This is a genomic window from Agrobacterium pusense (assembly GCF_013285525.1).
Classification (GTDB): Bacteria; Pseudomonadota; Alphaproteobacteria; order Rhizobiales; family Rhizobiaceae; genus Agrobacterium; species Agrobacterium pusense.
The window spans coordinates 57,672-288,357 of record NZ_CP053857.1; the positions used below are offsets into that span (position 1 = coordinate 57,672).

The 230,686-nt window shown below is 60.1% G+C and carries 217 protein-coding genes (1 of these 217 running past the window's edge); 99 read left to right on the top strand and 118 right to left on the bottom strand.

What is annotated here, in order from left to right; translation table 11 throughout:
• From tssF to HQN82_RS13930, 8 genes are all read left to right on the top strand, one after another.
• Positions 1-1,251, top strand: partial view of a type VI secretion system baseplate subunit TssF gene (tssF, locus tag HQN82_RS13895; protein WP_173615067.1) — the 3' portion only. It extends 531 nt beyond the left edge of the window; the window shows 1,251 of its 1,782 coding nt (coding positions 532-1,782); its start codon lies beyond the left edge, outside the window; its stop codon occupies positions 1,249-1,251.
• Positions 1,252-1,260: 9 nt separating this feature from the next.
• Positions 1,261-2,265 (top strand): type VI secretion system baseplate subunit TssG, encoded by a 1,005-nt coding sequence (gene tssG, locus HQN82_RS13900; RefSeq protein ID WP_173615068.1) that lies wholly within the window; start codon positions 1,261-1,263, stop codon positions 2,263-2,265.
• A 4-nt stretch (positions 2,266-2,269) separates the two neighbouring features.
• On the top strand, positions 2,270-3,475 hold the full coding sequence (locus tag HQN82_RS13905) for a type VI secretion system-associated FHA domain protein (RefSeq protein WP_173615069.1): 1,206 nt from the start codon (positions 2,270-2,272) through the stop codon (positions 3,473-3,475).
• Positions 3,465-4,805 (top strand): type VI secretion system baseplate subunit TssK, encoded by a 1,341-nt coding sequence (tssK, locus tag HQN82_RS13910; protein WP_112637426.1) that lies wholly within the window; start codon positions 3,465-3,467, stop codon positions 4,803-4,805. The genes HQN82_RS13905 and tssK overlap by 11 nt, the downstream gene beginning before the upstream one ends.
• Entirely contained in the window at positions 4,802-6,313 is a 1,512-nt protein-coding gene (gene tssL / locus HQN82_RS13915; RefSeq protein ID WP_173615070.1) for a type VI secretion system protein TssL, long form, read from the top strand. Before tssK ends, tssL begins: the two co-directional genes overlap by 4 nt.
• On the top strand, positions 6,310-9,789 hold the full coding sequence (gene tssM / locus HQN82_RS13920) for a type VI secretion system membrane subunit TssM (protein ID WP_173615071.1): 3,480 nt from the start codon (positions 6,310-6,312) through the stop codon (positions 9,787-9,789). The genes tssL and tssM overlap by 4 nt, the downstream gene beginning before the upstream one ends.
• 82 nt (positions 9,790-9,871) lie before the next feature.
• Positions 9,872-11,284 carry a type VI secretion system-associated protein TagF gene (gene tagF / locus HQN82_RS13925; protein ID WP_173615072.1) on the top strand — a complete coding sequence of 471 codons (1,413 nt, stop codon included), beginning with the start codon at positions 9,872-9,874 and terminating at the stop codon, positions 11,282-11,284.
• A complete protein-coding gene (locus tag HQN82_RS13930) occupies positions 11,274-12,161 on the top strand; it encodes a protein kinase domain-containing protein (RefSeq protein ID WP_173615073.1) in 888 nt (295 codons plus the stop codon). The genes tagF and HQN82_RS13930 overlap by 11 nt, the downstream gene beginning before the upstream one ends.
• An 11-nt stretch (positions 12,162-12,172) precedes the next feature.
• On the opposite strand, the gene HQN82_RS13935 is transcribed toward HQN82_RS13930, so the two are convergent.
• Positions 12,173-13,309 (bottom strand): polysaccharide biosynthesis/export family protein, encoded by a 1,137-nt coding sequence (locus HQN82_RS13935; protein WP_173615074.1) that lies wholly within the window; start codon positions 13,307-13,309, stop codon positions 12,173-12,175.
• Between the two features lie 779 nt (positions 13,310-14,088).
• On the opposite strand from HQN82_RS13935, the gene HQN82_RS13940 reads away from it, so the two are divergent.
• Complete coding sequence (locus HQN82_RS13940; protein WP_034496492.1) at positions 14,089-14,319, top strand: hypothetical protein; 231 nt, start codon at positions 14,089-14,091, stop codon at positions 14,317-14,319.
• Between the two features lie 163 nt (positions 14,320-14,482).
• On the opposite strand, the gene HQN82_RS13945 is transcribed toward HQN82_RS13940, so the two are convergent.
• Positions 14,483-15,148, bottom strand: a complete 666-nt coding sequence (locus tag HQN82_RS13945) for a DJ-1/PfpI family protein (protein ID WP_173615075.1) — start codon at positions 15,146-15,148, stop codon at positions 14,483-14,485.
• A gap of 52 nt (positions 15,149-15,200) precedes the next feature.
• Here HQN82_RS13945 and HQN82_RS13950 point away from each other — a divergent pair, with 52 nt between their 5' ends.
• A complete protein-coding gene (locus HQN82_RS13950) occupies positions 15,201-16,187 on the top strand; it encodes a GlxA family transcriptional regulator (RefSeq protein WP_173615985.1) in 987 nt (328 codons plus the stop codon).
• 238 nt (positions 16,188-16,425) lie between these two features.
• Entirely contained in the window at positions 16,426-16,641 is a 216-nt protein-coding gene (locus tag HQN82_RS13955; RefSeq protein ID WP_173615076.1) for a hypothetical protein, read from the top strand.
• Between the two features lie 140 nt (positions 16,642-16,781).
• Here HQN82_RS13955 and HQN82_RS13960 read toward each other — a convergent pair whose 3' ends face one another.
• The 5 genes from HQN82_RS13960 to HQN82_RS13980 form a co-directional block, all read right to left on the bottom strand.
• Complete coding sequence (locus tag HQN82_RS13960) at positions 16,782-17,948, bottom strand: MFS transporter (RefSeq protein WP_173615077.1); 1,167 nt, start codon at positions 17,946-17,948, stop codon at positions 16,782-16,784.
• 259 nt (positions 17,949-18,207) lie between these two features.
• Positions 18,208-18,480: a hypothetical protein gene (locus HQN82_RS13965; protein ID WP_234904904.1), complete on the bottom strand. Its 273-nt coding sequence runs from the start codon at positions 18,478-18,480 to the stop codon at positions 18,208-18,210.
• Between the two features lie 35 nt (positions 18,481-18,515).
• On the bottom strand, positions 18,516-20,399 hold the full coding sequence (locus tag HQN82_RS13970; RefSeq protein WP_173615078.1) for an ABC transporter ATP-binding protein: 1,884 nt from the start codon (positions 20,397-20,399) through the stop codon (positions 18,516-18,518).
• 407 nt (positions 20,400-20,806) lie between these two features.
• Entirely contained in the window at positions 20,807-21,724 is a 918-nt protein-coding gene (locus HQN82_RS13975; protein ID WP_173615079.1) for an SRPBCC family protein, read from the bottom strand.
• Entirely contained in the window at positions 21,721-22,062 is a 342-nt protein-coding gene (locus HQN82_RS13980) for an ArsR/SmtB family transcription factor (RefSeq protein WP_006700642.1), read from the bottom strand. Before HQN82_RS13980 ends, HQN82_RS13975 begins: the two co-directional genes overlap by 4 nt.
• Before the next feature lie 186 nt (positions 22,063-22,248).
• Here HQN82_RS13980 and HQN82_RS13985 point away from each other — a divergent pair, with 186 nt between their 5' ends.
• The 7 genes from HQN82_RS13985 to HQN82_RS14015 all read left to right on the top strand — a co-directional run bounded on the left by HQN82_RS13985 (position 22,249) and on the right by HQN82_RS14015 (position 27,475).
• Positions 22,249-22,467: a hypothetical protein gene (locus HQN82_RS13985; RefSeq protein ID WP_004444840.1), complete on the top strand. Its 219-nt coding sequence runs from the start codon at positions 22,249-22,251 to the stop codon at positions 22,465-22,467.
• Positions 22,468-22,513: 46 nt separating this feature from the next.
• The gene (locus HQN82_RS13990) at positions 22,514-22,918 is read left to right on the top strand and encodes a hypothetical protein (RefSeq protein WP_004444843.1); all 405 of its coding nucleotides are present in this window, start codon (positions 22,514-22,516) and stop codon (positions 22,916-22,918) included.
• 224 nt (positions 22,919-23,142) lie between these two features.
• Positions 23,143-25,146, top strand: a complete 2,004-nt coding sequence (locus HQN82_RS13995) for a hypothetical protein (RefSeq protein WP_173615080.1) — start codon at positions 23,143-23,145, stop codon at positions 25,144-25,146.
• A 181-nt stretch (positions 25,147-25,327) separates the two neighbouring features.
• Positions 25,328-25,816: a cupin gene (locus HQN82_RS14000; protein ID WP_173615986.1), complete on the top strand. Its 489-nt coding sequence runs from the start codon at positions 25,328-25,330 to the stop codon at positions 25,814-25,816.
• Positions 25,817-25,996: 180 nt separating this feature from the next.
• Complete coding sequence (locus HQN82_RS14005; RefSeq protein WP_006700628.1) at positions 25,997-26,434, top strand: curlin; 438 nt, start codon at positions 25,997-25,999, stop codon at positions 26,432-26,434.
• Positions 26,435-26,494: 60 nt separating this feature from the next.
• The gene (csgH, locus tag HQN82_RS14010) at positions 26,495-26,893 is read left to right on the top strand and encodes a curli-like amyloid fiber formation chaperone CsgH (protein WP_173615081.1); all 399 of its coding nucleotides are present in this window, start codon (positions 26,495-26,497) and stop codon (positions 26,891-26,893) included.
• A 168-nt stretch (positions 26,894-27,061) separates the two neighbouring features.
• Positions 27,062-27,475 (top strand): curlin, encoded by a 414-nt coding sequence (locus tag HQN82_RS14015; protein WP_034496519.1) that lies wholly within the window; start codon positions 27,062-27,064, stop codon positions 27,473-27,475.
• A 47-nt stretch (positions 27,476-27,522) separates the two neighbouring features.
• Here the strand turns inward: HQN82_RS14015 and HQN82_RS14020 are convergent, their stop codons facing one another.
• Complete coding sequence (locus HQN82_RS14020) at positions 27,523-28,509, bottom strand: hypothetical protein (RefSeq protein WP_173615082.1); 987 nt, start codon at positions 28,507-28,509, stop codon at positions 27,523-27,525.
• Between the two features lie 247 nt (positions 28,510-28,756).
• Here HQN82_RS14020 and HQN82_RS14025 point away from each other — a divergent pair, with 247 nt between their 5' ends.
• Positions 28,757-29,089, top strand: a complete 333-nt coding sequence (locus HQN82_RS14025) for a tetratricopeptide repeat protein (protein ID WP_173615083.1) — start codon at positions 28,757-28,759, stop codon at positions 29,087-29,089.
• Positions 29,090-29,262: 173 nt separating this feature from the next.
• Here the strand turns inward: HQN82_RS14025 and catB are convergent, their stop codons facing one another.
• The 6 genes from catB to ampC all read right to left on the bottom strand — a co-directional run bounded on the left by catB (position 29,263) and on the right by ampC (position 38,550).
• Positions 29,263-29,898: a type B chloramphenicol O-acetyltransferase gene (gene catB / locus HQN82_RS14030; RefSeq protein ID WP_022562597.1), complete on the bottom strand. Its 636-nt coding sequence runs from the start codon at positions 29,896-29,898 to the stop codon at positions 29,263-29,265.
• A gap of 203 nt (positions 29,899-30,101) precedes the next feature.
• Positions 30,102-30,284, bottom strand: a complete 183-nt coding sequence (locus tag HQN82_RS14035) for a hypothetical protein (RefSeq protein ID WP_004444862.1) — start codon at positions 30,282-30,284, stop codon at positions 30,102-30,104.
• Positions 30,285-30,484: 200 nt separating this feature from the next.
• A complete protein-coding gene (locus tag HQN82_RS14040) occupies positions 30,485-32,428 on the bottom strand; it encodes a methyl-accepting chemotaxis protein (protein WP_173615084.1) in 1,944 nt (647 codons plus the stop codon).
• Positions 32,429-32,835: 407 nt separating this feature from the next.
• The gene (locus HQN82_RS14045) at positions 32,836-35,625 is read right to left on the bottom strand and encodes a bifunctional aconitate hydratase 2/2-methylisocitrate dehydratase (RefSeq protein ID WP_173615085.1); all 2,790 of its coding nucleotides are present in this window, start codon (positions 35,623-35,625) and stop codon (positions 32,836-32,838) included.
• A 201-nt stretch (positions 35,626-35,826) separates the two neighbouring features.
• Positions 35,827-37,149 (bottom strand): solute carrier family 23 protein, encoded by a 1,323-nt coding sequence (locus HQN82_RS14050; RefSeq protein ID WP_072492933.1) that lies wholly within the window; start codon positions 37,147-37,149, stop codon positions 35,827-35,829.
• 243 nt (positions 37,150-37,392) lie between these two features.
• Positions 37,393-38,550 carry a class C beta-lactamase gene (gene ampC, locus HQN82_RS14055; RefSeq protein ID WP_173615086.1) on the bottom strand — a complete coding sequence of 386 codons (1,158 nt, stop codon included), beginning with the start codon at positions 38,548-38,550 and terminating at the stop codon, positions 37,393-37,395.
• A 131-nt stretch (positions 38,551-38,681) separates the two neighbouring features.
• Here ampC and HQN82_RS14060 point away from each other — a divergent pair, with 131 nt between their 5' ends.
• Positions 38,682-39,560 (top strand): LysR family transcriptional regulator, encoded by an 879-nt coding sequence (locus tag HQN82_RS14060; protein WP_173615087.1) that lies wholly within the window; start codon positions 38,682-38,684, stop codon positions 39,558-39,560.
• Between the two features lie 5 nt (positions 39,561-39,565).
• Here the strand turns inward: HQN82_RS14060 and chrA are convergent, their stop codons facing one another.
• The 15 genes from chrA to HQN82_RS14135 form a co-directional block, all read right to left on the bottom strand.
• The gene (gene chrA, locus HQN82_RS14065) at positions 39,566-40,795 is read right to left on the bottom strand and encodes a chromate efflux transporter (protein WP_173615088.1); all 1,230 of its coding nucleotides are present in this window, start codon (positions 40,793-40,795) and stop codon (positions 39,566-39,568) included.
• A gap of 137 nt (positions 40,796-40,932) precedes the next feature.
• The gene (locus HQN82_RS14070; protein WP_048902868.1) at positions 40,933-41,691 is read right to left on the bottom strand and encodes an aspartate/glutamate racemase family protein; all 759 of its coding nucleotides are present in this window, start codon (positions 41,689-41,691) and stop codon (positions 40,933-40,935) included.
• Positions 41,692-41,702: 11 nt separating this feature from the next.
• A complete protein-coding gene (locus HQN82_RS14075) occupies positions 41,703-42,521 on the bottom strand; it encodes an ABC transporter permease (RefSeq protein WP_022562606.1) in 819 nt (272 codons plus the stop codon).
• A 2-nt stretch (positions 42,522-42,523) separates the two neighbouring features.
• Entirely contained in the window at positions 42,524-43,435 is a 912-nt protein-coding gene (locus HQN82_RS14080) for an ABC transporter permease (protein ID WP_173615089.1), read from the bottom strand.
• Between the two features lie 173 nt (positions 43,436-43,608).
• On the bottom strand, positions 43,609-44,898 hold the full coding sequence (locus tag HQN82_RS14085) for an ABC transporter substrate-binding protein (protein WP_004444880.1): 1,290 nt from the start codon (positions 44,896-44,898) through the stop codon (positions 43,609-43,611).
• 30 nt (positions 44,899-44,928) lie between these two features.
• Complete coding sequence (locus HQN82_RS14090) at positions 44,929-46,014, bottom strand: ABC transporter ATP-binding protein (RefSeq protein WP_173615090.1); 1,086 nt, start codon at positions 46,012-46,014, stop codon at positions 44,929-44,931.
• Positions 46,015-46,298: 284 nt separating this feature from the next.
• Positions 46,299-47,024 (bottom strand): amino acid ABC transporter ATP-binding protein, encoded by a 726-nt coding sequence (locus HQN82_RS14095; RefSeq protein WP_022562608.1) that lies wholly within the window; start codon positions 47,022-47,024, stop codon positions 46,299-46,301.
• Positions 47,002-47,661: an amino acid ABC transporter permease gene (locus HQN82_RS14100; RefSeq protein ID WP_173615091.1), complete on the bottom strand. Its 660-nt coding sequence runs from the start codon at positions 47,659-47,661 to the stop codon at positions 47,002-47,004. Before HQN82_RS14100 ends, HQN82_RS14095 begins: the two co-directional genes overlap by 23 nt.
• Positions 47,658-48,329, bottom strand: a complete 672-nt coding sequence (locus tag HQN82_RS14105) for an amino acid ABC transporter permease (protein ID WP_034496560.1) — start codon at positions 48,327-48,329, stop codon at positions 47,658-47,660. The genes HQN82_RS14100 and HQN82_RS14105 overlap by 4 nt, the downstream gene beginning before the upstream one ends.
• Before the next feature lie 69 nt (positions 48,330-48,398).
• Entirely contained in the window at positions 48,399-49,184 is a 786-nt protein-coding gene (locus HQN82_RS14110; protein ID WP_173615092.1) for a transporter substrate-binding domain-containing protein, read from the bottom strand.
• Positions 49,181-49,933 (bottom strand): GntR family transcriptional regulator, encoded by a 753-nt coding sequence (locus HQN82_RS14115; protein ID WP_173615093.1) that lies wholly within the window; start codon positions 49,931-49,933, stop codon positions 49,181-49,183. The genes HQN82_RS14110 and HQN82_RS14115 overlap by 4 nt, the downstream gene beginning before the upstream one ends.
• Positions 49,934-50,100: 167 nt before the next feature.
• Positions 50,101-51,084: a 3'-5' exonuclease gene (locus HQN82_RS14120; protein WP_173615094.1), complete on the bottom strand. Its 984-nt coding sequence runs from the start codon at positions 51,082-51,084 to the stop codon at positions 50,101-50,103.
• 193 nt (positions 51,085-51,277) lie between these two features.
• On the bottom strand, positions 51,278-51,691 hold the full coding sequence (locus HQN82_RS14125; RefSeq protein ID WP_034496568.1) for a hypothetical protein: 414 nt from the start codon (positions 51,689-51,691) through the stop codon (positions 51,278-51,280).
• Positions 51,692-51,833: 142 nt separating this feature from the next.
• Positions 51,834-52,745 carry a lytic transglycosylase domain-containing protein gene (locus HQN82_RS14130; RefSeq protein WP_112554192.1) on the bottom strand — a complete coding sequence of 304 codons (912 nt, stop codon included), beginning with the start codon at positions 52,743-52,745 and terminating at the stop codon, positions 51,834-51,836.
• Positions 52,746-52,911: 166 nt separating this feature from the next.
• On the bottom strand, positions 52,912-54,693 hold the full coding sequence (locus HQN82_RS14135) for a methyl-accepting chemotaxis protein (RefSeq protein ID WP_173615095.1): 1,782 nt from the start codon (positions 54,691-54,693) through the stop codon (positions 52,912-52,914).
• Positions 54,694-54,957: 264 nt separating this feature from the next.
• Between HQN82_RS14135 and HQN82_RS14140 the strand changes: the two genes are divergently transcribed.
• From HQN82_RS14140 to HQN82_RS14185, 10 genes are all read left to right on the top strand, one after another.
• The gene (locus HQN82_RS14140) at positions 54,958-55,548 is read left to right on the top strand and encodes a methyltransferase family protein (RefSeq protein ID WP_113344016.1); all 591 of its coding nucleotides are present in this window, start codon (positions 54,958-54,960) and stop codon (positions 55,546-55,548) included.
• Between the two features lie 129 nt (positions 55,549-55,677).
• The gene (locus HQN82_RS14145; protein ID WP_173615096.1) at positions 55,678-56,151 is read left to right on the top strand and encodes a VOC family protein; all 474 of its coding nucleotides are present in this window, start codon (positions 55,678-55,680) and stop codon (positions 56,149-56,151) included.
• A gap of 261 nt (positions 56,152-56,412) precedes the next feature.
• Positions 56,413-57,756 carry an extracellular solute-binding protein gene (locus tag HQN82_RS14150; protein WP_035210296.1) on the top strand — a complete coding sequence of 448 codons (1,344 nt, stop codon included), beginning with the start codon at positions 56,413-56,415 and terminating at the stop codon, positions 57,754-57,756.
• Positions 57,757-57,835: 79 nt separating this feature from the next.
• Positions 57,836-58,726: a carbohydrate ABC transporter permease gene (locus HQN82_RS14155; RefSeq protein WP_004444905.1), complete on the top strand. Its 891-nt coding sequence runs from the start codon at positions 57,836-57,838 to the stop codon at positions 58,724-58,726.
• A 7-nt stretch (positions 58,727-58,733) separates the two neighbouring features.
• Positions 58,734-59,618, top strand: coding sequence for an ABC transporter permease subunit (locus HQN82_RS14160; protein ID WP_004444907.1), 885 nt, complete (start codon positions 58,734-58,736; stop codon positions 59,616-59,618).
• A 33-nt stretch (positions 59,619-59,651) separates the two neighbouring features.
• Entirely contained in the window at positions 59,652-60,773 is a 1,122-nt protein-coding gene (locus HQN82_RS14165) for a sn-glycerol-3-phosphate import ATP-binding protein UgpC (RefSeq protein ID WP_112636328.1), read from the top strand.
• A gap of 300 nt (positions 60,774-61,073) precedes the next feature.
• Complete coding sequence (locus HQN82_RS14170; RefSeq protein ID WP_173615097.1) at positions 61,074-62,399, top strand: LLM class flavin-dependent oxidoreductase; 1,326 nt, start codon at positions 61,074-61,076, stop codon at positions 62,397-62,399.
• A 151-nt stretch (positions 62,400-62,550) separates the two neighbouring features.
• Entirely contained in the window at positions 62,551-63,546 is a 996-nt protein-coding gene (locus tag HQN82_RS14175; RefSeq protein WP_173615098.1) for an aliphatic sulfonate ABC transporter substrate-binding protein, read from the top strand.
• A complete protein-coding gene (locus HQN82_RS14180; RefSeq protein ID WP_004444914.1) occupies positions 63,543-64,412 on the top strand; it encodes an ABC transporter permease in 870 nt (289 codons plus the stop codon). The genes HQN82_RS14175 and HQN82_RS14180 overlap by 4 nt, the downstream gene beginning before the upstream one ends.
• Entirely contained in the window at positions 64,409-65,143 is a 735-nt protein-coding gene (locus HQN82_RS14185; RefSeq protein WP_022562623.1) for an ABC transporter ATP-binding protein, read from the top strand. Before HQN82_RS14180 ends, HQN82_RS14185 begins: the two co-directional genes overlap by 4 nt.
• A gap of 12 nt (positions 65,144-65,155) precedes the next feature.
• Here HQN82_RS14185 and HQN82_RS14190 read toward each other — a convergent pair whose 3' ends face one another.
• From HQN82_RS14190 to HQN82_RS14220, 7 genes are all read right to left on the bottom strand, one after another.
• Positions 65,156-65,983 (bottom strand): carbohydrate ABC transporter permease, encoded by an 828-nt coding sequence (locus HQN82_RS14190; protein ID WP_173615099.1) that lies wholly within the window; start codon positions 65,981-65,983, stop codon positions 65,156-65,158.
• Positions 65,980-66,864: a carbohydrate ABC transporter permease gene (locus HQN82_RS14195; protein WP_022562624.1), complete on the bottom strand. Its 885-nt coding sequence runs from the start codon at positions 66,862-66,864 to the stop codon at positions 65,980-65,982. The genes HQN82_RS14190 and HQN82_RS14195 overlap by 4 nt, the downstream gene beginning before the upstream one ends.
• Positions 66,865-66,930: 66 nt before the next feature.
• Positions 66,931-68,205: an extracellular solute-binding protein gene (locus HQN82_RS14200; RefSeq protein WP_173615100.1), complete on the bottom strand. Its 1,275-nt coding sequence runs from the start codon at positions 68,203-68,205 to the stop codon at positions 66,931-66,933.
• Between the two features lie 75 nt (positions 68,206-68,280).
• Positions 68,281-69,354, bottom strand: a complete 1,074-nt coding sequence (locus HQN82_RS14205; protein ID WP_173615101.1) for an ABC transporter ATP-binding protein — start codon at positions 69,352-69,354, stop codon at positions 68,281-68,283.
• Positions 69,355-69,361: 7 nt separating this feature from the next.
• The gene (gene arfA / locus HQN82_RS14210) at positions 69,362-70,873 is read right to left on the bottom strand and encodes an arabinosylfuranosidase ArfA (protein WP_006700548.1); all 1,512 of its coding nucleotides are present in this window, start codon (positions 70,871-70,873) and stop codon (positions 69,362-69,364) included.
• Positions 70,874-70,995: 122 nt separating this feature from the next.
• Positions 70,996-71,925, bottom strand: a complete 930-nt coding sequence (locus HQN82_RS14215; RefSeq protein ID WP_004444928.1) for an ArsR/SmtB family transcription factor — start codon at positions 71,923-71,925, stop codon at positions 70,996-70,998.
• Between the two features lie 181 nt (positions 71,926-72,106).
• The gene (locus HQN82_RS14220) at positions 72,107-73,399 is read right to left on the bottom strand and encodes an ABC transporter substrate-binding protein (RefSeq protein WP_022562627.1); all 1,293 of its coding nucleotides are present in this window, start codon (positions 73,397-73,399) and stop codon (positions 72,107-72,109) included.
• A 112-nt stretch (positions 73,400-73,511) separates the two neighbouring features.
• Here HQN82_RS14220 and HQN82_RS14225 point away from each other — a divergent pair, with 112 nt between their 5' ends.
• The 6 genes from HQN82_RS14225 to HQN82_RS14250 all read left to right on the top strand — a co-directional run bounded on the left by HQN82_RS14225 (position 73,512) and on the right by HQN82_RS14250 (position 79,056).
• Positions 73,512-74,576 carry a LacI family DNA-binding transcriptional regulator gene (locus tag HQN82_RS14225; RefSeq protein ID WP_173615102.1) on the top strand — a complete coding sequence of 355 codons (1,065 nt, stop codon included), beginning with the start codon at positions 73,512-73,514 and terminating at the stop codon, positions 74,574-74,576.
• Positions 74,569-76,446 carry a DUF2264 domain-containing protein gene (locus HQN82_RS14230; RefSeq protein ID WP_173615103.1) on the top strand — a complete coding sequence of 626 codons (1,878 nt, stop codon included), beginning with the start codon at positions 74,569-74,571 and terminating at the stop codon, positions 76,444-76,446. The genes HQN82_RS14225 and HQN82_RS14230 overlap by 8 nt, the downstream gene beginning before the upstream one ends.
• Positions 76,443-77,459: a hydroxyacid dehydrogenase gene (locus tag HQN82_RS14235; RefSeq protein ID WP_022562630.1), complete on the top strand. Its 1,017-nt coding sequence runs from the start codon at positions 76,443-76,445 to the stop codon at positions 77,457-77,459. Before HQN82_RS14230 ends, HQN82_RS14235 begins: the two co-directional genes overlap by 4 nt.
• On the top strand, positions 77,456-78,232 hold the full coding sequence (locus tag HQN82_RS14240; protein ID WP_022562631.1) for a sugar phosphate isomerase/epimerase family protein: 777 nt from the start codon (positions 77,456-77,458) through the stop codon (positions 78,230-78,232). The genes HQN82_RS14235 and HQN82_RS14240 overlap by 4 nt, the downstream gene beginning before the upstream one ends.
• A gap of 87 nt (positions 78,233-78,319) precedes the next feature.
• On the top strand, positions 78,320-78,580 hold the full coding sequence (locus HQN82_RS14245) for a DUF4160 domain-containing protein (protein WP_006700539.1): 261 nt from the start codon (positions 78,320-78,322) through the stop codon (positions 78,578-78,580).
• Complete coding sequence (locus HQN82_RS14250; RefSeq protein WP_006700540.1) at positions 78,577-79,056, top strand: hypothetical protein; 480 nt, start codon at positions 78,577-78,579, stop codon at positions 79,054-79,056. The genes HQN82_RS14245 and HQN82_RS14250 overlap by 4 nt, the downstream gene beginning before the upstream one ends.
• An 18-nt stretch (positions 79,057-79,074) precedes the next feature.
• On the opposite strand, the gene HQN82_RS14255 is transcribed toward HQN82_RS14250, so the two are convergent.
• From HQN82_RS14255 to HQN82_RS14270, 4 genes are all read right to left on the bottom strand, one after another.
• Positions 79,075-80,148 carry an ABC transporter ATP-binding protein gene (locus HQN82_RS14255; RefSeq protein ID WP_004444934.1) on the bottom strand — a complete coding sequence of 358 codons (1,074 nt, stop codon included), beginning with the start codon at positions 80,146-80,148 and terminating at the stop codon, positions 79,075-79,077.
• An 86-nt stretch (positions 80,149-80,234) separates the two neighbouring features.
• Positions 80,235-81,110 (bottom strand): carbohydrate ABC transporter permease, encoded by an 876-nt coding sequence (locus HQN82_RS14260; RefSeq protein ID WP_004444935.1) that lies wholly within the window; start codon positions 81,108-81,110, stop codon positions 80,235-80,237.
• On the bottom strand, positions 81,103-82,056 hold the full coding sequence (locus HQN82_RS14265) for a carbohydrate ABC transporter permease (RefSeq protein WP_004444936.1): 954 nt from the start codon (positions 82,054-82,056) through the stop codon (positions 81,103-81,105). Before HQN82_RS14265 ends, HQN82_RS14260 begins: the two co-directional genes overlap by 8 nt.
• 6 nt (positions 82,057-82,062) lie before the next feature.
• Positions 82,063-83,352 carry an ABC transporter substrate-binding protein gene (locus tag HQN82_RS14270; RefSeq protein ID WP_004444937.1) on the bottom strand — a complete coding sequence of 430 codons (1,290 nt, stop codon included), beginning with the start codon at positions 83,350-83,352 and terminating at the stop codon, positions 82,063-82,065.
• A gap of 117 nt (positions 83,353-83,469) precedes the next feature.
• Between HQN82_RS14270 and HQN82_RS14275 the strand changes: the two genes are divergently transcribed.
• The 13 genes from HQN82_RS14275 to HQN82_RS14335 all read left to right on the top strand — a co-directional run bounded on the left by HQN82_RS14275 (position 83,470) and on the right by HQN82_RS14335 (position 92,085).
• Positions 83,470-84,180, top strand: coding sequence for a TetR/AcrR family transcriptional regulator (locus HQN82_RS14275; protein WP_022562633.1), 711 nt, complete (start codon positions 83,470-83,472; stop codon positions 84,178-84,180).
• A 247-nt stretch (positions 84,181-84,427) separates the two neighbouring features.
• The gene (locus tag HQN82_RS14280; protein WP_173615104.1) at positions 84,428-85,579 is read left to right on the top strand and encodes a Gfo/Idh/MocA family protein; all 1,152 of its coding nucleotides are present in this window, start codon (positions 84,428-84,430) and stop codon (positions 85,577-85,579) included.
• A gap of 1 nt (position 85,580) precedes the next feature.
• Positions 85,581-86,744: a dihydrodipicolinate synthase family protein gene (locus HQN82_RS14285; protein WP_022562635.1), complete on the top strand. Its 1,164-nt coding sequence runs from the start codon at positions 85,581-85,583 to the stop codon at positions 86,742-86,744.
• 23 nt (positions 86,745-86,767) lie between these two features.
• On the top strand, positions 86,768-87,589 hold the full coding sequence (locus HQN82_RS14290; protein WP_004444942.1) for a sugar phosphate isomerase/epimerase family protein: 822 nt from the start codon (positions 86,768-86,770) through the stop codon (positions 87,587-87,589).
• Between the two features lie 19 nt (positions 87,590-87,608).
• Positions 87,609-88,844 (top strand): Gfo/Idh/MocA family protein, encoded by a 1,236-nt coding sequence (locus tag HQN82_RS14295; protein WP_006700545.1) that lies wholly within the window; start codon positions 87,609-87,611, stop codon positions 88,842-88,844.
• A 322-nt stretch (positions 88,845-89,166) separates the two neighbouring features.
• Complete coding sequence (locus HQN82_RS14300; RefSeq protein ID WP_022562637.1) at positions 89,167-89,337, top strand: hypothetical protein; 171 nt, start codon at positions 89,167-89,169, stop codon at positions 89,335-89,337.
• Between the two features lie 261 nt (positions 89,338-89,598).
• Positions 89,599-89,808 (top strand): cold-shock protein, encoded by a 210-nt coding sequence (locus HQN82_RS14305; protein ID WP_003508146.1) that lies wholly within the window; start codon positions 89,599-89,601, stop codon positions 89,806-89,808.
• 110 nt (positions 89,809-89,918) lie between these two features.
• On the top strand, positions 89,919-90,209 hold the full coding sequence (locus HQN82_RS14310) for a hypothetical protein (protein ID WP_022562638.1): 291 nt from the start codon (positions 89,919-89,921) through the stop codon (positions 90,207-90,209).
• Between the two features lie 28 nt (positions 90,210-90,237).
• Positions 90,238-90,474 (top strand): 30S ribosomal protein S21, encoded by a 237-nt coding sequence (gene rpsU / locus HQN82_RS14315; RefSeq protein WP_006700627.1) that lies wholly within the window; start codon positions 90,238-90,240, stop codon positions 90,472-90,474.
• 35 nt (positions 90,475-90,509) lie between these two features.
• Positions 90,510-90,725: a hypothetical protein gene (locus HQN82_RS14320; protein ID WP_004444958.1), complete on the top strand. Its 216-nt coding sequence runs from the start codon at positions 90,510-90,512 to the stop codon at positions 90,723-90,725.
• Positions 90,726-90,768: 43 nt separating this feature from the next.
• Positions 90,769-90,906 (top strand): hypothetical protein, encoded by a 138-nt coding sequence (locus tag HQN82_RS14325; protein WP_173615105.1) that lies wholly within the window; start codon positions 90,769-90,771, stop codon positions 90,904-90,906.
• A gap of 551 nt (positions 90,907-91,457) precedes the next feature.
• A complete protein-coding gene (locus HQN82_RS14330) occupies positions 91,458-91,745 on the top strand; it encodes a hypothetical protein (RefSeq protein ID WP_022562642.1) in 288 nt (95 codons plus the stop codon).
• A 97-nt stretch (positions 91,746-91,842) separates the two neighbouring features.
• The gene (locus HQN82_RS14335; RefSeq protein ID WP_006700407.1) at positions 91,843-92,085 is read left to right on the top strand and encodes a hypothetical protein; all 243 of its coding nucleotides are present in this window, start codon (positions 91,843-91,845) and stop codon (positions 92,083-92,085) included.
• 22 nt (positions 92,086-92,107) lie between these two features.
• Here HQN82_RS14335 and HQN82_RS14340 read toward each other — a convergent pair whose 3' ends face one another.
• A complete protein-coding gene (locus tag HQN82_RS14340; RefSeq protein WP_022562643.1) occupies positions 92,108-93,205 on the bottom strand; it encodes an acyltransferase family protein in 1,098 nt (365 codons plus the stop codon).
• Between the two features lie 301 nt (positions 93,206-93,506).
• Between HQN82_RS14340 and HQN82_RS14345 the strand changes: the two genes are divergently transcribed.
• Positions 93,507-93,743, top strand: coding sequence for an acyl carrier protein (locus HQN82_RS14345; RefSeq protein ID WP_004444965.1), 237 nt, complete (start codon positions 93,507-93,509; stop codon positions 93,741-93,743).
• Between the two features lie 104 nt (positions 93,744-93,847).
• Here the strand turns inward: HQN82_RS14345 and HQN82_RS14350 are convergent, their stop codons facing one another.
• The 6 genes from HQN82_RS14350 to HQN82_RS14375 form a co-directional block, all read right to left on the bottom strand.
• Positions 93,848-94,942 (bottom strand): glycoside hydrolase family 88/105 protein, encoded by a 1,095-nt coding sequence (locus HQN82_RS14350; protein WP_022562644.1) that lies wholly within the window; start codon positions 94,940-94,942, stop codon positions 93,848-93,850.
• Positions 94,943-94,950: 8 nt separating this feature from the next.
• Positions 94,951-96,504 (bottom strand): polygalacturonase PglA, encoded by a 1,554-nt coding sequence (pglA, locus tag HQN82_RS14355; RefSeq protein WP_022562645.1) that lies wholly within the window; start codon positions 96,502-96,504, stop codon positions 94,951-94,953.
• Between the two features lie 114 nt (positions 96,505-96,618).
• Positions 96,619-97,887 (bottom strand): ABC transporter substrate-binding protein, encoded by a 1,269-nt coding sequence (locus HQN82_RS14360; RefSeq protein ID WP_022562646.1) that lies wholly within the window; start codon positions 97,885-97,887, stop codon positions 96,619-96,621.
• Positions 97,888-97,930: 43 nt separating this feature from the next.
• A complete protein-coding gene (locus HQN82_RS14365; protein WP_022562647.1) occupies positions 97,931-99,031 on the bottom strand; it encodes an ABC transporter ATP-binding protein in 1,101 nt (366 codons plus the stop codon).
• A gap of 2 nt (positions 99,032-99,033) precedes the next feature.
• A complete protein-coding gene (locus tag HQN82_RS14370; protein ID WP_022562648.1) occupies positions 99,034-99,918 on the bottom strand; it encodes a carbohydrate ABC transporter permease in 885 nt (294 codons plus the stop codon).
• A 4-nt stretch (positions 99,919-99,922) separates the two neighbouring features.
• Positions 99,923-100,804, bottom strand: coding sequence for a carbohydrate ABC transporter permease (locus HQN82_RS14375; RefSeq protein WP_004444977.1), 882 nt, complete (start codon positions 100,802-100,804; stop codon positions 99,923-99,925).
• A 212-nt stretch (positions 100,805-101,016) separates the two neighbouring features.
• Between HQN82_RS14375 and HQN82_RS14380 the strand changes: the two genes are divergently transcribed.
• Positions 101,017-101,943: a helix-turn-helix domain-containing protein gene (locus tag HQN82_RS14380; RefSeq protein ID WP_004444978.1), complete on the top strand. Its 927-nt coding sequence runs from the start codon at positions 101,017-101,019 to the stop codon at positions 101,941-101,943.
• 29 nt (positions 101,944-101,972) lie between these two features.
• Here HQN82_RS14380 and HQN82_RS14385 read toward each other — a convergent pair whose 3' ends face one another.
• The 8 genes from HQN82_RS14385 to kduI all read right to left on the bottom strand — a co-directional run bounded on the left by HQN82_RS14385 (position 101,973) and on the right by kduI (position 109,589).
• Positions 101,973-103,253 carry a TRAP transporter large permease gene (locus HQN82_RS14385; RefSeq protein WP_004444979.1) on the bottom strand — a complete coding sequence of 427 codons (1,281 nt, stop codon included), beginning with the start codon at positions 103,251-103,253 and terminating at the stop codon, positions 101,973-101,975.
• The gene (locus HQN82_RS14390) at positions 103,254-103,775 is read right to left on the bottom strand and encodes a TRAP transporter small permease (RefSeq protein ID WP_022562649.1); all 522 of its coding nucleotides are present in this window, start codon (positions 103,773-103,775) and stop codon (positions 103,254-103,256) included.
• A gap of 70 nt (positions 103,776-103,845) precedes the next feature.
• Positions 103,846-104,823, bottom strand: coding sequence for a TRAP transporter substrate-binding protein (locus HQN82_RS14395; protein ID WP_022562650.1), 978 nt, complete (start codon positions 104,821-104,823; stop codon positions 103,846-103,848).
• Positions 104,824-104,965: 142 nt separating this feature from the next.
• Entirely contained in the window at positions 104,966-105,844 is an 879-nt protein-coding gene (locus HQN82_RS14400) for an amidohydrolase family protein (protein ID WP_173615106.1), read from the bottom strand.
• The gene (locus HQN82_RS14405) at positions 105,841-106,977 is read right to left on the bottom strand and encodes a D-galactarolactone cycloisomerase (protein WP_022562652.1); all 1,137 of its coding nucleotides are present in this window, start codon (positions 106,975-106,977) and stop codon (positions 105,841-105,843) included. The genes HQN82_RS14400 and HQN82_RS14405 overlap by 4 nt, the downstream gene beginning before the upstream one ends.
• 23 nt (positions 106,978-107,000) lie before the next feature.
• A complete protein-coding gene (gene kdgD, locus HQN82_RS14410; RefSeq protein WP_173615107.1) occupies positions 107,001-107,912 on the bottom strand; it encodes a 5-dehydro-4-deoxyglucarate dehydratase in 912 nt (303 codons plus the stop codon).
• 112 nt (positions 107,913-108,024) lie between these two features.
• Positions 108,025-108,768 (bottom strand): 2-dehydro-3-deoxy-D-gluconate 5-dehydrogenase KduD, encoded by a 744-nt coding sequence (gene kduD, locus HQN82_RS14415; RefSeq protein ID WP_022562653.1) that lies wholly within the window; start codon positions 108,766-108,768, stop codon positions 108,025-108,027.
• Entirely contained in the window at positions 108,765-109,589 is an 825-nt protein-coding gene (gene kduI, locus HQN82_RS14420) for a 5-dehydro-4-deoxy-D-glucuronate isomerase (protein WP_006700393.1), read from the bottom strand. Before kduI ends, kduD begins: the two co-directional genes overlap by 4 nt.
• Positions 109,590-109,726: 137 nt before the next feature.
• On the opposite strand from kduI, the gene HQN82_RS14425 reads away from it, so the two are divergent.
• The 3 genes from HQN82_RS14425 to HQN82_RS14435 all read left to right on the top strand — a co-directional run bounded on the left by HQN82_RS14425 (position 109,727) and on the right by HQN82_RS14435 (position 111,724).
• Entirely contained in the window at positions 109,727-110,524 is a 798-nt protein-coding gene (locus HQN82_RS14425) for an NAD-dependent epimerase/dehydratase family protein (protein WP_022562655.1), read from the top strand.
• A gap of 107 nt (positions 110,525-110,631) precedes the next feature.
• On the top strand, positions 110,632-111,369 hold the full coding sequence (locus HQN82_RS14430) for a FadR/GntR family transcriptional regulator (protein ID WP_022562656.1): 738 nt from the start codon (positions 110,632-110,634) through the stop codon (positions 111,367-111,369).
• Positions 111,370-111,406: 37 nt separating this feature from the next.
• Positions 111,407-111,724: a cupin domain-containing protein gene (locus HQN82_RS14435; RefSeq protein ID WP_173615108.1), complete on the top strand. Its 318-nt coding sequence runs from the start codon at positions 111,407-111,409 to the stop codon at positions 111,722-111,724.
• Between the two features lie 8 nt (positions 111,725-111,732).
• On the opposite strand, the gene HQN82_RS14440 is transcribed toward HQN82_RS14435, so the two are convergent.
• From HQN82_RS14440 to HQN82_RS14465, 6 genes are all read right to left on the bottom strand, one after another.
• Positions 111,733-112,965 (bottom strand): M24 family metallopeptidase, encoded by a 1,233-nt coding sequence (locus tag HQN82_RS14440; protein ID WP_022562657.1) that lies wholly within the window; start codon positions 112,963-112,965, stop codon positions 111,733-111,735.
• A gap of 315 nt (positions 112,966-113,280) precedes the next feature.
• A complete protein-coding gene (locus tag HQN82_RS14445) occupies positions 113,281-115,284 on the bottom strand; it encodes an aldo/keto reductase (RefSeq protein ID WP_022562658.1) in 2,004 nt (667 codons plus the stop codon).
• Positions 115,285-115,329: 45 nt separating this feature from the next.
• Positions 115,330-116,415 carry an ABC transporter ATP-binding protein gene (locus tag HQN82_RS14450; RefSeq protein ID WP_173615109.1) on the bottom strand — a complete coding sequence of 362 codons (1,086 nt, stop codon included), beginning with the start codon at positions 116,413-116,415 and terminating at the stop codon, positions 115,330-115,332.
• 11 nt (positions 116,416-116,426) lie between these two features.
• On the bottom strand, positions 116,427-117,263 hold the full coding sequence (locus tag HQN82_RS14455; RefSeq protein WP_022562660.1) for a carbohydrate ABC transporter permease: 837 nt from the start codon (positions 117,261-117,263) through the stop codon (positions 116,427-116,429).
• Positions 117,260-118,120 carry a carbohydrate ABC transporter permease gene (locus HQN82_RS14460; RefSeq protein ID WP_022562661.1) on the bottom strand — a complete coding sequence of 287 codons (861 nt, stop codon included), beginning with the start codon at positions 118,118-118,120 and terminating at the stop codon, positions 117,260-117,262. The genes HQN82_RS14455 and HQN82_RS14460 overlap by 4 nt, the downstream gene beginning before the upstream one ends.
• Positions 118,121-118,373: 253 nt before the next feature.
• Positions 118,374-119,645: an ABC transporter substrate-binding protein gene (locus tag HQN82_RS14465; protein ID WP_022562662.1), complete on the bottom strand. Its 1,272-nt coding sequence runs from the start codon at positions 119,643-119,645 to the stop codon at positions 118,374-118,376.
• A gap of 86 nt (positions 119,646-119,731) precedes the next feature.
• Here HQN82_RS14465 and HQN82_RS14470 point away from each other — a divergent pair, with 86 nt between their 5' ends.
• Entirely contained in the window at positions 119,732-120,628 is an 897-nt protein-coding gene (locus tag HQN82_RS14470) for a helix-turn-helix domain-containing protein (protein WP_169692187.1), read from the top strand.
• Positions 120,629-120,641: 13 nt separating this feature from the next.
• Here the strand turns inward: HQN82_RS14470 and HQN82_RS14475 are convergent, their stop codons facing one another.
• Positions 120,642-121,496, bottom strand: a complete 855-nt coding sequence (locus tag HQN82_RS14475; RefSeq protein WP_004445008.1) for an AraC family transcriptional regulator — start codon at positions 121,494-121,496, stop codon at positions 120,642-120,644.
• 124 nt (positions 121,497-121,620) lie between these two features.
• Between HQN82_RS14475 and HQN82_RS14480 the strand changes: the two genes are divergently transcribed.
• Positions 121,621-122,817 carry an MFS transporter gene (locus HQN82_RS14480; RefSeq protein WP_004445010.1) on the top strand — a complete coding sequence of 399 codons (1,197 nt, stop codon included), beginning with the start codon at positions 121,621-121,623 and terminating at the stop codon, positions 122,815-122,817.
• Between the two features lie 84 nt (positions 122,818-122,901).
• Complete coding sequence (locus HQN82_RS14485; RefSeq protein ID WP_022562665.1) at positions 122,902-123,798, top strand: LysR substrate-binding domain-containing protein; 897 nt, start codon at positions 122,902-122,904, stop codon at positions 123,796-123,798.
• Between the two features lie 24 nt (positions 123,799-123,822).
• Here HQN82_RS14485 and HQN82_RS14490 read toward each other — a convergent pair whose 3' ends face one another.
• The 10 genes from HQN82_RS14490 to HQN82_RS14535 form a co-directional block, all read right to left on the bottom strand.
• Positions 123,823-125,103, bottom strand: coding sequence for a TRAP transporter large permease (locus HQN82_RS14490; protein ID WP_004445017.1), 1,281 nt, complete (start codon positions 125,101-125,103; stop codon positions 123,823-123,825).
• Positions 125,104-125,106: 3 nt separating this feature from the next.
• On the bottom strand, positions 125,107-125,658 hold the full coding sequence (locus tag HQN82_RS14495; RefSeq protein WP_004445019.1) for a TRAP transporter small permease: 552 nt from the start codon (positions 125,656-125,658) through the stop codon (positions 125,107-125,109).
• Positions 125,659-125,787: 129 nt separating this feature from the next.
• Entirely contained in the window at positions 125,788-126,783 is a 996-nt protein-coding gene (locus tag HQN82_RS14500) for a DctP family TRAP transporter solute-binding subunit (protein WP_004445022.1), read from the bottom strand.
• 22 nt (positions 126,784-126,805) lie between these two features.
• Entirely contained in the window at positions 126,806-127,708 is a 903-nt protein-coding gene (locus HQN82_RS14505; RefSeq protein WP_077987645.1) for an NAD(P)-dependent oxidoreductase, read from the bottom strand.
• Between the two features lie 12 nt (positions 127,709-127,720).
• Complete coding sequence (locus tag HQN82_RS14510; RefSeq protein ID WP_077987656.1) at positions 127,721-128,023, bottom strand: putative quinol monooxygenase; 303 nt, start codon at positions 128,021-128,023, stop codon at positions 127,721-127,723.
• A gap of 17 nt (positions 128,024-128,040) precedes the next feature.
• Positions 128,041-129,399, bottom strand: a complete 1,359-nt coding sequence (locus tag HQN82_RS14515) for an NAD(P)H-dependent oxidoreductase (protein ID WP_173615110.1) — start codon at positions 129,397-129,399, stop codon at positions 128,041-128,043.
• 262 nt (positions 129,400-129,661) lie between these two features.
• The gene (locus HQN82_RS14520) at positions 129,662-130,675 is read right to left on the bottom strand and encodes a LacI family DNA-binding transcriptional regulator (protein WP_048902871.1); all 1,014 of its coding nucleotides are present in this window, start codon (positions 130,673-130,675) and stop codon (positions 129,662-129,664) included.
• 114 nt (positions 130,676-130,789) lie between these two features.
• Positions 130,790-131,800 (bottom strand): D-altritol 5-dehydrogenase, encoded by a 1,011-nt coding sequence (locus tag HQN82_RS14525; protein WP_048902953.1) that lies wholly within the window; start codon positions 131,798-131,800, stop codon positions 130,790-130,792.
• Positions 131,801-131,816: 16 nt separating this feature from the next.
• Entirely contained in the window at positions 131,817-132,587 is a 771-nt protein-coding gene (locus HQN82_RS14530) for a galactitol 2-dehydrogenase (protein ID WP_022562672.1), read from the bottom strand.
• Positions 132,588-132,765: 178 nt separating this feature from the next.
• Entirely contained in the window at positions 132,766-134,079 is a 1,314-nt protein-coding gene (locus HQN82_RS14535) for an ABC transporter substrate-binding protein (protein ID WP_162702151.1), read from the bottom strand.
• Between the two features lie 311 nt (positions 134,080-134,390).
• Here HQN82_RS14535 and HQN82_RS14540 point away from each other — a divergent pair, with 311 nt between their 5' ends.
• From HQN82_RS14540 to HQN82_RS14560, 5 genes are all read left to right on the top strand, one after another.
• Positions 134,391-135,398 carry a tagatose kinase gene (locus HQN82_RS14540; RefSeq protein ID WP_173615111.1) on the top strand — a complete coding sequence of 336 codons (1,008 nt, stop codon included), beginning with the start codon at positions 134,391-134,393 and terminating at the stop codon, positions 135,396-135,398.
• Positions 135,395-136,672 (top strand): D-tagatose-bisphosphate aldolase, class II, non-catalytic subunit, encoded by a 1,278-nt coding sequence (locus HQN82_RS14545; RefSeq protein WP_173615112.1) that lies wholly within the window; start codon positions 135,395-135,397, stop codon positions 136,670-136,672. The genes HQN82_RS14540 and HQN82_RS14545 overlap by 4 nt, the downstream gene beginning before the upstream one ends.
• Before the next feature lie 124 nt (positions 136,673-136,796).
• Complete coding sequence (locus HQN82_RS14550) at positions 136,797-137,669, top strand: carbohydrate ABC transporter permease (RefSeq protein WP_022562676.1); 873 nt, start codon at positions 136,797-136,799, stop codon at positions 137,667-137,669.
• Positions 137,670-137,681: 12 nt separating this feature from the next.
• A complete protein-coding gene (locus tag HQN82_RS14555; protein ID WP_004445255.1) occupies positions 137,682-138,506 on the top strand; it encodes a carbohydrate ABC transporter permease in 825 nt (274 codons plus the stop codon).
• Between the two features lie 12 nt (positions 138,507-138,518).
• Positions 138,519-139,517, top strand: coding sequence for an ABC transporter ATP-binding protein (locus HQN82_RS14560; protein WP_173615113.1), 999 nt, complete (start codon positions 138,519-138,521; stop codon positions 139,515-139,517).
• Between the two features lie 217 nt (positions 139,518-139,734).
• Here the strand turns inward: HQN82_RS14560 and HQN82_RS14565 are convergent, their stop codons facing one another.
• From HQN82_RS14565 to aztA, 10 genes are all read right to left on the bottom strand, one after another.
• The gene (locus HQN82_RS14565; protein ID WP_173615114.1) at positions 139,735-140,811 is read right to left on the bottom strand and encodes an ABC transporter ATP-binding protein; all 1,077 of its coding nucleotides are present in this window, start codon (positions 140,809-140,811) and stop codon (positions 139,735-139,737) included.
• A gap of 4 nt (positions 140,812-140,815) precedes the next feature.
• Positions 140,816-141,646: a carbohydrate ABC transporter permease gene (locus HQN82_RS14570; RefSeq protein WP_022562680.1), complete on the bottom strand. Its 831-nt coding sequence runs from the start codon at positions 141,644-141,646 to the stop codon at positions 140,816-140,818.
• Positions 141,647-141,649: 3 nt separating this feature from the next.
• Complete coding sequence (locus HQN82_RS14575; RefSeq protein ID WP_003525091.1) at positions 141,650-142,594, bottom strand: carbohydrate ABC transporter permease; 945 nt, start codon at positions 142,592-142,594, stop codon at positions 141,650-141,652.
• A 151-nt stretch (positions 142,595-142,745) separates the two neighbouring features.
• Entirely contained in the window at positions 142,746-144,005 is a 1,260-nt protein-coding gene (locus tag HQN82_RS14580) for an ABC transporter substrate-binding protein (RefSeq protein ID WP_077986963.1), read from the bottom strand.
• A gap of 38 nt (positions 144,006-144,043) precedes the next feature.
• Positions 144,044-145,216 carry a PLP-dependent transferase gene (locus tag HQN82_RS14585; RefSeq protein WP_022562682.1) on the bottom strand — a complete coding sequence of 391 codons (1,173 nt, stop codon included), beginning with the start codon at positions 145,214-145,216 and terminating at the stop codon, positions 144,044-144,046.
• Entirely contained in the window at positions 145,213-145,905 is a 693-nt protein-coding gene (locus HQN82_RS14590) for a FadR/GntR family transcriptional regulator (protein WP_048902873.1), read from the bottom strand. Before HQN82_RS14590 ends, HQN82_RS14585 begins: the two co-directional genes overlap by 4 nt.
• A gap of 230 nt (positions 145,906-146,135) precedes the next feature.
• Positions 146,136-146,609: a ribonuclease H family protein gene (locus HQN82_RS14595; protein ID WP_048902874.1), complete on the bottom strand. Its 474-nt coding sequence runs from the start codon at positions 146,607-146,609 to the stop codon at positions 146,136-146,138.
• Between the two features lie 125 nt (positions 146,610-146,734).
• Complete coding sequence (aztC, locus tag HQN82_RS14600; RefSeq protein WP_173615115.1) at positions 146,735-147,760, bottom strand: zinc ABC transporter substrate-binding protein AztC; 1,026 nt, start codon at positions 147,758-147,760, stop codon at positions 146,735-146,737.
• Between the two features lie 27 nt (positions 147,761-147,787).
• Positions 147,788-148,654 carry a zinc ABC transporter permease AztB gene (gene aztB, locus HQN82_RS14605; protein ID WP_077986961.1) on the bottom strand — a complete coding sequence of 289 codons (867 nt, stop codon included), beginning with the start codon at positions 148,652-148,654 and terminating at the stop codon, positions 147,788-147,790.
• Positions 148,647-149,459, bottom strand: coding sequence for a zinc ABC transporter ATP-binding protein AztA (aztA, locus tag HQN82_RS14610; RefSeq protein WP_022562687.1), 813 nt, complete (start codon positions 149,457-149,459; stop codon positions 148,647-148,649). The genes aztB and aztA overlap by 8 nt, the downstream gene beginning before the upstream one ends.
• Before the next feature lie 343 nt (positions 149,460-149,802).
• On the opposite strand from aztA, the gene zigA reads away from it, so the two are divergent.
• Positions 149,803-151,008 (top strand): zinc metallochaperone GTPase ZigA, encoded by a 1,206-nt coding sequence (gene zigA, locus HQN82_RS14615; RefSeq protein ID WP_077986959.1) that lies wholly within the window; start codon positions 149,803-149,805, stop codon positions 151,006-151,008.
• 155 nt (positions 151,009-151,163) lie between these two features.
• Here the strand turns inward: zigA and HQN82_RS14620 are convergent, their stop codons facing one another.
• The 3 genes from HQN82_RS14620 to HQN82_RS14630 all read right to left on the bottom strand — a co-directional run bounded on the left by HQN82_RS14620 (position 151,164) and on the right by HQN82_RS14630 (position 153,044).
• A complete protein-coding gene (locus tag HQN82_RS14620) occupies positions 151,164-151,601 on the bottom strand; it encodes a YqaA family protein (protein WP_077986974.1) in 438 nt (145 codons plus the stop codon).
• Positions 151,602-151,698: 97 nt separating this feature from the next.
• Positions 151,699-151,968: a hypothetical protein gene (locus HQN82_RS14625; RefSeq protein ID WP_006700378.1), complete on the bottom strand. Its 270-nt coding sequence runs from the start codon at positions 151,966-151,968 to the stop codon at positions 151,699-151,701.
• The gene (locus HQN82_RS14630) at positions 151,965-153,044 is read right to left on the bottom strand and encodes a CobW family GTP-binding protein (protein WP_173615116.1); all 1,080 of its coding nucleotides are present in this window, start codon (positions 153,042-153,044) and stop codon (positions 151,965-151,967) included. Before HQN82_RS14630 ends, HQN82_RS14625 begins: the two co-directional genes overlap by 4 nt.
• A 364-nt stretch (positions 153,045-153,408) precedes the next feature.
• On the opposite strand from HQN82_RS14630, the gene ugpB reads away from it, so the two are divergent.
• The 4 genes from ugpB to HQN82_RS14650 all read left to right on the top strand — a co-directional run bounded on the left by ugpB (position 153,409) and on the right by HQN82_RS14650 (position 157,590).
• Positions 153,409-154,719, top strand: a complete 1,311-nt coding sequence (ugpB, locus tag HQN82_RS14635; RefSeq protein ID WP_173615987.1) for a sn-glycerol-3-phosphate ABC transporter substrate-binding protein UgpB — start codon at positions 153,409-153,411, stop codon at positions 154,717-154,719.
• Between the two features lie 69 nt (positions 154,720-154,788).
• A complete protein-coding gene (gene ugpA / locus HQN82_RS14640; protein WP_004445049.1) occupies positions 154,789-155,670 on the top strand; it encodes a sn-glycerol-3-phosphate ABC transporter permease UgpA in 882 nt (293 codons plus the stop codon).
• Between the two features lie 10 nt (positions 155,671-155,680).
• Positions 155,681-156,529, top strand: coding sequence for a sn-glycerol-3-phosphate ABC transporter permease UgpE (gene ugpE, locus HQN82_RS14645; RefSeq protein ID WP_022562692.1), 849 nt, complete (start codon positions 155,681-155,683; stop codon positions 156,527-156,529).
• Positions 156,529-157,590, top strand: a complete 1,062-nt coding sequence (locus HQN82_RS14650; RefSeq protein ID WP_173615117.1) for a sn-glycerol-3-phosphate import ATP-binding protein UgpC — start codon at positions 156,529-156,531, stop codon at positions 157,588-157,590. The genes ugpE and HQN82_RS14650 overlap by 1 nt, the downstream gene beginning before the upstream one ends.
• A gap of 70 nt (positions 157,591-157,660) precedes the next feature.
• Here HQN82_RS14650 and HQN82_RS14655 read toward each other — a convergent pair whose 3' ends face one another.
• The 7 genes from HQN82_RS14655 to odc2 form a co-directional block, all read right to left on the bottom strand.
• The gene (locus tag HQN82_RS14655) at positions 157,661-158,104 is read right to left on the bottom strand and encodes a glyoxalase superfamily protein (RefSeq protein WP_022562694.1); all 444 of its coding nucleotides are present in this window, start codon (positions 158,102-158,104) and stop codon (positions 157,661-157,663) included.
• Between the two features lie 208 nt (positions 158,105-158,312).
• On the bottom strand, positions 158,313-159,011 hold the full coding sequence (locus HQN82_RS14660; protein ID WP_022562695.1) for an OmpW/AlkL family protein: 699 nt from the start codon (positions 159,009-159,011) through the stop codon (positions 158,313-158,315).
• A 277-nt stretch (positions 159,012-159,288) separates the two neighbouring features.
• Positions 159,289-160,584 (bottom strand): MFS transporter, encoded by a 1,296-nt coding sequence (locus tag HQN82_RS14665; protein ID WP_173615118.1) that lies wholly within the window; start codon positions 160,582-160,584, stop codon positions 159,289-159,291.
• 87 nt (positions 160,585-160,671) lie between these two features.
• Positions 160,672-161,073 (bottom strand): MarR family winged helix-turn-helix transcriptional regulator, encoded by a 402-nt coding sequence (locus tag HQN82_RS14670; RefSeq protein WP_173615119.1) that lies wholly within the window; start codon positions 161,071-161,073, stop codon positions 160,672-160,674.
• Between the two features lie 93 nt (positions 161,074-161,166).
• The gene (locus tag HQN82_RS14675) at positions 161,167-162,408 is read right to left on the bottom strand and encodes an MFS transporter (protein ID WP_173615120.1); all 1,242 of its coding nucleotides are present in this window, start codon (positions 162,406-162,408) and stop codon (positions 161,167-161,169) included.
• Between the two features lie 202 nt (positions 162,409-162,610).
• On the bottom strand, positions 162,611-163,180 hold the full coding sequence (locus HQN82_RS14680; protein ID WP_006700372.1) for a GNAT family N-acetyltransferase: 570 nt from the start codon (positions 163,178-163,180) through the stop codon (positions 162,611-162,613).
• A gap of 247 nt (positions 163,181-163,427) precedes the next feature.
• A complete protein-coding gene (odc2, locus tag HQN82_RS14685; protein ID WP_004445074.1) occupies positions 163,428-164,561 on the bottom strand; it encodes an ornithine/lysine decarboxylase in 1,134 nt (377 codons plus the stop codon).
• Positions 164,562-165,098: 537 nt separating this feature from the next.
• On the opposite strand from odc2, the gene HQN82_RS14690 reads away from it, so the two are divergent.
• Positions 165,099-165,992, top strand: a complete 894-nt coding sequence (locus tag HQN82_RS14690; protein WP_004445076.1) for a LysR family transcriptional regulator — start codon at positions 165,099-165,101, stop codon at positions 165,990-165,992.
• Positions 165,993-166,238: 246 nt separating this feature from the next.
• On the opposite strand, the gene HQN82_RS14695 is transcribed toward HQN82_RS14690, so the two are convergent.
• The 9 genes from HQN82_RS14695 to HQN82_RS14735 form a co-directional block, all read right to left on the bottom strand.
• Positions 166,239-167,192, bottom strand: a complete 954-nt coding sequence (locus HQN82_RS14695) for a substrate-binding domain-containing protein (protein WP_004445078.1) — start codon at positions 167,190-167,192, stop codon at positions 166,239-166,241.
• 72 nt (positions 167,193-167,264) lie between these two features.
• Positions 167,265-168,266 carry an ABC transporter permease gene (locus HQN82_RS14700; RefSeq protein ID WP_004445079.1) on the bottom strand — a complete coding sequence of 334 codons (1,002 nt, stop codon included), beginning with the start codon at positions 168,264-168,266 and terminating at the stop codon, positions 167,265-167,267.
• Positions 168,267-168,316: 50 nt separating this feature from the next.
• Complete coding sequence (locus tag HQN82_RS14705; RefSeq protein WP_022562698.1) at positions 168,317-169,840, bottom strand: sugar ABC transporter ATP-binding protein; 1,524 nt, start codon at positions 169,838-169,840, stop codon at positions 168,317-168,319.
• 201 nt (positions 169,841-170,041) lie between these two features.
• A complete protein-coding gene (locus tag HQN82_RS14710; RefSeq protein ID WP_006700369.1) occupies positions 170,042-170,662 on the bottom strand; it encodes a TetR family transcriptional regulator in 621 nt (206 codons plus the stop codon).
• A 100-nt stretch (positions 170,663-170,762) separates the two neighbouring features.
• Complete coding sequence (locus HQN82_RS14715) at positions 170,763-173,897, bottom strand: efflux RND transporter permease subunit (RefSeq protein WP_022562699.1); 3,135 nt, start codon at positions 173,895-173,897, stop codon at positions 170,763-170,765.
• 11 nt (positions 173,898-173,908) lie between these two features.
• Positions 173,909-175,099, bottom strand: a complete 1,191-nt coding sequence (locus tag HQN82_RS14720; protein ID WP_077986972.1) for an efflux RND transporter periplasmic adaptor subunit — start codon at positions 175,097-175,099, stop codon at positions 173,909-173,911.
• Positions 175,100-175,367: 268 nt separating this feature from the next.
• Complete coding sequence (locus HQN82_RS14725) at positions 175,368-176,873, bottom strand: sensor domain-containing diguanylate cyclase (protein WP_004445093.1); 1,506 nt, start codon at positions 176,871-176,873, stop codon at positions 175,368-175,370.
• 169 nt (positions 176,874-177,042) lie between these two features.
• Entirely contained in the window at positions 177,043-177,858 is an 816-nt protein-coding gene (locus HQN82_RS14730; RefSeq protein ID WP_173615121.1) for a bifunctional allantoicase/(S)-ureidoglycine aminohydrolase, read from the bottom strand.
• 98 nt (positions 177,859-177,956) lie between these two features.
• Complete coding sequence (locus tag HQN82_RS14735) at positions 177,957-179,003, bottom strand: class I SAM-dependent methyltransferase (RefSeq protein WP_006700367.1); 1,047 nt, start codon at positions 179,001-179,003, stop codon at positions 177,957-177,959.
• 314 nt (positions 179,004-179,317) lie between these two features.
• On the opposite strand from HQN82_RS14735, the gene HQN82_RS14740 reads away from it, so the two are divergent.
• On the top strand, positions 179,318-181,312 hold the full coding sequence (locus HQN82_RS14740) for a putative bifunctional diguanylate cyclase/phosphodiesterase (RefSeq protein WP_108081601.1): 1,995 nt from the start codon (positions 179,318-179,320) through the stop codon (positions 181,310-181,312).
• A gap of 26 nt (positions 181,313-181,338) precedes the next feature.
• Here HQN82_RS14740 and HQN82_RS14745 read toward each other — a convergent pair whose 3' ends face one another.
• The 11 genes from HQN82_RS14745 to HQN82_RS14795 all read right to left on the bottom strand — a co-directional run bounded on the left by HQN82_RS14745 (position 181,339) and on the right by HQN82_RS14795 (position 192,103).
• A complete protein-coding gene (locus HQN82_RS14745; protein ID WP_006700206.1) occupies positions 181,339-182,415 on the bottom strand; it encodes an Ldh family oxidoreductase in 1,077 nt (358 codons plus the stop codon).
• A gap of 116 nt (positions 182,416-182,531) precedes the next feature.
• The gene (locus tag HQN82_RS14750; RefSeq protein ID WP_004445099.1) at positions 182,532-183,578 is read right to left on the bottom strand and encodes a LacI family DNA-binding transcriptional regulator; all 1,047 of its coding nucleotides are present in this window, start codon (positions 183,576-183,578) and stop codon (positions 182,532-182,534) included.
• Between the two features lie 196 nt (positions 183,579-183,774).
• A complete protein-coding gene (locus tag HQN82_RS14755) occupies positions 183,775-184,560 on the bottom strand; it encodes a TIM barrel protein (RefSeq protein WP_022562704.1) in 786 nt (261 codons plus the stop codon).
• Between the two features lie 8 nt (positions 184,561-184,568).
• Complete coding sequence (locus HQN82_RS14760) at positions 184,569-185,579, bottom strand: Gfo/Idh/MocA family protein (RefSeq protein ID WP_064263423.1); 1,011 nt, start codon at positions 185,577-185,579, stop codon at positions 184,569-184,571.
• A gap of 10 nt (positions 185,580-185,589) precedes the next feature.
• Entirely contained in the window at positions 185,590-186,486 is an 897-nt protein-coding gene (locus tag HQN82_RS14765; protein WP_004445102.1) for a sugar phosphate isomerase/epimerase family protein, read from the bottom strand.
• A gap of 46 nt (positions 186,487-186,532) precedes the next feature.
• On the bottom strand, positions 186,533-187,441 hold the full coding sequence (locus tag HQN82_RS14770; protein WP_173615988.1) for a sugar ABC transporter substrate-binding protein: 909 nt from the start codon (positions 187,439-187,441) through the stop codon (positions 186,533-186,535).
• A gap of 152 nt (positions 187,442-187,593) precedes the next feature.
• Complete coding sequence (locus tag HQN82_RS14775) at positions 187,594-187,776, bottom strand: hypothetical protein (protein WP_048902879.1); 183 nt, start codon at positions 187,774-187,776, stop codon at positions 187,594-187,596.
• A gap of 279 nt (positions 187,777-188,055) precedes the next feature.
• Complete coding sequence (locus HQN82_RS14780) at positions 188,056-189,084, bottom strand: LacI family DNA-binding transcriptional regulator (RefSeq protein ID WP_004445104.1); 1,029 nt, start codon at positions 189,082-189,084, stop codon at positions 188,056-188,058.
• A 403-nt stretch (positions 189,085-189,487) separates the two neighbouring features.
• Positions 189,488-190,693 (bottom strand): 3-oxoadipyl-CoA thiolase, encoded by a 1,206-nt coding sequence (gene pcaF / locus HQN82_RS14785; protein ID WP_173615122.1) that lies wholly within the window; start codon positions 190,691-190,693, stop codon positions 189,488-189,490.
• A 10-nt stretch (positions 190,694-190,703) separates the two neighbouring features.
• Complete coding sequence (locus tag HQN82_RS14790) at positions 190,704-191,399, bottom strand: CoA transferase subunit B (protein WP_022562710.1); 696 nt, start codon at positions 191,397-191,399, stop codon at positions 190,704-190,706.
• Positions 191,396-192,103 carry a 3-oxoacid CoA-transferase subunit A gene (locus HQN82_RS14795; protein WP_022562711.1) on the bottom strand — a complete coding sequence of 236 codons (708 nt, stop codon included), beginning with the start codon at positions 192,101-192,103 and terminating at the stop codon, positions 191,396-191,398. The genes HQN82_RS14790 and HQN82_RS14795 overlap by 4 nt, the downstream gene beginning before the upstream one ends.
• A gap of 138 nt (positions 192,104-192,241) precedes the next feature.
• Between HQN82_RS14795 and HQN82_RS14800 the strand changes: the two genes are divergently transcribed.
• Positions 192,242-193,003: an IclR family transcriptional regulator gene (locus tag HQN82_RS14800; RefSeq protein WP_173615123.1), complete on the top strand. Its 762-nt coding sequence runs from the start codon at positions 192,242-192,244 to the stop codon at positions 193,001-193,003.
• Here HQN82_RS14800 and HQN82_RS14805 read toward each other — a convergent pair.
• Complete coding sequence (locus HQN82_RS14805; RefSeq protein ID WP_037092255.1) at positions 192,973-193,896, bottom strand: helix-turn-helix domain-containing protein; 924 nt, start codon at positions 193,894-193,896, stop codon at positions 192,973-192,975. The two genes, HQN82_RS14800 and HQN82_RS14805, sit on opposite strands and share 31 nt — an antisense overlap.
• Positions 193,897-194,013: 117 nt before the next feature.
• On the opposite strand from HQN82_RS14805, the gene pobA reads away from it, so the two are divergent.
• Entirely contained in the window at positions 194,014-195,186 is a 1,173-nt protein-coding gene (gene pobA / locus HQN82_RS14810) for a 4-hydroxybenzoate 3-monooxygenase (RefSeq protein ID WP_173615124.1), read from the top strand.
• A gap of 198 nt (positions 195,187-195,384) precedes the next feature.
• On the opposite strand, the gene pcaQ is transcribed toward pobA, so the two are convergent.
• Positions 195,385-196,326 carry a pca operon transcription factor PcaQ gene (gene pcaQ / locus HQN82_RS14815; RefSeq protein WP_072493010.1) on the bottom strand — a complete coding sequence of 314 codons (942 nt, stop codon included), beginning with the start codon at positions 196,324-196,326 and terminating at the stop codon, positions 195,385-195,387.
• Between the two features lie 93 nt (positions 196,327-196,419).
• Between pcaQ and pcaD the strand changes: the two genes are divergently transcribed.
• The 11 genes from pcaD to aroQ all read left to right on the top strand — a co-directional run bounded on the left by pcaD (position 196,420) and on the right by aroQ (position 205,014).
• Positions 196,420-197,217, top strand: a complete 798-nt coding sequence (pcaD, locus tag HQN82_RS14820; protein WP_173615125.1) for a 3-oxoadipate enol-lactonase — start codon at positions 196,420-196,422, stop codon at positions 197,215-197,217.
• Between the two features lie 3 nt (positions 197,218-197,220).
• Positions 197,221-197,655 carry a 4-carboxymuconolactone decarboxylase gene (gene pcaC / locus HQN82_RS14825; RefSeq protein ID WP_004445114.1) on the top strand — a complete coding sequence of 145 codons (435 nt, stop codon included), beginning with the start codon at positions 197,221-197,223 and terminating at the stop codon, positions 197,653-197,655.
• The gene (pcaH, locus tag HQN82_RS14830; RefSeq protein ID WP_045531631.1) at positions 197,652-198,392 is read left to right on the top strand and encodes a protocatechuate 3,4-dioxygenase subunit beta; all 741 of its coding nucleotides are present in this window, start codon (positions 197,652-197,654) and stop codon (positions 198,390-198,392) included. The genes pcaC and pcaH overlap by 4 nt, the downstream gene beginning before the upstream one ends.
• A gap of 2 nt (positions 198,393-198,394) precedes the next feature.
• Entirely contained in the window at positions 198,395-199,015 is a 621-nt protein-coding gene (gene pcaG, locus HQN82_RS14835; protein WP_004445117.1) for a protocatechuate 3,4-dioxygenase subunit alpha, read from the top strand.
• A 68-nt stretch (positions 199,016-199,083) separates the two neighbouring features.
• Positions 199,084-200,172, top strand: a complete 1,089-nt coding sequence (locus tag HQN82_RS14840) for a 3-carboxy-cis,cis-muconate cycloisomerase (RefSeq protein WP_173615126.1) — start codon at positions 199,084-199,086, stop codon at positions 200,170-200,172.
• A 341-nt stretch (positions 200,173-200,513) separates the two neighbouring features.
• On the top strand, positions 200,514-201,182 hold the full coding sequence (locus HQN82_RS14845; RefSeq protein ID WP_004445120.1) for an amino acid ABC transporter permease: 669 nt from the start codon (positions 200,514-200,516) through the stop codon (positions 201,180-201,182).
• A gap of 12 nt (positions 201,183-201,194) precedes the next feature.
• Positions 201,195-201,845, top strand: coding sequence for an amino acid ABC transporter permease (locus HQN82_RS14850; RefSeq protein ID WP_022562719.1), 651 nt, complete (start codon positions 201,195-201,197; stop codon positions 201,843-201,845).
• A 42-nt stretch (positions 201,846-201,887) separates the two neighbouring features.
• On the top strand, positions 201,888-202,727 hold the full coding sequence (locus HQN82_RS14855; RefSeq protein WP_004445123.1) for a transporter substrate-binding domain-containing protein: 840 nt from the start codon (positions 201,888-201,890) through the stop codon (positions 202,725-202,727).
• Between the two features lie 13 nt (positions 202,728-202,740).
• Positions 202,741-203,502, top strand: a complete 762-nt coding sequence (locus HQN82_RS14860) for an amino acid ABC transporter ATP-binding protein (protein WP_004445125.1) — start codon at positions 202,741-202,743, stop codon at positions 203,500-203,502.
• A gap of 202 nt (positions 203,503-203,704) precedes the next feature.
• A complete protein-coding gene (locus HQN82_RS14865; RefSeq protein WP_044459384.1) occupies positions 203,705-204,574 on the top strand; it encodes a shikimate dehydrogenase in 870 nt (289 codons plus the stop codon).
• Positions 204,571-205,014, top strand: coding sequence for a type II 3-dehydroquinate dehydratase (aroQ, locus tag HQN82_RS14870; RefSeq protein ID WP_022562721.1), 444 nt, complete (start codon positions 204,571-204,573; stop codon positions 205,012-205,014). The genes HQN82_RS14865 and aroQ overlap by 4 nt, the downstream gene beginning before the upstream one ends.
• Here the strand turns inward: aroQ and HQN82_RS14875 are convergent.
• Positions 204,986-205,681 (bottom strand): TetR/AcrR family transcriptional regulator, encoded by a 696-nt coding sequence (locus tag HQN82_RS14875; RefSeq protein ID WP_173615127.1) that lies wholly within the window; start codon positions 205,679-205,681, stop codon positions 204,986-204,988. The two genes, aroQ and HQN82_RS14875, sit on opposite strands and share 29 nt — an antisense overlap.
• A gap of 121 nt (positions 205,682-205,802) precedes the next feature.
• Between HQN82_RS14875 and HQN82_RS14880 the strand changes: the two genes are divergently transcribed.
• Entirely contained in the window at positions 205,803-207,704 is a 1,902-nt protein-coding gene (locus tag HQN82_RS14880; protein ID WP_173615989.1) for a bifunctional sugar phosphate isomerase/epimerase/4-hydroxyphenylpyruvate dioxygenase family protein, read from the top strand.
• 62 nt (positions 207,705-207,766) lie between these two features.
• Here HQN82_RS14880 and HQN82_RS14885 read toward each other — a convergent pair whose 3' ends face one another.
• On the bottom strand, positions 207,767-208,075 hold the full coding sequence (locus HQN82_RS14885) for a putative quinol monooxygenase (RefSeq protein WP_173615128.1): 309 nt from the start codon (positions 208,073-208,075) through the stop codon (positions 207,767-207,769).
• Positions 208,076-208,549: 474 nt separating this feature from the next.
• On the opposite strand from HQN82_RS14885, the gene HQN82_RS14890 reads away from it, so the two are divergent.
• The 5 genes from HQN82_RS14890 to HQN82_RS14910 all read left to right on the top strand — a co-directional run bounded on the left by HQN82_RS14890 (position 208,550) and on the right by HQN82_RS14910 (position 215,540).
• A complete protein-coding gene (locus tag HQN82_RS14890; protein ID WP_004445135.1) occupies positions 208,550-210,370 on the top strand; it encodes an ABC transporter ATP-binding protein in 1,821 nt (606 codons plus the stop codon).
• 41 nt (positions 210,371-210,411) lie between these two features.
• Positions 210,412-211,947, top strand: coding sequence for an ABC transporter substrate-binding protein (locus tag HQN82_RS14895; RefSeq protein WP_022562725.1), 1,536 nt, complete (start codon positions 210,412-210,414; stop codon positions 211,945-211,947).
• 77 nt (positions 211,948-212,024) lie between these two features.
• Positions 212,025-212,948, top strand: a complete 924-nt coding sequence (locus HQN82_RS14900) for an ABC transporter permease (RefSeq protein ID WP_006700225.1) — start codon at positions 212,025-212,027, stop codon at positions 212,946-212,948.
• A 6-nt stretch (positions 212,949-212,954) separates the two neighbouring features.
• Entirely contained in the window at positions 212,955-213,803 is an 849-nt protein-coding gene (locus HQN82_RS14905; protein WP_004445140.1) for an ABC transporter permease, read from the top strand.
• Between the two features lie 3 nt (positions 213,804-213,806).
• Positions 213,807-215,540, top strand: coding sequence for a M14 family metallopeptidase (locus tag HQN82_RS14910; RefSeq protein WP_173615129.1), 1,734 nt, complete (start codon positions 213,807-213,809; stop codon positions 215,538-215,540).
• Positions 215,541-215,566: 26 nt separating this feature from the next.
• On the opposite strand, the gene HQN82_RS14915 is transcribed toward HQN82_RS14910, so the two are convergent.
• Positions 215,567-215,941, bottom strand: a complete 375-nt coding sequence (locus tag HQN82_RS14915; protein WP_006700227.1) for a hypothetical protein — start codon at positions 215,939-215,941, stop codon at positions 215,567-215,569.
• A 340-nt stretch (positions 215,942-216,281) separates the two neighbouring features.
• Here HQN82_RS14915 and HQN82_RS14920 point away from each other — a divergent pair, with 340 nt between their 5' ends.
• The 11 genes from HQN82_RS14920 to HQN82_RS14970 all read left to right on the top strand — a co-directional run bounded on the left by HQN82_RS14920 (position 216,282) and on the right by HQN82_RS14970 (position 229,116).
• On the top strand, positions 216,282-217,454 hold the full coding sequence (locus HQN82_RS14920) for an ABC transporter substrate-binding protein (protein ID WP_004445145.1): 1,173 nt from the start codon (positions 216,282-216,284) through the stop codon (positions 217,452-217,454).
• A gap of 90 nt (positions 217,455-217,544) precedes the next feature.
• Entirely contained in the window at positions 217,545-218,408 is an 864-nt protein-coding gene (locus tag HQN82_RS14925; protein ID WP_004445147.1) for a branched-chain amino acid ABC transporter permease, read from the top strand.
• A gap of 1 nt (position 218,409) precedes the next feature.
• A complete protein-coding gene (locus tag HQN82_RS14930) occupies positions 218,410-219,417 on the top strand; it encodes a branched-chain amino acid ABC transporter permease (RefSeq protein WP_004445148.1) in 1,008 nt (335 codons plus the stop codon).
• Positions 219,414-220,178 (top strand): ABC transporter ATP-binding protein, encoded by a 765-nt coding sequence (locus HQN82_RS14935; RefSeq protein ID WP_004445150.1) that lies wholly within the window; start codon positions 219,414-219,416, stop codon positions 220,176-220,178. The genes HQN82_RS14930 and HQN82_RS14935 overlap by 4 nt, the downstream gene beginning before the upstream one ends.
• Positions 220,159-220,875, top strand: coding sequence for an ABC transporter ATP-binding protein (locus HQN82_RS14940; RefSeq protein ID WP_004445152.1), 717 nt, complete (start codon positions 220,159-220,161; stop codon positions 220,873-220,875). Before HQN82_RS14935 ends, HQN82_RS14940 begins: the two co-directional genes overlap by 20 nt.
• 273 nt (positions 220,876-221,148) lie before the next feature.
• Positions 221,149-221,964, top strand: a complete 816-nt coding sequence (locus HQN82_RS14945) for a MurR/RpiR family transcriptional regulator (RefSeq protein ID WP_004445154.1) — start codon at positions 221,149-221,151, stop codon at positions 221,962-221,964.
• 205 nt (positions 221,965-222,169) lie between these two features.
• Positions 222,170-224,086, top strand: coding sequence for a bifunctional 5-dehydro-2-deoxygluconokinase/5-dehydro-2-deoxyphosphogluconate aldolase (locus HQN82_RS14950; RefSeq protein ID WP_173615130.1), 1,917 nt, complete (start codon positions 222,170-222,172; stop codon positions 224,084-224,086).
• Positions 224,083-225,909, top strand: coding sequence for a 3D-(3,5/4)-trihydroxycyclohexane-1,2-dione acylhydrolase (decyclizing) (gene iolD / locus HQN82_RS14955; RefSeq protein ID WP_113731844.1), 1,827 nt, complete (start codon positions 224,083-224,085; stop codon positions 225,907-225,909). The genes HQN82_RS14950 and iolD overlap by 4 nt, the downstream gene beginning before the upstream one ends.
• Before the next feature lies 1 nt (position 225,910).
• Positions 225,911-226,819: a myo-inosose-2 dehydratase gene (gene iolE, locus HQN82_RS14960; RefSeq protein WP_022562729.1), complete on the top strand. Its 909-nt coding sequence runs from the start codon at positions 225,911-225,913 to the stop codon at positions 226,817-226,819.
• 205 nt (positions 226,820-227,024) lie between these two features.
• Positions 227,025-227,837, top strand: a complete 813-nt coding sequence (gene iolB / locus HQN82_RS14965) for a 5-deoxy-glucuronate isomerase (RefSeq protein ID WP_173615131.1) — start codon at positions 227,025-227,027, stop codon at positions 227,835-227,837.
• 151 nt (positions 227,838-227,988) lie between these two features.
• Positions 227,989-229,116 carry a Gfo/Idh/MocA family protein gene (locus HQN82_RS14970; RefSeq protein WP_173615132.1) on the top strand — a complete coding sequence of 376 codons (1,128 nt, stop codon included), beginning with the start codon at positions 227,989-227,991 and terminating at the stop codon, positions 229,114-229,116.
• 237 nt (positions 229,117-229,353) lie between these two features.
• On the opposite strand, the gene HQN82_RS14975 is transcribed toward HQN82_RS14970, so the two are convergent.
• The gene (locus HQN82_RS14975; RefSeq protein ID WP_173615133.1) at positions 229,354-230,316 is read right to left on the bottom strand and encodes a 2-hydroxyacid dehydrogenase; all 963 of its coding nucleotides are present in this window, start codon (positions 230,314-230,316) and stop codon (positions 229,354-229,356) included.
• Between the last annotated feature and the right edge of the window lie 370 nt (positions 230,317-230,686).

The following is a 230,686-nucleotide window of genomic DNA, read 5'->3' on the forward strand; positions in this document are numbered from 1 at the left end:
CCGGAAATGGGACTGACGAAACTCCAGATTTTCCTGTCCGCCGCATGGCAGCAGGCGACAGCGCTTTACGAGCTTTTGACCAACCATTGCATCGGTATGGCGCTTGCGCGTCACGCCGAGGACAAGGAAGCCGTTTTCCTGCCCGCCGGAAATCTTACGCCGTCCGGATACTCTCGCGATAAAGCCATGCTGCCATATCCCGCCAACAGTTTTGATGGATACCGGCTTCTCACCGAATTCTTCGCGCTGCCGCAGAAATTTCTATTTCTCGACATTGACGGGTTGCAAAAATGGAGCGGCGGGGACTGCGAACTTTACATCTATCTGGATGCGGCGGACACGCGGCTTGAGCGCATGGTGTCGGTCGGAGATTTTGTGTTGAACGCCTCACCTGTGATCAACCTGTTCAAACAAAGCTGCGAACCGCTCAGTCTTGATGGTACGCGGACGGAATACAGGTTGCTGCCGGATGCACGGCGGCAGCGGACGCGCGAGATCTATGCCGTTGAAAACGTTCAGCTGACCAGCCGTTCCGGACAGACCGAGAAGACGTCTCCGTTTTTCGGTCGCACACAGCGCAATAATGGCGCAAACGTTTACTGGCAGATACAGCGCCGGTTCGATGATGACGGCTCGTCCGATACGGACATCGCCTTCGTGGATCAGAAGCGCGGCCCGCTTGGGCCGCTCGACATGGTGGCAAGCATCGATACACTTTGCCTCAACCGTGAACTGCCAAGCCAGCTTCCCTTTGGCGGCGGGCACCCCTTCCTGCAGCTTTCCACCGGCAACGAGGCGGTGAAATCCATCCATGCACTGATGCCGCCGACGGAGGCGATCCGCGTCAACGAGCGTTCGGCGCGCGAGTGGCGGCTGATCTCACATCTTCTCCTCAACCATCTTTCGCTCACCGACAACGGCGGCGCGCCACTGAAGGACATCCTCTCGCTTTATTCCTTCAGGGACAGCCCGGAAACCCGACAGCTCGTGGACGCGATCAGCAATGTCGAGGCGCAGAATTCTCATGCCCGGATTGGCTCGGCCATGGTACCGGGAACGGATATCACAGTGGAGTTTGACCCGGCACTGATCGCGCGACCTGCCGCATTTGTTTTCGCCGGCGTTCTCAACCATTTCTTCGGGCTCTACACCTCGATCAACAGTTTCACGAGGCTGACGGCGACGATGCGCGGCCACTCCAAACCGATTGCCCGCTGGCCAGCCCGCGCGGCCGACCGGCCGCTGCTGTAGGAGACGGGCATGGAACAGCAGACGCCAACCATCAAAGACCGGCAGGCGGCGCTACTCAGCGACGATCCCGGCCGTTTTGACCCTGCAACCGCGTTTCGCGTCGCCCAGTTCGTTTCGGCGGATGACGGGATCGTGATCGGTGCTCATGGCGGAATACAGCCGACACCGCTTGCAGTCAGCGGTTTCAGCCGCAAGCGCGGTCATGCCGAACTGAAATCAGCCTTCGCGCCCATCGTCGGGCCGCTTGGTTCGCTGCCGCCGGCCTATGGCGAACTGCTGCAACGGGAAGAACGCAATCGTTCAGGCGCGCTGGCCAGCTTCTTCAACCTATTTGCGGCAAGGTTCAGCGAACTGTTCGTATCCGCGACGGAAAAATACCGTCTTGCAAGGGGTTTGCGCTGGTCGACCGAGCAGAGGGACAACGGTTTCCGCAAAACACTGCTCGCTCTCACCGGTTTCCGCACTGCCGGTCTGGTCGAGAAAGCAGGCGTAAGCGAAGACGCGCTCCTGCGTTTCAGCGGTCTTCTGGCCGGCCGCAACCGCAATGTTTCGGCCCTGACATCAATGCTTTGCGAATTCACGGGACTTCCGGTCAATATCGAACAGTTTCGCCGGCGGTGGGTGGCTTTGCCGCGGCATGAACAAAGCCAGCTGGGGCAGGCATCAGGACTGAGGCTCGGACAGAACACGACAGCGGGAAGCGCTGTAGAAGATATGAGCGGCGGCTTCCGGGTCGTGATCGGTCCTGTCGCCTATGCGGATTACCTAGCCCTCACGCCCGGTTCGAAACGGCTTGCGGAAATATTTTCTATGACACGCCTGTTCGTCGGAAGCGCATTGCACTTCGATGTGCAGGTGATCCTGAAAAAGGAGGACATTCCGTTTTGCCGCCTCGGCCAGTCCGATGCTCCCGCCCGTCTCGGCTGGAACAGCTGGGCTCGCGTGGCACCCGCCCGACAAGACAGTGCTGACGCTGTGGTGACCGAGCGGGAAGGCTCGGCGATTTCCGCGTGAGGGCATGGATATGAAGCTTGCACTCAAGGACACACGCAATATCGGAGCAGCAAGAGCCAGTCAGTGGACCTTCGAGCGCGGCCGCCGCGTCATTGGTCGATCGCGGGAGTGCGACTGGCAGATCGACGACAATGAACGGCGCGTTTCCAAGCTGCACTGCACGCTCAACCGCGATGGCGAGGGCTTCACGATAATGGACCAGAGCGCGAATGGCACGCTGGTCGATGGCCGCCTGCTGCTCGAAGGCGAAAGCGCACGTCTCCGCGACGGTTCGCAAATCAACATTGGCGGTCAGATTTTTCAGGTCTCCATCAGCGGCGATGCCGAACTGGATTTTTCCGATCCCGACGCATCCCTGCGAATGAGCGACGAGCCGCTGACCATTTCGGCGATCCTCGCGGATATCGCCCCGAACGGCCGTTCGGCCGGCGGCATGATGGGCAATACTGCCTCCGTCGAGGACTGGTCCGAAACATGGCGCGAGGGCGCGAAACGGAAGGCGAAATCCATTTCGCGAAATGTCGAGATCGGCTGGAGCGAACCGCCCGCGGCGCATGGAATAAGCGCCATTCTGCCCGATAACTGGGATGAGGAGCCGGTTGCAAGCAGCGAGCACGAACATACCGACGCTCTAAACACGCCCGTCATGATCTCTCGTCCGGTTTCGACCGCCCGCAGCGAAGATTTCGACAATGTTTTCCCTGAGACAGAAGAAGACTTACATGTGGAGAACGCTTCGGCTGCAGGCGTTTCTACCCCGCCAGAGATTGGCGATCTTCTGACCGCGTTGGAGCAGGAAAGCGCCGATTGTCTAGCCGTTCTCGACCTCGAGAGCGAGCGCGCTGGCCAACGTTCGTCAGCCTCCCTGAGCGAGCGGATGGAAAGGCTCATCCGCCAGCAGCGGCAACTTGCCTACGCGCTTGAAACTTTGATCCATGGTTGCACGCAAAGGCTCGAGCCGAGGCTTATCGAGGCGTCTGTCGATGCCGGCAACGATTTCCGGGCAAAGATCAGCCGCCGGGACTGGCAGGGGCTGATCGTCAAAACAGACTATTGGTCCGCCTACAAAAAGCAATTCGAAGAAAACGGCCGTCCATTGCCGGTCAGGCAGTTCCTGCAGCGCGCAGCGCGTGGTGAAGCCGCGCCGAGACAGGAGACTGACGCGGCCACAGCCGATGCCAAGGGGGTAAATGACCACGATGAGACATGAGAACCGTGTAGCCTGGACCGAGGGCATGTTTCTTCGCGTCCAGCATTTTCAGCAGTCCGACCGTTGGACCGAACGCCTGGTGCGCAACACCACGCGCAACATTTCGCCCTATCCCTGGGGCATCGTCGAGATAGCGGTCGATCGCAGCGCCTTGTCGATAGGGCAATTTGCGCTATCGAACCTGCGCGGGATCCTCCCCGACGGCACGCCCTTCGAGGCGCCTGAAGATTCCGACCTGCCGCCGCCTCTCGATCTCGATGAAAGCGTCAAGAACGCTATCATCTTTCTTGCCCTGCCGGCCCGGCAGCCGGGCAAGGCCGACACGTCCGCCAGCGGCCACAATGACACCAGTAATGTGCGTTTCACCGCATCCACTTATGAAGTCTCCGATACGAATATAGAGACGGATTTCGTGGCGCCCATTGATGTCGGCCGCCTGAGCCTGAAGTTCCTCAAGACCGGTGACGATCTTTCCGGTTATGACCTCATCGGGCTGGCGCGGGTAATTGAAGTCCGCTCCGACCGTGCAGTCATTCTCGACCCTGATTTCATCCCTCCAAGCCTCAGCTGCGCGGCTGCGCCCCGTCTCAACGAATTGCTGACGGAGCTTCTGGGGATCGTGCGCCACCGCGCCCAGGCGATCGCCGAACGCATCGGTGACCCGACGATCCGGGGGACGGCGGAAGTGGGCGATTATTTCCTGCTGCAGATCCTCAACCGGGCCGATCCGCTACTCGCGCATCGCTGTGCCAACGCCACCCGGTTTCACCCCATCCGCTTTTACGAAGACTGCATCCAGCTTGCCGGCGAGCTCGCCACCTTCACCACGGACAGGAAGCGGGCAACAGATTTCCCGCCCTACCGACACGACGATCTGAAAGCCACCTTCGGCGCTGTGTTTGATGATTTGCGTACCTCGCTGTCTGCGGTTCTGGAGCAGGCGGCCGTCGCAATCGAACTGGTGGAACGCCGTCATGGCGTCCGCGTCGGCACTATCCACGACCGCACACTTCTGCGCGACGCCGGCTTCGTGCTCGCCGTGCGGGCGGATGTGGCTGCCGAGGATATTCGCCGCCGCCTGCCGGCACAGATCAAGGTCGGTCCGGTGGAACGGATTTCCGAACTGGTCAATGTGGCGCTGCCGGGCATTCCCGTGCGGTCCCTGCCGGTTCTGCCGCGGCAACTGCCCTATCGATCCGGCACCGTTTATTTCGAGATCGACACGCAGTCGCCGCTCTGGAAACAGCTCGATACTTCAGGGGCCATTGCCCTGCATCTGGCGGGCGAATTCCCTGGGCTTGAAATGGAAATGTGGGCGTTACGCGAATGAGCACGGAAAACCCCTCTTCCTGGCAAGACTTGCCGACGGTGGTCGAGATCACCGAGGAAAGCCGTCGGCGCAACCAGAACGCCCGCAACATGGCGGCAATCCTCGAAGACATCGTCGAGACCGACGAGCCGGCAGGCCCTAGCAGGGCAAAAGCGACTGCCATGCCGGTCGAACAGCTGCTGACGGGTTTACACTTCGGCGGCGAGGAGGTTCCGACACTTGTGCAATCGGCAGCTCCGCTTCTCAACCTCGCACATCTGCTGCGCTTCAGCGATGCCGAGCCGGATCCCGACCAGCTTCGCCGCGCCTGCGTTGAAGCAATTACACGCTATGAACGCGACCTCGCCTCCTCCCGCATCAGCCCCGAGCGGGCAAGGGCTGCGCATTATGTCGTCTGCGCGACGGTCGATGATGTCGTTCTCAGCAAGCCCTGGGGTGTGCGGGCAGGCTGGGCGCGCTCCGGCCTCGTTTCCACGTTCCACAATGACGTTACTGGCGGCGACCGGGTTTTCGACATTCTCGACCATTTCCACCAGTCGCCCGGCGCCAACAAGGATCTGCTGCTGCTTATCTATCTGTGCCTGTCGCTGGCTTTCGAAGGACGAACCCGCGTTTCACCGAAAGGAGCGCTCGAGCTTTCACGCATCCGCGACAGTCTCTACAAAACGCTCATCGGCCAATATGGCGCCTTCGAACGCGAGCTTTCTCCGCATTGGAAAGGTGTCGATGCCCGACATACGCCATTGCGCGCGATGACTGCGCTCTGGACCCTGCTGTCGCTGATGGCGCTCGCCTTCGCGCTTGGTTATCTCTTCTTTACGCTGTCGCTCAACAGCGCATCCGATGTCACTTTCGAAAGACTTGCTCATCTGCCGCCGAATGAAACACCGAGCGTGTTGATCGCTAGCCCTGCTGCACCAACGCCGCCGCAAATTGAAGTGGAAACTCCCCGCGTCGTCGATCCACCCAAAATCGTGGAGCCGAGACAACCCTCCCGGCTTGAAAAGCTGATGGCCTTCCTGCAGCCCGAAGTCGACAGGAAGCTCGTGACCCTTGCGGATGTGAACGGTCGGCTGCGGGTTCGCATCAACAATTCGGGCCTGTTCACGACCGGCAGCGCCAATGTCAGCCCGCAGTTCCGCGATCTCATCCAGCGTATCGGCGGCGCGCTCGCGGCTGAAAAATTCCGTGCGGTCGTCATCGGCTATACCGACACCGTGCCGATCAAGACGGTGGAGTTTCCATCGAACTGGCACCTTTCCGAAGCGCGCGCCAAGGCCGTTGGAGACATTCTTTCACAATTCACCGGTCCTGAAGCGATCCTGACCGAAGGCCGGGCCGACAGCGACCCGATCGCCGACAACAAGACGGAAGAAGGCCGCCAGATAAACCGCAGAACAGAAATCATGGTCCTGACCAATCCCGATGAAAAACTGAGCGATGCCGGCATTCTCTCGCCGCCCATACAGAACAGTCCGGGACAGCAGCCGGGAGAGGCCCAGCCATGAATCCATTGAGCTATTTTTATACGATCCGCTCCTATGTCGAGAGCTATGCGGCCCTCGTCGGACGGCGTTTCCTGTCGCTTTTATGGGTGATCGCGCTCTGCGTCGTCATCTGGTTCTACGGTTATCTGATCGCGCTCGGCGATTTCAAACCGCTTGGCACGGTGCAGGCCCGGCTCCTCGCCATCGGCATCATCGTCGCCATATGGCTGGTCTACATCGTCGTCACGATCTACCGCGGACGCAAGCAGGACAAGGAACTCGTCGACAGTATCGAACGCGAGGCGCTGGCCAATCGGCAGGCGGAAATCGGCGAAATCCAGACACGCCTGAAGGAAGCGCTCGCCCTCTTGCGTCGCGTCACGAAAAAGCGCTTCGGTTATATTTACGACCTGCCCTGGTATGTGATCTTCGGCGCCCCCGGTTCCGGCAAGACGACGGCACTCACCAATTCCGGCCTGCAATTTCCGCTTGGCGATGCGCTTGGCGAAAATGCGGTGAAGGGCATTGGCGGCACGCGCAACTGCAACTGGTGGTTCGCCGATGAGGCGATCCTGATAGATACCGCCGGCCGCTATACCACGCAGGATGATCTCGACGGATCCTCGAAGGCCGGCTGGGAAGGTTTTCTCAGCCTCCTGAGGCGATATCGCCGTTCGCAGCCGATCAACGGCGCATTGGTTACCCTCTCCATCCCCGATCTTCTCAACCGTGATCCCGAGGAGCAGCGGCAGGAACTGCGCTCCATCCGTCAGCGGCTTTCGGAACTCGACGAATATCTGCGCGCTCGGGTCCCGGTCTATATCGTTCTGACGAAGGCCGACCTTCTGCACGGTTTCGTGGAGTTTTTCGACGGTTTCAACAAGACCGATCGCCAGCAGGTTTGGGGCACAACCTTTAAGCTGGATGAGAGCTACTCCGCCGAGAACCTGCCGCAGCGCCTGACGGAAGAATTCGAGCTGCTGCAGCAGCGGGTCGATGCCATGCTGATCGAACGCCTGCAGCAGGAACAGAATGCGGAGATACGCGGACGCATCTTCCGATTTCCGGCCGAGCTGGCGCGTCTGAAAGACCGCCTGCACGAAGCGCTTGGCGAGCTTTGCGCAAGTTCGGCTCTCATTGAAGCCCCGCTTCTGCGTGGCGTTTATTTTGCGTCGGGAACGCAGCCGGAAACGGAAAGATCTCCCGCAGCCCCCAGAACCCGCCGGAGCTACTTCCTCTCGCGGCTGTTCAAGGATGTTATCTTTCCCGAAGCCGCATTGGTGATGCGCGACAAACGCCTTTCCGGGCGGCAATTGCTGGTGCGCCGCATTGCCTATGGCGCATCCGCCGCGGCGGTCGCCATTGTCTTCACTGGCTGGATTTTCACCTATTTCGCCAATACACAGGCGCTCGCCGAAGCGGATCGCAAACTTGGCGCTTATGTGCAGCTCGTTCAGGGAATTCCCGTACGAGAGGTCGCAGATGCGGATTTCCTGCGCATCCTCCCCGCGCTCGACAATCTGCGCGATGCCAATTCTGGCTTTGCCCGCGAACGCATTTGGAATGTCAGCTTCGGTCTCGATCAGGAGGACAAGATTGCCGGGCGCCAGCGTGACGCCTATCAGCGCGCGCTCAACGCCTTGCTGCTGCCGCGGATGATCGTGCAGCTGCAAAAGCAGCTTAAGGACGAGAAGGATGTCACCCGCACGTTCAATTCGCTGAAACTCTATGGAATGCTGGGCGGGATGGGTGCACTGGACCGCGAGTTCCTGACCGTGCAGACGCATCAGATGTTCGCATCGCTTTATCCCGGTGATGGAAGGGCAGCGGTGCGAGAAGCGCTTGACCAGCACGCAAAGGCGCTGGCCGACGGCGTGCTTGCCCCGATCGAACTCGATGCGCGGCTCATCGCTACCGCCCGCGAAACGATCCGCGATCAAGCGATTGGCACACGCGCCTATGATATTCTCGCCGGTCTTCCGCAGGTGCGCGAATTGATGGAGTGGACACCCGCGACGGCTTTCGGTCCTCTTGGGGAGCGGGCTTTCGAGCGTCGCAGCAAAGCGCCTATGGCGGAGGGCATAGAAGGCCTCTTCACGGCGGATGGGTATCACCGTGTCGTCATTCCGCAAGTCGCTCATGCCGCCCGCATCGCGCTTTCCGAAGGCTGGGTGCGCGGTTCTGATGACGCCATCAAGGGCGCGACTGTGGAGCAGGTGGCGCAGGCCGCGCTACAAATCTATTTCGACCGTTTTGAGAAAAAATGGGCTGACACGCTAGCCGACCTTCGGGTCAAACCGTCCCAGACCCTCGGCGACGCAGTGGAAACCACCCGCGCGCTTGCCAATGAGCGCAATATATTGATGGAGGCTGCAAGATCGATTGCGGAGGCGACCGATCTCCGCCCCGGAGCAAACCCCGCCACGCTCGCCTCCGCTGCGGAAGGCGACGCAACCACAGCCGTTCTGGCGGCCTCCGTGAATGCGTCCGATCCATATGCGAGACTGCGTGACATGGCGGCGACAAAAGGCGTAGCCACAACTGGCGAGCAGGCCAATGGCGACAAGACCGGAGGTTCGCCATCGGAACAGTTGCTCGCGCATTTCAAGCTGCTGAACGAACAGCTTGCCCGCTCGGCAACAACCTCCGATGAAGTCGCCAAGGTGTTCGACGTGGACAGCCAGCTGACGAAGGCCAATCAGGACCTGCTGCAGCAGGCCCGCGAATTGCCGGTGCCGCTCGATGTCTGGGTGGCAGGCGTGGCGGCGGATGTCGGCTCGCTTGCGGTGAAGTCCGCTCGCAGCCGCATTGCCGAACTCTGGACATCAGATTCAGCCTCCCTGTGCTCTTCGATCGTCAGCGGTCGTTATCCCTTCGACCGGACCTCCACCCGCGACGTCGCCATTGCGGATTTCACGCGTCTCTTCGGGCCGGCGGGGGTTTTCCAGAGTTTCTTCAAACAGCGCATGGAACCGTTTGTCGACAAGACGACGAGCCCATGGAGCTGGAAAGGTACCTTCGGCGCGGCCGGTCTTCCCAGCAGCGCCGTCGCCCAGTTCGAAAATGCCGACAAGATTTCGCGCGCCTTCTTCCCGAATGGTAGCGAGACGCCGGCGGTTTCGATCAATGTCAAACCCGTCTCCCTCACCAATGCCTCGAGCGCGGTGATGCTGGAGATCGAGGGCGAGCGGGTGGTTTATTATCATGGTCCGATCCAGGCGAAATCGATCACCTGGCCCTCGCGCGAAAACACGGCAAGCCTGTCGCGCATCGCCTTCCAGCCCGGCGGCTGGCAGCAGGCCAAAACCGAAAATGGCGACTGGTCGCCCTTCCGGCTGTTTGACGGTGCCGATATCGAGAACCAGTCGGGTGACCTGCTGCGGGTACGGTTTGAGAATGGCGGACAGGCTGCCGAATTCGATGTTCAGTTCGGCTCGGTTCTCAATCCGTTCAAGCTGGATGCAATTGCCAGCTTCGCCTGCCCCGCGCAGTTCTAGTGACGGACCGGAATGGTGATGTTTCAAAGGAGGGGATTAGAATGAAGGCAGGCACGAGGACGACAGCGGGTCATCGCAACTGATGGCCGATCAGGCATCAAGGTCCACGCAAACAGCGACGGAAAGCGATCGCATCGGTTTCTTCGGCAAGGTCCCAAGCCATGGCGATTTCATCTCCGATGGGCTTGAGCGGGAATTAATAGGTACCTTTGACGGCTGGATGCGATCCGGCATGCACGCCTGCGTGGATATGTTTACGGGCCGATGGCCCGAAATATTCTCTTCGTCGCCACCCATACGCTTCATCATTGAGCGCGGCATATGGGGAAACTGCGCCTATGTCGGTGTACTGGTGCCGAGTGCGGACCGGGTGGGACGCAAATATCCGCTTGCCATCATCGCCCAGCTCAATGGCTTCCGCGAACATCCACGAAGCCTCTATCTCGACGACACCTGGTTCATGGCCGCAGAGGCGCTGGCCGAGACATCGATGACCGGCGATTTCGATATCTCCCGGTTTATCACTTCGATCAAAAAACTACGTCTGCCAAAGCCGCGGGAAGAGGAGGATGTGCCGGAAATGGTGCGCGGCCGTATACCGACGAGCCTCTGGTGGTATATCGACCCCGTCAGCCGTCGTGCCCGCGGCCTCAAATTTGACGGCAAACCTAAAGCCTCCGATTTCCTGCGTCTCTTTAGCGACATGCCGGGCAAAGGCGGCGAGGACGGTTCAACGCCAGCGCCAATTCCAGCAACGGTGATGGAGAAAACAAAACAGCAAATGCCGCCTGTGGCGCCAATGCCCGCACCGGCAGCGGAACAGCCGTCATCTGTGACCTACAGCTATGCCACACACCCGGGAACGCGGCTTTCCCTGAATGCGGACGCTTTATTCGTTTCCCAGACACCTGCCCTCTTCGCCATAGCGGACGGACAAGGTGATTCACACAGCGCCGCAGAGGCCGCCCGTCTCGCCACGAATATTCTTGCGGAAACGCCAGATGCCGAAACTCCGGAGACGATGGCGCAGCAGATCAGGGGAAAGCTCGGCACCATCAACAGCCTGCTCCTCTCCCGCCAGACGACCGGCGCCGATGTCAGGCCGATGGCCAGCGTCGTCATAGCCTCGATCATCTCGCGCAGGCTAAGCGTCCTGTGGTCTGGTGATGCGCGCGCCTATCTCCTGAAAAACGGCACCATGCACCAGCTTTCGCGCGATCACGTCGTGGTCGGCATGAAAAAGCAACTCTCGCAATGTGTCGGGCTTTCCCAGCAGTTTCGGCCGGACATCGTCTTCGAGGAGTGGGGTTTGCAGGACAGGGTCCTGCTGTGCAGTTACCCGCTGGTGCAGATCCTCCGGGAACGCGCCATTGCCGAGATCGTCTTCAACACCCCGGTCAAGGATTGTGCCAATGCCCTGATCCAGGAAGCGCTGATCGAAAACGCCCGCGAGAATATAAGCGCAATTGTGATTGGAAACCGGCGTGAACAATGAACTTGCCTATCCGGAGATAGTCGCACGCTTTTCCGACCTTTGGCGAAGCATCCGCCATGAGGGCACGCGCGAGAGAAGCGATCAGGAGCAGCAAGACCTGATCAACCAGATCCGAAATGCGCTGGATCGAAAATTGCCAGATATGTCCGGCGAAAAACCGGACTGGATTGCGGACAGCTTTGCCGTGAATTTCACCGCTTACCAGAGCGAGACGACACTTTTGCTGCAATTGCGTCACCGCGATCTCGGCTCGCTGCACGCGCTGAAAACCGTGCCGCCTCCCCGCAGGGACGACACTGTCTCGCTGCAACGCTTGCGGGACGAGGCCGAGATCGGGCTCGCGCTGCGCCATCCCTGCCTTGTGGAAACGTCCGCGCTTCTGCGGTTGCCGGATGGTCGGCCGGGCCTGTTGCAGCCGTGGGTTTCACACTCACTGGCATCGATCATATCTGCGCAACCAATTGCCGCGTCGCAGGCGATGGTGATCCTTCGCCGCGTGCTGCAAGCGCTGAGCGCAGTACATGCATCGGGATATGTGCACTGCGATGTCACCCCAGCTAATATTCTGCTGTCGGACGGCAAGTTCGAAACGGCAAGACTGGGCGACTTCGGCATCGCCCTGCAAATTGGCCGGAAACACGCGGAACACGGCCTTCGTTTTGCGGCCTCGACTGAATTTGCGCCGCCGGAACAGATCCAAGGCGCACCCGCAAAGCCGGAACAGGACATATATGCCGTGGGACGGCTCGCCCGGCGGCTAATCGAGACGGACAAGGCACAGTCACCGCAAGGCCTCGCAGATTTTGCGCAGGCCTGTTGCCGTGGCGATCCTGCCTTGCGTCCACAAACGGCAATGGAAGCGCTACAGCTTCTGTAGCGCCTCACTTGTCAGTTGCCGCCGCCGGGAAGCGGCGCCGCAGCCGTCGGCACACTCTTCTGGAACACGGTCAGCAGCTTGGCCGAATCCACCAGCGGCGCGTTGCTTGCATAAAGCACATCACCCTTCTGCATCTGGAAGAGCTGCATGAGGGCGATGCTGGAAGCGTCGCGCATGTTGACGTGATAGATCACGGGCCGCATGCTCGTCGCCGTCGCGACCGGGCCTTTCGCGCCCGGCACCCTTGCGGCGGGAACCTGAATAATCTCATTGCGGAAGACATAGACATTGCGCGCATCTGCGCGGTCATCCAGCAAGCCACCGGCACGGCCGACGGCCTGCGCCAGGGTCAGCTTTCCGGCTTCGAACTGGAATTCACCGGCACTCTTGAACGCACCGAGGGCGGTGTAGCTCGCCGCGTCGCCATCGATCATGACCTGATCATCCGGTGACAGGCGGATGTTCTGACGGTCTTCCCGCATGACGCGGTCAAGCGGCGCGCTGGCCCTTTGCGAGCCGCGAACGACTGTGACCGTGGCCGCGCCCGCAGCGACAGTAGGGCCACCGGCTTGATTGAGCGCATCGAGCACCCGCTCCTGTCGGGCGGTCAGCGCGATCTTTCCGGGATTTTTTACTGCACCGCTTAGCATGACAGCGCTCGTGGGCTTATCGACGACAGTAACGACGGCCTGTGGGTTCACGGCCGACCCCTTAAGGCCGGCAACGACCTGCGACTGCACCCCTTCGGGCGTGGAATCAACAACCCTCTGTCTGCCAACGAATGGAATATTCACCGAGCCGCTCTGATCAACCGTAAAACGACCGAGATTTAGCGTCTTGCTCTGGGTGGGGGAGAATAGTCCGTCTTCTCCCGTATCCAGCACGGTGATGTCGATCACGTCGCCGCGCCGCAATCTCTGCGCATTGTAACCGGTGTTGCGAAGCGCGGTTAGGCCGGGGCCGGAGGCGTTCTGCGTGCCTCCGGCAGAAACCGTGGTGGCCGATGCATTAGCGAGCTCGATGACGGGGATTTTCTCGTTGGTTCGCGGCAAAGTCGCAGACCGGATATTGCCTGCGCTCGGTCCGTCAGATGGCTTTGCACATGCGCTCAAAAGAGCCATCAGCAAAATCGCCCCCAACTTTTTCATCCCTCATCCCCTCAATGATTCAACCTGACGCAGAGATAACATCCCGACACGTCATCGCAACAACTTTAGCGGTTGCAATTTATGGAAAACCCGTGCTCGAAAGAAAGGGTGTGACCATTCCGCAACCTTTTTGGATCCGCCCGAAGCAAAGTCCCAAAATGCACAGATGAGAAATTAGCAGGACAAGGCCCCGACGGCGGCGATTGGTTCACCAAACCCGATGCAGGAGCAAGGACTTGAACAATCGCAGAGCGCCGAAATCAGTCCTCCCTCAAAAACGATCCCGGGCACTCGTTTCCTGTTGACACAATTGGAAAGCACTACCGCCAGAAAGAGGGTCTTCCTTAGCCAACTCTCTCCCCTATATATGATTGCCCGAAAACCTGTTGATCGGACGGAGACTACAGCCGTTGTTCCATTGAGGAACCTGCCTTTTTGCAGCCGCATGTGGTTTCATCCAATCTTGTGATCATTTTATCCACTGTACTGGCGACCGAAGAGCCACCCGTGATCGTGTACTTTCAAGGCAACGATCCAGCAGCAGGTCGGGCGCATGCTTGTCTTTGCGGCCGACACCAGGCGACACACCGCGCTGCCATTAAGCTTCGAGTCGTGGAGGATATACGGCCGCAGGGTTTCCTTTTGCCGGCATACCCGAGTTCCGCAACGCCGGGGCCGTCGACGTCACGCCGGCAATTGCCTCACGGTCTGTTTCAGGGCATCATGAACCGGCAGTACCCGCTGCATATTCTTCATTTGCCAACCCGAAGGAGGACCAAATGGAAGGTGCACCCGTACGTTTTAGAGCCATTGAGGACTGTGAGGCCTCGGGCATTCCCATCCCTGCCGGAGCATATTTCGGCAAGGAAAAAATCCAGACAACAGGCGACCATACCGCCAGTCGAGCATTCCTCTACAGCCTCGAACTGACAGAAAAAGGCAAAAACCTCGACGTCACGCCGCTGGTCGAAGTCGGTAAAATTACCGTCGTCCGGCAAAGCGCGCTCTAGCAACGCGACCAAAACATTCAGTTCGATTAGAAACCCTCCCAGGCGGAGGGTTTCCTTTTGTGTCAGGCGGGAGAATGCAAGCAAGGCGCAGGGAGCTGCAGGAGTAAAGGCGCGAGACGCAGCAAAACTTTTTCCTGTTATTCCGCGCGTTTTTCAAAGACAGCTACTTCCCCACCAGCAACACCTCCCTTTCTTCTCGCGACCTTGCCATACGCTGACAGGCCGCCGCGACGATTTCCTTACGCGCCTGGCCGGGCAAACCGGCATTGAAGGGTGGTGCCGGTGCATATTCGAGCGACAGCTGGATTATCTCTGCCTCGTCCTGTCCCATCAGCTCGGCGATTACAGCAAGCCCGAAATCGATGCCCGACGTGACACCGCCTGCGGTGATCAGGCTGCCATCACGAACAACACGCTCATTCACCGCGTTCGCTCCAAACCGCTGCAGAAAGTCCATTGCGTTCCAGTGGGTAGCGGCCCGTTTCCCGGCGAGCAATCCCGCCTGACCGAGCACAAGTGAACCGGTACAGACCGAAGTAACGAAGCGCGCAGTGGCGGCCTGGGATCGCAGGAAATCCAGTGTCTCCTTGTCAGTCAGCAAAGGATTTACGCCACCGCCTCCAGGCACACAGATCACATCGTAGGCTGGCGCTTCCTCAAAGGCTCTGTCGGGTGTCAACCACAGTCCGGTCGACGCACGTATCGGCTCGGTCGTCTTCCAGACGAGATCGACCTGCGTATCGCGCGCCGAGGCGAATACTTCATAAGGACCCGTGAGATCGAGTTGCTGAACACCTGGAAAGCAAAGGATACCGAAACGAACGGTCATTGATTTCTCCTGTCTTGACGCGGTTAGTATCGCAGTAAATGCTGTGGCACGAATGCCAATAATCCCTCGTTTCAGGCCAATCTCGATGTTACGTCAAATCGAAATCCTTCTTTTCCCCGATGCTCAGGTGCTCGATGCTACCGGCCCCGCCCAGGTGTTCGCATCCGCCAACCGGCTGTCGCGGGCAACGGCTGGTGGGCTCTACGAAGTCACTTTGGTTGCCGAAGAGACGCAGGTCACATGCAACTCTGGCATAACGTTGGTGTGCAAGACCTTGCCAACGAACAAATCTGCGCCTGACACCGCCATCGTTGCTGGTGGCAGCGGCGTGAATGCTGCCTGCGACCGCGCACCGCTAATCGAATGGGTTCGCGATCGCGCACCCCGTGTCCGGCGAATGGCCTCGGTTTGTAGCGGCGCATTCCTGCTGGCGGAGGCCGGCCTACTGGACAGTCGCCGTGCCGTTACCCACTGGGGCCGGTGCGACGAGTTCACAAAACGATTTCCAAAAGTTCGGCTAGAGCGCGACCCGATTTTTTTGCGTGACGGTTCGATATGGACGTCAGCGGGCGTGACGGCAGGGATCGACCTTGCTCTGGCAATGTTGGAGGAAGATCATGGCCGCGCACTCGCTCTCACCGTCGCACGCGAGCTTGTGGTCTTCCTCAAACGGCCGGGAGGCCAGTCCCAATTCAGTGTGCCGCTCGGACTTCAGACAGTCGATGACAGGTTTATGGAACTCCACGCATGGATCGCCACAAATATTGCACGCCCCATCACGCTCGATATCCTTGCTGACCAGGCCGGAATGAGCCGCCGCTCCTTTGTCCGCCATTATCGGCAACGGACAGGTCGAACACCCGCTGAGGGCGTCGAGATGATCCGCCTGGAGAGAGCGCAGGGACTGTTGGAGACCGGCAGCTCCGTCGAAACGACTGCCCGGAAGTGCGGCTTCGGATCACCCGAAACGATGCGGCGGCTGTTCCTGCGCAGGTTGGGTGTGGGACCGAAAGAATGGCAGGAAAGGTTCCGCGGCTGATGCGGGTCTTCCTCCGGGTGAAGGCATTGGATCGGTACACGCCTGTTCCCTGACTTCGACGACGGCAATATCGCGACCAAGCAGTGGTTAGCTGAGAATCCCCTTAAATTGCTTTACCACGCCAACCGCGGGTCGGAACAACTCGGAATTTACATAAAATTTACGCTAAATCTTATCGGTTTGAACCGATCCGCCCATGCTACCGTTTCAGGCAAGTCGAAACGGGAGCCCGGCTGCGATGATCTGGAACTTGGAGAAGCTCGAACAAGAACGTCTCGACCTCATCGAGGTCATCGACAATCTCAAGAGGTGGGAACGTTTCTCTATAGACGACCGGCACATCATCTCATTGCAGATCACTGCACATATGATGCGGCTCAGCGAAATGGACGAGGACTTGGCACAGCTGCGAGGTCGGGACCATTCCAATGCGGACTGTCTGATCGCTATCTGACCCGCCATTTATAAAAATAGAGAAGCTTGATTGGCTAATCGGATAAAGGCTTCTTTAACTCGTCAATTACCCACTGCCGCAGATATTCGCCTCCTCGCCTGCCTCTCTGACGACCTTGAAACAAAGTTCTTCGGTAGCAATCACTCAGCTACGGTGCTCCAAGACCTCTTGCGGTTGAGTTGCCATAAAACCATAAAGGCCGTCGCACTGAGAACCCCAAGCGCCGCAAAGACCGCATGCGCTCCCATCCCCGCCATGAGCGCAGCCAATACCGGCGGCGCCAGTGCGTTGATCAGATTTATTGGCAGGGCAATGGTTGCCATTGCGGCGGCATAGTCGGCTTTCTCAAAGAAAACGAGCGGCATCGTGGCTCGGGCAACAGCGAAAGCCCCGCTTCCGACGCCGTATATTACCAGAAAGCCGGCCTCCGACAGGAAGCCGTGGCCGCCTATCAACATTACAGCGAGGCCGATTGTTATCATCGCGCCGGACACAATCCCGATGGATAGCCCATCCCATCGTTGCCCACCCAGCAGGTCAACCACGCGTCCGCCCACTTTGAACACCCCCAGAAGCGAGGCAATCGTGACGGCTTTGGCAAGGTCCATTCCGGTCGCCTGCAAAAGTTGAATGCCTACAGCTTCAATGCCAAACGTCACGAAGCTGTTCAGAGCGATGGCGGTCACAAGAAGGGCAAGAACAGGACCCTTGCGAGCACTTCCATTGTTGGTGGCCGGCGCGGTCACGGCACGGGTCGCTGGCAGGCCGATTAAAACAAGTGGGCAAATGACCAATGCCATGATGCCAGCGTAGACAAGAACCGTCGCACGCCATCCAACCACACCGTCGAGGAAGGCAGTGATGGGCCAGAAGACGCTACCCGCCAGACCCGTTACCAGCATCAGTGTACCGATAAGGCTCCGCGCCCTATCCCCTGCGTAATCCGCGATATGGGCATAGGCTGACGTCGTCAGAAACATCGCGCCTGCAATCCCGATCAACACCCAAGCGGCCCAAAATACCCAAAGGTCCGGAGACAGCGCCAGCAGACAAAGCCCCGCCGCGATCATCCCGGCTCCGGTAGCCATAACAGAACGCGGTCCAAGTCTGCGAAACGCACGGCCTGTCCAAGGGGCAGCGAACCCCATAGCGACGAACATCACGGAGGTTCCGACAAAAATCATCGGCAGCGAGGTTCGGAATTCTACCGCGACCGTCGTCGCGATCACCGGCAAAACGCTCACCACGCCCCAACCGGTGATCTGGGTCAGCGCTAGGAGGAGTAACACAAAGAGGTGACGTTGCATCATTCACTGGTAGAGCCGAAGTGTGACGGTCAGATAACGACTACGGCAAAAGCAAATCGCCTACATCAGACATCAACATCCGAACCCGTGTGGAAAAAACCGCCTCTCCTTTCACTTACGCCACACAGTCCATTGCGACCTTGCTTATCGGTAAGTAGCGACGGCACTTTCAATCCCACGCACCAAGTCCTCATCAAACCATTTGATCATCTGCTGGATATCTTGTTGGGCGGGGGTCACTTCACCAGCATCCACCAATTCAATTGCAGCTTGGGACATTGCCAACAGAATGCGCGCTGCCTCCGGCTTGGGAGATTGACGCCGGTGTCGTGGCGTTCGCGTATGATCTGGTAGCGGAGCTTCTCCGGGCTGTCCACGCGGTCACCAGAAAATCATGGACGCTGACCTTTTGTCCGCCGATATCGATCATGGCCTCCCGGTCAGTCTCGGCATACTGCAGCGCCTCGATGCGTTCGCAGGCGTCGATTGCTGCATTCAGCATGCCTCTGACCGACTTCCAATCGGTTTTCATCGTAACCTCTTTACAAATGACGAAGCTCTCCGCTCTCAGCTTCGGTCCACCACCGCCTCCGACGTCACCCCCTCATCTTCGGGAATGAAGCCACCAATCTGGCGTTTCCAGAGCCGCGGAAACAATCCATCCTGCTCGACCAGTTCCTCGGGCCTTCCCTCTTCGACAATCCGGCCATGATCCAACACGATGATGCGATCCATCCGGGCAATGGTCGACAGGCGGTGCGCAATGGCAATCACCGTTTTGCCCTCCATCACCAGATTGAGCTTGTCCTGAATGGCGGCCTCAGACTCGCTATCAAGCGCTGAGGTGGCTTCGTCGAGGATGAGGATGGGCGCGTCTTTCAACAGCACCCGCGCGATGGCGACCCGTTGTCGCTGTCCGCCGGAAAGCTTGATGCCGCGGTCTCCAACAAAGGCCTGATACCCTTTTCGTCCTTCGCTGTCGGCGAGATCACCGATGAAGACGTCGGCCTTCGCCACTTTCGCCACCTGCTCCACTTCCTCCTGCGTCGCATCCGGTCGACCGTAGCGGATGTTGTCGCCCACCGACCGGTGCAGCAGCGCCACGTCCTGGGCAATCACCCCGATATTACGGCGCAGGCTCATCTGCGTGACCTCGCGAATATCCTGCCCGTCGATGCGAATGGCACCCTCCTGAATGTCGTAGAAACGCAGGAGCAGATTGACCAGCGTCGTTTTTCCCGCACCTGACAACCCCACAAGGCCGACTTTCTCCCCGGCGCGCACGGTCAGCGACAGATCATCAATCACCGGTCTGCCTGACTTGTAAGCAAAGCGGATGTGGTCGAAATCGATGTCACCATGCGAAACGCTCAATTCCGCCGCACCGGCCATGTCGGTAATGGTCGGAGGCGTCGTCATGACAGGCATGGCATCCTTGATCGTACCGATCGCCTGGAATATCTGCTGGCCCATCTGCAGGAAGGTGAATGTGTGCCCGGACAACCGCTGCAATATATAGACCGCGCCGACGAATTCTCCGACCGTGATGAAACCCTTCACCAGACCGGAAAACCCCACTGACAGGATCGCCAGCCACAACGCCATGTTGAGCGCAACCACGGCCAGCTCGGACGCACGATAGACACGCTGTTCCTTGTGTTGTGTCTGCACCGCCTTCATCAGGATGCGACGAATAACGCCCGCCTCACTGTCCTCGGCGGCAAATTGCTTGATCATCTGCATATTGCTGTAGAGATCGGTAATCGCCCCCGAAACAAGGCTCTTTTGTTTTGCCGAGCGCCGTGACCGCTCCGTGAATACCGGGGCAAGTTTAACGGCGAGAACGACATTGAGCACGATCCAGATGAATACGGGCAGCGCCAGCTGCCATGATAAGGCGGCAAGAAGCGCAAGAGAGCCGACCATTTGCAACAGGAAACGCGGTCCGGTCTGAAACGCGTTGATAATCTGCTGCTGAACGGCTGACGAGACCTGCGAAAGACGCGAGGCGACCTGCCCCGCATAAAGCTCATGGAAAAATGCCAGATCCTGCTGCTCCACGGCCTTGTGGCCCTGCCACTGGATGGCCGCCGGCACCGCAATGCCAAGCGTGTGGGAATTGAGCGTATTGAGAAGGAACGACGCTATGGGCATTGCGGGGAAAATCAACAACCCAAGCACGGTCAGCAGCGGCCATTCATTGCGCAGGAAAGCCGTTGCTCCCTGCGCCGTCACCCCATCGACGATAACGGACAGACCCCAGATGATCGAAAGATTGATGGCTTCCACCGCCATCGACGACAGGGCAAGAGCAATCAGGACGCCACGAAACATCGCAATGAAATGCAACAGCACCGCGACGGGGCCTTTCGACGGCAGTGGCCGAAAGGGAATGTCGAGCGGCCGTATCAGCGTCTCGAAGGGGCGGAAAATCGTATCTGAAATCGACATGGGCCTCTCGGATCGCGGTTTGGCATCGACGGGGAGGAATCAGCTACGCGTCCGGCATGGAACCATGCATGGCGTTCAATCTCAATTAGCGGCTTTGTTTTTTGGGATTGGAGCTCGTGGTTTGGGCTCGGTGGAGCAACTGTCGGCCCAGTGTAAAAACTTAGTACAGCCGCGTTTCGTGAGAGCTTGCGGACCAGATGTCACGCTGGCAAATGCATCCGCTGCCCGACAGTCCGTTGAACCCCTTTTGTAAAATAAGCAAACAAAGGTGCGCGTTTTCGCTGCTCGTTAAGGCGGGACCTGCAGGACGATCTAGCAAGCTCAGAGCGGCTTTGAAGAGTAGTTGCCGCTCTGGACAGGAGGCCGGTATCGAGACAGCCGCGCATGGAGCTGTCGGCCCGGCACATCTATAGTGCCTTGGCGAAGCGTTCCAATTTGCCTAGCGTTTGCTGACCCAGCTCCACGGCGCCGAAACCCTTCGCTTGCTGGAACTCGGCTTCCGTGCTGAACACCATGCCCAGCACAACTTTCGTCGCGCCATCCTGATCTTCGAAAGAGGCCCAGGCATCGGCATGTTTTGGGCCGTTTTCGCCCCACAGCAACGTATAGGCGAGCCGCTCTTCGGGGCGGACCTCGACATAACGATGATGGTTCGGGAAGATTGTGCCGTCAGGGCCGATCATGTCAAAGACCCATTCACCGCCGGTTCGCAGGTCAATCCTCTTCGTGCGGCAGGAAAAGCCTTCCGGGCCCCACCATTGCGGCAGCGTCTTTTCGTTCATCCAGGCTTTCCAGACGATGTTTCGCGGCACCTTTATCGTTCGCTCCAGCACCATGGTTCGCCCGGCCACGCTGGCCAGATTGTTGAGACCGGCGCTGAAACCCTGTTGATAGCCATCGCGCATATCCTCGGCCAGCGAGGAAAGCTGCACCGTTACGGTCAAACGGCTGCGCTCTTCCGTCGCCTGAAAATCGGCAGTCACCAGCGCTGCCGACTGGGTTATGCCGCTGGATGAGACCACCTCGTAATTCACGCTGCGGCGGCTTGGCTGAAGCTCCAGCCAGCCGCATTCACAGCGAATATCCGGCTGGCCGGCGACCTTGCAGAGCGACACTTCGCGACCGCCCAGCCTGCTGTCCGCCTCCAGGAATTCCACTGTCACCGAGGGTGAGGGAGAGGCCCACACCGCGCGGGCGGCGGGTGACAGCCAGACCTGCCACAGAGCCGATAGCGGAACGGCAATTTCCCGTTCGAAGGTGAGCGTTGCAAAACGGTCTTGTGGCGGTTCAGCGTGTGCGCTTTGTTGACCGGGTTTCGTTGTCATTGTTCCTCCTCCTTCATGGCGTGAACTGCAAATGCCTCCAGCCGGTCAAGCCGGCTCTCCCACACGGCCCGTTGTTCATCGAGCCAAGTTCTCACCGGCTCCAGCGCTTCAGGTACTATTGCGCAGGTGCGCACGCGCCCATCCTTGGATGTGGCGATGAGCCCCGCCTCCTCAAGCACGGCGAGGTGGCGCATGACCGTGGGCAAGCGCAGACCCGTGGGAGCGGACAATGCGGTAACCTGCGCCGGCCCGCTGCCGAGGCGAGCGAGAATTGCCCGCCGTGTGGGATCGGCAAGGGCCTGGAAGATGAGTGAAAGCTCTGGATGATGCTTAGCCATATCGCTAACTATCATGTTCCACCATTGCGGCACAAGTAGAAACTTAGCCAATCAGCTAAGTTTATCATCCGGCAAATCCGGGTCGGGAAGTGAAACAAGCCATCGAGAGTTGCAAAAAAGCAATTGACTCCCGCCGCCCGGTGGGTGAGCTTCGGCGGGAAAAAGACGGGGAAAAATCAAATCATCATGTCGCCAGAACGCTTTAACCAATGCCTGCGGGTCATTCGCTGGACGCCGATCAACATCGCCTCCGCGCTGCAATGCGAACTGTCCTGGATCGAGGCGCTTGAGGCGGGCAATGAAGAGGTTCCCGAAGGGCTGGCCACATGGCTCGAAACGCTTGCGCAGGCCCATGAGGCTCTGCCGCCGCCCTCCACCTACAGAGGCAAACGGTCAACCTTCTGACACGGCCGGTTGTCGTCAGCCTTCACCAACGATTGGATTGTTCGAAATGAAATACCTCATAGCGGCTCTTGGCCTGATCACCTTCTCGAGCCCCGTTTTCGCGGCTTCCTGCGAGAAGAACTTCACCGTCTCCGGTGTGCCGATGGTGACGGCTGTTTCCTACAAGTCCTGGCAGGAGCTGCCGAAGGCAAAGGCGCCGGCCGTGCTTCAGAAGCTCGCCCAGGCCGTGGCGGCGGAAGGTTTTTCGGGCATCCAGATCAACAAGGCGCTGTCGTCCATCGATGCGCACCAGGAGACCAGCGGCAGCGGCAGAATTCAGACGTTGCGGGTGGTGGCCCGGCAAAAGGGTGCGGCTGTGCGGATCGACGCCGTCTTCAACATTCAGGCAGGGCAGATTGCGGACAAGAACGTGATCCGCGAGGGTATCTGCAATATCATCAATGGCGCGTGACGCGGCGGATTCCAGGCCCTGCCCACCCAAAGCTGATTGCCGGTGAGGCCGCGTCTGCCCCTTCGCACGACGCTTGCGCTGGCGCCGTACCTGTGGTGGCCGGCATGGCGTTGACGGTCTGGATGTGGGGGAGCCTTCACAGGCGTCGATCACCTCTTGCTAAGCAACTTTTGCGTGCTTAAAAGGCGCGCAATATGATCAGTATGTGAGAGAGGACCAACGTCGTGGAACAGGAAAACAGCCATACCGGCAAGGGTCGGCGCAGGGCGCTATGGGCGGCAGTGGCAATTATCGCCGTTGCGGCCGCAGGTGTCATCGGCGGCAAGACCTTCTACGAGGCGAAGGTGAAGGAACTGGTTGCGCGCACCGGCGCGACTGCCGGTTCCGTGGAAGTCGATTTCCTCGGAAAAATTCATGTTCGCGATCTGACGCTGCCTCTCGAAGATGGCAAGAACCTTCGCATTGCCGCCATTGACGGTCGTCCGAAGCTGCCCTTTCTGGACGGCGCGCTGGACATGAGCAACATCGACGTGGATGTGCCCACCGGCAAGCTTTCCATGGCGCATGCCCGCATCGAGAATGCGGCGTTCGAGAAGTCCGCACAGGCGGAAGGAAACGGCGGCTCCCTGCCCCGCCGCATCGAGCGCTTCGCGGCGACGCGCATCTCCACGCCCGAGCTGACGTTGAGCCAGTCGGTCGCGACCACCGAGCAGAAGACGGTTTACAGCAACCTGGTCCTCTCCGAGATCGCCGGTGGCCGTATCGCCCGGTATTCGATCGACAAGGGCAGCTACGACATCAAGATGCGGCTTCCCGACAGCGACGGCGCGATTGAGGACAAGCATGTGGCGGTGTCGACCGGCGTGATCGCCGGTCAGGACATCGACGTCGCTTATCTCGCCCGGCTCTATACGGAAAAGGCCGGCCCTGACGACAAGGAGGCAAAACCTCTCTATGGGCCGCTTTCCGTCAAGACGGTTTCATTTTCCGACGGCGACAGCCGTTTCAGCTACGACGAGATCCGCAGCGATGGCTTTACCGCCCGCATGCCATCCGAACCGCTGCTGGACACACTGAAGGCACTGACGGTCACCAAGGATCCCGACCAGCTTCCGCCGGAGGAACGCCAGGCGCTTTTTGCCAAGGTCGTGTCCATCCTCGACATGATCGGCAGGAGCAACATGCAGCTCATCGGCTTCAAGGCCGACGCGCCGGATGAAAAAGAGGGAGCGGCCGGCAAAAGGGTCAAGGCCGCCATCGACCGCATCGACATGCAGATGGACAGCCGCAAGCTCGACTTCGGTCTGAACGGTCTGTCGATCGGTGACGGCGACGGCAAGATCGAAGTGGCGGAAGCAAGCCTCAAGGGTTTCGACTGGAGTTCGACGATCGAGGGTATTTCCCAGATCATCGCGCTCGATGAAACCGAGATCGAGACCTTTCAGTTCAATCGCCTGATACCGGAACTTGGCCGGGTGCGCGTCGGCGGCATCAACGTCGATATTGCCGCGCCGAAAGAGCCGGAGGAAGAACCCACCGGCACGCCGGAGCGCATCAGGTTCACGCTCAAGAATTTCGAGATGGGGCTGACCAAGCCCTTCAACGGCATTCCGACCGATATAGAGATCAGGCAGGATGACCTCACACTTCCGATCCCGGCAGACGCGACGGAGGACGTTTTCGTGGAGGCCCGCAAGCTGGGTCTCGAGACGCTGGCTTTCTCCTATGGGCTTTCGGCAGGGTGGGACGAGCCGAACAGCAATCTGGTGATCCGCGACATCTCGCTCAGCAGCAGGGATTTCGGCAGCGTCAATCTTGCCGGACTGGTCAGCGGCTTTACGGAGGAGTTCTTCTCCTTCGACGTCAATCGCGCGCAGGCGGCGCTTTTCGGGCTTGCCGGCCGTGAGGTGAAGCTCACCGTCAAGGACGAAGGCCTGATGGCCAAGGCGATCAAACTCTATGCCCTGCGGAACGACATGACCGAGGATCAGGTGCGCGGCACGCTGACGCTGGTGGCGAGTGTGATGCTGCAGCAGGTGGCGGCGGAGCAGCCGAAGCTGCAAGGCGCGGTGGAGGCGCTGGTGCGCTTCATCAGCACGCCCGGAACCCTGACTGTCACAGTCAAATCCACGGGCGTCAATGGCCTCGGGGTCTTCGACCTGGTTGCGGCTTCCGACAATCCGATGGGTCTTCTCGACAAGGTCGATATTCAGGCGACGGCCGAGTAAACCAGCCAGAAAACGTCTCAAGCCCGGTTCGCCGGGCTTGAGACCGTCGCAACCGCTGTTTTCGTCAAGACATTGCGGAACTGCCCGCTCCCCGGAGTGATTATGACCTAGGCGGCTGAAATGCGCCGCCAGATTTCGGTCCGCATTGTTCGCGGTAGAAACGGTCATGAGGAGCATCGCCATGAAAACCGAGCAACTGACCTTCGGCCCCAGCGGACAGGTCCCCAATAACCAGATCTTTCCCGTGATCATTTACCGCAATGTCGGCGCGGACTTTCATTCCGCGGATTTCGAAGCGACATTTTCCCGCAACGGATGGAGCGGCATCTGGCGCAACGGCGTTTTCGACTACCACCATTACCACAGCGGGGCACACGAGGTTCTGGGTGTCGGACGTGGCGAAGCGACCTTGCAGATCGGCGGGCCTGAGGGGCAAGTTCTCGATGTTGCCCGCGGTGACTGCCTGATCCTGCCCGCCGGGACAGGCCATATGAAACTGGACTCCTCCCCGGATTTTCAAGTGGTGGGTGCTTATCCGCCCGGGCAGGAAGCCGATATTCAAACATCCTCCGCCAGCGCTGACATGCTTGAGCGGATCAGATCCCTGCCGAAGCCGGAGACCGATCCTGTGCACGGAGCTTCGGGCGGCCTGACAGATATATGGCGCTGAAGAGGCGTTTCCGGTTCCGTCAGGATACCGCAGGAACGTGGAGGCTGGTTTCAGCGATGCCGGCGCCTATGGGCTTCGGCCAATGAACCACGACTGAATGACGCCTTCAGCCTCCGTTCCGGTGGAACGTTCTAAAACAGGGACGTTCAACCGCGGTCCATCCGCCTGAGGAGACACGTCATGATCCGGAAGTCTTTCATTGCAAGTGCACTCGTCGCTCTCGTCGGCCTCGCTGCCGCGGCACCCGCCATGGCCAATGATGTGCGCATCGAACAATATGGCTGGTCCAATTCTGCCGGCGGTGCACAGGAGGGTTACGGCAACCGGATCCGCACATACCAGAACGGCGGCTACAACCGGATTGTCGGTCATCAATATGGCCGGCATAACCTCTCGGCTGTCGGCCAGGAGGGGCACGACAATTACGGCTCCACCTATCAGAACGGCAGCCGCAACGTGGCCGGCATCGGCCAGTTCGGTTCCAATCACACCACCATCCTCACGCAGGACGGCAACGGCAACATAGCGGCCGGTGTCCAGGTAGGTCGCGGATGCAGCGCCAATGTGAGCCAGGGCGGCAACGACAATGTCGCCGCCTTCGTGCAAGCCTGCCCTTGACCGGCCGCACGACGTGCAACCGGTCGGGCTCGAAACATCAGATCATCCGGGAGACCAGCCATGCCCCACAGCATCAGTCATAAGCGCCGCCTGGCGGCGATCCTTGCGCTGGCACTGCTTCCCGCCGGCACCTTTGCGGCCATATCGACCGCACGGGAGTCGACGGCTGGAAACGTCTGCGAGATCAGGGCAACGTCGCAGGCGGGCATGGTGAAGCTGGAGGCCTTTGCCGGAGCCGATGTCACTGCCGGCGGGACCTACGGGTTTCACGTCGAAAAATCGGGAAGCGGCGGACATTCGGTGATCAATCAGGGCGGCGACTTTGATGCCGCATCCGGACGTCCGGAATTGCTCAGCGCGGTAACGCTCGATGCGAAGGGAGCCCGCTATAAGGCGGTGCTCGATATGGTTATCGATGGCCGGAGCTTCAGCTGCACAAAGCAGGTTGATGGCGACTAAGCCAAGACATGCCCGTAAATTATACCCGTGAAGGGCGCCGCTTCAGGCGCCCTTTTCTTTTGATCCTGCCGAGCGACTGAACGACGTGTGAACGGGCAGTTCCGATCAGGTTCAGTTGCGAAATGCGATTATCGATCATCGGCAAGGCGCTGACGGATGGAGATCAGAATGACGCGCAACATATTGAAACTCATGACTGTTACCCTGCTCGTCGGGGGCCTCGCGCCTCTTGGTTCTCCGGCACCGGCCCACGCCGGCGGTCGCATCTCCTTCGATCTCGCACCCGGCAATGCCGCCGATGGCGACCTGCTTTCGACGGGCCTCCGTGCCTATTCGCTCTACCGCGGCCTGAAGGATGCCGACATCCGCCAGCTCGGCCGCGGCAACGCCGCCGGCATTGCCCAGAACGGCGGCGGCAATCTCGGCTTTATCCGGCAACGGGGCGTCGGCCACTCCGCAACGTTGCAGCAGAACGGCAACAACAATGCCTATGGCATTTTTCAGTACGGCCGCAACACGGATACCAACGTCGTGCAGGACGGCAATAACGGCAGCGGCCTGACCTTCAGTTACGGCTGGTAGGACCAGGGCGGGACAGTCAGTCGTCCCTGCAGGTCTTCACCGCAGGCTCAATTTGCAAGAACCTCGCCATCCCTGCTCTGAACGATATCCGGCGATGGAACCGGCGGAGCACCGGGATCGGGCAGAGGCGGGATTATCAGCCATGCGTCTGGATAGTCGTTGCGAAGATGGCGGCGATTATAACGAATATTGGTTCCAGCGGCATGGTGAAGCGTTCCAAGAGCGGCATCTTTTGACAGAGTGCCCCTGCTGATTTCGTGGAGCTTTCGCTCGCTGTTCAAGGCAAGCGTTACCTCTGAAAGATCGAAATCATCGATGTGAATGGTCTGCCCAGTCGGTATATCGAGAACCCATCTGTCGGAATCGACAAAGCCATCGGTGTAAACGTTGCCGGTGGAGGCCCGCAGGGAGGTGCCTTTCGGCAGGCTGATACCGTCAACGACATTGCCATCGGCGAGAATGCATTTGCTGAAGGCAGAGATGCTGCCATCAGCCATGAGATCGAACTCCACCGGCTGCGTTGCATCACAACGCCAGTCGCTCTGCGTGGTCACGCCAATACCGGTTATCCGCATGTCGCCTGGGGTGAAGCCGATCGTTTCGTAGTTCTCATTGGTTTTCATCGCGATATAACGGGCGATCTCCACGGCATCGATATCCGCGATCCGCACCGGATGCGGAAACACGGCCCTATCGAAGGCCTCCTTGTTGTCGGCAATGGCGAGTTCGAGCTTCGTACCCTTGGGCATATCTATCCCGCCCAGACGCGCGGGTTCCGGAAGTTTCGGTCGATAACGTATCGCTCTCTCACTGTCGTAAGCGCTCATCTCCAGATAAAATTCAACGAACCGAAAAAGCGTGAAAAGCGCAACCGCGGCCACCAGCCCGTAAGGCAGGATCATCGGGCGCTTCCAGCGCCCGCCCATGTATCGAACCAACAGCCATAGTGACCAGACGCCCCACACAAGGGTCGTGATGAGAAAGAAGGCAAGGAGAAGCAACGCTTCGACGGAGGGCAATGCGACGGGGATCATGCAAACCCATAACACTGGGGGAATCGTCTCCATTCTTTAGGGACATCCGTGCTTTAACCCACAGGCTGTGGTCATTTCAACTCGGCGATGGCGAGAGATGCGACGTAGCCTGACGGAGGGCGCGCGCCGTCATCGGACGTGTTCGCATGAGGGCCCATGCCGGATGAGCGCGCCAAATACCGCTTGACCTCAACTGCGCTTGAGATCGTACCGATACATGGTGTTTCACCATTGCTCCGGGACAACGATGATAGCAAAACTCATGAAGATGCTGGAAGACGGGAGGGACAGTCCCCTTCTGCGCTTTTCAATCGCGAAGGCTCTGGCGGCAGCGGGGCAGTTCGAAAATGCCGCGTATCACCTGCAGGAGGCGATCCGGCAGGATCCCGACTATTCGGCGGCATGGGCAGAACTCGGCGAATGCCGTGCACGGTTGGGAGACAATGACGGCGCCATTACGGCGTGGGTGGAAGGAATGTCGGTCGCCGTCGGACGAGGCGACATTCAGGCCAGGAGACAGATGGAAGTCCGGCTCCGGCGTCTACGATCACGCACCGCGCGACCTCATTCGGCGGCTTGATCACTATGAAACCCGGCGTGATGTCTCAACAGGATGGCTTTGCAGGATTATACGGAGCTGTCTTGGTCGTTCATGCCGGGCTGACTACACCGCTTACTGACGGCGACGCTGACCCACATGTCCGGCCCTCGGAAAGGCTCGGCCCGCCGTGATGAGACGGGCCGGCCGTTTGTTTACGGCTGGGCGCTATCCGACCGCCAGAACCGGTAAAGCTCCGCAACATTGCCGCTGGTCATGAGCGGCATCGCGGCTTTCAGCCGGTCCCCCGGCCAATCCCACCACTTCATCTCCAGAAGCAGCTCGATCGAGTCGTCGTCGAACCGCTTGCGGATCATTTTCGCGGGGTTGCCACCGACGATAGCGTAGGGTTCGACATCTTTCGTCACCAGCGCACGCGTTCCAATCACGGCGCCGTCGCCTATGGTAATACCGGGCATGATGACAGCTTCCGAGCCTATCCAGACATCATTGCCGATGACTGTGTCGCCAGACGGCAGATAGCCGTTTGCGGCATTCTCGAATTCCGGCACTTCGGGCATGAAGAAGAAGGGAAAGGTGCTGATCCACTCATTGCGATGGCCCTGATTGCCCGCCATGATGAAGGCTGCGCCCGAACCTATCGAGCAGAAGCTCCCCACCACCAGCCTGTCCGCGCCGTCATCCGGTAACAGATAACGGGCACAATCTTCAAAGCTGTGGCCGTGATAATAGCCGGAATAATAGCTGTATTTTCCGACCAGGAGGTTTGGGTTCTTTACCTGCTTGTCGAGCGTGATGCCCCGGAACGGGCTTTCGAAATAGTTTTCCATTGAGTAATCTCACTGCATGTCTTCGCTTTCGCTTGCCTTGCGGCAAGCCGACACCAGGCGAAAAGCCGGCCGGCTTCTCGTCCGATGCTCCTCGCGCTGCGGCGGGAGCTAGATGCAGGTGGTACTCGATGCCTTGATCATGGCTCCCTGTTACCGCAAAACGAGCCAAAGGCAAAGTGCCGCCACACGACAACCCTCAAGGATCAGGAAGCAATGGCCAGAATGAGCGCGATCATAAGCAGCATGGGGCCCATCCACTTGAAGTGACGCGCCACCGGTGGCCGGTGGGCTGGATTTCTCGACAGGGACAGATATCCGAACCCCACCAGCGTCATCCAGAGGCCGACGCAGAACATGATGAATTCATCAATATAGGCTGCGATCATGTCTTCCCCTCCCAGGCACCGCCCAATGGCGGCAAACCTTACCAGCATGACGACGAATGGCAACAAATAGCCACGGCGCAGTGGCAGGCTGATCCGTCCCGAAAAGCAGAACACCGGGCTCAGGCTAAAAACCCGACCCCGGTGCCCCTGTCTGGAATAGTGCTTTCAGCGCCATGGAGGGCGTGAAGGCAGAGTGGGTATCAGAACTCCTCCCAATTATCCGTTGTCGTATTCAGTGCCGCGTTGCCGGAGAACGCCGCCCTGATCCGGCCGCCAAGGGCGCGGGCCGGTGAGGTCGCCGGTCTGTCGGCCGACGAAGCGGTTCGCACGGGCGCGGAAGCCTCGCTGTAACCGGCTTCGGACAGCTTGAACTGGGCGATCAGCCGGTTGAGCGACGACGCCTCGCGTGCGAGCCCGTGGCTCGCCGCGGTGCTCTCCTCCACCATTGCGGCGTTCTTCTGGGTGTCCTGGTCCATCTGGTTCACAGCCGTATTGATCTGCTGGAGACCGGAGGACTGTTCCTGTGCCGATTCCGCAATCGCCGCCACGTGGCGGTTGATCTCCTGCACTTCCGTGACGATCAGTTCCAACGCCTTGCCGGTCTCTCCGACGAGCTGCACGCCTTGCTGGACCTGACCGTTCGAGGTCGTGATCAGGTTCTTGATCTCCTTGGCGGCGCCTGCGGAACGCTGTGCCAGTTCGCGAACCTCCTGCGCAACAACGGCGAAGCCCTTGCCCGCCTCGCCCGCACGGGCAGCCTCCACCCCGGCATTCAGTGCCAGAAGGTTGGTCTGGAAGGCAATCTCATCGATAACGCCGATAATATTGGAAATCTCATTCGCGGATGTCGCGATCTGTTCCATCGCGGCAACGGCCTTCTGCACCACGTCTCCGGATCTTTCGGCGCCGATCTTCGCGCGGCTGACGAGGTGTCCTGCTTCCTGCGCCCGTTTGGTCGAATCCTTCACCGTCGTGGTGATCTCTTCCAGCGCCGCAGCGGTCTCCTCTACCGCCGCAGCCTGCTGCTCCGTCCGTTTCGCCAGATCGTCGGCCGCTGCGCGGATTTCGTTTGCGCCGGAATCAATGCCACGGGCATTCTGCGCCACCTGGTTGAGCGTCGACTGCAGCTGTTCCGCGGCCCTGTTGAAGTCGCCGCGAATACCGTCCAGGCTCGGCACAAACGGCTGCGCTATGCGGTAAGTGACATCGCCTTCGGCGATCTTCGAAAGCGCGGTGGCAAGATTGGTGACCGCAAACTGAACGTCGGCGGCTTCCTGCGCCTTCTGTTTCTCCCGCTCGATCCGATCCTTTTCGGACATGGACCGGTTCGCGTCCGTTTCAGCCTCGAGCCGCAGGCGCTCCACTGCGCTTTCGCGGAACGCTTGAACGGTGGCGGCCATCTGGCCAACTTCATCCTTGCGATCCACGCCGACGATTTCGCTTGCAGTATCCCCCGCCGCCAGCGCTTCCATGCGGGCGCGAAGGCGTGCAATCGGCGTGGTAATGCCGCGGGACGAGATGAGCAGGCCAAGCGCGATCACGGCCAGAGACATGAGTGCGAGTGTGACAACACCCGTCCAGATCGTCGTATTCGTGCTTGCGGTAAGGCGCTCCCGGCCCTCATTCATGACCTGGATGAGCTGTTCGTTACCCGCACTGATTTTCGGCGAAACCTCGGTGATTTTCCGCAGGACGTTAAGCGCCATCTGCTGGGCTTCGGCCCGCTGTCCTGCCTGCATGAGGGAAATGACCTGATTGCCGATTTCCTCGACTTCGACAACACCCTTGAGGATGTCCCGCGCGGCGTCCGTGCGGGCCGGCACGAGTTCCATGATCTTGTTCTGGCGTTCCTCGAGCTGCTTGCGATCTGCCCTGAAGGTCTTTACGGCCGCTTCGAAATCGCTGCTGGCCGGATCGTTGAGGCTGGCGCGAAGCATCTGCATGCCGAGCGCATTGAGATTTCCGCTTGTTCTGGCGTTCAGCACCGCAGCAAGGGCCTCGTGGCCGATGAAATCACTATAGACATTATCGGTGCTTTTATATTGCAGGCTGACATAGCTTATGCCGGAAAGCGACATCAGGCTCATCAGCGAGATGACAAAAACGACCTTCGTTTTTATCTTGGTATTCTTCAGGAATGACATGAACGGCCTCAAGGCAAGCGCTCCTCCTGCCGCCGCACGGGTGGCCGGGGGAACCATATGATGAAACATCGCGGGTAGCTGTTGCCCCTCCTCATAGGGCGACAAGCGGGTGCCTTTTTCGAACCGCAGGGCAGGTCGTGACGGGTCCGCTTGTTCTACCGGCTCCACCGATAAAACCTTGGAACCTGCGTATTTTAGATTTCACAAAACAACTAAACGAAGTGTTACCCTTGCCATGCAAGTGCTGACAATTCGGCATGCCGCAAACGGCTATTGTCTTGATAATGCTCACGGCCCGGCGGGCCAGCGACAAGGGCCAATACAAAAAGGGCAGCGGGAATATCTCCCCGCCGCCCCTCTTTCATTCACCGTACCGTCCCGCATCCAGATGCAGGCGGTATTGCGGATTAATAATGCACCGACTGGGAATCGATCGGCGTCGTCTTCGGCGGAGCGAACTTCGTCAGATCGATGCCCTCGACGGCGGAACGATACTCCTCGATGCTCGGCGTACGGCCGAGAATGGCGGACAGCACCACGACCGGGGTCGAGGCCAGAAGCGATTCACCCTTCTTTTCGGCACTGTCTTCAACGACACGGCCTTGGAAGAGACGCGTCGAGGTTGCCAGAACCGTGTCACCCTTCGCTGCCTTTTCCTGGTTGCCCATGCACAGGTTGCAGCCCGGGCGTTCCAGATAGAGGATGTTTTCGTATTCGGTCCGGTTCGTTGTCTTCGGGTTGATGTCATCGAATTCGAAGCCGGAATATTTCTGGAGGATTTCCCAATCCCCTTCCGCCTTCAGCTCGTCGATGATGTTGTAGGTCGGCGCGGCAACGACGAGCGGCGCCTTGAATTCGACCGTGCCTTCGGTCTTTTCGATGTTGCGCAGCATCTGCGCGACGATCTTCACGTCGCCCTTATGCACCATGCACGAGCCGACGAAGCCGAGATCGACCTTCTTGGTAGCGCCATAATAGGAAACCGGACGGATCGTATCGTGCGTGTAGCGTCTCGAAACGTCGTTGTTGTTGACGTCAGGGTCGGCGATCATCGGTTCGTTGATGACATCGAGATCGACGACGACTTCAGCGAAATATTTCGCGTTCGCGTCAGGCTTCAATGCTGGAACTTCACCGGAACGGATTTCCGCAATGCGCTGATCCGCCTTTGCAATCAGGCCTTTAAGCGTCTGTGCGGCGTTGTCCATGCCCTTGTCGATCATGATCTGGATGCGCGACTTGGCGATCTCCAGCGACTCGATCAGCGTTTCGTCTTCGGAAATGCAGATCGACGCCTTCGCCTTCATCTCGGCCGTCCAGTCGGTGAACGTGAAAGCCTGGTCGGCAAGCAGCGTTCCGAGATGGACTTCGATGATACGGCCCTGGAACACGTTGTCGCCGTGCTGCTGCAGCATCTGCGCCTGCGTCGCGTGCACGACGTCGCGGAAGTCCATGTAGGGCTGCATCGTTCCCTTGAATGTGACCTTGACCGATTGCGGGATCGGCATGGTCGCCTCGCCCGTGGCGAGCGCCAAAGCGACGGTGCCGGAGTCCGCACCGAAGGCGACGCCCTTGGACATGCGGGTGTGGCTGTCGCCGCCGATGATGATTGCCCGGTCATCAACGGTGATGTCGTTCAGCACCTTGTGGATCACGTCCGTCATGGAGTGATAGACGCCCTTCGGGTCACGGCCGGTGATGACGCCAAAATTGTGCATGAAGGCCATGAGCTTCGGCGTGTTGGCCTGAGCCTTCTTGTCCCAGACGGACGCCGTATGGCAGCCGGACTGATAGGCGCCGTCCACCAGCGGCGAAATGACGGTGGCCGCCATCGCTTCCAGTTCCTGCGCGGTCATCAGGCCGGTCGTATCCTGCGAACCGACGATGTTGACCTTGACGCGAACGTCGGAGCCGGCGTGCAGTACCTTGCCAGGCGTCACGCCAACGGCGTTGCGGTTGAAGATCTTCTCGACGGCGGTAAGGCCCTGGCCTTCGATCGAAATTTCCTTGTTCGGTGCAAAGACAGGGGTCGCCTCGACGCCAAGCGTTTCAGCGGCAAAAGTCTGGAGCTTCTTGCCGAAGACGATGGCGTACGAGCTGCCAGCCTTCATGAATTCCATCTTCTGGGGTGTGAAGGACGAAGCGAGATCGACCAGCTCGGTGCCGTTTTCGTCCCGCAGCTTGCGATTCTTGGCGTCGATCTTGAGGACCGTGCCGGTTTCGACCGAATATTTCTGCTCGAGGATCGGGTTGCCATCGTTGTTGAGGATCGGCTTGCCGTCTTCGCCAAGCTTCTTCACCCAGTTCTTCAGATTGATGCCAATGCCACCCGTCACGTCGACGGTGGTGGCGAAAATCGGCGAAATGCCGTTGGTGCCCGCAACGATGGGGGCATAGTTGACGAAGGGCACGTAGGGGCTGGCCTGCTTGCCGGTCCACAGCGCCACGTTATTGACGCCCGACATGCGCGAGGAGCCAACGCCCATCGTGCCCTTTTCGGCGATCATCATCACCCGCTTGTCGGGGTGCTGCTTCTGCAACGCGACGATTTGCGCCTGCGCTTCCGGCGAGATCATACACTGGCCGTGCAGCTGGCGGTCGGAGCGCGAATGCGCCTGATTGCCCGGCGACAGGAGGTCGGTCGAAATATCGCCTTCGGCGGCGATGAAGGTGACGACCTTGATCTCGTCCTCGACATCGGGAAGCTTGGTGAAGAACTCGGCCCTGGCGTAGCTTTCGAGCACGTCCCGGGCAATCGTGTTGCCGGCCTTGTAAGCATCCCGCAGGCGGAACATGTCGGCATCGTAAAGGAAGACCTGGGTCTTCAGCACTTCACCCGCCTTGGTGGCGATTGCGACATCGTTGCCGAGCGCGATGTCGAGCAGCACCTTGATCGACGGGCCGCCCTTCATGTGCGACAGCAGTTCCAGCGCGAAGGTCGGGGTGATCTCAGGGACGACGACGTCGCCGAGGATGATCTGCTTCAGAAACGCAGCCTTCACACCGGCGGCGCTCGTGGTTCCCGGCAATGTGTTATAGATGAAAAACTCCAGGGCATCGGCGCGGTGTTCGCTGCCTGCATCCCTGATCAGTTCGATGATTTCGGCGGTCAACGCACCGTCATCGATCGGCTTGGGCGCTAGTCCCTGTGGTTCTCTGCTTTTGATTTCAGCCAGGTAATCCAAGTAAAGGTTCATCGCAATCCCAACGTCATGATGTCTATGGAGCCGAACACAGCGCCACCAAACGGTAGTGCTGGTCGCCCCCGGGTTTCTGTCGGTTTCGACTACGCCAACCCGGGGCCGCTGACAAGATGTCGCATGCCTGTAAGCGCGGGGATGCGCGATATTTCGCCCATCCCACATCTTCGCCGCCAGGCAGCGCCGGCACTCCCCGCCTTATCGTCCCTGCGCCGGCTTGCCGAGGCCGAGCAGATGATAAAAGGCGATGGCGCCGATTGTCGCCGTGCCGATGCCATCGAGCGTGAATCCGCCCACATTCAGCTTGAAATTTCCTGCCCCCAGAACAAGGGCGATACCCACCGTGATGAGGTTGCGTGGTTCGGAAAAGTCGACCTTGTTTTCCACCCAAATGCGCCCGGCGGTTGCCGCAATGAGGCCGAAGACGACGACGGACAGGCCGCCGATGACAGGCCCGGGTATCGTCTGTATCAGCGCGCCGAATTTCGGCGAAAAGCCGAGGAGGATAGCCACCAAAGCCGCGACAATGAAAACGAGCGTCGAGAAGATGCGGGTTATCGCCATGACGCCCATGTTCTCGGCATAGGTGGTCATGCCGGTTCCGCCAAAGGCGCCGGAGAAGATGGTCGCGATGCCGTCGCCGATAAAGGCCCGGCCGAGATAGGGATCGAGGTTCCTGCCGGTCATCGCGCCGATAGCCTTGATGTGCCCGAGATTTTCCGCCACGAGGATGACGACGACCGGAGCGATCAATGCGATTGCCGATGCGGAAAAGACCGGCGTTGTGAAGGTTGGCAATCCGAACCAGGCCGCGGCCGCGACGCCTGAAAAATCAACCGGTTTGCCGAGGCCGAGACCGTTCGCCACCACGAGATAGGCGAGATAGGCGATCGCGCCGCCGATGAGGATCGGCAAACGCCGCGCCATTCCGGGCGCATAGACGGCAATCGCACCGACCGAGGTGACCGTCAGAATGGCAATCCATCGCGACAGCTGGTCGCCATCGGGATTGCCAGGGCCGGAGCCCGAGGCGCTGGCTATCGCGATCGGCGCAAGCACGAGGCCGATGGCGGCGACGATGGCCCCCGTCAGGACCGGCGGCATCAGCCGCTCGATCCAGTTATGACCGGCAATCATGACGATCACGCCAATCAGTGCATAAAGCACGCCCGCGGCGATGATGCCGCCAAGCGCAAGCGCGATATTCGGGCTTGCCGCGCCCGCCGCCGCCCCGGTCGCCACCAGAACGGGGCCGATGAAGGCGAAGGACGAACCAAGATAGCTCGGCACGCGACCGCCAACGGCGATGAAGAAGATCAGCGTGGAAATACCGGAAAACAGGATCGATACATTCGGATCGAAGCCCATGATCAGCGGCGCGAGAACCGTGGAGCCGAACATGGCCACGACATGCTGCAAACCGAGCACCGCGGTCTGCCCGGCGGGCAACCGCTCATCCGGCATGATGCGCCCTTCGGTTTTCAATCGCCAGCGAGGAAAATAACCACCCGTGTCGCTCATCGTCGTCCCCCACGAACCGCCCGGCGCGAGACTGACGGCTTTTCCGTCGCAGATCGCAGCCGCGCAAAAAGAGTTGCCTTTTGATGATAAGCGCGGTCGGCCGAGATCGAATCGGTGGCCGGCGTATCTTTTCTCCGGTAGCGCGATTGGTTCTCGCTGTCATCCGGGCGGCGGGATCGAAATGCGTTTGGCGCCGGCGGGAGTGCACCCCGCGCCGGCACGCAAGGAAGCATCGGGCGGATATCAGTCCGCCTTGTCGACAGCCGTCAAAATCTCAACGGCCGCCGTGACACGATCCTCATTGGGATAGTTTTTGTTGGCCAGTATGACGATGCCGAGTTTCCGTTGAGGGATGAAGGCGACATAGGCACCAAAACCATTGGTGGAACCCGTCTTGTTGATGAAGACATCCTGTCCGGGCTTCAGGGGCGGTGCGATTTCCTGCACCGGAACGTTTTTGAGAAGCGCGCCGGAATTGGACTGGACAAGCGTCTTCAAGGCGACGGGCCGGGCATATTGCTCCCAGACGAGATCCTGCGTCATGGCGCCGACCGCGAAATAACCGGTATGGGTGCTTGCGATCGCCTGCCGGATCTTGCCGTCCAGTTTTTCAAGCCCCAGATTCGCGTTGACGAAGCGGATCATGTCTGTCGCCGTCGATCTGACGCCATAGGCTTCCGAAGATAGAATGCCCGGCGTCAGGCGGGCCGGCTCGTCGTTTCGCGTGTAGCCCTGTGCATAATTGGCCAACTTCGCCTTGGGAACGACCGTGAACGTGTCCTTCAGCCCCAGCGCGGGAAAGAGCGTGTCCTGCATGGCGGCGTCGTAGCCCTGCCCCATCGCCTTTGCCGTGATGTAGCCCAGCATGCCGATGCTGGGATTGGCGTAGGTCCTGTGCGTTCCGGCGCCGTAAGAAGGCTTCCAGCTCTTGAGATAAGCAAGCAGCTGCGTTTCCGTTTTGACATTGTCAGGCACCTGTAGCGGAAAGCCGCCTGCGGTGTGGGTGCCCAGATGCGTCAATGTAACGTCACCGAAAGCGGTGCCCTTCATTCCCGGAAGATAATCCTTGACCCTGCCGGACAGCGACAAATGCCCGTTCGCCTCGGCGTAGGTCGCAAGGGTAGCCGTGAATGTCTTGCTGATGGAGCCGAGTTCGAACAGCGTTTCAGCCGTCACCGGCTGGCCGGTGCTTTTTGACATCACGCCGTAAGTGAAGATGTAACTCTCTCCATCGACGCTGATGCCGACCGCAAGCCCGGGTATGCCGTTCTTTTCCATGATGGGCTTGATCGCCGCATCCGTTATCGCCTTCAGCCTCGCCTCGTCGGCGGCCAGAGCCGGCGTGAGGAGGATCGCCGAAAGCATGGCCGTCCATACGATATGTCCGCGGTGAAAATTCATCTGTCTCGTCTCCAAAACCTCAGGTGGATATCAGGCGTTTCCCCAGCCAGCGCGAAAGACGTTTAGCCGCCCTACATTGCACGAACAAATCATGATATCTCGGAGGAGACACAAGAAAATCTAGGTCTCGAATGGTCCGTCAATTTCTTCCTCTGAACGGTTTGCGCGCGTTCGAAGCTTCCGCGCGGCATCTGAGCTTTACCCGCGCGGCGATCGAACTATGCGTGACGCAGGCGGCCGTGAGCCAGCAGGTCAAGGGACTGGAAAAGCGGCTGGGCGTCGCGCTTTTTCAGCGTCTTCCGCGCGGCCTGAAGATAACTGCGGAAGGCGAAGCCCTGCTGCCGACGGTGACCAGTTCCTTCGACCAGATGGCAACGACGCTTGACCGCATCGAGGCCGGGCAGGTGCGCGAACTGCTGTTTCTCGGCGTTGTCGGCACCTTCGCGGTCGGCTGGCTGCTGCCGCGCCTGCAGGCGTTTCAAAAGCGCTACCCCTTTATTGACGTCAGGGTTTCCACCAACAACAACCGGGTGGATATGGCGGCAGAGGGGCTCGATTTCGCCATCCGTTTCGGTCAGGGCTCGTGGCACGGCACGGATGCGTTTCGACTCTTCGACGCGCCGCTTTCGCCGCTGTGCACGCCGAAACTGGCGGAAACGCTGAAAGCGCCGGCCGACCTGATGGAAGCGACGTTGTTGCGCAGTTACCGCGCCGATGAATGGAGCAGCTGGTTTGCGGCGGCAGGCGTTACGCCGGCCGCACAGGTCAATGCCGGCATTGTCTTCGACACGTCGCTCGGGATGATGGAGGCCGCCCTGCAAGGGCTCGGTGTCGCGCTGGCGCCGCCGTCGATGTTTTCACGGCACCTGGCTTCCGGAGCGGTCGTCCAACCTTTTCCCGTCACCATATCGCTCGGAAGTTATTGGTTGACCCGGCTGCAATCTAAACCGCCGACCCCAGCCATGCAGGTCTTCTCCGACTGGCTGTTCGACAGCATCGGCACCGCCTGAAGCCTTTACACGAGGGCAAGCGCCACGCCGCCGGCCGCGCAGAAAAGAACGACGATCCATGGCGACGCTTTCCAGACCGTCAGCAGGATGAAACCCGCAAGCGCCAGTGCAAAATCCCTTGGGGTGAAGACGGCGCTGGTCCAGACCGGATCATAAAGCGCCGCGCCCAATATGCCGACCACCGCGGCATTGGCGCCGCGCATGGCGGCCTGCGCCAGAGGATGCCGGCGAAAACCCTCCCAGAAAGGAAGTGCGCCGACGAGAAGCAACATGCCGGGCAGGAAGATGGCGACGAGAGCGATGGCTGCGCCCGCCACGCCGTTCGGCTGAGGGCCCGCCACCGCGCCGAGATAAGCAGCAAAAGTGAAGAGCGGACCGGGCACGGCCTGCGTTGCGCCATAGCCGGTAATGAAGGCATCCCTGGTGACCCAGCCCGAGGCGACGACTTCGGACTGCAGAAGAGGCAACACCACGTGGCCGCCGCCGAAGACCAGCGCGCCGGCCCGATAGAAGGCATCAAACAAGGAGAGCCCCTGCCAGGCCGCGCCCGCCGCAAAAACCGGCAGCAGAACGAGAAGAAGGGCGAAAGCGGCAAGCGAAACATATCCCACGCGTTTCGACACGCGGAAGGCAAGATGGCTGGTCGACCCCGCCGAGGCGGCGCGGCAGAAGACCAGCCCGGAGAGCGCTCCGGCGCAAAGCGCCAGGATTTGCCCGAAAGCGCCGGCGATGAATACGACACAGACGATGGCGGCCATCGCGATGGTCGCGCGCTCACGATCCGGTGCGAGGCTTTTTGCCATTCCCCATACCGCGTGGGCGACCACGGCAACAGCGACGATCTTCAGTCCATGCAGCAGACCGGTGCCGACGGGGCCTTCGATGGATGCGGCGACCAGTGCGAAAGCGACGAGAAGAATGGCAGATGGCAGCGTAAACGCCGTCCAGGCGGCCAGCGCCCCGAGCGGCCCTGCCCTCAGCAGCCCGAGCGCAAAGCCCACCTGGCTGGAAGCGGGACCAGGCAGAAACTGGCAGAGCGCCACAAGGTCCGCATAACCAGCTTCATCGACCCATTTGCGCCGGACGACCAGCTCATCGCGAAAATAGCCGAGATGAGCGATGGGGCCGCCAAAGGACGTGACCCCGAGCTTCAGAAAGGCCGCGAAAACTTCGCCGGGCGTTCCGATTTTGTGACGCGCGGTGTCTTTCGAAATCGTGGGTGTCGAGGAATTCAACGATAGCTCCCTAAGCGTATGACGGCTGCGCATACATATCGTCCGCACTGAAACGCCGAGGGTATCAGACACTATTACGACAGGGATATGAAGGGGCTTGCGAAATCAGCACCGTGTGAACCGGACCGGGAAATGTCTCAGCCGCCCTCCGGCATCCCGCCGCTCCTGCCCGGCTGAAACATGTCCAGCAATCCGCGATAGGGCTTGGCGACCGGCGTGGCATAAGCGCCGCGCTTGGCGGTGGAGAGCCCCATGGATACCAGTGCTTCCGCCTGTTTGACGGCTGCTGCGACGCCGTCAATGACAGGGACGCCGAATTCGGCGCGGAGTTCCGCCGTCAGGTCGGCCATGCCGGCGCAGCCGAGCACGATCGCCTCGGCACGATCCTGCCTCAGCGCCAGGGAGATTTCCTCCCGCAGCCTTTCGCGTGCATTCGAACCCGCCTCTTCCAGCGACAGCACCGGAATGTCGGCGGCGCGGACATTGCAGCGGGAAGACATGCCATAGCGCTGGACGAGATGTTCGAGCGGCAGCCGGGACCGTTCCATCGTCGTGACGATGGTGAATTTCTGCGCGATGAAGGCCGTGGCGGAAACCGCCGCCTCACAGATGCCGATGACGGGAATATCTGCAAGAGCCCGGGCCGCATCAAGCCCGGTATCATCGAAACAGGCGATGATCGCCGCGTCGACGCGCAGCGCCGGAGCCTTGGCAAGCTCCAGCAGAAGGCCAGGCACCGCGAATACCTCGTCGTAATAACCTTCGATGGAGACTGGCCCCATGGAAGAGGTGACGGCGAGGATTTCCGTATCGCGGCCCGCCACCCGTGTCGCGGCGTCGGCGATGGTCGCGGTCATGGACTGCGTGGTATTGGGATTGATGACGAGAATGCGCATCTTGGGTTTCTTCATCCGCGCGAATGGCGTCGATTGAGCGTGACGATCAGGCCGAGCGTGGCCGCAATCACCAGGAAGGAAAACAGGGTGGTAACGGCGCCGAGCGCATAAAGCACAGGGGTCGTGACATTGGTGGTCATGCCGTAGATTTCCAGCGGCAACGTGTTGTAGGTGCCAGACGTCATCAGCGTGCGGGCGAACTCGTCGTAGGAAAGCGTGAACCCGAAGAGGCCGACACCGATCAGGCTCGGCGCGATCATCGGCAGCACCACATGGGCGAAGGTCTGCCATGAGGACGCACCGAGATCGCGCGCCGCTTCCTCATAGGACGGCGAAAAGCGATTGAAGACGGCAAGCATGATGAGAACGCCGAAGGGCAACGTCCAGGTCAGATGTGCGCCAAAAGCTGATGTATACCATGAAGGTTCAAGCCCAAGCTGCTGAAACAAAACACCGATGCCAAGGGATATGATGATGGAAGGCACCACCAGGCTGGCGACCGAGAGATAAAACAGCGGCGTCGCGCCGATGAATTTGCGACGGAAGGCAAGGCCTGCCAGCAAAGAGACAAGCACGGTTACGACCATGACCATCAGGCCGAGAGCGAAGGAACGGCGGAACGATCCGCCGAAATCGCCGACTGCCTGCTGTTCGAAGAGATTGCCGAACCAGTGCAGCGAGACGCCGTTCAGCGGGAACGTCAGGCCTCCGTTCGGCCCCTGGAAGGCGAGGATGAGGATGGCCGACAACGGGCCGTAAAGGAACAGCACGAAGAGGGCAAAAAAGAAAGCGAGGATATAGAATTCGCGGCCGCGTTTTTCCCGGTGCATAATCAAAGCTCCTTGCGGATATCGACGATGCGCAGGATGCCCGCGACCATCAGGAGAACGAGGACGAGCAGGATGACGGCATTGGCGGCGGCGGCCGGATATTGCAGCAGCGACATCTGGTTCTTCATCATCAGCGCCACCGAGGCGCTCTGGCCGCCGGACATGACCTGAACCGTGGAAAAATCGGCCATGACCAGCGTGATAACGAAGATGCTGCCGATCGCCATGCCGGGTTTTGCGAGCGGGATGATGACATTGGTGAGCGTCTGCCAGCCGGTCGCGCCAGCGTCGCGCGCCGCCTCGATCAAGGATTTGTCGATGCGCATCAGCGTGTTGAAGATCGGCGTGACCATGAACAGCGTATAAAGATGCACCATGGCCAGCACCACGGCGAAATCGGAATAGAGCAGCCACTCGATCGGCTCGGGGATGATGCCGGTGCCGACCAGCGCGCTGTTGACGAGACCGTTTCGCCCCAGAACGGGTATCCACGAAATCATGCGGATGATGTTGGACGTCAGGAAGGGCACGGTGCAGACAAGGAACAGCACCATCTGCATGGTGGTGGTGCGGATGTGAAAGGCGAGGAAATAAGCCACCCAGAAACCGCAGAACAGCGTGATGGCCCAGACCATCGCTGCATATTTCAGCGTATTTAGATAGGTCTGCCAGGTAACCCACGATCCCAGTGTCTCGCTGTAATTGAAGGTCACGAAATCAGGATACATCTGGGCGAAATCGTAATCCCAGAAGCTGACGACGGCGATCATCAGGATCGGCAGAGCCAGGAAAAAGCCGAGGATCAGCAAAAGCGGGGCAGCCTGCACATAGGAGACGAGCTTTTGCGGCAGCGCGAAGCTGCGAGGCGGTCTGTCCTTCTTGTCGCTGACGCCGATGAATCTGACCGTCACCATAGGGAGCCTTTCTGTGGATTTGCGGAAGTGCCGGCGGCATTGCCGCCAGCGGGCACGTTGGAAGGTCCGCCACACCCTCGACGTCATCCTCGGCTTGACCCGAGGACGACGTCGAGAGGTGGGTGCCTGTCGCAATTGACCGGCGGCACTTGCCGCCGGTCGTCCTAAAAGCATCACGCCGCGATGAATTCGTTCCAGCGGCGGACCATGTAGCGGTCTTCGTCCATGACCGAGTTCCAGCACGCCACCTTGCCCATGCGCTCCTCGAAGGAACCGCCATCGCGCACGGCACCGGCCTTTTCCATGACCTTGCCGTCTGGCGCGATGATATCGCCCTGAGCCGCCTTGCCCTCGACCCAGTAACCCCACTCGTCGGCGGTCATGTGCTCCTTCGCGGTTTCCATGGCGGCGGAGTAATAACCCTGACGGTTGAGGTAGGCGCCGACCCAGCCCGAGGTGTACCAGTTGATATATTCATAGGCTGCATCGAGCTTCGCACCGGACAGATGCTTGGCGAGACCGAGACCGCCGCCCCAGGAGCGATAGCCTTCCTTCAGCGGCTGGTATTTGCAGGCGATGCCCTTCGAGCGGACCGCGGCAACGGCCGGCGACCACATGGACTGGATGATGACTTCGCCCGAGGCCATGAGGTTGACGCTTTCGTCGAAGCTCTTCCAGAAGGCGCGGAACTGGCCGTCCTTCTTGGCCTTGATGAGGAAATCGATGGTCTTGTCGATTTCTGCCTTCGTCATGTTGCCCTTGTCGGCATATTTGATGTTGCCCATGGCTTCCATGATCATCGCCGCGTCCATGATGCCGATGGACGGGATGTTGAGGATGGAGGTCTTGCCCTTGAACTTGGGGTCCATGATATCGGCCCAGCTGGTGATATCGCGGCCGACGAGATCGGGGCGGATGCCGAGCGTATCGGCATTGTAGATGGTCGGAACCATGGTGAAATAATCGGTCTCACCCTTGGCAAATGTCTTGTCGCCGGGCTTCTCGACGTAACCGACCGTGTGCGGCGCGGTGCCCTGCGCGACCACGCTGTCAGGCTTCAGCTTGCCGTTTTTGAACAGCGGCACGATCTTGTCGTAATATTTGAGCTTCTTGATTTCCATCGGCTGGATGACGCCTGCCGGATAGACCTTCTTGAGGATCCAGTATTCGATATCGGCGATATCGTAGGAGTTCGGCTGGGTGACGGCGCGCTGGGCAGCGGCGTCGGAATCCGTCGCGGTCATCTCAAGCGTGATGCCGAGGTCCGCCTTGCACTTTTCGGCAATGGCGTTGAGGTTGGAGACGCCAGTGCCGAACTGGCGGATGGTGATGGGGTTCTGCGCCCAGATGGTCGGGAAGCCGGTGATGAGGCCGGAGCCGATTGCTGCACCCGTGGCAGCCGCGCCCGCTTTCAGGAGGCCACGGCGGGACAGGCCCTTCTTGCTGCTGGTGGTATCGGTCATTTCAAAGTTCTCCTCTGGTTATTTTTGGGGTCACTTCTCTACCCGGCCGAGCACGATGGCATCGGCCGCATTCCATGAAAGCGGTATGGCGTCGCCGGTCCTGACCGGGTTTTCGAAAAAGGCGGCGTCGCTGAGGATGACGTTGAAATCCTCCATGCCGGCGCCGGTTACGGCGATCTTCACGGTGGCGCCGCGATACTCGACAATGGAGACGATGCCCGTGAAACCGAGACCGGGTTGATCGGTCTCACCCACACGCACCCGATCGGTGCGAACGGCGATATCGACCGCCCCGTCATCCGGCGCCGCGCCTGTCGCGGTAAATGTGCCGCCGCCTGCGACTTCAAGCGTCACCAGCTCGCCGGACCTTTCCCTGAATCGTCCGGAAATGACATTGTGGTCGCCCATGAAACGGGCGACGAAAGCGGTCGCCGGTCGCTCGAAAACCTCACGCGGGGTCGCGGCCTGCTCGATGCGGCCGTCATTCATGACGACGATGATATCGGCCAGTGCCATCGCCTCTTCCTGACTGTGGGTGACGTGGACGAAGGTGATGCCGAGCGAGGTCTGCAGCTTCTTCAGCTCGGCGCGCATGCGGATCTTGAGGAAAGGGTCAAGCGCCGAAAGCGGCTCGTCCAGCAACAGCGCCTCGGGATCGGTAATGAGCGCGCGCGCCAGCGCCACGCGCTGCTGCTGCCCGCCGGAAAGCTGCGCCGGGCGGCGGCCGGCATAAGGCTCGAGCTGCATCAGGCGCAGCATGTCCAGCGCCCTTGTGCGTCGGGTCTCCCTGTCCACGCCCTTCATCTTGAGGCTGAAGGCGACATTGTCGACGAGATCGAGATGCGGAAACAGCGCATAGGACTGGAACATCATCGCCGTGCCGCGCCGGGCGGGCGGCAAATCGGTCACGACGGTGTTGCCAAGCCTGACATCGCCGCTGGAAATGCTCTCGTGACCAGCGATCATCCGGAGCGTCGAGGTCTTGCCGCAGCCCGACGGGCCGAGCAGGCAGCAGTAGCTCCCGGCCGGTATCTTCAGGCTTATCGCATGGACGGCGGTGGTGTTGCCGTAAATCTTGGATACGGAAGCGATGTCAATTGCTGCGGCTTTGCTCATAAACACTCTCCTGCGACACTTCCATCCATGCAGGAGGCGTGCCAATCGGCTTTCTCATTGATGCAAAAGGATAATTTAAAAGGGGAGACACACCGGGAGGGAAGAGTGCCCAAATTTACAGCGATTGTTTTCGATACGATGGAAAAATTGTATGCAATCTTGGCGACTAATTGATTACGCGCCGCTGGTTCACATGGCGCATGAACGCGCAAGTCGCAGCGCGAAGCCTGCGGCGCACGGGCCACTGCGCACGCCGTTCTGCGGGCGTGCGCAGCCATGGAATGTTAGAGCACACCGAGGAACTGCCTGAGTTCCGGTGTGCGGGGGTTAGCGAAAACTTCTTCCGGCGGGCCGATCTCGTGTACCCTTCCCTGATGCATGAAGACGACGCGCGAGCAGACGTCACGGGCGAACTTCATTTCATGCGTCACCATCAAAAGTGTCATGCCCTCCCTGGCAAGCTCACGCACGACAGCGAGCACCTCCGACACCAGTTCCGGGTCAAGCGCGGACGTGATTTCATCACACAGAAGCGCGATGGGCTGCATGGCAAGCGCGCGGGCGATGGCTACACGCTGCTGCTGACCGCCGGAGAGCTGGTCCGGATAGGAGTCGAACTTGTGCGCCAGACCGACACGCTCCAGCATCCTGCGCGCCATCGCCTCCGCCTCGGGCGCCGCCAGCTTCTTCACCACCATCTGCGACAGCATCACATTGCCGCCGGCAGTCAGATGCGGGAAGAGATTGAACTGCTGGAAAATCATGCCCACCTTTAATCTGAGGGCCTTCAGATGCAGCTCGTCATCAAGCAGCTGGGCGCCCGCCACCTGAATGGAGCCGCTGCTGATCGTCTCAAGACCGTTGATACAGCGCAGCAGCGTCGATTTTCCCGAACCGCTTTTCCCGATGATCGCGATCACCTCTCCGGGCTCGACATCCAGGTTGATGCCCTTCAGCACCTCGTTGTCGCCAAAGCTCTTGTGGACTTCAGTGATTTCGATGAGCGACATTGAGCTTCCTTTCGAGAAACTGGCTGGATTTCGACAGCGGCCAGCAGAGGGCGAAATAGATGAGCGCCACCAGCCCGTATACCGTGAAAGGCTGGAAGGTCGCGTTGGTGACGATCGTGCCGGCCTTGGACAGTTCGACGAAACCGATAATGGAGGTGAGCGCGGTGCCCTTGATGACCTGGACGGAAAAACCGACTGTCGGTGGAATGGCGACCTTCATCGCCTGGGGCAGGATGACGTAACGCATCTGCTGCAGGCGGCCCATGGCAAGGCTTGCCGAGGCTTCCCATTGCCCCTTTGCGATCGACTCTACACAGCCGCGCCAGATTTCCGCCAGAAACGCAGCAGTCCACAGGATGAGCGCCACGCCTGCGGCAAGCCAGGCTGGAACATCGATTCCGAAGAGGCCGAGGCCGAAAAAGGCGATGAAAAGCTGCATCAGGAGCGGCGTGCCCTGAAAGAGTTCGATATAGATGCGGGCAAGACGGCTCAAGGCCGGACGCGGACTGATGCGCAGCCACAGAAGCGCGAGGCCGACCAGGCCTCCGCCAGCGAAGGAAACCAGCGACAGCAGCAGCGTCCAGCGCGTGGCAAGCAACAGGTTGCGCAGAATATCCCAGAAGGTGAATTCCATCATCGCGCCAGCCTCCGCGGAAAAAGGAAGCCGCCCAGCGCCAGCATGCCCTGCCGCAGCAGGATCGCGAGCAGCAGGTAGATCACCGTCGAAACAATATAGGCCTCGAAGGCGCGAAAGGTGCGCGACTGGATGAAGTTGGCCGCAAACGTCAGGTCCTCCACCGCGATCTGCGAGACAACCGCCGACCCGAGCATGACGATGACAACCTGCGACGTGAGCGCTGGCCAGATGCGCTGCAGCGATGGCCGGAGCACCACGTGGCGGAAGGTTTCGAAGCGCGTCATCGCAAGGCTTGCCCCCGCCTCGAACTGACCTTTCGGTGTTGCCTGGATGCCGGCGCGAATGATCTCGCAGCTATAGGCGCCGAGATTGACGATCATCGCCAGATTGGCGGCGGTCAGCTCCGAAAGCTTGAAACCAAGCGACGGCAGGCCGAAAAAGATAAAAAACAGCTGGATGAGGAAAGGCGTATTGCGGATAAGTTCGACGTAACCGCCGACGATGGGCCTTAGCCAGGAGGGGCCAAGTGCACGGGCCCAGGCGCAGGCGGTGCCGAGCGACACGCCGATGACGCCACCCACCAGCGTCAGCTGGCTGGTGATGGCAATACCCTTGGCGATCTGCGGCCAATATTCGCCGAGCCACAGGAAATCAAATTGATAGCTCAAGAAAAGTCCCCTTGCGCCGGTGGTGAGAAAGCCGTCCCGGGCAACCGGGACGACGGGGATATGTGACGATCAGAGATCGGCCGGCAGATCCTGCCCGAGCCATTTGGTGGCGATGGCATTCAGCGAACCGTCCGCCTTGGCCGCGGCGATAGTCGCATTGACCTTTTCCAGCAGGGCCGTCTCATTTTTGTTGAGACCGATGTAGCAGGGCGAATTCTTGATCAGGAATTTCATTTCCGGCCGCTTCGGCGGGTTCTTCGCCAGAATGGCGGCGGCGACCACATTGCCGGTTGCGACAACCTCCGCCTGACCGGACAGGAAGGCAGAGATAGTGCCGTTATTGTCCTCATAGCGCTTGATGGTGGCGTCAGCGGGCGCAACCTTCGTCAGCTCGAGGTCTTCGACCGAACCGCGCGTCACGGCAATGGTCTTGCCCTTCAGGTCCTCGGCTTTGGAGAGGGAAACGTCCTGCGGACCGAATACGCCGTTGAAAAAAGGAGCATAGGCGGTCGAAAAATCGATGACCTTCTCGCGTTCGGCGTTCTTGCCGAGGCTGGAGATCACCAGATCGACTTTGTTGGTCTGCAGATAGGGAACGCGGTTGGCGCTGGTGACCGGCACCAGCTCCACCTTCACGCCCAGCTTGTCGGCGATCAACTTCGCGACGTCGATGTCATAACCCTGCGGGGTCATGTCGGCCCCGACACTGCCAAAGGGCGGAAAATCCTGCGGCACGGCGACGCGCAGCGTGCCGCGTGCGGCAATGTCGGCAAGGGCGTCCGCCTTTGCCGGCGCGGAAAATCCGAAGGCGGCAGCCATGGCGGCGGCAGCGATGAAGGTCCGTCTGAATATCATGGGTCATTCTCCTTGTACTGGTTCTGTTGCTCGGTTTTTTTGTCGGTATCGCCGCCGTTATGTTCCGGAAGGGCAAGCGAGTGGCGAAGACCGGCGAGCGGGTCAGGTCGCCGGGTGAGATCGAGGCCGGTTTCCACCTCGTCCAGATGTTCGATTGAAAGCTCCGCCGCCCTCGCGAAATCGCCGGCTGCCATCGCCTCGAATATCCGGCAATGTCCCTGATGCGACTGCAGCGCATGGAATTCCGACTGGTAAAGCATGGAAATGAGGATCGTGCGGGCCGTCAGGTCGCGCAGCAGTTCAACGAGGACGGCATTGCCACAAAGCTCGGCGATCCTGATGTGAAAATCGCCCATGAGGCAGGTCAGGCGCTGCCGGTCGCCCGTGGCTATGGCGACTTTCTCTTCCTCGAGATGCGCCAGGAGAACGCCGCGCCCTTCCTCGGTAAGGGTCCGCATACTGCGCAGCAACCCGGATTCGATGATCCGGCGCGCTTCATAGATGGTCATCGCCTCCTCGGCAGACGGCTCGACCACGAACCAGCCCCGCCTCGCACTCACGTGGACGATTCCCCGGGTTTCCAGCCGCATCATCGCCTCGCGTACCCGTGTGCGCGATACGGAGAAAAGACCGGCTAGCTGGTTTTCGCTGAGCCGTGTGCCCGGCCGGATACGCGCCGACAAAATGCCGGATACGATGGCCTCTTCAATGTTTATCTGACGATCCTGCCTGGTATGTAAATCTTGCATACAAGACAGAAAGCAAAGCCCGTGCCAGACGGATTCCCCACTTTCAATCGCGGGGAAAACGACATGAGCTCAAAATTTGAGCAATCCGTCCAGCGCACACGAAAGAAGCAGCCTGTTAACAGGACAGATTTTCATCATTCGATCAAAGCGCCCGCAGGCGATTAACCCTACCCGGCCTTGAACCGGTCGAAAGCCGTGAGATATTTGACCGTAGGGTCGGCGTCCCAGCGATAGATTTCGGTGCGCAGAAAATGCAGCTCCTCCGCCAGCATCTCTTCCGGCAGCTCCGCCCACCAGGATTTCGGCCGGCCGTCCGAACCGTCCGACCAGCGATAACCCCGCTTTTTCAGGTGATCCTTCATATCGAAGGGGCTGTTCTCCGCGTAGATCCGGACGCGCGATCTACGGCTAGCCGCGTGAAGCTCCATGAAGGGCGTCATGCCTTCCTGGCCCGGCCGGTTCTGCTCGAGCACCTCCAGCAGCGCGAAGCAATCATCAACGGCGCGATGGCCATCATGGAAATAACCGGACTGACCGATCAGATAACCCAGCTTGTTGCCCTCAAATCCACGCACCCGCCAGTCGATTTCGGAAACGGAGCAGGCCCAGGCCTTCTCGTTGAATATGGACGAGAAGGCTTCACAGAAGGGACGGTCGAAGCCGGCATTGTGGGCAATGATCAGATCGGCATCGCCGACGAGAAAAGTCAGCCGCTCCATGTCGATCGCCTGCCCCGCAACCATGTCATCGGTGATCCCCGTCAGCCGGGTGATCTCCGCCGGTATGGCGACGTTGGGCTGCCGCAGTCCGCCGTAAATGCCGGTGACGTCGCCAATGACGCCCTGATCGTCGAACGTGAAGGCGATGACGCCGATCTCGATTATTTCGTCCGTCCGGTGGTTCAGACCCGTGGTTTCGGTGTCGAGGATCACGCCCCGGCGGGAAAATTCCGGCCTTGGCCGTTCCACGACCTGACGCGGCATGAGCTTGCGCAGAACGCGGTAATTGCCGGTGGATTCGAGATAGCCCGCCAGCCCCTCGTCATCCATCGCGACCCTCTGCACCGCTCCGCGTCCCGGCATTTTTCGCCCCCGTTCGGTCTCGGGAAGCCGCGCGGCCGCGGAAGCGAAAAAGTCCAACTGGGAGGTCATGAGGTGCCTGCCGCCTTGCCCGGAAATCGAAAATCAGTACTCCAACATATGCGTAGAGGCTCACGGTAACAACAGCAGACGCTCTCATCCACAGAAAGGCGGCGCCAATCCGTCAATGAAAGACGCGCACGGTTTCGGGCTTCGGAAAAAACCGCCGTCATCTGTAAATCTGCGGCGATCTCAACCGCGGCGGTCAGGGAGCCGGACGCCCCAGGACAGTCTCGCAGCTTGCCGGATCGCCGATGATCTCGCTCGTGGTGATGATGGAAGCTGCGTCCGCGGTGATCTTGATGATGCAGTCGCGGCGATGTTGCTTGATTTTCATGCCCTCGGTCTGCGAGACCTGCGCCTGCCCGTCGACGGTCCGGTATTCGCGCCGGTTGCTGAGCCCGGCATAGGTCTCGACATCCACTTTCAGCCAGTAGGATTCGGTTGCGCCCTTTTCGATGATGACCTTGTTGGGACGGCCAAGCCGAGCGATTGCCGCCTCCCGCGGCTGCCCTTTAAAACCGGCCACAGTGCGGGTGATTTCCGTCTGCCCGGTGCTGGTGCACGCCACGGCCATGGTCAGCATCGCTGCCAGCGCTCCGGTTTCAAGCAATCTCATGTGCAATTCATCCCCTCGTCACACGTCACCGGCCCGCGGGTTGCGGTCGCCGCCGGCCGCAAATCTAGGAGCGATCATCTCGCACTGAAAGGAGGAGCGGCGTATGGGCCGATCAACTTGTCATGATCAGCCGCGGCCTCCGCTAGCGGTTGCGGAACACGGTGCAGGGAACACCCGCCCCGCGGATTTCACCACAAAGCGCATTGGCTTCGGCTCTGGTCTCGCGGCCGATGCGCGCGGCGTAACGCGGGCGCGACCCAAAATTGCCACCCCTTTGCCGCACGATCAGTGCGCGCTCGGCATTGAGAGGCCCCGACAATTGGCCTATGGCACGGGTAAAGAGCCGGTTCGCCACCGTCGGATTGTAATGGGCGGCAAGCTGCACACCCCATGGCGCCCAGTCGGCCGAAGATATCAGGACGGGATCGTTGATCGTGCGTGTATCGGCAAGCCGCAGGCAGGCGTCGATGAAGGGCCGGCTGCCGTCCAGCGCCGGCGCGGCCTCATCCGGTGGATTGTCTTTCCAGCTTTCCACAGGGTACCCGGTGATTGCAAAGACATAATCGCGTGTTTCGACCGGCAGGCGACCTGTCGCGATAAAACCGCGCAGCCCCGCCTCGCCGGCATTATAGGCTGCGGCTGCCAGACCGAAATTGCCGAAGCGCAGCTTCAGCTCCGACAGATAGCGTGACGACGCCTCCAGCGCAGCAATGATGTTGAAACTGTTGTCCAGACCACGCAGCCTTGCCGTTCCCGGCATGAACTGGGCAATGCCTTCCGCCCCCTTCGGGCTCACCGCATCGGCCCGGAACAGGCTCTCCCGCCAGATCAGCCTGGCGAAATAATCCGGCGGAACGGCATGGCGCGCGGCGAGAACCTCGATGGCGTGGCAAAGGTCCCTGTTGTAGCTCTGGGGACTGATGCACAATTCGGGCGCCACATCGTGGGCATGGGCGCAGGACGCCTTGCCGTCAGCCGGCGTTTCGGCCTGCGCCGGCCCGAGAAACGCCGCCAGCCAGCAGAGAACGAGCACGACCCTGCCTGTTGATGTCATCCCTGCCAAACGAAAGTCCCCGTAATCTTCAGGCGCGCTGCGTCGATTATCCGACAATCGCGACGATATGCCTATACCCCGCACTTGCATGGATCGATTTCGGTTTCAGACGTTTCATGGCCCCATGCCAAGGCCCGCAGGGGATGGAAGGGAACCGGAGATGCTTCTAGAAGTCCTGCCATTCCTCACGCGCGACAGCCGCGCTCGATGCGCCACGCACGCCCGACGGGCGGGATAGCGGGTGGCGCGGCGCGGCGGCACCGCGCTGGCCGGATCCGCTGCGCGTAGAGGCCGCATGACGCGCAGTCTCCTCGAACCGGAACTGGCCAAGGAGCTCGAACAGGGCCGCAGCCTCCCGCGCGAGGCTGTGGCTTGCGGCCGTCTGCTCCTCCACCATCGCGGCGTTCTGCTGGGTAGCCTGATCCACGCTGTTGACCGCCTGATTGATTTCGGCAAGCGCCGTGGACTGTTCGCGCGCCGCATCCACGATCGCCGCCACATTGGTATTGATGTCGCGGACCTGCTCTGCGATTTCCTGCAGCGCCGAACCCGCCCTGGTGACGAGGCCGACGCCGTTTTCCACCTGCTTGCCCGAAGCGTTGATCAGGTTCTTGATTTCCTTTGCGGCCGTCGCCGAGCGCTGCGCAAGCTCGCGCACCTCCTGCGCGACAACGGCAAAGCCCTTGCCTGCCTCGCCTGCACGGGCCGCTTCCACGCCCGCATTGAGCGCCAGAAGGTTGGTCTGGAAAGCAATTTCGTCGATCACGCCGATGATGCTCGAGATTTCCCGCGATGATTTTTCAATCTGATCCATGGCGCCTATGGCATCGCGCACCACCTGGCCTGAATGTTCGGCATGGTCGCGGGCACGGGCAACGATCCTGCCGGCTTCTTCCGCCCGACGGCTTGAGTCACTGACTGCGGTGGTGACCTCTTCGAGCGCGGCTGCGGTCTCCTCTATCGAAGCCGCCTGCTGCTCCGTCCGTCTGGCAAGATCATCTGCCGCGGATCGTATTTCATTCGACCCGGAAGAAATGGCGCCGGCATTTTCAGACACCCGCGTCATGGCCCGCTTGAGCTTTTCCGAAGCCGCGTTGAAATCCGTGCGCAGCCGTTCAAGCGAGGGAATGAAAGGCGTGTCGATGCTCTGGGCAAGATCGCCTTCGGCAAGGTCTGTAAGGCATTGCGCCAGCTTTTCGACATTCTCGACACGGCCGGTCACATCGGTCGCGAATTTGACGACCTTGAACACTTTCCCATTCAGATCGAAGATCGGATTATAGGAAGCCTGGATGAAGACCTTGCGGCCGCCCTTGCCAAGACGCATGAATTCATCGGCCACCAGATCGCCGCCGGCGAGCCTTTCCCAGAACTGCCTGTAGGCCGGTGAGTGTGTATAGGCCGACTCGCAGAACATGGAATGATGCCGGCCCTGCACTTCCGCCAGAGAATAGCCCAGCGCCGTCAGAAAATTCTCGTTGGCAGTCAGGATTTCGCCGTTCGGCGAGAATTCGATGATGGCCTGCGCCCGGGAAAGGGCGTCGATCTTGCCGGCGTCTTCCGCCGCCTTCAGCTTGCGTGCGGTGATGTCTGTAGCGATCTTCACCACCTTCACCGGCTTGCCGCGGCGAAACACGGGGTTATAGGAAGCCTCGATCCAGACCTCCCTGCCGCCCTTGCCGATGCGCTTATACTGTTGCTGATCGAACTGACCGGCAGCAAGTTTTGCCCAGAAGCCCTTGTAATCCGCCGAAGCCACGACGGCGGGTTCGACGAACATGCTGTGATGCCTGCCGAGGATTTCCGAAAGTTCGTAACCCAGAGCCCGACAGAAATTCTCATTGGCGGCAAGAATCTTTCCCGAAAGGTCGAATTCTATGATGGCCTGGGATTTGGAAAGCGCGGCGAGAACCGCGAAAGCATTGGCACCACGATCAAGAACACTCAAGCGCGCTTCTCCGATAAAACAGGACGTTTCTATCCAAAATTATTCACGCATATTATAATTTCAGTATTAATTGATATTTAATGATAATTTTATTTTTGTCCGATGCGCGTGCGTACTCTAGCGAAATTTCCATTCATTGGTTCGTTTTTTGCAATTTCACACCTGGCCCCGTAGTCGAAGACAGGGCGATGCAATAGCTCCATTGCTACATTTGTTCCGAGTCGGGAGCCCGCTCCCGGCTTGGGCAATATATTTGGGGGAGACATGATTGATCTTGTGGCAGTGCTTGCGGTGTGGACCTATATCGGTGGTTTCTTATGGTTGACGGCCCGGCTGGCGAAGCGCACGGGCGAACCGGTCTGGCTTTTTGCCAAGGGTCGCGAAAGGCAAACCGTTCCCGCCACGCTTTTCCGTGTCGCGTTTCTTCTCGGCGCGCTTCTGCCGCTTTTCACCCTCTGGCTGGAACCGCAACAGGCCGGTTGGCTGCTGGACCGACACTATACCGGCGCAGCCATCCGCTTCGCTGGGGTGTTTATGGCGCTGGGGGGAAGTGCGCTCGCGCTCTACGCGCAGCATTACATGGGCAAATCGTGGCGCATCGGCGCGGCCGAAGGCCATCTCGGAACCATCGTGGATACCGGGCCTTTCAGCATGTCAAGAAACCCGGTCTTCGTCGGGCAGATTGTGCTGTTTGCGGGATTGGTTCTGGTGTTCACCTCCGTTCTGCAGCTCACCGTCGCCATCGTCCTCATCATTGCGGTGATGCTGCAGGTCAACATTGAAGAGCGCGTGCTGACAAAGGAACTTGGCCCGGCCTATGTTGCCTATCGCCGCAGGGTGAGACGCTGGCTTTGACACTGGTCACGTATTGTTTTCGGAACGTTTGCGCTGCGGCTGCATTTTATGCCGGATGGGGAGCCGTCAATCTGCCCATGAGTTACCCGCCGGCAAGGGGGAAGCCGTCAACCTCGGAGGACCATACCCATGCAAAAGAACATGATCTGTATCTGGTACGACAAGGACGCAGAGGCAGCGGCCCGTTTTTATGCCGACACGTTTCCCGATAGCGAGGTTATAAAAGTGTATCACGCGCCGGGCGACTATCCCTCCGGCAAGCAGGGGGACGTTCTCATGGTGCAGTTCACTGTCGCGGGCGTAACCTGCATCGGCCTCAATGGTGGGCCGCAATTCAAGCACAGCGAAGCTTTCTCATTCCAGATATCGACTGAAGATCAGGAGGAAACCGACCGCTACTGGAACGCCATCGTTGGCAATGGCGGCCAGGAAAGCGCCTGCGGCTGGTGCAAGGACAAATGGGGCATCTCCTGGCAGATCACGCCGCGCGTACTGATGGATGCCATGGCTGCCGGCGGGGCAGAAGCCAGACGAGCCTTCACGGCGATGATGGATATGAAGAAAATCGACGTCGCCGCCATCGAAGCCACACGCCGGGGTTGATGGAGAGAGACGGTTCAGCATCAGGTAGCGGAACGCCCGCTTTCCACGTAAATAACTGACGTCTAAATAGAAATACACGCATTGCGCTTCCAGCGATCGTATTTCGCCGCGCCGACGATGCTGCGCCGCAAGTCATCATAAAACGTTCAACAAAATGTAAGCTATCCGTCAAATACGACTGTTAGCAGAGCCCGTGGCTTCGTGCTCAGGACATGACGTCCCTGCCGATCAGGCCATCATTCCATCAACGGGGCTCAACTCATGAAATCTTCCGCTCTGACCTCTTTCGTGGCCGGCGTCGCCATTGCCGCCGCCTTCGGCGCCACGGCTGCCCACGCTGAAAAGACCAAGTTCGAATTCTGGTACGGCCTTTCCGGCGATCTTGGCGAACGCGTTCAGGACACCTGCAAGAAGTTCAACGAATCCCAGGCTGAATTCGAGATCGTCTGCACGTCTCAGAACGATTACGATGCCACGCTGCAGAACACCATCGCCGCCTACCGCGCCAAGAAGCAGCCGGCGATCACCCAGATTTACGACGCCGGCACGCTGGACATGATGCTGTCCAAGGCTTTCGTTCCCGCGAAAAAGCTGATGGCTGACAATGGCTACAAGATCGACTGGGACAATTATTTCCCCGGCATTGCCAATTATTATGCAACGGCTGCGGGCGAGCTGAACTCCTTCCCCTACAATTCATCCACCGCTGTCTTCTATTACAATGTCGATGCGTTCGAAAAAGCCGGCATCACCTTCAAGCCCGATACATGGGAACAGGTTGAAGAGGCCGCGAAGAAGCTGAAAGCCGCCGGCTTCGAATGCCCGCTCGCCTTCAACTTCGACACCTGGATGCTGATGGAACAGTTCTCCGCCATCCATAACCAGCCGATCGCCACCAAAGGCAACGGCTATCAGGGCCTCGACGCGGAACTGACGATCAACAAGACCAAGTTCGTCGACCATGTGAAATTCTTCAAAAAGATGCAGGACGAGAAGCTGTTCGTCGTCAAGACGAAGCAGCTCGGCATGGACATCCTGCCCGCATTCACCTCGCAGACCTGCCAGATGTTCATGTCTTCGATTGCCGGGCACGGCACCGTGGGCAAAGGCATGCCTGAGGGCGTGAAGTGGGACGTGGCCATGCTGCCGGTCTGGAAGGGCACGCAGCGGCAGAACTCACTCGTCGGTGGCGCTTCCCTGTGGGTCATGGCCGGCCGTCCGGAAGCGGAATACAAGGGCGCGGCAGCATTCCTCAACTTCATCGCCCAGCCGGAGATGGTTCAGTGGTGGTCCACGGTCACCGGTTACATCCCGGTCACCAAGACCGGCTTCGACGCCATGAAGGCCAACGGCTTCTACGACAAGGCACCCTATAAGGGCCGTGAAAAGGCAATCGAGAGCCTGACCTTCACGCCGCCTTCCGAATATACGCGCGGCATCCGTCTCGGCAACTTCACGCAGATCCGGAAGGAAGTCTCCACGGCACTCGAAGCCATCTTCATGCAGAATGCCGACGTTCAGGGGGAACTCGACAAGGCCGTCGAGCGCTCCAATGCCGGCCTGCGCCGCTTCGAAAAGACCTATGCCGGCGCCAAGCTGAACTAAGCTTCGCCGTTTTTCAGGGGCTTGCCCGCGGGATCTCCCGGGCAAGCCCGTCCAGTTCTCCACTTTTGCCGGTTACTCAATGGAAAAGCGCGCCGTCTTCAAGAGCACGTGGTTGCCCGTGCTGTTCGCCCTGCCGCAGCTTCTGCTGATCTTTCTGTTCTTTTATTGGCCCGTGGCAGCGGTCATCAACTGGGCGTTCACACTTGAACCGCCCTTCGGCGGTGCGGCGGAATTCGTCGGGCTCGCCAATTTCAAGGAGACCTTCTTCGATCCGCTTTACTGGCAATCGGTGCTCGTCAGCCTGATCTTCGCCGTCGCCGGTCCGTTCTTCACCATTCTCATCGGCCTTGTCCTTGCGCTTTGCGTGGATCGCGCCCTTCCCGGCTCCGGCTTTTTCCGGGTGCTCTACATTCTTCCTTACGCCATCGCCGGGCCTGCGGCGGGCATGGCTTTCCGTTTCATCCTCTCGCCGGAACGCGGGCTTGCCGCCTCGCTCAACGCCTGGTGGCCGGATTTCTGGAACCCGGCGAAATATGGCGAGCACGCGCTGATCCTCGTCATCGTCATCTTCATCTGGAAATGGGCGGGTTACACCTTCATCTTCCTGTTCGCCGGCCTGCAATCCGTGCCGCGCGCGCTGACGGAAGCAGCCGCCATGGACGGCTCCGGGCCCGTCCGCCGCGCCATCGACATTCAGGTGCCGCTGTTGGCACCGACCCTGTTCTTCCTGACCGTCATCATGATGACGGAGGGTTTCGTCGGCGCGGATACGTTCGGCATCGTCGCCTCCACCACCGAGGGCGGTCCCAACCGCGCCACCGAAGTGATGGTCTACCGCATTGTCAGCGAAGCATTCGAGGGGCTGAACTATTCCGGCGCCTCGGCACAGAGCCTCGTCCTCATCGGCCTCATCATGATTTTCACCTTCATCCAGTTCCGCTTCGTCGAGCGGCAGGTCCATTACAAGTGAGGCGACGATGATCCAGCGCACCCCCTATGCCGACGCCCTGACCTACGGGCTGATGATTGCCGGTTTTCTTCTGCTCATCGGTCCCCTGCTCGTCGTGATCGCCGGCGCTAGCCAGTCTGTCGTTCAGGTCAACAGCATCCCGTTCAGCTTTCTGCCACAGGGCGAATTCCTCACCAATGCCCAGACCGCCTGGCAACGCGCCAATCTCGGCAACGCCCTTCTCAACAGCATGATCATGGCCACGCTGGTCACGATCGGCAAGGTGGCCCTTTCGGCTTTTACCGCCTTTGCCATCGTGTTCTTCCGCTCGCCGCTGAAGCACCTCTTCTTCTGGACGGTGTTCATCACTCTCATGCTGCCGCTGGAAGTGCGCGTGGTCCCGACCTATTCGGTGGCCGCGGATATTTTCCAGCCTTTCCGCTCCATCCTCGGATGGTTCGGAATTGAGGTCTCAGTGGAGTGGAACCTCCTGAATTCCTATGTCGGCCTCACCCTGCCGCTGGTCGCGACCGCCACCGGCACCTTTCTATACCGCCAGTTCTTCATGACCATCCCCGACGAACTGGCTGAAGCGGCGCGCATGGACGGATCGGGGCCAATCCGCTTCTTCGTGGAAATGCTGTTGCCGCTCTCCCGAACCAACATGGCGGCGCTCACCACCATCATGTTCGTTTATGCCTGGAACCAGTATCTCTGGCCGTTATTGATGGTCACCGATCCTTCCTACAAGACGGTGATGATGTCGCTGCGCGCCCTTCTGCCCGCCGAAGACGGCACGCCGGACTGGAACGTGACACTGGCCGGCTCCCTCATCATCATCACACCGCCGCTTCTCGTTGTCGCCTTCCTGCAACGCTGGTTCGTCCGCGGTCTCGTTTCGTCCGAAAAGTGACGGCGCGCGGCTTTTAACAACAAGGTTCCCATCATGGCTCAGATCGATATCCGCCAGCTCCGCAAATCCTATGGCAAGACCCCCACGCTGCATGGCGTGGATCTCACTTTCGGCTCCGGCGAATTCGTCGTCATCCTCGGCCCCTCCGGCTGCGGCAAGTCCACCCTTCTGCGCATGATCGCCGGGCTGGAGGACATCACCTCCGGCGAGATCGCGATTGGCGGACGCGTGGTCAACAGGCTCGAGCCGCGTGAGCGCGGATGCGCCATGGTATTTCAGAACTACGCGCTCTATCCGCACATGACCGTCGCCGGCAATATCGGCTACGCGCTGAAAGTTGCCGGCGTCGCCAGGGCCGAGCGCCAGCGCCGGATCGAGGAAACGGCGAAGATTGTCGGCCTTTCCGATTATCTGGAACGCAAGCCGGCTGCGCTTTCCGGCGGCCAGCGCCAGCGTGTGGCCATGGCCCGGGCAATCATTCGGGAGCCGCAGGTCTTCCTGTTCGATGAGCCGCTCTCCAATCTCGACGCCAAGCTGCGTGTCACCATGCGCGCCGAAATCCGCAAGCTGCACCAGCGCCTGTCCGCCACCTCCGTCTTCGTCACCCACGACCAGGTGGAAGCCATGACGCTGGCCGACCGGCTGGTCGTGATGAACAGGGGCATCGTCGAACAGGTCGGTCATCCCCTCGATATCTATCATCGTCCCGCCAGCACCTTTGTTGCATCCTTCATCGGTTCGCCGGCCATGAACCTGTTCACCACCCGGGTTGAAGTGGAATCCCACGCCGTCATGCTGGCCGGCACGCCGGTGAAACTCTTTCCCGAAACCGCACTGGAACTGCGCGGCCGCGACGTAACGGTCGGCATCCGCCCGGAGCAATGCCTCGTCGGCGCGGATGGCGAGGGCGTGCCGGCCATCGTCGATTTCGTCGAAGAACTGGGATCGGGCCGCATCGTACACGCGGAGATTGCCGGCGAAACATTCTCCGCTGCCATAGGCGAGGACCTGGCCGTGAAGCCCGGCCAGCGCATCCATCTCGGCCTGCCGGCCGCACAGTTGCACTTCTTCGATCCGGCTACAGGCAAGCGTATCGAAACGGAAAGCGCCATTGAGACCCACCGCACGGGCAACGAGGCGCTTCTGGCGGTCTGAACGCGGACGGCACCGAAAAAGAGGTCCGGTGGCAGGCCGCCTGCCGGACCTTCACACGACGATCCGAAGTTGCAGACATATTACCAGCCCGCGACAACCGGTCGGCAGTGACGGTTGCATCGTCGCAAACGCGATCCCGGGAAAAATCTTTCGGTTTGGAAATCATAATCGGAATAGTCTTTGCCGCGCCAATTCCCTGACGGGGATATCGTCGCCGCAAGCAAGAAGCGGGCTTGCGCCCGCCAGCGGATGCGACAGCGAGCCGTCCGCGCCGAAACACCGACAAGAGAGTGAAAGCCAATGGCAAATGATCGCAAACTGCATCTCGGCGCCTTTATGAGGCCCGTCAGCCTCCACACGGGCGCATGGCGTTATCCCGGCGCCTTTCCTGACGCCAATTTCAATTTCGCCCATCTGGCGCGTTTCGCGCAGCAGCTCGAAGCTGCGAAATTCGACGCATTCTTCATGGCCGATCATCTCGCCGTCCTGAACATGCCCACAGAGGCGCTGCGCCGCAGCCATACCGTTACTTCCTTCGAGCCCTTCACGCTTCTTTCCGCCCTGGCCGCCGTCACCCAGCGCATCGGTCTCGTCGCCACGGCGTCCACCACGTTCGACGAGCCCTATCACGTGGCCCGGCGTTTTGCCTCTCTCGATCACCTCAGCAATGGCCGCGCCGGCTGGAACATCGTCACAACCTCGAACCCGGACGCCGCCCGGAATTTCGGCCGAAATGATCAACCCGACCACGCCGAGCGCTATGGCCGCGCGCGGGAATTCTATGACGTCGTCACCGGGCTGTGGGATTCATTTTCGGATGATGCCTTCATTCGGGATGTCGATAGCGGACTGTTCTTCGACCCTGAAAAAATGCATGTGCTGAACCACAGGGGCCCCGAATTTTCGGTGCGCGGACCGCTCAATATCGCCCGCCCGGTGCAGGGCTGGCCGGTCATCGTTCAGGCCGGCGCATCCGAACCCGGACGCCAGCTCGCTGCCGAAACCGCTGAGGTGGTCTTTGCGGCCACACCCACCCTTGCAGCCGGCAAGGCCTTTTACAAGGACGTAAAGGACAGGACGGTCGCCGCCGGACGGTCGCGTGATGGCATCGTCATTCTGCCTGGCGCGTTCGTTCTTGTCGGCGATACGGTCGAGGAGGCAAAAGCCAAGCGCGCCAGGCTCGACAGCCTCGTCCACTATGAAAGCGCGATAGCATCGCTGTCGATCGCGCTGGGTCACGACGTGTCCGGTTTCGATCCCGACGCCCCGCTGCCCGACATTCCGGAAACGAATGCGAGCAAATCCAGCCGCGAAAGAGTGATAGAACTTGCCAGAAGCGAAGGGTTGACCGTGCGTCAACTCGCGCAGCGGCTGGGCGGCTATGCGGGGCTCGCCTTCGTCGGCACGCCGAAAACCATCGCCGACGAGATGGAACAATGGCTGCATGAGGAAGGCTCGGACGGCTTCAACGTCACTTTCCCCTTCCTGCCCGCCGGTCTTGACGATTTTACCACGCTGGTCGTGCCGGAACTGCAAAAGCGCGGACTGTTCCGAACGGACTATGAAGGTCCGACATTGCGCGATCATCTCGGACTGCACCGCCCGGTCAACCGCTTCTTTGCTTGATAACGGGATGTCGCGCCTATCCCTTCGGGATTAGGGAGATTTTCCACGTCGCTTTCGAAGTTTGGCATGGGGTTCCAGAGGTGCGTATTGACCACAAAAACCCCTGCCTTTAGCCTTTATGTATATAAAATCCATAAAATAGGTGAATTAAATGAAGGCCGAATATTCCCGCCGCCATATCCTCAAGCTCGGTATTGCCGGCGCGCTTGCCGCGCCGCTTGCAACTCGCGGTGCGCTGGCACAGAGCACGCCGGAATTTCCGGCAGAGCTGAAGCTGGACTGGGGATTTTATTCGTCCCATACGCTGCTGATAAAGAACAAGGGCTGGCTTGAGGAAGCGTTCAAGGATGTCGGCACCAAGATCACCTGGGTACAATCGCGCGGCAGCAACAACTCGCTGGAGTTCCTCAAGGTCGGCTCGACCGATTTCGCCGGTTCCGCGGCGCTTTCGGCCTTTCTTGCCCGCGCCAATGGCGTGCCGCTGAAAGTCATCTATGTAGCGAGCTGGGGCGGTTCGTCCATCATTCAGGTGCGTCCGGATTCGCCGGTAAAGACGGTGGCCGGTCTCAAGGGCAAGACCATTGCCGTCACCAAGGGCACGGCTCCCTATTTCACCCTTGTCCGCGCGCTTGCTCAACACAAGCTGTCAGTCGATGATCTCAAGGTTGTAAACCTGCAGCACCCCGAGGGGTTCAACGCGCTGCAGCAGGGACAGGTGGATGCCTGGGTCGGTATCGATCCGCACACCTCCCAGGCCGAGCTTGCCGGCGACAGGGCAATTTTCGATGAGCGTAGCTGGCGCGACGGCAGTGTCTTCAGCGTATCGGAGGCGTTCCTGGCAAAACACCCGCGCGCGGTAGAGCGTCTGCTCGGCGTGTGGGTGCAGACGCAGAAATGGATCCGCGAGAATAACAGCGAATTCATCGATTTCGTCACGAAGGTCACGGGCAACGACCCCAAGATCACGGAACTTACCATCAACAAGCGTGACTGGAACGACCCCGTCCCGGGTGAAGAACTGTTGAATTCGATCCGTATCGTTACCCCGCTGCTTGGCGACGACGTCCTGCGTCCGGGCGTCAATGTCGACAATGTTCTTGCGTCATTGATAGACCCGGCTCCGGCGAAAAAGGTGCTGGGCGCATGAATTCCCATCCGCGCGAATTTCAGCGCGTGAGACAGCCATCCAGACAGTCTCCTTCCCGATCGACGCTTGTGCAAAAGGTGGGGGCTTTCTTCACACGGTTCGACCTGCGCGGTGCGATCGTGCCGGTCGGGTCTTTGCTGCTGCTCGAGCTTTTTGTTCGCATGGGCTGGGTGAGCCCTTATGTGCTGCCGCCGCCATCGGAACTCTACGATACGTTTCTGCGGCTTGCTGAAGGACCTCTCTGGACCAATGTCGCGGCAAGCACCGCCCGCGTTTTCGTCGGCTTCGTCATCGGCTCGGTGCTTGCGGTCATCGTTGGATCGCTGGTTGGGCTGGTCGTTGCCGCCGAGCGTTATCTGGAGCCCACGTTTCAGGCCCTGCGCGCGGTTCCGAGCCTCGCCTGGGTGCCGCTGCTGATGATCTGGTTCGGCATCGGCGAAACCTCTAAAATCGTCCTGATCGCCAAGAGCGCGTTTTTCCCGGTCTATCTCAACCTGTTCTCCGGCATCCGCAATGTGGATCGCAAACTTGTGGAAGTGGGCGAAATGTATCGCCAGCCCCTGCCCGTACTGGTCTGGCGAATTTTTATCCCGGCCTCCCTGCCTCATCTTTTCACCGGCCTGCGTTACGGGCTGTCCCTCGCCTGGCTGAGCGTCGTGGCAGCCGAGCTTCTGGCCGCATCCGAAGGGATCGGCTACATGCTTTCCGACGGGCGGGAACTGTCCCGTCCCGATCTGGTCATGATCGCCATCATCTGCCTTGCGGTGCTCGGCAAGATATCCGACAGCCTGTTCAAGATCGTCGAGGAACGCTGCCTGCGTTGGCGCGATACCTATCCCCTGCAGGAAGGAGGGCGGTTGCGATGAGCCTGCTTCAGGTAGACGTGCGCGAAAAGGCCTTCGGCGATACCGTTGTCCTTCAGGACATTCGTCTGGGGCTTGGCGATGGCGAAGCGGCGGTTCTTCTCGGGCCAAGCGGCTGCGGAAAGAGCACGCTGCTGCGCATCGCCGCAGGTCTGGACAGGCGATTTGCCGGCGCAGTGACGATCAACACGGAGGAAGAAGACGGAGCGACGGACACGCCGCCGATCGCCTTCGTCTTTCAGGAACCCCGCCTGATGCCCTGGCTGACGGTTGCCGAAAATATCGGCTATGCGGCCGGCAAGAAATTCGACGTGCAGCGGGTTGAAGGGCTGATCAACGACGTAGGCCTCAGCGGCCACGGCGCGGCGCTGCCAAAGGCGCTTTCCGGCGGCATGGCGCAGCGTGTCGCCATCGCTCGGGCGCTCTATACGCAACCGCGTATCCTGCTGCTCGATGAACCCTTCAGCGCGGTCGATGCCTTCACGCGGATGAAGCTTCAGGACCTTGTTCTGAAGCTTGTCGAACAGCGCGGCATCTCATTCCTTCTCGTCACCCACGATATCGATGAGGCTCTCTATCTCGGCGACCGGATTTACATGATGGGTGCCCATGACGGTCGCATACAGGAGGAGATCGAGGTGGACGTGCCACGCCCCCGTGACCGGCGCTCACCCCGGCTGGCAACCCTCAAGAACGACGTGCTGACAGCCCTGCACAAGGCGCATGTCATCTGATCGTCCGCCCCCTCACCCTTTCACACCGGACGAGATCATGATGGCTTCCGTTACCCGCCGCTGGAAGATGACGTAGGCGATGATGACCGGCAGCGCGGCAAGCATGGCAATGGCCATTAGCCGTGCATAGGCAACGCCGAATGTGTCATTGACCTGGGTGATGCCGATCGGGATCGTCATCATGTTTTCCGAGGTGACGACGAGGAAGGGCCAGAAGAAGGCGTTCCAGACCGTGATGAATGTCACGATCGCCATGGCGGTCGTAATGCCCCAGTTCAGCGGCAGGTAGACCTTGAAAAGGATCGTATACTCACCGCCGCCGTCCAAAACCACAGCCTCGCGCATCTCCTTCGGCACGCTGTCGAAGAACTGCTTGTAGACGATGATGACGATGGGCGTGATTAGCTGCGGCAGGATGATGCCTGCCCAGGTGTTGATGAGGTTAAGGTTTTTCATCAGGATGAACTGCGTGACGACAAGCGTCTGCGCCGGCACCATGAAACTCGCCAGCACGATGCCATAGAGCAGGCGTCGGCCCGGAAACCGTATCTGCGAGAGGGCATAGGCGCACAACATCGAGATAAGAAGCACCGACACGGTAACGATCGCCGCCGTGCCGACCGAGTTGATATACCAGTTCATCAACTGCGTGTTGAAGATGGCGTTCACATAGGCGCTCAGCCGGAACTCGTCGGGTATCAGCAAGGTGTTCCCTGCAACATTCTCATCCGAGCGAATGGAGGTGACGAAGGTCCAGTAGAGCGGAAATATCCATACCAGCGCCGCCGAGAAGGTCAGCACGGTCAGGATGATGTTTTCTAGTCTTCTGGTAAGGCTCATGAGTTCCTCCGGATGCGCAGCAACTGGAACTGGAGAATGGAAACGATGACGATCAGCAGGAACAGCACGGTGGCGACGGCAGAGGCATAACCGCCATTGTTGAGCTGGAAGGCTTCACGATAGACCTTTAGAAGCAGCACGAAGCTTGAGTTGAAAGGGCCGCCGCCGCTCAGGAGATAGATCTGGTCGAATATCTTCAGTTGCAGGATCAATTGAAGGGTCAGCACGAGGGCTGTCACGGGCCATAATAGCGGCCAGGTCACGCGCCAGAAGCGTTGCGACGTCGTTGCGCCATCGAGCGAGGCGGCCTCATAAAGCTCGGCCGGAATGTTGCGAAGACCCGCGATGAATAGCAATACGTTGAAACCGTTGGTCCACCAGATGGTGACGACGGCGACCATCGGCATGACCCAATAGGGATTCTTGAAGACCGCGACCGGTTTTCCGGCAAACAGGGAAATCACCGGCTGAAGAATGCCGAACTGAAGATCGAGCATCCACGTCCAGATTTCCGTGACGACCGATACAGGCAAGACATAGGGCAAGAAAAACAGGCTCATCGCAACCGTCTGCCTGACGCCCGAAAGGCGGCTGACGGCGAGTGCGATCATCAGCGCGATGACAGTCGTCGGGACCACGGTTAGAAGCACAAAATAACCGTTGTTCTTCAGCGACGTTATAAACAGGCGGTCGCTCAGCAGCTTTGCGTAGTTTGCAAACCCGACCCAGTTTCCATCACCGATCAGGGGCGCATCGGTGAAACTCATGCGCACCATCTCGATCAGCGGATAAAGGAAGAAGGTGGCGAAGACCACGATGAACGGCGTCACCATCGACAGCGCGATCAGCGATTTCTTGCGCCGGTTTTCAATCATAGCCATGGACTGTCTCCGGGACTTCACGCATTGCAGGCGCCCTCCGGCCAGAGACCGGAGGGCCGGTTCCTGTCACTTCAGCTTGCTTTGCAGCTCTTCCTTGATCTGCTCCACCGCATCCGTGCCGCTCATGAAGCCCTGAATGGCTGGAGCGATGACGTTGAGCGCGGCATCATAGGCAGGCGAAGCGACACCCGTGATCGTCGTTTTCGGATCGAACACGGCTGCTTCCGCAAGTGACGCATAGGTGGCGTTCGGCTGCATCGCCTTGTAATCGCTGCCCTCGGTGATCGATTTATACGCCGGGATATGGCCGGCATCGGCCCAGCTGATGGCGTGTTTTTCCATCCAGCCGATTACCTTCATCACCGCGGCGCGTTTTTCGCCGGAAACGGTCTTGTCACCCTGGTTGGGAATGGCAAAAGCGTGTGAATCCGCCCATGTAGCGCGTCTACCCATGAAGGGCGGAACCTCGACCGCGCTCCATTTGAAGCCCAGCTTGTTGTTCTTTTCCAGGTCCTTGTAGGTCGGCACTTCCCAGACGCCGTTCAGCTGGAAGGCGGATTTTCCGGCGGAGAAGAGCGCGACGGAAGCGGGATATTCCGCCTGCTCCGGCGCCCAGCCGTTTTCGCGCCATTTCGACATGGTATCGATAGCCTTGGCGGCCTTCTCCGCATTGTCGCCGGCCAGCACCTCGCCATTGGTGACGAGTTCACCACCCTGCTGCGAGAACAAGGTGTAAAAGACGCGCCAGACACCGGCTTCACCGCCGGACTGATACGTGACCGGCGTTTCGACGCCTTTTTCCTTGGCCCAGGCCAGCGCCTTCTCGAAGTCGTCTATCGTCTTGATACCGGTCAGCTTGCCTTCGGCATCGATATAGGGCGAGCCTTTGAGAAGATCGGCATTGTAATAGAGAACCAGCGCGTGAATATCGAAAGGCACGGCATAAAGCTTGCCGTCATGGGTGGCCGCATCGAGCGGCGCACTGAAGAAATCGTCCTTCTTCAGTCCCGCATCCTCAAGATCCTTGTCGGTAATCTCGCTCAGCACCTTCTCCTGCAGCGCCAGCGGCGCACGGGACAGGTGATAGGTCATGACGTCAGGTCCTTCGCCGACGGCAGAAGCGGTCCGCACCTTGGTATAGAAGGGCACGCCCCATTCGAGCGTCGTTCCCTTCACCTGAATATCAGGATGTTCCTTGTTGAAGGCATCGATCAGCGCCTTCATGCGCACGCCGTCACCGCCGGACAGGAAATCCCACCAGACGATATCCTGTCTGGCCAGCGCCGGCAGGGCGGTCAAACCCAGAACCGTGCCAACAAGCAATGTCTTGATCAGTCGCATCGTTCACTCCTCCCGTTTTCTTTGAAAACACCCCATCGGGGATGGTCTGCTGCATCGACAGGCGCCTCCTCGCGCCTATCGCAACCTTCTGCCGTCGCTGTCGAAAACCATGATGTGGTCGGGCGCGGCGGTGAGCGAAACCGGACGGCCATCCAGGCTCTCGCGCGAGCCCTGGCGCTGCACGATGATTTCCCTGCCGGCCCTAGTGCGGGTATAGAGGTAGGAGACGTCGCCCAGCTCTTCCGCGACCTCGACGACGACCGGCAAGGCACCGTCCTGTGTTATGATCAGATGCTCGGGCCGGATCCCGATCTCGACACGCTGCCCGGCGGAGACGGGTTGCGAGAGCCGCGCCTCGATATGTCCATGCCCGCCATCGGGCGAAAGCGTCACGACGCCTTCGTGCTGTCCGACGACGTCCGCCTGCAGGAAGTTCATCGCCGGTGAGCCGATGAAGCCCGCGACGAACCGGTTATCAGGATCGTCATAGAGGGTGAGCGGAGCGCCCGCCTGCTGCACGACGCCGCCCTTCAACACGAAGATCTTGTCCGCGAGCGTCATGGCCTCCACCTGATCATGGGTGACATAGATCATTGTGGCACCCAGCTTGCGGTGAAGCCGGGTCAGCTCCAGCCGCATCTGCACGCGCAACTCCGCATCGAGGTTCGAAAGCGGCTCATCGAACAGGAAGACCTTCGGCTGTCGAACGATGGCGCGGCCGATGGCGACGCGCTGGCGCTGTCCACCGGAAAGCTGCGACGGTTTTTTCTGCAGATGATCTTCCAGCTGCAGAATGCGGGCCGCCTCGCCCACCCTCTGATTCACCTCCGCCTTCGGCCGGCGGGCAAGACGCAGGCTGAACGCCATGTTCTCGAACACCGTCAGATGCGGATAGAGGGCGTAGTTCTGGAAAACCATCGCAACGCCGCGATCCGCCGGCTCGACGGCCGTGACATCACGGTCGTCGATGGCTATGCGTCCGCCGCTGGTCTCTTCAAGACCGGCAATCATCCGCAGCAGCGTGGATTTTCCGCAGCCGGAAGGCCCGACGAAGACCGCGAAGCTGCCGGTCGGGATGTCCATCGAGACATCCCGGATCGCCGCGAAGGAGCCGAAGGACTTGGCAATATTGTTGAGACGGACACCCATGGCCGCCTCACTGAACCTTCAGACGCAGCACATGATAAGACAGCGCCGGCACGGAGCCCTTCAGCGCTCCGTCTTCGACGCCGACACCGCTGCCCGGCACCGGCACGACACGATCCGGCTGATCCGGGCCATTACCGACACGCAGATCATATCCCGCCATGGCCAGATGCAGATCGAGCGTGGCCGACGAGAAACCGGTGAGGCTGACATCGAGGTCGGCGGCCTCGGTCAAGTGCCGGTTCAACACGAACAATGTCACCATGCCTTCCGCCTCGTCATAGACACCGGCGACATCGAGATATTTGACGTCATCGGCCGCATTGCAGTCATAGGTCGGGCAATCAACGGCGACATTCAGCGCGACGCCACGGCCATAAAGCGAAGCGAACTGGTATGGATAATAGATCGTCTGACGCCATGCCGGGCCGTTCTTCTCGGCACGGATGGGCGCGATGACATTGACGAGCTGCGCGATGCAGGCGATGCGCACCCGATCCGAACGGCGGATGAACTCGTTGAGCAGACCCGCCACGAACAGCGCGTCCTCGAAATTGTATGTCTCTTCGAGAAGTGCGGGCGCTTCTGGCCAGTCCCAGCTCTTGATGCGTTTGCCGTCTTCTTCGCGGATGTGATACCAGACGTTCCATTCGTCGAAGCAGATGGAGACGTCGTTCTTGGCGCGCTTCTTCGCCTTCACATAATCGATGACGCCCGCAATCGTCTGGATGTAGCGTCCGGTTTCCTCGATCTTGCCGAAATAATTCAGCGTGTCGCGGCTGTTGTTGCCGAAATATTTGTGCAGCGAGATGTGATCCACATTTTCATAGCACTCCTCCAGCACTTCCCGCTCCCATTCGGGATAAGTGGGCATGCCGTCATTGGAGCTGCCGCAGACAATTGCTTCAATTGTCGGGTCGAAACCCTTGAAGGCCTTGGCGGTTTCGTTGGCGAGACGCCCGTACTCCACCGCCGTTTTGTGACCGATCTGCCAGGGACCGTCCATTTCGTTGCCAAGGCACCACATTTTCACGCCATGCGGTTTTTCGGCGCCATGGCTGCGGCGCAGATCGCTGAGCGTCGTACCGCCGGGGAAGTTGACGTATTCGAGGAAGTTGCGGGCGTCGTCCAGACCACGGGAGCCAAGATTGACGGCGAGCATCATCTCGATGCCGGCCATCTGCGCCCAGTCGGCGAATTCATTGATGCCGATCTGGTTGGTTTCCTTGGAGCGCCAGGCGAGATCGAGACGGATGGGACGCTGGTCGCGCGGCCCAATGCCGTCTTCCCAGCGATAGGCCGAAACGAAGTTACCGCCCGGATAACGGATGGCCGGGATCTTCAGGTCCTGCACGAATTTCAGAACGTCCTTGCGAAAGCCGTTTTCATCCGCCTGAGGATGGCCCGGCTCGTAGATGCCGCCGTATATGGCGCGCCCCATATGTTCGATGAAGGCGGAATAAAGACGATCGTCGATACGCCCAATCCGGAAGTCCCGGTGGACTGAAACCCGCGCTTTCATAAGGCTCTCCTCCCATGCGCATTTATATCGTGAAATATGGTATAGACCACATTTGATAATATAGTTGCCGAGGGAATCCGCGCCTGTCAACCGCGAAAATCATACTTATTAAATTTGCTGGATCAGGCAGCCGTTCGCAGGCGTAAAACGATGTCCTGGTCGTAATTTCCGAACCCGCGGCCAAATATGTTCAGCCCGCCCGGATGTTTCGCATCCGCCTTGACCTCGATGCGCAGACGGATGGAACGGTGGCTGGTCAGATCGATATCCGCGAGCGTCACATCCGAAATCCGGGTGCCATCCACAAAGGTTCCCTGGGCGGTAATCCGCCATGTTTTCAGCATACCGTATTGCGAACCGGACAGCTTCCACCAGTCCGGCGTAAATGTTCCCCGCTTGTCTCCGAAATCGCCGGGCGACGTCCAGACGCCGATTTCCCTGCCGTTGACGGACAGGGTGATGTCCGACGGCCAGTTGCTGTGGGTTCCGGGAACCTCTGAACTGACCTCCATGGAAAACTCGACTTCCTCGACCTCCCGCCCCTGAATCTTGGCGTTATTGGGGAACTGATACTCGACGAAACCCGATGTCAGCCATAACAAGGCCGTCTTCATGCGGTCCGGATCCATGAACGTATCGGGCACATCCAGAAGCCCGATAATGCCCTCCGGCGAGCAGATGCCACAGGGCGCCGTTACCGAACTTTGCGTGTAAAGACCGAGAGGCATCGCCACGGCAATATAGTTTGAGGTCGCCGGGGTTTCGGGTTTTCGGAAGGAAACGATGAGTTCGTCACAGGTGGCAAAGCAGATTTTCTGGCTGCCCTTGCGCGCCTTGCGCGTCTCGGTTCGCAGCAACCCCGCCTCCTCCAGAACGGCCACGCCGGCGGAAACGGTGGACTGGGGCAAATCCAGCCTCTGCGCAATTTCGTTGACATTGAGACCGCTCGCCTCGTGCAAGAGCTTCAAAATCTGCACGCGGATCAGCGATGCGGCCGCTTTCAGCACATCGAATTCTTTTTCAGCATCAACGAGAAGGAAATTGGGCGCCATATTCTAATCTTCAGATTTATCGATCCAGATCAGAATTTCTGGCTTAAATGCCATGCACTTGTCCAGTGCTGTTTGCCATGCAGGCGTTTCCAAACGGCGGAAAGCGGGATTCACCGCCCTCGCTTCATGAAAAAGGCATCGCCACGCGGCTGCGAGACCGCGCGGCGATGCCCTTTCGTCGTCAGCCGCGCTTGCGCAGGGTCCGCGTGCCGGTGTCGACGAGATTTTGCGCTGCTTCATCCACGGTGGCGCGGCCGAAGGCGAGCGAATCGGCGATGGGGCGCATCACGCCGCGGTCGAACTCATTGGCGCCGATCGGGGCGGGCTCCGGATAGGGATCGAGCTTGCCCGACAGGCTCTCAATGTAATCCACCGTCTTGCGCTCGGTCTCGTTGAGGGTCGGCAACAATGCCTCGCGCACGACCTTGGCGGGCGGCACGCCGCGCTCGACGCCGAGTACCTTGCCTGCTTCCAGATCGTTGACGAAGAAGTTGATGAATTTCGCCGCCGCTTCCGCGTTGGTCGAAGTGGACGAGATGGACCAGATGAGGCCCGGCCGATAATAATGCCCGGTCGGCTTGCCCGGCCCCTCACCCGGCAGCATGCCGATGGACAGCGTTTGCTTGTTGAGTTTCTGGTAACCGACAAGCTGGTTGGAATAGGCAAAACCAATGGCCGAATTGCCAAGCGTCAGCGCATTGGATTCGATGGTATTGTCGTCACGCGTCTGGATATCGGCGGAAACGCAAAGCTTGTTCTCGCGCAGGTCCTCCCAATAGGCGAACCATTCCTTGGCATCTTCCTTGTTGAAGCCGATGGTGCCGTCCTGAAACAGAAGCTTGCCGCGCTGGCGCAGCCAGACATCGAAGACATAATGATAACGCGCGCCATAGGGTACGGCCCAATAGTTGCGCTTCGCCGGGCCGTTCTTCTTGAAATCGCGCGCCAGTTCAGCAAGCGCCTTCCAGGTGATCTGATCCTGTGGAACGGAAACACCCGCTTCTTTCAGCGTGTCGGCGTCATACATCATGCAGAAGGAATTCAGCCCGAGGCCGACGCCGTAAAGCTTGCCGTCGATACGGCAGAGATCGATCTCGCTTTTGCCGAAGGTGGAAAGATCAAGCGACTTGCCGACGAACTGATCCAGCTCCATGCAGGCGCCTCGACCCGAATAATCGGCGATGGTGGAGGGTTCAAGCTGGAAGATATCGGCGACGTTTCGCCCGGCCATCGATGTCGCAAGCTTGGTCCAGTAATCGGAACCGGCGATCATTTCCCCGCTGATCTCGGTCTGCGGATTGGCCTTCTGGTAAAGAGCGATCACATCGTTGGTGCGCTTGCTGCGATCGGCAGATCCCCACCACACGCAACGAAGCCGGGTTTCAGCCGCAGCCGCGCGAAAACCGCCCGCCGCAGCACCCAGGCTCGCCAGCGCCGCCGTCACCAAAAACCCGCGTCTATCAATCATTTGCATCTGCTCCTCCCGCGTTTTGCAAATTTTTCTGATATCACTTAAATTCTTGCAAATTTTCTCTGTTTGCAATATTTGCATCATAATAGATTTTTTTGCAAGCGCAGGAGCCGATATGAACGATACGCCCGACATCAGCCGTCCGCGCCAGTCGGATATCGCCCAGCGCGCCGGGGTCTCCATCAGCACAGTCTCGCGTGTTCTCGCAGGGGAAAAAGGAATCAGCGCGTCGATCCAGACCAAGGTTCTGGGAGTTGCGGCGGAGCTCGGCTACCCCTTGCGGCCGGCAACCAACCAGGCGGTCGGTGTGCAGCTGGAAGGCAAGACAATCCTCGCGCTCATGTCCGCGGAAAGGGCGACGGGCGATATTGGCGCCTTTTACCACGATATTTTCGATGTGCTGCGCAGCCTCGCCCAGACGGACGGTTTCGAACTCGACATCAGGCTATTGCACCAGAAGCAGATCGACGATTCCCTGATCCAGCGGGTCTGTGAGGTGGACGGCCTCCTGGCCATCGGGCTCGATCCCGAGGAGGAGATCATCCACCGCATAACGCAGGGCGTACTGCAACCTGTTCTTGTCAACAGTGCTGACCCCTCCATGATGCTCGATTGCGTTTCGCCTTCCAATTTTTACGGCGGCGCGCTGGCGGCCCGGCGGCTTCTGGAACTCGGCCATCGCAAGGTCGCCTATATCGGTCCGCATCATCGCCACACTATCAGGGAGCGTATGCGCGGCTTCCGCCATACGATCCTTGAGGAAAAAGCAACGACCTATGAGGAGTTCCTGCTTTCGACGGCAGATAGCGGCTTCGGGCAGGCGGGCGACGCGGTTCGCCAGCTGCTGGCCAAAAACCCTGAACTGACAGGCATTTTCTGTATGAATGACGCAATTGCCCTTGGCGCACTCGGGGCAGCGCAGGAGCTGGGCCTCGGCGTTCCCGACGATCTTTCCATCATCGGTTTCGATGACCTGCCCTTTGCCGAACTTTCTACCCCACGTCTCAGCACGATCCGGGTCGATCGCCGCGAGATTGCGCGCGAAGCGGTTGACCTGCTGCGGCGGCGCCTGACCGAGCCTTCCGCCAATGCCCGTCAGATGCAACTTGGCGTGCAGCTGGTGGAAGGACAGACAGCCGGCAAGGCGAAAAAGACGGGAAAGGCGACACGCGATGCATGATACCATGAGCAGACCCCATATGGCGCGATTTAATCCGCTGCACGGCAATCCGCTCAAAAGCCGCGCCGATGTCCGGCGGGCGCTGGATGATAGCTTTGCGCCGCTTCTTCCCTATTTCTCGCAGGGTGGCGCAAGGGTGACGCTCAGCGGAGCGGCCGCGCACTTCGACCGGGCGGCGGCCGATCTGGAAGGCTTTGCCCGACCGCTCTGGGGCATCGCACCGCTTGCGCTGAGTGGCGATCGTTTCGACCATTGGCCGCTTCTCGCCCGGGGCATAGCCAACGGCACCGATCCTTCCCATCCTGAATACTGGGGTGATGTGCGCCAGAAGGATCAGCGGCTGGTGGAGCTCGCCGCAATCGGTTTTGCACTGCGGCTTGCGCCGCAGCATCTGTGGGAACCACTGTCCGATACACAGAAAGACAATGTGCGCCGCTATTTGCTGACCGCCCGTGAGCGCGGTTACGCCGATAATAACTGGAAGTTTTTTCGCATCATGGTCGACATGGCGCTGGATCATCTCGGTATCGAATTTGACCGCAGCCTGACCGAAACCTTCCAGAAGGAGCTCGACGATTTCTATATATCCGACGGCTGGTATCGCGACGGCAACTATCGCCGCATCGATCACTACATTGCCTTCGCCATGCATTTCTACGGGCTGATTTACGCGAAACTTAGCAAGCCTGATGACGCCTATGCCGAGCGTTACCGGCAGCGCGCACGGCTTTTCGCTGGCGATTTTGCCAGCTGGTTCGATCAGGATGGCGGAACCCTGGCTTTCGGCCGCTCCATGACCTACCGTTTTGCCTGTGGCGGTTTCTGGGCGGGCCTTGCCTTTGCCGACGAGGAGGCGCTGCCCTGGGGCGAGATCAAGGGCCTTTATCTGCAGCATCTGCGCTGGTGGGCCAAAAAGCCGATTGCCGATCGCGATGGCGTGCTCTCCATCGGCTACGCCTATCCGCAGCTCACCATGTCGGAAAGTTATAATTCTGCAGGTTCGCCCTATTGGGCTTTCAAGGCTTTCCTGCCGCTTGCCCTGCCGGAAAGTCATCGCTTCTGGCTGGCGGAGGAAAGGCTGCCCGAGCCGTCCGCAAGCCCTAAGCCGCTTGTTCATCCCGGCATGGTGATGATGCGGAGGAAAGGCAACGTCACGGCGCTCTCCAGCGGCCAGGAAAATCTCTCCATGCGCGGCGGGCCGGAAAAATACGCAAAATTCGCCTATTCCTCCCGCTACGGCTTCGGCGTGGAAGTGGACGAGCGTGGCTTCAAGACCAACGGTTTCGACAATATGCTGGCCTTTTCCGAGGACGGACTACATTACCGCGTGCGCGAGACCAACGAAAAGGTTCTGCTGGCGGGAGCAAGCCTGCGGGCGACATGGAAGCCGTTTGCCGATGTCGCCGTTGAAACCACGCTGGTTGCGGCTGGCGACTGGCATATCAGACTGCACCGGATCACCTCTGCCCGCTCCCTTTGGGTTACGGAAGGTGGCTTTGCGATCAACCGCAACGATGGCGACCGCGACGCCATGAGCGAAGAGGCCGGACGGGCGACGACGGATTGTGGCACTGACATATCGGCAATCATCGATCTCGGTTCGAGCATAGACCGGCACGGCGTGGCGCTGAAGGCACTGCCCAATACAAATCTCATCAACGCCAAGACCACCGTGCCGCAATTGCGCGGCCAGATCGCCGCCGGCGAGAGCGTTCTGATTTGCGCGGTCTTTGCCGGGGCGAGCGGCCCGGAAGGCGAGAAAACAATGGCTTCGGTTCCAGCTATTCCCGACCTGGAGGTGCTTGATCGCCTCTTCGCGAGAGAGGGCGTGCCGGTCAGCAGCATGGCGGCCAGGGGAGAGCCGCAATGACGAGCCCGATTCCGCGTCTCAGCATAGCCATGGACCCGGAACGGACCGAGCATGTGCTGACGCCGCAGGCGCTCGACAGGTTGTCAGAGAGGGTCGAGATTCTCGACACAGGCAGGATCCGCGATTTCCACGATCCCGCGGTGAGAGAGCAGCTGGCGAAAACGGATATCCTCCTGACCGGCTGGGGCTGTCCGGATATCGGCGCGCAGGAACTGGCGCTGATGCCCCGCCTCAGGCTTATCTCCCATGCTGCCGGCACGGTAAAATATTTCCTGTCGCAAGCGGTGTTCGATCGGGGCGTTACGGTGTGCAGCGCCGCAGAGGCGAATGCGCAGCCGGTCGCAGAATTTTCGCTGGCGATGATCCTGCTGGCCGGCAAGCGGACCTTCGGCTTCAGGCGTCTTTATCTGGAGCATCGCGACCGAGCCCCGGTCGAGCGATTGCAGGCGCAGGCCATCGGCAATCTCGGCCTCACGGTCGGTATCGTCGGCGCGTCACGCATCGGACGTCGCGTCATTGGTCTATTGCAGCCCTTCGATCTCAATCTCATGCTTTTCGACCCGCTTCTCGGTGCTGCGGAAGCGGAAAAGCTCGGCGTCCGTCTTGCCTCGCTCGAGGAGCTGATGGCGGCGAGCGACGTCATTTCCCTGCATGCGCCCTCCCTGCCGCAGACGCGGCATATGATTGGCGCGGCAGCGCTTGCCCGCATGAAGGACGGCGCAACCCTGATCAACACGGCGCGCGGCGCACTTGTGGATGAAGACGCGCTTCTGGCCGAACTGAAAACCGGACGCATCGAAGCCGTCATCGACGTGACCGATCCCGAAGTGCCGCCGCCGGACTCACCCTTTTACAGCCTGCCGAACGTCTTCCTGACGCCGCATATTGCCGGCGCCACCGGTCTCGAACGGGCGAGGCTCGGCGACATGGCGATTGCCGAAATCGAACGCTTCTGCTGCGCGGTGCCTTTGCAGCAGCAGGTGCGGCCCGAACATCTGGACCTGATCGCGTGAGACCTTTCGAACCCGGCCTGTGCTCCGTCACCTTCCGCTCCCTGACGCCACAGGTCGTGATAGAGCTTGCGGCCAGCAATGGCATCAGGGCGATCGAATGGGGTGCGGATGTCCATGTCCCGCCGGGCGACCTCGAAAATGCGCGGCAGGTTGCTGCGCGGACGGCAGAAGCGGGCCTCTCCGTCTCGTCCTACGGTTCCTATATCTTCGCGCCGGATTTCACACCTGACGATGTGACCAGTGTGCTCGAAACCGCAAGCGCGCTCGGCACACAGCATATCCGTATCTGGCCGGGGCAACGCAAACGTCCATCCGCCGATTACACACCCGCGGAACGCCGCGCGGCAACGGAAGCGCTGGCGACAATTGCTCACCGAGCGGAAGACTACGGCATGACAATCGGCCTCGAATATCACCCGAATTCGCTGACCGACGCCCTCCCCTCCGCCCAGCACCTGGCGCAGGATTTGCCGATGCCCAACCTGTTCTTCTACTGGCAACCCGCCCCCGGCCTGCCGCTGGAAGAGGCACTCGCGGAAATATCCGCGCTCGGCCCACGCATCTGCCATCTGCATGTTTTCGCCTGGCTCGCCGACGCCAGCCGCCTGCCGCTTGCCAACCGCGCAGACTACTGGCGGGCGTGCATCAAGGCTTTGCCTGAGGGCGAATGGACGAGACCCGCCTATGCGATGCTGGAATTCGTCAGGGGTGATGACATCGGCCAGTTTGCGGAAGACGCGCTGACGCTTCGGAAGATTCTCGACAGGTCTTAGATCCCGCCTGCTCATCATAAATATCCTGCAGCCGAACTTGCCATAGTGAAAATTATGCACCATATTTATTGAGGATATGGGTGCTGGATGGGCAAGCTGGTTCAAATTGGAAACATGATCGTACGCGTGTATGCGAACGATCACCTGCCACCACATTTCCACATCATAACACCTGATGCGGATGCCCTTGTCCACATAGAAACTCTGGAAATCCTGCGTGGAAAACTATCCCGCAGGGCGGAGGCCGAAGCTCTGGCATGGGCGAAGGCCAATGGGAGCCTGATTGTTGAGGAGTGGAATCGCACTAACCCGCGTTTTCCTATTGCAGCTAAGGGAAGCAAGTCATGACACCACGCGTCAAAGCCATCCTGCCCACCCTGCCCAGCTCACTCACGATCGACTGGGCCGATGGCAGACGGTCAACCGCCAATCTGACGGGGTGGATCGCGACGGGAGGAGAGTTACTCGCTCCCCTCCGTTCAGCGGGTATCTGGGAGACTGCGAAAGTCACCGACTATGGCGCCAGCGTGGAATGGGAAGGCGATGATCTCGCAATCGACTCCTATCATCTTTACCAGATCGCCGAGGACCAGCGCGACTTTGACGTCGACGACCTGCGCAAATGGCAGGAGGACATCGGCCTTTCCAACAATGAGGCGGCGGATTTTCTTGGTGTGACCTTGAGGACATGGAACAACTACCGCGCTGGCACACCGGTAAGCCATGCGGTGAAGATGCTGTTACGGGCCAGCCAGCGCGACCCGCTTCTATTACATGCTCATTTCCGCCCCCGGCGGCCGGGACGTCCCAGGCACGCCGCATAAGACAGTTCCTCTGCGGCACTATATCCGCCGTCCATCCGCCCCAAACAGATGCGTCTTGCCCAGATCGAAGGCAAAGGGAATCGTTTCTCCGATGCGGATCTGGCGTTGGCCATCGAGAAGCACGGTCGCTGGCTGGCCGTCGGGGGTGCTGGTGTAAACCACCGTCGAGCCACCAAGATGTTCCACGAGCTGGATGGAAGCTTCACCGAGAGAGGATTGGGCCTGCGGGTTCACATGTTCCGGGCGCACACCGAAGGTGAGCGGTTCCCCCTGCTGAGCAGTGACCGGTTTTTCAAGCACGATGCGCTGTCCCGCCACTTCGATGGTGCGGTTGGAGGTGTCGCCTGAAGCCACTTTTGCGGAGAGGAAATTCATCTTCGGTGAGCCGATGAACCCCGCAACGAACTGGTTTGCGGGATTGTTGTAGAGATCGAGCGGGCGGCCGACCTGCATGATGCGGCCGTCGCGCAGCACGACGATCTTGTCAGCCATGGTCATGGCCTCCACCTGGTCATGCGTCACATAGATCATGGTGCTGCCGAGCGTCTGGTGCAGCTTGGCAATTTCGACGCGCATCTGCACGCGCAGTTCCGCATCGAGGTTGGAAAGCGGTTCGTCGAAGAGGAAGATTTTCGGCTCGCGCACGATGGCGCGACCGATGGCGACACGCTGGCGCTGGCCGCCCGAAAGCGCCTTCGGCTTGCGCTGCAACAGCGGGCCGATCTGCAGGATATCGGCGGCCTTCTGCACCCGCGCCTCGACTTCCGGTTTTTTGTAGCCCGCCGTTTCCAGCCCGAAGGCAAGGTTCTTGTAGACACTCATATGCGGATAGAGCGCATAGGACTGGAAGACCATGGCGATGCCGCGCTTGGAGGCAGCGGTTTCGTTGACCCTCTCACCGTCGATACGCAGATCGCCTTCGGAGATTTCCTCAAGCCCGGCGATCATGCGCAGAAGCGTGGATTTGCCACAGCCCGAAGGGCCGACGAAGACGGTGAATTCGCCCGGCTCGATCTTGAGATCGATGCCGTGGATGACCGGAAAAGCGCCGAACCGCTTGACGATTTTTTCGAGCGTAATGCTGCTTGCCATGCTGTTTCTCCCGACTGTCGCGCCGCATGCGGGACGGCTGCGACAGTGTTGATTGTCTTAGAATACGTTCCCGATCCGGGATCCGTTCAGCGTTTCATTCCCGTCGTCGCGATGCCTTCAATCAGCAGCCGCTGGAAGAACAGGAAAAACAGGAAGACCGGCACCAGTGACAGGTTGGACATGGCGAAAAGCGAGGTCCAGTCCGAGCTGCCGGTGGAATCCACGAAGGACCTGAGACCAAGCTGCACGGTGTAGGTGTTGATGTCGTTCAGATAGATCAGCGGACCGAAGAAATCGTCCCAGGTCCAGATGAAGGAAAAGATGGCGGCCGTTGCCAGAACCGGCAGCGACAGGGGCAGCATGATCTTCCAGTAGATACGGAAGGGTGAGCAGCCATCCATGACAGCCGCTTCATCCAGCTCACGCGGAATACCGCGGAAGAACTGCACCATCAGGAAGATGAAGAAGGCGTCCGTCGCGAGATACTTCGGCACGATCAGCGGCAGCGATGTGTTCACCCAGCCCATTTCCAGGAACAGGATATATTGCGGGATGAGCACGACGTGATAGGGCAGCATCAGGGTGCCGAGCATCAGCGCGAACCAGAAATTGCGCCCGCCGAAGCGAAGCCTTGCAAAAGCGAACGCCGTGAGCGAGCAGCCGACCACGTTGCCGATGGTGGCCAGCACCGAAATGAAGAAGGAGTTCCAGAAGAACTGCCCAAAGCTCACCTGCAGCCCGGTCCAGCCTCTGATATAACCGCCGACATCCACCGCCGAGGGAATGAGCGAGGATGAGCCGAACAGCTCGTCCTGCGGCCGGAAGGAGCCTGAAATCATCCACAGGATCGGATAGAGCATCGCAAAGGAGGCGATGATCAGCGCCGTATGGAGCATCACTGATTTCAGCGGCGAGCGTTGCGGGCCTTGTCCCGGCCGGGGAGCGGTAACAGCGTCAGTCATCGTAATGCACCCAGTATTTCGCGCTGAGGAACGAGAAGGCCGTGAACAGCGAGATGATGATCACCAGGATCCAGGCAAGCGCCGAGGCATAACCCATGCGGAAGAAACCAAAGGCTTCCTGGTAAAGATAGAGCGTGTAGAACAGTGTCGAATTGATCGGCCCGCCGGTGCCTTCGGAAATGATGAAGGCGGGCGTGAAGGCCTTGAAGGCGTCGATCGTCTGGATCACGGCATTGAAGAAGATGACGGGCGTCAGAAGCGGCAGCGTAATGCGGAAGAACTGCCGCACCTTGCTTGCGCCATCGATTTCGGCGGCCTCATACATGTCCTGCGGAATTTGCCTCAGACCTGCGAGGAAAATGATCATCGGCGAACCGAACTGCCAGACCGACAGGATGACCAGCGTGTAGATCGAATAATCCGGATTGGAAATCCAGCTCGGCCCTTCATAACCAAAGGCCTGCCAGAGTATCATGTTGACGAGACCGTCAGAGGCGAAAAGCTGACGCCAGAGAACGGCAATCGCGACGCTGGAGCCCAACAAGGACGGCAGATAGAAAATCGCCCGATAGAGGGTGAGGCCGCGGATGCCGCGGTTGAAGGCGAGCGCCACCAGCAGCGCGAAAATCAGCTTCAGCGGCACCGACAGCAGCACATAGGTGAAGGTGACCTGCATGGCGGCGGCAAACTTCGGGTCGGCCGTGGCGATGCGCACATAATTGGCCGCACCCACCCAGTCCGGCGACTGCAACAGGTCGTAGTTGGTGAAGGACAGATAAAGCGACGCAAGCGCCGGGCCCAGCGTGAGGCCGAAAAAGCCGATCAGCCAGGGCAGGAGAAACAGGTAGGCGTGAATGTTGCGGTCGAAGATCCGCTTCAGGCCGCCCCGTTTCGGGAGAGCCGCGCCACGGCTCTCCCCCACAAGAGTTTCAGATCGAAAGGCCATAAACCATCACTTCCGTTTGATAACGGTTTCGGATTCCTTGACGAGGCGGTCACCGCCTTCTTCCGGGGTGATCTTGCCGAAGCCGACTTCTTCCGCCGTGCGTTTCAGGACAAAGGCGAATTCGCCCGCACCCGGAGGTGGCGCCGGCGGCAGATCGCCGACGCCGGGTGTAATTTCGGCGATGTATTCCACCATGCTCTTGCTGACTTCATCGAGTTTCGGGGTCAGCGCGTTGCGCATGGATTCCGACGCCGGAACGCCGCGCTCCACGCCGAGAATATCGATGCCTTCCGGCTCGGCGACGAGGAAATTGATAAACCCGACGGCCTGTTCGATACCTGCACTGCCATTGGCGACGCTGATGAGCATGGAAGGTTTAAGGTAGTGGCCGGAGGGGCCGTCCTTCGTGCTCTTCGGATAGGAGCTGATGGCAAGTTTGGCCTTGTTGAGCTTCTGATACCCGACGAACTGGTTGGAATGGGCAAATGCGGTTGCCGCTTTGCCCGTCGTCAAAGGGTTGGTTTCGATATTGAGCTGGTCGAGTGCCTGCACATCGGCGGGCACGCAGGCACCACTCTTGCGCAGATCCGCCCAGAGCGTGAACCACTTGGTCGCGTCGGTCGGATCGAAGCCGATGCCGCCATCCTGCGTGTAGAGTGACTTGCCGTTCTGGCGCAGCCAGTTTTCAAAGCTCGGCTCCACGCCGCTCGCATCGGCTGTGGCGTAATAACCGGGTTTCGGCTTGTTCTTGCTGAGCTTGGCGGCATTTTCGGCAAACTCCTCCCAAGTCTGGCCGATGGCCGGCGGTGTCGCGCCGGATTTTTCCCAGGCCGCCCTGTCAAAGAAGACGGCGCTGGAATTGACCCCCAGATTGATGCCGTAAAGCTTGCCATCGACCCTGCCGGAATCGATGTTCATCTTGCCGAAATCCTCGATCTTCAAGCCCTTGCCGATGTAATCATCCAGCGGCGCCAGCGCGCCGCGCCGGCCATATTCGAAGATGTAACGATAATCCATCTGGATCAGATCGGGCGCATTGCGGCCCGCCACCTGCGTTGCAAGGCGCGGCCAATAATCGCTCCAGCCGGCGAATTCCCCGGCGATGTCGAGATCGGGCTTCACCTGCTTGTAGGCTGCTATCGCCTTGTTGGTGCGATCGGCACGCTCCTGCGACCCCCACCACAACATGCGAAGGCGCGCGGCCTGCGCCTGCGCCGAACCACCTCCCAATGCTGCAAGCGACAGGGCCGCAAGCCCTGCCGAAAGCACAGTTCTCCTCTGAAGCATCACGGGCATTGGCAACTCCTCCCTATTGACTGCCAATTGATGATGAACGCAAACGACACTTGCCGTTTTATAACTAATTGGTTACATGGGAACACCGATCGCGAACATTGTCAAGCGGGTGCCGAAATGGAAGAAACGACTAAGAACCAGCCGTCCGATCCGGGCCCCGATCCGGCCGTGGAGAAAACGCCGCCGGCAAAGCGCAAACGGGCCACTGCCCAGGTGCGAAACCCGGAAAGAACCCGCGCCGCCATTCTTGAAGCTGCCCGCCGCGAGGTGGCCGCCAAAGGGCTGGCGGGGGCCAGAATCGATGTCGTCGCGCGCCGCGCCGGGACCAACAAGAGGATGATCTACCATTATTTCGGCGACAAGGATGCGCTTTATCTCGCCGTTCTGGAAGACGCCTACCGCCATATCCGCCACACTGAAAGACGGCTTGATCTGGCCCGTAAGGCCCCGTCCGAGGGCTTGCGGGAACTTGCGCTTTTCACCTGGCACTACTTTCTCGACCACCCCGAATTCCTGAGCATCCTCGCCACGGAAAACCTCAATAAAGCCCGGTATCTCAGGCAATCACCGACGATCACGGCGATGCACTCAAATTTCATTTCCGAGCTTGAGGACGTGCTGCGGCGTGGCAGCGACGCCGGCGAATTCCGTGACGGCCTCGACCCGATCGACGTTTATCTGACCATCGCTTCGCTCGGCGCCTTCTACCTGTCGAACAGGTTCACCCTGTCAACGATCTTCCAGCGCGACCTGACAGACCCTGCCGAACTGGAGCGATGGGGCCAGCACATCGTCGACACGTTGCTTGCTGCAGTGCGGCGGGTCTGAACGAGCCAAGCTGGATTCCTGTTTAACTACAGCGATGACGCGCCATTCGCATCCGCGAAGCGCGTCATTTTCTTTTGCGGCGCAGCGAATAACTGCAAGGGCGAGCCTTCAAACCTCATCAATTTTTCCTGTCAAAAAACACCTTGACAGATCGTGTTCTTCGACATCACAAATAACCAAATGGTTACAAATTGCCATGTTTGACGGAAGCGGCCTTGCGGGAAAAGGTCGCCTTGGGAGGAAATTCATGAAACGTATCGGCGTCATCATGCACGGCATCACCGGCCGCATGGGTTACAACCAGCATCTCGTGCGCTCCGTTCTCGCCATTCGCGATCAGGGCGGCGTGCTTTTGAAGAACGGTGAAAGGGTGATGCTTGATCCCATTCTCGTCGGCCGCAACGGCGCGAAGATCGAGGAAATCGCCAAAAAGCATAATGTCGCGCGCTGGACGACCGATATTGATGCCGCTCTCGCCAACCCTGACGACACACTTTTCTTCGACGCTGGCACGACACAGATGCGTGGCAGCCTTTTGGAAAAAGCCATCAAGGCCGGTAAGAACGTCTATTGCGAAAAACCGATTTCGGACACGATGGATGAGGCGCTGGCGATTGCCCGCCTGGCCGAAAGTGCGGGCATCAAGCACGGCGTGGTGCAGGACAAGCTGTTCCTGCCCGGCCTTCGCAAGCTCGCCATGCTGCGCGACAGCGGCTTCTTCGGCAAGATTCTCTCCGTGCGGGGCGAGTTCGGTTACTGGGTCTTCGAGGGCGACTGGCAGCCAGCGCAACGCCCCTCATGGAACTACCGCCTGAAGGATGGCGGCGGCATCATTCTCGATATGCTTTGCCACTGGCGTTATGTGCTCGACAATCTGTTCGGACCGGTGAAATCCGTGAGCTGCCTCGGCGCGACGCACATTCCGGAGCGTTTCGATGAACAGGGCAAAGCCTATAAGGCGGATGCGGACGACGCCGCCTACGCCACCTTCGAACTGGAGGGCGGAATTATCGCCCACATCAACTCTTCATGGGCGGTACGGGTGCGCCGTGACGATCTCGTCACCTTCCAGGTGGACGGCACTCACGGCTCGGCCGTCGCTGGCCTGACGAAGTGCTTCACCCAGCACCGCACCAACACGCCGAAGCCGGTATGGAACCCCGACCAGCCGCAGACCATCGACTTCTACAAGACCTGGCAGGAGGTGCCGGACAACGTCATTTATGACAACGGCTTCAAGGCACAGTGGGAAATGTTCATCCGCCACCTCGTCGATAACGACCCGTGGCCTTATGGCCTGATGGAAGGCGTGAAGGGCGTGCAGCTTGCCGAGCTGGGGCTGAAATCATGGAAGGAACGCCGCTGGCTCGACGTTCCCGCCCTTTCCTTAGGAGGCTGACATGAGTGAACTCAAGCTTCCGAAGGACGACCGCAGCATCGAGGTTTACAGATTATCCGGCACGCCGGTCGCGGTTGAAAAACGAAGTGCCGCCGATTTCAACCGCGTCGCTTTCGCAGCCGCCCACGTGGTGGCCGATCCGCTTGCCGACAACGACCCGTGGCTGACCCCCGCGATCGATTGGGACGCGACCTTGCGGTTCCGTCATCGCCTTTGGGACCTCGGCCTCGGGGTCGCGGAAGCGATGGACACGGCTCAGCGCGGCATGGGGCTGGCATGGCCGCAGGCCCAGGAGCTGATCTCCCGTTCGCTCAAGGAAGCCGCCAGCCGCAAGGATGCGCTGATTGCCTGCGGGGTGGGCACCGATCATCTGAACGGCAGCGGTTACGATCTGAATCAGATTGTCCACTCTTACCTCGAACAGCTTGATTTTGTTCAGGGAGAAGGCGGGCGCGTTATCCTGATGGCCAGCCGCGCGCTCGCCGCCGCCGCCCGTTCGCCCGATGATTACCTCAAGACCTACACCAGGGTGCTTTCCCGCGCCGAACAGAAAGTGGTGATCCACTGGCTGGGCGAAATGTTCGACCCGGCGCTCGAGGGCTACTGGGGTTCGGGCGACCATATGACCGCCATGGACACCTGCCTTGCCATGATCGAGGAGAATGCCGACAAGATCGACGGCATCAAGATTTCACTTCTCTCCAAGGAAAAGGAAATTGCCATGCGCCGCCGCCTGCCCGCTGGCGTGCGCATGTATACCGGCGACGATTTCAACTACGCCGAATTGATCGCCGGTGACGAGAAGGGCCATTCGGATGCGCTCCTTGGGATTTTCGATGCCATCGCGCCTGCTGCGTCCAAGGCGCTGGCCAGCCTGAAGCGCGGTGCTGACAATGAATTTTTCGATATTCTGGAGCCGACGGTGGCGCTTTCACGCCACATCTTCAAGGCGCCCACCCGCTTCTACAAGACCGGCGTGGTGTTCCTCGCCTATCTCAACGGATTGCAGGATCATTTCACCATGGTCGGCGGCCAGGAAAGCACCCGTTCCACGCAGCATTTCGCCGAGCTTTTCCGGCTGGCGGACAAGGCCAACGTGCTGGCTGAACCTGACCTGGCGACGCACCGGATGAAGGCATTTCTCGCCGTCCGGGGTATCAGCTGAAGCAGAACGAGGGAGGATAGAACATGAGCCTTGAAGGCCTTTCCATCAATTTCGCGACCGTGCGGCAAGGCGCAAATTTCGGTGCCATCGTGGATGCCTGCCTCGCCCATGGCATCACCACCATCTCACCGTGGCGCGAGCAGGTGAACGGTATCGGCCTTGCGGAAGCCGCCCGCATCGTTGAGCGGAACGGCCTGCGCCTGTCCGGTCATTGCCGCGGCGGTTTTTTCCCGGCTCCTGACGCTGAAGGCCGACGTCTCGCCATCGAGGACAATAAACGCGCCGTCGATGAGGCCGCCGCCATGAAGGCCGACTGCCTTGTGCTTGTCGTGGGCGGCCTGCCCGCCGGTTCGCGCGATCTGAAAGGTGCGCGGCAGATGGTGGAGGACGGCATGGCAGAACTTCTTCCTTATGCGCGGGCTGCCGGCGTGCCGCTCGCCATTGAACCGCTGCATCCTTTCTATGCCGCGGACCGCGCCTGCATCAACACGCTGAAACAATCGCTCGACCTCTGTGACCGGCTGGGTGCCGGCACCGGCGTGGCCATCGATGTCTATCATGTCTGGTGGGACCCGGAACTGGAGGAGCAGGTGGCGCGGGCCGGCAGGAATGGCCAGATTCTCGCCCATCACATCTGCGACTGGCTGGTGCCCACCACTGACCCGCTCAACGATCGCGGCATGATGGGAGATGGTGTGATTGACCTCAAGGCATTTCGCGCCATGATCGAGGCTGCGGGCTTCCACGGCCCGCAGGAAGTGGAAATCTTTTCGCATCGCTGGCAGGCGCGCCCGGTGGACGAGGTCCTCGCCACCGTGGTCGAGCGTTTCAAGACTGTTTGTTGATAGATCTGGGAGAGAGACAATGCCTGAAAGGGTGAAACGCAAACGCTATGCGCTGGTCGGCACCGGCAATCGTGGCACCACCATGTGGGGCCGCGAATTGCTGGCCGGCTGGAGCGACTATGTCGAACTCGTCGGCATTTGCGACCTGAACCTGATGCGCGCCGAGCGCGCCCGCGCCATGATGGGATCGAGCGCACCGCTTTACGACGATTTCGACCGGATGATGGAAGAGCAGCGCCCGGAGCTGGTGATCGTCTGCACGCCCGACGATACGCATGACGACATCATCATCCGCGCGCTGGAAGGCGGGGCAGACGTCATCAGCGAAAAGCCGATGACCACCACCCCCGAAAAGATTGACCGGATTCGCGCAGCCGAGGCCAAAAGCGGTCGCCGGGTCGATGTCTCCTTCAATTATCGCTTCTCTCCCACCGCCGCCCGCATCAAGGAACTGATCGACGAAGGCGCCATCGGCACCGTTACCTCGGTGGATTTCCACTGGTATCTCGATAACCAGCACGGCGCGGATTATTTCCGCCGGTGGCACGCCTTCACCGAACATTCCGGCAGCCTGTTCGTGCACAAGGCCACGCACCATTTCGACCTCCTTAACTGGTATCTCGACTCCGACCCCGTCGAGGTGAAGGGCTTCGGGCAATTGCTGCATTATGGCAAGAACGGCCCGTTCCGCGGAACGCGCTGTCGCACCTGTCCGCACAAGAATGAGTGTGATTATTTCATGGACCTCGGCGCCGATCCTTTCCTCGATGCCCTCTACGAGGACCCGTCGAGCATTGACGGATACATGCGTGATGCCTGCGTCTTCCGGGAGGACATCGACATTCCCGATACCATGAGCGCTTCGATCCGTTATGCCAGCGGCGTGCAGGTTTCCTATTCACTCAACACCTACATGCCGATAGAGGGTCACCACATCGCCTTCAACGGCCACAAGGGTCGCATCGAGATGCGCCAATATGAAAAGCAGCCCTGGACGGAGCCGCCGGCCGATGAAATCCTGCTGGTGAAGAGCTTCGGCGGCGGTGTTGAGCACATCTGGGTGCCGCATGAGCCGGGCGGCCATTATGGCGGCGACAACCGCATGCGCGACATGATCTTCAAGCCCGGCTCCAACGACCGGCTGCGGCAGCGGGCTGGTTCGCGCGCTGGCGCCATGTCGGTTCTGACAGGCGTGGCGGCACTGAAAAGTGCGCTGGAAGGCGGCTCCCAGCCGGTGAAATCCCTGCCCCTCTAGCTGCCTCGGCCCGTGGTGCCATCCGCCACGGGCAACCACCAAAAAGAACGGGCGATATTCCGCAGATTACGCACTCCTTCCATACCGGTAAATTGATTGCCGGGGGAAGAAAGAGTGAGTCATGTCCAGTTTGCAATCCATCGTTCCGCTCATCATCATCGGCGTCAGCCTCGTCGTATTCTTCAAATGGGTGGGGCGCGACATGAATCGGGAAGAGAAGAAGCCGCGCTCCCGCCGCTGACCGATCACGCCCGCCCGCGCCCTTGCACGGTTACGGAACCTCGTCCTGCCGTCGGCGTTTCCCTGTCAGAAGGAGAACGCCATGACGCAAGAGCAAAAGACGAAAAATGACGACAACAGGGCTTCGAAGGCCAGCGACATTCCTCCTGCAGGTCCGCACGCCAAACCTTCCCTGACCGACCATGAAAAGACACCAGGCGCAGGAAGCCTGCCGGATGGCGACAGCAAGGACGTCACGCCTGGCGCCGGCTGATGACCATTTGCGCCGAAATATCATACATTTATTATATTTCGGCGCATTAACAGTAACTTAGCCCCCGAACCGTCGCGAAATACCTGTTTCTTCACGGTGGTCATTGCAAAATCGAAAATTGAGCTTATATTTGCCTTATCGACCATTGCTTGTGACGTCGTTCTGGAACAGACTGTTCCCCGTCGGATTTCCTCTCAAATAATCGATCTTATCCCGCAAGGTATCGCGGGAACCACAACGATTCTACGAAAGGAAATCGTTATGAACACTGGTACTGTAAAGTGGTTTAACGCCACCAAGGGCTTCGGCTTCATTCAGCCTGACAATGGCGGCACGGACGTTTTCGTTCACATTTCCGCTGTCGAGCGCGCTGGCATGCGTTCTCTGAACGACGGCCAGAAGATCAGCTACGAGATCGTCCAGGACCGTCGGTCCGGAAAGAGCTCTGCCGACAACCTTCAGGCAGCTTGATATTCGTCATTTTGGCACCGCAGACCACGGATGTACTGGCTGCGCTTGCCGATGACTGTGAGAGGTCGGGTTAAAGCCCGGCCTTTTGTTTTTGGGCCATGGAGGTCCTCATGCGTAAAAATTCCTATCATTGCGGTGACACCGTCTTTTTGAAGTCCGGCGTCCTTGGCAATGCACAGCCCGATGGTCCCGGCCGGATCGTGTCAGTCATGCCCGAAGCCCAGGGAACGGTTCGTTACAGGGTGCGTTTCCAGCACGAGAATTTTGAGCGCAGCGTCGCAGTCGATGAGATAGACGCATCGATGTCGACGGCCTCGCGGCTAGGCAAAGGCGAAAGCCTCTCGCCACGCGAAACCGGATCAAGCTGGATCAACCTGAACACGATCAAAATCAGAAAGTAGCGGCATTGGCCGCTTAAAGGAGATAGTCTTGCAGGTACTCGTTAGAGACAACAATGTTGAACAGGCCCTTCGCGTCCTGAAAAAGAGAATGCAGCGTGAAGGCATTTTCCGCGAGATGCGCGCCCGCGAATCCTATGAAAAGCCGTCGGAAAAGCGTGTTCGCGAAGAAGCCGAAGCCGTACGCCGCCACCGCAAGCTGGAGAAAAAGAAGATGCAGCGCGAAGGGCTGCTGCCAGCGCCCAAAAAGGCCGCCCGTACCCGGTAAACGCCCTACACCGCACTTCCGCGAAGGAGACTGCCATGGCCGCCACGAAAGAAGTTTTTTTCAAGCCCGGTAAACTGTCCGCTCAGGACAAAGCATCATTGACCGACAGCGCGGCAAAGCAGATCATCAACGCCGAAGCCGACCAGCGCGCCCGCAAGACGGAACGCCTTCGCCAGCTTCGCGAGGCACAGGAAGCGGCGGTTGTCGCCGCTGATCCGGTGCCCGCAAAGAAACGATCCGGTAACAGATAGCGGGCGCTTTTACATCACCCGGTCAACGCAGGAGGACGACACCATGGCAAAGGGTCAGTTGCGCAGTAACAAGGAAATCCGCAAGCCGAAGAAGGACAAGACGAAAGCACCCGCCGCGGCGCCAGCCGGTTCGCAGGTGAAGTTCGCAAACGCCACGACAGCGGATGGCAAGAAGACGTAGGGCACGGTATCGGCGCGCAGGTCACGACGATAAATGTCTCGTCTGGGAGACCGGACTTGTTTTGGCCATATTGCTCTTCTATATATTTCCCGTAGCAACTGCTGGTGAGCGCGAATGAAATCGTCGTTCGCAGTTGTTTTAGTCGCTTCAGACTTTTGACCACGGATGTACTGGCACTGGTGTTGAGAGCGATATGAGGAAGGTCGGTGCAATATTGCCCCGGCCTTTTTTGTTGTCGTGAGCAGCCGAAGATAAATATGCACGACTGCCGCCGACTGCGACGGAATTAACTTGCCTATGCCGCCTAATGGGCGCACCCTCCCAATCACTGAAAAGGGCGTTACCGCCGCTTTACGACGGCCGCTGAAGCCCTCGTCCTGCCCATGTCGTTGACCCGCAGGAACGATACGGACCCACACGACATGAATGTCCAAGGCGCGACGCTTTAATGGGACGGCCTGTCCCTCGGATGCACGGAAGCGGCGTCGCATGACGTCCGCAGCGACGCGAGACACCACAGTTTTGGTGAACCCCATAGAAAGGAGGACGTGATGTCTTCCGCATATGAAAATTGCATCATTTCGTCACAGGACCTCAAGATGCTCCAGTCGGTGCTGGCAGACCTCGGTTATGACCGGCACACCATGGACGAGGAGGTCATGCTTTACAACAATGCCGCCCGAAAGGTGATCCAGCTGTTTCAGGGCGGGCTGACCGACCCTGCCGAGCTTTCGAAGGAAATGCGCTTTCTTTTTGGCGTTCATAAACATGAACGCAGTAAATCATGGAAACCGTTGCCACGTTACGCGATCCAGGGGCTGCCGCCTCTTTACCGATAACGGCGCGCTTCCATCCATGACGACAGGGAAACCAGGCCTTCAAAATCACCGATGAAAATAACGGCTTGGCAAATGATGTATATCAGGCAACACTGAAATGGATACCTCCGTGCGCGGATCTGGCGGCACGAAGGTGGCGGATGGAACATGCGCGCTGAAGGCCGGGACAGGCCTCGACGTCAGCGGGTTTCATACCGGCGAGTTTGCGTCTGCGTGGAGAGAGAGTATGACGTATGACTGGAGCGGCCGCAGAATGCGCCGCATGCGAGCGGCGAAACTGACGATCATCAGCCTTGTGGCCGCCTTTGTGCTGACCGCGCCTATCTTTGCCCACTACTGAATTTCAGGCCCGCTTGTTTCGACTAGACGGGCTGGCGGGTTTCTGCGCGTTTCCGCAGACGGTTTTTCACCCATTTCTGAACGGGCTGATCGTAACGGACCGTCAGCCACCATGAAATCCACGTCGTGCCGATGAGAAACAGGACGCCGGCCGGCAGGGCGATATTCTGCTGCGTGATGGACGGGACCAAAAACTCCGTCCATGCCAGAAGCGGAATATGCAGGACATAGACGGCGTAAGACGCCGTACCAAGAAACCCCGAAAGTGCACTCACCATGGGGCCCGGCACCGTTCGGCTGGCCACGAACAGCAGCAGCGGCCAGAGGAGCAGGACGATTGCGAGGTCGAAGAAGGGCCGGACTTCGCGTGATACGGGCACGGCAAGGATAACACAGACGAGCACCAGACACAGCGCGGCCTGGACGGGCTTCAGCTCCGGCACACGGTTGCGGAACCGGTAAACCAGCACGCCGGCGAAAAACGAAAAGAATACCCGGCCCATGCCGGCATACATTTCATGCCAACGGAAACCGAGATGCAGCTTTCCAGACGCGGCGGCGGCCACCACCAGTACAATGGCGCTGGCAACAATGACGGCTGCGATCTGTTTCACCGTCGCCCGCACGCCCCAGCGGGCATAGACCACGTTCACCACCAGTTCGTTGAAAAGCGACCACGCCGGGCTGACGAGAAACAGCGCGCCATTGAGGGTCAACGTGAAAGGCGCCGGCAGAAAGAGAAGCCCCGTCACCAGCGCAAAGGCCAGTTCACCGGGATCGATGAGACGATGCAGATCGTCGATCGGCGTCGGCAGACCCAGCACATAAAGGCAGATGAAATAGGCCACCATCAACGCCAGTGCCAGCACATAAAGCGGATAAAGTCGGGCGAAGCGCGCCTTCATGAAAAAGCCGGGCGTGATAGCCCCGTCACGCAATCTGACGCCATAGGCGTGAGCGAGCACGAAGCCGCTGAGAGCAAAAAACAGATCAACGGCAAGATAGCTCGAGGCCGGATCCCTGCCGAAAAACTGCTCGGCATGGCGATGGACGATAAAGAGCGCAGCCACGCCCCTTATGCCGTCAAGCAAGATGAAGCGTTCCGGGGATGATGGGGCCATGGCGTTGATGCTCGATGAGATAGCGGCAATTGTTCAATGGAAACCAGCTTTACCGCGTCCCGGTTCTCCGCTTCCAGTCACAAACCGTTTAATCTTGCAGTCGCCGCGAATTTTTCCGGACATGGGGTCGAGGCCGGCACCCTTTCGCAGCGGAGAAAGGCGTGCTACGTCCGGATGTCATCGATGTTTCGACCCCGTGACACAGCCGTGTTGTTCCTGCAAATGTGTGATTTTGCAAGAACAAGTTCCGGCAATGTCCATGGGGCAGGTTCGGCGACAACAACTCTCGCGGAGCCTTCTCATGCCCACAATTGCCGAACGTATCAGAAAAATCATCGTGGACCAGCTTGGCGCAGACCCTGCCGCCGTCGTGGACGATGCCAGTTTCGCCGACGATCTCGGTGCAGACTCTCTGGAAATAGTTCAGGTGGTCATGGAGATCGAAGAGGAATTCGGGGTGGAGATTCCGGATTCCGCCGCAAATACGATCCTGACCGTCGGCGACGCCATCCGCTTCATCGAAAAAAGCACGGCTTGACGGTGAAGCGCCGGAGGCGGGCCTGATCCGCCGATAGCGCCGCAACCGGGCCAAATTTCGGGGAGTCCCGCTCTAACTATCCTGCTCATCGAGGTGGTGGCACATCAGACCAGCAGGAGATTTTCGGCAAAGGCCATCATCAGGGGACCCACTCCCTTGGCGTCATCGCTAACCACTGGCTCGGTCAGATAATATTCCGGCGAGCCGTCGCGATAATTGCCCTCGAAACCACCAAGTCCAGCGACGTGTACGATACCGGCAAGACGAGTGACACCGTCTTCGCCCGCCAGAAGCCGGGTCTCCAGCAGAGCCGAAAGCGCGCGACGACCTGCGGACAAAGCCACGCCCGCCGCCTCTCCCTGCAACAGCCCAAGACGGACCGCACGCAGCAGCGCATAGGAGAACATGGCGGAGGCGGATGTCTCCTCGTAATTGCCCTCCAGATCCGGATTATCGAGAACCTGCATCCACAGACCGGTGCCTGTCTGGCGTGCGACGATCTCAGCCAGGAGGCGCCGTGTGCTCTGTCGCAATTCATTTGTCGGGCCATCATCCGGCAGGATCGTGAGCGCATCCACCAGCGCCATGGCCAGCCAGCCGACCGCACGGGCCCAGACGGCCGGCGATTTGCCGGTCTGCGGATCGGCCCAGCGCTGGGTGCGGCTTTCATCGTAGCCATGAACATAGAGCCCGCCGGTATCGGCCGTCAGGGCGAGTGCCGTTGAAAACTGCCTCAGCGCGTCGTCGATCAGTTCGCCCCGCCCCGTTGCCTGCGCATATTCAATCTGGAACGGAAGAGCCATATAGAGACCGTCCAGCCAAACCTGATGCGGATAGCGTTTCTTGTGCCAGTAATTGCCGCAGGCGATGCGTGGATGGCTGCGTAGCTGCCCCGCCAGATGGTCCGCGGCAGCGAGATACCGTGGGTCACCCGTTTCTTCCGAAAGGGGAAAGAGGATACGGCCGGCAAGAATATGGTCGATATTATATTCCTGCGGATCGTAACCGGCGAGTGCGCCGTCGGTCGCTATCTGCACATCGGCGAGCCGGTGCAGATGGTCGCTCCAGCGCGCCTCTCCGGTGGCCTCGGACAGCTGCTGCAGGCCGCGGTAGATGCATCCATCCTCATAACACCAGCTGCCGCCCTTGTAATGCCTATAATGACTGCAGAATTGCTCAAAATATTCAGTGGCTTTCATGGATTTTCTCAATCGCGATCTGAAACAGTGGAAATGGAAGCGTCGCTCAGCATGGCAGGATCGTCGCAGACTATATGTGTCTGCTCGACAACAATCGCCTCATGGCGCATGGGACGAACCCGGTCAGCCATGATGGGAGGTGCGGCGATGGCCGATGGATCGCGCGAGACGATGGTGAGATTGCGGATGGCGACATTGCGGATGGGTGCTTCGGGAAGGCCGAGAAAGACTGCCGCAGCATGGGCGAGATTGCGTATTTCGACATCTTCCACGGTAATTCCATCGATGAATGGCGTGCCCTTGTCGATCGGCGCCGGCTGCCGCGACTGTACCCGTTCGTCATGTCCATCAGCATCGCAATGATAGTGTGCATTGGCGGAAAGCGCGGTTTGCACGCCGTCCAGCAGCACCCGGCGCATGGCGATATTGCTGACGATGCCGCCCCGTCCGCGCCGCGTCTTGAGGCGCAGGCCGCGATCCGTGCCGACCATGTCGCAATCCTCCACAGACACGTCATGCACGCCGCCGGACATTTCCGAGCCGATCACCAGCCCGCCATGGCCGCGCTCCATCAGACAATGGCGCACACGAATGCCACGGGTTTCCGCGAGATGATCGTCCTCGCCATCCGGGCCGCGCTTTCCTGCCTTTACGGCGATGCAATCGTCTCCGACCGAAAAACGAACGCCCGATATCGTGACGTTGCGGCAGCTTTCAGGATTGAAACCATCGGTGTTCGGGCTGTCATGCGGCGCGTTGATGGTGAGGCCGGCAGCGATCAAGTCTTCGCAGCCCTGCGGATGGATTGTCCATGAGGCGGCGTTTTTTATCGTAAAGCCGAGAAGCTGGATCTTGCGGCAGGAAACGAGATGCAGGCCGCGCGGCCGCCGCCCGCCGTCACGTGTTTCTTTTGGCCAGCTCCACCAGTCACCCCTGTCGCCCGAACCATCGAGAACGCCCCTGCCCTCAATGATGAGATTATCTGTCCCGATGGCATGAACCGGCGCGGCGAAACAGGCATCCGGAAGGCCTTCCCAGCTTCCGAGCATATGGCCCGCATCATCGCGTGCCGGCAGGATCGGCCAGGCTTTACGGCTCGAAGGGGCGCGCAGCACGGCTCCCTCGGCAAGATGGAAGGTCATGTTGCTTTTGAGGCGGACAGGGAAGGACGTCCAGAGACCGGCCGCAAGCCGCAATGTGCCGCCATGCGGCACCGCAGCCACCGCCCTTTCCAGCGCCTCGGCATTGGCACGCGCGCCCTCTTCATCATCGAGCGCGACATCCGGCGTCAGGGACAACGCCGCAGCCTCCACAAGCCCGGCGCAAGGGCTGGTTCTGAACTCCAGCGCTGCGAACCCCTCGGCCTCGAACAGATAGCAGGTATCCGGTAAGAGATCATGCAGCAGCGTCACCACGGTCGCAGTTTCGCCGCGCCGCTCGTCGCCTTCCTTCGACGACAAACGCCACTCTGTCCTCGCCGGAAGGAAATGGCGAGCGCCGGGTGCGGCGAGGCAAAGCGCTGCCGTTCGCGCTGAAGACGCGATGATAAGAGGTTCGTTCATGTTCATTTCCCGTCTTTCGTCCCTATCCGGCCAGGCCCTGGCGGACATGCCTCGCATGTTCCGGCAGCCGGTCAGTGAGCCCGCCGCCACGGACGCGGCGGCGGGAGATTGCCGTCAATCGAACTTCGCCAGAACATCATTGGTGGAATCGACGATCTGCTCGGCCGCCTCCTCCGCCGTCAGCTGGCCATAGGCATATTCTTCCAGCGTATCGATGAAGGCCGAGCGGATTTCCGGATGTTCGTTGAAGGGCGATACCACCGGCCCGGATGCGGCCATGACGATGGCATTGGCGGCGCGCACTTCCGGCTCGCCCTTGTCGCCCAGACGTGCAGCCGCAGCCTTGGAGGCGGGCAGGCCGCGTGAGGTGCCGAGTGCATCAATGCCTTCCGGTTCGTTCAGCAGGCAGTTCAGGATTTGCGCGGCCGCTTCCGGGTTCTTCGAATTTTTCGAGATCGAAAACACCATGGAGGGCTTACGATAGACGCCTTCGGTTACGGCATCGGCAAGCTTCAGCATCGGGAACGGTTTCAGAACCTGCCCTTCCTTGAGCGGATCGGCATATTTTGAATAGGTCGAATCCCATTCATAGGAGCCGGCAATGCGGCCTTCAGACCAGGACGGCTTTTCATAAAGATTGACATTGCCATCGGCCGCTTCCTCTTTCTGGGAGCGGATGGATCCGGTTTCGACCAGCTTGCCGACAAAGGAGATGCCCTCGGCCAGTTCCTCCGGCGTCCAGGCCACGCGGTTTGTCTTGGGATCGACCAGATCCTTGCCGGTTTTCTGCACAACGGCCAGCGTCACCAGAAGCTGGGCGGTCTCCTTGACGGCGTTGAAGGTATAATAGTCCTTGCCGAGCTTTTCCTTGATGGTCTTCGTCGCCGCGAAGAACTCATCCCAGGTCTTCGGAATTTCGACACCCGCCTTTTCGAAGGTCGTGGCATTGAAGAAGAAGACGCGGCCGGTGGTGGAAACGGAAAGCCCCTGCAGCACGCCATTCATCGACCCCGCCTCCAGATCGCTCTCGGCCCATTGGGAAAGATCGAGCGGCTTCAGCTGGCGCAGATCGGCAAAACCTTCGCCATTCTTGGAAAACAGCGGCAGCCACGGCCAGTTGACCTGAACGATATCAGCTTCCGTCTTGCCCGCCATCTGGGTGGTGAGTTTTTCGAGATAACCGTCGAAACCGGTGAACTCGCCCTTGATCGTGTGGCCGTATTTCTCGCCACAGGCGGCAATCGCTTTCTGGGTGGCGACATGGCGGCTCTCGCCGCCCCACCATGACATGCGCAGTTCCGCGGCACCTGCCGCAGGAGCGGTCGCCATCGCCACATAAGCGGCACCGGCAAGCATCACCATCATTCTGGCCATCATCTTCATTGTTCTTCTCCTCCTCGAAAAATCAGGCACGCCCGTCCGCTCCTCACAGCGAAACGTTGCGCCCATCGGCCTTGTCGAAAATATGCAGCTTCTCCGGGTCCGGCTTCAGGCGCAGAAGACCATCGCGGCCGAGCGCCTCGAATTCCGCCGCGCCGACGACGCTGACGACCTTCTGGCCGCCGAGATCGGCGTGCAGATAGACCTCGTGGCCCATGAATTCCGCATTGGTGAGTTTCGCCTGCAGCGCCGGACCATCGGTCGCCTCCGCCAATGAGAGATGCTGCGGACGGATGCCGATGACGGCGTCCGTGGGTCTCGCCGATAGTCGCTGTTCCAGATGCGCGCCGATCGGCAGGCGCTGACCGGCGATCACGAATTCAGTACCCTCGATTGCCACATCCACGAGGTTCATTTCCGGCGTGCCGATGAAGCCGGCGACGAAGAGATTGGCGGGATGGTTGTAAAGCTCCTTCGGCGTCGCGACCTGCATGATGCGACCTGCCTGCATGACGCAGATGCGGTCACCCATGGTCATGGCCTCCGTCTGGTCATGGGTGACGTAGATAACAGTCGATGACAGGCCTTCCGCTTTCAACTGCCGGTGCAGATCGGTAATGCGAACCCGCATGGAAGCGCGCAGCTTGGCGTCGAGATTGGACAGCGGCTCGTCAAACAAAAACACACCCGGTTTCTTGATGAGCGCACGGCCGAGCGCCACACGCTGCGCCTGCCCGCCGGAAAGCTGCTTCGGCAGACGGTCGAGCAGCGGCTCGATCTCCAGGATGCGCGCGACATTGTCGATGGCCTTCTCGATCTCCGGCTTGGCGACACCGGCGATCTTCAGGCCGAAGGCGAGATTGCCGCGCACCTTCATATGCGGATAAAGCGCATAGTTCTGGAACACCATGGCAATGGAGCGCTTGCCGGGCGGCAGGTCGTTGACGCGCTGATCGCCGATCAGGATTTCACCACCGGTAATTTCCTCCAGCCCCGCCACCATGCGCAGCGTCGTGGATTTGGCGCAGCCCGAAGGGCCGACGAACACCATGAACTCGCCATCCTTGACGTCGAGATTGATGCCGTGCACCGCCTTGAAGCTGCCGCCATAGACTTTTTCGAGATTTTTAAGTTGAACGCTTGCCATTTTCAGCCCTTGACCCCGCCAGACGAGATCCCTTCAATGAAATACCGTTGCGCCGCGAAGAACACGATCAGCGCAGGCGCGATCGTCAGCACCGACATCGCCAGGATGCGGTTCCATTCAAAGGCTTCGGTGGTGTCGATGGAGAGTTTGAGCGCCAGGCTCACCGGATATTTGTCGACCGAGGACAGGTAGATCAGCGGACCGAGAAAGTCGTTCATCGTCCACATGAACTGGAACAGACAGACCGAGATCAGCGCCGGCGCCAGCATCGGTACGACGATGTAGACCAGTGTCTGCAGGCTGTTGGCGCCGTCCACCCGGGCGGCCTCTTCCATGTCCGAGGGCAGCGAGCGCAGGAACTGCACCAGCATGAAGACAAAGAAGGCATCACCGGCGAAAGCCGAGGGCACCCAGAGCGGCAGGAAACTGTCCAGCCAGCCGAGATCGCGAAACAGGATATATTGCGGAATGCGGGTGACGACATTGGGCAGCAGCAGAATGGCGATGACCGAACCGAACAGGATCTTCTTCAGAGGAAAATCGAAGCGGGCAAAGGCATAGGCCGCCATGGTGCAGGAAATCGCCGTGCCGATGACCTTCGGCAGGATGATCAGGAACGAGTTCCAGAAGAACCGGCCGAAGGTGTAGGGCGTCGAGGTTTCCCAGCCGCGGATATAGCCATCCAGCGTCGGGTTTTCCGGGATGAAACCGGCACCGGAGAAGATTTCCGAATTGGTCTTGAAGCTTGCGCCCACCAGCCAGATCAGCGGGTAGAGCATGACGAGTCCGACCGCGAAGAGAAGCACGTAGCGGACCGAGGTGGAGACGAGCCTGAGCCGCGCCCGGCGCGCCGCCTGCATGTCGTTTAGGGTTGCGATATCGGTCATGGCATCAGTTCCGCTTGTCGCCGGCGTAATAGACCCACTTCTTCGAGGACCAGAAGGCCACGAGGGTCAGCACGGTGATGATGGTGAAGAGCACCCAGGCGATAGCGGAGGCATAGCCCATGTTGAACTTCTTGAAGGCCTCGTCGTAGATATAAAGAGGCAGGAGATAGGTGGACTTCAGCGGGCCGCCCTGGGTGATGATGTAAGGCCCGTTGAACTCCTGGAATGCCTGCACCATCTGCATGATGAGGTTGAAGAAGATCACCGGCGTGAGAAGCGGCAGGGTGATGAAGAAGAAGGTCCTCACCTTGCCGGCGCCATCGATGGCAGCCGCTTCGTAAAGCGATTTGTCAATGGATTGCAGGGCCGCAAGGAAGATCACCATGGCCGAACCGAACTGCCAGCAGCGCAGCAGCGTGATGGTGAAAAGCGCATTGCCCGGATCTCCGAACCAGTCCACCGGCGACAGCCCCACGGCGGCAAGCGCCATATTGGCAAGGCCTTCGCTGGCGAAGATATAGCGCCACAGAACCGCAATCGCGATCGAGCCGCCGAGGATGGAAGGCACGTAAAAGGCGGTGCGGAAAAAGTTGATGAACTGCAGCTTATAGTTGAGTATCGCCGCAATGAACAGCGCAAAGGCAAGCTTCAGCGGCACCGTCAGAAACACATAGAACAGGGTGACGTTCAGGGATTTCATGAAGGTGCGGTCGCGGGTGAACAGCCGCTCGTAATTGGCAAGCCCCGCCCAGCTGGGATCGCTCATCAGGTCGTAGCGGGTGAAGCTGAGATAGAGCGAGCCAAGGAACGGAATGGCCGTGAAGACCAAAAGCCCGATGATGTAAGGCGTCAGATATCCCAGCCCCAGGAAGCGCTGAGATTTCATGACGCTCCTCCCCGCGCCCCGGCGGAACGCGACTGACAGAATACAATTTCGTACAAGTGATTCTCCCGGAACGGCCAGCGGCAGGCGCAATAATGCGTATTTCCTCGCCGCGACCGATCTCCTCCCTCATTGATACGGCGCGTAAAAGCAATTTATGCGGTGACAAAACCAAATTTCAGCGCCAAGGTGAATTAACAAAGACGAGGAAAAAGATGGATGAAATCGAAGGTGGTATTCTGTCATCCGTTCCGCCTGCGGCGCTCAACCTCAACCTGACGCGCGCGACGATCAAAATGGAGCACTCCCGTACCTGGCAGATCGACAAGTCCAATCCGGTGGACGATCTCATCATCTGCCTGGAGGGGCGCGGGCACTATCTCGTTGATGGCGAAGCAAGGGTACTCGAGCCCGGTGACGCCATGCTTATTTTCCGAGGGCAACGCTTTGTGGGGTGGAACGAGCAGGCCGTGACCTATCGCGGCGTGGCGCAGCATTTCACGCTCGATATTTACGGCCGCCACAACCTGATCGCGCAGATGGACCTGAAACCGAAACTTCGGCTGAGCCGCTGGTCGCTTCTGGAGCCGCTGGTGCGCCACTACCGGCAGAGCGCGCCTCCTTCCTCCGTCACTCTGGGTCAACATCATCTCTTCATGGTGCTTCTGATCGCCTTCATCGATGACGCGTTTCTGGGTTGGGTCGACCGCCCGAGTTTTCAGCCGGAGGGTACGGAAGGCCTCGACCTTGCGGTGATGAAGGCGATCACGATGATTTCCGCCAATCCGTTGGACCCCGACATTGCCGGGCGGGCCACCGATGCGGCGCCCTATAATCGCGATTATTTCCTGCGGGAATTCCAGAAGCGGGTGGGACGGACGCCGCGCAAATATCAGGAGTTCAAACGCATGGAACGCGCCATGCATTTTCTCGAGGCCGGACTTTCGGTCTCGGCAGCGGCGGCCGAGGTGGGTTATGGCGACCCCTATTATTTCTCGCGCATGTTCAAGCGGACATTGGGATTAAGCCCGCGTGACCATATGAACCGGATACGCCGCAGCCGGCACGGCAACCTGATGGCATTTGACGAGCATGAGCAGCAAAGGCTGCTTGCCGACGAAACGGAAAAGGCCCCGGCATAACGGGGCCTCCTCGTTTGAAAGCGCTGGAATTACCGGAACAGTGACGGCAACCACAGGGATAGCGACGGAATATAGGTGACAGCAAGCAGCACTGCGATGCTGGCGCCGAAGAACGGCCAGATCGTCCGCATTGCCTCCCGTATCGATATGCCGCCCACCGCGCAGCCGACGAAGAGCACCGTTCCGACCGGCGGCGTATTGAGACCGATGCCGGCGTTCAGGATCATCACCACGCCGAAATGCACGGGGTCGATGCCGAAGGCCTTTACGACAGGCAGAAGCACCGGCGTGGAAATGATGACCATCGGCGCCATGTCCATGAAGGTGCCGAGCAGCAGCAGGATGATGTTGATGACAAGCAGTACGATGATCGGGTTGTCCGAAATCGCGCTGATTGCGGCAATCATCAACGTCTGCACCTGCAGAAAGGCCATCAGCCAGCCGAAGGACGCCGCCGTGCCGATGACCAGCAGCACCATGGCCGTGGTGCGGACAGCACCCATCACCGCTTCCACGAAGCCGTCCCAGTTGAGTTCGCGATAGACCAGCATGGCGACGAGGAAGGCATAGAGCACGGCGATGCAGGAACTCTCCGTGGCGGTGAAGATGCCCGAACGCACGCCGCCGAAGATGATGCCGATCAGCAGGATGCCGGGAAACGAGGCCAGCAGATAATACATCAGCTTCGAGAAACCGGGGAAAGGCTCGGACGGATAGCCCTTGCGCCGGGCGACGATATAGGCCGTCACCATCAGCGCTGCTGCAAGCAACAGGCCCGGAATGATACCGGCGGTGAAGAGATCGGCCACAGAGACATTGCCGCCCGCCGCGATGGAATAGAGGATCATGTTGTGCGAGGGCGGGATCATCAGCGCAATGATAGCGGCGTTGACGGTGACATTGACGGCGTAATCCCTGTCGTAACCGCGTTTTGCCATCTGCGGTATCATCAGCCCGCCCACCGCAGAGGCATCGGCCACGGCCGAGCCGGAAATGCCGCCGAACAGTGTCGAAGCCACGATGTTGACCTGACCGAGACCGCCGCGCAGGTGCCCCACGAGGCCTGCCGCGAAGCGGATGAGGCGGTGGGCGATGCCGCCGCGCACCATCAGGTCACCGGCGAAGATGAAGAACGGTATCGCCATCATCGCGAAGACATTCATGCCGGAATTCATCTGCTGGAACACTACGATGGGCGGCAGGCCGAGATAAAGAACCGTGGCGAAGGACGCGATGCCGAGACAGAACGCGATCGGCGTTCCGATCAGCATCAGCAGGGTGAATACCCCGAAGAGAATGGTGTAAGCCATTTATGCGGCCTCCTGCACGATCACGTCTGCAGCGATTTCCTCGCCGATGGAAAGATCGACGAAACGTTCGGCAGCAAACAGCGCGATAAGGAAACCGCCGCCGATCAGCGGAAAGAAATCCGTCCCGCCCGGCCAGCCGAGAACAGGGATCGTCGCCGTCCATGTCCCCATGGCAAGCGAGGTGCCATACCAGGCCATGCCGGCACCGAAGAAGAAGATCAGCGCAAGGCTTGTCAGGTCCATTCCCTTCTGCACGCGCGGCGGCATCATGTAGCGCAGAATATCGAGCCCCAGATGCACGCTCTCGCGCACGCCGACGGCGGCGCCAAGCATGATGAACCACGACATGAGATGCAGCGACAGCGGCTCAGACCAGCTGGGTGAATCGTTGAGAATATACCGCGCAAAGACCTGCCAGCCGACGATAAGCGTCATGGCGATCATGCCGATACCGGCAATATAAAGCGACGCGTGGCTGAGCGCGCCGAGAAAAGGGCGGATGGCCCGCATGAAGTGTCGCATTGTCTGTTCCTCCCGCATCAACGGCGACAAAAGAAAACCGGCCCTGTTTCCAAGGCCGGTTTCCCACGCGTTACTTGACCGCTTTCACCCGTTCCAGAAGGTCCTTCATCTTCGGATCGGTGACGAACTTGTCGTAGACCGGCCCCATCGCGGCAGCGAATTCCTCCTTGTTGACCTTGATGACATTGACCCCGCCAGCCCGGACCTTTTCTTCCGATGCCTTTTCGCGGGCGCTCCACAATTCGCGCATCTTGCCGACCGAATCCTTGGCCGCCTGGCGCAGCAGCTTCTGGTCTTCCGGGGAGAGCTTGTCCCAGGAGATCTTCGAAATGACGAGGATTTCCGGGTTCAGAGAATGTTCGGTCAGAGAATAGTTCTTTGCCACCTCATAATGACGGGCGGATTCGTAGGATGGCCAGTTGTTTTCGGCACCATCGACAACACCGGTTTCCAGTGAGGAATAGACCTCGCCCATCGGCATCGGCGTCGGGTTGGCGCCGAAGGCCTGCATCATCGAAATCCACAGATCAGACTGCTGCACACGGATTTTAAGCCCCTTCAGGTCCGCCAGTTTTTCGATGGGTTTTTTAGTGGTGTAGAAGGATCGCGCGCCGGAATCGTAAAAGGCGAGACCGACGAGGCCGTGCGGTTCGAAGGCGGCCAGAACCTCATCACCAATCGGACCGTCGACCGTATTGTGCATGTGCTGCGTCGAGCGGAACAGGAAAGGCAGACCAAGAACGGTGGTTTCCTTGACCAGATTGTTGAACGGCGCGGCATTGACGCGGTTCATGTCGATGACGCCAAAGCGGGTCTGCTCGATGGTGTCCTTTTCGCCGCCAAGAACGGAATTGTTCATCACCTGGATCTTGATGCGGCCATTGGTCCGCTCCGCCAGAAGCTCGCCCATATATTTCACGGCTTCGACCGTGGGATAACCGTCCGGATGAATATCGGCCGAACGCAGGGTGATTTCCTGCGCCATGGCGGAAACGCCTGACAGCGCAATCCCCATCGCGACGCACATCATGCTTGCAATCTTTTTCATGCTTTCCTCCTCCATTGTTGAAACGATCCAGCCCCTCCAAGGCTATCGGACCGATTTTTTCACGCCCATCCGGGCCGGCATGCAAAGACCTTTCATGTGAAAAGGATGATGGGCCTCCCTTCCCCAACCATCCCGGATTGACCTATGACGCCTTGAATGGCGGCAGCTTGAACAGCTCTTCGGGGTTTTCGACCAGCGCCCGATGACGCGCCGCCTCATCCGGAAGCCAGCCAAGCGTCAGTTCCGCAAGGCGGGCATCATCAGGATAGGCAGCCGTCTCGCGTACAGAATTATGCGGCCAGTTGGTGCCCCAGACGATGCGTTCCGGCGCATGCGCCGCGATCACCCGCGAAAAGGCGGCGACATCCTCGTACGGCCAGCTTTCGCGGGAGCTTTCATAAACGCCGGCGAATTTGAACCACAGATTGCCGCCGTCGATGAGTTTCAGAAGCGCCGCCATTTCCGGCCCATCGGTTTTGAGGCCCTTGAAGAACTTGCCGTGATGATCGAACACCCAGCGGGAGCGGATTTTCTGAAGACGCGGCAGATGGTCGAGAAGACCGTTTCCGTCGAACTGCACCGCCACCATCCAGTCGGCCGCATGCGCCCGCTCGTCCACCGCTTCCAGTTCGGAAAGGTTCACAGCGCCACCCGGCAAATCCATGATACGCGCGCCGACCGCACCCGCGGCGGCAAGCTTCTCCATGTCCTTTTCGCTCGTGGTGGCATCGATGATGACGACCGCGCGCGCCGCCTCGCCCATCTCGGCAACACAGGTCAGCGTATTGTCATTGTCTCGCTGATGGGCATTGCCCTGCGTGATGATGACCCGGTCTATGCCGAGCCATTGCATGAGGCGACGATAATCCTCCGGTCCCGGCAGGGCGCCCGGCGGAAGGCCGGGGCCACCCGGCAAGGCGGGATATCCGGGCAGATACATGTGCATCTGCGTATCGACCGCGCCTTTCCGGAAAGCGGGTTTCGGCGCGGTGCCGCTCAGCTTTCTGACGAGTTCACTCATGGGTCTGGCATCCTGAATTCAACGAGTGCATCCCGGTTGATCTCGATGCCGAGACCGGGACCATCGGGAATGGCGACGATACCGTCCACCGCTTCGAGAGGTTCACTGAGAACCGCCTGACGGAACGGATTATGGGTGCGGTCAAATTCCATGATCGGTTCGATGGGATTGACCCGCACCGGATCAGGCGTCATCGCCGCCATGAATTGCAGCGCGGCGGCGATCTGTACGCCGGTGCCCCAGACATGCGGCACGATGCGCACGCCGTGCAGCGTGGCAAGCGTGGCAATCTTCTGCGTTTCCGAAAAACCGCCGCAGCCGCAGAGATCGGGCTGGAGAATATCCACGGCACCGGCGGAAAGCGCCTGCCACATGCCGTGACGCCCATGCCAGGTCTCGCCGCCCGCAACCGGGATCGGCTGCCCTGCCCGTACACGCTGATAGGCATCGAGCTGTTCGGGAACCACCGGCTCCTCAAACCAGTCGATGCCATAGTCGGCGGCGCGGTTGCCAAGCGTGACGGCTTCGGTGACCGTATAACCGTGATTGGCATCGATCATCAGCCGCATGTCAGGCCCGATCGCCTCTCGAACCGCGGCTATGACCCTGAGGTCCTCCTCGATGCCGAAGCCGATCTTGATCTTGCAGGCGTGGAAGCCGTCAGCGCGGCGCTCCGCCATTTCGGACGCATTGTCTGAAACGCGGTCGACACCATGACGCTTGAAACTGCCAGTGGCATAGGCGCGCACGCTCTCGCGCCAGCGCCCGCCGAGCAGCATCGAGATGGAAGCACCGTAATGCTTGCCCTTGATGTCCCACAACGCGATATCGATGCCGGACAGGGCCGTAAGACTGAGGCCGCGCTGGCCCTGATCGCGCAGGGCATTATAAAGCACGGCCCAGATCTTTTCGGTCTGGCGAGGGTCCTGGCCGATGAGCCAGCCGGAATAAGCCTGGACCACGGCGGCGTTCGGCCGCGCCGGGCCGAGGCATTCGCCCCAGCCGACGGTCCCGTCGTCGCATTCGATTTCCACCAGAACATGGGCCCGCCGGTCGAAACGCATGGAGGCGCTTTCGAACGGCGTGTCCAGACGATGTTCGAGCAGATGCGTGCGCACCGCTGTGATCTTCATGGCTCCCCTCCCATTAAGCGTCCTCAGGCCTTGCGCTTGTGCGTGCCGATCAGGGCTTCGAGCATGCCGATTTCCTCATTCGTGAGGTCCTTCAGCGGCGCACGCACCGGACCGGCATCAAAGCCCTGCAGGCGGACGCCGGCCTTGATGGCGGAGACGGCATAACCCTTGGCGCGGTTGCGGATCGCCATGAATGGATAGAAGAAATCGACAAGAATGCGCTCGCAGGTGGCACGCTCGCCGGCGCGCAGCGCTGCGTAGAACTCGTTGGCAAGGCCGGGCACGAAGTTGAATACGGCCGAGGAATAGGTAGTGAAACCGGCACCGAGATAGGCTTCGGCGAACAGTTCCGCGGTTGGCATTCCGCCGAGATACATCAGGCGGTCCCCCATCTTGGCGGTGATCTGGCGAACGAGGCCGATATCGCCGGTGCCGTCCTTGAAGCCGACAAGGTTCGGGCACTCGTCGCACAGCCGCGCCAGCGTATCGGCCTGAAGAACCGAGTTGTCACGGTTATAGACCATGACACCGATGCCGACCGACTGACACACCTTCTTGATATGGGCGTAAAGCCCTTCCTGCGGCGCATCGATGAGGTAATGCGGCAGAAGCAGGATGCCATCGGCGCCGACCTTTTCGACGGAGCGGGCGATATCGACCGCAATTTCAGTGCCGTAACCGCAGCCGGAAACGATGGCGGTTTCGCCGGCGACTTCCTTGGCGGCGGAAACGATGGTCGGAATCTCATCCGGCTTCAGCGAAAAGAACTCGCCGGTGCCGCCTGCGGCAAACAGCACGGGCGCCTTGTAACCGGCAAGCCATTCGACATGAGCCCTGTAGCTGTCGGCAGCGAAACGGCCCTCGGAATCGAAATGGGTGACCGGGAAAGACAGAAGGCCGGAGCCGAGAGCCGTTTTGATTTTTTCAGGGTTCATGATCGGTATTCCTTTGAAGTTCAATGACTGAAAGTCACCTAAACCACTTGCCGTATATTTGTCAACAATTCATCATACAAGTTATATGATGAATTTTACAGGCGGGCGCGGCTCAGCGCGCCAGCCAGCCGCCATCGACATTGAGAATGGCGCCATGCACATAATCCGCCGCCGGCGAAGCAAGGAAAACCGCCGCCCCGGCTATATCGTCTGAATGACCCCAGCGGCCAGCCGGAATGCGCTCGAGAATGGCCCTGTTGCGGGCCGCATCCGCGCGCAGCGCCTCTGTATTGTTCGTTTCGATGTAACCCGGCGCAATCGCATTCACATTGATGCCCTTCGCCGCCCACTCATTTGCCAGAAGCTTGGTGAGACCGGCGACGCCATGTTTTGCAGCCGTATAGGACGGCACACGAATACCCCCCTGGAACGACAGGAGCGAGGCGATATTGACGACCTTGCCGGGGCGGCCGTTCGCCAGCAGCTCCTTTGCAAAGGCCTGCGTGGTGAAAAACAGCGCCTTGAGGTTGACGTCCATCACCTCGTCCCAGTCCAGCTCGGAAAATTCAACGGAATCGGCACGGCGGATGATGCCGGCATTGTTGACGAGAATGTCGAAACCGGCACCGGCAAAACTGTCTTTTGCCGCCAGCGGATCGGCAAAGTCGATAGACAATGCGCTGGCCTTGCCGCCGTCCCTCGCGATGATGGCAAGCGTTTCATCCGGCGCACGACGGGCGGCGCAGACGACGTCCGCACCGGCAGCGGCGAGACCCACCGCAATCGCCTGGCCGAGCCCCGTATTCGCGCCGGTGACGAGCGCCTTGCGCCCCTGAAGCGAAAAGGGGTTCCTCATTTCAGGTCTCCCGGCTGAATGAAGTCCATGTCGGTATAGTCGACATTGTCGCCGGCCATGGCCCAGATGAAGGTGTAGGAGCCGATGCCCGCACCGGAATGAATGGACCAGGGCGGGGAAATCGCGCCTTCTTCATTTGAAATGAACAGGTGGCGGGTCTCCTGCGGCTCGCCCATCAGGTGCAGCACGCGCGACTTTTCGTCCATGCCGAAATAGAGATAGGCCTCCATGCGACGGTCATGAATATGCGAGGGAATAGTGTTCCAGACCGAGCCGTCCTCCAGTGTCGTATATCCCAGCACCAGCTGGCAGCTTTCCATGACCAGCGGATGGATGAACTGGTTGATGGTGCGCTTGTTGGAGGTTTCGGTTGCGCCAAGCTTGACCTCCTTGCTGTTCGCCAGCGTCACCAGCTTCGCCGGCAGGCTGCGATGCGCCGGGCACGAGGTGATGTAGAATCGCCCGGCGCCGTCGAAGGTCACCGCGCCGCTGCCGGCACCGAGATAAAGCACGTCACCGCGGTTCAGCGTGTAGGTTTCGCCGCCGGCGCTGACCGTGCCCGCCTCACCGATGTTGACGATGCCCATTTCACGCCGATCGAGGAAGGAAGGCGTCCTGGTTTCCTCCACCTTGTCGAGCGTCAGCGGCTTTCCGTCAGGCACGGCGCCGCCCATCACGAAGCGGTCGTAATGGGTGTAGATCAGCCTGATTTCACCGGAACGGAACATGTCGCTGGCGAGGAAATGCCGGCGGAGACCTTCGGTATCCAGCGTTTTTGCATATTCCGGGTTCACGGCCTGCCTTGTTTCGACGGTCAGCATCAAACTCATCCTTCATGATTGTTGCGTATGGCACATAATATATGTTATCCGCTTTTTGTACGATCTGTATGACAAGGTCAAGAGGCGCCGCCATATCTGACTGCGTCGATGACGTATAATGCTGATGGAGAATTGCGATGAAACGGCTTCTTGTTACCGGTGCGGCAGGTCAGCTCGGCCGCGTCATGCGCGAACGCCTCGCACCGGTGGCCGAGATATTGCGCCTCGCCGATCTAGCTCCGCTAGACCCGGCAGGCCCGAACGAGGAATGCGTGCAGTGCGACCTGGCGGACGCAAATGCCGTTGATGCCATGGTCGCCGGTTGCGACGGGATTATCCACCTTGGCGGCATATCGGTGGAAAAGCCGTTCGAACAGATCGTTCAAGGCAACATCATCGGGCTTTATAATCTCTATGAAGCCGCCCGCGCCCATGGACAGCCGCGGATCGTTTTTGCCAGCTCCAACCACACGATCGGTTATTATCCCCAGACGGATCGTCTTGGCCCCGACGCCCCCTTCCGACCGGACGGGCTTTACGGCGTCTCCAAGTGTTTTGGCGAAAACCTGGCCCGCATGTATTTCGAGAAGTTCGGGCAGGAGACGGCGCTTGTGCGCATCGGCTCCTGCACCCCGGAACCCACCAATTATCGCATGTTGTCCACCTGGTTCTCACACGACGATTTCGTATCGCTGATCGAGGCGGTATTTCGCGCACCGATCCTCGGCTGCCCCGTTGTATGGGGTGCGTCTGCCAATGACGCCGGCTGGTGGGACAATTCGCATCTCGGTTTTCTCGGATGGAAACCCAAAGACAATGCGGAGGCCTTCCGGCGGCACATTGCCGAGACAACGCCGAAACCCGACCCCGGCGATGCCATGGTGCGGTTTCAGGGCGGTGTTTTCGTCGACAACCCGATCTTCAAGGCGACGTGAAACGCGGCAGGAAACGTTCCCGGCAGGCGGTGGGATTGCAAGCCGGGCCGCGAATAACGTATCGAGGAACGGTAGACGCAACCGATATTTTTAGAACGGCGACGAAGATGACAAGAACGACGACCTCCGAACCGGCAGCGCCACAGGCCAAAACGCTTGTGGTGAAGGTTTCGGAGGAACTCCGCGGCCAGATCGCCAAGGGCCGTTACAAGACTGGCGACCGCCTGCCATCGGAAGCGCAGATGACACAGGAATTCGGCGTGAGCCGAACCGTTGTGCGCGAGGCGATTGCCTCCCTGCGCTCAGACGGTCTCGTCGAACCGCGTCAGGGCGCCGGTGTCTTCGTACTGGAGCCCGCCCCGGTCGAACGGCGGCCTTTCCATAATGTCGATCTGGCCCGCGTCTCCTCGCTGATCGAAATGCTGGAACTGCGCACCGCGGTGGAAGGCGATGCCGCGGGCCTTGCTGCGATCCGCCGTTCGCCGGCGCAGGAAGAAAAGATCATCGAGGCCTTCGACGCCTTCCGCGCCAGCGCCGCCAAGGGCAGCCCGACGGCCGAGGCCGATTTCGCCTTCCATCTGGCCGTTGCCGAAGCGACCAACAATCCCCGCTTCAGCGAGTTTCTGCAGGTGCTTGGCCCGACCGTCATTCCCCGCCGCGCCGTGGCCGAAAACGGCTCCGAGACCGTGCTTTCGCCCGCTGATCTCAGCCGTCTGGTGGGAGAGCACGAGGCGATACTGATCGCGATACAGGACGGCGACGAGGAGGCGGCGCGAAGCGCCATGCGCAACCACCTGAAAAGCAGCCAGATGCGATACCGCGCGATGTTGCGCGCACCGCGCTGAGATTGCCGCCTGAACCGCATTGACTGAGGAGAAAGATATGCAGCAGCTTCCGACCTTCCCCACTGTTTCGCCCGACGATGGCGTACAACGCACCGTGCTTTCCGAAGCGCCCGAACTGATGGTGGTATCGTTCCGTTTCAAGACCGGCGCAGAAGGCAAGCTGCACAGCCATCCGCATGTACAATCGACCTATGTCGCCAGCGGCAGCTTCCGCTTTTACCGTGATGGCGAGGCCTACGACCTCAAGAAGGGCGATAGCCTCGTCATTCCCGGCCATATCGAGCATGGCTGCCTGTGTCTGGAAGAGGGCGAACTGATCGACTGCTTCACGCCGCGCCGCGACGATTTCCTCTGATCCGGCGATCAGTCCGCAGATAAATCCCGTAGAGTGCGTGGCAGGCTGTTCATGCACTCTGCGCCAGATGCGGTGACGAGGAACTGGTCCTCGATCATCAACGCACCCACGCCTTCCCCATAAAACGGCGCTTCGAGCGCGACGACCATGCCGGGACGAATGAGTTCCGGATTGTCGTGGGAAAAGAACGGCCATTCCTCGATACCCACGCTGCCACCAACGGAGTGGCCGAAGTGGCCGCGATAATATTCACCGAAGCCGTCCTTGCGCATCGAGGCCAGCATGGCGGCGTGCACTGCACCGAATGTATTGCCCGGGCGGAGCGCGTCCAGCCCGCGGGCGAAGGCCGCTTCCAGAGCCTTGAAGATATCGCCCGCCAAAGGCGAAACCGGCCCCCATGAAAAAGTCCGCGCGCCATCCGAAGAATAGCCGTCCACCAGCGTGCCCACATCGGCCTTGATCAGCGCACCCGGCGCGACCGCTGCCGTCATATCCGACAAAGCCGGGCCGACCGAAATGAAGTCCCAATGCCCGCTCAACGAAAAACCGGATTTTGCGGCATATGCCTGCGCGCCGGATTTCCAGGCGGCAGAGAGTTGACCAAGGGCCGCCCCCGGTCGGACGGCGGCTGCCATCTCGACCAACCCCGCCTCGGCGGCGGCTGACGCCTGCCTGAGAAGTTTGATCTCGCGTTGGGATTTCACCGCCCTCAGACGTTTCAGCACAGTCGAACCATCAACCCAGTTCACCTCGGGCAGCGCCTGACGCAGGGCGAAAAAATCGGCGGCGGGCATGAATTCAAGGTCGGCACCGATGCGCGCCGCGGACAGTCCGCGCTCCCGCAGCAGATCGGAGAGCAGGCCGAAGCAGGCGGTACGATCGAATGTCTCCGGCCGCGGCCCACCTGAATTGTTGCGGCGATAGGCATCATCCACCTGCGCGATGGTTTCCACACCCGAAAGATCGACCAAATCGATCCAGATGCGATGGCAGCGCAGATCGATATCAGGTGCCGCCCTCCTGATGATCGGCGCGGCATGATCACTGACGACGGCGGCCAGCCCTGCCCCGGCATCGGCAGGCACCAGCGCAATTGCGGAACCCGCTTTGCCCCACATGGTCGCAACACCGGCAGGCGCACCAACCGCATAACGAAAGGCCTCGGGCTGGAACAGTACAAGCGCATCAATCTCCGCCTCCCGCATCAGCTGCTGGGCGCGGCCTCGGTCGATATCGCTCATGGGAACTCCGGTGATTGTTTGGCGGCAGGTTTTTGAACCTACGCTTTAGCAGTCACCGGGATAGGAAAGAAGGTGGAAGATGATGTCTCAACCCTGAGATTCATCAGTGTGAGCGAGCGGATGCCCCTTGTTTCTTCTCCCCGCCGGGGAGAAGTCCGCGGCAGCGGGATGAGGGGGCGAGGGTCGAGATATCAGGAGAGCTTGCCCCCTCATCCGACCCTTCGGGCCACCTCCCCGGCGGGGAGAAGAAATATGCCGCAACAGCTTGCCCTATCCGAAAGAGGCGGCGGATAAATCCGTAGCCTCAATCCACTCTTACGCCTCCAGCCACTTCACCTGCTCGTCCGTCAGCGCAATATCAAGCGCCGAAAGACTGTCCTCCAGCTCCGCAATCGTGCGCGGCCCGATCAGCGGGATGACCGGGAAAGGCTGGGCGATGACATAAGCGAGAGCGATATGGATTGGGTGGCGCCCGAGTTTCTGCGCAAGCTCGATCGCCCGATCGCGACGGACGAAATTGCGGTCGGAATACCAGACGCGGACGATTTCCTCATCGTCATGCTTGTCTCGCCCTGCCCGCTCGGTGAAGAAACCGCGCCCCTGGCTGGACCAGGCGAAATTGGGGATTTGTCGGGATTTCAGCCATTCTTTCCATTCGTCATCCGATGCCGCCACGCAGCCTGCCCAGATGGGATCGAGCATTTCGGCAAGCGAGAAATTGTTGGAAAGCGCGCCGGGGGCCTGTTTGCCGTTCTTCTGCGCGTAAGCCGCGGCCTCATCCATGCGTTCGCGCGTCCAGTTCGAGCCACCGAAAATGCCGCGAATGCGCCCGCGCCGAACCTCGGCATCCATGGCATCAACGAACTCGCCCACCGCGATGTCGAGATTATCGCGATGCATGAAATAAACATCGACGTAATCCGTCTTCAGACGCTCCAGCGACTGATCTAGCTGTTTGGCGATCATATCGGGATAGCAGAGCGGCGAATGCGCACCCTTGCCGATCAGCACGATCTCTTCGCGCGGCACGTTGCGGCTGGTGTGCCAGTCGCCGAAAATCGCCTCCGTTTTGCCGCCGCCATAGACATAGGCCGTATCGAAGAGATTGCCGCCGGCCTCGTAAAAGGCATCGAGCGTCAGGGATGCGGACGCGAAATTGGGGAAGAATTCGAAACCGAGCGCGACTACGGAAGCGGGTTTGGCAAGGCCCGGTATCTGCCGCTTCGGGACCGTATTTCCGGCCACGACCTTGCCACCGGCAATATTGGCGATGCGCGACGTCGCCTTTTCGACGCTGTATTCCAGCCCGATGGAAGCCCGCCACTGGTCCATCACACGCAGGTTGCCGAGGCTGTCCGCCCAGGCCATGCCGGGTGCATCGAACTCCTTTTTACCCTGGCGAATTGCTTCACCCGCCGCATCGACCTCGAAAGAATAAAGCCAGCGATCCTCCGGCAGCTCGATGGTTTCGACCTTGTCGCCGCTGATGATATCGATCCGCCCGGTGCCGCCCTTGTGGCCAGCGGCAAACCAGAAATCCCTGACCTCGATCCGGCCGTCCGAACCGATGATGCGCAGCACATTGTCCTGCGCCGCCATGATCGAGCACGAGACTTCGGCGACGATGCCGTTTGGGAATTTCAGCACGGCCGAGGCCCATTCATCAACGCCCGACTGGCCGAGATGGGCAGCACCCGCCACTTTTTCGGGCTCCGCAAAAGGCTTTCCATCCACAGCGCCTGCGATCATCCGCACCATGGAAACCGGATAACCGCCGACATCGAGAATGCCGCCGCCCGCGGTTTCATTGGCGAAGAGCCGGTGATCGGCCCGGAACGAGCCCATGTTGAAACCGAAGCTGGAGCGGATGATGCGGATATCGCCGACCGCACGGGCTTTCACCAGTTCCAGGAGCTTTGCCGTCTGCGGATGCAGGCGATACATATAGGCCTCACCGGCGAAAACGCCGGCCTTTTTTGCCTCGTGGAAAATGGCGTCGGCATCATAGGCCGAGAGCGCAATGGGTTTTTCCACCAGCACGTTCTTGCCGGCCCGGATTGCCTTGATTGCCCATTCGGCATGGCCGGTGTGGGGCGTGGCGATATAGACCGCGTCGATAGCCGGATCGGCAAGCAGAGCGTCGTAACCCTTGACAATGCGCGCGCCGGCAAAGGCTTCGGCAAGGCCCGGCTTGTCCGGGTTGCGGGTGGCGATGGCCTCCAGCCTGCCGGTGCGGGAATGGGCGATACCGTCAGCAAAGGTTCTGGCGATGGTGCCCGGGCCGATGATGCCCCAGCGGATCGGTTGTTCGGTGGTCATGAAATCCTCGTCTTTCGTATCGGTCTTGGGTGCTTGGGAAAGGGTTCAGCGCAGGCGTTGGCCCTTGCTGTCGAAAAGGAAAGCCCGGCGGGCGGAAAGGCCGACCGTCAGCCGGTCGCGATTGCCGACATCACGCGATTCCGGCCGCTCGATGATGAGCTGTTCGTCGCCTTCGGTTCGGGCATAGACATAGCTGGTATTGCCGAGATGCTCGGCGACATCGACATGCACGGTGAGATCGGAATCGCCCCCGCCCGCATCGGCAAAATGCTCCGGCCGGATGCCGAGCGAGACCCTGGCGCCCGCGTTGACGCGCTCTTTGATCGGCAAAGTCAGCCGCACCGCAGGATCGCTGTCGAGGGCAAGCGTGACGCTGTCGGCGCCGCCGCCGATGACAGTGGCGTCGAGAAAGTTCATCTTCGGCGAGCCGACAAAGCCGGCGACAAAGCGGTTGGCGGGATCGTCATAGAGATCGAGCGGCGCACCCACCTGTTCGATATTGCCCGCCCGCAGCACGACGATCTTGTCGGCCAGCGTCATCGCTTCGGTCTGGTCATGCGTCACATAGATCATCGTGGTGCCGAGCTGCTTGTGCAGGCGCGAAATTTCGACGCGCATCTGCACACGCAATTCCGCATCGAGATTGGACAGAGGCTCGTCGAACAGGAAGACCTGCGGCTCGCGCACAATGGCCCGGCCGATGGCCACACGCTGCCGCTGGCCGCCGGAAAGCTGTTTCGGCCGGCGATCCATCAGTTCATTGATCTGCAGGATTTCGGCGGCGCGGTTGACCCGCTTTTCCGTATCGGCCTTTGGGTTGCCGTTCATCCTGAGGCCGAAGGAGAGGTTTTCGGCCACCGTCATATGCGGATAAAGTGCATAGGACTGGAACACCATGGCAATGCCACGATCGGCCGGATCAGCATCACTGACCGTCTTGCCGCCGATGACGATGTCGCCGCCGGAGATATCCTCCAGCCCGGCGATCATTCTGAGAAGCGTGGATTTTCCGCAGCCGGACGGGCCGACAAAAACGACGAATTCCCCGTCTTTCACCTCGAGATTGGCGCCATGGATCACCTCCAGCGCACCGTATCGCTTGACCACGTTTTTGAGCGAAAGTTCCGCCATGCGGCCTCCCCTTACTTGACTGCCCCGGCTGAAATGCCGGCGATGAAGTGACGCTGCAGGACCACGAAAACCACGAGAATGGGTGCGGTCAGCAGCACCGCGCCGGCCATGATGCCGCCCCATGACACCTTGGTGAGCCCGATAAGCGTGCCAAGCGCCACGGGTGCGGTCATCATTCCTGGGCGGGAATTGATGAGAAGCGGCCAGAGGTAATTGTTCCACGAGGCCAGGAAGAGAATGATGGAGAGCGCCGCCATTGTGGGCCGCGCCAAGGGCAAAGCAATGCGCAGAAAAATCTGCCATTCCTTGACGCCTTCCACCCGCGCGGCATCGAAAAGCTCCGTCGGCATCATCGAGAAGGATTGCCGCATGAACAGCACGCCAAGCGAGTTGAAGAGCGGCGGCACGATCAGCGCCACCCAGGTATTGGCGAGCTTGAATTCCCGCGCCACCATGATGAATTGCGGAATGACGACGACTGCAAACGGCAGGGTGATGGTGCCGAGAATGATAGCGATCACCACGCCGCGTCCCGCAAAACGGTAACGCGCCAGCGCCCAGCCAGCCATCGACGTCAGGAAGACCGAAAGGACGGTGTAGATGCAGGCGACGGTGATCGAGATGAACATGGCCCTGAGGAAATTCGTATCCGCCTGCAGGTTGTTGAAATTCTCGATGAAGTTGGTGGACGGCACCAGAACGATATCGGGGCTGAAGATGCCGTAATCCGGCATGGTCGAGAACACGAACATCATCCACAGCGGAAACAGCCAGATGACGGCAAGTGGCGTCATCAGCGCATGCAGCGCGATCTTTTGCCAGAAAAGCGATCTCGATTTCGATCTCATTTCGGCTCCCTCCCGACCCAGAGATTAAGCAGCGAAATGGCGATGGCGAGCGCCGCCATGGTGTAGGCGATGGCCGAGGCGTACCCGAAATTGAGCGAGGTGAAGCCCTGCCGATAAAGGAAAAGTCCCAGCGTTTCCGTGCCGCCGCCCGGCCCGCCCCTGTTGGTGATGAGGAAGGGTTCCGCAAAGAGCTGCATGGTGCCGATGACCGACAGGACAACGCAGAACAGGATGATGGGCTTGAGGAGCGGCAGCGTGATATGAAAGAACTGCTGGCGCTTGCTCACCTTGTCCAGCGTCGCCGCCTCATAGACATCGCCGGGGATCGATTGCAGCCCGGCGAGGATGATGATGGCGTTATACCCCGCCCAGCGCCATGTCACTGCAATGATGACCAGCGCCATGGCCGCATTGGCATTGTCGAACCAAGAGATGGGCGCAAGGCCGACTGACGTGATGAGCTTGTTGATGATGCCAAAATCGGCGCTGAACATCAGCCGGAACACCGCCGCATAGGCCACCTCGCCGACAACGACAGGCGCGAAGAAGGCAAAACGATAAAGCGGCCGCGCTTTCAGCAGCGGCGAATTCAGGAGCACCGCCATGACGGTGGCGAGCGCGATCATGACCGGCACCTGAATGACCAGAATGATCAGCGTATTGTAGAGCGCGTTATAAAAAGCCGGATCTGAGACGAGCCGCCCCCAGTTCATGGACGGTGCAAACCGCCACGGGTTAATGCGGGTATTCTGGAACGACAGCATGAACGAGCTGATGATCGGCCAGACCCAGAAGGTGGCGAAAATCAGGAGATAGGGCGCAAGGAACGCATAAGCGATCCTGTTCCTAGACGGCATGACGACCTCCAGATGCCGGACATGGGCCGGATAAATGGAAAAGCTTGAAGGCCTGCCCGATTTCGAGGGCGAGACCATTGCAAGGCGGTGCGGCCTATTTCTTGTCCCCAAGGGGGAGAAGGTGGCCCGAAGGGTCGGATGAGGGGGTTAGCTCGCGATCTATCACCAACGTTGCCCCCTCATCCCGCTGCCGCGGACTTCTCCCCATCGGGGAGAAGAAGCCCGTGGCACCCGCTCGGTCCTGGCCGCCGGCTTACTGCGCGACAGGCAGCCCCGTGGCCGTTTCGATCTGCTTTGCCGCATCATCGAGCGCAGCCTTCGCATCGGGATAGCCACCCGCGAAATATTTCGTCTGCGTCGCCTTGTAGATCGCATCCGCATCGGACTGGAATGCCGTGCCGCGGCTTGGAACGATCTTCGGCAGCGTGGCGAGGATATCGGTCCAGACCGCCTGCCCGCCCCAATAGGGGTGCTTTTCCTTCACGAAGGGATCGTCGATGGCTGACAGCAGCGAGGGAACGAGGCCGAAGGATTTCAGCATCGTCACCTGGCCTTCATTGGTGGTCAGCGCGTAGTCGATATATTTCCACGCCGCTTCCTTGTGCTCGGACGTCGAACTGATCGCCAGCGAAGACCCGCCGAGATTGGCCGCATGCGGACCGTCAGGCGTGAGGCTCGGCATCAGATAGACGCCCCATTTGCCCGCGAGATCGGGCGAGCCGGAGCGGATCGTGCCCTCGTACCAGGCGCCATACATCTGGCTTGCGGCCTTGCCGGCGGTATTGGCCTGGATCTTTTCATCCCAGATCGCCGCCGTGATGATGCCGGCGTCCTTCATTTCCTTGACCTTTTCAAGGGTCGCGACACAGGCGGGCTGGTTGATGGTGATATTCTGGCCATCGGTCGAAAAGTAACCGCATCCCTGCTCATTGGCGATCATGCGGAACCATTCGCTGTCGCCGTTGAAATCGGCCTGCGCCATGACCGTTCCGGGATTGGCAGCCATGACCTTCTTGCCGGCGGCGATGAAATCATCCCAGCTCTTGATGGTGGCCGGATCGACGCCTGCCTTTTCATAGAAGTCGCGGCGATAGAAAACCGCTACCGGGCCGGAGTCCCACGGAACCGCATAGGCGACACCGTCAACCTCCAGTTCCGTGCGCTTGAAATCGGGGAAAAGCGCCTGTTTCTCAGGCGTATAGCCAAGTTCGGTCAGATTGGCGAAACAATCGGGGAAACGGCTCCAGAACAGTTCCGCTTCGAAATTTTCAATGGTGACGATATCAGGAAGACCATCGCCCCCGGCGGCGCAGGCGGCCAGCGTCTTGTCAAAAACCTGATTGTTTCCAAGGTCTTCAACGACGATCTTGATATCCGGATTCTGCTTGTTGAAGCCCTCTACCGTGGATTTCAGCGCGGAAGCCGCGACATTCCAGCTCCAGATGGTGACGGTCTCGGTTTGCGCGAAAGCCGGGGCTGCAAGAAGCAGCATGGCCGTAGACGCGCCAAGAAATTTCAAGCACATTGAAAACCTCCCTTTTTCAATTGCCGTTCTTCAGCGAACATGGGCACATTACCGGCGGCAGGAAATCTGTCTCGTAAAAAGGGAACATCGATTTGGCGGAAAGTAAGATTGCTGAAAGAGCCTTCTACCAGCCGGGTGCAAGCAGCATCGAAGGCATGCCGACAACCCTTCAGCTTTTTCACAATCACCCGCCCATCATGCTCAGGCCACACTGGCACGCGCAGGTGGAGGTGAATTACGTGATGGCGGGATCGGTGCATTATCGCATGGGCGATCATGACCTTACGCTTAATTCCGGCCAGATGTGCATCTTCTGGGGTGGCCAGCCGCACCAGATGGACCACTCTTCCGACGATTCGTTTTACGCCGGCGCGCATCTTCCGCTCGTGCACTTTTTCCGCATGCGCCTGCCCGCTACCGTTTCGAGCCTACTGATGGGCGGTGCGACGATGGTGAGTGCTGAGACGGACAAGGCAGACGCCGAAAATTTCGGCCGCTGGTTTCGCTATGTCACCTCCGGCGACCCGGCGAAAGCCCAGCACGCGGTGGAAGAATTGCTGCTCAGGGTCGAGCGGATGTTCCTCGAGCCATACTCCGTCATATCTTCCGCCGCCAGCGGCAAACGCAGAGAGAATGATGAGGGCATGGCGCCCTCCATCGGCGTGGTACGCATGTGCGATTTCATTGCCGCCAATTTCCTCGACGATATCGACGCAACCGACATCGCCCGCGCCGCCGCGCTTCACCCGAAATATGCGATGAACCTGTTCCGCAAATCCACCGGCATGACGCTGATCAAATATCTGACCCTGCTCCGTCTTTCGCGCGCGCAGGCCATGCTGATGACGGGCAAGGACAATATCCTGCAGATCGCCATGGAAAGCGGTTTTGGCTCGGTCAGCGCATTCAACAAGGCATTCCGCCAGATATCAGGCATGTCGCCTTCCGATTTCCGCCGCGACATGCGGGCGGCGGCGGCGTAGAGCACCCGCGCCCTTAGCCACCCATCTCTTCAAAATCGGGAAAAGCAGCGCTGCGCTGCCGCGCCGCCTGGCGATAGGCGCGGGGCGAGCTGCCCAGCATTCGCCGGAACATCGTTGTAAAAGCGGGGATGTTTTCATAACCGGCATCCAGCGCCACGTTCGTCACGGCCTCCCCCGCCGCCAGCCGCGGCAGGGAGGCGAAGATGCAGGCCTGCTGACGCCATGTGGCGAAGCTCACCCCCAGCTCCTTGCGAAACAGACGCGTGAAGGACCGGCGGCTGATGCCCATGGCCGCCGCCCAGTCATCGATCTCCACCCGCGCCACGGGCCTGTTGAGGAAATCCCGGCAAAGCGCTGCCAGCCGCTGATTGTCCGGAAATGGCAAACCCAAAGGGCGTTCCGGCAGGCGGTTCACTTCATCCAGCAAAAGTGCGCGCACGAGACCCTGCCGGTGAAAAGCAGCTGGCTGATGTTCCTCGGCCAGCAACTCGGAAATCAGGCTCGAGGCGAGATCTGTTATTTCCACGACCCTTGGAGAGGTTGCCTGGAAGAGATCGGGATGGACATAGATGGAGTGCATCTCGACATTGGAGATGACTTCGGCCTCATGTTGCAGACCGGCGGGAATGAGCAACCCGTGACCCGGCGGTATCATCCAGCGCCCATCCGCCGTGCTGACCAGCACCACCCCCCGGCGCGCGCACCATATCTGCACGCGACTATGGTTATGAGGCGGCGTGCGATGCCCCGTCGGATAGATGCGATGGAGCGCCAGCACCGGCTCATTGGTGCCGTCGATCAATTTCAGGCTGCGCTCATGCTCCTCGAGCGTCACACCGACTGTCTGTCGCGATTTGATTTTTGCCATTTGGCCCACTCACAAAGAAACTCGTCCAGAACACAAATGCAGGCCAGACACAATATGAATAAAAGCGGGAGCAAATAAAGACATGTTTCCCGTTTCATCGGCGGGGATCTGGAGAGGATAATTCATGGCCACCGTCACCAGCACCGGGTTCAACCCGCAACGCACGGCGTTTTCAATCATCGCAGCCGCGAGCTTCTGCCACATGCTGAACGACATCATGCAATCGCTGCTGACGTCGCTTTACCCGTTGCTGAAAGCCAATTACGCGCTCGATTTCGTACAGATCGGACTGCTTACCTTCGCCTTTCAGGTCACGGCATCGCTGCTGCAGCCGGTTGTCGGCATGGTGACAGACCGTTGGCCCATGCCGTTTTCCCTGCCCGTGGCCATGCTCTCCACCTGCGCCGGCCTCATCACGCTCGCCTTTGCCCATAGTTTCGAGGTTCTGGTGATTGGCGCCTGCCTCATCGGCATCGGCTCGGCGATCTTCCATCCCGAAGCCTCGCGCGTTGCCCGCCTGGCATCCGGCGGCCGCCATGGTCTGGCGCAGTCCTTCTTCCAGGTGGGTGGGAATACCGGCACGGCCATCGGCCCGCTGCTCGCCGCCTTCATCGTCATTCCATTGGGCCAGTCGAGCCTCAGCTGGTTCTCGCTGATTGCGCTCCTCGGCTTCGGCGTGCTGTCCTGGGTCGGCGTCTGGTATACCCGCCACCGCCGCGCAACCGTCGGCAAGGCTCCGGCCAGCCGCGCCCTGCCGCTCTCACGCGGAACCGTGATGATGACGCTTCTGGTGCTGGTGGTTCTGACCGCCACCAAGAATGCCTATCTCGCCAGCCTGTCGAGCTACTTCACCTTCTACACCATCGACAGGTTCGGCCTTGGCGTGCAGGACGCGCAGGTACTGCTGTTCCTCTTCCTCGGGGCTTCGGCACTGGGCGTGTTCTTCGGCGGCCCGATCGGTGACCGTTTCGGCTCGCGCGTCGTCATCTGGTTCTCGATCCTCGGCGTCATTCCCTTCGCGTTGATGCTGCCCTATGCGAACCTGTTCTGGACAGCCGTTCTGGTCGTCGTCATCGGCTTCGTCTTCTCTTCCGCTTTCTCGGCCATCGTCGTTTTCGCGCAGGAGCTTGTGCCGGGCCGCGTCGGCCTCATCGCCGGCATGTTCTTCGGTTTCGCCTTCGGTTTCGGCGGCATCGGGGCTGCGGTTCTGGGGGTCTATGCGGATAAGGAAGGTATTGAATTCGTCTACCGCATCTGCTCCTACATGCCGCTGCTCGGCCTTTTGACGGTCTTCCTGCCGAAACTGCCGAGCCACCGCTAAAAGCCTCGCGTTCAACGCTTTTCAACACGGCGGTCACCTGTGATACTCGGGTGACCGCCGTATTCCGTTGAGCAAAGCCTATCCATGCAAATCCCGATAAAATCGATCCTCGTTTTCCACGCCGCGGCAAGGGCGGGCAGCATTTCCCGGGCGGCGGAAGAGTTGAGCGTGACACCTTCGGCCGTTTCCCAGCAGATCCAGCTGCTGGAAGGCCAGCTCGGCACGACGCTGATGGCGCGAACCGGCCGCAAGGTGACATTGACCGAAGCGGGCGAGCGCTATTTTTCGATGATCACCGCCCAGATTGAGCAGATATCCGACGCGACCGACAGCATTCGTGGTTTCCGTTCCGTCACGGCACTGACTATCCGGGCGACGCCGACCATTTCCAACAAATGGCTTCTGCCGCGTCTCGGCTCCTTTCTGGAGGAGCATCCTGAACTGGAAGTGCGCTTGGACGGCACCAACGAGCCGACCGATTTTTCGCAGGAGCTCGTCGATGTGGAGCTGCGCCACGGCGATGGTCGTTGGCCGGGCCTCTTCGTGGAAGGGCTGGTGGAAGAGGAATTCCTGCCGGTGTCCTCACCGGACTATGCCGCCACCGGAAGCCTTCAGGCCGCCGATCTGCTCGAACTGCGGCTCATTCATTCGGTGAAGGCGCAGGCGCAGTGGACGCACTGGTTCCCGATGGCGGGCGTGCATTCAGACAAAAGATGGCGGCGCGTGCTGTTCGACCGCAGCCATATGGCCATCGACGCCGCGGCCGGCGGTCTGGGCGTCGCGCTGGAAAGCACGCTGATGATGGAACGGGAACTGAGCGCCGGAGCGCTTGTCTGCCCCGTCATCGACGCACCGCGCATCAAGCTCGTTACCCAATGGATCGTTTGCCCGCATTCTCACCTGCGGCAGCGAAAGGTGACGCTTTTCCTGGAGTGGATGCGAAAACAACGCGACGAGTGGCGTGACCGTCGCGTTGTCTGAGTTTTTCAGGCGTACTGTTTCGGCTCAGTAGAGACCCATCAGCCGTATCGGTCCAAGCGTCAGGATCGGGAAAAGCACCAGCGCAAATATGGCGAGCGTTAGCACCGTCATCGGCGCCAGCGAACCGCGGATGACATCCTCGATCTTCATGTTCGCGACCTGGGCTGCGGCAAACAGGCAGACCCCGACTGGCGGCGTCACCAGCCCGAGCGTCAGCGTCATGACAGTCACGATCAGGAAATGGATCGGATCGATACCGAGCGCTTCGACCGGCGGCATCAATACCGGAATGAGGATGAACATGGCGGGGATCGCTTCCATGAAAATGCCGATGATCAGCAGGAACACGAAGATCACGAGCATGCCCGTCATCGGCCCGAGGTTCATCGCCTTCAAGAGTTCGGCGACCTGTTCCGGCAGGCCGTCAAAGGTGAAGACCCAGGCAGCCAGCTGCGAAGTGGCGGCGATGAACAGGATGGTTCCGGAAATGCGTGCCGTCGAGATGAGGATTTCCGGCAGTTCGCGCACCGGCAGCGTGCGGTAGACGATGACGCCGAGCACCGCTACATAAACGACCGCGATGGCAGCGGCTTCCGTCGGCGTGAACAGGCCGCTGGCGATGCCGATGATGAGGATCAGCGGGGTGAGCATCGGCAGGATGGCGCGAAGTCCGGTGATGACAACCAGACGGAAGTTGAAGGGGGTCGGCGGGTTATATCCGTAGTGCACGGAATAGAAGTGATTGAAGACCAGGAAGGCGAAGGCGATGAAGAGGCCGGGCACCAGGCCCGCGATCAGCAATGTGCCGATGGACACGTTGGCGATGGAGCCGGCAATGACGATCAGGATCGACGGCGGAATGATCGAGGAGAGCGTGGAGGTGCAAAGCGTCATGCCGACGGCATAACCCTTCGGGAAGCCATGCCGCTCCATCGCCTTGATCTCGATGGCGCCGACAGAGGCGATGTCGGCGACGGACGAGCCGGAGACACCGGAAAAAATCACCGAGGAGATGACGTTGACGTGACCGAGGCCGCCGGGCAACCAGCCCACCATGGCCTCGGCGAAATCGAAAATGCGCTCCGCCACACGCCCCCGCTCCATGACGGTGCCGACGAGGATGAACAGCGGCACGGCGACGAGCAGGAAGGAGTTCATGGACGAGAACATCGTCTGCGACAGCAGGTCCATCGGCATGGAGGTAAAGAGCCAGAGCGTGCCGACGCTGGCGAGCGCCAGCGCAATGGCGAGCGGTACACCGAGCATGCTGAGACCGAAAAAGGCGACGAGAAGAAAGACCGACATGGATCAATGTCCTGCTGAAATGGAGATGTCGGCGTGTGCGATCTCGTCCGCCGGCAGGCCAAGCTCGGGAAGCGCGATGAGCTCCCGGCGGCTGCGCAGCGATTCGACGATGGCGAGCACGGCGATGATGGCGGAAACCGGCAGAACGATGCCGATGGTCCACATCGGGATGGGAAGCGTGGCGGCGGTTTCGTTCATCATGACCTGCTGGCGCACCATAGTCAGGCCCGTCCAGCCCATCATGCCGAAGAAGAACACGGATGAACCGACGTAGATCGGCACCGCGAGCCGCCGGAAGAAGCGGTGAAACAGCACGAGAAACACCACAACACGGGCGCTTTCAACGGTGCGGAAGCCGGCGGCGAGGCCCAGAAACACCATCCAGATGAAGAGAAAGCGGGTCGCTTCCTCGGTCCAGGGGAGAGGACTGCCGATGAGGCGGCCAATGACCTGGAGGAGCACGACGATGAGAATGCCGGCGCAGGCCGCGCCTGCGGCCACATCGGCGATGAGTCTTACGATGGTGCCGAGCACCGAAGGTTTCGTATCGTTCATGACAATACCCTTCCACTGCTGAAACCGGATATCCGGTAAAACGAATGCCACCCTGCCCTCACGGCAAGACGACCCTGCCTGACATTTGGGAAGGCCGGATCGAAACCCGGCCGTCCGTTTGCGGAAAGGTCAGTTCGTCTTGAGGAACGCCTGCGTCTTGTCGAAGAAGGCCTGATCCTTCACCAGAGCGGAGAATTTCGCCGAAAGGCCGGCCGCCACGGCCACGAAAGCCTTGCGCTCGTCATCGGTCAGCGCGTTCACCTCCATGCCGTTCTTTTTCAGCGTTTCCAGTGACTTGTCGATATCGGCAGCGTCGTTCTGCGCCTTCCAGGCCTCCGTTTCCACGGCAGCCTCCTTGAGCGCGGTCTTGAAGTTCTCATCAAGACCTTCAAAACGGGCAGGATTCATGCCCAGCACCCAGGCGTCGGCGATGTGGTTGCTGATCGTCAGGTATTTCTGCACCTCGTAGAGTTTGGCGCTGACCGGCACATTGACCGGATTTTCCTGCCCGTCGACCACCTTGAGCTGGAGGGCATTATAGACCTCGGCAAAAGCCATCGGCGTCGGGGCGGCCCCCATGGCGCCGAAGAATTCAACCCAGAGCGGATTGTTCGGCACCCGCAGCTTCATGCCCTTCAGATCGGCTGGGGATTTGATCGGCGCCCTCGAATTGGTGATCTGGCGCAGCGGCCGTGACCAAAGATCGAGCCCGAGAATGCCGATCTTGCTCAGATCGCCGGAAAGCTCCTTGCCGAGATCGCTGTCGAGATAGACCCGGAGCTGGTCGATATCACGGAACTGATAGGGAATGGCGATAGCTGTGAATTTCGGGTTGAACGTCGCGTAGAGCGATGTCGAATTCAGGAGCATGTCAAGCGAGCCGCCGGCCAGCTGCTTGACGCCCGCCGAAGGATCGCCGCCATAAAGCGTACCGTTTGGGAATACCTTGATCTTGAGCTTGCCGTCGGTCTTTTTTGAAACCAGTTCCGCGAACTTGTTGGCGGAAAGCGTGATTTCGGAATTGTCTGCATCCGGCGTCGACAGCGTCAGCGTCTCGGCCCGTGCAATCGATGCGACCAGCATGGTGGCGGCAAGGGCCAGCCCGTAAAGTTTTGAAATTTTCATGTGTTCCTCCCTTTGTTGTGTCTTAAACAGTTTCGAGCGTTCCTCCGAACGCATTCATGCGCTTAATTTCAAGGATCACACCGCTGTGATCAAGCTCGCCCGCGCCATGCTCGACCATGGAGCGAAACAGCCGGTCAACCTCCTCGCTGACCGGTAATGTCAGGCCGCGGCTTCTGGCGTAGGCCAGCGCCGTGGACGTATCCTTGACCTGATATTTCGCCGGCCCGCCGGGGCGGAAATCGCCCTCAACCATGCGTTTTCCGTGCTGACGGAAGACGGTGGAATCGGCAAATCCGCCAAGCAGGGCGTGGCGCACCTGTGCCGGGTCCGCTCCCCCTTCTTCCGCAAGGGTGAGAGCTTCGGCAACGGCGCAGATTGTCGAGGCGACGATCAGCTGATTGGCAAGCTTGGCCAGAGAGCCGCAGCCCACCGGCCCTACGTGCGTGACGCGGCCAAGACAACCGAGGAGCGGCCGCAGCGCATCCACATCCCGCTGTTCACCCCCGGCCATGATGGCGAGCGTTCCTTCGATCGCTCCCTTTTCACCGCCGGACACGGGCGCATCGACATATCTGACGCCGCATGCCAGGGCGGCTTCAGCCTGTTCAATTGCAATTTCAACGGGAATGGAACTCATGACAAGCAGAACCGCACCGGGTTTCATGGCTGAAACGATGCCCGGCGAACCGAGCAGAACATCGTTGCAGACCGGCCCGGAACTCAGCATGCAGAGCACCACATCCGCTTCGGCCGCAGCCTCGGCAGCCGTTACGGTCGGCTGCACGCCCTTCTCTGCCAGAACCGCAGCCTTGTCGGCACTGCGGTTCCAGGCCTTGACGGAAAACCCGGCCTCTGCCAGGCGCGCCGCCATGGGTGCGCCCATGATACCCGTACCGATAACGGCGACCTGGCGGATGTCTGCCATCGTTCCCATCCTTCAAAGCCATTGCCGGTTCAGGAAGCGCACCGGCAGTTCTTCTTCGATAAGCGCCGGGAACGCCTCGCGGAATCGGTCGAGATGCGGTGTCTTCAGGTGGTCGTCAAAAGCCTGTTTGTCGTCATAGACCTCGTAGAACACCACATTGTTTCCCGTTTCTGGCCGCACCACGTCGAATTGCCGGCAACCCGGTTCATCACGAACCGAATGGGTGGCGTCATCATGCGCAGCGTCGAGAAAGGCCTCCATCGCGTCGGGCTTGACCCGAAATTCCGCTATCACCACGAAGGCCCCCTTCGACATGTCCTGATCCCCGCCCGTCACGCCGCAGCGTCCTTTTGCGGGCGGAAGCGGTTTTCCATGTCCTGACGCAGCTTCACCACGTCGAGATCGTTGACCAGCTCCACATCGTCGAAGCTGACGATCTGGTCTTTCCTGATGGCGCGCTTCAGCTTGACGTTATGGGCGAGGCCGATCGGCAGCGCTTTCATGTCCAGGCTGCGGGTCGCTGGAATGGCGTTCGCCCAGACCGCATAACCGCCCTCACCGTCCAGCATTTCGCCGGGCTGCATGTCCTTCTTGGCTGTGGCGACGGCATCGCCGCGGAACTCCTTCGAGCAGCCGGTTGCCTCGTTTCGCAATACGGCAGAGAGCACGCTGATCGAGGTTTCGAGTCCAATGATATGGAACGGACGCCACATGGAGGCATACCAGCCGGACGGATCGGTCAGCAGGCCATATTGCTTGAAGCAGGCGCGGGCATATTCATTATGCGCCTTGAACGTGACGAAGACGCCGTAACGGATGTTGTTGAACACCTCGCGTCCATCCGGTTCCTGGCTTGCGGCGATATCCACCAGGCCTGAACGGGCCATGCGGCCGCCATCGGCGGCGGGACGGAAAACACGGGCGAGATCGTGCAGGCCGGCGGGCGGGAAAGCCAGACCGTCATCCGGGCAATCCAGCCCCGTACCATTGGCGACAGCCGCCATTTCGATGGCCGCCTTGGTGCCATCGGTGAAGGAATTATACATTTTCGGATTGAAGTCGCCCTTGGCCACTTCCTCGTCCGTCCAGCCGAAATAACCCCAGACCGTGTCCGGCGTCGAATAACGGTAACGCGGCTCGAAGTTCATGCCCTTGCCAGCGGAAACGACCTCGAAGCCGGTGGCGCGCGCCCAGTCGACAAGCTCGCAGATCAACGCCGGCTGGTCGCCGTAAGCCATGGAATAGATCAGGCCCTTGGCGCGGGCCTTTTCGGCAAGGATCGGCCCGACCATGACGTCGGCTTCGACATTGACCATGACGACGTGTTTGTTGTGGTCGATGGCGCCCAACGCGTGGCGGGCACCGGCCAGCGGATGGCCGGTGGCCTCGATGACGCATTCGATCTCACCGCAGGCGAAAAGCTCGTTCACGTCGTCGGTCACATAGGTCTTGCCGCTCTTCAGCGCCTCGGCGCAGCTCTTCGCATCGTAGCGTTCCTTCGGCCAGCCGACGCGATCCAGCGATTCCTTCGCCTTTCCGACATTGAGGTCCGCAACGGCGACCATGTGGAAACCGGCGATGCGCTGCGCCTGCGCCAGCACCATGGAGCCGAACTTGCCGGCACCGATGAGACCGACCCGGACAGGTTTGCCGCCGGCTGCACGCGCTGACAGAAGAGAATAGAGATTCATGTTTTGACATCCTTCGCTGGGGAAATTGCTGGCGAGAATGTCCAGACTGCCCGGCGAAGGCCATGCGATACCGAGGCAGCGAAGGTTCACCCCTCGCGGCGCTGGCCACATGACGTTTCTGCGTTCCTCCCGGACCCCGGCACGCCTTTGCGCCGGCTCTCGCGGTCGCCTCCCAAAGCAACCTTGAGACCAGAGTAGGAGCGTTCAGATATTAGTTCTATTTAGAAAATCAGATTTTTCATTTAGTTTATCTAACAAGAAATCAGGCCGATTTGCGCAGCATCAGATCGGCGCTGAGCAGGATGCGTTCACGCATCCGCGTCGTATCATCCGTCTCATCATCCAGCTTCTGCAGCAGAAGCTCGATCGAAAGCCTACCGATCTCGTTATAATTTTGCGCCACTGTGGTAATCGGCGGGCAGGCATAACGCGACAGCGGATGGTCGTCATGGCCGGCAACCCTGAGATCGTAATCGGAGCCATGGCCAACCTTGATGCCCTTCTGGAAGGCGGCGGCGATGACGCCGAAGGCGATACGGTCATTGGCGCATAAAATGGTGCGCGATGGCAAATGCCCTGCGCCATCCAGCAGCCGGCTCGCCTCATCAAAGGCGAAACGCTCGAAATCCCAGGTGACGATGCCGGGAACATCGATGACATGCGGCTCGAAACCCAGACGCTGCATCGCTTCCTCATAGGCCGTGCGGCGTGTCGCAGCGTTGGTATTGACCTGCGGCATATCGAAGAAACAGGGCGGTTCGCCCGAACGGCAGAGATAATCCACCATCAGCCCGACACTCTGGCGGTTGTCCGTGCCGACAAAGGCCGAGGTCTCATCCAGCGGCGAATCGACGTAAACGATCGGAATGCTGGCCGCGAGCTGCTCCAGCGTGGCGCGATGGGATTTGACGCCGAGCGGCGCGATGATGGCGCCCGCAACATTCATTGACTTGAAGGTGCGGATCGCCCGGTCCTCGATTTCCGCCTTGCCATCCGACGATAGCACGAAAGCGAGGAACCCCGCCTCGTTGGCGATAAGTTCGATGCGGCTCGTCAGCGCCATGTAGAACGGATCGGTGGAGTTTGGAATGATGATGCCGATGATATTGGAACGGCGGCGGTTGAGGTTGACGGCGAAGATATTCGGCCGGAAGCCCGATTTCTTCAGCGCGTCCTCAATGGTGTCCCGCGTCTTCTTGCGGACCGAGGCCGGATCATTGAAGTATTTCGAAACAGTCGGGCGGGAAAGGCCGACGAATTCCGAAAATTCTTCCATCGTCCTGATAGATTTGGCCAAAGTGCTTGCCCCCATGAAATATTACATGTGGTACTCTATATCGACCGGCCTTCGCACGAAAAGCCGGTCGAATGGTTATCAACGGCCAAACGATCATTCGGCCGCAAACTGCACTTTCATCGTCGCCGGATCAGACGGTTTTTTCGTAAAGAATGGCAGTATTTCCGAAAGCGGCAGCCGGTGCGACACCAGCCGCGCCATGACATCGCCATCCGTCTCCAGAATGGCAAGCGCCTGCGGTATGTTGCGGTTTAGAGAATGTGAGCCGACAAGCTTCAGCTGACGCCGGAAGATTTCGAAAGGCGCCACCGAAATGCGGGCATCCGGCGCGCAGACGCCGAAAAACAGCGCGGTGCCGCCATCCGCAACCAGCGGGATCATCGCTTCGGCAACAGCGGCAATACCCGTCGCGTCGGCCACAAAATCGAAAGACTTCTGTTGCCGCACGAGCGCTTCCGAGCCCGACACCGCCACCTTGAGCCCAAGACTTTCGGCAAAGGCCAGCCGGCTTTCATTGATATCGGCCATCGTCACCGTCTGAATGCCACGCGCTTTCAGCGACAGGGCAAGCAGCAGACCGATGGGACCGGCGCCAAACACCAGCGCGCTTTCCGGCACCACGCCACTCTCACCGATGCCAGCGCTCTGCATGCCGTTGACGACGCAGGCGAGCGGTTCGGCCAGTGCCGCGACATGATAGGGCATCGAACCGATGCCGTGCAGGTGATCCGCGCGCACCACGCTGAATTCGGCAAAGCCGCCATTGTGGGAAACGCCATAGGCCTTCAGCGTGCTGCAAAGGTTGGTCAGACCCTTCCTGCAGCTGGCACAGGTGCCGCATGGCAGATTGGGATCGACGGCCACACGGTCACCGGCTCTGAAGCCTGTCACATCGGAAGCCACGGCTGCAACTTCACCGGCATATTCATGGCCGGGGATGACGGGAAACGCACCGTCACCATAACGCGCATGCAGCACGTCTATATCGGTGTGGCAAAGCCCCGAAGCCTTGACCCGCACGAGCGCGTGACCCGGCGGCAGATCGGCGACGGGGAGTTCCGCCAGCACGGCGCGTCCCTTCTCGACGAATTGAATGGCATGCATGGTCATCTCCGGCTTTTCAGCTCATCCAGTTGCCGCCGTCGACATTGTATGTCTGGGCGAGAATATAATCGCTGTCGGCGGAGGCGAGGAAAACCGCCAGCCCTTTGATATCGTCAGGCGTGGCGAAACGGCCGATCGGCACGGATTTGGCCACCGCCGCCTTCTTCTCGCCGGGCTTCAAGCCTTCCCATTTGGCGAAATGTGCATCGACCACTTCCCAATGCTCACCATCCACGACGCCGGGCGCAATGGCGTTGACATTGATGCCGTGCTTGACGAGCGCCAGCGCCGCCGACTGCGTGGCGGAAATGATCGCCGCCTTGGAGGCGCAATAAAGCGTCACCAGCGCCTCGCCGCGCCGGCCGGCCTGGCTTGCCATATTGATGATCTTGCCGCCGCGCGCGCGCTCGATCATGACATTGGAGACGGCCTTCATCATGAACAGCGGACCCTTGAGATTGATGTCGAACACCCGCTCATAGCTCTCTTCGGTAATGCCGTTGATCGGCGCCATATCGAAGATCGCGGCATTGTTGACGAGAATATCGATGCCGCCGAACTCCTCATCCACCGCCTTCACCACCGCATCGATCTGAGCGAGGTCGGTAACATCCAGCCGCACCGCCTTTGCCGAAGGGCCGATGGCGGCGGCAGCCGCCGTGGCGCGGGCAATATCGATATCAGCGATGATGACCTTTGCGCCCTCATCGGCGAAAGCCTGCGCAAAACCAAGGCCGATACCGCGGGCAGCGCCGGTGATCAGCGCAATCTTGTTGTTCAATCTCATGTCGATCTCCGTGATGCATCGCGGGCAGTCGATGAATTCGGCCCTGCGTTTAGTGTTAGATGCAATTTTTCCACCCCCTCATTCCTGTGCATTTCACAGGAATGAGGGCGGCGGGTCTGTGTCCACCCATGCCGCCCGCCACCAGAAGGCGAACGGGCGGCACGCCGGGAGGACGCGGCTACTTGATGTAGCCCGCGCGGGTCATGTCACGTTCGACCTGTTTCTGCGCGCCTTCGAGCGCCGCATCGACGCTCTGCTGGCCGGAAAGGGCTGCCGCGATCTGCTGGCCGACAACCGTACCGATGGACTGGAATTCCGGTATGGCGACGAACTGCACACCGGTATAGGGCACCGGATCCTTGGTCGGCTTGGACGGATCGGCAGACATGATTGCCTTCAGTACCGTATCCGCGAAAGGCGCAGCCTTCTTGTATTCCGGCAGCTCATAGGTGGATTTGCGCGTACCCGGCGGCACGGCCACCCAGCCCTCGCTTTCACCAACCGTCTTCACATAGGACTTCGAAGTCGCCCATTTGACGAAGGACTTGGCGGTTTCAAGCTTCTTCGTGCTGTTTGGGATTGCAAGGTTCCAGGACCACGACCAGCTCGAACCGTTCGGCGTTACCTCGACGGGAGCACGCGTAAACGCGGTCTTGTCGGCAACCTGGCTCTGCTTGGGGTCATAAACGCGGCCCGCCGCCGAGGTGGCGTCGATCCACATGGCGCAACGGCCGGATGAAAACAGCGTCTGGTTTTCATTGAAGCCGTTGGCGGCCGCACCGGGCGGGCCGTAGGAGGTCATCAGCGCCACATAATCCGCAATCGCCTTTTTCCACGGCTCGCTCGTCAGCTGCGGTTTCCAGTCCATGTCGAACCAGCGGCCGCCATAGGTATTGATCATGGTGCCGAGGAAGGCCATGTTTTCGCCCCAGCCCGGCTTGCCGCGCAGGCATATGCCATATTGCTGTTTCGACTTGTCGGTCAGCTTGGCGGCAAAATCCTTGATCTGGTCGTACGTCGGATTGTCAGGCATCTTCAGGCCGGCGGCGTCGAACAGATCCTTGCGGTAAAGCGTGAACGAGCTTTCGGTGTAGAACGGCACGGCGTAAAGCTTGCCGTCAACCGTCAGGCCCTTTTTGATCGGGTCGAGCAGATCGGCATAGTAATAATCGTCGCCGAGATCATCGACGGGCGCCAGCCAGCCCTGCTTGCCCCAGATCGGCGCTTCGTAACCGCCAATGGTCATGATGTCGAACTGGCCGCCATTGGTGGCGATGTCGGTCGTGACGCGCTCGCGCAGAACATTCTCCTCCAGCACGATCCAGTTGATCTTGTTGCCTGTTTCCTTCTCCCAGGCGCTGGAAAGCTTCTGCATGATGATCATGTCGCCATTGTTGACGGTGGCGATGTTGATCTCTTCCGCCTGCGCCAGCCCGGCCAGAAGCCCGGCCCCAACCACAGACGACGACAGAATTCCAATGAATTTGCTCATGATACCCGCTCCTCCTTTACGGATGTCTACGCATAACAATACATGCGTAAATTTTTTATCTCGCGAAACTCGCTCTATTGTCAACATCCGAAAATAAATTGGGGCATGAAGATCTAGTTGCGTGCGCGCATAAGCTACTGTTTTAAAACAAATACTCTCATAAAAAATTATTTGAAGAAACGCCTTACCTGCTGCGACGCAACAAAATTTTCACCATCAAATATATTGACGCGCGTAAATTTTTGAATGATATCCAAAAACCATAGGCACTTGGGATGGCGGAATTTGCATCCGCAAAGGACGGGAGCCGAATGCATATGGAGGAGACGATGAGGCAGACATCCGCACTGGCGTCGCACACGAAAGGCCCGACCATCACGGCGGGGGAAATCCTAGTGGAAATCATGGCGACGACGATGGGCGACGGCTTTCTGGAGCCGCAGGCGCTGATCGGCCCGTTTCCGAGCGGCGCACCGGCCATCTTCATCGACCAGGTGGCGCGCTGCGGCGGAGCCGCCGGCATTATTGCCGCGGTGGGTGACGATGATTTCGGCCGTCTCAATGTCGAAAGGCTGCGCGGCGATGGCGTCGATGTCTCGGCCATCGCCACCATAGCCGACCGGCCGACAGGCAGCGCCTTCGTGCGTTACCGGGAAAACGGCGCAAGGGACTTCGTTTTCAACATTGCCCATTCGGCGGCCAGCGAAACGCATATGACCGATGAAGCACAGGCTCTTATCGAAAAAGCGGGCCATGTGCACGCCATGGGATCGGCCTTTGCGATTGCCGGCATTGGCGAAATCATTCTCGAAGCCATCAGGAGCGTCAAGGCGCGCGGCGGCTCGGTCTCCTTCGATCCCAACATCCGCAAGGAACTGGCGCAGGGCGATGCCGGCCGCAGGCTGATCGACGATCTGCTTGAGATTACCGATCTTCTCCTGCCCTCCGGCGAGGAACTTCAGGCGGCCTCTGGACTGGATGACGAGGACGCGGCAATTGAAAAGCTGCTTGCGTCCGGTATCGGCGAAATCGTTCTGAAACGCGGCGCGGATGGCGCAAGCCATTTCAGCCGCGCCCATGGACGCATCGACGTCCCCGGCTTGCGGGTCCGCGAAATCGACCCGACCGGTGCCGGCGACTGTTTCGGCGCAACCTATCTCACCTGCCGTCGCCTCGGCATGCATCCGCAAAAGGCACTCACCTATGCCAATGCCGCCGGCGCGCACAATGTCACCCGCCGCGGCCCGATGGAGGGCGCCGCCAGCCTTTCCGAACTCGACGCCTTTCTGACCGCGCAACTGTCGGAGGAAATCCTGTGACCGGTATACTCGAAAATCTCGCCGCCGCGCGCCGCTCCGGCAAGCCCGCCGGCATCACCTCAGTCTGCTCCGCCCATCCCGTTGTTCTGCGCGCCGCAATCCGCCGCGCCGCCACCGGCAAGACACCGGTGCTAATCGAGGCAACCTGCAATCAGGTCAATCACCTCGGCGGTTATACCGGCATGACGCCACGGGACTTCGTCAGCTTCGTCAACAGCATTGCCGAGGAGGAAGGACTGCCCCGCGAACTGGTGATTTTTGGCGGAGACCATCTCGGTCCCAATCCCTGGCGCACGGAGCCGGCCGAAGAGGCGCTGACAAAAGCCGCCGCCATGGTCGAAGCCTATGTGGCATCGGGTTTTCGCAAGATTCACCTTGATGCATCGATGGGCTGTGCCGGTGAGCCGGCGGCGCTGGATGACGTCACCATCGCCAACCGCGCCGCCAAACTTGCCGCCGTTGCCGAAAAGGCGGCCACCGATGCCGGCCTGCCCAAACCGCTTTATATTCTCGGCACCGAAGTGCCGGTGCCTGGCGGTGCCGACCATGTGCTCGACACGGTTGCGCCAACGCAGCCGCAGGCGGCGCGCAACACCATCGACCTTCACCGCGAGATATTCGCGCAGCACGGTCTTTCGCAAGCCTTCGAACGGGTCATCGCTTTCGTCGTGCAGCCCGGCGTGGAATTCGACAGCGACAATGTCGTCGCTTATGATCCGCAGGCCGCGGAGGCGCTGAGCGCCGTTCTGGACGGCGAACCGCAGCTGGTGTTCGAGGCCCATTCCACCGATTACCAGACCGAGCCTGCCCTTGCCGCACTGGTGCGCGACGGATATCCAATCCTCAAAGTTGGTCCGGGCCTCACCTTCGCTTACCGGGAAGCGCTTTATGCGCTTGATATGATCGCATCCGAAATGGTCGGCACCTATGGCGACCGACCGCTGGCACGGACCATGGAAAAACTGATGTTGAGCGCGCCGGGCGACTGGCAGGGCCATTACCATGGCGACGACATCACGCTGCGATTGCAGCGCCACTATAGTTACAGCGACCGCATCCGTTATTACTGGACGCGGCCGGAAGCGTTGCAGGCCGTTTCCGCCTTGCATAAGGCGCTGGATGGGAAGACAATTCCCGAAACCCTGCTGCGCCAGTATCTCGGCGAATTACCGCTCGCAACAGTTGCGGGCGAGGACGCGGAAGAGATTTTGATCGCGGCTGTGGATCAGGTTCTGGCGACCTATCACGCGGCGACGGGCGAAGGCCGCCACTGACGGCAATCATAAATCCGGATGCCCCTGCGGCAGAGGCCGCCGGAGCGAAATGGGGAAAGTGCGAGCGGTTTTCATTTGAAATCCCGCTCAAACTTATAACTGTATCCGTGAGGGAGGACGACTAATGGCAACTCGAAACACGACCGGTCTTGCGCGGGTGATGCTTGCGCCTTCGGTTCTGCTGCTTCTGGTCTGGATGATCGTGCCTCTGGCAATGACCCTGTGGTTCTCGTTCCAGAACTACAACCTCCTGAACCCGGCCAATGTCAGCTTCGCCGGCCTGTTCAATTATCAGTATTTCTACACCGACCCCGCCTTCTTCCAATCGATCTGGAACACGCTGCTGATCGTCGGCGGGGTGCTTTTGATCACCGTCATCGGCGGCATTGCCATTGCGCTTTTGCTCGACAACGACATTTTCGGCCAGGGCATTGTGCGCATCATGATCATCTCGCCCTTCTTCGTCATGCCGCCGGTGGCAGCATTGGTGTGGAAGAATATGATCATGCATCCCGGCTATGGGGTGCTCGCCGATCTGTCGCGCTTCTTCGGTTTCCAGCCGGTGGACTGGTTTGCACAGTTTCCGCTGCTGTCCATCATCATCATCGTTGCCTGGCAATGGTTGCCCTTTGCGACGCTGATCCTCTTGACCGCGCTGCAGTCGCTCGATGGCGAGCAGAAGGAAGCGGCCGAGATGGATGGCGCCAACTTTGTCAACCGCTTCATCTATCTGACGCTGCCACATCTCTCCCGCGCCATCACGGTCGTTATCCTCATCCAGACGATCTTCCTTCTCGGCGTCTACGCGGAAATCCTCGTCACCACCAATGGCGGCCCGGGTTATGCGTCCACCAACCTTGCCTTCCTGATCTATCGCACCGCGCTTCTGGGTTACGACGTGGGTGGCGCTTCGGCCGGCGGTATCATCGCCGTTATCCTCGCCAATATCGTCGCCATCTTCCTGATGCGCGCGGTCGGCAAGAACCTCGACCGGTAAAGGGGAAACATCATGGCCCGCAAGACAACCACTCGCGCAAAGATCGGCTTCTCCATCGCTGCATGGATCGTCGCGCTCCTGCTGTTCTTCCCGATCCTTTACGCCTTCCTCACTTCCATCAAGACCGAGCCGGAGGCGATCGCCGGCTTCAGCCTCATCCCCTCGGGCACGCTTGAGAATTACGTGACGGTCCAGACCCAGCGCGATTACTTCAAGCCCTTCATGAACTCGGTCGTGCTGTCGCTCGGCTCGACAATCATCGCGCTGATCATCGCCATTCCCGCCGCCTGGGCCATGGCGTTCTCGCCGACCAAGCGCACCAAGGACATTTTGATGTGGATGCTTTCCACCAAGATGATGCCGGCCGTGGCCGTGCTGGTGCCGATCTATCTGATCTTCCGCAATGCCGGCCTGCTCGATACCCGCATTGGCCTCACCATCATGCTGACTTTCATCAACCTGCCGATCGTCATCTGGATGCTCTACACCTATTTCCGGGAAATTCCCGGCGAGATCCTGGAAGCGGCGCGCATGGATGGTGCATCGCTGTGGAACGAGATCGTGCATGTGCTGACACCGATGGCGGTGCCCGGCATTGCCTCGACGCTGCTCTTGAACGTCATCCTCGCCTGGAATGAATCCTTCTGGACCATCCGGCTGACCACCACCAATGCGGCACCACTGACGGCCTTCATTGCCTCCTTCTCCTCGCCGCAGGGGCTGTTCTGGGCAAAACTTTCGGCCGCCTCGATGATGGCGATCGCCCCCATTCTCGTCATTGGCTGGTTCTCGCAGAAGCAACTCGTGCGCGGCCTGACCTTTGGCGCCGTGAAATAAGGAACGACAAACATGGGCAGCATTTCCCTTCAGAACGTGTCCAAGGTCTTCGGTGAGGCAAAGGTCATCCCGTCGATCGATCTCGATATCCACGATGGCGAATTCGTCGTCTTCGTCGGTCCCTCCGGTTGCGGCAAGTCCACGCTTCTGCGCCTGATCGCCGGGCTGGAGGATGTCTCCGGCGGCAAGATCGTCATCGACGGCAAGGATGTGACCGAGCGTGCGCCGGCCGAACGTGGCCTTGCCATGGTGTTCCAGTCCTATGCGCTTTATCCGCATATGAGTGTCAGAAACAACATCGCCTTTCCGCTGAAGATGGCCAAGCTCGACAAGGCGGTTATCGACAAGAAGGTGGAGGATGCGGCACGGGTGCTGAACCTCACCGATTATCTCGAACGCCGGCCCTCACAGCTCTCGGGCGGCCAGCGCCAGCGCGTGGCGATTGGCCGCGCCATCGTGCGCGAGCCTTCCGCCTTCCTGTTTGATGAGCCGCTCTCCAACCTCGATGCGGCGCTGCGCGGCACCATGCGGCTGGAAATCTCCGAGCTGCACAACACGCTGAAAACGACGATGATCTACGTTACCCACGACCAGGTGGAGGCCATGACCATGGCCGACAAGATCGTGGTGCTGAACCGTGGCAATATCGAGCAAGTCGGTTCGCCGATGGAGCTCTATCGCTCTCCCGCCAACCTCTTCGTCGCCGGCTTCATCGGCTCGCCGCGCATGAACCTCATCACCGGTGACTTCGCCCGCCAACAGGGTGCCGCCACAGCCGGGGTTCGGCCGGAACATTTGGTGCTGTCGAAGGAAAGCGGTCTCTGGCAGGGCAAGGTCACCGTCGCCGAACATCTCGGCTCCGACACATTTCTGCATATCGATGTCCCAGGCATCGGCCCGATTACCGCCCGCGCGGACGGCGAATTCGCCTGCAAGCACGGCGACACTGTCTTCATCACGCCCGACGATACCAAAATCCACAGGTTTGATGAGAAGGGTGTGGCGATCTAGGTGCTGGCTTTCACAAGGTTTTTCATTCACAGCGGACCCGCAGGCGCGTGGGGCTTACCCCCTCTGCCCTGCCGGGCATCTCCCCCTCAAGGGGGGAGATCGGCAAGAGGCTCTTTCATCGCTTCACTCGCAAGCTTAGAGATGTGCGAGACTTTGCCGCAGATCGATCTCCCCCCTTGAGGGGGAGATGCCCGGCAGGGCAGAGGGGGGGTAAGCCTCACGCCTCCCCGATCCTCACGCCATTCCGATCAAAGACATGCAGCCTTTCCTGCGGGAAACCGACCTGCAGGGATCTACCCGGCTGCAACAATGCCCGGTCTGATGAAAACAGCTTGAAGGGCAATCCATGCACGGTGAGGTGCAGGATGACGCCGAGGCCGGTCGGCTCGACCAGATCGACGGTTGCTTCCACACCGCCTTCAGCCGGTGCTACGGTGACATGTTCCGGGCGGATGCCGAGCGTGACCGGCTCGCCATCAGCGAGGTCCACTTCCCGGCCAAGCGCAAGGCGCGTGCCGTCATCCAGCACGACGAAACTGCCGCCATTCTCCTGTCCGAGCCGTCCTTCGAGGAAATTCATGCCGGGCGAACCGATGAAACCGGCGACGAAGAGATTGGCGGGACGATCGTAAAGATCGAGCGGTGCGCCGATCTGCTGCACATGGCCGGCATTCATGGCGACGATCCGTGAGGCAAGCGTCATCGCCTCGATCTGGTCATGGGTGACGTAAACCGAGGTTGCGCCAAGATCGGCATGCATGCGTTTGATCTCGGCGCGCATCTGCTCGCGCAGCCGGGCATCGAGGTTGGACAGCGGCTCGTCAAACAGGAAGGCCTTTGGCTGGCGCATGATGGCGCGGCCCATGGCGACGCGCTGACGCTGGCCGCCGGAGAGCGCCTTCGGACGGCGGGCGAGATAGGGATCGAGGCCGAGCTTGGCGGAAGCACCGGCCACCGCCGCCGCGATGGTTTCTTTCGGGCTGCGGCGCAGGCGCAGGCTATAGCTCATATTGTCGGCGACGCTCATATGCGGATAGAGCGCATAGGACTGGAACACCATGGCGATATCGCGATCCTTCGGCCGGCGATCATTGACGCGTTCGCCATCGATGGACAGGTCGCCGGATGTTATCTCTTCAAGGCCGGCGATCATGCGCAGCAGCGTCGATTTTCCGCAGCCGGAGGGACCGACGAGGACGATGAACTCGCCATCCCTGATATAAAGATCGACGCCATGCAGCACGGCGAGGTCGCCATAGGTCTTGCCGACATTCTTCAGCTCGATGGAAGCCATGGGATTATCCTTTCACCGCGCCGGCCGTCAGGCCCTGCACGAGATAACGTTGAATGAGCAGGAAGAAGAGGCAGGCCGGAATGAGCGCCAGAACGCCCGCCGCCATCATCTGCCCGAAATCGACGGAGAATTTCGAAACAAAGGTCAGAAGGCCAAGCGGGAAAGTGGCGCTCTGGTTGCCGGAAATCAGCATCAGCGCAAACAGAAGCTCGCTCCACGCGGCGGTGAAGACGAAACCGAGCGTCGCGGCGATGCCCGGCAGCGTCAGTGGCAGGATGATCTGGCGGAAGGCCGTAAACCGGCTCGCCCCGTCGATCATCGCCGCCTCTTCCAGATCCTTCGGAATGCCATCGAAGAACGACTGCATCAGGAAGGTGGCGAAAGGCACGTTGAAGGCGGTGTAGACGATGACGAGGCCCGTCAGGCTGTTGGTGAGGCCGAGGAGCGAGAGCATCTTGAAGATCGGTGCGACCAGCATGACCAGCGGAAACATCTGGGTGATCAGCATTAGCGCGACAATCCAGTATTTGCCCTTGAAACGGAAGCGTGACAGCGCGTAACCCGAGAGCGAAGAAAGTATCGTTACGGCAATTGCCGTGGAGCCCGCGACGATGACGCTGTTCTTAAAAAACGTCGGGAAAGCACTGTTTTCTATGACGAAACGATAATGATCCCAGGTCGCCCGCGATGGCCACATCCTCACACCTTCGCTATAGAGCAGATCATTCGGCGTCACGGAAACCTTGAGCAACCAGAACAGTGGGAACAGTGCAAAGGCGATATAGGCAAGAATCGCCAGACGATGGGCAAGGGTGAGAAATATCCTTGATGTCATCGGTCAGTCCTTCTCGATCAGGCGCTGGCGCAGCAGCACGATCAGCATGGAATAGGCAAGCAGCAGCACCAGCAGCACCAGCGCGATGGCCGAGGCATAACCGAAATCCAGCCGCCGGAAGGCCTGCGTGAAGATGTAGCTGGCGACGATCTGCGTGCGGTCGGCCGGCCCGCCATTGGTCATGACGATGATGAGATCGGCGAAATTGGCGATCCAGACGGTGCGCAGCAGGATGGTGATGGCGATGGTGGGCGCCAGAAACGGCAGGGTGATGGAGGTGAAGCGCTGCAACGGGTTCGCCCCGTCAATTTCCGCCGCCTCGTAAAGATCGCGCGGGATGGCCTGAAGTGCAGCAAGCAAAGTGATGGCGAAGAAGGGAATGCCCCACCAGACATTGGCGATGATTGGCCCCCACATGGCAAGCTGCGGATCGGCGAGGATATTGTTGGGCGCGGATAACAGCCCGAGCGAGACCATCCAGTGCGGCAGCGGCCCGATGACCGGGTTGAACAGCCATGCCCAGTTGAGACCGGCAAGGAAGGTCGGCACGGCCCATGGCAGAAACACCAGCGCCTGCGCCAACCCCCTGCCCGCAAAGGGTTTATCGAGCAGCAGCGCCAGAATGAGGCCGAAGAAGAATTGCAGGAAGACCGAAGCACCCGTCCACCACAGTGTATTTTTCAGCGCCCGGTAAAAGGCCGCATCCTGCGACAGCGCCTCCAGATGTTTGAGACCAACAAAACCGCCGGAGAACGGATTGAGCAGCTGAACATCGCGAAAGGCATAGGAGAGGCCGAGTACCAGCGGCACCAGCATGACGGCGACGATGAGCACCAGCACCGGCGCGCTGTAAAGCCACGGTTCGGCCCAATCGGCAAACCGCCGCATCGCAGGCTTGCCGGCCGGTTTGCGCGCAGCCACCGGCCCGGCGCCATGGGCATAGGACATTGTATCGCTCCCTGATCGGACGACGGAACGGACGGGTTTTCCAGCCTCACGGCTTACCGATCCGAAAAATTTCTATGAAAAGGCCTGTCGTAGCGAAGGCCGGCAAGACTCGCCGCACGGGCATGTGCGCCCGCACGGCCGGTCAATGTCGTTACTTCGAGGCCAGGAACTTCTGCTGCGCCTTGGTCATGTAATCAGCCCATTGCTTGGCAAGGTCTTCCGGCGTGATATCGCCGAGCAGCGCTTCCTGCGATGTCTTAATCACAAGCGAATCCTTGAAGAAGGCGAATTCCTCAAGATAGGTCGGCATCGTCGTCGGCACGGCGTTCTTGTCGGCCAGTTCGTCGAACCAGCCCTTGAACTGCTCGCTGGCATAGAAGGGGTCCTTCTCCGCCGACTTGTGCACCGGCAGCGCACCGGTCTTCTTGTTCCACTCGATATTGCCTTCCGGCCCTTCAAGTGTCTCGATCAGCTTCCAGGAAAGGTCCTTGTTTTCGGATTTCGACATCATCGACCAGCCGGCGAAACCGATCGTCGGGAAGGTCTTGCCGTCGGGGCCCTTGGGCATGGTCATGACGCCGAAATCTTCCGGCTTCATGCGCTGGGCAATGGCAATCAGCGCATCCGGGTCCTGATCGAGGAAGGCGCAGGTGCCGGAATAAAAGCCGGCGACGATCTCGTTGAAGCCCCAGTTGACGCTGTCCTTCGGCGCATAACCGTTCTTGTAGAGATCGATCACATAGGTCAGGCCCTTCACCCAGCCGGGGCTGTCGAAGGTGGAGGTGCCGTCCTTGGTGAAGAACTCGTTCGAACCGGCCATGGATGCGCCGAACATGACCCAGCCGTTGAGGCCGCCCGGGCCGCCGCGCAGGCAGTAGCCGGATTTGCCGGGAAGGGCTGCGACCTTCTTGGACGCATCGGCAAATTCCTCAAGGGTCTTCGGCGGCTCCTTCACGCCGGCTTCGGCCAGCAGTTTCTTGTTGTAGAACATGGCGCGCAGGTAGAAACCATAGGGCAGCATATAGGCCGTGTCCTTGACATCGCGGCCGAGTTCCAGCGTGCGCTCGCTCAGGCCCGCGGTGTACTCCCATTTGGCAAGATAGGGCTCAAGGCTCTCCAGCATGCCGTTATTGGCATAAAGCGACAGCCATGTGTCGGGCATTTCCATCACGTCAGGCACATCGCCGGCCGAGACCATGGTGGCGAATTTCTGGAAGGCTTCGCTCCACGGCAGGGAGATGATTTCCACCTTGGTGCCGGGATTGGCAGCCTCGAATTTCGAGACGATGCCTTTCAGCGTTTCCGTCCGCTCGGGACTTGTGATGACCTCGACCAGTTTCAAGGTCGTGTCCGCCAGCGCCGTTCCGGTCATCAGGGCGGTGAAGATTGCTGCTGTTACCAGTTTTTTCATGTCGTTCTCCCCTTTTTTGTCGTCAGTTTAAAAACACGTCAGGCGGCGGAGGCCGCCTTGATCGCGGGTTCGAGATCGTTCCAGAGAGCTTCCGTGCCCTCCAGCCCGACATGCAGGCGCACCGAACGCGCGCTGATGCCGAAGGTGTGGGCGGAGTTTGGCTGCGCCTTCTGTTCGAGCACCACTTCGCCGGGGACGATCAGGCTTTCATGCCCGCCCCAGGAAACACCCAGTTTGAAAAGCTTGAGGCGGTCGGCAAAAGCGCGCACATCCACCCCGTCCTTGAAGATGAAGGAAAACAGGCCCGAGGTGCCGTGAAGGCCGGGCGGCAGACGGTTCGCCAGCCCCGGATGGCAGACCTTCTCCACCACATCCAGCGCCTGCAGGCGGGTTGCGATCTCAAGCGCCGAGGCCTGATGCGCCTTCATGCGCAACGGCAGGGTGCGAAGCCCGCGAATGAGCAGCCAGGCATCGAAGGGCGACATCTTGCCGCCGAGATAGGGATAGGTTTCCGCCCGGATGCGGTCGATCATCGCCTTCGAACCGGCCACCACGCCGGAGACCACATCGCTATGACCGCCGAGATATTTCGAGGCCGAATGCACGACGAGATCGACGCCGAGCGAGATCGGCTGCTGGAAGACCGGGCTTGCCCAGGAATTGTCGATGACGGTGACGGCGCCATGCCGCTTGCCGATGGCGGCCAGCGCACCGACATCATGGGCTTCCATCACCCAGCTCGTCGGGCTTTCCATGTAAAACAGCTTTGCGCCCGGCATCGCCTTTTCAACCGCCGCCTCATCGCGGCCGTCGACATAGGTCACTTCGATATTCATGCGCTGCATGAAGGTGCCGAACAGGCGGAATGCATCGGGATAGACATGGCGCACGGCGACGATCCGGTCGCCCGGCGAAACGAAGGACAGCACGGTGGAGGAAATGGCCGACATGCCGCTTGCAAAACCGAGCGCATCTTCGGCACCTTCCAGCTTCGCCAGCATCTCCTCAAACAGCCGCACGGTGGGGTTCAGCCCGCGCGTATAGACCGGCCGCACCTTTTCGCCGCGATAGGTGGAGACCATCTCGTCATAGCTGGAAAAGGTGAAAAGCGAGGTCTGTACGATGGGCGGCACCACGGCTTCGAAGGCGTGGGCCTCGTCATGCGCAACGATAAATGAGGCGGGATCGAAGAGATCGTTGCCATGGTTCATTTCGACATGTCCTTGATATCCTCCTCGACGACGGCGAGGATTTTCAGTGTTTCTTCACGGGCGGTCTCGGCATCACCGGCGGCGATGGCATTGAACAGCGTGCGGTGAAAGGGAAAGGAGCGACCGGCGAAATCCGGGCGGTCGAACGGCTTCGACCAGAAGCGTTCGAAACCTTCGCGCATCTGCTCCAGAAGCTGCTTGAACAGCGTATTATGGGTCGCGTCGTAGATCGACAGATGGAAGGCAAGGTCGGCCTTGCCGGAGGTTCCCTCGGCCAGATGCACCCGCTCCATCTCGTCAAGCCGCGCTTCCATCGTGGCGATATCGTCTGCCGTGCGGCGGCGCGCAGCCGCCATGGAGGCTTCCACCTCGATGCCGCGCCGAACCTCCAGCGTCATCAGCAGCGCATCGCGCAGGCTTTCGGCATCGATGGAAATCGGCATATGCACGGTGGCGGCGGAAATCGGCTTCAGCAGATAATTGCCGCTGCCCTTGCGGCTGTCGATGACGCCGAGCGCCTGGAACTTGCGGATGACTTCGCGAATGGTGGAGCGGCCGACGCCCAGCGCCGCCATCAGTTCCCGCTCCGCCGGCAGCCGGTCTCCAGCCTTCAGCCCTGCCCGCTCCACATAGTCGGAAAGCGCGGCCTCCACCTGGCGCACGCGGTCGCTCGGTGGAATCGGCTGCATGAGTTCCCGGCTGGACCTGTCCAAGATGCACCCTCTAAATTGGTCTGACATCTTACCATTTCAAACGGGATGTCGATTGTCAACCGGCAAGGCGGCCGTGCCTGCACACCATTCGGCTGGAGCCGCGAAAGAGTACCGGCGCAACCGCTCGATATGAAAAAAGGTAGAGACGGGGGATGGTTGAAGTGAAGAGATTGACGCGCCGAGTCACGGCGACCGACGGCCGCCGGCTAAAGTACCGTCGCGCGGGCCACTCCACGCGCCAATGCATCGGCATGCTCGTTGCCGACAGTGCCGGAATGCCCTTTGCACCATTCTACAGCCACATGGCGATGCCGCTTCAGCAGGCTGTCGAGCTTCTGCCAGATGTCTCTGTCGGGGATCGGTCTTCGGCGGGTGCGCTGGTTGGGCGTGATCCGCTTCCAGCCGTTGTTGCGCCAGATCGCCCTGTATCGGCGGCAGCCTTCGATGACATGAACGGCATCCGTCCAGAGCGTGACTGATCGCGTTGGCGCTTCGGCGGCGACCCACGACATTGCGTTGAGGACGGCGAGGACTTCGAACGTATTGTTGGATGTGCCGACAGTCCTGCCTGAAGCGGAATGGACTTGGTCGCCCGCTTCATGAACCACGAACGCCCATCCTCCGGAGCTGGAGGCATCGTCGAAGGAGCCGTCGGTGAAGATGTGAAGCGCATCGGACATGAGGAAGCTTTTTAGCACCAATATGGAAATCGCTAAAGGAAGAGTTCCAGGGCCATTGCATAAACACAAATGCAGAGAGGGCGGCACAGGCCACCCTCCCCGAACTCACAGCGATATGGTCGAACTTACTGGCCGAGCACAGCCGCCGTGATCGTCTCGATATTGTGGTTGATCATGTCGATATAGGTCGCAGCCGGGCCGTCAGCGGTCGAAAGCGCGTCGGAATAGAGCGTGCCGCCAACCGTCAGGCCGGTTTCGCTGGCGATCTGGTCGATCAGCCGCTTGTCGGTGATGTTTTCGACGAAGATCGCCGAGGCTTTGTCGTGCTTCACCTGATCCACCAGCTTGGCGACATCGGCGGCCGAGGCTTCGGATTCCGTCGATACGCCTTCCGGTGCGAGGAAATTCAGGCCATAGGCATGCTCGAAATAACCGAAGGCGTCATGGGAGGTGATGATGACGCGCTTTTCCGGCGGGATGGCGGCGATCTCGGTCTTCACCTTCTCGTTCAGAGCGGCAAGCTTGGCGATATAGGCGTCCGAATTGGCGGTGTAAGTGGCGCAACCGGCCTTGTCGACCTCGCAAAAGGCGCCGGCAATGTTCTTCACGTAGATTTCGGCGTTCCTGATCGACTGCCAGGCATGCGGGTCGAACTCGCCGTGATGGTGATGTCCTTCATGGCCGTGGTCGTGATCGTGGGCGTCAGCCATTTCGTGCTTGTGGCCGGCTTCCTCCGCCTTGTGGTCGTGAGCCTCCTCTTCCTCGGCTTCCGGATGGGCGTGACCGGCCGGCTCTTCGGAAAGCTTGAGCGGCTCCACACTCTTGGTCAATTCCACCACCGGCGCCTTGGTGCCGCTGGTGTCGATCAGCCGCTTCAGAAAGCCTTCGAATTCCAGGCCGTTGACCAGCACCACATCCGCCTTGCTGACGGCGACAGCATCGGCAGGGCGCGGTTCGTAGACATGGGCATCGCCATCCGGCCCGACGAGCGTGGTGATCTCCACACGATCCCCACCGACATTTTTCGCGAAGTCGGCGATGATCGAGAAGCTGGCGACGACCTTCAGTTCGGCGGCGGAAGCCTGCGCCGTCAGAACCGGTGAGAGGGAAAGAAGACTGGCGCACGTGGCTAAGCGGAAGGTTTTGAACATTGGATTCTCCTGTTTCAAAGGCTGTTTTCAGGCCGCGCGGTGGCGGCCGGAACCGAGAAGATCGATGAGCACGCCGCGCGTGCCGAAGAGGATGGAGAGCGCATAGACGCCACCCGCCGAAAGGATGATCGCCGGGCCCGATGGCAGCGACGCGTGATAGGACAGGACAAGACCCGCAAAGCAGGACACCATGCCGATGCCGATGGAAATGAAGCACATGGGCGCGACGCGGTTTGACCAGAAGCGGCTGGCGGCAGCCGGCAGCATCATCAGCCCGACTGAAAGCAGCGTCCCCAGCGCCTGAAAGCCACCCACGAGATTGAGCACGACGATGCCGAGGAAGAGGAAATGCACCGGGCTGCCCCATCTGCTGACCGAGCGCAGGAAGAGCGGATCGAGGCATTCCGCCACGAGCGCCCTCCAGAAGGTGATCATCACCGACAGCGTAATGACACAGATGCCGCCGATCAGTCCGAGCGCCTCATTGTTCAGCGCCAGCACCGTGCCGAACAGAACGTGCATCAGGTCGACGCTGGAGCCACGCCATGAGACGAGCAGCACGCCGAGCGCCAGCGAAATCAGATAAAGCGCGGCGAGAGAGGCGTCCTCCTTCTGAACGGTGAAACGCGACACCGCGCCGGCCCCCAGCGCGACCACGAGGCCAACGACGAGCCCGCCAATCGTCATCGGCAGAATGTCCAGCCCATAAAACAGAAAGCCGACAGCAGCGCCCGGCAGGATGGCGTGCGACATGGCATCGCCGGTCAGGCTCATGCGGCGCAGCATCAGAAAAACCCCGACGGGACCGCAGCTGACCGCGAGGATCAGCGCACCGGCAAGCGCGCGCTGCATGAAGACATACTGGATGAAAGGATCGATGAAGATATCAGCCATGGCTATTCGAATTCGCGTGGAAGTGGGCGTGGGCTTGCGGCGGCGCCGCCGGGTCCGGAGGGAGCGGAGGGGAAGCCGGCGCGCACCAAGGCGCGTTAGCCTCCCACGCCTCATGGAAATGTCGGGCCTGGCGAAGATTCTCCGCCTGCAGGACTTCAGCCGTTGGACCAAGCCCGACCAGCCTTCGCGCCAGGAAAAGCGTCTGGGGAAAATGCTGCTGCACGAGCTGGTGATCGTGAAGTACGGCCAGAACGGTGCGCCCTTGCGCAACCCATGCCTTGATCAGCACCAGCAGGTCGGTCACCGTCCGCTCGTCGACGGCATTGAAGGGCTCATCGAGCAGAATGAGCTGCGCATCCTGCAGCATGGCCCGGGCAAAAAGGGCACGCTGCATCTGGCCACCCGAGAGGGAGTCGATATTTCGCCTTTCAAAACCGGACAGTCCGACCGCTTTCAGCGCGTGGTCGATCGCCGTCCGATCTTCGGAACGGTGTCGTCCGAGCAGGCCGCGTCTCGGCCAGAGACCGAGGGCCACAAGGTCTCGTACTTGGGCTGGAAAAGACCGGTCCAGCTCCGACTGTTGCGGCAGATAGGCGACGGAGATCGCCGGACTGACCCGACATTCGCCGCCAAGCGGCTTCAAAATGCCGGCAATGCCTTTCATCAGCGTGGATTTTCCCGAGCCGTTGGCGCCGATAACGGCGGTAAGCGAGCCGCGGGCAATACTACCATTGAGATGGTGCACCGCCGCCCGGCCGGCATATCCAAGGGTCAGATTTGAGAAGATAAGGCACGGATCGTTCATCGATCCCTCCGGAGCAGGATGTCATTCGATGACCCTTGATATGTAATGTTATTACATTCGTCAAACGAATATGTAATGAAATAACATTTACTGATGGAAGCGGACTGGCACGCTGTCCCCTCCGGGGGTAGGCCGTTGCTGGCGAACGGCGAATTATTCATCCAGACACGTAACCACCACGCTCATGCCGAAAGCAATTTCTCCCTCACCTGTTGACACGCTCCACATATGTAATGTTATTACGTTACATATGGCGCCGACGGGCTGCGCGCCGGATCGTTTCCCGATGCCCCGACGTGCCCGCCGAGGTCCACTCGAAACACGTTTACAGAACGAGGTCCAAATGTCGAAAAAACTACCCGTCACCGTGCTTTCCGGCTTTTTAGGCGCAGGCAAGACGACGCTTCTGAACCACATTCTCGCCAATCGCGATGGTTTGCGCGTGGCCTTGATCGTCAACGACATGAGCGAGATCAATATCGATGCGGCGCTGGTTCGTGACGGCGGGGCCAATCTCTCCCGAACCGAAGAGCAATTGGTGGAAATGACCAATGGCTGCATCTGTTGCACCCTGCGTGACGATCTTCTCAAGGAAGTGTGGGCGCTGGCGGAGCAGGACCGTTTCGACTATCTGCTGATCGAATCGACCGGCATCGCCGAGCCGCTTCCCGTCGCCGCGACGTTCGATTTCCGCGACGAGAATGGTCGCAGCCTTTCCGATGTTGCCCGGCTCGACACGATGGTGACGGTGGTGGACGCCGCCAATCTTCTCAACGATTACGGTTCGTCCGATTTTCTGGCCGACCGGGGCGAAACGGCGGGCGATGGCGACAACCGCACCATCGTCGATCTTCTGGTGGAGCAGATCGAATTTGCCGATGTCGTCGTGCTCAACAAGATCGGCACTGCAACGCCAGAGGAGCGGGATGCCGCCCGCAAGATCATCGTCGGGCTGAACCCCGATGCAAAACTCATCGAGGCCGATTTCGGCAAGGTGGCGCTGAAGGAGGTTCTGGGCACTGGCCGCTTCGATTTCGCCAGGGCCGAAGAACACCCCCTCTGGTTCAAGGAATTGCATGGTTTCAAGGACCACATTCCCGAAACCGAGGAATATGGCATTCGCTCTTTCGTCTATCGTGCCAAAAAGCCTTTCGACCCCGTGCTGTTTCAGCGTTTCATCGATCGCGCCTGGCCGGGGGTCGTGCGCGCCAAGGGTTTCTTCTGGCTGGCGACGCGGCCTCGCTATGTTGGAGAGATCAGCCAGGCCGGCGCCCTGGTTCGCACCGGCAAGATGGGTCTCTGGTGGTCCGCCGTGCCGAAAGAGCAATGGCCGCGCGAAAAGCAGTTCCTTGATATGATGAAGCCCTATCTCGACCCGGTCTTCGGCGACCGCCGCCAGGAAATCGTCTTCATAGGTTCCGATCCAATGAATGAAGCCCGCATCCGCGCCCAGCTCGATGCCTGCCTGATCGACACGGATGCCTTCACGCCCGATGCCTGGCGGCACCTGCCCGATCCTTTCGCCAGCTGGGACCGGCAGGCGGCTTGAGCGGTAGCTACCGATGCGGGGCAGCCGCAAACCGTCACTCCGGATCAGGTCCGTGTCCAGCGCGGTCAAGTCCCTTATCGCGAGAGACTCTTTTCACGGCGCAGACGCGCCGTGGCTGGATGCCGGATCCAGTCCGGCATGACGGGGGAGCGGCTTCATGAAAAATTCAACGTCACCAGCGCGAGCACCACGTATCGCCCCACCTTGGCTATGGTGACCAGCAGCAGAAACACCGGCAGCGGCTCTTTCATGATGCCGGCCGCAACCGTTAGAGGGTCCCCGATGATCGGCGCCCAGCTGAGCAGCAGGGACCATTTGCCGTAACGCCGGTACCAGTTCTGCGCCCGTTGCAGCGCAGCCTCCCCGACCGGGAACCAACGTTCGTGTCGAAAACGTTCGATGCCACGGCCAAGCAGCCAGTTGGCAAAGGAGCCGGCGACATTGCCGACGCTCGCCACGACAACCAGCAGCCAAATGGGGTGGGATTTTAGAAGGATGAGACCCGCAAGCGCCGCCTCCGACTGCATGGGCAGGATGGTCGCCGCAATGAACGCCGTCAGAAACAAACCCGCATATACAGCCAGATCGGCCATCGCCTGTCCTTCATCATCCGCGAATCCCATCGCTGTCGCTGAAGTGGCGGATAAGGGCCGCGGCCGTCAAGCGGCTCTGCCGCGTGGAGGCGGGTTCTCAAGCTGAATTCGCGGCAATGGCGCGCACAATATCGTCATGATCCACCGCGAGAAGCGCCTTGTGGATGGACAATTGCCGGGTCGTACCGGAAACGGCAAGGATGACGATCACCGTTTCCCGTGGCGGGCAATCCGGCAGCGCGCAGGAAAGCTCGCTGACGGTAATACTGTCTTCCGGCTTGAGTTGCAGCAAATCGCGTGACCATTGCTTCAGAAGACGGGCGTGCGAGATGATCGCGGACCCACTGCGTGCAAGCGGATTGTTCATGCCCTGCCCTTCCGCCTTGCCTGCGCGGCCAATGTGTCGAAAAGCTCGCGAATGGGCTTTTGCGGCATGTCCATGCCGATCAGCACGATACGTGTCGAACGATCTTGATCCGGCCAGCGCTCCAGGCGGGTAAGCGGATAAAGCCGATGCTGCACCGCGTGGGCGACAACCGGTCGCTCCGGATCATCCGTCGCCCCGAAAATTCCCTTGAGCCGCAGAAGACCGGAATGCACATTGCTGGTGACGAGCTCGAGAAAAGTCACCATCGCCTGGGGGTCAAAAACCCCGTCAAAGGTGAGATTGAAGGCCTCGACCCCGACGCCGTGGCGGTTGATATCGTGCTGATGGGCCGCATGAAGGCTAAGCCTGTCGGCCGCGAGCCATGCAGGCGCATCCTCCGCCTTGCCGCACAGCGAATAATCCGATGCGTTGAACAACGACATCAGATCGAAATCGGCTGCGTTGCGATCATGAAACGAGGCTGCGGGATTGAGATCGGCAAGGCTTTCGCGGTCCAGCGCCGCGTCATCGGCCAGATCGGTCTTCGTCAAAACGATGTGGTCGGCAAAGGCAAGCTGTTTCCAGCCCTCAATGAAGCTGTTGAGCATCGGCGGGCCCGAGACAACGTCGAAAGCCGTCACCACGCCCGAAAGATGGAAATGCCGGGCGACGACGTGATCCCGCAGGCCCAGCGCCGGTGTGCCGCCGGCGATCAGGCTGTTAATGATCGGCGCAGGATCGGCAAGACCGGTGGTTTCGATGACAACCCGCGATACATCAGGCATTACCCCTTCCAGAATGGCCTGATGCAGTTCGTAAAGCGAGGTGCGGATATCGCTCGTGGCGGTGCAGCAGATGCAACCCGTCGTCGTTCTGAAATATCGTTCGGAACCCGTCCGCACCAGGCCGTGATCGATGGGTACCGAGCCGAATTCGTTGACGATCACGGCCGCATCCCGCATGGCCGGCTCAGCCAGAAGCGCGTTCAGCAAGGTGGTCTTGCCTGCACCGAGAAAGCCGGTAAGCAGGGTAACCGGCACCGTTCGCAAAGATGGCAGGCCAGCCGAATCGTCCATGCGCCCAACCGCCTTTTTCCGCTTCAATCCGAACACATCCACCTCTTCGCCCGCACAAATTCACAGCAATATAATAGGTAATGTAATAACATATCAATGACAACTATTGGATTTCGACAGGAGCGAATTCAGCGGAGACACGCGCCGGTGACCAAGCGCATGAAAAAACCGCGGAACGAAGGAAATGGAATAATAAATCCGTTTCCTTCACTTTCGTTTTAATCGTTCCACGTTCTATTGCATTTTCGTTAGAGTTCGCTTTTAATCGGCGATGCTAATACAGAAAAGATCGCCCGCAGCCATATCGAGGAGGATAGGCGGCAATTAAGGGGCTGTATCTTTTACTGTTTTCATAATGGGAGGAATCGCCTTGAAAAAACTCAGCTACCGCCTTGCTGCGGCATCCGCGCTTTCGTTTTTTGTCACATCGAATGCATATGCTGTGACGGAGATCCAGTGGTGGCACGCCATGACCGGCGCCAACAACGAAGTCGTGGATTCGCTTGCCAAGGAATTCAACGACAGCCAGAAAGACTACAAGGTCATGCCCGTCTTCAAGGGCACCTATCCCGAAACCCTGAACGCCGGCATCGCCGCCTTCCGCGCCAAGCAGGCGCCTGCCATCATTCAGGTCTTCGATGCCGGCTCCGGTGTCATGATGGGTGCTGCGGGCGCCATCAAACCCGTAGCGGACGTGCTGAAGGAAGGCGGCTACACCTTCAACAAGGATGAATATCTGGCAGGCATCGTCGCCTATTATTCCAAGCCTGACGGCACCATGCTGTCCTTCCCCTATAATTCGTCCTCGCCGATCCTCTATTACAACAAGGATATCTTCCAGAAGGCCGGCCTCGATGCCGCCAACCCGCCGAAGACGTGGCCTGAAGTCTTCGAAGCCGCCAAAAAGATCAAGACCAGCGGTGCCGCGCAATGTGGTTTCACCTCCACTTGGCTGACCTGGATCCAGACCGAAAACTTCGCCGCATGGAACAACGTCTCCTATGGCAGCAATGAAAACGGTCTCGGCGGCACCGATGTGAAGCTCGCCGTCAATGCGCCGCTCTTTGTCGAGCATTTCCAGGCGATTGCCGATCTGGCGAAAGACGGTGTCTTCCGTTATGGCGGCCGCACCTCGGAAGCCAAGCAACTCTTCATGTCCGGCGAATGCGGTATTCTGACCGAATCCTCCGGCGGCCTTGGAGATATCATCAAGACCGGGATGAATTACGGCATCGGCCAGCTTCCCTATTATGAGGGCCATGGCCCGCAGAACACCATCCCGGGCGGCGCCAGCCTCTGGGTCTTCGGTGGCAAGAGCGATGCCGAATATAAGGGCGTAGCGGAGTTCTTCCACTTCCTCTCCCAGACCAAGATCCAGTCTCGCCTGCATCAGGTCTCTGGCTATATGCCGGTCACGATCGCGGCCTATGAGGAAACCAAGAAATCCGGCTTCTACGACAAGAACCCCGGCCGTGAAACGCCGCTGCTGCAGATGATGGGCAAACCGCCGACAGAAAACTCCAAGGGTGTGCGTCTCGTGAACCTGCCGCAGGTGCGTGACATCATGAACGAGGAGTTCGAGGCGATGCTGGCCGGCAAGCAGGATGCGAAGGCAGCACTCGACAAGATAGTCCAGCGCGGCGACGCGGCCATCAAACAGGCCGCCGGCAATTAAACGATCCCCTGCCCCGCCCGCATCCTCTGACAGATGCGGGCGGCATTTCCATGTCATCAGGAGATCGCCGTGCAAAGCGTCGTATTCCCCAACAAGATCCTGCCCTATCTGCTGGTCGCCCCGCAGATCATCCTCACGGTGATCTTTTTCTTCTGGCCGGCCAGCCAGGCGCTCTATCAGTCCACCATGCGCGAGGATGCCTTCGGGCTGAACAGCAATTTCGTCGGTCTGGCGAATTTTTCCGCGGTACTTTCTGATGAAAGCTACCTCAACTCGCTGCAGGTCACCGTCGTTTTCAGCATCCTCACCGCGCTTGTTTCCATGGGGCTGGCGCTGCTGCTGGCAACGGCGGCAGACAGGGTGGTGCGCGGCAAGGGCTTTTACCGCACCATGATGATCATGCCCTATGCCGTCGCGCCGGCGGTGGCCGGCATGTTATGGCTCTTCATGTTCAATCCGGCCATGGGAACCTTCTCTTATATCCTGCGTCGCAACGGCATCATGTGGGACCCGCTGCTCAACGGCAATCAGGCCATGCTGCTCGTCGTTGCAGCGGCTGCATGGAAACAGATCAGCTACAATTTCCTGTTTTTTGTCGCGGGCTTGCAGGCAATTCCTAAATCATTGCTGGAGGCCGCCTCCATTGATGGCGCGCGCGGTTCGCGGCGCTTCTGGACCATCGTTTTCCCTCTGCTTGCGCCGACCACCTTCTTCCTTCTGGTCGTCAACACGGTCTACGCCTTCTTCGACACCTTCGGCATCATTCATGCGGTGACCGGCGGCGGCCCCGCAAAGGCGACGGAAACGCTGGTTTACAAGGTCTATAATGATGGCTTCGTGAACCTCAATCTCGGCTCATCCGCCGCGCAATCCGTGATCCTGATGGTGATCGTCATCGCGCTCACCGCCTTCCAGTTCCGCTTCGTCGAGAAGCGCGTGCATTACGGCTGAGGACGTCCTGATGATTGAAAATCGCCCCATCGCACGCGTGATCGCCCATCTGATGCTGGTGCTCGGCATCATCATCGTGGCCTTTCCGATCTACTACACCTTCATCGCTTCCTCGATGACGTCAAACGACATCATCCGGCCGCCCATGTCGCTGCTGCCAGGCGGCCATCTCGGAGAAAACTATACCGACGCCATGGTTGGCGGCGTGGAGAGGGTCGTCGGCGTCAGCCTCGAACGGCTGCTGTTCAACAGCTTCGTCGTGGCGCTGGCCATCGCCATCGGCAAGATCATCATCTCGTTCCTGTCCGCCTTCGCCATCGTCTTCTTCCGCTTTCCCCTCCGCATGGGCTTTTTCTGGATGATATTCATCACGCTCATGCTGCCGGTGGAAGTTCGCATTCTGCCCACCTACAAGGTCATCGTCGATCTGGGCCTGATCGACACCTATGCGGGGCTCACCCTGCCGCTGATGGCTTCAGCCACGGCGACCTTTCTCTTCCGGCAATTCTTTCTGACAATTCCCGGTGAAATGGTGGAAGCGGCGCGCATCGACAATGCCGGTCCGTTCCGTTTCATGCGCGATATCCTGCTGCCGCTGTCCAAAACCAATATCGCGGCACTTTTCGTGATCCTCTTCATCTACGGCTGGACGCAATATCTCTGGCCGCTGCTCGTGACCAACGACGCAAAGATGAACACGATCATCATCGGCCTCAAGCGCATGGTGGATTTTACCGATGCCTCGACGCCCTGGAATTATGTGATGGTGACGGCGATCCTCGCCATCATCCCCCCTGTTATCGTTGTGGTGCTGATGCAGCGCTGGTTCGTCAAAGGTTTGGTGGAGACCGAGAAGTAATGGCAAAAATTGCGCTGAAAGACGTCCGCAAGGTTTATGGCGGCAATGTCGAAGCCATCAAGGGCGTATCGATGGACATCGCCGATGGCGAAATGATCGTGCTCGTCGGTCCCTCCGGCTGCGGAAAATCCACCCTGCTGCGCATGATCGCCGGTCTGGAAGGCATTTCCGGCGGCCAGATCGTCATCGGCGACCGCGTCGTCAACGATCTGGAACCCTCAGACCGCGACATTGCCATGGTGTTCCAGAACTACGCGCTCTACCCGCATATGACGGTGCGCCAGAACCTTGCCTATGGCCTGAAGAACCGCAACACGCCGAAGGAGGAGATCGAGCGGCGTATCACGGAGGCGGCCAAGGCTCTCGAAATCGAACAATTCCTGGAGCGCAAGCCGCGCCAGCTTTCCGGCGGCCAGCGCCAGCGTGTGGCCATGGGCCGCGCCATCGTGCGCAAGCCCGCGGCATTCCTGTTCGACGAGCCGCTTTCCAACCTCGACGCCAAGCTGCGCGTGCAGATGCGCGTCGAAATCCGCCGCCTGCAGCGCTCTCTCGCCACGACAAGCGTTTACGTGACCCACGACCAGATGGAAGCCATGACGCTCGCCGACAGGCTGGTGGTGCTGAATGCCGGCCGGATCGAGCAGATGGGCACGCCGATCGAGCTTTACGAAAAACCGGCCACCACCTTTGTCGCCACCTTCATCGGCTCGCCCTCGATGAACCTGCTGAACCACGGGACGGCGACGGGCAACGGCTCTTCCGGTTGGTCGGTGATGGAAAGCACCGCACTGCCGCAGGGTGCTGCCACGCTCGGCATCCGCCCGGAAGACATCACCCTTGCCAGTGACGCCCCTACCGACGCTGCATTTACCGGCACCGTGCAGGTGGACGCCGTGGAACTGGTGGGTGCGGAAAGTTACGTGCACGGCTCCTTCGCCGACGGCACCACCATCGTCTTCCGCGTCCACGGCCGCTCGCAACTGCGCATCGGCGAAACGCTGAAAATCGCCGCCCAGGCAAAGGATTTCCATCTGTTCGATTCGGCGGGGAAGCGGATTTAAGCTTGGCAACAGAAACGGGGCACCCGCCATTGGCGGGTGCTCGCGCATCACTGAAACCTCTATCGGTTCGTTACCAGACGAGTTCCACCTGCGGCCGGCCATTGGAAGTTTTCTCCAGGGTGCGGCCGGAGGTATCGACGTTGCAATGAACGCGCTGGCGGAAAGCGGAGAAGCTTTCGAAGGTTACGACATCCACGGGATCATCGAGATGCAGGGTCAGCCGGTAACGTTCGGGATCGCCGCCGAGCGCCTGCACGCCCAGAACGGAGGCCACGAAAGGCTGCCCGAGGTAAAAACCTTCCACCCTCGAACCCAGAATATAGGGATTGAACGCGGGACGATTTCCCGCGGCGGCATGTAGCGTATTCCAGTCGCGGAAGCCATATTGCGCGGCGATGAGTTCCAACGCCCTTGAATGGGTGATTGACTGCCCCTCATCTTCAAGAGCGGCACGCAGGCGCTTTGCCTGTTCTTTCAGCCCCTCAAGTGCGGGAAGCGGTTTGGACACGTTCATAACGGTTCTCCAACATGTGCATGCCGAATGTTCCGAAGGGGGTCCGCGTTGCCATCGACGACATGCAAAACATGGGATGACCGTTATCAAGAAAAGAGCTTCACCAGGGGCGCAAACGCGCCTGCGGACGGCCGGGGCTCTTGCCCGTGGCCGTCCCTATAGCCCAGAAAGCGCCGCCCGTCAAAGGCCGCGCTTCATCGATCTATTGTCAGAAACGATAGGTGATACCCGCGCCAATCAGCCACGGATCCAGCTTGGCCTTGCCGCTGATCGGCGTGCCGCCGAGTTCCGCCGTCCAGTCGGTCTTGAGGAAGATCTTCTTCACGTCGAAGTTCACCCCCCAATGCTCATCCAGCATATAGTCGAAACCGACCTGCACGGCGGCGCCCAGCTTGTTCTTGACATCGAGATTGCTGAAACCGGGCTTTTCGGTCTGGTTGTAGAACAGCGAATAGTTCACGCCCGCGCCGATATAGGGCTTGAAAGCGCCGAAGTCGGTGAAGTGATATTGCAGCGTCAGTGTCGGCGGCAGCAGCCAGGTCTTGCCGACCGGCGTGCCGGCCAGCACGCCCTCGCCATTGATCTTGGCATAGGTGGTGCCGAGGATGAGTTCGGCGGCAAAGTTATCGGTGAAGAAATAGCTGATATCGAGTTCCGGGATTACGGTATCCGAATAGGACAGGCCAGCCCCTGGCACACCGTCGACACTCCCGCTGTCGTTGGTGATGACGCCGAGGCCGCGCACGCGCAGCATCCACGGGCTTGCCGCCGCAATCGCTTCCTCCGCAGTCGGAGCCGGCGCCGCATGGGTCATATCAGCGGCTATCGCATCGGCAGAACCGAGCATGGCGGCAACGCCAATCGCAACACTGGCAAGCAAGGCGTTGTTTCTGTTTCTATTCGTCATTCCATCTCTCCTATAGCGCACCGCAGCCGGGCAAGTCCCCGGAACCGGCTGATGACGGCGGGCCTTGCGAATCTTCGCCTGCCGCAACCGCTTGGGAGCCACTATGACGAAGGGTGACGAAGGCCGATTGAGATGGATCAAACCGGGATGCCCTTCATGTATGGAAGCGATGAACCGGCAAGCATTGTGACAATTACGCAACAATGCCGCCCGGCGACCCGCCCACGGAAGTCGGAATACGGAGAAGGCCACATGCGCAGGCCTCCCCCTATGCATATCACGCCGGCTGCGGCGTCAGGGTCGCGGAGCCCGGCTTTCGCAGCAGCAGAACCGAGACGGCGGCAATCATGCACATCAGACCGGCAATCTGCAGCGCGGGCATATAGGTATCGAAGTCGCTCTTGAAAAAACCGGCGCCAAAGGCGGCGGTGGCTGCCCCCAGCTGATGGCCGGCAAAGACCCAGCCGAAAACAAGACCGGCCTTTTCACGGCCGAAGTTTTCCGCGGCAAGCTTCACCGTCGGCGGCACGGTCGCTACCCAGTCCAGCCCGTAGAAGACGGCAAAGACCGAAAGCTCCACGAAGCTGAAGCCTGAGAATGAGAGGTAAAGCAAGGACAGCCCGCGCAGACCGTAGAACCAGAACAAAAGGAAGCGATTGTCGAACCGGTCGGAAAGCCAGCCGGCGAAGATCGTGCCTAAGAAGTCGAAAATGCCGATCACCGCCAGCGTTCCCGCCGCTGTTACCGCAGCCATGCCAAAATCCCCGCAGATCGAAATCCAGTGTGTCTGGATGAGACCATTGGTTGAAAGGCCGCAGACGAAAAACGTGCCGAACAGCACCCAGAAGACGGGGTTGCCCGAGACGCTTTTCAGCGTCACCAGCGGCGATGCCAGCGTGGCGAAGAGATTGTGGTCCTGCTTGACAGGCTTAGTCACCACCGTCTCGCCATAGGCCGGCAAACCGACGTCGGCGGGGTGGTCACGCATCAAAAGCAGGACGAGGACCATGGCGGCGGCAATTACCGCAACGGACAGGGTCAAGGCGGTTCGCCAGCCATAGGCTTCCGTCAGCGCCGCCAGCAGCGGCAGGAAAACCAGCTGGCCGGTGGCGTTGCTTGCCGTCATCAGGCCGATCACCAGCCCCCGGCGCTTGGAAAACCAGCGTGTCGCCACGGTGGCGCCCAGCACCAGTGCCGTCATGCCGGTGCCGACACCGATCACAACGCCCCAGAGCAGCAGCAATTGCCACACCTCAGTCATGAAGAAGGAGGCGACAATGCCGCCCATGATCAGGGCAAGCGCGGTGGAAACCACCTGCCGGATGCCGAAATGGTTCATGAAAGCGGCGGCAAAGGGCCCAAGCAGACCGAACAGCACAAGCCTGACGGCCATGGCCGAAGAAATATCGGCGATATCCCAACCGAATTCCTGATGCAGCGGCTGGATCATCACCCCCGCAGATCCCATCGCACCTGCGGTGGCCAGCATGGTGAGAAAGGTGGTCGCGGCGACGAGCCAGCCATAGTGCAGATTTCTGCCGGCCATCCAGCTGGCGAGGCGTGTGGAGAGCATGTTCGAATTCCCTTTCCGGCGGCCGCGGCCGATATTTTGCGGGTATATACCCACATTGCGGGCAGATAACCGCATATGCCCAAAAAACTACAGGGCTGCGAGCAGTTCCTGCAATTGTGCTGTCTTCTCGGGCCCAAGCCGGGCCTCGATTTCATCCTGCACACCATCCCAGAGCGGTGCGCCCGCCTTAAGGATCGCGTGCCCTCCCTCCGTTACAGTCAGCATCGCTTCCCGCTGATCCTCACCGTGGCCAATAGCGACCAGACCCATTCGTGCCAGCACCTTGGCATTACGGCCAACGGTGGAGCGATCCAGTTCCACCCTTGCAGCCAGGTCGGTCAGCGAGACCGGCGCAACACGGTTGATGTTCCGCAGCAGGCTGAACTGACCGATGTTGACACCAAGCGGCGCCAGCGCCTCGTCATAATAGGACGAGACCTTGCGGGATGCTTTGCGCAACAGAATGCAGTGGCAGCTATCGTTTGGCATTTGTCTCGGGTATATACCCGCAAATTCCCGGGCGCAAGGGGCATGGAACGCAAAGATGCGACAAAACGGCCGGAGATCGGCATGCGGCAGGGTTCAGAAGCGCAGTCGGAAGAAGCCATAGGCGGCAAGAACCGCACAGACAGAGGCGCCAACCAGATAAGGCATATGCAGCGCCGCGGTGCGGCCGATCTCCGGTTCGGCCAAACTGACCATTATCCCGGCGGCAAAGGCGCCGAACGACATCGCGCCCCAACCGAAAAACCGATAGACGGAATTGACGCGTCCAAGCAGCTCATCTGGAATGAGCCTCTGCCTGTAGCTGACGGTGACCACATTCCACAACATGCCCGCTGCCGCCTCGAAAAACAGGCCGGCCGCCACCAGCGGCAAGGACGCCGACAGGCCAAGCACCAGATTGAACAGTGCAAATGTACAAAGCGCCAGAAAGACGCTTGCCCTCGCCCCCAACCGGCGGGCAAGCCAGGGTGAGACCAGCCCGCCAAGAACGCCGCCAGCTGCGCCACAGGTCAACAGCACGCCATAGGCGGCCGCGGAGAGATTGAGCACCTCCTGCGCATAGAGAACGAGGACTGTCATTCCCCCGACAAATACGGCGTTGATTGCGCCCAGCATGATAGCGAGCCGTAGCACCATGGGGTTGCGCCACATCCAGCCAAGGCCTTCCTGCAATGCCGGCCAGAATGAAGCCGGACCGGAGGGTTTGCGCGGCGGCAGCACGATGAGCCAGATCAATACCGCCGAGACCGCGTAAAAGCCGGCATCAAGGCCGAAGGGAATAGCAATGCCCGCCGCGATCAACAGGCCGGCCAGCGGCGGGCCGATGAATTGGCCGGTCACCTGTTCGGCGCTCCACATCTGGCCATTGGCATGTTCAAGATCACCCGGCGCGACAAGCGAAGGCAGGATCGTCTGCGCCGCATTGTCCCGAACGACCTCGGCGCAGCCGAACAGGAAGGCTATTACCGCGAGTGAAAAAATCGCCGTCGAACCCGATTGAATCGGTAATGGCAGGTTTGCAGTGGCGGAGATCATGGCGACTGCGCATATCATCAGCGCCAGCCGTACCATGTCTGCCCGCACCATCAGCAAACGCCGGTCGCTTCGATCGGTCCAAACCCCCACCGGCAGCGCAAAAAGCAGCCATGGCAACCGTTGCGCCACCGCGATCATGGATATCAGCAGCGGATCGCTGGTCAGCAACGTGCAGAGCCATGGTATCGCCACCATCGAAATACCATCGGCAAGATTGGATACGGCGCTCGCGGAGAATAACAGGCGGTAATCACGATTGGTTCGGAGTAGAGCTGCCTGCATGCCTGATCCCCTGCCGCTGAAATCACGCCGGAGCAGACATAAACTGTCACAATGGCCAAAGAGCCTATTGCGACCTATCGCCGCCGAACCGGTATCGCATCCGATTCCCCAGCCTCGCATGAAAGAATATTTTGCAGCAATACAATTTCGCTGGATCGGCCCCGGCCACCCGGCCGGAGCACGAAATCAACGGTTGACGGTGTCAGGCAGAGAGCCTGCGGCCGCTTGCCACCAGCAGGCCGGCAGCACCTTCAAGCCAGCCAGCTTTCAGCTCCAGCGCCAGGAAACGGCTACGCTCGAACGGGCCGGGCATGATGAGATGCTGGGCCTTGTCGGCGAAAAAGCCGAAACGCTCGTAATAGGGCGCGTCGCCAACCAGAAGAATGGCGCCATGGCCCCGCCTGGTGGCCTCGGTAATGGCGGCGCGCATCAGCGCCGAGCCGATGCCCTTGCCCTCATGGGCGGCATCGACGGCCAGCGGGCCGAGCAGCAGCGCTTCGACGGCGCGGCCTTCGCGGGAGATACCGGCTTCGACGTTCCACAGGCGCACCGTGCCGATGACATGGCCGTCCTCATCGCGGGCGACGAGCGCCAGGCCTTCGGCGGGAACGCGGCCGGCGCGCAGCTTTTCGGAAGACTTGCGGCGGCGTCCGGCGCCCATGGCGCGGTCCAGCAGGTTCTCACGGGCAACGACATCGCCCGGATTTTCCTGATCGACATGAAATGTCTGCGGTGTGAAAAATGCCCGTACCGAATTCAAAAGAGCGGCCATCCTTGGCCTCCCGTCACACAACCGCCCACACGCGGCCCTTGATGAAAATTGGTGGAGCCGTTCCGGCCCGCCGACACGCTTTCCTCGGCTGGAAGAGGTGCAGCAAGCAGGGATTTGCGCAACAGCACAATCGGCAGGGCCGGAACGGAAGCTTGGTCGAGACACCGCCCTTTTCAGCGGGCGGCTCTCGGACTTTTAATGAGCATCGGATTTACCGAAAACCGAGTTACGGTTTTCGGTGCGATGCTTAGATGACGTAGGCCTTCAGCGGCTCGAAACCGTTGAACGCGACCGCCGAATAGGTGGTCGTGTAAGCGCCCGTGCCTTCGATCAGAACTTCATCGCCGATGGTCAGCGAGACCGGCAGCGGATACATGTTCTTTTCATACAGCACGTCGGCGCTGTCGCAGGTCGGGCCGGCCAGAACGCAGGGCTCCATCTCGTCCTGATCGCGCTCGGTGCGGATCGGGTAACGGATCGCCTCATCCATCGTCTCGGCGAGACCGCCGAACTTGCCGATATCGAGGAACACCCAGCGGTGGTTGTCATTGTCGGACTTACGCGACACGAGAACGACTTCCGCCTTGATGACGCCGGCATTGCCGACCATACCGCGGCCCGGTTCGATGATGGTCTTCGGGATCTGGTTGCCGAAGTGCTTGCGCAGCGCCGTGTCGATGGCCTGGCCGTATTCTTCGGCAGCCGGAACGTCGCGCAGGTACTTGGTCGGGAAACCACCGCCCATATTGACCATCTGCAGGTGGATGCCCTGTTTGGCAAGCGAAGCGAAAACGCGCTTGGCATCGGCCAGCGCCGCATCCCATGCGTCGAGGTTCATCATCTGCGAACCGACATGGAAGGATACGCCGTAGGACTCGAGACCGAGCTGATGGGCATAAACCAGAACGTCGACAGCCATCTGCGGTACGCAGCCGAACTTGCGCGACAGCGGCCATTCCGCACCTTCGCCATCCGTCAGAACGCGGCAGAACACGCGCGCGCCGGGAGCTGCACGGGCAACCTTCTCAACTTCCTCATGGCTGTCCACGGCGAAGAGATCGATGCCGAGCGCATGGGCGCGGGCAACATCGCGTTCCTTCTTGATGGTGTTGCCGAAGGAGATACGGTCGGAAGTCGCACCCGCATCGAGCGCCATCTGGATTTCAGCCACGGAGGCGCAATCGAAGTTGGAGCCGAGCGAAGCAAGCAGCTTCAGGATTTCGGGAGCCGGGTTTGCCTTCACGGCATAATAGATCGCGCTGTTCGGCAGGGAGTGCCGGAACGCGTTGAAATTGTCGCGCACGACGTCGAGATCAACCACGAGGCAAGGGCCTTCGGGACGTCGGGTCTTGATGAAGTCGAGAATGCGTGCAGTCGTCATCGATGTATTCCCTGTTAAACCGGCTCCGGAAAAATCCGGAGGACAAAGGACGCTCGAGATATGCATTCGAATCAGCCGGTGGAGGCGCAGAATCGATAGCATACGCTCAAGGCGCGAATGTGAACGACGCCCTGCCAGAGCATCATTCGGCTTTGTCTGCCATGGATTGGAGGGAATGACCCGACCGCACTTCAGGCAATGATGGTGTGCCTCTTTAGTACCCCGGCTGATGGAGAGCCGGCAGAGAACCAGAAAGGCCCGCACCGTCGTTGCTTCGTATGTCCTCGCATTTTCCGGTTGGCCGGAATAGCGACTGGAGGGGTTAGTTCCAGGTACCTTACCTAAATCCTCACCACATCGAGGAATCGGCGGACACACATGGGCACGTGCGACTTTGGGCAGCACGGGAGATAAGAATATTCGCCGTCATAATCAAGAGGATTTTTTCACCATATAGCGGAATTTTTCAGCAGCGATTTTAAGGTTGAACAGTCAGGATGCAGCGTTCAATTATATGGAACAAACTGGAGGGTTTTCATGGACACGCTGACGCGCATCCGCGCCTTTATCGATGTTGTCGAAGCGGAGGGGTTTTCCGCTGCGGCGCGCAAGACCGGGCGCTCCAAGGCGCTTCTGTCCAAATATGTGCGGGAACTGGAGGACGATCTCGGAGCGCTTCTCTTAAACCGAACCACGCGGCAGTTTTCGCTGACGGAAGCCGGGCACACCTATTACCGCACAGCGTCCGACATTCTGAAGGAGATCGACAATCTCGCCGACCTTGTTCGGGAAAAGAATGCCGATCTGAAAGGAAAACTGCGGATCTCCGTTCCACGCACTTTCATCGACGCGGAGGTCGGCCAGAGCCTCATCGACTTCGCCAAGGAAAATCCGGAACTGTCGCTCGAGATCGTCGCGGAAGACCGATTCGTCGACCTGATCGAAGAAGGCTTCGATCTCGCGATCCGGATCACCCGGCTGGAGGATTCGGGCCTGATCGCCCGCAAGCTTTCCGATTTCCGGGTCTATGCGGTGGCGACGGCGGATTTCGTCGCGCAACACGGACCGCTCGATGGTCCGCAGGATTTCTCCCGCGTTCCCTTCATCATCGACACCAATACGCGTTTTCATAATACGGTGCGGTATCTGGAGCCGGATGGCGGCTCAAATTCGGTCGCCATCAGCGGCCCCATCGAGGTCAACAGCCCACAGGCGACCCTGCGCGCGGCGCGTGCCGGCCTCGGCATCGCCATGGTGCCTGACTTTATCGCCCGGCCCTATATCCAGTCCGGAGAACTGGTGACGCTGTTCGACGATTACATTTCCAAGGACCGCGGCATTTATGCGGTCTATCCGCATCGTCGCTACCTGCCCGCCAAGGTGCGCAGCTTCGTGGATTATCTCTCGGCGTGGTTCAGGAAGAACGGGTGAAGGGCCGGGCGGCATTCGCCGAGCGTCCTTCCGTCATGCCGGACTTGATCCGGCATCCAGCCACGGCGCGTCTGCGCCGTGAAAGGACTCTCCCGCGATCAAGGACTTGATCGCCCTGGACCCCGGATCAAGTCCGGGGTGACGGAGTGGGGATGCAGCCGTCTCGCCAAATCCAAACCTCGGCAAAACTTTTAGCAGCATCGACGCCCGCCTTGCAGCGGGCGTCGCATGGCAGAAGCCAGCTCGTCAGAACGGCGAATCCGGGAAGTAGAACTGCTCGGCATTGTCCTTGGTGATCAGCGTCGCATCGAGGATGTACTCACCCGCGACCGGCACCTGATCGTAGAAATGCCCGGCCGTCAGCTGCATGGCGGTCGCCACCATCGCCGGCGGATAGAGCACGTCGACCGGCACAAGCTTGTCGCCGTCCATGACCTTCTTGATCATGTCCTTGGACCCGGCGCCCGCGACGATATACTGGATATCGGTGCGTTTGGCCTGCTGGATGGCTTCCAGCACGCCGATTGCCATATCGTCATCCTGACACCAGACCACGTCGATCTTCTTGTACTTGGTCAGATAGTCCTGCATCACACGGAAGGCGTCGTCGCGGTTCCAGTTGCCGTACTGGCGGTCGAGAACCTTGACATTCGATCCGGCGATACCCTTGTCGAAGCCATCCTGGCGCTGCTGGTCGATCGGGATCGGCAGGCCGCGAATGACCACGACTTCGGCATCCGGCGTCGTCTTCTTGATATATTCGCCGGCCACCTGGCCGAGCGCCGGGTTGTTGCCGGCCACATAGAGATCGCGGATCGAATTGTCGTTGACACTCGGCGCACGGTCAACGAGCGCGACGAAGGTGCCCTTGTCCTTGATCTCCTTGATGGCGTTGACAAGCGGATCGGGATCGGACGGCAGCACGACCAGCGCGTCGAGCCCCTGCACGGCCAGATCCTGCAGCGCATTGGCCTGGTTTGCGGCGTCCGGCGATGTCTTGACGATGACGTTGAGCCCCGGATGCTCCTTCATCAGAAGCTTCGCCACACGTTCGGCATGGTAGACCACGCCCGCCGTCCAGCCATGGTCGGCCGCCGGAATGGACACCCCGATCGTGACCTTTTTGTCCTGCGCGTGGGCCGAACCCGCCAGCACCGTTGCCAGCGCGGCAAAGGCCACGCCGATGAATTTATTACGCATAGTCTCTTTCCTCCCAAGACCGGGGCGTTCCTCCTCCAACCGCGCCTGCCCCACATGGCGCGGCGTGATACCTTACCTGCGGCTGAGCGAGCGCTGCACCAGCATGGCGATGATGATGATGGCCCCCTGAATGGCGCCGATCAGATATTCGCTGACGAAGTTCGACAGGATCATGATGTTGCCGACGATCTCCAGAATGAAGGCGCCGCAGATCGTGCCCCAGATGCGCCCTACCCCGCCGCGCAGCGCCGTACCGCCGACGACGACGGCCGTAATCGCCTGCAGCTCCCACAACATGCCTGTCGTTGCCGAAGTAGACGCGAGGCGCGGAACGTAAAGCAGCACCGCAACGGCGACGCAGAGCCCCTGTACCACATAGGCGATGGTGCGAACCCGGGCGACCGGAATGCCGGAATAACGCGCAACATCCTCACTGGAGCCCACCGCCGTCAGATGCCGCCCGTAGCGGGTACGGTAAAGCACGAAGGCGGCTATCGCAGCCGTGACGAAGATGACGATGACCGGCACCGGCACGCCCAGAACATTGCCGAAATAGACCGGGCGATAAAGCGTCTGGATTTCCGGGTTGCGCAGCGTGATCGCGCCGCCCTGCGACAGCCAGGTCGTCAGCCCGCGATAGATACCCATGGTGCCGAGTGTGGCGATGAAGGGTTCGATGCGGCCGATGGTGGTGATGAGCCCGTTTACCAGCCCGCAGGCCGCGCCGATGGCGAGCGCGAGCGCCATTGCCGCAAGAAGCATCAGCAACGGGCTCGCTATCGCGCCGCTGTTCATGAACAGGATCATCAGGCTGGCCACGAAAGCAACCATGGCGCCCACCGACAGGTCCAGCCCGCCTGACGTGATGACATAGGTTGCGCCCAGCGCGATGATGGCGATGAAGGCGCTGCGGGTGATGACATTCAACAGATTGTCGATGCCGATGAAATTGGGATTGGCGATGGTGCCGAGAACCAGCAGCAGTGCCAGCGCCACGAAAGGCGCGACGGCGCGCAGGTCCCAGTCCTTCGAGGTCTTCGGCGTTTTGCCGTTATCAAATGCGGCCTCAGTCATATTTCCCCTCAGTTTCTTTTGTCAGGCCATGTTTCCCCGAACGCGGGCGCTCAGGCGGGTTCCTGCGTGTGAACACCCGTCGCCAGCGCCACGATGTCGTTTTCAGTCATGCGCTCCCCCGTCACCTCACCGACAATCCTGCCCGAACGCATCACCAGAATGCGGTCGCAGATGCCGATCAGCTCCGGCATTTCCGAGGAAACGACAATGATCGAGCGCCCCTCATCCGCAAGCCCGGCGATAAAGCGGTAAATCTGCTCCTTGGTGCCGATATCGATGCCGCGGGTCGGCTCGTCGATGATGACGATGGACGGGTCGAGCAGCATCATCTTGGCCAGCAGCAGCTTCTGCTGGTTGCCGCCGGAAAGCTGGCCCGCCAGCAAGTCCTTGCGTCCTGTGCGAATGTCGAAGTCGCGCACTGCAGCATCAAGCGCGGCCGTTTCCCGGCCGGTGTCGATCTGGAACAGACGGCTGAATTTTTTTAGCGACGCAAGCGTGAGATTGACCCGCAGATCCTTGGTGAGCAACAGCCCCTTCCCCTTACGGTCTTCGCTGAGGTAAACGATGCCGGCCCTGAGGCTGTCCTCCGCCTTGGCGAAGTGCACCGTCCGGCCAAGGTGACGCACCGTCCCACGCCCGGTCCGCAGGCCCAGCACACCCTCCATCAGCTCCGTCCGGCCCGCCCCCACCAGCCCGGCAAAACCGAGGATTTCACCTTTGCGCAGGCTGAAACCGGCATCCTGCGCATAACCGGGAACGTTGAAATGCTCCACCTCAAGAACAGGCTCGCGCTCGCCGCCGGCGTTCCGGTCGGGATAGAGTTTCGCCACATCGCGCCCCACCATCAGCCGCGCCATATCGGCCGGCTCCAGCTCCGAGGCCGGGTGAGAGGCGACCAGCCGGCCGTCGCGCAGCACGGTCACGCGGTCGGCGATTTCCTTCACTTCCGGCAGGCGGTGCGAGATATAGAGCACGGCCACGCCTTTCGCGCGAATATCGCGGATGACGTTAAGCAGCGCCTCGGTTTCGATAGGCGTCAGGCTGGCCGTCGGTTCGTCAAAAATGACCAGCCGATGCGGCACGAGCAGCACGCGCGCGATCTGTACCAACTGCCGCTGGGCGATAGACAGGCTGCCGACGATGGCGTCGGGGTCTATAGCGCCGCCCAGTTCGGTGATCGCCCTGCGGGCGCCGTCGCGCATGGCACGATCGTCCACCACCGGGCCCTTGCGCAGTTCGCGGCCAAGGTAGATGTTCTGCGCCACCGTCAGATCAGGCGCGAGCAATATTTCCTGATGGACGAGCACGATACCGCGATGTTCGGCATCCACCGGCCCGCTCAGCGTGACAGGGTCGCCGTCGACACGGATCTCACCGCCCGAGGGCTTTTCATTGCCCGCCAGCAGTTTCATGAGCGTCGACTTGCCGGCGCCGTTCTCACCGATGATGGCATGCACCTCACCGGCCCGCACGTCTATCTCTATGTCCTTCAGAACCTGAACCGGTCCGAAAGATTTCGATAACCCCACCGTCCGGACAAGTGCCGGTTCCGCAGTAACCTCAGCAATAGCCATGCGCCCTCACCGACATCCGGTGCGAACGGGCGGCTCCTGCCCTTCGATTGTCCTTGAAGTGACCATGAGCGAACTCCTCCCAAAGCTCGGAGAAGAAGCTAGCGTTGGTTTTGAGGTACGTAAAGCAAATTTCGCTTGTCTGTTAGAATACACTGAAATGTGAGGGCCGTCCGGTGGACGGGGAGCCCGCAAAACGCCTCACTATGCAGGGGAACGCTGGAAGCCTTTCATGAGGCGATGTACCGCTTCGGCGCCGTCGCTGGCCAGATCGAATCGTTTGCCGAACAGCAGCCAGTCGGAGCACATGCCCTTCAAAAGCCAGTAAAGCGCGCCAAGCGCGGATTCCGCGGTCCAGTTGTCGTTAAACGCGCCTTCCGCCTGCGCCCGCTCGAAAGCCGCCTCCAGCCGCTCCTTGTGGTATCGATCCAGCTCCTCCTGCGCATGAAGCACGGGCGCGAACTCATCGGAATAATTGGTACGAAGACTGATCGTCATGATGCGCTGGCGCTGTTCGTCGCCCGCCAGGAGCGCCAGCCATTTGCAGGCCGCTTCTTCTATCCTGGAGAGCAGCGCCGCACCCTTGAGGTCGGGATCGCCGAAATCGAGCAGATCGGATTCCGGCAGCGCCACCGATTGGTAAAGGCCGATGAAGAGATCGGTCTTGCTGGAAAAATGCCAGTATATCGCCCCGCGTGTGACCCCGGCCGCGGCCGCCACCTCGTCAAGCGAGCTGTTGGCAACGCCCTTCTTGAAGAACACCCGCTCGGCAGCGGCAAGGATCGCCTGACGCGTCTCTTCTGCCTCGGCCTTGGTACGGCGCATTCCGTTATCTCCTTCCACTGCCGGCACGGCGCTTCCGCACCGTGCCTTTCCTCAATACCGGAGCGTCATGACATGACGGTATCCCGGCTTTCCCTCGATGTTATTCCGCCGGTGAAACGGCGTCAGCAGCAATCTCGTTCTCCTTCTTCCGATCCCCGAAAATCTTCATGACGAAAACAAAGAACACGGGAACGAAGAAGATCGCGAGGATCGTCGCCGAGATCATGCCGCCGAGAACACCGGTACCGATGGCATTCTGGCTCGCGGCGCTCGCGCCGGAGGCGATCGCCATGGGCAGCACGCCGAGCGAGAAGGCGAGCGACGTCATCAGGATCGGCCTGAAGCGCAGATGTGCCGCCTCCACCGTCGCATCATAGGTGGATTTGCCCTCTGCCCGCAAATCCTTGGCGAATTCGATGATGAGGATCGCATTTTTCGCGGAAAGGCCGATGATGGCGACGAGGCCGACGAGGAAGTAGACATCGTTCGGCATGCCGCGCAGCATCACCGCCGCCACCGAGCCGATGACCCCGAGCGGCACCACCAGCATGACGGAGAGCGGAATTGACCAGCTTTCGTAAAGCGCTGCGAGCAGCAGGAAGACGAACAGCACGCTGAGACCGATGAGCGCCGGTGCCTGCGAACCCGACTGGATTTCCTGCAGTGACTGGCCGGTCCATTCGAAACCGAAACCGCCGGGCAATTCGCGCGCCAGACGTTCCATTTCGGCAATGGCATCACCGGAGGAGTAGCCCGGCGCCGCCTGGCCACCGATACGGATCGCCGGATAGCCGTTATAACCGACCACCTGAGAAGGACCGCGCACCCATTCCACCGAGGCGAAAGAGCTGATCGGCACCATGCCGCCATTGGCGTTGCGGACGTTGAGGTTCAGAAGATCCTCGGTCTTCATGCGCTGGCCCTGTTCGGCCTGCACCGTCACGCGCTGCATACGGCCGGCATTGGGGAAGTCGTTGACGTAGGACGAACCCATATTGGCCGAGATGGTGGCGTTGATATCGCTGAAAGTCACGCCGAATGTGTTTGCCTTCTCACGGTCGATGACGAGATTGACCTGCGCCGCATCCGGCATGCCTTCGATGCGAAGGCCGGCAAGGATGGGGCTCTGCCGCGCCGCGGCCATCAGCTGCGCGCCGGCGGCGCTCAGCGCCGTCTGGCCCGCTCCGGACCTGTCCTGCAGGCGGAAGGTAAAGCCGCTGGAGTTGCCGAGACCCTGAATGGGCGGCGGCGACAGCGCGAAGGACATTGCGTCCGGCAGGCCCCAGAGTTTGCCATTGATCCGGGCTGAGATGGCCGCTGCAGAATCCTCCGGTCCACGTTCGCTCCAGTCCTTCAGCGTCGCGAAGGCGAGGCCGGCATTCTGGCCGGAACCGGAGAAGGAGAAGCCCGACACGGCGATGACGCGTTCAACCGCCGGCTCTTCCAGGAAGATCTTTTCGATCTGCTGGATGGACTGCAGGGTGCGGTCGCTGCTGGCTTCCGCAGGCGCCTGGATGTCCACGATCAGGTAGCCCTGGTCTTCGTTCGGCAGGAACGAGCTCGGCAATTGCATATAGGCCCAGCCGAGACCGGCCAGCAGCGCCGCATAGATCACCATGAAGCGGCCGGAGCGCTTGATGATGCCGCCGACCGAAGACGAATATTTGTGCGACGCCTTGTCGAAGTTGCGGTTGAACCAGCCGAAGAAGCCCTTCTTTTCATGATGCCCGGCCTTGATGGGCTTCAGGAAAGAAGCGCACAGCGCCGGCGTCAGCGACAGGGCCAGGAAGCCGGAGAACAGGATCGACACCACCATGGTCAGGCTGAACTGCTGGTAGATGATGCCGACGGCGCCGGGGAAGAAGGCCATGGGCACGAACACGGCCGTCAGCACCAGCGTGATGCCGATGATCGCGCCGGAAATCTGGCCCATTGCCTTGCGGGTCGCCTCCTTCGGCGACAGATGCTCTTCCGCCATGATGCGCTCGACATTCTCAACGACGACGATCGCGTCATCCACCAGAATGCCGATGGCGAGAACCATGGCGAACATGGTCAGAACGTTGATCGAGAAACCCGAGACATACATGATTGCGCAGGTGCCGAGCAGCGCCACGGGCACCACCAATGTCGGAATGATGGTGTAGCGGATGTTCTGGAGAAACACGAACATCACCACGAAGACGAGGATGATGGCCTCGATCAGCGTGTGAATGACCTTCTCGATCGAAATCTTGACGAAGGGGCTGGTATCATAGGGAATTTCATACTCTATGCCCTGCGGGAAATAGCGCGACAGCTCCTCCATCGTGGCGCGTACGCCCTCCGATGTCTGCAGCGCATTGCCGGTCGGCGACAGCTGCACGCCGATGGCGGCGCTCGGCTTGCCGTTCAGGCGGCTTGAGAAGTTATAGCTTTCGCCGCCCACTTCCACTCGCGCGACATCGCGCAGCCTGACGGAAGAACCATCCGGGTTGGCGCGCAGCACGATGGAGCCGAACTCTTCCGGCGATGTGAGCTGACCCTGCACGTTGACGGTCGCGGAAATCTGCTGGCCAATCGGGTTTGGCGATGCACCGATGCGGCCGGCGGCGACCTGCGAGTTCTGCGCCTGGATGGCGCCGATGACGTCGCTCGACGTCAGGCTGAGGCCCAGCATCTTGTCCGGATCCATCCAGATGCGCATGGAGCGCTGGGTGGCAAAGAGCTGCGCGCTGCCGACGCCGGGAACGCGGCGCAATTCGCCGAGCACGTTGCGGCTGAGATAATCGCCGAGACCGATGGCATCGGTATTGCCGTCGACGGAGGTGAGCGCCACCATCATCAGAAACGAGGTGCCTGCCTGTTCCACGCGCAGGCCCTGCTGCGTCACTGCCTGCGGCAGGCGTGGCTCCACGCGTGCGATGCGGTTTTGAACTTCGACCTGCGCCTCACCGATATTGGTGCCTGGTTCAAACGTGACGTTGATCGAAATGCGGCCGGAAGCCTCCGATGTCGACTCGAAATAGATCAGGCCGGGAACACCGTTCAGTTCCTCTTCTATCGGGCGCGTGACGCTCTGGTAGATATCTTCCGGCGCAGCGCCGGGATAGGTCGTGGAGACCGAAATCTGCGGCGGCGCCACATTCGGATATTGCGCAATAGGCAGCATGGGAATGGCGAGCAGGCCCGCCAGCATGATGAAGATGGCGACGACCCAGGCAAAAATGGGCCGATCGATGAAAAAACGTGCCATGAAATCGGTCCTTATTGCTTCTGGGCCGGAGCCGCGCTCTCGCTACCTGCGGCAGCGGCGACATCGGCCTCGTCGGACCAGGGTTCAGGCTTCACCTTGGCTCCCGGGGCGGTCTTCTGGAAGCCTTCGGCAACAACGCGGTCGCCATCCTTCAGCCCTTCCGAAATCACCCAGCGGTCACCGATGGAACGGCCGACGCTGACGCGCCGCTGCTCGACCGTATCTTCGGCGTTGACGACAAGCACGCTCGCCTGACCGCCGGCATCGCGCTGAACCGCCTGCTGCGGCACCGCGAATGCGGCCTTCTGAATGCCCTGCTGGATCTGCACGCGGACATACATGCCCGGCAGCAGATCGCCGTTCGGGTTGGGAAATTCGCCGCGCAGCGTTACCTGGCCGGTGGTCTCATCCACCGCCGCCTCCGAAAACAGCAGACGGCCGGGCTGCGGGTAACGGCTGCCGTCATCGAAGAGCAGATTGACTTCGGCTTCATTCGGGCCGGTCATCAGCTTGCCGTCCTGAAGCGCCTTGCGCAGACGAATGAGATCGGCCGCCGGCTGGGTGAAGTCGGCATAGATCGGATCAAGCTGCTGGATCGTCGCCAGGTTTTCAGAGCCGGTCGCGCTGACGAGCGCGCCTTCCGTAATACGCGCGCGGCCGATCCGGCCGCTGATCGGGGCTTTAACATCGGCATATTGAAGATTGAGCTTCGCTTCCGCCAGGCCTGCCTCAGCCACCGCCACCTCGGCATCGGCCTGCGCCAGCTGGGCGATGGCGTTGTCGAATTCCTGCTGCGAACCAACGTTGGAACGGCGCAGCTGCTGCTGCCTGTCGGCCGTCTGGCGCGCCTGAAGCTGCGCGGCCTGCGCCCGGCGCAACGTGCCCTCGGCGCTGTCGACGCGCACCTGGAACGGGGCGGGATCGATGCGGTAGAGGACATCGCCTTCCTTCACCAGCGAACCCTGCTCGAACACGCGCTCAACGATGATGCCGGAGACACGCGGGCGCACTTCGGCAAGTCGCGTCGGTGCAATGCGGCCCGGCAGGTCGTTGGTTATCGGCAGCTCTTCCTGCTTCACGGTCACGACCTTGACTGCACCAGGCGGCGGCGCGCCGGGGGCAGACGCCTGCTCGTCGCTACATCCGACCACAACGATGCCCGCCAACAACACCGCCACGATCTGCCCCAGTCTTTTCGCCATTCTGCGCTCCGAATCCATGAAAAAGGTCACATTTACATACATACTAAGACGTATGTAAATTTCTGACAATAGAATTGTTGCAGCGCAAAACCGGCCTCACGCGCTTGTGAAGCCGCGCGAGACGGCGTGGAAACACGGCCTGCATTCGCAAGAGCATCGGGAAACGGAAGGGGGCTGGGACCCACGACGGCGCGGGTCCCACCTTGGGCCTTATGGCCGGAAGATCAGAAATAATTGCGCGAGCGAGGGTCGATGACCCCTCTTACCGTCAGGACAAACGCTTCAGCGAGCTGGCTTCCGGCTGGGGGCCGGCATTGGTCTTGTCGTTATTGTCGGCAGACCTGTTACGCAGCGCCGCGTAATAGGCATTTTTCTGCTCGTACATATTCATATCGGCGCGGCGCACCAACGATTCCATCGTCTCGCCTGCCTCGCTGGTCGCCACACCCAACGACAGGCTGAGCGGTGCGCTGGAATAGAACTGATTGTTGATCTTCAGCAGCTCATAAACGGTTTCGACCATGGCGGCGGCCACCTGCTTGTCGGCGCCGGGAAGAAGAATGGCGAATTCGTCGCCGCCGATGCGGGCTGCGTGGTTCGGCGCGGTCACCACGCCGTTCAGCACCTCGCCCATGCGTCGCAACAGGGCGTCGCCGGCATCGTGCCCAAGCTTGTCATTCGCGTCCTTCAGGCCGTTGAGATCGATCACGATCGCCGATACGGGCCGCAACGCGCTGCGCTCCAGCCTGTTCAACTCGTCGGAATAGAAGGCGCGGTTGTGCAGCTTGGTCAGCACATCGTGCTTGCCGAGATATTCGAGGTAGGCTTCGGCTTTCTTGCGCGCGGTAATATCCGTCAACGCCACCTGCACCAGAGACCAGTCCCGCTCATACCCGGGAAAAACCGAAAAATGCAAAAGCAGATGCCGCTCGGAACCGTCCAGCGCGTAGTTCACCACCTCGCGGTGATGGCTGAGATTACCGTTCCAGAGTTCCATCAGCTGTTCGCGGAACGGCTTTTCCATCTCGTCGCGGAAAATATCGCCTAGCCGCTGCAGCAGAACCTGCCGGTCCGGCGCACAGAACAGGTCGAGCGTCGCGCGATTGACGTCGATGACGCGGATTTCGCTCATGCATTGCCGCACGAATTCCGGATGCACATCCATGAAGACCCGGAAATCGATGATGCCGCGCTCCCTGACCTCCTCGATCAGGCGCCTTACCCGGCTGAAATCCTCCACCCACAGGGACACAGGCGAATGTTTGAACATGCCCTCGGCATAACGGCGGTTGAGCAGCTCCTTGCGGCGGGCCTCCTCCCGCTCCGTCACATCCTCGGTGGTCAGAAGCAGCCGGTCGAGCGTGTCCTCGTGGCCGGGTATCACCGCGCCGCGCAACTGAATGTCCAGCCGCTTGCCACCGATCGAATAATTGACAGCATTGCTGGTGAATTCCGTCTTGCCGGCCCAGAGTTCGGAAAGCTCGTTCACATGGCTCTCTAGCATGTCATCGCGAAAGATGCGGTGCAGATTGTCGACGAGATGGTTCTGGTCGTGGGCCTCGAACAGTTCCAGCGTCCTGGCGTTGACCTGGATGACGCGGATCTTCTGCGAACAGGCCGCCACCCTTGTCAGATCGTCCAGAAGAAACGCCCTGAGATCCTCTACGCCCTCCGCCCGCCAGATATCGAACTGGCGCTTTACCTCGCTGAAATCCTCGATCCACATCGCCACGGGCGCAAGATTGAAGACATTGGCATCGATCGTCTCAGTCATACGGGCAAGTCTTCTCAAGGGTAGGTGCAGGCGGATCACCAAACGGAGCGGCGCAGCACTAGCCGCCGCCTACGGGAATTTATTAGGGATATTCGATCCAAAGCAAGCATTTATCGCGCAAACCGCCGGATTGCGCGACAATTCATGGTTTTTGCAGACCGCAGGCCCGTTACCAGAGCTTCACGTGTCGGTTTACATCCTTATAGAGCAGATAGCGGAATCGGCCCGGCCCGCCCGCATAACACGCCTGCGGGCAATAGGCGCGCAGCCACATGAAGTCGCCGGCCTGCACCTCCACCCAGTCCTCGTTCAGCCGGTACACGGCCTTGCCTTCGAGAACATAAAGGCCGTGTTCCATGACATGGGTTTCCATGAAGGGAATGGTCGCGCCCGGCTCGAAGGTGACGATGTTGAGATGCATGTCGTAACGCACGTCATCAGGATCGATGAAACGGGTCGTCGCCCATTTGCCGTCGGTGTCCGGCATTGCCGAAAGGGCGGTCTCGTCTTCATGGGTGAAGATCGCCGGCGGCGGCTCCAGCCCGTCTACGGCCTGAAACGTCTTTCGCACCCAGTGGAATTTGACCGGCGCCTTGCCCGAGTTACGAACCTGCCAGCGGCTGCCGGCCGGAAGGAAAGCGAAGGAGCCCTCCCGCAACTCATGCCGGGCGCCCTCGAATTCCACGGTCATCTCGCCGTCGACGACGAAGATCGCCGCCTGCGCCCTTGCGTCCGGCTCCGGCCGGTCGCTGCCGCCGCCGGGCTGCACTTCAACGATATATTGCGCGAAAGTCTCGGAAAAGCCGGTCATCGGCCGGGCGATGATCCAGGCACGCGTGCCGGTCCAGTGGGGCAGCACGCTTGTCACGATATCGGACATCACGGTCTTGGGGATGACAGCATAGGCGGTCTTGAATACAGCCTTGCTCGACAGGAGTTCCGTCTGCCCGGGCAGACCGCCCATATCCGAATAATATCTCTTCATTTCAGCCAATCCATTCTGCAATGCATTCGGCGCGGATTCTTAGGCCCGCGACGAGGTTTAAGCAAATGGTTATTGGCAGGAAGACGGGTCGAAGGATGTCATGCCTTCTTACGCATCGTCGCGTAGACGATATTGTGGTTCTCGCCGAAGAACACCTCAGCCTCGATGCTGTCCGGATCGGCGCTGGCATTGACGATCCGCCACATATCCGCCTTCGAGCGCAACAGCAGCGCCCAGTTCATGAAGGTTTCCATGTAGCCGTCCACAACGATATCCTCGGAGAAGTTGGCGAAAAGGAACATGCCGCCGGGTTTCAGCATCTCCATGCAGCGCCGCGTGAGTTTGATCGCCACGCGGTCGTTCAGGTAGTCGTATAGACCGGCTGCGTATATCAGATCGAAAGTGCCGAGCTCCTGCGTGCGCAGGACGATATCGCGCACCGAGCCGTCGATCGCCTCGATGCAGGTGCCGGCGAAATCGCGGGCAACGGAACCGACGCTCAAGGGGTCCTGATCGAGCGCCACCCAGCGCCGCAGCCTGCCCTCCTTCAGCGCCGCGGAAGCGTCCGCCTCGCGCAGATGTCCGGACGCTATGGTGAGGATTTCGGTATCTTCACCGTGCCGGGCCGCCGCTTCGTCGACAAAGCGCGTCAGCAGATCCCGTCGCTCGCGCACCGCCACGGAAGAACTGGCGTCCTTCGTATAGTCGTAAAGATCACGCCCCAGCGGCGTCGCATTCTTCACCAGACCGGCAACGCTTTCGTGGCCATAGATAAAATCCAGCAATTGCGCATCGCCGGAATAACCCCGCGGCTTGTCGAACGACCAGCGCGTGAACGGATCCTGCAGAAAACGCTCCGACACGGGGTGATTCTGTATGATGGGGATCAGTTCAGCCCACACGCTTGAGTGGAGTTTTTCTCGCAACCCATGCAGCGCCCCCGCCGTTCGATGTATTATGTCATGTGCTGAAATACCATTATCGAACTGCTGCTGTGCCAATTCGAGAATGATGGCAATTTCTGCTTTTGCAACTGCGAACTGCTCATCGAACGTTTTCGTTTTGCGTGCAAAAATCTCTTTTGCAACAGTATCCGGGGTGATCAGACTTGCCCCATCCAGATTTTTCTTCTTTACCCGCACCACTTCAGCCTCCAGTGTTAACGCATTGTTAACTATACGTTTCTGGGACACCGAAGGCCACTCGATTTCGATTTTTGCGCGGTGTAGGGATAGATTAGTAAATTAGCGTATTTTTTTGGTCACACTCTCGGGTGGCGGCTGGGAGGATAGGCGGTTTAGTGAAACTTAATGTTGCGAACGTATGATGCGTTCTTCCTTTCCATGGTCTCAATCCGCTTTGGCAGAGATCGACAGGAACCCGAACTGGGTGCGACAGCACACGGAAAAGTGGAATAAGCAGTTACTTAATAAGTATACGCAACACTATGGGAAAGTGCATGAAGCACACATTGGGAGAGGTGAGTGGACAGCAAGACTATCGGCGGCCGGACTCCCGGTTTTCTGATGAACTTCTTGCCCTTTACCAGCAGGAAGGCGAACGCAGCCGCCGGGGTTCTATCCGTCGGGGCCTGTGGACGGCTGTCTTCATTTATCTTCTGTTTGCCGCTTCAGACATCGTTCTGATACCCGACGTCGCGTTTTACACCATTGTCGCACGTTTCGCGGTCGCCGTATCAGCGCTGCTGACACTGGAAATCCAGGTACGCCGGGGAGCCAGCACCGCAGCGCTCGACCTCACCTGTGCGACCGCCCTCGTCATGGGTTATATCGGCTGGCTGTTGCCATCGCTGCTGACCGACAATATCGAAAACATGTCCTATTACATGGTTTTCGGGGCGATCTTCATGATGGGCGCCAATCTGTTTTTCACTTTCAGATTCCATCTGTCGCTGGTGTCATCGGGCATCATTCTCGTCACCTATTTTCTGGCGGCGACGCAGTTTCCTGAAGACGCTTTCTACAAATTCGCTTTCGGCACCTTCTATATCTCCTGCTTCGTCTTCACGTCTTATGTGAACTGGAACCTGAACAGGGAACGCTACCATGTCTTCGTCAACGGGCTGGAAGCGAAGGCCCAGCAGAAGGCGGCGGATGAGCGTGGCCAGGCGCTGCTGCGTCTTTCCAACACCGATTCCCTGACCGGGCTGCAGAACCGCCGCGCCATCGATCACCATCTGCGCCTGTTGTGGGATAACTGGATGAAGAAGGAAGAAGGTTTTTCCGTATTCCTGATCGATGTCGATTTCTTCAAGAAATACAACGACCGTTATGGCCACCAGGAAGGCGACAAGTGTCTCGTGACCGTGGGTAATGCCTTGCAGGATGCAATCATCCAGCACGGCGCCTCGATCGGCCGTTATGGTGGCGAAGAATTCATCGTGCTGGCGCCATTCAAGTCCAAACAGCAGGTTGGCGAGCTTGCCGAAACGATCCGCCATACCGTGGAAAGCCTGTCCCTCGCACATGACCAGCGCCGCGACGGCACCTTCATCGTCACTGTCAGCATCGGCGCCTCCTTCACCCGCCCCAATCCGGACGGCAAGCTGGAGAAGATCATCAACGAGGCCGATCGCGCGCTTTACATCGCCAAGGGCAATGGCCGCAATTGCATGAAGCTGTTTGATCCCGACGATCCGCAGACCAGCGACGAAACGGAAAACATCGCCGCTCTTCTGAAGATCGCAGTTTCGGAGAACCTTGTTTCCCTTGTCTACCAGCCGATCTTGAACATCTCGACCAATGAAACGACAGGCGTCGAGGCGCTGATGCGACTTCGCCTGCTGGATGGCAATTCCGTCGCCCCCAGCATCTTCATCCCGATCGCCGAGCGTACCGGCACGATCATGGAACTGGGCCTGTGGACCATCAAGACGGTCTGCAAGCACATATTGGCCGATGACAGGGTTGATGTCGTCAGCGTCAATGTGTCACCCATGCAATTGAAGAACCCTGGGTTCGCCACGTCCGTCGCGGCCATTCTCGTGGAAGCCGGTATTGCCGGCAACAGGCTCGCCTTCGAAATCACCGAAGGCCTGGACATGGAAATGCATTCGGATGTGCTGCGTTGCCTGAACGACCTGAAGACGCTTGGCATCAAAATCTGGCTGGATGATTTCGGAACGGGTTTCGCCGGCCTGTCATGGCTGCGCATGACGGATTTCGATACCGTCAAGATTGATCGTTCCTTCCTGCATGACAGCAAGACCCCACGCGGACGGGCGATGCTGCAGGACATGATCCGCCTCATTCGCAATCGCGGCCATAAAATTTTGATCGAAGGCGTGGAAACCGAGGAACAGCTGAGGCTCGTGCGCCAGATGGAAATCGATTACGCGCAGGGCTATTACATCGGCCGTCCGGTCGTGGCGGAAAGGCTGGGACCCGCAAAAGCACCCTATCCGCGCCCCAGCATGCTTCTTCGCCCCGCCTGAGCGGGCGCTGCGACAATCGTGGAAGCTTAGTGATAAGCGGGCGGGCTGACCGAAAACCTTGCCGCCATTTCCGAAAAGGCCGCGCGTGTGACCGGATCGACCGGCGCCCCTTCCCTTTCCCGCTTCGCCGCCACCGCCCATTCGCGATCGCCAGGCGCCATGACCTTGCAATCCTCGCGAACGGGGGACCCCCGCAGCACTTCGAGATAGCGCTTCATGCCCTCGTCAAACGCGTCGCGCTCAAGGAAGGCTTCCGGTTTCAGCGCCAGAACGAAGGCACCAAGCCCGCGCGGCGTGGAGAAATCCGGCCCGCCCATCGGGGCGATATCGAAGCTCAGCTTCATGCCGGTCAGAACCGCACTGAAAATCTCCACCATTCCCGCCAGCGCCGCACCCTTGAAGCCGAATTCGCCGCCGACGGGGGCAAGCATTTCCGCTGCATTCGGATCCCTTGTATCGACGCCGTCACCATCCGAGGCAACGCCCGCAGGCAATTGCTGTCCGAGGCTGCGGTAAAGCAGCACGCGATTATAGGGCACCGCGCTGGTCGCCATGTCCAGCAGCCACGGCAGGTCATCCGCTGCAGGAACGCCGACGGCAATCGGGTTGGTGCCGTGAAAGCGCATGGCGCCATCATGCAGGCGCACGAAACTGTCCGAATTGCAGAATGCCAGGCCGATATAGCCCTGCCGGGCCGCCTCCAGCGCATAAGCCCCAGCCGGTCCGAAATGCGAGGAATTCCTGATCGCCACCGCGCCGATGCCAAATTTTTCCGCGAGCGCCATGGCGTTTTCCATGGCCGCATAGGTGGCGCGGGCGCCGTGGGCGTTGTCCGCATCCACCGTCTCCACCGCGCCGAAGCCGGAAACGCGGCTGATCTGCGGCCGCGGATTGAGACGCCCGCCTTCAAGTGCGGTGACATAATGAGCGAGCAGGCGCACACCGTGGCTGTCAACGCCAAGCCGCGTACCATGCATCATGGCGCGGGTCGCCGCATCGGCCGTTTCGTCATCCGTACCGGCAGCGAGGAAAACGGCGCGGCAGAACCGATCCAGCTCATCCAGCCTCGCCAGAGCAGGGACGTTTTCATTGCTGTGCGACATGCGGGGAACCCTCCCGATTCCAGAATCCATGCCGCACAGGCTATTCATGGGATAGGTTTTTGCAATCGAATATCACGTGGAAAACATCGATCGGCGCGGCGGCGGCGGAAAGCGGCCTATTTGCGCGGCGGGGCGATACTGCCCCTCAGCACCAGCCGGCAACCGAGTTCCAGCCGGTGCGCCGGCCGGGTGGGATCGGCCGCCACCAGCCGCTGCTCCAGCAGCGACAGCGCCGCCCCGCCCAGCCTGTCGGCGGGCAACTGGATGGTGCTGAGAGGCGGTGTGCTGAAGGCGGCTGGCATGATGTCATCGAAACCCAGCACCGAGACATCCTCGGGCACCCGGATACCGGCCTCCCCCAAGGCCTTCAGACAGCCGAGCGCCAGATTATCGGCGGCGCAGAAAATCGCGGTGGCGTTTCGCAGCGGTCGCTGCTCGGCAAGCAGACGGCGGATAGCCACCTCCCCCCATTCCGGTTCGTAGCTCTCGACCTCGATGACCATGTCGGCCGGAACGGCAAGGCCCGTTGCAAGGAATGCATCGTTATAGCCATCATGACGACGGCGGATCGTTGTGCGGCCCTTCCAGGTCACATGCACAATATTGCGATGCCCGAGCGACAGCAGATGCTCGATGCCGAGGCGAGCGCCGAACCGGTTCTCCGCCGTTACCGTATCGACGATCATGGCCGGATCTTCGCCATTGATCAGCACCACGGGCTTGCCAAGCGCGGAAAGCGCCTCGACCAGCTGCGGCCTGTCGTCATTCAGAACCACGACACCGTCCACATTATCTGTCCTGACGGCTTCGGCAACCGCCACGGGGTCGAGCCGGCTCGTTGCACTGACATAGGGAACGATGCGGATTCCACGCCGCTCGCATTCGCGGCGGAAGCCGTTCAACATTGTCCAGCTGACCATGTTGAGGTCGCTCTGCGGTGCCGCGTCATTGGTCATGGCCAGCAGGACGACACGCAAGGTGGCGATGGTCGCCTTCTGGCGCCGGTTTTCGAGATAACCCAGCGACCGGGCGGCTTCCAGAACCCGCTCGCGAACCTGCGTGGTGAGCGGCGCCGTGCCGTTGATCGCATGCGAAGCCGTGCTCAGCGAAACATTCGCCTCCCGCGCGACGTCCTTAAGCGTCGTTTTCCTGTCTATTTTCATAAAAGGGAATTCAACCACTCTTCTTCGGACGGCCCTGGCGGAAAGACTCACGCAATCGATCTGAAGAATAACCGCGCCGGTCTGCTGCTCTCTCGTTAGCGGAGACTACAGCATCATCCGTAAATGCGGAATTGATTTCTCCGGCTTTGGCGATCGTCCGGTTGCCGCCCGCGCTTCACCGCGGGCGGCAACGCGGTCAGAGCGCGCCGGCGATATGGTCGATGCTGGCTTTCACGGCAGCGGCCGGGTCCTTCAGGTCATGAACTTCCGTCGCAAAGGGCTCGAAGCTGTAGGGCCCCTTGTAACCGGCGGCCTCCAGCGCCCTGATCTGGGCGATATTCTCCAGCCGGTCGGCGCCATCCACCAGGACGCGGTGGGCATCCAGCATGTCGGCGACGGAGACGGCGGGGTCGGTGACGCCGGAAATGTGGACGAGACCGGTGCGTTCGGGGAAAAACGCCGTTTCGCCCGCGAGGTGATGGTGGAAGGTATCGTGCACCAGCCTGTAGACATCGCCACCGCCGGCCACATCAATGGCTCTCACCGCCTCGGTCTTGGTGCGCAGCGAGGAGACCGGGAAGCCGAGCGGTTCGACAAGACCGGTAAGGCCTCTCTCCTCAAGGATCGGCTTCATGGCCTTCAGCGCCGTCACGAGATCGTCGAAGGAAACCGCCCTGCCGTCATTGAGCGGGCACATGACCAGCGCTTTTGCACCGCTCGCCGCGGCGTAATCGGCCATGGCGACGGCGCGCTGCGGCAGGTCGCCCGACCAGACGTTGAAGGGATAAAGCGCGTTGATGGAGATGATCGTCACGCCGACCTTGTGGGCCGCCGCCTTCACCTGCGCCGGTGTCACCGTACCGACAATATCCGGCAGGTCGTTGCGGATCTCGACCTCGGTGAGGCCGAGTTCGCGCGCGGTCTGGAAGAAGTCCTCGAGCGAAAGCGCCGGGGCGGTGATGTGGTTGATGGCAAAACGCATGAAAGACCTCACTGATAAAGGGCGGGACGGGCGGGAAGCCTGATTGCGACGGCTGCTCCGTCCGTCTCCTGCGCGGCGACGCAGGCATCGGAAGTGATCGCGGCCACGTAGCCGTCCCAGGAATTGGGGCCGGAGGCTGTTCCCTTCGCCGCCGCATGGATGAAGTCCTGCAATTCGACGTCGTAGCTCGCGATGAAGCGATCCTTCCAGTCGGTGAGAATATCGTTCTGCAGCTTGGCGCCGAGCCGTGTCTGTATCGCCATCGGCTCCGGCAGGCTGGCAATGCCGTCCTCGCCGACCACCTGGCACTGTATGTCGTAACCGTAGTGGCAGTTCACGAAGATTTCGACGTCGATGATCGTGCCCCTGGCCGTTTCCAGAATAACGATCTGCGGGTCCCTCAGCTTTGCATGGCTGCGGGCGGCGGCACGTGGAAAGAGAACCCGGGCCGACACATAGTCGTCATCGAGCAGCCAGCGCAGCACGTCGATCTCATGGATCATCGTGTCGTGGATCGCCATGGGCGTCACATACTGCTCCGGAACGGTCGGGTTGCGATGGGCGGCATGGACCATGATCGGGGCGCCGATCATGGTGTCCACGGTCTTTTTCAGCGCCACGTAACCGGCGTCGTAGCGGCGCATGAAACCCACCTGCACCAGCCGTTTGCCAAGCGCCACCTCAGCATCGACGATCCGCTTCGCGCCCTCTGCCGTCGTCGCCAGCGGCTTTTCGCAGAAGCACGGCTTGCCGGCGGCGATGGCCGCCAGCACATATTGCTCATGCGTCGCGCCCCAGGAGGTGACAAGCACGGCATCCACATCAGCTGATGCGATGAGCTCCTCGCCGGTGGCGAAAATGGCGGCATCAGGGGCGATGTCTTTTTTGACCGCCTCGGCCGAGGCGCGGTTGACGTCGCTCAGCGCAACGACCTTCGCACCGCCCAGAACCTCATTGATACGTCGGGCGTGATCGCGCCCGATGGCACCGGTGCCGATGACACCAATTTTCACAGTCATCCGAAAAACCTCATTTCCAGTATTTGGCGACATATCGCCGGGTTTCGCTGAGCATGAAACGCGCGCTTTCATCGACACGATCTTCCCAGGCAAAGACGCAATTCGACAGCACACCGTCGAATTTCATGTCGGCCAGCGTGGCGAAGAATATCTCCCAGTCGATCTCGCCCTGGCCGAAATCCGTGTGCTGGTGCACCCTGACTTTGGCGCCGGGCGGATTGACGATGTAGCGCAGCTGCGACGATTTGGTGTGGTCATAGGTATCGGCAAGGCGCACATGCACCAGATGACCTTCGGTCGCGCGCAGGTTGGCAACCATGTCCGGACCGTAAAAGAAGGTGTGAGGCGCGATGAAGGAGGCCTTTACCGCCTTGGAATTGATGGTCTTGATGATGTCGATGGCCGGCGCGATTTCCTCGACCCAGTCTTCGGGATGCGCCTCCAGCGACAGCACCAGCCCCTCCCGCTCGAGGATCGGAACCAGAACATCCATGGCGCGGAAGAACTGCGCTTCGCAGGTTTCCGGACGGTGCAGGCCGGACCGGTCGTTGAGGCTGCGCTCCGGCGAGCCTCCACGACCGAATTCCGAAACGAACATCGGGCACTCCATCTCCACCGCAATCTCGATGGCGCGTTTCCAGTTGTCGATCGCTACCTCCCATTCGTCCGGATACGGGCTCGCCCAGCGATACATGGGCTGCAGCGTGGCAAGGCCGACGCCGTGATCCTTCAGGGCTTTTTTGAATTCGGCGACGCGCTCGGGATAGACCTTCGGTCGCGTCCACCAGGACAGAAAATCCGGACGGGGTGAAAGTTCGACATAGTCGTAACCGAGCTCTGCGACCTTGCGGCAGGTCTCGGCCAGCGAAAGATGCCGGAACATGTGGGGATCGAGCGTATGTTTCATGGCTGTTTCCAGTCGGTGGGATAAGGGACGGGGCCGAAGCCCCGGCTCATTTGGCATAGGCGGACATGTTTTCCGGCGTGACGAGTTCGAAGGGCACCCAGAGCGTCTTTTCGGTGCTTTGACCGGCAGCGGCCTTCACCGCCGTCTGAACGGAGACCTCGCCCTGCTTCGTCGCATTCTGGTAGACGGTGATATCGAGATCGCCCGCCTGCATCGCGGCAAGTCCATCGGGTGTCGCGTCAATGCCGGCAATGACGACGTCCTTCATGGATACGCCCGCTGCCTTCAGCGCCTGCACGGCGCCAATCGCCATTTCATCGTTGTTGGCGATGACCGCATCGAACTGTATGCCCGCCGTCAGCCAGGAGGAAACGAGGTCCTGTGCCTGCGTGCGGCTCCAGTTCGCCGTCTGCTTTTCAAGGATTTCGATCTTGCAGTCCGGCTTGGAGAACACCGTTTCCACATCCTTGGTGCGAACCAGCGCCGCATGGTTTTCCAAAGGGCCCATCAGAATGACGGCCTTGCCCTTGCCGCCCATCAGCTTGCAGGCGGCTTCGGCTTCCATGGTGCCGGAATCAAGTTCGTTGGAGCCGACAAATGCCGTGCCGTCATGCAGCCCGGTTTCCAGCTCAGCCGGCGGATGGTTCACATAGACAAGCGGAATTTTCGCAGCGGATGCGGCCTTGGTGATCGCCGACGTAGCGTCACCATCGACGGCGTTGACGATGATCGCATCGACGCCATTGGCAATGAAATTCTGCACCTGGTTCAGCTGCTTTGAAGGATCGAGCTGCGCATCCTCGACCAGAAGCTCGATGGTCTTGTCGCGCCCGGCCTCGGCCCTTATGCCGTTGAGCAGGATCGTCAGAAACGGATTGTCGAAAGACGTCATCGAGACTGCAATTCGGGTCTCGGCCAGAGCCGGTGTCGCGAAGATACAGAGTGCCGTCGCCATCAATAGTTTTTTCAAGGTTTCCTCCCGCGGAAATCGCTGCTGATTGCATTGTCCAGTTTTTACCGTAGCCGGTCGTGCCCGGCTGCGGCGCGTCAGGCCCGTCCGGCGGCACTCCCCCGGGGAGCGCAGAAGCCAGCAGGGCACGGCCATGCTCAGTTCCCGGCCTGATGTTTTTTGAGATCGGCCGGCGTTACCAGCTCGAAGGGCACGAAGACCCTTCTGTCTGCCGCATCGTTTCTGGCAGGTTTCAGCGCCATCGAAACTCCAACGGCCTGCACCGGCGCGCCCGTCGCCCGCACGGTGGCGAAGGCTGCATTGGCGAAATGTCTCTTCATCTCGTTCCCCTCCAAACCTTGAAAAGAACCGGTCTCACCATCGCTCTCGAATGGCGCCGTCACGGCTTTCCGGAAAAATCTGCCCCCTCGCCGCGGAGAAATATCCGCAGCGTCAAGCAACCCCGACGTAATCTCATGCTGTGAAGGTCGGCCTCCTGTCCGCTCCACAGGCAGGCAAGATTTCCTAGTCCGGTCACCACGTCAACGCGTCAGCAGCAGGCAAAACCATCAAGCATGATAGAAACGGGCGGGCGCGATATGATGTAATCTATCAAACCATCAAAGGCTTTCAGGAACCCATAGATGGGCAGGAAGGAAGCGCTGTCCCGGCGTCTCCGCCATGCCATGTTCGATGGTGTGAACCATGGTTGCGATGAGATCGGCGCACAATTCGCGTAGCGGGGTCTGGAACACGCCGCTGATGCTGCCTTCCAGCAGTGCCTGGCGGGACACGGGGGTCAGTTCGTTGACGAGGCAGACAATGGGTTCCTGCCGCTTTTCGTGTTGAAGTGCCTCGATCACCCCTTCCATGCCGCCGCCCACGCAATAGATGCCGACGAGATCCCTGTGCTTGGCGATAGAGTCCATCACGAGCTCATAGGTTACGCGTCGCGTTTCCAGCGTGATCAGGGCATCCATAACCTCAAATTCCGGCGCATATTCACGCATGTAGCTGCGAAAGCCGGTTTCGCGCAGCGAATGACCATGAAACCGGTGACCGCCAAGCAGCAGAAGCACCTTGCCCTTGCTGCGCGCCAGTCGTGAGATCATCCACGCCGCGGTGCGCCCCACCTTCATGCTGTTGACACCGAGATAAGCTTCCCGCACGCCCTGGGCAAAATCGGAAAGCAGCGAGAATGTCGGAATGCCCTTGATCTTCAATGCCTCGACGGCGGCCGTGACATCGTGGTGGTCCGGCCCGGTAGCGGCCACCGCCTGTACCCGGCCCTTCATGCCCATAAGCAGCGCCGCAAGCTCCGCCGGCTCACCGGATTGCGCAAATTCGATGCGCAGATTGACGTGGCGATCCCGGATGTTGCGCGCCGCAAGCTCCAGCTCGTCGGCAAAGGTCTGATAAAAGGCGTGCCGCTCCTTTCGCAGAATGATGCCAAGGCCATAGGAAGGCATATCCGCCAGCATGCGCTGACGAATGATGTTGGTGGCATGAAATCCGATCTTCTCCGCGGCCTCGAACACACGCCGCGAGGTTTCCTCCCGCACCGGCAGGCGGCCGTTCAGCACCCGGTCGACCGTGGCGACGCTGACGCCGGCGGCCTTTGCAACATCGGTAATGGTCGGACGTTTCATGTTGGCTCCCGCAGGCGGAAAGATTCCTCTCATATCTCGCAAAACATCTCACGGATGATGATGGAATCCAACATGTGCAGAGGGATAAGAGCGTGGAGTACTTTATCAGGGAATAATCGACCGGGGCCTGCATCCCAGGGCCGGCTTGCTTGGCCCAGCACGCCTCATCCCCTCGTCTCTGTGCTTGTGACAGAAACCCAGCCAGCCCAAGTCCTTGGGCTGAGAGGAGTCTTTCCGCCGCGCAGACGCGCGTCAGCTGGATTCCTGTGACAAGCACAGGAATGAGGGAGGTACCAAGGCGAGAGAATAGCCAACCGAGTGCCGGACTAGCGGAAGTCACTCAAGAAGAAATCGAGGCCGCGGCATTCGCACCGTTTTGACGATGCCGAATGCCGGCGGACAATCAGACCCGCTCCAGCGCGACGGCGATACCCTGCCCGACGCCGATGCACATGGTGGCGAGCGCCAGCCGCTTGCCCGTCAAGGAAAGTTCGAGCGCCGCCGTGCCGGCGATACGCGCACCGGACATGCCGAGCGGATGGCCGAGCGCGATGGCACCGCCATTCGCATTCACCCGCGCATCGTCATCGGAAATGCCGAGCTGGCGCAGCGTCGCGAGGCCCTGGCTCGCGAAAGCCTCGTTCAGCTCGATCACATCGAGCTCTTCCTGCTTCAGCCCGAGCCGCGCCAGAAGCTTGGCGGAGGCCGGAGCCGGGCCGATGCCCATGACGCGCGGCGGCACGCCGGCAGCGGCGCCACCGAGGATACGGGCGATGGGAGTGAGGCCATATTTCTTCGTAGCCTCGGCTGACGCGATGATAAGCGCGGCCGCGCCATCATTGACGCCAGACGCATTGCCCGCCGTTACCGTAGCGCCCTCGCGCTTGTTCACCGGCTTCAGCTTAGCCAGCGCTTCGAGGCTTGTGGCCCGCGGATGTTCATCCTTCGAGACGACAAGGGGATCGCCCTTGCGCTGGGGGATCGTTACCGAAACGATCTCCCTGTCGAGACGGCCATTGGCCTGCGCATCCGCCGCCTTCTGCTGACTGCGTACGGCGAAGGCATCCTGATCTTCCCGCGAGACCTGATAATCGACCGCGACATTGTCACCGGTTTCCGGCATGGAATCGACGCCATATTGCGCCTTCATCAGCGGGTTGACGAAACGCCAGCCGATGGTGGTGTCATAGATTTCGGCATTGCGGGAAAAGGCGCTTTCCGCCTTTGGCATAACGAAGGGCGCGCGGCTCATGCTTTCGACGCCGCCAGCGATCATCAGTTCAGCCTCGCCCGACTTGACGGCGCGGGCGGCTGCAATGACCGCATCCATGCCGGAGCCGCACAGCCGGTTGATCGTCGTTCCGGTTACCGACACCGGCAGGCCGGCAAGCAGCAGCGACATGCGCGCGACGTTACGATTGTCCTCGCCTGCCTGATTGGCGCAGCCGAAGATCACATCCTCGACGGCTTCCCAGTCGATGGACGGATTGCGTTCCATCAGCGCCTTCAGCGGCACCGCGCCGAGGTCATCCGCCCTCACGGAAGAAAGCGCACCGCCGAAACGGCCAATGGGCGTGCGGATATAATCGCAGATATAGGCTTCGGTCATCGGTGTTTCCTCAAAGTTCCGGTGCAACGAGATCAGCAACCGTGCCATGCACATGAAGCGGCGCGCCGGTCATGGCCTGCAATTCCTCAAACGTCATCGCGGCCAGCTTTTCACGCAGCACGAAGCGGCCATCGACCACGTCAATCACCGCGTGGCTGGTATAGATGCGGGTGATGCAGCCGACGCCGGTCAGCGGGAAGGCGCATTTCTCAACCAGCTTCGGCTCGCCATTCTTGGTCACATGTTCGGTGATGACGAAGACCTGCTTGGCGCCATGCACCAAATCCATGGCCCCGCCGACGGCTGGCACACCCTTGGAGCCGACGCGCCAATTGGCGAGATCGCCATTCTGGGCCACCTGATAGGCCCCGAGGATCGCCACATCCAGATGTCCGCCACGCACCATGGCGAAGCTGTCGGCATGGTGGAAGAAGGCGGCGCCCGGCTTCAGCGTCACGGCTTTTTTGCCGGCATTGATGAGGTTCCAGTCCTCCTCGCCTTCCGGCGGCGCCTCGCCGAAATTCAGGATGCCGTTTTCGGTGTGGAAGATCGCCTGACGGCCGGGCGGCTGGTAACGCGCCACCATTTCCGGAAAGCCGATGCCGAGATTGACGTAGGCGCCATCTTCGATGTCCTGCGCCGCGCGCCATGCGATCTGGGCGTTGGAAAGCTTGATGTCTTCGCGGGTGTCGATGGTCTGGGTCATGCGTAGGCTACTCCCGCGCGAATGAGGACTTCTTCCTGTTGCGGATCGGGAATTTCCACGACGCCGTTTACGAAAATACCCGGCGTCACGACATGCTCCGGATCGATCTCGCCGGCGGCGACGATCTTCGAGACCTGCGCAATGGTGGTTTTCGCGGCCATGCACATCAGCGGGTTAAAATTGCGCCCGGCCTTGTTGTAGGTGAGGTTGCCATAGGTGTCGCCAAGCTCGGCCTTGACGATGGCAAAGTCGGCCTTCAACCAGCGCTCCTGCACATAGGAGCGGCCGTCAAATTCCGCGATAACCTTGCCTTGCGCCAGCTCCGTGCCGAAGCCGGTCGGGGTGTAGAAGGCCGGAATACCGGAACCGCCAGCGCGGATACGCTCGGCAAGCGTGCCCTGCGGCACCAGTTCCAGCTCGATTTCGCCGGCCAGATAGCGATCGGTGAAGGCGCGCGGATCCGAAGAGCGCGGGAAGGAGCAGATCATCTTCTTGACCATGCCCGCGTCGATCATTGCGGCGATGCCGATGCGGCCGTTGCCGGCATTGTTGTTGATGACGGTAAGGTCCTTCGGGCCCTTGTCAATCAGCGCGTGGATCAGCTCGATCGGCGCGCCGGAGCCGCCAAAACCGCCGATCATGATCGTCGCACCATCGCCGATGCCAGCAAGCGCCTCTTCCGCGCTCTTGATTGTCTTGTCCATTCTCAAAACCTCCATCCAGCCGAGCGGATGGACCGGCAGGGCTGCTTGGCCATGAGGTAAAGCCGAAATTGCCTCGACGGCAAGGATTTTGTGCGTTATATGATTTTTGTTCGTATATCGCACAAATGGAGCGTGGTCATGGCCGTCAGTGAAAGAGACATGATGGGCGGTCTCGCCAAGGGATTGCGGGTGATAGAAGCCTTCAGCGCCGAGCGGCCGCGCCTGTCCATCTCCGATGCCGCCGAGATCGCCGGACTGGACCGCGCCACCACGCGCCGCTGCCTGCTCACGCTATCGGAGCTTGGTTATGCCGCCTATGACGGCAAGTTCTTTACCGTCACGCCGAAGGTGCTGCGGCTCGGCACCGGCTGCCTCGCCACCATGCCCCTGCCGAAAATCGTACAACCGCTCATCGACCATCTCTCGGAGGAGATCGGCCAGAGCACCTCCGTCTCTATCCTGGACGAGACCGAAATTGTTTATGTCGCCCGCGCCGCCCAGCAGCGGGTTATGTCCATTGCGCTGATGCCCGGGTCGCGCCTGCCCGCCTATTGCACCTCCATGGGCCGCGTTCTTCTTTCCGCTCAGCCGCCCGAACGCCAGCGCGACATTCTCGAAGCCTCCCGGCTGGTTGCCCGTACGGAAAAGACCATCACCGATATTCAAGCCTTGCTCAACGAAATCGAGGTGACCGGCCATCGCGGTTATGCGTTGATCGATCAGGAAGTCGAAATCGGCCTTCGCTCCATCGCCGTGCCGCTGAAAAGCGTGCGTGGCCAAACGGTTGCCGCGCTGAATGTCGGGCTCGCCGCCTCGGTCGCTTCGATGGATGATCTGATGGAGCGATATTTGCCCGCACTTCTGTCCGTTCAGCGGGAACTGGCGAGAATGCTGGTCTGAAGCGGCATCTGCCGCGCGCCGGTATCGCCCATCTTGCGCTGCTCGGCGAGCCGCCAGGCGCGCGGCGTCATGCCGGTTTCCCGCCTGAAGAAGCGGTTGAAATAAGCGGGATCGGCAAATCCAAGACCCTCCGCGATCATCTGTACGCTGGAGACGGTGAAGACCAGTTCCTGCTGGGCGATCTCGATCTGGCGCTTGGCAATCAGCCGCTGCAGGCTGAGCCCGGAAACGGAACGGACAAGCCGGTTGAGGTGCGTTTCCGAAAGGCCGAGCTTCCTCGCATAAAAACCGGCTTTCTGCGGCTCGCGGATATGGCGGGCGATCAGCGACAGCAACCGTTCGAAACGCTGCTCCGCCAGGCCCTCACCGCTTGTTTCCAGAAGCGGCCGCGCCGCCCGTGAAAGAAGCGTGACCACGGTGGCGAGTTGGCCTTCTATCATCGCGTCGCGACCGATCTCACGGGCCTCATATTCCGCGGAAATCCGTTCGAACCCGCTGCGCACTCCTTCTCCATCGGCAAAATCCTGCAAGGGCAGAAGCACCGGTTGGGAGAAATTCCGCAGCAGAAGCGCCTGCACCGATGCCGGCAGCGCGCCCTGCAGCATGGTGACGATCACGCCGCCGATATCGCGGGAAAAACGGAAGCCGTGTTCGAAACCGGGTGGCACGATGATGGCGACCGGCGGGCGGATCGGCTCGATGCGGCCATCCAGCAAGGCATCACCCTCGCCGCCAAAAATGTACAAGATCTGCAAAAAAGCAGAATGGCGATGCAGGCCGATTTCAAAGCGATGCAGACTGCTCCGCGAAAAAAGCGTCTCGCAATGGAAGCGAAAATCGCTGCCCTGCGCGGCTTCCTCACCATAGAGCCCTTCATTGGCAGTCACACGCATCTCATCCCCCTCCTGCGCCCGATGGTCGGATTGTGCAATTTACGGACCGGAAAGTCCATTGAGCTTCCGGCAACGCTTGGTCAATTTCTTGACCGGAGACAAGTTCGGGAGGAAACAATGCGTACACAGGTCGTCATCATCGGCTCCGGTCCATCGGGGCTGTTGCTTGGCCAGCTTCTGGCGAAAGCCGGTGTCGAGACCGTCATTCTCGACCGCGTCAGCAAGGAATACATTCTCGGCCGCGTCCGCGCCGGCGTGCTGGAAGAAGGCACGGTACAGCTCATGGAAAAGGCCGGCGCGGATGAGCGCCTGCGCCGCGAGGGTCTGCCGCATGACGGTTTTTCGCTGACCTTCGACGGTCGCGACCATCGTATCGATCTATTCGATCTGACCGGGGGCAAGCGTGTGATGGTCTATGGTCAAACGGAAGTGACCCATGACCTGATGGATGTGCGCGAAGCGGCCGGCCTCTCGACCATCTACGATGCATCTGATGTCGAGCCGCATGATTTCGATGGCGAAAGCCCTTATGTAACCTATCAGAAAGATGGCATAGCCCACCGGATCGATTGCGATTTCATTGCCGGCTGCGATGGTTTCCACGGGGTGAGCCGAAAATCCGTGCCGCAAGGCGCGATCAGGGAATTCGAGAAAGTCTACCCCTTCGGCTGGCTCGGCATTCTGGCCGAAGTGCCGCCGGTCAACCACGAACTCATCTACGCCAACCATCCGCGCGGTTTTGCGCTCTGCTCCATGCGCTCGAACACGCGCAGCCGTTATTACATTCAATGTTCGCTCGAGGACCGGCCTGAAGACTGGAGCGATGAACGTTTCTGGGATGAAATCCGCCGTCGTCTGCCGGAAAACCATGCGGATGCGATGGTGACCGGCCCCTCCTTTGAAAAATCGCTCGCGCCGCTCCGCTCCTTTGTCAGTGAACCAATGCGGTTCGGACGGCTGTTTTTAGCTGGAGATGCCGCCCATATCGTGCCGCCAACGGGTGCCAAGGGCCTGAACCTTGCCGCCAGCGACGTACATTATCTGAGCGAGGCGCTGATCGAGTTTTATCGCGACAGGTCTGAAGCCGGCATCGACGCCTATTCGCAGAAGGCGCTTTCCCGCGTGTGGAAGGCGGTGCGCTTCTCCTGGTGGATGACGACGATGATGCATCGTTTTCCCGATACGGGGGATTTCGGCCAGCGCATTCAGGAGGCGGAACTGGATTATCTCGTCCAATCCCGCGCCGCTTCCACCGCGCTTGCGGAAAATTACGTGGGGCTTCCCTATTAGGGCTGCCCCAGACACGCGGCTTTTATCCCTACCGTTTCCACACCCGTCACCCCGGACATGATCCGGGGTCCAGCGCGATCAAGTCATTGATCGCAAAAGGACTCTTTTCACGGCGCAGACGCGCCGTGGCTGGATTCTGGCTCAAGGCCGGAATGACGGAGGACAGGTTCTCAGACTTTTCCGACCCTCACCCTTATCTCAAGAACCAGCCTCCGCCCTCCCATCCAGCAACTCGCCCGCCGCCTCACGTATGGCCTGCATCAGCAGCGAAAGCGGCAGCGAGGGCTGTGTATCTGCCCGGACCGTCAGTCCCACCGGGCCGCTGGTATCGCCGGTCTCGACCGGCAGAATTTCGAGGATGCCGTCCGCCACATCCGCCGCCACCACGCCCTCCGAGATGATCCAGATCGCGTCGCTGGTGCGCAGAAAGGCGCGGCCGAAGGCGTCGGATACGGTTTCGATGCGGATCGGCAGGGCCGGAACACCGTTGGCGATCAAAAACTGTTCCACGACAGGACCGATGACGGACTGCCGTGTGGGCATCAGCACCGGATATTCATGCAGGTGATCGAACACCGAAACACCGGGCGACAGAAGCGGGTGGCCAGCCCGCACCACGAAGCGCACCCTTTCCGAATAGAGATGCTCGAAGGAAAACCCGGCCATCTTCTGCGGCGCCGCGAGACGGCCGACGACGAGATCGAGATCGCCGACCCGCAGTTGCTCCAGCAGAACAGCGTTTTCGCCCGTCACGATCTTCACCGGGCTGCCGGTCTTTTCCGCCAGAAAACCGGCCATCGCCTTCGGCATGATGCGGACCGAAACCGTGGGCAGAGCACCCACCCGCACCGGGGGACCGGCGCGCGCCGCCTCCTGCGATACCGAGTCGACCGCCTGCCGCAACGCCGTCATCGTCGCGCCGGCGTGGCGCAGGAAAACCTCGCCGTAGCGGCTGATGCGAATGCCGCGACCTTCCCGGTCGAATAGCGAGACACCCAGAATCTCTTCCAGTTCGCGGATCGTTTTTGTCACCGCCGGCTGGCTGACATGCAGGATTTCGGCGGCGCGGATAACGCTTTTCTGCCGCGCAACCTCCACAAAGGTCTGCAGGTGGCGGAACTTGATACGCTGGTCGACCATCGCTCGTATAATCCAGTGGTTATGATTTTCATCGATAATGTCATTTTACTTAACCGGAACCCGCTTGCAATATCCCCGGCAGGAGGAGCCATCATGCATTTTCTGCGCTGCGGCAAGACCGTGATCCATTATCGCGTCAAGGGATTGGACAGCGGCAAGCCGGTCATCGCCTTCATCAATTCGCTCGGTACGGATTTCCGCATCTGGGATGCGGTGACCGAAGTGCTTGGCGATGACTATGCCTACGTGCTGCACGACAAGCGTGGCCACGGGCTTTCCGATATCGGTCGCCCACCCTATTCGATCGACGACCATGCCGGTGATCTGATCGCGCTGCTCGATCATCTCGGCGTGAAAAGTGCCGTCATCTGGGGCCTGTCCGTCGGCGGCCTGATTGCCCAGGGGCTTTACGCCCGCCGGCCTGATCTCGTCCGCGCACTCGTGCTCAGCAATACCGCTCACAAGATCGGCACGGCCGACATGTGGAACGCCCGCATCGACAAAATCTCTGCGGATGGCCTCGGCTCGCTGGTCGATCCCGTCATGGAGCGCTGGTTCACGCCCGCCTTCCGCACGCCTGACAATGCTGCCTATGCCGGCGCACGCAACATGCTGTCGCAACAGCCGGAAGCCGGTTACAGCGGCACTTGCGCCGCCATCCGCGATACGGATTTTACCGCGGCCGCCGGGCGCATTGCCGTGCCGACCCTTTGTGTCGTGGGCGATCAGGACGGCTCGACACCGCCGGAACTGGTAAAATCGCTGGCGGACCTCATTCCCGCAAGCCGCTTTGTAACAATCGCCGGCTGCGGCCACATTCCCTGCCTTGAACAGCCACTCGCCTACGCGCAGGCCGCGTGCATTTTTCTCAAGACCTTGCCGGAGCATTGACCGATGGCGGACCAGAACAACAAGAACGAACGTTTCGAACAGGGCATGAAGACCCGTCGCTCCGTGCTGGGAGATGCCCATGTTGACCGCGCCCAGACCGTGACGACGGGCTTCGACCAGCCTTTTCAGCAGCTCATTACCGAAGGCGCCTGGGGCACCGTCTGGTCCGGCAATCAATGGACGAAACGCGAGCGCTCGATGGTCACCATCGCCCTTCTTGCGGCGCTGGGCCAGGACGAAGAACTTGCCATGCATGTGCGCGCCACCGTCAATACCGGCGCAACCGAGGCGGATATTCGCGAGGCGCTGATGCACGTGGCGATCTATGCCGGCGTGCCTGCCGCCAATCATGCTTTCAAGATTGCCAAGCTTGCCCTGGCCAGCATGAAAGCCGATAGTTCCCTTGATAAAACTGGCGATGGGGAGGAGACGAAATGAGCAACCAGCCACCAGAAACCGGGCCTTTCTTCGCACGCAACCGCGATATTCACCCGCTGGCCTATGCGCCCGGCTACAAGACCTCGATCCTGCGCTCGCCGCAACGCGCCCTGATTTCGCTTGAAGGAACCAAGAGCGAGATCACCGGTCCCGTTTTTGGCCATGGCATGCTGAATCCGCTGGATAACGATCTCATCCTCAACTATGCCCGCCCCGGTGAAATGCCGGTCGGCCCGCGTATTCTCGTTCACGGCCGGGTGCTGGACGAGCGCGGTCGCGGCGTCGACGGCGCGCTGGTGGAATTCTGGCAGGCCAATGCCGGCGGTCGCTACCGCCACAAGAAGGAAAGCTACCTCGCCGCCATCGATCCGAATTTCGGCGGCGTCGGCCGCACGATCACCGACGAGAACGGCTATTACTGGTTCAAGACCATCCAGCCGGGCGCCTATCCCTGGCCGAACGGCGTCAATGACTGGCGGCCGGCCCATATCCATTTCTCCATCTTCGGTCACGGTTTCGCGCAGCGCCTCATCACCCAGATGTATTTCGAAGGCGATCCGCTGATCTGGAAATGTCCGATCGTCAAAACCATTCCGGACGAGGATGCGATACGGAGACTGATCGCGCCGCTGGACATGAATGCGACGCTGCCGATGGACATGTTGGCCTATAAGTTCGATATCGTGCTGCGCGGTCGCCGCTCCACCCTTTTCGAAAACCGCATGGAGGGCAACTGACCATGGTTCAGCCGCTCAACTATTTCAAGGAAACCGCCTCGCAGACGGCAGGGCCCTATGTGCATATCGGCTGCACACCCAATTTCGTCGGCATCGAAGGCGTGTTCGAGAAGGATCTCGGTTCCGGCCCGCTTTATAACGACAAGGCCCGCGGCGAGCGCATCAGCGTGCGCGGCACGGTCTATGACGGCGCCGGCATGCCGCTCAAGGATGCGCTGATCGAGATATGGCAGGCCGATACCGACGGCTATTACAACAGCCCGAGCGAAACGCGCGGCAAGGCCGATCCGAATTTCATCGGCTGGGGCCGCTCGCCCGGTGACATGGATACGGGCGAATTCGTCTTCGAAACCATCAAGCCCGGCTCGGTGCCGTTCCGCGACGGTCGGCCGATGGCGCCGCACATCACCTTCTGGATCGTCGCGCGTGGCATCAATATCGGCCTGCAGACCCGTATGTATTTCCCGGAAGAACAGGAGGCCAATGCCGCCGATCCCGTTCTCGCCCGCATCGAGCAGAAAAGCCGCATCGCCACGCTTGTCGCCAAAAAGGAAGAAGGCAACGTTTATCGTTTCGATATCCGTCTGCAGGGCGAAGGCGAAACCGTGTTTTTCGATATCTGACGCATATCGCGCAAAAGTGTGCAGCGGTTTTGCGACAACGATATGCGCAAAAGAAAGCGAGACGGACAATGAGCCTTTCCCCCTTCGAGCACCCTTTCCTCTCAGGCCTTTTCGGCGACAGCGAAATCGTCGAGCTGTTTTCGGCAAGGGCGGATATCGACGCCATGATCCGTTTCGAAGTGGCGCTGGCGGAGGCGGAGGCGGAGGCTGGCATCCTTGCGGATGAGGTGGCACAAGCGATTGTCTCAGGCCTGTCGGACTTTGCCGCCGACATCACCGCCCTTCGCCACGGCGTCGCAAAGGATGGCGTTGTGGTTCCCGAACTCATCCGGCAGATGCGGGCGGCCGTCGCCGGCAAGGCAGCGGACAAGGTGCATTTCGGCGCCACAAGCCAGGATGTCATCGATACCAGCCTGATGCTGCGGCTGAAAATGGCGACGGAAATCATCGCCATGCGGCTCGGGCGTCTCGTCGATACGCTGGGAGATCTCGCCTCCCGCGACGGCCACAATCCGTTGACGGGCTATACCCGCATGCAGGCCGCGATCGGCATCACGGTCGCCGACCGGGCGGCAAGCTGGATTTCACCGCTGGAGCGCCATTTGCTGCGGCTCCAGAGCTTCGCGCAGACCGGTTTCGCCCTGCAATTCGGCGGCGCGGCCGGCACGCTCGAAAAGCTCGGTGACAATGCCGCAGCCGTGCGCATCGATCTGGCAAGGCGCCTCGGCCTTGCGGATCGGCCACAATGGCAAAGCCAGCGCGACGGCATCGCCGAATTTTCCGGTCTGCTTTCGCTGATCACGGGCACGCTCGGCAAGTTCGGGCAGGACATCGCGCTCATGGCCGAACTCGGCACGGAAATCCGCCTCTCGGGAGGCGGCGGTTCCTCGGCCATGCCGCACAAACAAAACCCGGTCAATGCCGAAACGCTGGTGACGCTCGCGCGCTTCAATGCCGTGCACATATCGGCATTGCACCAGTCGCTTGTGCACGAACAGGAAAGGTCCGGCGCGGGCTGGATGCTGGAATGGCTGTCGCTCCCACAAATGGTGACGGCAACGGGAGCCTCGCTGCTGATCGCCGAGCGGTTGGCGGGGCAGATAGACAGGTTGGGCGCAGGCGAAAACGAGCCTCACGACGATCTACATCGTCCATAGATCAGGGCTTGCAGGAACTGCCAGACGGGCGGCCGGTGGCGACATGGTGACGTGCGGAAAGCGCTTGCGCTCCTTTGCATTAGCCATTGATAAAAAAGACTTTATCGGGAATTTCAAAAAACAAAAAAACAGCGGCAACGCCGCTTTTTAACCGGAGATGACGCTTGACACAAAAATGAACTAACTGGTACAAACATTAATATTGACGAGGCGACGCCGACGAGGGTTCGAAGCCCGCAGCGGCAAAAATCGACAAATGGAGGGCTTTGGCGCCGCACGGTTCCAGAGCGATGCGGACAAGGCACAAAGCCTGTCCGGACCCGAAGGGGTTGGGAGGAAGAATGTCTTACAGTCTCGATTTCTCAGCGGTCATAGACCGGCTGCCCGAGCTGCTTTTAGCCTGTCTGGCGACGATCGGCCTTGCCATTGCGGGCATGTCGCTTGCCACCGTCATCGGGGTTCTCGGGGTTGTCGCCCGACGCTCGCGTTTCAGGCTGCTGCGCGGCATCGTCATCGGCTTTGTGGAAGCCATCCGCAACACGCCGTTTCTGGTGCAGATATTCTTCATCTTCTTCGCCCTGCCGCAGATCGGCATCAAGCTCAATCCCACCGTCACCGCCATCATTGCGCTGGCCCTGAACGGTGGCGCCTATGCCATTGAAATCATTCGAGGCGGAGTCGATTCCATCCCCAAGGGCCAGGTGGAAGCGGGCCTCGCGCTCGGCCTGCACCGGGCGCAGATCTTCCGCCATATCATCCTGAAGCCGGCGTTGCGCGCGGTCTATCCGTCGCTCACCAGCCAGTTCATCATGCTGACGCTGACGACCTCGGTCTGCACTTCGATCGCCGCTTACGAGCTGACTTCGGTCGCGCAGAAGATCGAGGCGGATACGTTCCGATCCTTCGAGGTCTATTTCTCGATCACGCTGCTTTATCTCGTCATTTCCTCGCTGATGATGGCCGTCTTCTCGCTCATCTCCCGCCTTTCCTTCAGCTATCCGGTCAAGTGAGGAGAGAAGACAATGGCATCCATCGGTCCCAACGAACTCTTCTTCCTGCTGCAGGGCCTGAAATGGACCCTTGCGCTGACCATCATCGGCTTTATCGGCGGCGGCATTTTCGGCCTTTGCGTGGCGCTCGCCCGCGTTGCGGACAGCCCGGCAATCCAGCGGGCAAGCACGGCCTACATCGCCATCTTCCAGGGCACACCGCTCCTGATGCAGCTTTTCGTGGTTTATTACGGCGTGGCGCTCGCCGGCCTCAATGTCGATGCCTGGATCGCCGTTGCCATCGCCTTCACGCTGCATGCCAGCGCCTTCCTGGGTGAAATCTGGCGCGGCGGCATCCAGGCCGTGCCGAAAGGCCAGACGGAAGCGGCCAATGCGCTCGGCCTGCATTACGTCTCACGCATGAAGGATGTGGTCCTGCCGCAGGCGCTCAAGATTTCACTGCCGGCCACCATCGGTTTCCTCGTGCAGCTCATCAAGGGCACCTCGCTTGCGGCGATCGTGGGTTTCGTCGAGCTCTCCCGCGCCGGACAGATCGTCTCCAACCAGACGTTCCGCCCGCTCACCGTCTTCGCCCTCGTCGGCATCATCTATTTCCTGATCTGCTGGCCGCTCTCCCTGTGGGGCGCCGGCGTCGAAAAGCGGCTGCAGGCCGCGTCCCGTTAAACGTCAAAACCATCTCATCAGCTTTGTAAGGAGGAGCAAAAGATGAAAACCACCAGCATGAAATTCTCGCGTCGCGCCCTGCTCGCGCTCGCCGCGGCAACGGTTGCGCTGCCTTTCGTGACACCGGGCGATGCTTTCGCCGGGACCGTTGAAGAGGCAAAGGCCAAGGGCAAGGTCGTCATCGGCATTCAGGGTGACAATTCGCCCTGGGGCTTCGTGAATTCCAGCGGCGTGCAGGATGGTCTCGATGCCGATATCGGCAAGGCCTTCGCGGACTATCTCGGCGTCAAGGCCGAGTTCGTGCCGCTCGCCGTCGCAAACCGCATCCCGGCGCTGCTGACCGGCAAGGTCGACGTGCTCTTCGCCACCATGGCCATGACCGCCGAGCGCGCCAAGAGCATCCAGTATTCGAAGCCCTATGTCGGCAACGTGTTTTCCGTCTATGCCCCCAAGGACAAGAAGATCGCCGGTTACGATGATCTGACCGGCATCAATGTCGGCGTGCCGAAGTCGAGCGCCATGGACACGGCGATTACTGCCGGTGCCGGCTCTAAAGCCAATATCCTGCGCTTCGATGACGACGCCGCCAATATTCAGGCGCTGATATCGGGCCAGGTCGAAGCCGTGGGCGGCAACATGTTCTACGGCGACCGGCTGAACAAGGCCGCCGAGGGCAAGTACGAATCAAAGTTCGAACTGACGACCATGTATAACGGCGCCGGCACCCGCCCGGGTGAGAAGGACTGGAACGAAACCGTCAACGCCTTCCTCGACAAGATCAAGTCGGACGGTCAGCTCGCCAAGATTTACGACAAATGGATGAAGCGCGAAGTGCCGGCCTTCCCGGACAGCCTTCCCGACATCCCCTTCACCGTGAAGTAATCCGGAGGTTTCCATGCCGCAATCCGCCGCCGCACAGGTTCCGCTTATCGCCCTTGAAGGGGTCGGAAAGTGGTATGGAGCCTACCACGCGCTTAAAAATGTCAACATGACGGTTCGCAAGGGCGAGAAGATCGTTCTTTGCGGCCCGTCCGGTTCGGGCAAATCCACCCTCATTCGCTGCATCAACCATCTGGAGGAAATCCAGGAGGGCAAGATTACGGTGGAGGGAACCATGCTTTCGGATTCCAGCCGCGCCATCGATGCGGTTCGGCGCGAAGTGGGCATGGTGTTCCAGAGCTTCAATCTCTTCCCGCACAAGACCATCATGGAAAACTGCACGCTGGCGCCCATGCGGGTGAAAGGCCTGTCGAAGGCCGATGCGGAGGCGACGGCACGCAAATATCTGGAGCGCGTGCGCATTCTCAACCAGGCCGACAAGTACCCCGCCCAGCTTTCCGGCGGCCAGCAGCAGCGCGCGGCGATTGCGCGGGCGCTGTGTATGGAACCGAAGGCGATGCTGTTCGACGAACCGACCTCGGCCCTCGATCCGGAAATGGTGAAGGAAGTGCTCGACACCATGATCGGTCTTGCCCGCGACGGCATGACGATGATCTGCGTGACGCATGAAATGGGTTTCGCCCGGCAGGTGGCCGACCGCGTGGTCTTCATGTCGGAAGGCGAGATCATCGAGGAAGGCCCCCCGGAGGAATTCTTCCGCGATCCCAAGCACCAGCGTACCCGCACGTTCCTTGGCGAAATTCTCGCCCATCATTGAGGTTCGCGCTCCGCGGGGAACTCTTGGCGACCTCCCGCGCAGAGACAGCGTCATCCCCGGGACAGCCCGGGGATCCATGGAGCCAGCGGATGACAGATCCCCGGGATCAGGCCCGAGGATGACGACGGCGAGGTTTCAACACCTCGCCAGCAACCCGAAGGCAGGCGATGCACGCCGCCGAACAGATGAACGACCCGAGATCATGACAGACAAAACCGCATTCAAGGTCGGCCTGATAGGCGCCGATATCCAGCTATCCAAGTCACCCGCGCTGCATATGCGCGAGGGCGCAGCCCATGGTCTCGACTATTCTTATGAGCTGGTGGATGTCTCCGCACGCAAATTGCCCTTGAGCGCCCTTCCCGATCTGCTCGATGAGCTGGAGGCGCGCGGTTTTGCCGGCACCAATATCACCCATCCGTTCAAACAGGCCGTCATCGCGCATCTGCACGAACTTTCTGACGACGCCCGCATGCTTGGAGCGGTCAATACCGTCGTCTTCCGCGACGGCCGCCGCATTGGCCATAACACCGACTGGTACGGCTTTTACGAAAGCTTCGTGCGCGGCCTGCCGGATGCAAAGCGTGATCGGGCGCTGCTGGTCGGCGCAGGCGGCGCCGGCGTGGCTGTCGCCCATGCCGCCCTGAAGCTCGATATTATGAGACTCGATATTTTCGATCGCGATTTGCCCCGGGCCGAGCGCCTGGCGAGCGAACTCAACGACCGGTTCGGAGAAGGGCGCGCCTTTGCCGTTGGCGACCCGGCCGCTTCCCTGCCCTTTGCCGATGGCCTGATCCACGCCACGCCAATGGGCATGCCCGCCCATCCCGGCATGCCGGTTTCGGCCGACCTGATCGAACAACGACACTGGGTGGCCGACATCGTCTACATGCCGCTCGTGACCGAGTTGCTCGCGACGGCGGCGAAAAAGGGCTGTCGCACCCTGCCCGGCGGCGGCATGACGGTGTTTCAGGCCGTTGGCGCATTCCGCCTCTTCTGCGGCCGCGAACCGGACGCTGCGCGCATGACCGCACATTTCACCGAGCTGTGCATGGCGGAGGGGGTGGCATGAGCCTTTTCACCATCCTCAACGGCCCGAACCTCAACCTGCTCGGCCAGCGCCAGCCGGAAATCTACGGCTATGAAACGCTCGCCGATATCGAGACCCGTTGCCGCGGGATCGCAGAAACCGCCGGCCACGAACTGTTTTTTGTCCAGAGCAACCGGGAATATGAGCTGATCGACTGGGTTCACGAAGCCCGCGGCAAATCCGCAGGCATCGTCATCAACCCCGGCGCCTTTACCCATACCTCGGTGGCCATCCTCGATGCGCTCAATGCCTTTGAGGGGCCGGTGATCGAGGTCCACATTTCCAACATCCACAAACGCGAGGTCTTCCGGCACCACTCCTATGTCTCGACCCGCGCCGAAGGCGTGATCGCCGGCCTCGGCATCGAAGGTTATGACGTGGCGCTGCGCCACCTCATCGGCCGTCTTTCGCGCTCGTCGTGATATGGGCGGGCGTCAGCACATAACGCAGCACCATGTCGCTGACATGCCGCGACAATGTCTCCTGTCCCGCATCGGTGAACAGGCTGTCGCCGAAGATGAACGAGAACGTCGTGACGTTCGAGACGTTGAAAAAGGACAGCGCGCTGATCTGCCAGTGCAATTCCAGCGCATCGATGCCCTCGCGGAAGACGCCGCTCTGCTGGCCTCGCAGCAGCACGCTTTCCAGCGCATCGATGGCCGGACGGTTGAGCTGGCGGATCGTTTCGGAGGACTGCATATGCCGGCCGTGATGGATATTCTCGATCATCACCATGCGAATGAAAGCGGGATTGCGCCGGTGGTGGTCGAAGGTGAACCGACAGAGCTTGTCGAGCGCCGCAGCCGGTTCCAGATCACCGAGCTCCAGATCGCTCTCGCCGCCGCGCACCTTGGCATAAGCCTCCTCCAGAACGCGCTGGTAAAGGCTCTCCTTGTCGGAGAAATAATAATAGATCATGCGCTTGGACGTGCGCGTGCGCGCCGCTATTTCATCGATGCGGGCGCCGGAGAGGCCATTTTGCGAAAACTCTTCCATGGCCACCGAAAGAATGTCGCGGCGAACTCCTTCCGGATCACGCTTCGCCTGCCGGCTTTCTCGGGTCGCGTTCAAAGTCGCAGTTTTGGTCATCATCCATTCCATCGGTGGGGCGGCGGCCTGCGGTCACGCCCTGCTTATTAACCAATCAGTACATAAGGCTGAAAAGGAAGGCAATATGGCGAGCTATGACACAGCAGGACACGGCATGCCAATGCGCACATCCATTGCAACCGTATCGATCAGTGGCGAATTCCCCGAAAAGCTGGCGGCGATCGCCAAGGCCGGCTTTTCCGGCGTGGAGATTTTCGAAAACGATTTCCTGACCTATGACGCCTCCCCGCGCGAGGTAAAGGCACTGGCTGCCGACCACGGACTTGATATCACCCTGTTTCAGCCGTTCCGCGACTTCGAGGGCATGCCGGAGCCGCACCGCGCCCGCGCCTTCGAGAGAGCGCAGCGGAAATTCGACATCATGGGCGAACTCGGCACAGATCTGATGCTGATCTGCTCGAATGTCTCGCCGGTCTCGCTCGGCGGCATAGACCGCGCCGCCGCCGATTTCCATCAGCTGGGCGAACTTGCCGCAAAACATGGCGTGCGCGTGGGTTACGAGGCGCTGGCCTGGGGGCGTCACATCAGCGATCATCGCGACGCCTGGGAGGTGGTGCGCCGCGCCGACCACGCCAATGTCGGCATCATCCTTGACAGTTTCCACACGCTGTCGCGCAAGATCGATCCCAATTCCATCCGTTCCATTCCCGGCGACAAGATTTTCATCGTCCAGCTGGCCGATGCGCCGCTGATCGACATGGATCTCCTCTACTGGAGCCGCCATTTCCGCAACATGCCGGGAGAAGGCGATCTGCCGGTCGTGGATTTCATGCGCGCCGTGGCTGCAACCGGTTATAGCGGCCCGCTATCGCTCGAAATCTTTAATGACCAGTTCCGCGGCGGCTCGGCCCGGCTGCTTGCCGAAGATGGTCACCGCTCGCTCGTCAACCTGATGGATCAGGTGCGCCGTCTTGAGCCGGATATCCGAATCGACGTGCCCGCCATGCCGGACCGGGTTGAGACGCGGGGCGTGGAATTCGTGGAATTCACCACGGCGCCGGACGAAAAGATCAATCTGGAGGCGCTGCTCGCCACGCTCGGTTTCGAGAAAACCGCACATCACCGCAATCGCGATATCGACCTCTATACCCAGGGCGATATCCGCATCGTCATCAATACCAGTGATGGCGGCGACAGTTTCGCCGGGGCGTCCTATTCCATCCACGGCACCAATGCCTATGCATTCGGCCTGAAGGTTGATGACGCCAAAGCGGCGCTGGCGCGTGCTGAAGCGCTGGGTGCGCCCACCTTCGCCGAGCCGCGCAAGACGGGCGAAGTCGCCGTCCCGGCCATTCAGGGCGTGGGCAACGGAGTCATTTATTTCCTCGACGGTTCGCCGGCGCTTGATTCCATCTGGGACAATGAGTTTGCGACAGTCGGCGATAATAAACCAGCTGGCGATGCCGGGCTGAAGAGGATCGATCATCTTGCGCAAACAACGCATTACGATGAAATGCTGACGTGGCTTCTGTTCTACACCTCGCTGTTTTCCACCCGCCGCACACCGATGATCGATGTGGTCGATCCGGGCGGGCTGGTGCGCAGCCAGGCGATTGAAAGCGTACCCTCGCCGCATTTCCGCCTGACCATGAACGGTGCCGACAATCGCAAGACCTTCGCCGGCAAATTCCTGGCGGAGGGCTTCGGCAGCAGCATCCAGCACATCGCCTTCGCCACCGACGATATTTTCGCCACGGCCAGGGCGATGCAGGCACGTGGCTTTCAGGCCCTGCCGATCTCGCGCAATTATTACGACGATCTGGAGGCCCGTTTTGGTCTGGAGCCGGAATTTTCCGATGCGCTCAGAGCGGCGAGCATCCTTTATGACCGCGACGACAATGGCGAATATTTCCAGATTTACAGCCGCACCTTCGGCGAAGGTTTCTTCTTCGAAATCATCGAAAGGCGCGGGGCTTACGGCGGTTATGGCGCCATGAACGCCCCCTTCCGCATCGCCGCGCAACGACGGCTTGCGCCGCCGGTTGGCATGCCGAAGGAATAGGTCTCGGCAGCGAATCCGAACAGGCCGCAGCCGGCAGGAATGCCGCTGCGGCCTGTTCTCATTTATTCCAATGTCGTTATCTCGTAATCGCGTGGAATGGCGGAGGTCGCCATAAACCACTCCGACGCCCGCGTCCGCTGCTGATGAAAATCAAAGGCGGCACGATCGGCAAAAAGCTCCTCAACCCGCCAGATCAGGGCATCGTCGGTCTCGGATACCTCGAAGGAAATGCAGCCGGGTTCCTCTCTCGTCAGACGAAGATGTTCAGGAAGGTGGCGCCGGACCAGTTGGACATCATCCTTGGACAAGCATCGTAGAAAACCCCTCAGCCTGACTGCGCCCGCCCTATTGTTCATGCACGGCATTCCCATTCCTCTTCGTCCTTCTCAGTGTTTTTAGTGGCGCTACAGGCGGAATACACGCCTCTTTGCGAAGCATTGTGCAGCAACACGCGCTCAAAATCGGTGCATATGCGCATTTGTAGAGCAGTACACAAAAATTGTTCAACACTATGGACATGATTGTTCTGTTTTGTTAGCTTTTTCCATAAAACAAGGGCGGGGGAGAATAAGGTTTCATGCGCATTGTCGAATTGGCGTCCGGCGTTTCGCGTCGGGTGGCTGCCATGGATTTGACCGGCACGGCTGCGGCGGCACTGCGGCTATTAATGCGGGGTATCGCTTGTCGCGCGGCTCCCCGTGAAAAAGCATCCTGAAGATGCGATCTCACCCGACATTTTCGACATTCCCGCCCGGCGTTGCGCGTAGCTCGCCTGCCCATCACCCTTTTCTTTTTCCAGACCACCGCGCCCCTTCACCGGCGCGGCCCACGCCGGAGACGCTGACATGACTGCCGCAAACGCAAACGCCCTGCTGTCCGTCGAAGGCCTGAGCGTCGAGTTTGGCAACAGCCGCGTCGTGGACGATATTTCCTTTCGCGTCGAGCCCGGCCGCACGGTGGCGATCGTCGGCGAATCCGGATCGGGAAAATCGGTCACGTCGCTCTCCACCATGCGCCTTGCGGACATGATGGGCGCGACCTATCCGACAGGCAAAATCCTGTTTGAAGGCAGGGACTTGCTGAAGGCCTCTCAGAAAGAGATGCGCTCGATCCGCGGCAAGGAGATCGCCATGATCTTCCAGGAGCCGATGACCTCGCTCAACCCCGTCTTCACCATCGGCGACCAGATCTGCGAAGTGCTTGTGCTGCATGAGAAGATGGGTAAGCAGGCAGCGATGGCAGAAGCACAGAAGCTTCTCGAAATGGTGCGCCTGCCCGATGCAGCCGAGCTTCTGAAGCGATACCCGCACCAGCTTTCCGGCGGCATGCGCCAGCGTGTGATGATTGCCATGGCGCTCGCCTGTCGCCCGAAGCTTCTCATTGCCGACGAACCGACGACGGCGCTCGACGTGACCATTCAGGCGCAGATCCTCAACATCATGCGCGACCTGCAAAAGAAGCTCGGCATGGGCATGGTCTTCATCACCCATGACATGGGCGTGGTGGCGGAAATGGCCGATGACGTCGTCGTCATGTGGAAAGGCAAGAAGGTCGAGGAAGGTCCGGTCAAGGATATATTCGCCAATCCGCAGCACCCTTACACGCGCGCCCTGCTTTCCGCCGTTCCGCGCCTTGGCAGCATGGAAGGTGAAGCCTTCCCGAAGCGCCTGCCGCTCACGGTGCTGCAGGATGGCCAGCCGGTCGTGATCGGTGAAGAGCGCGTGCAAAATACCGCGAAATACGACCAGAAACCGCTTCTGTCGGTCAAGGACCTGTTCGTGCGCTTTGATATCCGCAAGAACCTGTTCGGCAAGGCAACGCACCGGTGCAGCGCCGTGCAGAAGGTCAGTTTCGATATTCATGCCGGCGAAACGCTGGCGCTGGTGGGAGAATCCGGCTCTGGCAAATCCACCATCGGCCGCACCATCCAGCAGTTGCAGTCGGCCATCTCGGGCGAAATAACCTTCAACGGCCGCAGCTTTGCACAGATGTCGGCGGCGGAACGCTTCCGCATGCGTCAGGAAGTGCAATATATCTTCCAGGACCCCTTCGCCTCGCTCGATCCACGCAAGACGGTTGGTTTTTCGATTGCCGAGCCGATCAACACCCATGGTTTGATCAATGATCAGAAAGCCGTAAAGCGGCGGGTGGATGAATTGCTGGAGCGTGTGGGCCTCTCCTCCGAGCACGCCGCGCGGTATCCGCACGAGTTTTCCGGTGGCCAGCGCCAGCGTGTCTGCATTGCCCGCGCGCTCGCTTCCGATCCGAAGCTCATCATTGCCGACGAGGCGCTGTCGGCGCTCGATGTTTCCATTCAGGCGCAGATCATCAATCTGTTCATGGATTTGCAGGCCGAGCGCGGGCTCGCCTATCTCTTCATCAGCCATGACATGGCTGTCGTGGAAAAGATGAGCCATCGCGTCGCCGTGCTTTATCTCGGCCAGATCATGGAAATGGGCAGCCGCCGGCAGGTCTTCGAAACCCCCACGCATGATTACACCCGCCGCCTGCTGTCGGCCGTGCCGGTGGCCGATCCGACCATCGAGCGCCGCATCGCCATGATCGAGGGCGAAATTCCCAATCCCGTGCGCCGTGTCGGCGATGAGCCGGCCATTCTCGCCCATGAGGAAATCAATCCGGGCCACTTTATCGCGAAGAGCGCCTGAATAACAACCAGAACCACAACCATCTGAAGAGGAACAGGTAGATGACAATGATCAAGAAGGGGATGACGACAACGTTCGTCGCGCTTGCCATGGCCGCAACGGCCTTGACCGCCGCACCGGCTCTTGCCGCCGGCAAGATGACCATATCAAGCCCGCAGGACCCGGGCAGCTGGGACCCGATCGACACCTTCCTCGTTCAATGGGCGGCTGTCGCCACCAACATCTTCGATGGCCTCACCTATCGCGGCCCGGACCTGAAGGTCGTGCCCGGCCTCGCCGAATCCTGGGAAGAGCTGGATGAAGGCAAGCGCATCCGCTTCAAGCTGCGCCAGAACGTCAAGTTCCACAATGGCGAGCCCTTCAACGCCGCCGCCGTCAAGTTCACCTTCGAGCGCCTTCTTGGCGAACAGGGTGCCAAGGGCCCGCAGCGCTCCAACTATGTCGCCATCGAAAGCGTCGATGTCATCGACGACTACACCGTCGACATGAAGCTGAAGGCGCCGGATCCGGTTCTGCTCACCAAGCTTGCCGGTTATGGCGGCATGATCGTGCCGCCGAAATATATCCAGGAAAAGGGTGAGGACAACTTCAACCTCAACCCAATCGGCACCGGCGCGTTCAAATTCGTATCCTATGCACCGAAGACCAACATCAAGCTTGAAGCCAACCCGGATTACTGGGGCGGCGCACCGAAGCTTTCCGAACTGGAATACCGCTTCATTTCAGAGCCGGCGACCGCCGTTGCCGAATTGCAGGCAGGCCGCGTCGATCTCGTCATTCCGCCCACCATCCCGATTGGCATGATCCCGGTCATCGAAGGAGATTCCAAGCTTCAGATCGTCAGCGTCCCCGGCCCGACCGTCGATGCGCTGCGTTTCAACACCCGTGACGGCATTACCGCCGATCCGAAGGTGCGCAAGGCCATCATCATGGCCGTCGACCGCGGCACGATCGTCAAGTCGATCCTTGCCGGCCAGGCATCGGAAATCGCAAGCTTCCAGAGCGCGCTGTCCTTCGGTTACGATCCGGAACTGAAGCCACTGCCTTACGATCCTGAAGGCGCCAAGAAGCTTCTCGCGGAAGCCGGCGTCAAGCCGGGTGCGGCGCTCCAGATCGACATCCGCGGCAATGACGCGACGATGAACGAAGTGGCGCAGGTCATTTCCAGCTACCTCTCCATGGTTGGCATCACCGCCACCATCAAGCCCTATGAAACCAACGTTCTCTTGAACGACATCATTCCGCAGGGCAAGACCGGCGCGATGTTCCAGCAGAAATGGGGCGGCTGGACCTTCGATTACGATAACACCGCCTATTCCATGTATCACTCGGGTGAAAAGTGGAACCCCTATGACAAGGACGAAAAGCTGGACAAGCTCCTGGAATCCCAGCGTCCGCTGACGGACCGCGCCGAGCGCGAAAAGATTCTCAAGGAAATCGGCAGCTACACCGCCGAACGCGCGCTGGAAATCCCGCTCTACAACACCAATGCCATTTACGGCATCAACAAGCGGGTAAAGGGTTTTGTCGCACCGCCTGACAATCGCCTGAAGCTGACCGACGTTACCGTCGAATAATCAGGCTGGTTTTCTGATCAACACGCCTTGCCCGCCGCAATGCGGGCAAGGCCGGGTCTCTCTTCAAGGTAAAAAACGTGGCCGGTTTCCTCATCAAGCGATTGCTGCAGGCGATTTTTGTCGTCATCGCCATCACCCTTCTCGTTTCTTTCGCCATCCGCCTGACGGGTGACCCCGCCGTCACCATGTTTCAGGGCGGCGGCAGCATGACGGAAGATGATCTGGCGCGCATCCGTGCGGCGCTCGGCACCGACCGGCCGTTCTTCGTGCAATATTTCAGCTTCCTGAAGGGCCTTCTGACGCTCGATTTCGGCCGCAGCTTCACCGGCAGCACGCCGGTCTCGCGCCTGATCGCCGATGCCCTGCCCGCCACGCTGCTCTTGGCCTTCATCTCCATGGCGGTGTCGATTGCGCTATCCATCCCGCTCGGCATCAAGGCGGCGACTTCGCGTGGCAAGACGGCCGATCAGGTGATCCGCATCTTCTCGCTCGTCGGCCTTTCCTTCCCGAATTTCTGGCTGGCCACCATGCTGGTGCTGCTGTTCTCCATCACGCTCGGCTGGCTACCGCCAAGCGGCATGGGCGGTTTTGCGAGCTACATCATGCCCGCGGTCACCATGGGTGTGATCCTTACTGCCACCAATGTACGCCTTGTGCGCACGGCAATGCTTGATACGCTGCGCTCTCAATACGTCATGGTGGCGCGCGCCAAGGGGCTCAGTGAAAGCAAGGTTCTCTACAAACATGCGCTGCGCAACTGCGCCATTCCGCTCATCACCTATTTCGGCCTGCAATTTGGTGGGCTGCTTGGCGGCATCGTCGTTATCGAGCGTGTCTTCAACTGGCCGGGCCTCGGCACGCTCGCCTTCGACGCGGTCGGCGCGCGCGATTATCCCGTGCTTCAGGCCGTCATCACCGTGCTGTCGCTGATGATCGTCGGCATCAACCTTCTGGTCGATATCGCCTATGGGCTTGTCGATCCGCGCATCCGCACGGAGTAAGTGACGATGGCTGCCAAAACCTCGCGTCTCGCGCGCTTCACCAATCTCGAATTCGTCCTCGGCGCGTCGCTGACGACAATCATCTGCCTTGCCGTCATCTTTTCCGATGTGCTGTTTCCGGGCGGAGCTGACAAGATCGACCTGATGGCGCGCCTTGCCAAACCCTTCGCCAATGCCGCCCATCCCCTGGGTACCGATCCGCTGGGACGAGACGTTCTCGCCCGCGTCGTCGCCGGCGGCAAAATTTCGCTGCTGGTCGGATTCACCTCGGTCATCGGTGCTGTCATCTTCGGCGTCGCGGTTGGCCTGGTGGCGGGTTATTACCGCGGCTTCTGGGATATGCTGGTCATGCGCTTTGCAGATATCCAGCTCGCCATGCCCTTCATCCTGCTAGCCATCACCTTCATCGCCATTGTCGGCGGCAGCCTCACCAACACCATCATCCTTCTGATCGTCTCGCAATGGGTGCAATATGCCCGTCTCGTGCGCGGCTCGGTGCTGACGCTGCGGGAGCGGGAATTCATCCTTTCCGCCCGCGCCATTGGCGTGAAAGACTGGCGCATCATCCTTCAGCACCTGCTGCCGAACCTCATCGGCCCGGTCATCGTGCTGATGACGCTGAATGTCGCTAACAACATCCTGCTGGAAAGCAGCCTCACCTTCCTTGGTCTCGGCGTTGATCCGACAATTCCAAGCTGGGGCGGCATGCTGGCGGATGGGCGTACTTATCTGCAGACGGCATGGTGGGTTAGCGTCTTTCCAGGCCTTGCTATCCTTCTCACCGTGCTTGGCCTTAACCTTCTCGGCGACTGGCTGCGCGACAGCCTTGACCCAACAGGCAGAACCTCGAGGTAACCCATGAGCCAGATTTTCAACCAGACTTTCGCGCGTACTCTGGATACACTGGTCGCCCGCGCCGAGCCCGGCCAGTCCTTCGAGGCATGGACCTTTGATGACGCCAAAAGCCGCCGCGAGGCTGAAAACAGGCTGAAGAAAAAGGGGGTCAGCGCCCGAATCCGCAACGCCTACAAGCCCCTTCTCTTCACCTTTCTGGAAGAGATCAATTTCGATGGCGTCGACGCCATCGAGGTGCGTTACCCGGTGCACGAAAACGCCCCCGCCAACCGTTTCCGGCTGGAGGCCTATCCGCTGGCGGCGCTGGTGGGCGATGCGAAGCTGGATTTCATCGCCCGCGAGGACGACAGTTTCCATTATGAGGTGACGCTGAGCCGCCGTGGCAGGACGGAAACTCTGAAGGTTCTGGCTCCGAACCGGGTTCATACCGATATCGTCGGCGAAACCAATGTCTCGCCAACCGGCTGGTTCCGGCTTGCCGGTGATGCCTCGGGCGAGCGACTGGAGACGGATTACGAACAGCTTTTTGAAGCGGCAATCAGTGCCGTCGCCAACCACGGCTGGGGCGATGAAGAGCCCTATTTCGAGGAACTGAACATCCGTGTTACCCATCCGGCAGAAGATCTGCCTCTTTCCGTTGGTGATGAGGTCGTCAGCCTGCGCGAAGCGCTGCACGAGGATTTCTATTTCTCGCTGCTGGAGTTCTTTCAGAAAAAATCCGGCCGACCGCTGGGTGACCGTGGCCTCAAGCCCGGCCAGATCGTACCGGAAATCGTCAGAAGCGAAGGCGAAATCTCCCTTCACATCGAGACCCGCCCGCTCACAACCGCCTTCCTCGATGGCGGCGAGCAACCGATCGATGAGGCGCGCGAACCGGTTGCGGCAGGCCAGCTCGCAGGGCTGCTTGAGGAAATCGGCGGCGAGGCATTCCAGGCGCGCTCCCGCTCCGGCCGCATCCTTTCCGCCCGTTATCTCGCCGGCAGCGATGCCGCGGTGATGATCAGCGGCGGCCAGCACCCCAACGAGACGACGGGCATCGTCGGCGCCATCCGCGCCGCCCGCAAACTCGCTGATCGCAAGGGCGCGCATTTCACCATCTCGCCGCTGGAAAATCCTGACGGTTACGCCCTGCATCAGCGTCTGCGCGTCGATAATCCGCGCCACATGCATCATGCGGCGCGGTACACCGCCCTTGGCGATGACCTCGAATATCGCACGCCGGAAAATTCGGCTGCGCATCTGAACGAGAAGGAAATCCGTTTCAAGGCGCAGGAAATGAGCGGCGCCAGTTTGCATGTGAACCTGCACGGGTATCCTTCACATGAGTGGACCCGGCCTCTGTCCGGTTATGTGCCGCGCAATTTCGCCATGTGGACGCTGCCGAAGGGTTTCTTCCTCATCATCCGCCACCATGCGGACTGGGAAAGCCGAGCGGAAGCCCTGCTGGACAAGGTAACCCGCCATCTCGGCGCCATTCCCGGCCTGCTCGACTACAATAACCGCCAGATCGCGCTTTATGAAATCCACGCCGGCGAAACCGGTTTCCGCATCATCAACGGCTTTCCGTGCCTGTCGTCCATCGATGACCGCCACACCGTGCCGATGACGCTGATCACCGAATATCCCGACGAAACCATCTATGGCACGGATTTCATCACCGGCCACACGGCGCAAATGGAAACGGTGCTGTCCGCCTACGATGCCTGGCAGGAAATCCTGTCGCCGCAAGTGGCCTGATACGGCAACCGCCCCGGGCGGGCGGTTCACTTCCCCGGCGTTGTCGCAGCCAGTTTCTGATCGCGCTGTTTTTGCAGCAGCTTCTTGCCCTTGCTGAGAATATGCAGGTTGGCGGCATCAAGCTTGTTATATCCCGCCTGGATAATATCGAGATCGGCCACATGGCCGATGGCGGCCAGCTTGTACATCACGTCGCCAACGGCCACGTCGATGGTCGGTGCAGGTGATGACACGGCGTCCTTGACGGCCGCTTCCACATCCTCCATCGCACCACCCATGGCATGATAAAGCGTCAGCGCCTTGCGCAGAAATGCTTCACGACGCTCGATCCGGTTGTTGAGCCTGTTTTCTCCAACGCGATTGCGCATCAGCTCAACAGCTTTATTCTGATATTCGCCCATCAAGACACCAAATAACGTTCTAAATATGCTTGGGGAGACTACGAAAAATCCCCTTAGAACTGGTTAAAGCTCTGGTTGCGGGACTGCCGGCCGCGCGGTTGCAGGCGACATTTGCCCCGAACTGTTTGACCGCGAAGACCAAGGCCGATGCGGAGCTGAAAAAGGGGCAGGCGCCGGGCTGATTTCCCGATCCGATATGGGCAAGGCGTCAAAGACGCGGTATTGATAACCGTCAGGTTATTTATTACCCCCCTTATTTCATTTTACTTTGATATTCTTAATCATCAATCTGGCAGCCTGGACCGGTGGATGGGAGCCACAGGCGAATTTGGAGGAAACCATGAAATTTCGGATCACCGTGGCGATAGCGGCCATCTGTTTCAGCTCTGCCGCTTATGCAGAAACGATCAAGGTGGGCGTTGTCGGCCCGTTCTCCGGCCCGTTTGCGCTGCAGGGCAAGAACTTCAAGGCCGGCATCGATGCCTGGTTTGCCCTTCACGGCAACAAGGTCGGCAATGACACGGTGGAGGTCGTCTATCGCGATGTGCCGCAGGCCGATCCGGCGCAATCCAAGGCACTGGCGCAGGAGCTGGTGGTGAAGGAAGGCGTGCAATATCTTGCCGGCTTCTATTTTACCCCTGACGCCATGGCCGTCACACCCCTGCTGAAGCAGGGCAACGTGCCGATGGTGGTCATGAATGCCGCCACCTCGGCCATCGTGACCAAGAGCCCCTATGTGGTGCGCACGTCGTTCACCACCTGGCAGACTTCCACCCCCATCGCCAAGGTGGCCTTTGACGGCGGCGTGAAGAAGGTCATCTCACTGGTCAGCGATTATGGCCCGGGCGTCGATGCCGAAAATGCTTTCAAGGCGGCCTTCACCGCTGCCGGCGGCGAAGTGGTTGAAACCATCCGCATGCCGCTTTCCACCAATGATTTCAGTCCCATCATGCAACGTGTGAAGGATTCCGGCGCACAGGGTGTTTTCGCCTTCCTGCCATCGGGCCCGACCACGCTCGGTTTCGTCAAGGCCTTCAACGACAACGGCCTGAAATCCGCAGGCGTCAAGCTCTTCGCGCCGGGTGATCTGACGCAGGAATCCGATCTGCCGGCGCTCGGGGAAGCCGCACTCGGCATGCAGACGACCTTCCATTATGCCATCTCGCATGATTCACCCGAGAACAAGACCTTCGTGGAAGCCGCAACCAAGGCAATCGGCAATCCGAAGGAACTCTCCTTCCCTTCCGTCGGCGCCTTTGACGGCATGTATGTCATCAGCAAGATGATCGAGGCCACTGGCGGCAAGCAGGATGCGGAAAAGGCGGTTGAGGCAGTCAAGGGCCTTTCCTGGACAAGCCCGCGCGGCCCGGTCAGCATCGACCCGGAAAGCCGCCACATCACGCAGAACATCTATCTGCGCGAAGTAGCCAAGGCCGATGACGGCAGCTATTACAACAAGGAAGTCCAGACCTTCGAAAAACAGGGCGATCCGGGTCTCGCCGCCGCGAAGTAACGGCCAGACAGGACAATATTGCCGGGCCGCCAGTGGCGGCCCGTTTCCGGCCCGGACGGGCATTGCAGCACCGGGAGGAGTTTCTTCATCATGCAGACGGTCTTCAGCATCCTCATCGATGCGCTTGCCTATGGCATGGTCCTGTTCATCATCTCCATCGGCCTTTCGGTCACCATGGGGCTGATGCGTGTGGTCAATCTGGCGCACGGCGCTTTCGCCATGATCGGCGGTTATCTCGCCTCCTATGCCGCCCACGGACTGGGTCTCGGTTATGCGGCTGCGATCCTCGTCGCCATCGTCGGCACCATCGTCATCGCCATACCGCTCGAACGTTTCCTTTATCGCCGCATCTATGGCGCGCCGGAACTGACACAGGTGCTGATGACCATCGGCATCACCTTCTGCATCATTGGCATCGCGAACTTCGTTTTCGGCCCGACGCTGAAGACAATTCCGCTGCCGCAGCAGCTGGCCGGCCCCACCGATCTTGGCTTCCGCACCATCGCCACCCACCGCATCTTCGCCATTGCCTGCGGTCTTGCCGTGGCCGGCGCGCTGTGGTTCACCTTTGAAAAGACCGCCTTCGGCATCAAGCTGCGCGCGGCGGTCGATAATGCCGCCATGGCCGCAGCCCTCGGCGTGCGCACCGAAATCATCTATGCCGTCAGCTTCGCCATCGCCGTCGGACTAGCCGCCATGGGCGGCGTCATCGGCGCGGAACTGCTGCCGGTGGAACCCTATTATGCCCTGCGCTACATGGTCACCTTTCTGGTCGTGGTTTCCGTTGGTGGCGCGGGCTCCATTCCCGGCGCGTTGATCGCCTGCCTGCTGCTCGGCGCCATCGATACGACCGGGCGATATCTTGCGCCCGAATATGGCGAATTCTTCTTTTATCTGGCGGTCATCGTGATCATCACGCTGTTCCCGCGCGGCCTTCTTGGAAGGGCGAAATGAGATGGCGGTGCTCATGAACGACGTGACTGAAACGGCAGACATTCCGAAGGCGCGCTCACCGCTGCGCGCGCTCGCGGGGCCGCTCCTCATCATCGCCGCCGCTGTTGCCGGTTATTACCTGTTTCCGGATAATCTGGCACTTCTGACACGCATCATAGCCATTGCGCTTCTGGTGCTGTCGATCGATCTCGTCACCGGTTATTGCGGCGTCGCCACGCTTGGCCATGCCGCCCTCTTCGGCGCCGGCGCTTATGCCGCCGGCATCGCCGCCGCCCATTTCGAAATCACCGACCCGCTTCTCATGACCGCCATCGGCGCGGCTGCGGGCGGCGTGGCCGGGCTGCTTTCCGGCGCGGTGCTGCTGCGTGCCCACGGGCTTCCACAGCTTGTGCTATCCATCGCCGTCATCCACCTGTTCCACGAGGCGGCGAACAAGGCTTCAGGCTGGACCGGGGGCAGCGACGGTCTTGCCGGCGTTTCGCCGGACGCGCTGTTCGGCACCTTCGAATTCGACCTCTTCGGCCGCACCGCCTATATCTATGGTGTCTGCCTGCTGCTTGTCGTCTTCCTCGCCCTAAAGGTGGTCGTCAATTCACCCTTCGGCATGTTGTGCCGGGGCGTCAAACAGGACAGCATCCGCATTCAGGCCATGGGCGGCGCCGTCAATGGCACAATCCTGAAGATGTTCGTTATCTCAGGCATCGTCGCCGGCATTGGTGGTGCGCTCAACGCCATCTCCACGCAGGTCGTCGGCCTGGACAGCCTCAGCTTCACGCTATCGGCCGAGGGGCTGGTCATGCTGGTGCTCGGTGGTGCGGGTTCCCTTTACGGCGCGCTGATCGGCACCGTCACCTTCATGTGGTTTGAAGACGTGGTTTCCGCCGCCAACCCGTTTCACTGGCTCACCATTGTCGGCCTGCTGCTGATCGCCGTCGTGCTCTTCGCGCCGCGCGGCCTTTATGGCGCAGGCGAACAGATCATCGCGCGTCTCCGGGGAGGTCGCAAATGAGCGCCATTTTCGAAGTCTCCGGCCTGCAGAAAAATTTCGGCGGCCTCGTCGTCACCAACAACGTCTCGCTGTCGCTTTCGCCGGGAGACCGGACGGTACTCATCGGCCCCAATGGCGCCGGCAAGACGACCTTTGTCAATCTCGTCACCGGCAATATCAAACCGTCAGCCGGCACGGTGCGCATCGCCGGCGAGGATGTGACGGGCCTTAGCGCCAGCCAGCGCGTGAAACGCGGGCTCGTACGTTCCTTCCAGGTTACCAGGCTGTTTCAGGACATGACGCCAGAGGAGCACGTGGCGCTCGCCATTCTCCAGCGTGAGGGAAAGACCGGCCGGATTTTCGGCCGTTACCGTGCCATGCCTGCGGTAATGGGCGAAGCCCGCGACATTCTCGGCACGCTTGGCCTCACGGCCCTCGCCGAAACAAAGGTGCGCGAAATCGCTTATGGCCAGCAGCGGCTGATCGAGATCGCGCTTGCCATGGCGCTTCGCCCGAAAATCCTCTTGCTCGACGAACCGGCCGCCGGCGTGCCTTCCACGGAAACCGCGCGTATCGAACAGGCGCTTGACCGGCTGCCATCCGACCTCGCGATCCTGATGATCGAACACGACATGGATCTGGTCTTCCGTTTTGCCAAGCGCGTCGTCGTTTTGGCCGCCGGCGCCGTCATCTTCGACGGTTCGCCTGATGATGTCACCAGCAATGCGGAAGTCCGCCAAGCCTATCTGGGAAGTTACGCCGATGCCCGCAGCGCCGCTTGAAATCGTCAACCTCACGGCCGGTTATGGCCCGACGAGGGTCATCGAGGGCCTGTCGCTTTCCGTGCCATCGGGCTCGCGTTTCGCCGTGCTCGGCCGCAACGGCGTCGGCAAGACAAGCCTCTTCGCCACGCTGGCCGGCCAGACGAAGCGTTTTTCCGGCGATATCCGCATCGGGGGGCAGGAGATTGGCACCCTGCCAAGTGCTGCGCGCGCCAAGGCCGGCCTCGGTTACGTGCCACAGACCCGTGACGTGTTTCCGACGCTGACGGTGGAGGAAAACCTGTTCGTGGGCCTCAAGGGGCGACCGAAATCGGCGATCGAGGAAGCCTACACGCTGTTTCCGCGCCTCAAGGAGCGCCGCCGCAATCTCGGCTCGCAACTTTCCGGTGGCGAACAGCAGATGCTGTCCACCGCCCGCACCATTCTCGGCCAGCCGCGGGTGCTGCTGCTCGATGAACCGCTCGAAGGCCTCGCCCCCGTCATCTGCGAAGAGCTGATGGCCGCCTTCTCCAAGCTCGCCCAATCCGGCGAAATGACCATTCTTCTCGTCGAACAACGCATCCAGATGGCCATCGACTTCGCCGACCACGCCATCATCATGGAACGCGGCCGCATCGTCTGGGACGGACCGTCGAGCGAACTGGTGGAGAACCCGGATATTATCGATACGCATCTAGGCGTGGGTGGGCTGCACTAAGCCAACGTATCGCCATTGCGCGTTCATATATAATCTCCGTCATACCGGCCTTGAGCCGGCATCCAGCCACCCAAAGTCTTTGGGGTGAAGAGACCCTTCGTGCCGCGCCGACGCGCGTCGGCTGGATCCCGGCTCGAGGCCGGAATGACGGAGGGTGACCGATCATACAAAGCCCCCGCCGTCTCATTTGCCCTTCCTCCGAAAAACCCAATGGAATAAAAATTCCATTGCAGTTAAAGTGCACACGATTTCAATCTGCACCAGGGAACGACAATGACGGCAATCGAGGCGCCAGACTCCGTAAAGGCTTTTGAGGAGCGGCTGCTCCAGGTGGCGGAGGGTTTGCCGAAACGATTGCGGCAATGTGCCGATTATGTCGCCTCCAATCAGGATCGAATCGCCGTTTCCACCGTCGCCGAAATGGCTGAAGGCGCCGGCGTGCAACCCTCGGCCTTCATGCGGTTCTGCCAGATCATGGGTTTTTCCGGATTTTCGGAAATGCAGCGCCTGTTCCGTGATTCCTATGTCGGCGGCTGGCCGGATTATGCCACGCGGCTCGATCATCTGCGCGAAAAGGGCGATGAAAGCGCGTCCGGCCTGCTTGCCGAATTCGTGGAAGCCGGCCGCTCGTCGCTGGAAATGCTGCTGAAATCGGTCGACACCCGACAGCTTGATGAGGCGGTTTCCGTGCTGGCCAAGGCGCGCACCGTGCATATCGTCGGCCTGCGGCGGTCCTTCCCCATTGCCAGCTATCTGGCCTATGCCTTCGAGAAGATGAAGGTGCCGGCGGTTCTGCATAGCGCCGTGGGCGGGCTCGGCAATATCAGTGCGATTTCCCGCGACGACGCGCTGATCGCAATCACCTTTTCCCCCTACTCCACCGAGACGCTGGAACTGGCGGAAACGGCCCGCGCCAAGGGCGTTCCGGTTGTCGCCATGTCTGATTCCGCCGTCAATCCGCTAAGGAAATCCGGCGCAACGCTGCTGACGGTTACAGAGATCGATTTCGGCGCTTTCCGCTCCCTTTCGGCCACGCTCTGTCTCGCCATCACCCTTGCCGTGGCTGTGGGTACACGCAAGACGGCCTGAATATTTTTATTGAAAACGGAAAAAATAGAATTTATGATCCAAATTCATGAAACGGACATTCCACGACTGTCCTTCTCGTGACGGGCCATGTGAGCGGAGGAGGCTCACCGGAGCGGGGATGGCGATAGCTGGCGGCATGGTTGCCTGATCCGCTCGACACATATGAGGCAGACCGCGCCAGCGTGCGGTGCTAAGGAGGAACCTTTTGAAAAAACTTGATCTCATCACGATCGGGCGCTCGTCTGTTGACCTTTATGGGTCGCAGGTCGGTGGCCGTCTGGAGGACATGGCCTCCTTTGCCAAATATATTGGCGGCTCTCCCACGAACATTGCAGCCGGTGCTGCGCGGCTTGGCCTTAACAGCGCCGTCATCACCCGTGTCGGCGACGAGCACATGGGCCGCTTCATCCGCGAACAGCTGGTGCGCGAAGGCGTTGACGTGCGTGGCGTGAAAACCGACCCGGAGCGCCTGACCGCGCTGGTGCTGCTCGGCATTCGTGATCAGAACCAGTTCCCGCTGATTTTCTACCGCGAAAACTGCGCCGACATGGCGCTGAGCGAAGACGATATCGATCCCGCCTTCATTGCCGAGGCGGCCTGCGTCTGCGCCACCGGCACGCATCTGTCGCATCCAAGAACGGAAGCGGCGGTGCTGAAGGCCCTGAAACTCGCCCGAGAAAATGGTGCAAAAACCGCGCTCGATATCGATTACCGCCCCAATCTCTGGGGTGTGGCCGGCCATGGCGATGGCGAGAGCCGTTTCGTGGAATCGCAGAAGGTCACCGCCAAGCTGCAATCCACCCTGCATCTCTTCGATCTGATCGTCGGCACGGAAGAAGAATTTCACATTGCCGGCGGCTCGACAGATACGCTGACCGCACTGAATGCCGTGCGCAAGGTTTCGAATGCCACGCTGGTGTGCAAGCGCGGCCCGATGGGTGCTTCGGTCTTCACCGGCGATATTCCCGCAAGCCTCGATGACGGGCAGACGGGCGAAGGTTTCCCGATCGAGGTCTTCAATGTTCTGGGCGCTGGCGACGGCTTCATGGCCGGACTGTTCCGCGGCTGGCTGCGCGGCGAAGACTGGCCGACGACGCTGAAATACGCCAATGCCTGCGGCGCCTTCGCCGTCTCCCGGCATGGCTGCACGCCCGCTTATCCAAGCTGGGAAGAGCTGCAATATTTCTTCAAGGCCGGCATTCGCAACAAGGCGCTACGCAAGGACGAGGCGCTGGAGCAGGTGCACTGGTCCACCAACCGCAAGGGCGATTGGGAGACCATGCGCGTCTTCGCTTTCGACCATCGCATGCAGCTGGAAGCGATCGCCGACGAGCTTGGCGTCAAGCATGAGCAGATCGGCGCCTTCAAGAAGCTTTGCCTCCAGGCCGCGCAAAAAGTTTCCGGTGGTGAGCCGGGCTATGGCATTCTCTGCGACGGACGCCTTGGACGTGACGCGCTGTTTGCCGCCAGCGGCTCCGGCCTCTGGATCGGCCGTCCGGTGGAATGGCCGGGCTCGCGCCCGCTGACACTGGAACCCGATCTCGGCAAGGACTTTGGCGGGCTTACCGAATGGCCGCTCGAAAATGTCGTCAAGGTACTTTGTTTCTATCACCCCGATGACACGGATGAGATGCGCGCTGCGCAGGAAGAGACCGTGATACGGCTGTTCGAGGCCGCACGGCGCAACCGCTTGGAAATGCTGCTGGAGATCATTCCCTCCAAGGTCGGCCCGACCGACGATCTTACCGCCGCCCGCATCATCGAGCGTTTCTACGAAATCGGCGTTTACCCGGACTGGTGGAAGCTGGAGCCGATGAAAACCACCGCGGCATGGAAGAACGCCTGCGACGCCGTTAACCGCAACGACCCTTACGTGCGGGGCATCGTCGTTCTCGGTCTCGACGCACCGCAGAGCGAACTGGAAGAAAGCTTCCGCCTTGCGGCTGGCTTCGATCTGGTCAAGGGTTTCGCGGTTGGCCGCACGATTTTTGCCGACGCCGCCCGCGGCTGGCTTTCCGGCAAGATGACCGACGAGGAAGCGGTCAAGGATATGGCGCAGCGCTATACCAGCCTGTGCCGTATTTGGGATGAGGCGCGCGCCAAAAAGGGAGAGGCAGCGTGAAGACAGTAAGATTGACGGCTGCGCAGGCCATGGTTCGTTACCTGGCAGCGCAGATGAATGAACATGGCGAAACATATATTGCCGGCATGTGGGCGATTTTCGGCCATGGCAATGTCGCCGGCATCGGCGAAGCGCTTTACGGCATCAGGGACGAGCTGCCGACCTATCGCGGCCAGAACGAGCAGTCCATGGCCCATGCGGCCATTGCCTATTCCAAGCAGCTGCGCCGCCGCCGCGCCATGGCGGTCACCTCCTCCATCGGCCCGGGTGCCGCCAACATGGTGACGGCGGCAGCGCTGGCCCACGTCAACCGCCTGCCCGTCCTACTGATCCCCGGCGATGTCTTCGCCAATCGTGGCCCGGACCCCGTGCTGCAACAGCTCGAGGATTTCGGCGATGGCACCATGACGGTGAATGACTGCTTCCGTCCTGTCAGCCGCTATTTCGACCGCATCATGCGGCCGGAACAGTTGCTCACCGCCCTCCCCCGCGCCATGCGCACCATGACGGACCCTGCCGATTGCGGCCCCGTCACGCTCGCCTTCTGCCAGGATGTGCAGGCGGAAGCCTATGATTATCCCGAAAGCTTCTTCGAAAAGCGGGTCTGGCGCCAACGCCGCCCCGAGCCCGACGTGGTGGAATTCGAAGAGGCCGTCGCGGCGCTGAAGGCCGCGAAGAACCCCATCATCGTTGCTGGCGGCGGCGTTCATTTCGCCGGCGCAACGGAGACGCTGAAGCGCTTTGCCGAAACCCACTCCATCCCCGTCGTCGAAACGCAGGCCGGTAAATCAGCATTGGCTTGGGATCACGATCTCAATTTCGGCCCCGTTGGCGTTACCGGTGCCGAAAGCGCCAATATCATCAGCGAAAAGGCTGATCTGGTCTTCGGTGTCGGCACCCGCTTTCAGGATTTCACCACCGGCTCCTGGGCGCTATTCAAGAACCCGAACCGCAAAATCCTGGCGCTCAACGTCCAGCCCTATGACAGCGCCAAGCATGATGCGATCAGCCTGACGGCGGATGCCAAAATCGGGCTTGAAAAACTCTCCGCAGCCCTCGGCGCTCACCGTTTTGCAGCGCCGGATGCGGGCCTCAAGGCAGCATGGTTCGAAAAGGCCGATGCCGATACGGCGGCGCCGGGCGAAGAGCACGCAAACAGCCTGCCGACCGACATGCAGGTCATCGGTGCTGTCCAGCGCCAGTCGCGCGACAATACCGTCGTCATGTGCGCGGCCGGCACCATGCCGGGCGAGTTGCACCAGCTCTGGAAATCCAAGCTGCCGCTTTCCTATCACATGGAATACGGCTTCTCCTGCATGGGTTACGAGGTCGCCGGCGGGCTCGGCATCAAGATGGCGGAACCGGACCGGGACGTGATCGTCATGGTCGGCGATGGCTCCTATATGATGATGAATTCCGAGCTTGCCACATCGGTCGCCATGGGCGTGAAGATCACGCTCGTCATTACCGACAACAGGGGTTACGGCTGCATCAACCGTCTGCAGATGGAAACCGGCGGCGCGGAGTTCAACAACCTCTACGCCCATACCAACGTCAATCCCATCGCCATCGACTTCGTCGCCCATGCCGGCTCGATGGGCGCGGATGCACGCAAGGTTTCGACCATAACCGAACTGGAAGAGGCCCTCGCCGCCGCCCGCGCCTCCACCCGCACGACCGTCATCGTCATCGATACCGACCCCTATCCGACCCCGAGAGCCGGTGGCCACTGGTGGGATGTCGCGGTGCCTGAAGTCTCAGACCGCGCCGAAATCGGCCCGGCGCGCGCTCGTTATGAAAACCATGTCAAGGAAAGACAGTAAGATGATCCGTTACGGCACCAACCCCATCGCCTGGTCCAATGACGACGACCGCACGCTGGGCGCCCATATCAGCCTTGAACAATGCCTTGATGAAACCGCCAAGATCGGCTTCGACGGCATCGAAAAGGGTCACAAATTCCCGACCGACCCGGAAGGCCTGAAGGGCGTGCTTTCGCCACGCGGCCTCTCCTTCGTCTCGGGCTGGCATTCGCTGAACCTTCTGACCGACGATATCGAATCCGAAAAGAAGGCGATGCAGCCGGCGCTTGACCTCCTGAAGGCCATGGGCTCGAAGGTCATCATCGTCTGCGAGACCTCCAACGCCATCCACGGCGCAGACGACACGGCGCTGGTAGACCGTCCGCGCCTTGCGGCCGAGGACTGGGCTAAATTCGGCGCGGGCGTGGAAGCGCTTGCGGCTTTTGCTGCTGAGCAGGGCATCACCCTCGTCTACCATCACCACATGGGAACCGTGGTCGAGAGCGAAGATGAAATCGACCTTCTGATGCAGCACACCGGTCCGAAGACGCATCTGCTGCTCGATACCGGCCATTGCCTGTTCGGCGGCGGCGACCCCGTTCGCGTCGCGCAGAAATACATGGGCCGCGTTGGCCATATCCATGCCAAGAACGTGCGCCCGGTCATTGCCGATCAGGTCCGCAATGAGCGGCTCTCCTTCCTCGAAGGCGTTCGCCGCGGTGTCTTCACCGTGCCGGGCGATAGTGAAGGCGGCGTCAACTTCCCGCCCGTGCTGAAAGTGGCGGCCGAGCATGGCTATAGCGGCTGGCTGGTGATCGAGGCCGAGCAGGATCCTGACGTGCGCAACCCGTTCGAATATCAGAGCCTCGGGCTGAAATCGCTGAAGGCGTTTGCGCGCGAAGCGGGGCTGGACAAGGCTCAGGCCGCTTGAGCTGAGCCAAGGAAGGCGGGTGACCTATCCCACCCGTCATACCGGCCTTGAGCCGGTATCCAGCCAGCCCAAGTCCTTGGGCTGAAAAAGTCTTCGCGCCGCGCAGACGCGCGTCAGCTGGATTCCGGCTCAAGGCCGGAATGACGGGTGGGCGCGAAACTACCGAACGACATGTTTGTGCTACACACGAAAAAGGAACGACACCATGACCTCACTTCTGCGCAAGCCGGTCGCGACAAGCGGCAAGGTGCACGATATCACGCCCCAAAGCGCGGATTGGGGTTATGTCGGTTTCGGTCTTTACCGACTGAAGCCGGGCGAGACGGCAGCCGAAAGCACCGGCGACACGGAAGTCATTCTCGTCCTTGTCGAAGGCAAGGCAACGATTTCCGCTGGCGGCAAGGATTTCGGTGAACTCGGTGACCGCATGAATGTGTTCGAGCGCAAGCCGCCGCATTGCGTTTATGTTCCGGCCGGTTCCGAATGGTCACTGACAGCCACAACGGATTGCACCGTCGGCGTCTGCACAGCACCCGGCGAAAAAGGCAGCCGCGAGGCGCAGCAGATCGGACCTGACGGCGTGCAGCTGACCGCGCGCGGCAAGGGCGCCAACACGCGATACATCTTCCCCATCGCCATGGAAGAACGCGACGTCGCCGACAGCCTGCTGGTAACGGAAGTCTTCACACCCTCGGGCAACTGGTCTTCCTATCCGCCGCACCGCCATGACGAGGATAACTACCCCGACATGACCTATCTCGAAGAAACCTATTATCATCGCCTCAACCCGGCGCAGGGTTTCGGTTTCCAGCGCGTCTTCACCGAAGACGGTTCGCTTGATGAGACCATGGCGGTATCCGATGGGGATGTCGTGCTGGTGCCAAAGGGCCATCACCCCTGCGGCGCGCCCTATGGTTACGAGATGTATTATCTGAACGTGATGGCGGGGCCGATGCGCAAATGGCGCTTCAAGAACCACCCGGATCATGACTGGATTTTCAAGCGCGATAATCCGTAAGGCATTTCAGACAAACATCGCAGCCTCCTCATCCCTGTGACAGGCACAGGAATGAGGGAGTGCGCGAAGACACGTCTTGAGACTGTCTTGGCACACAACAAACGCAATTAACGAATTGTATTAATTAAAATAATTTCGGGAGGAGAATACCATGACCGCTCTTGGCGTGGGCCTTATCGGCACCGGTTACATGGGCAAATGCCACGCGCTGGCGTGGAACAACGTCACGAGCGTCTTCGGCGATGTGGAACGCCCCCGCCTCGTGACGCTGGCGGAAGTCAACCCCGAGCTTGCCGCGAAGAAAGCCGCAGAGTTCGGTTTTGCCCGCTCGACAGGCAACTGGCGCGACCTGCTTTCCGACCCCGAGATAGATGTCATCTCCGTCACCACGCCCAACGCCTTCCACCCGGAAATGGCGATTGCCGCGCTTGAGGCCGGCAAGCATGTCTGGTGTGAAAAGCCGATGGCGCCCGCCTTTGCTGACGCGGTGAAGATGCGTGATGCGGCCCGCCAGTCCGGCAAGGCGGCGGCGATGGGTTACAACTACATCCAGAACCCCGTCATCCGCCACATCCGCCGCCTGATCGACGAAGGTGCGATCGGCAGGGTCTATCATGTACGTGCCGAAATGGACGAGGACTTCATGGCCGATGCCACCCAGCCCTTCTACTGGAAGAGCGAGGCGTCTTCCGGTTACGGCGCGCTGGATGATTTCGCCGTGCACCCGCTATCGCTGCTTTACGCCCTGTTCGGCCACGCACAAAGCGCCATTACCGACATGGTCAAACCTTACGAGACCCGTCCGCTTGCCGGCGGCGGCGAACGCGCGGTTGAGACGCATGATCTCGCGAGCGTTCTCCTGAAACTTGAAGGCGGCATTTCCGCCGTGCTCATCGCCAACCGTTCCGCCTGGGGCCGCAAGGGCCGCATCGCCATCCAGATTTATGGCTCTACCGGCTCGATCCTGTTCGATCAGGAACGGATGAACGAGTTCCAGCTTTACACCACGGACGGACGCCCGGAAGAGCAGGGTTTCCGAACCATCCTCACCGCCCCGCACCACAAGCCCTACGACCGCTTCATCCCCGCCCCCGGCCACGGCCTCGGCTTCAATGACCTGAAGGTGATCGAATGCCGGGAACTGATCGCGGCGATCGAAGGGAAAAAGGCGCATATCATCGACTTCGAGGAGGGGCTGAAGATCGAGCGCAGCATTCACGCCATGGCCCGGTCTTTTGCCGAGGGGCGATGGGTGACGGCGGAGGAAATTGCGGAGTAGGACGGCGTGCACGCACGAGGCCGACCGCCGTCGTCACAAAATTCTCTTCCGTCATGCCGGACTAGATCCGGCATCCAGCCACGGCGCGTCTGCGCCGTGAGAAACAAGTCTTTTGCGATCAAAGACTTTATCGCGCTAGACCCCGGATCAAGTCCGGGGTGACGGTGCGCGGGATTTGCGAGCGGGCAAAGCCATTCGCCTCACCAGAGGATATTGGTCAAGGCTTGCCAACAGGCCTTACCCCTTGACCGGCGTCTCCGGCACCGGCGTCAGCACCTTGCCATCCCTGAACCAGCCGAGAATATTGTCAGCCACCAGATCGGCCATCGCATTGCGTGTCGGGATGGACGCAGAAGCGACATGCGGCAACAGGGAAACGTTTGGTAGCGACAGGAAGGCTTCCGGCACCTTCGGCTCAGCATAGAACACGTCGAGACCGGCAGCACCCAGCGCACCGCTTTTGAGCGCCGCAAGAAGCGCTTCCTCATCGACGCTGGAGCCGCGACCGACATTGATGAACACGCCCTCACGCCCGAGCGCGGTCAGGATATCGGCATTGATCGCCTTGTGCGTCTCCGGAGTGCCGGGCACGATGCAGATCAGCGTATCGACGGCCTCAGCCATCTCCTTCAGCGAAGCATAATAGGTGTAGGAGAGTTCGTCGCGCTTGCTGCGGGTGTAATAGCCGATCTCCACCTTGAAGGGTTCAAGGCGCTTCGCGATTTCCTGGCCGATGCGGCCCATGCCGAACAGGCCGACCTTGCGGCCGCGCAGCGAAAACGGCGACAGCGCGAACGGGCCTTCGCCAACCCATTTGCCATCCCGCAGCCACGTCTCGGCCTGATAGAGACGGCGCACGGTGTTGATCAACAGCGCGATCGTCGTATCGGCCACTTCGTCATTCAGCACATCAGGCGTATTCGTCACCACGATGCCACGCGTGGCGGCGTGTTTGGCGTCGACACCATCATAACCCACGCCGAAATTGGCGATGATCTCGAGCTTCGGCAGCGCGTCGATCCATTTGGCGTTGACGGCGCCGGAAACGGCAATGGCGTTGATGCGCTCCGCCGCGCCAGCGGGTAGAACCGGCTCTGCGCCGGCGGGTGCCGTGACAATCTCGACCTTGCCTTCGAGGCGTTCGAGAACGCGCGGATTGATCTTGCCGGGAACGAGAACGACGGCCTTTTTGTCAGACATAAGCGGATATTCCTCCTGATAACATTCCAATAGCCGGAGAGGGTTGCCGGCAAACTACCCGCCATCCTGCTCCATCGGACCGCGATCTTTTCAAACAACGGCTGCCGTGAAAAGGCCAATAAGCGGAAGCTATGGGGACAGAGCGACGTTTCATGCCGATTTTTTTAAGCGCCCGGCAGCATCATGCAGCCTTTGCTGCGGCACTTGCAAGGTTGTCATGCCGGAGTTGATCCGGCATCCAGCCAGCGCAAGTCATTGGGCTGAATGACTGTTTTTCGCCGCATAGACACGCGGCGGCCGGGATTCCGGCTCAAGGCCGGAATGACGGAGGAAGGAAACACCGTAGACGACGAGGAGCATGTAACCTGCC

Bases quoted from the DNA above. Each gene is read 5' to 3' on its own strand.
- tssG (WP_173615068.1), top strand. From the start codon at position 1,261: ATGGAACAGCAGACGCCAACCATCAAAGACCGGCAGGCGGCGCTACTC.
- HQN82_RS13905 (WP_173615069.1), top strand. From the start codon at position 2,270: ATGGATATGAAGCTTGCACTCAAGGACACACGCAATATCGGAGCAGCA.
- tssK (WP_112637426.1), top strand. From the start codon at position 3,465: ATGAGACATGAGAACCGTGTAGCCTGGACCGAGGGCATGTTTCTTCGC.
- tssL (WP_173615070.1), top strand. From the start codon at position 4,802: ATGAGCACGGAAAACCCCTCTTCCTGGCAAGACTTGCCGACGGTGGTC.
- tssM (WP_173615071.1), top strand. From the start codon at position 6,310: ATGAATCCATTGAGCTATTTTTATACGATCCGCTCCTATGTCGAGAGC.
- tagF (WP_173615072.1), top strand. From the start codon at position 9,872: ATGGCCGATCAGGCATCAAGGTCCACGCAAACAGCGACGGAAAGCGAT.
- HQN82_RS13935 (WP_173615074.1), bottom strand. From the start codon at position 13,309: ATGAAAAAGTTGGGGGCGATTTTGCTGATGGCTCTTTTGAGCGCATGT.
- HQN82_RS13940 (WP_034496492.1), top strand. From the start codon at position 14,089: ATGGAAGGTGCACCCGTACGTTTTAGAGCCATTGAGGACTGTGAGGCC.
- HQN82_RS13945 (WP_173615075.1), bottom strand. From the start codon at position 15,148: ATGACCGTTCGTTTCGGTATCCTTTGCTTTCCAGGTGTTCAGCAACTC.
- HQN82_RS13950 (WP_173615985.1), top strand. From the start codon at position 15,201: ATGCCAATAATCCCTCGTTTCAGGCCAATCTCGATGTTACGTCAAATC.
- HQN82_RS13955 (WP_173615076.1), top strand. From the start codon at position 16,426: ATGATCTGGAACTTGGAGAAGCTCGAACAAGAACGTCTCGACCTCATC.
- HQN82_RS13960 (WP_173615077.1), bottom strand. From the start codon at position 17,948: ATGCAACGTCACCTCTTTGTGTTACTCCTCCTAGCGCTGACCCAGATC.
- HQN82_RS13965 (WP_234904904.1), bottom strand. From the start codon at position 18,480: ATGAAAACCGATTGGAAGTCGGTCAGAGGCATGCTGAATGCAGCAATC.
- HQN82_RS13970 (WP_173615078.1), bottom strand. From the start codon at position 20,399: ATGTCGATTTCAGATACGATTTTCCGCCCCTTCGAGACGCTGATACGG.
- HQN82_RS13975 (WP_173615079.1), bottom strand. From the start codon at position 21,724: ATGACAACGAAACCCGGTCAACAAAGCGCACACGCTGAACCGCCACAA.
- HQN82_RS13980 (WP_006700642.1), bottom strand. From the start codon at position 22,062: ATGGCTAAGCATCATCCAGAGCTTTCACTCATCTTCCAGGCCCTTGCC.
- HQN82_RS13985 (WP_004444840.1), top strand. From the start codon at position 22,249: ATGTCGCCAGAACGCTTTAACCAATGCCTGCGGGTCATTCGCTGGACG.
- HQN82_RS13990 (WP_004444843.1), top strand. From the start codon at position 22,514: ATGAAATACCTCATAGCGGCTCTTGGCCTGATCACCTTCTCGAGCCCC.
- HQN82_RS14000 (WP_173615986.1), top strand. From the start codon at position 25,328: ATGAAAACCGAGCAACTGACCTTCGGCCCCAGCGGACAGGTCCCCAAT.
- HQN82_RS14005 (WP_006700628.1), top strand. From the start codon at position 25,997: ATGATCCGGAAGTCTTTCATTGCAAGTGCACTCGTCGCTCTCGTCGGC.
- csgH (WP_173615081.1), top strand. From the start codon at position 26,495: ATGCCCCACAGCATCAGTCATAAGCGCCGCCTGGCGGCGATCCTTGCG.
- HQN82_RS14015 (WP_034496519.1), top strand. From the start codon at position 27,062: ATGACGCGCAACATATTGAAACTCATGACTGTTACCCTGCTCGTCGGG.
- HQN82_RS14020 (WP_173615082.1), bottom strand. From the start codon at position 28,509: ATGATCCCCGTCGCATTGCCCTCCGTCGAAGCGTTGCTTCTCCTTGCC.
- HQN82_RS14025 (WP_173615083.1), top strand. From the start codon at position 28,757: ATGATAGCAAAACTCATGAAGATGCTGGAAGACGGGAGGGACAGTCCC.
- catB (WP_022562597.1), bottom strand. From the start codon at position 29,898: ATGGAAAACTATTTCGAAAGCCCGTTCCGGGGCATCACGCTCGACAAG.
- HQN82_RS14035 (WP_004444862.1), bottom strand. From the start codon at position 30,284: ATGATCGCAGCCTATATTGATGAATTCATCATGTTCTGCGTCGGCCTC.
- HQN82_RS14040 (WP_173615084.1), bottom strand. From the start codon at position 32,428: ATGTCATTCCTGAAGAATACCAAGATAAAAACGAAGGTCGTTTTTGTC.
- HQN82_RS14045 (WP_173615085.1), bottom strand. From the start codon at position 35,625: ATGAACCTTTACTTGGATTACCTGGCTGAAATCAAAAGCAGAGAACCA.
- HQN82_RS14050 (WP_072492933.1), bottom strand. From the start codon at position 37,149: ATGAGCGACACGGGTGGTTATTTTCCTCGCTGGCGATTGAAAACCGAA.
- ampC (WP_173615086.1), bottom strand. From the start codon at position 38,550: ATGAATTTTCACCGCGGACATATCGTATGGACGGCCATGCTTTCGGCG.
- HQN82_RS14060 (WP_173615087.1), top strand. From the start codon at position 38,682: ATGGTCCGTCAATTTCTTCCTCTGAACGGTTTGCGCGCGTTCGAAGCT.
- HQN82_RS14070 (WP_048902868.1), bottom strand. From the start codon at position 41,691: ATGCGCATTCTCGTCATCAATCCCAATACCACGCAGTCCATGACCGCG.
- HQN82_RS14075 (WP_022562606.1), bottom strand. From the start codon at position 42,521: ATGCACCGGGAAAAACGCGGCCGCGAATTCTATATCCTCGCTTTCTTT.
- HQN82_RS14080 (WP_173615089.1), bottom strand. From the start codon at position 43,435: ATGGTGACGGTCAGATTCATCGGCGTCAGCGACAAGAAGGACAGACCG.
- HQN82_RS14085 (WP_004444880.1), bottom strand. From the start codon at position 44,898: ATGACCGATACCACCAGCAGCAAGAAGGGCCTGTCCCGCCGTGGCCTC.
- HQN82_RS14090 (WP_173615090.1), bottom strand. From the start codon at position 46,014: ATGAGCAAAGCCGCAGCAATTGACATCGCTTCCGTATCCAAGATTTAC.
- HQN82_RS14095 (WP_022562608.1), bottom strand. From the start codon at position 47,024: ATGTCGCTCATCGAAATCACTGAAGTCCACAAGAGCTTTGGCGACAAC.
- HQN82_RS14100 (WP_173615091.1), bottom strand. From the start codon at position 47,661: ATGATGGAATTCACCTTCTGGGATATTCTGCGCAACCTGTTGCTTGCC.
- HQN82_RS14110 (WP_173615092.1), bottom strand. From the start codon at position 49,184: ATGATATTCAGACGGACCTTCATCGCTGCCGCCGCCATGGCTGCCGCC.
- HQN82_RS14115 (WP_173615093.1), bottom strand. From the start codon at position 49,933: ATGCAAGATTTACATACCAGGCAGGATCGTCAGATAAACATTGAAGAG.
- HQN82_RS14120 (WP_173615094.1), bottom strand. From the start codon at position 51,084: ATGACCTCCCAGTTGGACTTTTTCGCTTCCGCGGCCGCGCGGCTTCCC.
- HQN82_RS14125 (WP_034496568.1), bottom strand. From the start codon at position 51,691: ATGAGATTGCTTGAAACCGGAGCGCTGGCAGCGATGCTGACCATGGCC.
- HQN82_RS14130 (WP_112554192.1), bottom strand. From the start codon at position 52,745: ATGACATCAACAGGCAGGGTCGTGCTCGTTCTCTGCTGGCTGGCGGCG.
- HQN82_RS14140 (WP_113344016.1), top strand. From the start codon at position 54,958: ATGATTGATCTTGTGGCAGTGCTTGCGGTGTGGACCTATATCGGTGGT.
- HQN82_RS14145 (WP_173615096.1), top strand. From the start codon at position 55,678: ATGCAAAAGAACATGATCTGTATCTGGTACGACAAGGACGCAGAGGCA.
- HQN82_RS14150 (WP_035210296.1), top strand. From the start codon at position 56,413: ATGAAATCTTCCGCTCTGACCTCTTTCGTGGCCGGCGTCGCCATTGCC.
- HQN82_RS14155 (WP_004444905.1), top strand. From the start codon at position 57,836: ATGGAAAAGCGCGCCGTCTTCAAGAGCACGTGGTTGCCCGTGCTGTTC.
- HQN82_RS14160 (WP_004444907.1), top strand. From the start codon at position 58,734: ATGATCCAGCGCACCCCCTATGCCGACGCCCTGACCTACGGGCTGATG.
- HQN82_RS14165 (WP_112636328.1), top strand. From the start codon at position 59,652: ATGGCTCAGATCGATATCCGCCAGCTCCGCAAATCCTATGGCAAGACC.
- HQN82_RS14170 (WP_173615097.1), top strand. From the start codon at position 61,074: ATGGCAAATGATCGCAAACTGCATCTCGGCGCCTTTATGAGGCCCGTC.
- HQN82_RS14175 (WP_173615098.1), top strand. From the start codon at position 62,551: ATGAAGGCCGAATATTCCCGCCGCCATATCCTCAAGCTCGGTATTGCC.
- HQN82_RS14180 (WP_004444914.1), top strand. From the start codon at position 63,543: ATGAATTCCCATCCGCGCGAATTTCAGCGCGTGAGACAGCCATCCAGA.
- HQN82_RS14185 (WP_022562623.1), top strand. From the start codon at position 64,409: ATGAGCCTGCTTCAGGTAGACGTGCGCGAAAAGGCCTTCGGCGATACC.
- HQN82_RS14190 (WP_173615099.1), bottom strand. From the start codon at position 65,983: ATGAGCCTTACCAGAAGACTAGAAAACATCATCCTGACCGTGCTGACC.
- HQN82_RS14195 (WP_022562624.1), bottom strand. From the start codon at position 66,864: ATGGCTATGATTGAAAACCGGCGCAAGAAATCGCTGATCGCGCTGTCG.
- HQN82_RS14200 (WP_173615100.1), bottom strand. From the start codon at position 68,205: ATGCGACTGATCAAGACATTGCTTGTTGGCACGGTTCTGGGTTTGACC.
- HQN82_RS14205 (WP_173615101.1), bottom strand. From the start codon at position 69,354: ATGGGTGTCCGTCTCAACAATATTGCCAAGTCCTTCGGCTCCTTCGCG.
- arfA (WP_006700548.1), bottom strand. From the start codon at position 70,873: ATGAAAGCGCGGGTTTCAGTCCACCGGGACTTCCGGATTGGGCGTATC.
- HQN82_RS14215 (WP_004444928.1), bottom strand. From the start codon at position 71,925: ATGGCGCCCAATTTCCTTCTCGTTGATGCTGAAAAAGAATTCGATGTG.
- HQN82_RS14220 (WP_022562627.1), bottom strand. From the start codon at position 73,399: ATGCAAATGATTGATAGACGCGGGTTTTTGGTGACGGCGGCGCTGGCG.
- HQN82_RS14225 (WP_173615102.1), top strand. From the start codon at position 73,512: ATGAACGATACGCCCGACATCAGCCGTCCGCGCCAGTCGGATATCGCC.
- HQN82_RS14230 (WP_173615103.1), top strand. From the start codon at position 74,569: ATGCATGATACCATGAGCAGACCCCATATGGCGCGATTTAATCCGCTG.
- HQN82_RS14235 (WP_022562630.1), top strand. From the start codon at position 76,443: ATGACGAGCCCGATTCCGCGTCTCAGCATAGCCATGGACCCGGAACGG.
- HQN82_RS14245 (WP_006700539.1), top strand. From the start codon at position 78,320: ATGGGCAAGCTGGTTCAAATTGGAAACATGATCGTACGCGTGTATGCG.
- HQN82_RS14250 (WP_006700540.1), top strand. From the start codon at position 78,577: ATGACACCACGCGTCAAAGCCATCCTGCCCACCCTGCCCAGCTCACTC.
- HQN82_RS14255 (WP_004444934.1), bottom strand. From the start codon at position 80,148: ATGGCAAGCAGCATTACGCTCGAAAAAATCGTCAAGCGGTTCGGCGCT.
- HQN82_RS14260 (WP_004444935.1), bottom strand. From the start codon at position 81,110: ATGACTGACGCTGTTACCGCTCCCCGGCCGGGACAAGGCCCGCAACGC.
- HQN82_RS14265 (WP_004444936.1), bottom strand. From the start codon at position 82,056: ATGGCCTTTCGATCTGAAACTCTTGTGGGGGAGAGCCGTGGCGCGGCT.
- HQN82_RS14270 (WP_004444937.1), bottom strand. From the start codon at position 83,352: ATGCCCGTGATGCTTCAGAGGAGAACTGTGCTTTCGGCAGGGCTTGCG.
- HQN82_RS14275 (WP_022562633.1), top strand. From the start codon at position 83,470: ATGGAAGAAACGACTAAGAACCAGCCGTCCGATCCGGGCCCCGATCCG.
- HQN82_RS14280 (WP_173615104.1), top strand. From the start codon at position 84,428: ATGAAACGTATCGGCGTCATCATGCACGGCATCACCGGCCGCATGGGT.
- HQN82_RS14285 (WP_022562635.1), top strand. From the start codon at position 85,581: ATGAGTGAACTCAAGCTTCCGAAGGACGACCGCAGCATCGAGGTTTAC.
- HQN82_RS14290 (WP_004444942.1), top strand. From the start codon at position 86,768: ATGAGCCTTGAAGGCCTTTCCATCAATTTCGCGACCGTGCGGCAAGGC.
- HQN82_RS14295 (WP_006700545.1), top strand. From the start codon at position 87,609: ATGCCTGAAAGGGTGAAACGCAAACGCTATGCGCTGGTCGGCACCGGC.
- HQN82_RS14300 (WP_022562637.1), top strand. From the start codon at position 89,167: ATGACGCAAGAGCAAAAGACGAAAAATGACGACAACAGGGCTTCGAAG.
- HQN82_RS14305 (WP_003508146.1), top strand. From the start codon at position 89,599: ATGAACACTGGTACTGTAAAGTGGTTTAACGCCACCAAGGGCTTCGGC.
- HQN82_RS14310 (WP_022562638.1), top strand. From the start codon at position 89,919: ATGCGTAAAAATTCCTATCATTGCGGTGACACCGTCTTTTTGAAGTCC.
- HQN82_RS14320 (WP_004444958.1), top strand. From the start codon at position 90,510: ATGGCCGCCACGAAAGAAGTTTTTTTCAAGCCCGGTAAACTGTCCGCT.
- HQN82_RS14325 (WP_173615105.1), top strand. From the start codon at position 90,769: ATGGCAAAGGGTCAGTTGCGCAGTAACAAGGAAATCCGCAAGCCGAAG.
- HQN82_RS14330 (WP_022562642.1), top strand. From the start codon at position 91,458: ATGTCTTCCGCATATGAAAATTGCATCATTTCGTCACAGGACCTCAAG.
- HQN82_RS14335 (WP_006700407.1), top strand. From the start codon at position 91,843: ATGGATACCTCCGTGCGCGGATCTGGCGGCACGAAGGTGGCGGATGGA.
- HQN82_RS14340 (WP_022562643.1), bottom strand. From the start codon at position 93,205: ATGGCCCCATCATCCCCGGAACGCTTCATCTTGCTTGACGGCATAAGG.
- HQN82_RS14345 (WP_004444965.1), top strand. From the start codon at position 93,507: ATGCCCACAATTGCCGAACGTATCAGAAAAATCATCGTGGACCAGCTT.
- HQN82_RS14350 (WP_022562644.1), bottom strand. From the start codon at position 94,942: ATGAAAGCCACTGAATATTTTGAGCAATTCTGCAGTCATTATAGGCAT.
- pglA (WP_022562645.1), bottom strand. From the start codon at position 96,504: ATGAACGAACCTCTTATCATCGCGTCTTCAGCGCGAACGGCAGCGCTT.
- HQN82_RS14360 (WP_022562646.1), bottom strand. From the start codon at position 97,887: ATGAAGATGATGGCCAGAATGATGGTGATGCTTGCCGGTGCCGCTTAT.
- HQN82_RS14365 (WP_022562647.1), bottom strand. From the start codon at position 99,031: ATGGCAAGCGTTCAACTTAAAAATCTCGAAAAAGTCTATGGCGGCAGC.
- HQN82_RS14370 (WP_022562648.1), bottom strand. From the start codon at position 99,918: ATGACCGATATCGCAACCCTAAACGACATGCAGGCGGCGCGCCGGGCG.
- HQN82_RS14375 (WP_004444977.1), bottom strand. From the start codon at position 100,804: ATGAAATCTCAGCGCTTCCTGGGGCTGGGATATCTGACGCCTTACATC.
- HQN82_RS14380 (WP_004444978.1), top strand. From the start codon at position 101,017: ATGGATGAAATCGAAGGTGGTATTCTGTCATCCGTTCCGCCTGCGGCG.
- HQN82_RS14385 (WP_004444979.1), bottom strand. From the start codon at position 103,253: ATGGCTTACACCATTCTCTTCGGGGTATTCACCCTGCTGATGCTGATC.
- HQN82_RS14390 (WP_022562649.1), bottom strand. From the start codon at position 103,775: ATGCGACACTTCATGCGGGCCATCCGCCCTTTTCTCGGCGCGCTCAGC.
- HQN82_RS14395 (WP_022562650.1), bottom strand. From the start codon at position 104,823: ATGAAAAAGATTGCAAGCATGATGTGCGTCGCGATGGGGATTGCGCTG.
- HQN82_RS14400 (WP_173615106.1), bottom strand. From the start codon at position 105,844: ATGAGTGAACTCGTCAGAAAGCTGAGCGGCACCGCGCCGAAACCCGCT.
- HQN82_RS14405 (WP_022562652.1), bottom strand. From the start codon at position 106,977: ATGAAGATCACAGCGGTGCGCACGCATCTGCTCGAACATCGTCTGGAC.
- kdgD (WP_173615107.1), bottom strand. From the start codon at position 107,912: ATGAACCCTGAAAAAATCAAAACGGCTCTCGGCTCCGGCCTTCTGTCT.
- kduD (WP_022562653.1), bottom strand. From the start codon at position 108,768: ATGAGGAACCCCTTTTCGCTTCAGGGGCGCAAGGCGCTCGTCACCGGC.
- kduI (WP_006700393.1), bottom strand. From the start codon at position 109,589: ATGCTGACCGTCGAAACAAGGCAGGCCGTGAACCCGGAATATGCAAAA.
- HQN82_RS14425 (WP_022562655.1), top strand. From the start codon at position 109,727: ATGAAACGGCTTCTTGTTACCGGTGCGGCAGGTCAGCTCGGCCGCGTC.
- HQN82_RS14430 (WP_022562656.1), top strand. From the start codon at position 110,632: ATGACAAGAACGACGACCTCCGAACCGGCAGCGCCACAGGCCAAAACG.
- HQN82_RS14435 (WP_173615108.1), top strand. From the start codon at position 111,407: ATGCAGCAGCTTCCGACCTTCCCCACTGTTTCGCCCGACGATGGCGTA.
- HQN82_RS14440 (WP_022562657.1), bottom strand. From the start codon at position 112,965: ATGAGCGATATCGACCGAGGCCGCGCCCAGCAGCTGATGCGGGAGGCG.
- HQN82_RS14445 (WP_022562658.1), bottom strand. From the start codon at position 115,284: ATGACCACCGAACAACCGATCCGCTGGGGCATCATCGGCCCGGGCACC.
- HQN82_RS14450 (WP_173615109.1), bottom strand. From the start codon at position 116,415: ATGGCGGAACTTTCGCTCAAAAACGTGGTCAAGCGATACGGTGCGCTG.
- HQN82_RS14455 (WP_022562660.1), bottom strand. From the start codon at position 117,263: ATGAGATCGAAATCGAGATCGCTTTTCTGGCAAAAGATCGCGCTGCAT.
- HQN82_RS14460 (WP_022562661.1), bottom strand. From the start codon at position 118,120: ATGCCGTCTAGGAACAGGATCGCTTATGCGTTCCTTGCGCCCTATCTC.
- HQN82_RS14465 (WP_022562662.1), bottom strand. From the start codon at position 119,645: ATGTGCTTGAAATTTCTTGGCGCGTCTACGGCCATGCTGCTTCTTGCA.
- HQN82_RS14475 (WP_004445008.1), bottom strand. From the start codon at position 121,496: ATGGCAAAAATCAAATCGCGACAGACAGTCGGTGTGACGCTCGAGGAG.
- HQN82_RS14480 (WP_004445010.1), top strand. From the start codon at position 121,621: ATGGCCACCGTCACCAGCACCGGGTTCAACCCGCAACGCACGGCGTTT.
- HQN82_RS14485 (WP_022562665.1), top strand. From the start codon at position 122,902: ATGCAAATCCCGATAAAATCGATCCTCGTTTTCCACGCCGCGGCAAGG.
- HQN82_RS14490 (WP_004445017.1), bottom strand. From the start codon at position 125,103: ATGTCGGTCTTTCTTCTCGTCGCCTTTTTCGGTCTCAGCATGCTCGGT.
- HQN82_RS14495 (WP_004445019.1), bottom strand. From the start codon at position 125,658: ATGAACGATACGAAACCTTCGGTGCTCGGCACCATCGTAAGACTCATC.
- HQN82_RS14500 (WP_004445022.1), bottom strand. From the start codon at position 126,783: ATGAAAATTTCAAAACTTTACGGGCTGGCCCTTGCCGCCACCATGCTG.
- HQN82_RS14505 (WP_077987645.1), bottom strand. From the start codon at position 127,708: ATGGCAGACATCCGCCAGGTCGCCGTTATCGGTACGGGTATCATGGGC.
- HQN82_RS14510 (WP_077987656.1), bottom strand. From the start codon at position 128,023: ATGTCGAAGGGGGCCTTCGTGGTGATAGCGGAATTTCGGGTCAAGCCC.
- HQN82_RS14515 (WP_173615110.1), bottom strand. From the start codon at position 129,399: ATGAATCTCTATTCTCTTCTGTCAGCGCGTGCAGCCGGCGGCAAACCT.
- HQN82_RS14520 (WP_048902871.1), bottom strand. From the start codon at position 130,675: ATGGAAGAATTTTCGGAATTCGTCGGCCTTTCCCGCCCGACTGTTTCG.
- HQN82_RS14525 (WP_048902953.1), bottom strand. From the start codon at position 131,800: ATGCATGCCATTCAATTCGTCGAGAAGGGACGCGCCGTGCTGGCGGAA.
- HQN82_RS14530 (WP_022562672.1), bottom strand. From the start codon at position 132,587: ATGAGATTGAACAACAAGATTGCGCTGATCACCGGCGCTGCCCGCGGT.
- HQN82_RS14535 (WP_162702151.1), bottom strand. From the start codon at position 134,079: ATGAGCAAATTCATTGGAATTCTGTCGTCGTCTGTGGTTGGGGCCGGG.
- HQN82_RS14540 (WP_173615111.1), top strand. From the start codon at position 134,391: ATGCATATGGAGGAGACGATGAGGCAGACATCCGCACTGGCGTCGCAC.
- HQN82_RS14550 (WP_022562676.1), top strand. From the start codon at position 136,797: ATGGCAACTCGAAACACGACCGGTCTTGCGCGGGTGATGCTTGCGCCT.
- HQN82_RS14555 (WP_004445255.1), top strand. From the start codon at position 137,682: ATGGCCCGCAAGACAACCACTCGCGCAAAGATCGGCTTCTCCATCGCT.
- HQN82_RS14560 (WP_173615113.1), top strand. From the start codon at position 138,519: ATGGGCAGCATTTCCCTTCAGAACGTGTCCAAGGTCTTCGGTGAGGCA.
- HQN82_RS14565 (WP_173615114.1), bottom strand. From the start codon at position 140,811: ATGGCTTCCATCGAGCTGAAGAATGTCGGCAAGACCTATGGCGACCTC.
- HQN82_RS14570 (WP_022562680.1), bottom strand. From the start codon at position 141,646: ATGACATCAAGGATATTTCTCACCCTTGCCCATCGTCTGGCGATTCTT.
- HQN82_RS14575 (WP_003525091.1), bottom strand. From the start codon at position 142,594: ATGTCCTATGCCCATGGCGCCGGGCCGGTGGCTGCGCGCAAACCGGCC.
- HQN82_RS14580 (WP_077986963.1), bottom strand. From the start codon at position 144,005: ATGAAAAAACTGGTAACAGCAGCAATCTTCACCGCCCTGATGACCGGA.
- HQN82_RS14585 (WP_022562682.1), bottom strand. From the start codon at position 145,216: ATGAACCATGGCAACGATCTCTTCGATCCCGCCTCATTTATCGTTGCG.
- HQN82_RS14590 (WP_048902873.1), bottom strand. From the start codon at position 145,905: ATGCAGCCGATTCCACCGAGCGACCGCGTGCGCCAGGTGGAGGCCGCG.
- HQN82_RS14595 (WP_048902874.1), bottom strand. From the start codon at position 146,609: ATGTCCGATGCGCTTCACATCTTCACCGACGGCTCCTTCGACGATGCC.
- aztC (WP_173615115.1), bottom strand. From the start codon at position 147,760: ATGTTCAAAACCTTCCGCTTAGCCACGTGCGCCAGTCTTCTTTCCCTC.
- aztB (WP_077986961.1), bottom strand. From the start codon at position 148,654: ATGGCTGATATCTTCATCGATCCTTTCATCCAGTATGTCTTCATGCAG.
- aztA (WP_022562687.1), bottom strand. From the start codon at position 149,459: ATGAACGATCCGTGCCTTATCTTCTCAAATCTGACCCTTGGATATGCC.
- zigA (WP_077986959.1), top strand. From the start codon at position 149,803: ATGTCGAAAAAACTACCCGTCACCGTGCTTTCCGGCTTTTTAGGCGCA.
- HQN82_RS14620 (WP_077986974.1), bottom strand. From the start codon at position 151,601: ATGGCCGATCTGGCTGTATATGCGGGTTTGTTTCTGACGGCGTTCATT.
- HQN82_RS14625 (WP_006700378.1), bottom strand. From the start codon at position 151,968: ATGAACAATCCGCTTGCACGCAGTGGGTCCGCGATCATCTCGCACGCC.
- HQN82_RS14630 (WP_173615116.1), bottom strand. From the start codon at position 153,044: ATGGACGATTCGGCTGGCCTGCCATCTTTGCGAACGGTGCCGGTTACC.
- ugpE (WP_022562692.1), top strand. From the start codon at position 155,681: ATGATTGAAAATCGCCCCATCGCACGCGTGATCGCCCATCTGATGCTG.
- HQN82_RS14650 (WP_173615117.1), top strand. From the start codon at position 156,529: ATGGCAAAAATTGCGCTGAAAGACGTCCGCAAGGTTTATGGCGGCAAT.
- HQN82_RS14655 (WP_022562694.1), bottom strand. From the start codon at position 158,104: ATGAACGTGTCCAAACCGCTTCCCGCACTTGAGGGGCTGAAAGAACAG.
- HQN82_RS14660 (WP_022562695.1), bottom strand. From the start codon at position 159,011: ATGACGAATAGAAACAGAAACAACGCCTTGCTTGCCAGTGTTGCGATT.
- HQN82_RS14665 (WP_173615118.1), bottom strand. From the start codon at position 160,584: ATGCTCTCCACACGCCTCGCCAGCTGGATGGCCGGCAGAAATCTGCAC.
- HQN82_RS14670 (WP_173615119.1), bottom strand. From the start codon at position 161,073: ATGCCAAACGATAGCTGCCACTGCATTCTGTTGCGCAAAGCATCCCGC.
- HQN82_RS14675 (WP_173615120.1), bottom strand. From the start codon at position 162,408: ATGCAGGCAGCTCTACTCCGAACCAATCGTGATTACCGCCTGTTATTC.
- HQN82_RS14680 (WP_006700372.1), bottom strand. From the start codon at position 163,180: ATGGCCGCTCTTTTGAATTCGGTACGGGCATTTTTCACACCGCAGACA.
- odc2 (WP_004445074.1), bottom strand. From the start codon at position 164,561: ATGACGACTGCACGCATTCTCGACTTCATCAAGACCCGACGTCCCGAA.
- HQN82_RS14690 (WP_004445076.1), top strand. From the start codon at position 165,099: ATGGACACGCTGACGCGCATCCGCGCCTTTATCGATGTTGTCGAAGCG.
- HQN82_RS14695 (WP_004445078.1), bottom strand. From the start codon at position 167,192: ATGCGTAATAAATTCATCGGCGTGGCCTTTGCCGCGCTGGCAACGGTG.
- HQN82_RS14700 (WP_004445079.1), bottom strand. From the start codon at position 168,266: ATGACTGAGGCCGCATTTGATAACGGCAAAACGCCGAAGACCTCGAAG.
- HQN82_RS14705 (WP_022562698.1), bottom strand. From the start codon at position 169,840: ATGGCTATTGCTGAGGTTACTGCGGAACCGGCACTTGTCCGGACGGTG.
- HQN82_RS14710 (WP_006700369.1), bottom strand. From the start codon at position 170,662: ATGCGCCGTACCAAGGCCGAGGCAGAAGAGACGCGTCAGGCGATCCTT.
- HQN82_RS14715 (WP_022562699.1), bottom strand. From the start codon at position 173,897: ATGGCACGTTTTTTCATCGATCGGCCCATTTTTGCCTGGGTCGTCGCC.
- HQN82_RS14720 (WP_077986972.1), bottom strand. From the start codon at position 175,099: ATGGCGAAAAGACTGGGGCAGATCGTGGCGGTGTTGTTGGCGGGCATC.
- HQN82_RS14725 (WP_004445093.1), bottom strand. From the start codon at position 176,873: ATGACTGAGACGATCGATGCCAATGTCTTCAATCTTGCGCCCGTGGCG.
- HQN82_RS14730 (WP_173615121.1), bottom strand. From the start codon at position 177,858: ATGAAGAGATATTATTCGGATATGGGCGGTCTGCCCGGGCAGACGGAA.
- HQN82_RS14740 (WP_108081601.1), top strand. From the start codon at position 179,318: ATGAAGCACACATTGGGAGAGGTGAGTGGACAGCAAGACTATCGGCGG.
- HQN82_RS14745 (WP_006700206.1), bottom strand. From the start codon at position 182,415: ATGTCGCACAGCAATGAAAACGTCCCTGCTCTGGCGAGGCTGGATGAG.
- HQN82_RS14750 (WP_004445099.1), bottom strand. From the start codon at position 183,578: ATGAAAATAGACAGGAAAACGACGCTTAAGGACGTCGCGCGGGAGGCG.
- HQN82_RS14755 (WP_022562704.1), bottom strand. From the start codon at position 184,560: ATGCGTTTTGCCATCAACCACATCACCGCCCCGGCGCTTTCGCTCGAG.
- HQN82_RS14760 (WP_064263423.1), bottom strand. From the start codon at position 185,579: ATGACTGTGAAAATTGGTGTCATCGGCACCGGTGCCATCGGGCGCGAT.
- HQN82_RS14765 (WP_004445102.1), bottom strand. From the start codon at position 186,486: ATGAAACATACGCTCGATCCCCACATGTTCCGGCATCTTTCGCTGGCC.
- HQN82_RS14770 (WP_173615988.1), bottom strand. From the start codon at position 187,441: ATGGCGACGGCACTCTGTATCTTCGCGACACCGGCTCTGGCCGAGACC.
- HQN82_RS14775 (WP_048902879.1), bottom strand. From the start codon at position 187,776: ATGAAGAGACATTTCGCCAATGCAGCCTTCGCCACCGTGCGGGCGACG.
- HQN82_RS14780 (WP_004445104.1), bottom strand. From the start codon at position 189,084: ATGAAACGTCCGACCATTACCGATGTTGCAAAGGCCGCCGGCGTCAGC.
- pcaF (WP_173615122.1), bottom strand. From the start codon at position 190,693: ATGACCGAAGCCTATATCTGCGATTATATCCGCACGCCCATTGGCCGT.
- HQN82_RS14790 (WP_022562710.1), bottom strand. From the start codon at position 191,399: ATGACCCAGACCATCGACACCCGCGAAGACATCAAGCTTTCCAACGCC.
- HQN82_RS14795 (WP_022562711.1), bottom strand. From the start codon at position 192,103: ATGGACAAGACAATCAAGAGCGCGGAAGAGGCGCTTGCTGGCATCGGC.
- HQN82_RS14800 (WP_173615123.1), top strand. From the start codon at position 192,242: ATGGCCGTCAGTGAAAGAGACATGATGGGCGGTCTCGCCAAGGGATTG.
- HQN82_RS14805 (WP_037092255.1), bottom strand. From the start codon at position 193,896: ATGCGTGTGACTGCCAATGAAGGGCTCTATGGTGAGGAAGCCGCGCAG.
- pobA (WP_173615124.1), top strand. From the start codon at position 194,014: ATGCGTACACAGGTCGTCATCATCGGCTCCGGTCCATCGGGGCTGTTG.
- pcaQ (WP_072493010.1), bottom strand. From the start codon at position 196,326: ATGGTCGACCAGCGTATCAAGTTCCGCCACCTGCAGACCTTTGTGGAG.
- pcaD (WP_173615125.1), top strand. From the start codon at position 196,420: ATGCATTTTCTGCGCTGCGGCAAGACCGTGATCCATTATCGCGTCAAG.
- pcaC (WP_004445114.1), top strand. From the start codon at position 197,221: ATGGCGGACCAGAACAACAAGAACGAACGTTTCGAACAGGGCATGAAG.
- pcaH (WP_045531631.1), top strand. From the start codon at position 197,652: ATGAGCAACCAGCCACCAGAAACCGGGCCTTTCTTCGCACGCAACCGC.
- pcaG (WP_004445117.1), top strand. From the start codon at position 198,395: ATGGTTCAGCCGCTCAACTATTTCAAGGAAACCGCCTCGCAGACGGCA.
- HQN82_RS14840 (WP_173615126.1), top strand. From the start codon at position 199,084: ATGAGCCTTTCCCCCTTCGAGCACCCTTTCCTCTCAGGCCTTTTCGGC.
- HQN82_RS14845 (WP_004445120.1), top strand. From the start codon at position 200,514: ATGTCTTACAGTCTCGATTTCTCAGCGGTCATAGACCGGCTGCCCGAG.
- HQN82_RS14850 (WP_022562719.1), top strand. From the start codon at position 201,195: ATGGCATCCATCGGTCCCAACGAACTCTTCTTCCTGCTGCAGGGCCTG.
- HQN82_RS14855 (WP_004445123.1), top strand. From the start codon at position 201,888: ATGAAAACCACCAGCATGAAATTCTCGCGTCGCGCCCTGCTCGCGCTC.
- HQN82_RS14860 (WP_004445125.1), top strand. From the start codon at position 202,741: ATGCCGCAATCCGCCGCCGCACAGGTTCCGCTTATCGCCCTTGAAGGG.
- HQN82_RS14865 (WP_044459384.1), top strand. From the start codon at position 203,705: ATGACAGACAAAACCGCATTCAAGGTCGGCCTGATAGGCGCCGATATC.
- aroQ (WP_022562721.1), top strand. From the start codon at position 204,571: ATGAGCCTTTTCACCATCCTCAACGGCCCGAACCTCAACCTGCTCGGC.
- HQN82_RS14875 (WP_173615127.1), bottom strand. From the start codon at position 205,681: ATGACCAAAACTGCGACTTTGAACGCGACCCGAGAAAGCCGGCAGGCG.
- HQN82_RS14880 (WP_173615989.1), top strand. From the start codon at position 205,803: ATGCGCACATCCATTGCAACCGTATCGATCAGTGGCGAATTCCCCGAA.
- HQN82_RS14885 (WP_173615128.1), bottom strand. From the start codon at position 208,075: ATGGGAATGCCGTGCATGAACAATAGGGCGGGCGCAGTCAGGCTGAGG.
- HQN82_RS14890 (WP_004445135.1), top strand. From the start codon at position 208,550: ATGACTGCCGCAAACGCAAACGCCCTGCTGTCCGTCGAAGGCCTGAGC.
- HQN82_RS14895 (WP_022562725.1), top strand. From the start codon at position 210,412: ATGACAATGATCAAGAAGGGGATGACGACAACGTTCGTCGCGCTTGCC.
- HQN82_RS14905 (WP_004445140.1), top strand. From the start codon at position 212,955: ATGGCTGCCAAAACCTCGCGTCTCGCGCGCTTCACCAATCTCGAATTC.
- HQN82_RS14910 (WP_173615129.1), top strand. From the start codon at position 213,807: ATGAGCCAGATTTTCAACCAGACTTTCGCGCGTACTCTGGATACACTG.
- HQN82_RS14915 (WP_006700227.1), bottom strand. From the start codon at position 215,941: ATGGGCGAATATCAGAATAAAGCTGTTGAGCTGATGCGCAATCGCGTT.
- HQN82_RS14920 (WP_004445145.1), top strand. From the start codon at position 216,282: ATGAAATTTCGGATCACCGTGGCGATAGCGGCCATCTGTTTCAGCTCT.
- HQN82_RS14925 (WP_004445147.1), top strand. From the start codon at position 217,545: ATGCAGACGGTCTTCAGCATCCTCATCGATGCGCTTGCCTATGGCATG.
- HQN82_RS14930 (WP_004445148.1), top strand. From the start codon at position 218,410: ATGGCGGTGCTCATGAACGACGTGACTGAAACGGCAGACATTCCGAAG.
- HQN82_RS14935 (WP_004445150.1), top strand. From the start codon at position 219,414: ATGAGCGCCATTTTCGAAGTCTCCGGCCTGCAGAAAAATTTCGGCGGC.
- HQN82_RS14940 (WP_004445152.1), top strand. From the start codon at position 220,159: ATGCCCGCAGCGCCGCTTGAAATCGTCAACCTCACGGCCGGTTATGGC.
- HQN82_RS14945 (WP_004445154.1), top strand. From the start codon at position 221,149: ATGACGGCAATCGAGGCGCCAGACTCCGTAAAGGCTTTTGAGGAGCGG.
- iolE (WP_022562729.1), top strand. From the start codon at position 225,911: ATGATCCGTTACGGCACCAACCCCATCGCCTGGTCCAATGACGACGAC.
- iolB (WP_173615131.1), top strand. From the start codon at position 227,025: ATGACCTCACTTCTGCGCAAGCCGGTCGCGACAAGCGGCAAGGTGCAC.
- HQN82_RS14970 (WP_173615132.1), top strand. From the start codon at position 227,989: ATGACCGCTCTTGGCGTGGGCCTTATCGGCACCGGTTACATGGGCAAA.
- HQN82_RS14975 (WP_173615133.1), bottom strand. From the start codon at position 230,316: ATGTCTGACAAAAAGGCCGTCGTTCTCGTTCCCGGCAAGATCAATCCG.